A 230,686-nucleotide genomic window follows, 5' to 3' on the forward strand; every position below is an offset into this window, starting at 1 on the left:
GGCTTCTGTGGCAGTTGCTGGGAAAAGTGTGGGTACTATCAGTGATTTGGATGGGAATTTTTCTATCCGGGTAGATGGAGATAATACAAAATTAGAGATTTCTTTTATTGGGTACGAAAAACAGGCAGTAATGGTAGAGGATGGAAAGAAGCTGACTATTCGTTTGCGTGCCGTTTCAGAATTGTTAGATGAAGTGGTGATTACTGCGTATGGTTCCGGACTTCGTAAGGATTTGACAGGAGCTATTGCAAAGGCGAATGTGCAAGATATGCGTAAAGCACCGGTTTTTAACTTTGAAGAAAGTCTTGCAGGTCGTGTAGCAGGTGTACAGGTAACTTCCTCCGACGGACAGCCGGGTAGTGACTTGCAGATTGTTATCCGTGGTAATAATTCGGTAACTCAGGATAATTCCCCATTATATGTAGTGGATGGCTTTCCACTGGAAATGGCAGTGGGGAATATGCTGAACCCCGAAGAAATCGAGTCTATTGAAATATTGAAAGATGCGTCGGCTACGGCTATCTATGGTGCGAGAGGTGCGAACGGGGTAATTTTGGTAACTACAAAGAAAGGAAAAGTTAGTTCGCCTACCGTGACATATAGTGGCTGGGTAGGTGTACAACAGATTATCAAGAAGCAGGAAATGCTTGACCCTTATGAATTTGTGCGTTATCAGTTGGAAGCAGATTACAACGTTTACAGTAAGCGCTACTTGGCTGGCGAAAGGACATTGGAAGATTATCGGAATATCGAAGGTATTAACTGGCAGGACAAGGTGTATAGGGATGCTTTGGTGCATAGCCACAATATAGCTGTCAGGGGTGGTACTGAAAAGACGAGATACTCTGTTTCCGGTTCATTGGTGGATCAGCAAGGTATTATGTTGAACAGCGGTTACAAAAAATATCAAGGTCGTTTTGTATTGGATCAGACAATCACTAAGAAAATAAAAGTAGGTATTAATGCTAATTATACGTATTCGAAGAAATATGGTACCATTGTATCTGAATCGCAGACTAGTCCGACGGCAAGTTTGATGTATGCGTTGTGGGGGTACCGTCCAGTGGCAGGTGTCAATGACGGTGATTTGCTGAATGACTTGTATGATGAGACAACCGATCCGACTACTGATCTTCGTATCAACCCTCTGATGGCAGCCGAGAATGAGTATAACCCATTGTTTACTTACAATTTCATCGGTAACGCTTATTTTGAGTATAAAATTTTAAAAAACCTGACTCTCAAGATTACTGGTGGATATAATAAGATACATCAACGGAAAGAAGTCTTTTTCAACTCTAACTCTCGAGGGGGACATCGTCATACCAATAACAAGGTGAATGGTTGGATAACCAACACGGAGCGAACTAGCCTGTTGAACGAAAATACGTTGACATATGATGTTCCTTTGAAGAAGGGACATCGTCTGAAAGTGTTGGGCGGTTTCACTGTGCAGGATAATAGTACATTTATTGATGAAATCAGAGCAATCAATGTTCCTAATGAGGCGTTGGGGATCGCCGGACTGGATGAGGGTGAGCTGACGTCCGCCACTATCAGCAAGACAGCCAACGGCTTGGTTTCTTATTTAGGAAGAGCGGATTATAATTATAAGTCCAAATATCTGTTGACCGTTTCATTCCGTGCCGACGGTTCGTCGAAGTTCCCAAAAGATAACCGTTGGGCTTATTTCCCGTCTGCCTCCGCTGCTTGGGGATTTGGTGAAGAGAAATTCGTGAAAAATGTAAAATGGATTAGTAGTGGTAAGCTGAGGGCAGGTATCGGTACGACAGGTAACAATCGTGTGACGGACTATGCTGCACTGACAGCCTTACAGATAACGGCAGACTCTGGGTACAGTACAGGTAATACACCGGGTAAAGGGGTAGTGCCGAAAACGTTGGGGAATCCTAAACTAAAATGGGAGACTACCGTACAGACTAATATTGGATTGGATATGTCGTTTTGGGATAATCGGATTTCGTTGACGGCAGATTATTACTATAAGAAAACGAAAGACCTGCTGTTGAATGCTACATTGGCACCTAGTATGGGATTTTTGTCTGCTTATAGAAATGTAGGATCGGTTTCCAATTCGGGACTTGAGCTGACCATTGACACTAAAAATATACAAACGAAAGAGTTCTCATGGACTTCCAGCTTCAATATATCATTCAATCGCAACAAAGTCTTGTCATTGAACGATGATGAACCGAGTTTGGCAAGCCGTGTGAACTGGGGTAATTTCAACAATGCTTATCCTTATATTGCCATTCCGGGACATCCGATTGCTATGTTCTACGGACATATTTTTGATGGAGTTTATCAGTACACAGATTTCGATAAGGTAGGGGAATCTTATATATTGAAAGACGGTGTTCCCAATAATGGAAATGCACGTGAGAAAATTCAGCCGGGAGATATCAAATTCAAGGACATTAATCGCGATGGAGTGGTGAATGACTATGACCTGACTATTATCGGTAATCCGAATCCAAAGCATATCGGCGGATTTGGTAATAACTTTCAGTACAAGAATTTTGACTTAAACGTATTCTTTCAATGGAGCTATGGCGGTGATGTGCTGAATGCCAACCGTATTGAGTTTGAAGGTGGTGATCCGAATGCTCGTACCTCACTCAATATGTTTGCTTCGTTTGCCAACCGTTGGACTCCCGAGAACCAGACAAACGAACTCTACCGGATAGGTGGGCAAGGACCGGCTGTTTATTCGTCGCGTACTATTGAAGACGGTTCTTTCTTGCGTTTGAAAACGGTATCATTAGGATATAGATTGCCGAACGCATGGCTGAAAAAGATAAATATTAAGTCATTGAGAGTATATGCTTCTGCGCAGAACTTGATTACATGGACTAGATATTCAGGACCGGACCCGGAAGTTTCTACTCGCCCTACAGCGTTGACGCCCTCTTTCGATTGGTCTCCTTATCCAAGGCCGAGAACTTTAACACTAGGAGTTGATATTTCTTTTTAAACCTTTAAAATCAAATCGTATATATGAAGCATAATATATTGTTATGGATGACTGTATGTCTGTTAGGAACTTCCTGCTCGAACATACTTGATAAGGAACCTGATTTTGTTTCTCCTGATTATTATTATAATACGGAAAGCGAACTGTTACAGGCGTTGAACGGAGTGTATAATCGTCTGATTGACACAAACGGAAGAATGTACAGTAAGGGACTTTTTAGCTTATTTGTACTGAGTGACGAGTCTTTTTATACTAATAATTTTAATAACACTAATATCCGTGCAGGCGTAATGGACGCCGCTGATCTGGATGTCGGACGTTTCTGGGAAGTGTTGTATGAAGGAGTGAACAGAGCCAATCTTCTGTTGTATAGTGTTGAAGGTAAAGAATTGGATACCGACATGATGAAAGCAGCAAAGGGAGAGGCTCTTTTCTTGAGAGGATATTACTATTATTTGCTGACCTCTTTCTTTGGTGAAGTACCTTTGAAACTTGCTCCGACAATGTCTGCCAATGATAACTATTTGGCGAAATCGCCATTGACGGATATTTACAAACAGATTGTAAAGGATATGCAAGAGGCGGAAAAACTGGTATTGGATATTGATGCACTTGGCTATAACGAACGAATTTCCAAAACGGGGGTTCAGGCTATTTTGGCAAGAGTATTTCTTAAAATGGCGGGTGAACCTCTGAAAGACGAGACGCGCTATGCGGATGCTTTGGAATATGCCAACAAGGTGATTGCTTCTACGAAGCATGAGTTGAACCCCGATTATAAACAAATCTTTATTAATCATTCGCAAGATATTAATGAAAGCAAGGAGTGTATCTGGGAAATAGGCATGTATGGTAACAAAATTGGTACGGTAGATTTGGCCGGCTCCGTAGGAGTGGAGAATGGCATTTTGTGCCGTGATGAATCAATAGGCTACTCAGGAGGTCCGATGAAGGCTTCTAAAAGACTTTATGATTCATATGGAGAAGGTGATTTGCGTAAGGACTGGAATGTAGCTCCTTATTACTATAATGTAGTGGAAGAAACAAAGGTCAATGAGGAAACACAGGAGGTGGAAGTGGTTCAGGTAACTAAGAAAGTAATGTTCTCGGCTACTCAGATATATAATCGTAACCCAGGTAAATGGAGAAGAGAGTACGAAATAGGACAAAAAGCACGTCTCTTTAATTCCACAAATTTTCCTGTTGTCCGCTACAGTGATGTCCTGCTGATGAAAGCAGAGGCAGAGAATGAAGTTAACGGTCCTACCGACGAAGCGTACGACGCAATCAACCAGGTGAGAAGAAGAGCTTATGGGAAGCCGATTCATACTGTTGATGCGACAGTGGACCTTCCCGCAGATTTGGCTAAGACGGATTTCTTGGAAGAAGTAAAAAAAGAACGGTTTAGGGAACTTTGCTTTGAGGGGATGCGTAAACTCGATCTGCTTCGTTGGGGAGAATATGTGGCTACAATGAAGGCTTTTGGTACGGAAATTTCAACGACTGCTCCGTCGGAATTCAAATATGCAAGTAGAGTAGGGCAGAATATAACGGACCGTAATGTTCTCTTCCCGATTCCGAATACGGAGATTACCGTCAACAAGCTAATGACGCAGAATGAGGGTTGGTAATTGATTTTTTATCTTTTTAAAATAATCGAACATGAAAAATATAATAAGATATTGCGGTTTGTTACTTGTGGGGCTGGTTTCCTGCATGGAAGATGAGGCTCCAAGTGTGGAACTGAACGTGGCGCTGGATAAACAAGTCTATCAGGTGGGCGAACCTGTAACTTTCAAGTTGAACGGAAATCCGGATAATATAGTGTTCTATTCGGGAGAGGTAGGGCATAATTATGCTTATAAAGAAAGATATCATGCGGATGGTGACCTGTTGGTCAAATTCAATTCTTGGGTGCGTTATGGAGATATTTATCATAATCTGAAATTCTTAGTCTCTTCTGATTTTAGTGGAATCTATGACAAGGAGAATGTGGAAGCAGCTACATGGATTGACTTGTCTGATAAGTTCCGTTTTTCAGTAGGGGATGATCAGACTCCTTCCGGGGAGGTAAATTTGAAAGAGTATGTCGGTGCGGAAGAGGATGCAAAGTTATTTGTTGCATTCCGTTATGAAGATGAACAGAAAGCACGGCAGAACAACTGGATTATTCGTTCCATCACACTTGACTGCGTTTCTGCCGAAGGGGTACGAAGCAATTTGGCTACGATGTCTACTATGGGCTGGAAGGTGGTTGATTTTGAAAATCCAGCAGTGACATGGAATGTTGCTTCTACCAGCCAGATATTAATTGATGGTGGAGCTAATCAGCCGAAGAATGTAGACTGGGTTATTTCGCAGGCTTTTGATGTCCGAAAAACAACTCCGGATACGGGCGTTGCGTTGAAGAATATCAGTACCACGATGGATGAGTATAAGTACGTATATACTAAACCGGGAATCTATGAGGTTGTATTCGAAACCACATCCGACTGGTATAATGGCAATGATCATGCATTGACGAAGCTTACTGTGGAGGTGCAAGGTAAAGTAGAAGAAGAGATTCCTGCTTCGTTGAGTGTCTTGCCGGATAAAGTGGAATGTAAGGTAGGAGAGCCTATAACGTTTAGTTTGACAGGTAATAATGCCAGCAATGTAGTTTTCTATTCCGGAGAAAGTGGACATAACTTTGATTTCAGAGAAAGGTTTTATGCGGATAATGACATCGTGGTGAATTTTTCGACATGGGTGCGTTATGATGTGGATCAACTTTTAAAGTTTAAAATATCAACAGATTTTGATGGTGTGTACGAAAAGGGACATGTAGAAGCTGCTACGTGGGTTGATTTGTCAGATAAATTTGCTTTCTCGACAGGAGCAGATAAAACGCCTTCAGGTGAAGTTAGTCTGAAAGAAGCTGCTGGTGATGATCCTAATGCCCGGATATTTGTGGCTTTTCATCATAAAGATGAAGAGGAAGCTGTAGAGAAACGGAATGATTGGATTGTCAGAACGTTCGAAATGGACTTGATTTCTCCGGAAGGTTTTAGGAGTAATTTAGCGAAGATGTCTACGAAAGATTGGTGGACAGCCGTTGACTGTTTAAATCCGAACCGAAATTGGAATGTAACTCTTCAACAGCTAGTGTTAATAGGAGGTACTAATAAGCCAACTAATGACGATTGGGTTATCTCCAAACCTGTTTATATCAGAAAAGGTACTCCCGATAAAGGAGTCTCTTTAAATAGTGTTACTTCCAAAGATTATACCTACACTTACAATACTCCCGGTGTTTATAAGGTTGTATTTGACTGGTATGATGGAAGTAATTATTCGCAAGTGAAATTAAATATTGAAGTAAAAGAATAACTGATAAAAATGAAAGGGATGCCAAAGAATTTCATTAACTATTTTTCTGTAGTCGTAGTTTTAAGCTTATCTATCGCTTTATCAGCCCAGGAATTGTCCGTTGTGCGATTGACTAATGAGCAACTTGAACTTGGATGGAAAAAGGGCGTTGGTGGATATACATTAGAAACGTTGAAAGTGAAGGGAACGAATGGTTGGGAGATAATGGAAATAGCTAAGTATCAGCATAATGTTTTATATGCTTCCTCAAAACCGGAAACGGCACCACAGGCACTATATGATAATACGGGAAAAGAGATTCTTTTCCCGGCTCCGCAATATCGTTATATTATACCTTCATGGCAACAGAACACAAATGCTGTTGCCATGAATAAAGCAGGAGAGAATATAGTTTTTTATCCTTCGGCAGTGAAACGTGTTTCTGATACAGAAATCTGTTTCCGATACGAAAATGAGACGATGCGGATTACGGAAAAATGGTGTATGGATTCTCTTCATCAGAATGATATAAAAGTTGATTTTATATTGCATTCCAAGAAGACAGGTTATTATTCTTTGGCAACCCCTTCGCTGGTTTCAATAGATAAATATAATTTCCAATGGGCTACCGTTCCCGGAATATTTCAGGGGAATGCTATAAATACAGACTTTGTACAAGCGTATGGCTATGGTCAGGGAATCCCCGACATACCGGTAGTGGCAAGAGAACGTACTGCTTCTACATTATCCTCACTGATAACGGATAGAAAGGGTGTGACTATTGCTGTAACAGCGGAACCTGGTACTGGCAGAGATCCTTGGCCGAAGGATAAAAAGATGCATGCGGAATGGCAACTCGGATTGTCGGTTATGAACCGGGAAGGGGAATTCTCGCCTACACTTTATCATCCTGTGTTGGGAGAGAAGAATTCATTGATGAATGTAGGGGACAGTCTTTCTTTCTCTTTCCGTTATACTATTCAGAAAGCAGATTGGTATGCTGTATTGAAACATACGATTAATGATATTTATCGTTTCACTGATTTTCTAAGGTTGAAACAGACAAAATATTCATTGACACAAAGACTTTATGATATGCACGCATATCTTACTAATGACAGCACTTCCAAATGGCATAACCTTGTATATAAGGGAGTAACAATTGGAGCACAAGACTATCTGGGTGGTGTGTATGATTCAGAAAAAGATGCCATGAAAAACTCCGATTATGGAGCTATGTGGATGTTGGCAAAGTTGACGGATGATCCTCGCTTGACACAGAAAAGACTGCCGAATGCGTTGAACTTTAAATTGATGCAACAACATGCGGAGGAAGATTTCCTTTGTGGTTCCTCTGCCGGACAGTATTATTTGTATAAAAGTAAACGGTTTACCGAAGAGTGGGGACCTTATACGGAACCCATTGCAACCACTTATTATATGTTGATGGATATGGGTAATATTCTGCTTTTTGAACCGCAGCAGAAGGAATTAAAACAGCATGTCAAACTGGCTGCCGACCGTTTGTTGGAATGGATGAAGCCCAACGGACAATGGGAAGTAGCTTATGAGAATAAGACATTAAAGCCTACTTTTACTGATATTACAGATTTACGACCAACGTTTTATGGATTATTGATTGCTTACGAGATATTGAAAGATAAGAAATATCTGCAGGCAGCTATACAAGGAGCGGATTGGTATGTGGAGAACGCTGTAAAGAAAGGACATTTCCTAGGCGTTTGCGGTGATACTCGTTTTGTTCCGGATTTCGCCACAGCCCAAAGTGCACAAGCCTTATTGGAACTGTATAATGTGACGAAAAACGAAAAGTATAAGGAAGCTGCTATATCAACTGCTAAGATTTATACGGCATCGGTTTATACGCATCCTATACCGACGTCAGTAGTAAAACAAGTGAAAGGGATAGAACGAAAAGATTGGGAGATCAGTCAGGTGGGATTGAGTTTTGAGCATGGTGGAGTAGCTGGTTCTGCCAATCATCGCGGACCAATATTATTGGCTAGCCATGCCGGAATGTTCGTACGGATGTATAGGCTGACAAAAGATTCATTATTTTTGAATATGGCACGTGCGGCTGCCATAGGAAGAGATGCATTTGTGGATTTTAAAACGGGAGTCGCTTCCTATTATTGGGACTCGATGAATAATGGAGCCGGACCTTATCCACATCATGCTTGGTGGCAGGTGGGATGGATTACCGACTATTTATTGTCTGAAATATCTCTCCGTTCAAATGGCGGGATAACTTATCCGGGTGGATTCATTACTCCTAAAGTGGGCCCCCATCTAACTTATGGTTTTACGTCTGGTATGGTATTTGGTACGAAAGCCGATTTGATAATGCGCCCGGGATTATTTAAACTGGATAATCCTTATATAGAATATATGGCTGCTTTGAACGAGAAGGAGAAAACAGTTTTCCTTATCTTGCTGAATAATGATGATGAAAAGCAGACTTCTCTGATTGAAATGGATACGAAATGTTTGTTCTCTGGAAAGAAAATCCGGGTGAAGAACGTTGCTAGCTTGAATAATCAAGGTCATTCTACACTTGTAGATGGAGTGGAGAATTGGAATGTAACGATTGATGCATATGGCTTGACGGTTTTAAAGATTAAATATAAATAGGATATGAGCATAAATCACTGGATAGTAAAGAATCTTGTTTGCACCCTTTTTTTGGTGGTTGGAGGATTGAATATATATGCGCAAAAAGATAAATATTTGATTGAAGCTGAGGCTTTTCAGTTCAAAGGAAAATGGTCAACAGATAGATCGGCAGATTGCATGGGGAGTGCAATGCTCCGTTTGAACGGTGGCGGAAGTCTTGATGAACAGTTTGATGCGCTTACGGTCGTCAATATAATGGAAGAAGGAGACTATAATGTATGGGTGAGGTCAGCGGATTATGATAAACTGCCGGGGACACGCTTATTCCGTTTAAGTGTGGATGAGAAACCAATGAAAGAATCTGGAAAACATGGAAAAGTCGGATTCTATTGGGAAAATGCAGGCTGTGTGCAGTTGGCAAAAAAACAGGTATTATTGCGATTGCATGATACGAAGAGGAATTTCGGCCGATGTGACGCAATCCTATTGGTAAAAGATCACTCTATCAACCCCAATGAGATGGATAGAAAAGAAGTGGGCAAATGGAGAAAAAATCCCGTTAAAATAGAGACGAAAGGTTCGGGTTTTGATAATGTGTCTACTCCGCTTTTATTATCGCCCGATGCAGAGGTGGTGGCTAATATAGAGAATCCGAATATTCGGGTGAGTTTTGTAAAAGCTGGAGCAAACAACCAGGCGATTGCCTGCCGGACAGAAATTAAGGTGAAAGGAACCTGGCGCCGTTTCTTGTCTACTATGGAAGACCATAAGGTATTTCTTATTACTGCGGAGCAAAGTCCGGTAGATAATGATAAATTCTTTCCTTCCTGGAAGAATGCGGTGTCAAAAAGTTCATTTACTGTTGGTGGAAAAGAATACACGGTACAGTCTGACGAGGATTATTTGAATCCTTATGTTGCGGGAGTGCTCAGTGAAGCTATTCCGGTGAAAGCTGTGAACAAGGACAATAACAGTATTGAAGTACAATACATTACGAAGAATGGATCTTCTATCACTGGTTACTGGACGCTGCCTGCCAAAGGCAATCATGTTGAGGTGAGATTATCTTGTCGTCCGGCTACTGATGGAATGTATAGTATGGGGCTTTCAGCTTTTCAGCCTGTGCCCCAACCGAATATGAGTAATATACTTCTTTCGCCGATGTTTCAGTATAAACGAGTTTCTTCACATCCGGTGATGATGCTTTCTTCAATGATGCAACAGCCGTTAGCTATTGCAGAATCTGCTACTCCTTTGGGTGGAGTAATGTCATCGTTTATATGTGGGGATGATAGTACTTTCCCGCAAGAATGGGGAAGTGTAGATTTTTCTCCGATGGGATTTTCCGTCAAGAATGAGCAGAATGTGGTTCAGCCGGTAGCTTTTGCTCCTGTTATGGGGATGAAGGATTCTCATGTGAAGGCAGGACAGGTGATTGAACGTAAGTTTGTGGTAGGCATACTTCCGGCAGGTTGGAATGAGGTGATAGAATATATTTCGGATCAAGTATATAAGGTAAAAGATTACAGGAAGCAAAAAGAGGTATCACTGACTGAGGCAATGTTTAATATTCTGGATTTGATGCGTAATGAAGAGTATGGCGGATGGGATGCCCATCTTAAAGGATTCTATGATATTGAAGGGGATCCGGAAACGGCTCCGACGGTAGTACATGCTGCTCCTTTGGCAATTATCGCAGCGTCTGTCCTCTCGGAAGACGAGGAGTTTTATCTGTCACGCTCTTTGCCAACAATAGAATATACATTGTCTCGGAGTGGATACAGATGGGCTACAGACCTGGTTCCAAGCGGATACAACAAGACGCTTGAGACGCTTCGGCTCAATCCTTTTAATTCCCAGTTCAATACTTCTTATTATGAAGGTTTACATCGTCTGTTAGGAGGGTTGAATCCGTGGCTGGTTTCTATTGCTTTGCCGGGGGATACATTGAGAAAAACAAAGGGATATTCTACACAAGTTCTCTCTTGGGTGCAGGCTATCTCCGCTTATAATTTGACAGGAGACGAGAAATGGAAACGGTTTGCTACTTCTACAGCCGACCGGTATATAGATTTGCAGATATATAAGAACTCATCCCAACCGGTGGGATTGATGTCTTTTTATAATACGAATGTGTATGCTCCGTGGTGGGACTTGATTGACTTGTATGAGTTGACAAAAGAAGAGAAATATTTGAAAGCGGCTCAATATGGAGCTTCTAATACCATCGCGGGAATCAGATCTTTCCCTACCGTTACAGAGGATTTACAAACGATTCATCCGGGAAACCGTTTTGATGGGAATACAAACCTGTGGTGGAAAGGAAAAGAGAAATATCGTCTGGGATTCCCCCGCGTGGCGAACGATGCGCAAGAGAAGCAAGTGCCGGAATGGCTTGTTTCACCGGTCGGACTAGGTTTTGAACAGCCTTCCACTTATTTCCTGCGGACAAAGGGAAAGCAAGTGCGTCCGGTCTTTATGAGTAACTGGGCTCCTCATCTGCTTCGTCTCTATCAATATACTCGTAAGCCTATTTACGAGACTTATGCCCGGAATGGAGTAATTGGGCGGTTTACAAATTATCCGGGATATTATGCTACAGGATATACAGATATTACTCTGTCACCAGACTTTCCTTATAAGGGTCCGGATGTAAGCTCTATCTATTATCACCATATTCCGCCCCATTTGGCATTTACGTGGGATTACCTGGTGTCTGAAGCTATAGAACGTTCTAATGGGAATATTAACTTTCCATTCTGCAAGCAGGAAGGCTTTGTATGGTTTACGAACCGTATCTACGGGAATGAGAAGGGGAAAATATTTGGAGACAGCAAGGCAAAGCTTTGGATAAAGAAAGGGTTGATTCAGATAGATAATCCGACAGTAAACTATCTGACTGCGGTTTCCGATAAGTATTTTTGGGTGATTTTATCCGGTGAATCTAAACAAGAAGAATCACTTACTATTCGCTTGGACAAGGTTGCCGAATTGGTTGGTCAAGGTGATATTGTACAATATACGGAGAAAGGGAAGACAGCAAAAGTAAACCGGGTTGGAAATGCGATTAAGGTATCTGTTCCGGGGAAAGGTTTCAGGGCTTTGGCGTTTCCTTTAGCTGAAACTCGCAAGGAGAATCGTTACCCTGTATTGAAAAATGGAATAAAAGTGGTTGATATGGGAGAACCTTTCGGTAAGGTGTTCTTATTCCGTATCCGTTCTCCATTCGGATGGGATTCAGTATATGGGTTTGCTGAAACTGCGCCGGCTAAGGAAAAAGAAATGTCGGTATCGGTGGTGTGTAATGGACAATCTTGTACTGTTTCTTCTTATCCCTTTGAATGGAGTTTCTATAAATTGGGAATGGACGAAAAAGCCATTGTCAAAGTAACGGTGAGTTCGAAAGGACAGGTAGATAAAACGGAGGAAATCATACTTAATTCAAAATGAAAATGATACAGATACGACAATTAGGGACTATTATTGCAGGAATGGTATTAATGACGGTATTTCCCTGCGTTTATGGACAAAGTCGCGCTGATTTGGATAAGATTGCTGCTTCGCAGGCAGGGGCCTCTCCTTTGGTGTATACAACGGCAGATAAGGAAATTCCATTGATACAACTCGGAAATTATTATGATGAGAAAGAATGTACGGTAAGAAAGGGGCTTCCTAACTTTTACTCAAAAATAAAGAAAGAGCAGGAAATTACGGTTGCTTTTATTGGTGGTAGCATAACGCAAGGAGATTATTGCTATCGTTTGCAAACTACCCGATACATGGAAAATACTTTTTCTAATACCTGTTTTAAATGGATTAATGCCGGAGTGTCTGGTACGGGTACGGATTTGGGTGCTTTCCGGATTCGGGAACAAGTATTACAGTACAAACCGGATCTTATTTTTATTGAATTTGCCGTAAATGGTGGTTATCCTGACGGAATGGAGGGAATGATCCGAAAGATTATAAAAGAGAATCCTCATACGGATATTTGTTTGATTTATACGATTTATACGAATCAGGCTACTGTCTATCAGAAAGGGGATGTTCCACAAGTGATTAAAAGATTGGAAGATATTGCAACGTATTACCAACTCCCTTCTATTCATTTAGGCATGGAGGCGGCAGCACTTGAAAAGGCTGGTAAGCTACTTTGGAAAGGGACCAAAGAAGTTGCCGTTGGGAAAATTTTATTCTCTAATGACGGGGTACACCCTATCACTGATGGAGGGAACTTATATGCTTCCGCGATTGCACGAGGACTGGAGAAAATACGAAAAGAAAATAGTGCTTCGCAGGTACATATGCTTCCTGAACCGCTTTTCGGTTCGGAGTGGGAAGAAGCCGAAATGTATATCCCTTCACAGATTGCTTCTTTTGATAATTCATGGAAAGAGATTAATACATCAGTGACCCCTTCTTTAAAGAAGTTTTCTGGCTGGTTCGATACAGTGATGACTAGTAGTAAGGAAGGGTCATCATTTTCTTTTGGCTTTGAAGGAGATATGATAGGCTTATTTGATATTGGCGGTCCAGAAGTAGGGCAAGTGGAAGTTCTGATTGATGGAAAATTTGTTCGATTGAAAGAGATTAGTACTAAAGGTTTTCATCTATATGAGGCGAATGATCGTATCGGGAATTATACTTTGAATCGTTTTAATTCTTGGTGTAACAATCGTTATCGGGGGCAGTATGATGTGATAAAGTTGAAAAAAGGTATTCATCAAGTAACTATTCGAGTCTCTTCTGAGAAAGCTGACAAGAAAAAAATACTCGGTAATAAACAATGGGAGGATATAACAGCTCATCCTGAAAAGTATGATCAGTCTACAATTTATTTAGGAAGGATACTCTTACGTGGAAAACCGATTCCATGCGAACGCATAAAGGGAGTGCCTAAACTGCCACAACAACTGAAGTGGGAACAGAAAATGAAGCGTTATGAAAAGGCGGATTCCATCAATCCTCCGGCAAAAGATTTGATTCTTTTTGTGGGTAGTTCGACGATGGAGAATTGGAAAACTTTGGCAGATGATTTTCCCGGGAAGCCGGTTCTTAACCGGGGAGTTTCCGGCACGAAAACAATAGATTTGATTAATTACAAAGACCGCTTGATAAGCCCTTATCATCCTAAACAGATTTTTGTTTACGAAGGAGATAATGATATTGGTTACCAATGGACTCCGGATGAAATATTGGAGCAGATTAAGAGATTGTTCTTTATTCTCCGGAAAGAAAAACCGGAAGCGGAAATTATCTTTATTTCTATCAAACCGTCTGTGCGGAGATTGAAGGACAAAGAGAGGATCGAGCAGACAAATGCGTTGATAAAAGAGTTTGTAGAGCAACAAATGAATACTGCTTACGCAGATGTATATAATCCGATGTTTACACCAAAAGGGGAATTATTTCCGGAACATTATCGGGAGGATGGGTTACATCTGACGGCTGAAGGTTATGCAGTGTGGAAAGAGGTTATCTCCAAGTATATTAAATAACAAATAGTAGAATAGAATGATGAAGCATTTAATGATCGCTGGGATTTTGAGCTGTTTTTCTATGGGCGGCTTTGCTCAGATATATAAAGATAAAACAGCTCCTGTGGAGGACAGGACGAATGATTTGCTCCACCGCATGACATTGGAAGAAAAATTAGATTATATAGGAGGATATAAAGGCTTTTATATAAGGGGAATCGAACGTTTGGGCGTGCCCGAGATAAAGTTGACGGATGGTCCTGTCGGTACGCATAAAGATGGAAAATCGACAGCTTATCCGGCAGGGGTACTGACTGCTTCGACCTGGAACAGAGAGCTGGTGTATGAATTGGGAAAGCAATTGGGGAGAGATTCTAAAGCACGTGGTGTACATATATTATTGGGACCGGGTGTGAATATCGTTCGTTCTCCTTTGTGCGGAAGAAATTTTGAGTATTTCACGGAAGATCCATATTTGAACTCTCAGGTAGCTATAGGTTACGTAAAAGGATTGCAGGATCAGAAAGTGGTGGCTACTCTGAAACATTATGCTGCGAACAATCAGGAGTGGGACAGGAACAATGTAAGCAGTGATATTGATGAGCGTGTGTTGCATGAAATATATCTGCCTGTCTATAGAGCCGCCATTCAGGAAGCTGGTGCGGGTGCCGTTATGGATAGCTATAATCCGGTGAATGGAGTACATGCCACGCAGAATGATTATTTGAATAATCAGGTGTTGAGAAAACAATGGGGATTTGATGGAATTGTTATGAGTGACTGGTCGGCTACTTATGACGCTGTGGAGGCTGCTAATGGTGGTTTGGATTTGGAAATGCCGCGTGCCAAATGGATGAATAAGGAGAATCTGATGCCTGCGATAAAAGCTGGAAAAGTGAAGGAAGCGACTATTGACGAGAAAGTGAAGAGAATTCTGAGGATAATGTTTCGGTTCGGTTTTTTTGATAATGAACAGTTGGATAGCTCTATTCCATACAATAATCCGGAAGCGGCAAAAGTGGCATTGGAGTTGGCTAGAGAAGGTATTGTATTATTGAAGAATGAGAATGATCTACTTCCATTGAATCCTTCAAAAGTGAAGTCAGTTGCTGTGATTGGTCCTAATGCAAACTCTTATATATCGGGAGGTGGAAGTTCTTATACATTTCCGTTTCATTCTGTTTCAGTATTGGATGGGTTAAAGAATGTCGGACAGGATCTTCAGATTTCGTATGCACCCGGAGTACCTACCTTGACAGAAACAGTTGTTAATGCAATTTTTTACACAGAAGCGGGGAGTCGGATTAAAGGACTTAAAGCTGAATACTTTGATAATATTCGTTTAAAGGGAGCGCCGGCAAGAACTGTGATAGATACGATTGTTAATATAGGTAACGGCTGGCATATTGCTGCCGAAAACAAAGGTATTCCGTATGACCACTGTTCCATGCGATGGAGTGGAGTCGTACGTCCGGAGAAGACTGCTAATTACCGGTTCATAGTCAGAGGATTCGATGGGTTCCGCTTGAAGATTGGTACGGAAATGCTGATTAATGAGTGGAGAGACCAAGGAATAACGACTCGTGAGACTGTATTGGCGTTGGAGGCCGGGAAGGAATATCCTGTTGTCCTTGAATATTTTGCTAATGTGCATCCTGTTGATATTTCTTTTGGATGGAGAGAGGATAGATTGCTTTTTGATGAGGCTGTAGAGATTGCCAGGAAATCTGATGTGGCTATTGTGAACATTGGATTTAATGAAAGTAGTGAACGTGAAAGTAATGATCGTCCTTTCGAGTTGCCCGAATATCAGGATAGTTTAGTACAGTGTATTACGGCTGCCAATCCCAATACGGTTGTGTTGCTGAATGCGGGTGGAAATGTGGATATGTCAAAATGGATAGATAAAGTTCCTTCTTTGTTACATTTGTGGTATGCCGGTCAGGAGGGTGGAACGGCTGTTGCTGAAATTCTGTTTGGGAAGGTAAACCCCAGTGGGAAACTACCTATCTCTTTTGAAAAGAAATGGGAAGATAATCCGGCCTATCCATATTATTACGATGTGGATGGTGATAAGCGGGTAGAATATAAAGAGGGACTTTTTATGGGGTATAGGCATTATGATGTCAGTGAAACGAAACCTCAATTTGCATTCGGCTATGGAATGTCTTATACCACGTTTAAATACTCTGACTTACGTATAGATAGGGAAAAAGGCAGAGACTTGGTGGTTAAGATTCGGTTTACTGTAAAAAATACAGGGAAGCATGACGGAGCAGAAACAGCACAGGTATATATTCGACCTATAAACCCGAAGGTTGAAAGACCTTATAAGGAGCTTAAAGGGTTTGCCAAGCATTTTATTAGGAAAAATACCGTACAAGAAATAGAAATAACGTTGGATAAGGATGCTTTTTCTTATTATAAGACGGAATTGAAAGATTTTGATTATGATGTGGGAAGTTACGAAGTGCTTGTAGGAAGTGCGTCTGACGACATCCGGTTGCGTAAGGTGATACAGATAGAAAAGTAGGTTTAGAGCTAAAATAGAAGTAAAATTAATTAGATACGAGAAGATGGTACTTGATAAGTTTAATAGTGTGAGAATGTTTAACACGGATGTCCTTCAGGCTGATTTTGTAATAGTAGGCGGAGGTATTTCAGGGGTTTGTGCTGCTATAACCGCGGCTCGCCAAGGTCTGAAAGTGGTACTTATACAAGATCGTCCGGTATTGGGGGGGAATGGTTCCAGCGAAATAAGGTTGTGGATGCTTGGAGCAACTTCTCATATGGGAAATAATAATCGCTGGGCGCGTGAAGGCGGTGTGATAGATGAAATTATGGTGGAAAATACGTTCCGTAATTCGGAGGGGAATCCGATCATTTTTGATTCTGTCATGCTTGACAAGGTGGTAAGCGAACCAAATATAACTTTATTGCTGAATACTTGCGTGTATGAGGTAAAAAAGAGTGCCGGTCATAAAATAGAAAGTGTCAGAGGGTTTTGTAGCCAGAACAGTACTATGTACGAAATAACTGCTCCTTTATTTTGTGATGCTTCCGGTGATGGCGTTGTCGGTTTTCTTTCCGGGGCTCCTTACCGTATGGGGGCTGAAAGCAGAGAGGAGTTTGGCGAAAAGTTTGCACCGGCAGAGGATTATGGTGAACTTTTGGGACACAGTTTATATTTCTACACAAAGGATACTGGCAAGCCGGTTAAATATGTAGCTCCTTCTTATGCAATGGATGTAACGAAGACTGTTCCCCGATTTCGTAGTTTCAATGCGAAAGAACATGGTTGTAAATTATGGTGGGTTGAATATGGTGGCGACTTGGATACGGTACATGATACGGAACAAATTAAATGGGAACTGTGGAAGGTTATTTATGGAGCGTGGGATTATATCAAGAACTCGGGTAAATATCCGGAAGCGGAGACAATGACGCTGGAATGGGTAGGCTGTATTCCCGGAAAACGGGAGAGCAGAAGGTTTGAAGGCGACTATATGCTGATTCAGCAAGATGTCATAGAACAAAGACATCATGAAGATGCGGTCTCTTATGGCGGATGGAGTATTGATTTACATCCGGCAGCCGGCGTGTTCGGTGAGGAATCTGCTTGTAATCAGTGGCATGCGAAAGGGGTATATCAGATTCCTTACCGTTGTCTTTATAGCAGGGGAATTGAGAATCTTTTTCTTGCAGGAAGAATTATTAGTGTATCGCATGTTGCTTTCGGTTCAACCCGTGTAATGGCTACTTCTGCACACAGTGCTCAGGCTGTTGCGATGGCTGCGGCGATGTGTCTGAAAGAAAACATCTCTCCGAGAGAAGTATATTCTTTAGGGAAAGTATCTGAATTGCAGAAGAAATTATCAAGAATGGGGCAGTATATCCCTGATATGATAATCAGGGACGAAGAGAATTTGGTAACGAAAGCTACTTTGACTGCATCCAGTGAGTACCATTTTAAGGGGTTTCCGGCGGATGGGGAGATGCAGGTGCTGGATGAGTCTGTAGCTCAAATGATTCCTTTACAAAAAGGGGATGTATTGGGAAAAGTGCAAGTTGATCTTTGTGCTTCTGAAGAAACAGCTTTGGAAGTGGAACTTCGTATTAGCAGTAAAGCATTCAATCATACTCCGGATGTGGTTCTGGAAACTAAAATACTAGCTTTGCATCAAGGTAAACAACAGTTAGAGTTAGTTTTTGGAACTGTGATGCCGGAGGAGCAATATGTTTTTCTTGTTTTCAAGAAAAATCCTTTGGTGCAGTTGCAATATACTCAAGAAAGGATTACTGGAATTTTGTCTGTATTTAATACGGTGAATGAAGCTGTTTCCAATTTTGGAAAACAAACTCCCCCAGAAGATATTGGAATAGAGGAATTTGAATTCTGGTGTCCGAAGCGGAGACCAGAGGGATATAATATCGCTATTCGAACAGAAAAAGACTGTTATGCTTTTCCTGTTTCGAATATTAATAATGGTATTGACCGTCCAGTTCAATCACCCAATGCTTGGGTGGCAGAATTGAAAGATCCGAATCCGACTTTGACAATTAAATGGGATGCTGCTATTTCTGTCGGGAAGCTCTCTCTCTTTTTTGATACAGATTATGATCAGCCTATGGAAACAGTTCAAATGACACATCCGGAATATAAAATGCCGTTCTGTGTAGAGAAATATAGAATATATGATGGCACAAATCAATTGATTTATGAGAAGAATGATAATCATCAATCGATAAATGAGATTATATTTCCAGAGAAGTTGGTTACGGATGAGATCAGAATCGTTCTGGAACATCCTTCCGGCCTGATTCCAGCAGCTTTATTTGCAGTAAAGTGTTATGAATAACTCAATATATTTTGAATAAAATATTGTTCTTGTGAGAGTGTGGAGAAGGTACAAGATTTTGTCTGTCTAATAGTTTGCTTTATCATGGTATTTAAGTATATTTGCTAAAATTTTATTTAATCTTGGTCGTAATGCAAAACGAAAATCTTGATATAACGGAACAGAAGAAACCTGCTTCACGAATGAAGTATCTTCAGTTAGTGGATTATATTAATTCACTAATTGAAGATGGAACACTTCAGATAGGCGATCAAATACCTTCACTTAACCAACTGCAAACGCAATTGCGCATGAGTAAGGAGACTTTGCTGAAAGGGTTGAATTACTTGTTGGAGATGGGGGTAATTGAAGCAATTTATAGAAAAGGGTATTTTGTAAAGAAGGTCTCTATAAACCATTCTTATCATGTATTTCTGTTATTGGATAAGATGAATGTGATGCGTGAACAGATCTATCGTTCTATCTTCAAATCTTTGAAGGATGTGGGAGATATTGACATTTACTTTCATCATCATAACTATAAAGTTTTTGAGAAACTCATTAAAGAAAATTTGGGCAATTATACGCATTATATTATAGCTACTTTTTTGAAGGAAGATGTGACAGATGTTTTAAACCTGATTCCGGCTGAAAAAAGAATAATCATAGATTATAACCAACAAGGATTGAGTGGTAACTATAGTTGTATTTATCAAGATTATGGCTATGATATCTATTGTAGTCTTTTACAGTTGCAGGATCGGTTGAAAAAATATGAAAAACTGATTCTGATAGCGCGTCCGGAAGCAATTCATGCACAACAAGTAATTGATGGTTTTCTGCACTATTGTGTAAAAAGTGAACTGCCATATTCTATAGAATCGAATGTAGAAGAGAAAAATTTCCGTAAAGGGAATGCTTATATTACTTTTAGTAGATATGATACGGATGATGTATCCTTGATTAAACTGGCAAAGAAGAAAGGATATGAGTTAGGTAAGGAAATAGGTTTGATTTCTTATAATGACACAGCTGTAAAAGAAATATTGGAAGGAGGTATTACTGTCATTTCTACAGATTTTGAGATGATGGGGAAGGCTGCGGCTTCTGTTATCTTGAATAAAAATATAATATATAAGCGTAACCCGACGAAAGTGATTATACGTAACTCTCTTTAAAAGAAAGTTCTATTAATGATATTAAAAAAAGAAAGCCACCCATTCAGGTGGCTTCTTTTTTGCTCTTCCTCTTGGACTTGAACCAAGGACCCTCTGATTAACAGTCAGATGCTCTAACCGACTGAGCTAAGGAAGAATGTTTGCAATCAAGATTTTCAACTTTGCTCTTCCTCTTGGACTTGAACCAAGGACCCTCTGATTAACAGTCAGATGCTCTAACCGACTGAGCTAAGGAAGAATGTTTTTCTCAATTGCGATGCAAAAGTACTAGGTTTTTTTGAAATATGCAATATCTTTGCAAAAAAAATATTAGGAATGGACAAAATAATAGGATTGGGCAACGCCCTGGTAGACGTACTCGCAACCCTGAAGGATGATACTCTTTTGGATGAAATGGGTTTACCCAAAGGAAGCATGCAGCTCATCGATGACGCTAAGTTACAGCAGATTAACACGAAATTTTCACAGATGAAAACTCACTTGGCAACAGGCGGATCGGCAGGAAATGCCATCCTCGGACTGGCTTGTTTGGGTGCCGGAACAGGGTTTATCGGAAAAGTGGGAAATGATAATTATGGAGAATTTTTTCGTGAAAATCTGCAGAAAAATAAGATTGAAGACAAATTATTGACTTCAGATCGACTGCCTTCCGGTGTGGCATCCACTTTTATTTCACCGGATGGAGAGCGCACTTTCGGAACCTATCTGGGAGCAGCGGCTTCTTTGAGAGCAGAGGAACTGACCTTGGATATGTTTAAAGGTTACGCGTACCTATTCATAGAAGGCTATCTTGTTCAGGACCACGAAATGATTCTTCATGCCATTGAACTGGCTAAAGAAGCCGGTTTGCAGATTTGTCTCGATATGGCTAGTTATAACATTGTGGCTAATGATCTGGAATTCTTCACCTTGCTAATCAACAAATATGTCGACATTGTCTTTGCAAACGAAGAGGAAGCGAAAGCCTTTACTGGCAAGGAGCCGGAGGAAGCTTTGAGAGTGATTGCCAAGAAATGCAGTATTGCTATCGTAAAAGTCGGGGCAAACGGTTCTTATATCCGTAAAGGGACAGAAGAAATAAAGGTTTCGGCCATTTCGGTTCAAAAAGTGGTGGATACTACCGGTGCCGGTGACTATTTTGCTTCCGGATTCTTGTACGGATTGACTTGCGGATATTCGTTGGATAAATGTGCAAAAATAGGTTCTATTCTCTCGGGAAATGTTATTCAGGTAATCGGAACAACGATACCACAGGAACGCTGGGATGAAATTAAGTTAAATATTAACAGGATTCTGGCGGAATAACAAAGGATTGAGCTACTTTTACGACTCATTTAGATTGAAAGAGGTATGAAAAAATTGCTGAACAGGCAGATAGCTATTGTTGCAGTAGCGGTGATAGCCACAGTTGCTTTCTTTAGTTTCAAGAGTGGAGACGACCGTAATTTCCAGATTGCAAAGAATCTGGATATATTTAATGCGATTGTGAAAGAACTGGATATGTTCTATGTAGATACCATTGATCCGAATAAAACGATTCGGGAAGGAATCGATAATATGCTTTATACGCTGGATCCTTATACGGAATATTTCCCGGAAGAAGATCAGAGTGAACTGGAGCAGATGATTAAAGGATCATTTGGTGGAATGGGTTCTTACATTGCTTATAATACGAAACTAAAGCGTTCGATGATTTCTGAACCTTTCGAGGGAACGCCTGCTGCAAAAGCCGGTCTGAAAGCGGGAGATATCCTGATGGAGATTGACGGACAGGATCTTGCCGGTAAGAATAACGCGGAAGTCAGCCAGATGTTACGTGGACAGGCAGGTACCAGCTTTAAGCTAAAGATTGAGCGCCCGAATGAGAAAGGTGGACGTACACCGATGGAATTCACGATTGTACGTGAGTCTATTCAGAATCCGGCGATTCCTTATACTGCCGTATTGGATAATAAGGTGGGTTACATCAGCCTTAGCACTTTCTCCGGCAACCCTTCCAAAGAGTTTAAGAAAGCATTTCTGGATTTGAAGAAACAGGGCGCTACTTCGTTGGTGATAGACCTTCGTAGTAATGGCGGCGGATTGCTGGATGAAGCAGTAGAAATTGCGAATTATTTCTTACCGCGTGGAAAGGTGATTGTGACGACAAAAGGAAAAATCAAACAGGCTAGTAACACTTATAAGACATTGCGCGAACCGTTGGATCTGGATATTCCGATTGCAGTATTGGTAAATAGTGGAACCGCTTCTGCTTCCGAAATTTTATCAGGTTCTCTGCAGGATCTCGACCGTGCCGTTATCGTTGGTAACCGTACCTTCGGAAAAGGATTGGTACAGGTTCCCCGCTCTTTGCCTTATGGCGGAACGATGAAAGTGACTACCTCTAAATATTATATTCCAAGTGGACGTTGTGTACAGGCTATTGATTACAAGCATCGTAATGAAGATGGAAGTGTAGGAACCATTCCTGATAGTTTGACTAAGGTATTCCATACGGCTGCCGGACGTGAAGTACGCGACGGAGGTGGTGTAATGCCGGATATTGTTATCAAACAGGAGAAATTACCGAATATCCTCTTCTATCTGGTACGCGATAATCTGATTTTTGATTATGCAACTCAGTATTGTTTGAAACATCCTACCATCGTTGCTCCGGAGGAGTTTGAGGTGACAGATGCCGATTATAATGATTTTAAAGCATTGGTGAAGAAAGCCGACTTCAAGTATGACCAACAGAGTGAGAAAATTCTGAAAACGTTGAAAGAAGCTGCCGAGTTTGAAGGGTATATGGATGATGCTTCAGAGGAGTTCAAAGCACTTGAAAAGAAGTTGAACCATGATCTTGATCGCGACTTGGATTATTTCTCATCTGATATAAAGAAGATGATTGCTACTGAAATTATCAAGCGTTACTATTACCAACGTGGTAATATCATCCAGCAGCTGAAGGATGATGACGGTTTGAAGGAAGCAATGAAAATTCTGAATGATCCGGTGAAATATAAAGAAATGCTTAGTGCTCCGGCTACTAAGGAATAAATGAATATATTTCGAACATAGATATATGCGGAAAACGCGGCTTTGTTACCAACAAGCCGCGTTTTCTGTATATCTATATTTAATTGTAAAAGTCCTGTAAGATCATGCCCGGACACTGATATTTGTATCCTTAATCGATCTTTATTGGCGAATCAAAGGCAGGGTGAAATAGAATCTGCTTCCCTGTCCTTCTTGGGAGCGCAACCAGATACGTCCACCCATCTTCTCTACCAACATTCTGCAAAGAGTTAATCCCAATCCTGTTCCCTGAACAAAATCGTTGACCTTTCCAAAGCGCCGGAAAATTGTGGCAATTCTTGCTGCCGGAATGCCGATGCCGCTATCTTTAACGTAGAACTCTACAAAATCCTCTTTTTCCCGATAGCCGAAATGAATTTCTCCTTTCGGGGTAAACTTTGTAGCGTTACTAAGCAAGTTACTTATAATTTGTATGATGCGATTCCAGTCTCCCGAAGTATACATGTCCGCATCTACGTCGTCCAAAATAAGTTTGACACCGTTTTGCGTCTTATGGCAGAATTGTTGTTCCAGCTGCAGGCAGATATCTATTAATTTGATCGGGCGGATATTGAATTTTAGAGAATCAGCTTCAAGCGATGCCAGATCCAGAATATCATTGAATAGATTCAGCAGCATTTCCGAATTTCGTTCGATGATTTCCGAATATTGATTCTTCTCTTCTGCAGATGTTGCATAAGTGATTAGTTTGGAGAATCCTACAATGGCATTGAGCGGGGTACGTATTTCATGACTCATGTTTGCCAGAAAAGCAGATTTCAGTCGGTCCGACTCTTCTGCTTTGATTCTGGCGGCCTTTAGTTCTTTCTGTTGTTGGGCATTCGTCTGTTCCGCTTCCCATTGTTGGGATATGTCACGGCACATACACAACAGATACTCTTTATCCAAAGGAAAGATACGGTTTTCGTAGTGATGTAAAACACCATCCAACATAAGATCGTGTCTGGCTGTTGAACTTTCTCCTGTGAGAATCACCTTATCCATATTCTTGCGGACACTTTCATAAGCCTCTTTGGGCAGAATGTCTTTTACGTTAGTGGTAGTGATATTGTTGGGGCTGATACCTTCTACGTGATTAGTTGCCGGAGAAGAAGCAAGCTCTATGATATTGGCGTCATGGTCGAAGACGGTGAGCATGTCAGGAAGAGCATCCAGTATCCGGGTACTATATTTATCACGAAAACGTTCTTTGGAAGGAGAGGAAGAATCAGAAGAATGAGAGGAAAGAAAATCTATTTTCTCCTCTAATTGTTCGATTATTTCTAAAAGATCTTCCTTTGTTTTGTTTTCGTAATTTCTCATAGAAGATTCGTTATTATTCATTAGAATGTTGTAGAAGTTGTTTTATCTGTTGCAAATATAAAACAATATTCCGAGATGCTGACAGCCTCCCTAGTTATTATAATATAAAAAAAACGGATAGCTTTTGCCCTACTAATCAGAATGTTCTATCTTTGCATCCATTATATATAAATGATTTACAATATGTCTACAGAATTATTCTCTACTCTGCCCTATAAGGTGGCAGATATTACACTTGCTGATTTCGGACGCAAGGAAATCGATTTGGCAGAAAAAGAAATGCCCGGCCTGATGGCTCTTCGCGAAAAGTATGGAGAATCCAAACCGTTAAAAGGTGCCCGCATTATGGGGTCGTTGCACATGACCATTCAAACGGCTGTGCTGATTGAAACATTAGTGGCTTTAGGAGCTGAAGTACGTTGGTGCTCTTGTAATATATATTCAACGCAGGATCATGCTGCTGCTGCGATAGCTGCTGCCGGAGTACCGGTATTTGCATGGAAGGGCGAGACTCTTGCCGATTATTGGTGGTGCACGTTGCAGGCATTGAGCTTTGACGGCGGCAAGGGACCGAATGTGATTGTAGATGATGGCGGTGACGCGACAATGATGATCCACGTGGGTTATGATGCAGAAAATAATGCTGCCGTATTGGATAAGGAAGTACACGCAGAGGATGAAATAGAACTGAATGCCATCTTGAAGAAAGTGTTGGCAGAAGACAGTACTCGCTGGCATCGTGTAGCGGAAGAAGTGCGTGGCGTATCTGAAGAGACAACGACAGGCGTACACCGTTTGTATCAGATGCAGGAAGAAGGCAAATTGCTGTTCCCGGCATTCAATGTGAACGATTCGGTAACGAAATCTAAGTTTGATAATTTGTACGGTTGCCGCGAATCGTTGGCCGACGGAATCAAGCGTGCAACAGATGTGATGATTGCCGGAAAAGTAGTAGTGGTATGCGGTTATGGTGATGTGGGTAAAGGCTGTTCTCACTCCATGCGTTCTTACGGAGCGCGGGTGCTCGTAACGGAAGTAGACCCGATCTGTGCATTGCAGGCTGCAATGGAAGGTTTCGAAGTAGTGACGATGGAAGAGGCTTGTCTGGAAGGTAACATTTTCGTGACAACGACAGGTAATATCGATATTATCCGTATCGACCACATGGCGAAGATGAAAGATCAGGCTATCGTTTGCAACATCGGCCATTTCGATAATGAAATTCAGGTAGATGCTTTGAAACATTATCCGGGTATCAAATGTGTGAATATCAAACCGCAGGTAGACCGTTATTATTTCCCGGATGGACATAGCATCATCTTGTTGGCTGACGGTCGTCTGGTAAATCTGGGATGTGCAACAGGACACCCGTCATTCGTGATGAGTAATTCATTTACCAATCAGACGTTGGCTCAGATAGAACTGTTCAACAAGAAATATGATATCAATGTATATCGCTTGCCGAAGCATCTGGACGAGGAAGTGGCTCGCCTGCATCTTGAAAAGATCGGTGTGAAACTGACTAAGCTGACTCCCGAACAGGCCGCTTATATTGGTGTATCAGTGGATGGTCCTTATAAAGCAGATCATTATAGATACTAATTAAATTGAGAATTAAGAATTAAAAATTGAGAAATAATTGGCGGGATAAGGTATGATTCGGCGGTTGTTATTTTCGGTTTTTAGTTTTCAATTCTCAATTCTCAATTCTCAATTATATGAAGAAGTTTCTTCCCGACTTAATAGCCATTCTGGCTTTTATCATTCTTTCTTTCGCCTATTTTTTCCCGGCTGATATCGAAGGTCGTATCTTGTTTCAGCATGACACGGCTGCCGGAGTCGGTGCAGGACAAGAATCGAAAGAGTATCTCGAGCGTACCGGAGAACGTACACGCTGGACAAACTCGATTTTTGGAGGTATGCCTACTTATCAGATGTCTCCGAGTTACGACTCGACAACGTCCCTGAAAGGGGTGGAGAAGGTTTATCGCCTCTTTCTCCCGGATTATGTAGTGCTGACTTTTATCATGATGCTGGGATTCTATATCCTCTTGCGGGCGTTTGGAATATCGGCCTGGCTGGCAGGATTAGGCGGAGTGATATGGGCATTCTCTTCCTATTTCTTCATTCTGATACCGGCAGGGCATATCTGGAAGTTTGTGACATTGGCTTATATACCACCTACGATTGCAGGTGTCGTTCTGGCTTACCGGAAGAAATACCTGTTGGGCGGAATCGTTACGGCCCTGTTCATCGCCCTTCAGATTCAGTCGAATCACATTCAGATGAGCTATTATTTCATGTTTGTGATTCTGTTTTTTGTAGGAGCTTACTTTGAAGATGCTTACAAAAAGAAAGAATTGCCTCATTTCTTCAAGGCTAGCGGGGTTTTAGCACTGGCTGCCGTGGTAGGAGTCTGCATCAATATTTCCAATCTGTATCATACGTATGAATATAGTAAGGAGACGATGCGCGGCAAGAGCGAATTGAAGCAGGAGGGAGCTGCTGCCAGTCAGACTAGTAGCGGATTGGATCGTGATTATATAACCAACTGGAGTTATGGTATCGGTGAAACGTTGACGTTGCTGGTTCCGAATGTAAAGGGGGGAGGATCAGGATCTACGATGTCGCAAAGCGAAGTTGCTATGGCAAAGGCCAATCCAATGTATAGCGGTATTTACTCACAGTTACCTCAATATTTCGGTGAGCAGCCGTGGACAGCCGGTCCGGTATATGTGGGGGCATTTGTGATGTTCCTCTTTGTATTGGGGTGCTTTATAGTGAAAGGTCCTCTTAAATGGGCGCTGCTGGGAGCTACTATCTTCTCGATTCTGCTTTCATGGGGAAAGAATTTCATGGGGCTGACGGACTTCTTTATCGATTATGTCCCGATGTATAATAAGTTCCGCGCTGTATCTTCTATTCTGGTAATAGCTGAATTTACAATACCTTTGTTGGCGATTTTTGCCTTGAAAGAGATTTTGAGTAAACCGGATATGCTGAAACAGGAAAAGAACTGTAGAGGAGTGATTGCTGCGTTGGTACTAACTGCCGGTGTTGCGTTCATTTTAGCTGTCGCCCCGGGCGCTTTCTTCTCCAGCTTTATAACGGCACAGGAGATGACTGCTTTGAAACAAGCACTTCCTGCCGAACATTTGGCTTCGTTTGTGGCCAATCTGACTGAAATGCGCGAAGCCATTATTGCTTCGGATGCATGGCGCAGCTTCTTTATTATAGTGATCGGTTGCCTGTTCTTATTCTTGTATCAACTGCGGAAGTTGAAAGCCTCTTTCACACTGGCGGGTATTGCGCTTTTGTGTCTGATAGATATGTGGAGTGTCAATAAACGCTATTTGAATGACGAACAGTTCGTGCCGAAGTCGAAGCGGTCAGAAGCATTCGTGAAAACACAGGCGGATGAGATTATTCTTCAGGATACGACTCCGAATTATCGTGTACTGAATTTCATCGGTTTCCCCGGTAATACATTTAATGAAAACAATACAGCATATTGGCATAAGAGTGTCGGTGGCTATCATGCAGCGAAACTTCGCCGCTATCAGGAAATGATAGACCATCACATCGTGCCCGAAATGAAAGAAACTTATCAGGCTGTGGCTACTGCCGGTGGACAGATGGACAGTGTGGATGCTTCTAAATTCCGTGTACTGAATATGCTGAATACCAAATACTTCATTTTCCCTGCCGGAGAGCAAGGGCAGGCTGTTCCTGTCATGAATCCTTATGCATACGGTAATGCATGGTTCGTAGATAAGGTGCAGTATGTAAATAATGCAAATGAAGAAATAGATGCTTTGAACGATATTCTTCCAACGGAAACAGCCGTAGTGGATGTGAAGTTTAAAGAACAGCTGAAAGGTGTGACAGAAGGATATAAAGATTCACTATCTACCATCCAGTTAACCAGTTACGAGCCAAATCGTTTGGTTTATAAGGCCTCCACTCCTAAAGACGGAGTTGTTGTTTTCTCTGAAATATATTATCCGGGATGGCAGGTGACTATCGATGGCCAGCCGGTGGATATTGCCCGTGCAGACTATATCTTGCGTGCGATAAATATGCCGGCAGGGGAACATACCATCGAGATGTGGTTTGATCCGCAAAGCATACACGTCACGGAAAGTATTGCTTATGCAGCATTGGCTTTATTGTTAATCGGAGTTATGCTTCTTGCGTGGACGCAGCGGAGCAAGATAGCGAAGAAGTCCTAAGCGAAATAAAATAGTACGTAAACCTGTTGTGTATCATAAGGTTATTAAATAAGGGCGGCTCTCTTCCTCGCGAAGAGAGCCGCTACTTTACATTCACTAAAAAAATTATGAAAAACAAACGCTATTATTCATAGAAACATATTAAGTGTGATATTTAGAAGCTTTTTTGTTCAAAGTCCGGACCCTTGTCAGGATGATTATCTTTGTGCATTCTTCTTTGAGAAGCTTTTTTACGTGCGGAATTTTGTTCGGCCTGCCATTTCTCATACTGCTCTTTTGTCAGAATCTTTTTTATTTTCTTTTCTTTGGTTTCTGCGGCTTTCTTTTGTGAGTCGGCAGAATTGGTATCTCTGCTCATCATCGGACCACCTCCCATTCTGCCCGGGAAACCACCTTCTCCCATCATTGGCGGTTGGCCTCCACCCATTGGCGGACGTCCTCCCCGCATACCGGGACCTTCTCCCATTGGTGGGCGATAGTCATCCGAATTTTGCATAGCCTTGAAAAATGCTTTTTGCTCTTTCAGGTTCAGCTTATATATTTTCTTATATTGTTTATCTGTCAGTTGGAGCAACTTATTCATTTGCTCTGTCATCTGGGTTGCTACCTTCTCTGGATTCAGAACTTCGCGTGGAAGATGCTTTTCTTGTTGCTGCCTTTCTTGCGGCTCATTGGCTTCTTGTGCATCTATAAAACCTGCACAGCATGTTAAGCTGACTGCCAATCCTATCAATTTCATGTTTTTTCTCATTTCTCTTACTGCTTTTATTTGTTTTAATATCTCAAAGCTAAGTAGATACTGGAGCAGATAAAAATAAAATCGACTAAGGGTGGAGATTTGTCTATCAAATGCCTGACTTTTCTTCGTCCGATGGGTTTATGCTATTATGCTTTGGGGTGGAGGAAGGTTCCCTGCTTTGAAACTACAACAGTAACCTATTACCATTCTGAAAATACGATGAATAAAGGGTTTGATAATATAGGTGATAGGTTGAAAGAGGATTCTTGTTTTTATCTATGAGAGTGACTGTCCATTCATTTACCCATTGAAAAAGGAAAATATGAATATAAACAAATAGTTTGTGGATAGTCTCATTATGCTATAAGCTGCTAAATTTGTAGCCAATAATAGAGCATATATTATGAAAAAACTACTATTCATTTTTTCCTTTTTTTTCTTGTTCGTGTTAAACGGAAAAACACAGGAGGTAGAGATTCTGACATTAGAGGATTGCCTCCGCATTGGTATTGACAATAACTTGTCGCTAGAAGGAAAACGTAAAGAAATACAAAGAAGTAAGTATGGCGTATCTGAAAACCGTTCGAAGCTGTTGCCGCAAATAAATGCGATAGCCGGTTATAGTAACAATTTTGATCCTCCGGTGTCCGTCACAGACGGATCATCTTACGGTGTTCCTTATAATATAACGCAGACGCTGCAACATTCTGCTAATGCAGGACTGGAAATGCAGATGCCGCTTTTCAATCAGACTCTTTATACTTCTATGTCCATAGCTAAAGTGATGGAAGAAATCAGTCGTCTGTCTTATGGAAAAGCCAGGGAAGATGTTATTCTTCAAATCAGTAAGATGTATTATCTCGGACAGGTCACGGCCGAACAAATCATGCTGATAAAAGCAAATATCACCCGTCTGGAAGAATTGAGAGATATTACACAGGCTTTCTTCGATAATGGAATGTCTATGGAAGTCGATCTGAAAAGAGTCAATATCAATTTGGAAAATCTGAAGGTGCAATATGACAATGCACAAGCAATGATGAAACAGCAATTGAATATGCTGAAATACATTATGGATTATCCGGCTGAAAAGGAAATTGCGCTGACACCGGTAAATACCGATAGCATTACTACAGTAGCCCTGACCGGCTTGTCGGAAAATATCTATGAACTTCAACTCTCACAATCGCAAGTGCAATTGGCGGAACGACAAAAGAAGATCATTACTAATGGATATATCCCTTCTCTTAGTCTGACAGGCAGCTGGCGATATGCCGCATATACGGATAAAGGTTATCATTGGTTCCACTCCGGTCCGTCCAATCAATGGTTTCGTTCCTATGGAGTGGGGCTAACCTTGCGTATTCCGATTTTCGACGGACTGGATAAAACCTATAAAATAAAGAAGGCGATGATCGATATAGAGAACAAAAGACTGGCATGGGAAGACGCCCGGAAGAATTTGCAAACTCAATATCTGAATGCTGTGAACGACCTGATGAACAATCAGCGTAACTTTAAGAAACAGAAGGATAACTACTTGCTTGCCGAAGATGTGTACGCAGTCACTTCTGACCGTTACCGGGAAGGCATTGCTTCTATGACAGAAGTGCTGCAAGATGAAATGCAGATGAGCGAAGCTCAAAACAACTATATCAGCGCACATTATAACTATCGGGTGACTAACCTGATGCTGCTTAAACTGACCGGACAAATAGAATCATTAGTCAAATAATACGCAAATAACAATCATAAATATGGAAACAATGGAAAATAACCTTCCTTCCGCTACTCATCAGGAGAAAGCAAAAAAAATGAAGAAACTTCGTCGCTGGCAGATTGCTATCAGCCTTCTCGGAGTGGCTATTATTGTTTGGGGAGTGATTGAAGTGATCTGCCTTTTTTTGAATTATAGCCAGACGGAGACTAGTAACGATGCACAAATAGAACAATATGTGTCTCCTATCAATCTACGTGCTTCAGGTTACATTGACAAAATCTACTTTACAGAACATCAGGAGGTACATAAAGGAGATACTTTACTGGTACTGGATGATCGTGAATATAAAATTCGCGTAATGGAGGCTGAAGCTGCCTTGAAAGATGCGCAAGCCGGTGCGACCGTCATCAATGCTACACTCAATACTACGCAGACAACAGCATCTGTTTACGATGCGTCTATTGCCGAGATTGAAGTACGTTTGGCGAAACTGGAAAAAGACCGGAAACGATATGAGAACCTCGTGAAACGAAATGCGGCTACTCCTATCCAACTTGAACAGATTGTCACTGATTATGAAGCTACGCGTAAGAAGCTGGAAGCTACGAAAAGGCAGAAAAAAGCAGCTCTTTCCGGTGTAGATGAAGTGTCCTACCGTCGCATGAATACCGAAGCGGCTATTCAAAGAGCAACAGCTGCGCTCGAAATGGCCCGGTTGAATCTTTCCTATACGGTTGTAATAGCTCCTTGTGACGGAAAACTCGGCCGTCGCTCATTAGAGGAAGGACAGTTTATTTCGGCAGGGCAGACCATCACCTATATTCTTCCTGATACCCAGAAATGGATCGTTGCCAATTATAAGGAGACACAAATCGAGAACCTGCATATCGGACAGGAAGTATTTGTCACAGTAGATGCCATTAGCGATAAAGAGTTTAAAGGCAAAGTCACCTCTATATCAGGAGCTACCGGCTCCAAATATTCATTAGTGCCGACCGATAACTCCGCAGGCAACTTTGTGAAGATCCAACAGCGCATCCCCGTACGCATCGACTTTACCGATTTATCAAAAGAAGACAACGAACGATTAGCAGCAGGCATGATGGTAGTAGTGAAAGCCAAACTCTAACCACCGTGCACCTATAATTCATAAATCATAATTCATAAATCAAAAATTAATGCCCTCTTATCCCAAAAATTATCCTTTCTATAGCTGGATGCCCAAACCGTTGGGTATTATCATTCTGTTATTTTTCTTTCTGCCGATTCTTACGGTAGGCGGGGTTTATTCGGTGAATAGCACCGAAATGATGAGCGGGCTTGGCATTATATCCGAGCATATCCAGTTTGCCAACTTTGTTACTTCTATTGGTATGGCAGCCTTTGCTCCTTTCCTATATCAGTTGGTGTGTGTGCGGCGGGAGAAGATGATGTGTATTGTCGGGTTTGCGTTCATGTATATATTCAGTTATATCTGTGCAAAGACAGACAGCGTTTTTCTGTTGGCGCTTTGTAGTCTTCTGACGGGTTTCTTGCGTATGGTACTGATGATGGTCAATCTGTTCACACTCATTTGGTATGCGGGTGGAATGGAAGCTACCCGCAATATTACTCCGGGGTTGGAGCCGAAAGATACTGCCGGTTGGAATAAATTGGACATTGAAAGATGTGTGAGTCAGCCGGCTGTTTATCTGTTTTTTATGATTCTAGGACAGTCGGGCACAGCATTGACGGCTTGGCTGTCCTTTGAATATGAGTGGAAATATGTGTATTGCTTTATGATGGGGATTCTCCTGATCTCTATTTTGCTCTTGTTTATTACCATGCCGAATTATAAGTTTCCCGGAAGGTTTCCTATTAATTTCCGTAAGTTCGGCAATGTCACTGCATTTTGCATCTCGCTGACTTGTCTCACGTATGTGCTGGTTTATGGAAAAGTACTCGACTGGTATGATGACGAATCTATCCGTTGGGCGACAGCTGTAAGTATTCTTTTTGCGGGAATTTTTCTATATATGGACGTAACGCGCCGGTCGCCTTATGTTTTGCTGGATGCGTTCAAACTGCGTACTATACGTATGGGAGCATTACTTTACTTATTATTGATGGTGATAAACTCCAGTGCTATGTTTGTCAATGTGTTTGCAGGAGTGGGGATGCATCTCGATAATCTGCAAAATGCTTCATTAGGTAATTGGTGTATGGTAGGTTATGCTATTGGCGCCGTGATTGCTATGGTGTTGGGAGGTAAAGGGTTACATTTTAAGTATCTGTTTGCGATGGGATTCTTCTTCCTGTCTTTATCAGCTGTTTTTATGTATTTCGAGGTGCAGACAGCAGGAGTTTACGAGCGTCTGAAATATGCAGTTATCATCCGTGCCACAGGCATGATGATTCTGTATGCGCTGACGGCTGCTTATGCCAATCAACGTATGCCTTTTAAATATCTTTCCACCTGGATCTGTATTATGCTTACTGTGCGTATGGTTGTGGGACCGAGTATCGGCGGAGCAATTTATACAAATGTTTTGCAGGAGCGGCAACAACACTATATAACCCGTTATGCGCAAAATGTGGACCTGCTTAATCCGGATGCTTCCACTTCCTTCCTTGGTACGGTACAAGGTATGAAATATCAGGGAAAGAGTGAGACGGAAGCCCGTAACATGGCTGCTATATCTACCAAAGGGCGTATTCAGGTGCAGGCCACGCTCTCTGCACTCAAAGAGATGGCGGGATGGACAATTTATGGTGGGTTAATTTGTATGATATTTGTGCTCGTTGTTCCTTATCCTAAACGAAAATTGCTAACTTAGCGTCGTTTTTGATAATGATCTGTTAATATATTAGTATGATGGATAGCGGACAAGATCGTTTATTGCAGTTTGAACGCGATTTGTTAAGTGGGAAAAATATATGTAGCTCCGAAGGGATATTTGTAAATTTTCCACCCTCACTGAAGAAACCTTTTCAAATGAAAGGACTGGGGCTGATTATTTGCCACCAGGGTAATTTCCAGTTTTCGCTTAATCAGAAAAAGCATTTCGCAGGAGCAGGCGAAAGTTTGTTTATTCCCGAAGACGGCGAGTTTCAGGTTTTGCAAGAGTCGGAAGACATGGAGGTGCGGATTTTGATTTATCAGATAGAACCGATCCGGGATATTATGGGGAATCTGGTTGTTTCCATGTATATGTATTCCCGCCTTACTCCCGAAGAACCTTCTTGTGTATGGTCTACTGGTGAGGAAGAAGAGATCGTAAAGTATATGTCCTTATTGGACAATGTGTTACAGTCGGAAGAAAATTCATTTAAACTTTATGAGCAGAAATTACTTCTACTTGCATTGACGTACAGGATTTGTTCTATTTATAATCGCAAACTCGTCAATGACGGGCGGGAAGTGGGAGGACGCAAAAACGAAGTCTTTATTCACTTGATCCAGTTAATCGAAAAATATTATATGCAGGAACGGGGTGTTGAGTTTTATGCGGATAAATTGTGTTTGTCTCCTAAATATCTTTCTGCCGTTTCTAAGAGTATCTGCGGATATACCGTGCAGGAACTTGTATTCAAAGCTATCATTCGTAAGAGCATCTCATTGCTTAAAAATACGCAGAAAGATATTCAGGAGATTTCAAATGCCTTCGGCTTCCCCAATGCTTCTTATTTCGGTACGTTCTTTAAGAAGCAGGTTGGGGTTTCACCGCAGCAATATCGGAAGAATCTTTAAACGTTTATTCTTTTTCACCATAGGCAAGATCGCCTGCATCGCCCAGTCCCGGAACAATGTAAGAATGTTCGTTGAGTTCGGGATCGATGGCTGCGCACCAGATTGTTGTCTTGTCTTCAGGAAATACATTCTTTATATGATCGATAGCCTTTTGGCTGGCGATAATCGAAGCAACATGAATTTCGGCAGGGTGTCCTTTGGTCAGCATTGCCTGGTAACTAAGTTCCATACTCCCTCCTGTTGCCAGCATAGGGTCGGTGATAATCAGCGTTTTGTCATCAATGCGGGGAGAAGCGATATATTCTATATGTATATCGAATTTTAGCGTATCTTTATATTTGCGGTAAGCGGAAACAAACGCATTCTCCGCCCCGTCGAAATAGCTAAGGAAACCTTGATGGAAAGGCAGACCAGCACGCAGGATCGTACTGATTACTAAATTGTTGTCCGGTGTACTGACCGGAGCGATTCCCAGTGGTGTCTGGATGTTCTTTACCGAGTATTTAAACTCTTTACTCATTTCATAAGCCATGATTTCTCCGATCCGTTCGATGTTACGGCGGAAACGCAGGCGGTCGTTCTGAACTTCTACATTTCTAATTTCGGATATGTACTGGTTTAGAATCGAATTAGTTTGGCCAAAATCAATTACTTTCATATTATTTTTTAATCAGATTTTAATCTCATTTTCACAGCATTGCTAGCATACTGACTTGCAAAGTAAACGATAATCTTTCAAATTGCAATATTCAGTTTGCAGATATTGTTAGGAATTTATAAAAGAGTTTCAATTAGGGAAAAATTTCTCTAATACCTTCTTCCTTTCCAAAGAAAGTATTACTTTTGTAGCCGGATTTACAAGGGGCTATCCAAAGCTCCCCATGTTAAGGTGAAAAGAGATAGAAAACAAAATACCAATTTTAATTAATTCAAAGAAAATGGCAAATTTAGATTTAAGCAAGTACGGCATCACAGGTGTGACCGAGATTTTGCACAATCCGTCTTATGATGTTTTGTTCGCTGAAGAAACAAAACCGAGTCTGGAAGGCTTTGAAAAAGGTCAAGTAACTGAATTAGGCGCTGTGAACGTGATGACAGGTATCTATACCGGTCGTTCTCCTAAAGATAAATTCTTCGTTAAGAATGAAGCTTCTGCTGATTCTGTATGGTGGACTTCTGAAGATTACAAAAACGACAACAAACCATGTACTGAAGAAGCTTGGGCTGACTTGAAAGCTAAAGCTGTAAAACAACTTTCCGGCAAACGTTTGTTCGTTGTTGATACTTTCTGTGGTGCTAACGAAGCTACTCGTATGAAAGTACGTTTCATCATGGAAGTAGCTTGGCAGGCTCACTTCGTAACTAACATGTTCATCCGCCCGACTGCTGAAGAACTTGCTAACTACGGAGAACCTGATTTCGTATGTTTCAATGCTTCTAAAGCAAAAGTTGACAACTACAAAGAACTGGGCTTGAACTCTGAAACTGCTACAGTATTCAACCTGAAGACTAAAGAACAAGTAATCCTGAATACTTGGTACGGTGGTGAAATGAAGAAAGGTATGTTCTCTATCATGAACTACATGAACCCGCTTCGTGGTATCGCTTCTATGCACTGCTCTGCTAACACCGATATGGAAGGAACTAGCTCTGCTATCTTCTTCGGTCTGTCTGGTACAGGTAAGACTACTTTGTCTACTGACCCGAAACGTAAATTGATCGGTGACGACGAACACGGATGGGATAACGAAGGTGTATTCAACTACGAAGGTGGTTGCTACGCTAAGGTTATCAACCTGGATAAAGAAAGTGAACCGGATATCTACAATGCTATCAAACGTGACGCTTTGCTTGAAAACGTAACTGTTGATGCTAACGGTAAGATTGATTTCACAGATAAGAGCGTGACTGAAAACACTCGTGTTTCTTATCCTATCTATCACATCGAAAACATCGTTAAACCGGTGTCTAAAGGTCCTCACGCAAAACAAGTTATCTTCTTGTCTGCTGATGCATTCGGTGTATTGCCTCCAGTATCTATCTTGAACCCGGCACAGGCTCAATACTACTTCTTGTCTGGATTTACAGCTAAATTGGCTGGTACAGAACGTGGTATCACTGAACCGACTCCGACATTCTCTGCTTGCTTCGGTGCTGCTTTCTTGTCATTGCATCCGACTAAATATGCAGAAGAACTGGTTAAGAAGATGGAGATGACTGGTGCTAAAGCATACTTGGTTAACACTGGATGGAATGGTTCCGGCAAACGTATCTCTATCAAAGATACTCGTGGTATCATCGATGCTATCCTTGATGGTTCTATTGACAAAGCTCCTACTAAGGTTATTCCTTTCTTCGACTTTGTTGTTCCTACAGAACTTCCGGGTGTTGATCCGAAGATCCTTGACCCACGCGACACTTACGAATGTGCTTGCCAATGGGAAGAAAAAGCTAAAGATTTGGCTGGACGTTTCATCAAGAACTTCGCTAAATTTACTGGTAACGAAGCTGGTAAGGCTTTGGTTGCTGCTGGTCCGAAACTCTAATTGGAGAATCAGATATAATATGGAAGGCGGTTCGATTTCGAACCGCCTTTTTTGTTTATGCCTGTGCCTTTCTATGAGAATAAATGCTGTTTGTTTAAAACTTTTCCCTATATTTGCCAAAACAGGAGTACTAACCTTTAAAGGCGGTTATGGTATATCTAGCTACTGACAAACAGACCTATGCGGATCTAAGCATTACAGAGACTGCTAATAATGAGCAATTTCTTTTCTCTTTGTTTTCCAAAACAGAGACAAAAGAAGGAAAAGCGCTGATGTTGAACTGGATTATGTATCCGCTAAGTGATTTGGGGGAAATCCGTAAAAGACAGGAGGCTATTGTCTGGGATGCTTTGCCCGAACTTCTTTTGAATGAAGAAGAGCTGGATTTTATTGAGTATTACTTGGCTTATCGTGACCAGATACGGGAAGCTCATATTTTACTTTCATGTGCTACTGTTATCGACCGTCTGGTGCGATATGATTCGACCCGTTATGTGATCTGCAGAGGGGTGAAATTAGTGGTTCATCTCTTGCATTGTCTGAAGGAATGGGCGACAGAACTACCACAGGACGCCCCGCAACTCATGAAAGAATCTGCTGCTATGATTGATAATATTCTCCATGGAAGTGAATTGGAGGAAGTATTGGAGCAGACCTCTGATGAGGAAAAACGACTATCTAACTTTGTCATAGACAAATTCGATTATCTGTTCCGGTGTACTCGGTTGTTATCTTTGAAGGAACTTCTGTCTGTTATATATCTACTTGATGTTTGCCGTACAGCTCACCGGGTGGCAAAAGAGAAGAGCTTCTGTTGTATGCCGGTAATGGTACCGACAATGGACTTCTCGGTGGAGGGAGTCGTTCATCCTTTTGTGAAAGATGCGCAGCCAAACCGTTGGCAGATGTCCCGGGGAAATATATGCATTTTTACAGGCTCTAATATGGCGGGAAAGTCAACAACTTTAAAGGCATTGACCTTGGCTGTCTGGTTGGCACATTGCGGTTTGCCTGTTCCTGTGAAATCAATGATTTGTCCTCTTTACGAGGGGATTTATACCTCTATTAATCTGCCGGATTCTTTGCGGGACGGACGAAGTCATTTTATGGCGGAAGTACTCCGTATTAAAGAAGTGATGCAAAAAGCTGTGACCGGAAAACGCTGTTTGGTGGTATTAGATGAGATGTTTCGCGGGACGAATGCTAAAGATGCGTTTGAAGCCTCCGTTGCCGTCAATGAATTACTGAAAAGCTTCTCTCATTGTCATTTCTTGATATCGACACATATTTTGGAATATGCGAAAGCCTTTGAAAAGGATTCTTCCTGTTGCTTTTATTATATGGAAGCAGAAATTATTGATGATGCGTTTGTCTGTCCTCATCGGTTGTTGTCAGGGATTTCAGAGGCCAGAGTCGGGTATTGGGTCGTGAAAAAAATACTGTCGGATGGTTTGATGTAATTTTACCTCATTATAGAGGTTGTTGAGATTCTGTTTTATTTTTATTAGATATATATTTTGACTACTTTTGTACAGACTATAAATGGGTTATTAATCTTAAATAACGACGCGACGACCATGAAGAATTTTTATTTCCTTCTTATTAGTTCCCTATTCCTTACCTCCGGGCTTTATGCGGGAGAAACAGATTATACTCAAGGACTTTCCATCTGGTTTGATACTCCGAATACTTTGCAGGGATATGCTGCCTGGTATGGCGGAAGACCGGATTTGTGGAAAGATGAAAATAAACCGGTAACAGCAGGAAGCGGACATAATCTGGATGCCAGTTGGGAGTCACAGTCATTGCCTATTGGTAACGGTAGCCTCGGCGCAAATATTATGGGATCGGTAGAAGCCGAACGTATCACTTTCAATGAAAAAACGCTTTGGCGCGGTGGTCCGAACACAGCGAAAGGTGCGGACTATTATTGGAATGTCAATAAACAATCGGCCCATCTTTTAGATGAAATACGCAAAGCATTTACAGAGGGAGATCAGAAAAAGGCTGAAATGCTAACGCGACAGAACTTCAATAGTGAAGTTTCGTATGAAGCTGACGGAGAAAATCCTTTCCGTTTCGGTAGCTTTACTACAATGGGAGAGTTTTATGTAGAAACCGGACTGAATATGATAGGAATGAGCGATTATAAGCGCATTCTTTCTTTGGATTCGGCTATGGCAGTCGTACAATTCAAAAAGGATCGTGTGGCTTATCAACGCAATTTTTTTATCTCTTACCCCGCCAATGTAATGGTGGTACGTTTCAGCGCGGATCAATCGGGGAAACAAAATCTGGTTTTCAGTTATGCGCCCAATCCCCTGTCTACCGGCAGCATGGTTTCTGATGGAAATAAAGGACTGGTTTACACAGCTTCTTTGGATAATAATGGAATGAAGTATGTTGTGCGCATCCAGGCAGAAACAAAAGGAGGAACACTGTCTAATGCAGATGGAAAGTTAACGGTGAAGGATGCAGACGAAGTTGTATTTTATATCACAGCGGACACTGACTATAAGATTAACTTTGATCCGGATTTCAAAGATCCGAAAACATATATAGGCGTTAATCCCGAAGAAACGACAAAGCAGTGGATGAATAATGCAGTGGCGCAGGGATATACAGCTTTATTCAATCAACATTATAATGATTATGCTACTCTGTTCAACCGGGTTCGGCTGAATCTGAACCCAGCGGTGAAAGGAGTGAATCTGCCTACTTCCCAACGTCTGAAAAGTTATCGGAAAGGACAGCCGGATTATTATCTGGAAGAGTTGTATTATCAATTTGGACGTTATCTTCTGATTGCCAGTTCCCGTCCGGGCAATATGCCTGCTAATCTGCAGGGGATTTGGCACAATAATGTCGATGGACCGTGGCGTGTGGATTATCATAATAACATCAATATCCAGATGAATTATTGGCCTGCTTGTTCTACCAACTTGAATGAGTGCGTGCTTCCGTTGATTGACTTTATCCGTACACTGGTGAAACCGGGGGAGAAGACTGCGCAAGCTTATTTCGGAGCAAGAGGATGGACGGCATCTATCTCCGGCAATATTTTCGGCTTTACCACTCCGTTGGAAAGTCAGGATATGTCGTGGAACTTCAATCCGATGGCAGGTCCCTGGCTGGCTACTCATATATGGGAGTATTACGACTATACAAGAGACTTGAAATTTCTGAAAGAAACCGGCTATGAACTAATTAAGAGTAGTGCGGATTTTGCAGTCGATTACCTGTGGCATAAGCCGGATGGAACCTATACGGCTGCTCCGTCCACTTCGCCCGAGCATGGTCCTATCGATCAGGGAGCTACTTTTGTGCATGCCGTAGTGCGTGAAATTCTGATGGATGCGATTGAAGCAAGCAAAGTGTTGGGTGTAGATAAGAAAGAACGTAAGCAATGGGAGCATGTGCTTGCCAATCTCGTTCCCTATCAAATAGGTCGTTATGGTCAGTTGATGGAATGGTCGGTGGATATTGATGATCCGAAAGATGAACATCGTCATGTGAATCATTTGTTCGGCCTGCATCCGGGACATACTGTTTCTCCGGTCACTACTCCCGAACTGGCGAAAGCTGCTAAAGTGGTATTGGTGCATCGTGGTGATGGTGCTACCGGTTGGAGTATGGGTTGGAAGTTGAATCAGTGGGCGCGTTTGCAGGATGGTAATCATGCTTATACTTTATTCGGCAATTTATTGAAGAACGGAACCATGGATAATTTGTGGGATACGCATCCGCCTTTCCAAATTGATGGAAATTTTGGTGGGACAGCGGGAATCACCGAAATGCTGCTCCAAAGTCACATGGGCTTTATTCAATTATTACCGGCTTTGCCGGATGCATGGAAAGACGGTTCTATCAGTGGTATCTGTGCAAAAGGAAATTTTGAGGTGGATGTGATCTGGGAGAATCATCAATTGAAAGAAGCTGTTGTACGCTCTAATGCAGGAGGCGACTGTGTCATAAAGTATGCGGATCAGACTATCTCCTTTAAAACTGTGAAAGGACGCAGTTATCAGATTGGATATGATGCAGCCAAAGGGCTCATTAAAAATTAAACACAAAATATCGGAAAATTAGAAAGAAAGGATGGTACTGGAGTATTTAAAATTATTCGTGACATTTGCGAAGATTGGAATGTTTACTATTGGTGGCGGTTATGCCATGATTCCGTTGATTGAACGGGAGATTGTTAATAAGCAATGGATGAATAAAGAAGAATTTATGGAGATGTTTGCTTTGACGCAGTCGCTTCCGGGTGTGTTTGCAGTGAATATTTCTATTTTTGTAGGATATAAGTTGTATAAGGTGGGTGGTAGCCTGGTGTGTGCATTGGCTACGATTCTTCCCTCTTTCGTTATCATGATGCTGATAGCCATGTTTTTTGCACAGTTTCAGGATAATGAAGTGATGATTCGTATCTTTAATGGAATACGTCCTGCCGTGGTAGCATTGATTCTGTTTCCTTGCATTTCTGCTGTTAGAGCTTTGAAGCTGAAGTATTTGCAATTGGTTGCTCCTGCCATAGCCACCGTGTTGATCTGGCAGTTCGGCTTATCACCTATTTATATTGTGTTGGCCGGAATTATAGGGGGATTGGTATATACATTATGGTTGAAAGAAAAAATAGCGAATAAACAGGTATGATATATTGGCAATTACTTTGGGTGTATCTTAAAATAGGTATGTTTGGTTTTGGGGGTGGATATGCGATGCTTTCCCTGATTCAACATGAAATAGTGGATCTCCATCATTGGCTGACTCCTCAACAGTTTACGGATGTGGTCGCAATTTCGCAGATGACTCCGGGACCGATTGGTATAAATAGTGCTACTTACGTAGGTTATGCGGTAACACAAAGTGTTTGGGGAGCTGTGTTGGCTACTGTAGCTGTTTGTTTGCCTTCTTTTATTTTGGTGTTGCTCATTTCTTATTTCTTTGCGAAGTGTAAGGATAATAAGTATATTAAAGCGGCTATGTCCGGACTGCTTCCTATGTCGGTCGCCCTGATTGCTTCGGCTGCATTGCTTATGATGAATAGAGAGAATTTTATAGACTATAAAAGTATCGGTATTTTCGCAGCCGCCTTTTTGGTTACATGGAAATGGAATCTTCATCCTATTCTGTTGATTTGTCTGGCGGGTGTGGTAGGATTACTGTTGTATTAGTAATACTTATGGGAAAAAGAGCCCCCCGGTTAAACACTGCGTTTAACCGGGGGGCTCTTTTATAATATTATGAAAGAATGGTTAGTTCTTGTTTGCACGTTTACGTTCGATTTCGTCCAAAATCACTTTACGCATACGCATTGCTTTAGGAGTAACTTCTACATATTCATCTTCCTTAATATATTCCAGTGCTTCTTCAAGTGAGAACTGGATAGGTGGAATCAGGCGTACTTTATCATCCGAACCGGAAGCACGCATATTCGTCAATTTCTTCGATTTGGTTACGTTGATAACCAGGTCGTTGTCGTGAGAATGCTCACCTACTACTTGTCCTGCATAAACATCATCCTGCGGGAAGATAAAGAACTTACCGCGATCCTGCAATTTGTCGATGGCATAAGCGAAAGCAGTTCCACTTTCCATAGCAATCATAGAACCGTTCGTACGACGTTCGATTTCTCCTTTGTGCGGTTGATATTCTTTGAAGCGGTGTGCCATGATGGCTTCGCCGGCAGAAGCAGTCAGTACATTGGTACGCAATCCGATGATACCACGTGAAGGCATATCGAATTCGAGATTGATACGTTCGCCCGTGTTTTCCATCTTCACCATCTCGCCTTTACGACGGGTAACCATATCAATAATCTTGCTGGAGTATTCTTCCGGTACATTGATGGTCAGCTCTTCAATCGGCTCGCATTTCACACCGTCGATTTCTTTGAAGATAACCTGTGGCTGACCTACCTGTAATTCGTATCCCTCACGACGCATCGTTTCGATCAATACAGAAAGGTGGAGTACACCACGGCCGGAAACAATCCATTTACCGTCTTCTTCACTCTTCCTTACACGGAGAGCCAGGTTCTTATCGAGTTCTTTCATCAGGCGGTCATGGATGTGACGTGAAGTCACAAACTTACCATCCTTGCCGAAGAAAGGAGAATCGTTGATCGCAAACAACATACTCATGGTCGGCTCATCAATAGCGATTGGCGGCAATGCTTCCGGATTTTCGAAATCACAAACTGTATCTCCAATCTCGAATCCGTCGATACCTACCAGTGCGCAGATGTCACCGGAAGAAACTTCGTTTGTTTTCACGCGGCCTAAACCTTCGAAAACATGGAGTTCTTTGATTTTGCTCTTGAACATATCGCCATTGCGTTTCGCAAGCGTTATATTCATACCTTCTTTTAATGTACCGCGATGTACGCGACCTACGGCGATACGACCGGTATAAGAAGAATAATCCAGAGAAGTAATCAACATCTGGGGCGTACCCTCCAGTTGTTTAGGTGCCGGAATATTTTCGATGATACAATCCAGTAGCGGAGTAATACTGTCAGTCTGTTGCTTCCAGTCGGTGCTCATCCAGTTGTTTTTGGCGGAACCATAGATTACGGGGAAGTCCAGTTGGTCTTCCGTTGCGTTCAGGCTGAACATCAAATCGAAAACCATTTCGTAAACTTCTTCCGGACGGCAGTTAGGCTTATCTACCTTATTAACTACCACGATAGGTTTCAAACCGATTTCCAGCGCTTTTTGCAGTACGAACCGAGTCTGGGGCATCGGACCTTCGAAGGCGTCTACCAACAGAATACAACCGTCGGCCATATTCAATACACGTTCTACCTCACCACCGAAGTCGCTGTGTCCCGGAGTATCAATAATATTAATTTTTGTACCGTTGTAATTGATGGATACGTTTTTGGAGAGAATCGTTATACCACGTTCACGTTCCAAATCGTTGTTATCCAGGATAAGTTCACCACTATTTTGGTTGCTGCGGAATAAATTTCCGGCCAATAGCATCTTGTCAACCAGCGTTGTTTTCCCATGGTCAACATGGGCAATGATTGCAATGTTTCGAATATTTTGCATATAATACCTATTATTTGGCTGCAAAGGTACGAAAATAGGATTAGAAATATATGCAATGATAGCAATTTTTTCTTGTAAATCGTTGTGTGATATAAAGATAATGCCTATCTTTGCACGCTCAAAAGAATAATTTATCAATTAAAATTCTAAGAATTATGTATTTAGACGCTGCTAAAAAGCAAGAAATCTTCGGAAAGTACGGAAAGTCTAACACTGATACCGGCTCAGCTGAGGCCCAGGTGGCTTTGTTTTCCTACCGTATTTCTCACCTGACTGAGCACATGAAGCTCAACAGAAAAGATTATAGTACTGAAAGAGCGTTAACAATGTTGGTAGGTAAGCGTCGTCGCTTGCTCGATTACCTGAAAGCAAGAGATATCGAAAGATATCGTGCTATTGTTAAAGAGCTCGGTTTGCGTAAGTAATCTACTTGTCGCGAAAAGATTTAAAGCCGTTCCTCATTTATAGAGGAGCGGCTTTTTTTAGTTTCTTCTTTTTCTTCCTGATAGTCGTATTTTCTTCGGTTATAATTGTGTTCATCTAAAGATTTTGTTATTTTTGCAGCTTAATTATTATAATTTATCACCTTTGATAACTAAAATGCTTTCAAAATGGATACAAGTAAGATTGTTGGCGAAAAAATTAAAGCCCTCCGCGAAGATAAATCAATAAGCATAGAAGAGTTGGCACAACGTTCGGGTTTGGCTATCGAACAGGTTGAACGTATTGAGAATAACATTGATATACCTTCTCTTGCACCGCTAATTAAAATTGCGCGTGTGTTGGGAGTACGTCTGGGGACTTTCCTTGACGATCAGGATGAAGTCGGACCGGTGGTTTGTCGTAAGAAAGAAGCCAAAGATGCGATTAGTTTCTCCAATAACGCGATTCATTCTCGCAAACACATGGAATATCACTCGTTGTCCAAGTCAAAGGCGGATCGTCACATGGAGCCGTTTATTATCGATGTGATGCCAACGGAAGATACCGACTTCGTGCTTTCTTCTCATGAAGGGGAAGAATTTATCATGGTTATGGAAGGTATCATGGAAATCAGCTACGGCAAGAATACCTATTTGCTGGAAGAGGGTGATAGCATTTATTATGATTCCATTGTTCCTCATCATGTACATGCTTACGAGGGGCAGGCTGCAAAAATCCTGGCAGTAGTTTACACGCCAATTTAATGAAATAGTAGGAACCAAGACTTAAGTATAATTACATGCAATTATTTGATCGTACTTTGGGGCAGTGGCTCGAGCACTGGGCTGAAGAGACTCCCGATAAGGAATATATCGTTTATTCCGACCGCAATCTCCGTTTTACCTGGAGTCAGTTGAACCGTCGTGTGGATGATATGGCGAAAGGGCTTATCGCCATTGGTGTGGAACGTGGTACCCATGTGGGTATCTGGGCGGCTAATGTTCCCGATTGGTTGACATTGTTGTATGCTTGTGCGAAGATCGGTGCGGTATATGTTACTGTAAATACGAACTATAAACAATCGGAGTTGGAGTATCTTTGCCAGAACTCGGATATGCATACGCTTTGTATCGTGAATGGCGAGAAGGACAGTGACTTTGTGCAGATGACCTATACAATGCTTCCCGAATTGAAAACCTGTGAACGCGGACATTTGAAGAGTGAACGTTTTCCGTACATGAGAAATGTAGTGTATGTAGGGCAGGAGAAACATCGTGGTATGTATAATACAGCGGAGATTCTGTTATTGGGAAATAATGTGGAAGACGACTGTTTGAGCGAACTCAAAAGCAAGGTGGATTGTCACGATGTGGTGAATATGCAATATACATCGGGAACTACCGGTTTTCCGAAGGGAGTAATGCTGACACATTATAATATTGCCAATAATGGATTTCTGACTGGTGAACACATGAAGTTCACGGCGGATGATAAACTTTGCTGCTGTGTTCCGTTATTCCATTGTTTCGGAGTGGTGTTGGCCACCATGAACTGTCTGACTCATGGTTGTACGCAAGTAATGGTGGAACGTTTCGATCCGCTGATTGTATTGGCTTCCATTCATAAAGAACGTTGCACGGCTCTTTATGGAGTACCGACTATGTTTATTGCCGAGTTGCATCATCCGATGTTTGATCTCTTTGATATGTCTTGTCTTCGTACAGGTATTATGGCAGGTTCTCTATGTCCTGTTGAACTGATGAAGCAGGTGGAAGAGAAAATGTATATGAAGGTGACCAGTGTGTATGGACTGACAGAGACTGCACCGGGTATGACAGCTTCTCGTATTGATGATCCGTTTGATGTACGTTGTAATACGGTAGGACGTGATTTTGAATTTACGGAAGTAAAAGTGATCGACCCGGAAACTGGTGAAGAATGTCCGGTTGGCGTACAAGGTGAGATGTGCAACCGTGGATATAACACCATGAAAGGATATTATAAAAATCCGGAAGCAACAGCAGAAGTGCTTGATGAAAACAATTTCTTGCATTCCGGTGATTTGGGTATCAAGGATGAAGATGGAAATTACCGGATTACCGGACGTATCAAGGATATGATAATCCGGGGTGGCGAGAATATTTATCCGCGCGAAATAGAGGAGTTTCTTTATAAACTTGATGGAGTGAAAGATGTTCAGGTGGCAGGTATTCCTTCTAAGAAATACGGTGAGGCAGTCGGAGCATTTATTATCTTGCAGGAAGGTGTGAAAATGCAGGAAGCTGATGTTCGTGATTTTTGTAGAAATAAGATATCCCGTTATAAGATTCCGAAATATATCTTCTTTGTGAATGAATTCCCGATGACAGGTAGTGGAAAGATTCAGAAGTTCAGATTGAAGGATCTGGGATTACAGCTTTGTAAAGAGCAGGGAATAGAAATTATCTAAGGCCTGTGATTGTTTAAGGACACACAAAGTTTTTCGATATAATAAACGATGAACGGTGAACGAACTGCATGATTGTTTGCAGAGAGTTCACCGTTCATTATTTATATTATTGTCTTATCCGGCTTTTGTTGTAGCAGCTAAGTATTATACGCTGCTAAATGAAATCGTCACCCAGTTGCATTTGGGCGTCATTCACATATTTACGGATGGCATGTTCTTCATCTTTGCGGCAGATTAAAAGAACATTATCTGATTCTGCTATTAGAAATCCTTCCAATCCATCGATTACGGCCAGTTTTCCTTTGGGAAGTACTACCATATTATCTTTACTATTATAAATAAGCGAATGGCATTTCAGAGTAACATTGCCTTCCGGGTCTCTTTCCGATAAGTCATAAAGTGATCCCCAGGTTCCAAGGTCAGACCAGCCAAAATCTCCTAACGATACATACACGTTATCCGCTTTTTCCATAATACCGAAGTCAATGGATACATTAGGACATGCGGGGAAATTTTCTTCAATAAATGCTTTTTCCTTATCGGTGGCATAAATATCTTTTCCCGGTGCCAGTTTGGAAGCTAATTCAGGCAACAAGTCTTCACTTGCTTTGATGATTGTATTTACATTCCACATAAACAGGCCGGAATTCCAGTAAAATTCTCCGCTTTCTACGAATACTTTAGCTAACTCCAATTCAGGTTTTTCAGTGAATGTTTTTACTTTGTAGAAGTTTCCTCCTGCGGGTTCATCTATTTGTATATATCCATATCCTGTTTCCGGACGATTGGGTTTAATACCTAATGTTAGTAGTTTTTCAGAGCGTGAAACGAAATCAAGTCCTTTTTCGATAGCGGCAAGAAACTCATCTTCTTTTAAAATTAAATGGTCTGAAGGTGCAACTACGATATTGGCGTTCGGATTCAGTGCCCGGATGTGGTAAGAAGCCCATGCTATACATGGAGCAGTGTTTCGTCTTGCAGGTTCCAGCAGAATTTGGTTTTCGCTCACTTCAGGCAATTGTTCTTTCACTAAGTCTGCATACATTGCATTGGTAACGATGAAAATGTTTTCTGTTGGAATAACCTTTTGGAACCGGTCAAAAGTCTGCTGTAAAAGTGAACGACCCGTTCCGAAGAAATCTAAGAATTGTTTGGGCAATGTTTTGCGGCTAAACGGCCAGAAGCGGCTTCCAATGCCGCCACCCATAATCACGCAATAATTATCCTGGTTTGTCATGATAGTGACTCTATTTTAAAGTTTCTGCTAATGTACGGTTTATTCTCTGAATAGAGAAGTGTTTAAGATATGTTTTATTATTTTTTTCTCCTTTTTTTTGCCAAACTATTGTGGATTCAAAATAATGTCGTATCTTTGCACCGCAATTGAGAAATCAAGTATGCGCCCAGATGGCGGAATCGGTAGACGCGCTGGTCTCAAACACCAGTGGATTCACTTCCATCCCGGTTCGACCCCGGGTCTGGGTACTTAAAATAGCTGTTAATCATATGATTTTCAGCTATTTTTTATGGGTAGCCCCCCAAAAAAATCTCAAGCGGAAGCCAATTCAGGCGAATGAAGTCTTGGGTAGGACACTGCAGCAAATCATTGATGTCATCAATAAATTTAGAGCAAGCCAGTCGCTATTTGTCCAGCCATTTCTTGAATGTAGCAGCTTTCTCCCGACTTATCAAAATTTCCTCCTGCGGATACCCATTCATTTCTACCTTTAATTTATAGTTGAACCAGTTGCTGACTTTCTTAATATGTCTCACTTGTATCATATGCTGACGGTTTGCACGGAAGAAAGAAGCAGGGTTCATTTCCTTTTCCAGTTGGTCCAATGTGTAAGGAATGGTAGCAGAAATGCCATCCGTCAGATAAAGGCGGGTTATGTTCTGTTGAGAGTGGATGAAACAGACGTTCTGGACTTCGATAGTGATATATTCATCTTTGCGAGACACCAAAAATCTTTCCCGATAATGAGGGGTAGGGACAGCCCCACCCAGGTATTCCAATAGCTGTTCCAGCTTTGGAGCAGTGGTCGCAGGAGATGAGCGGGATATTCTTTCTGTCGCTTTTTGTATAGCCGCTTCCAATTCATCCGAGTCGATGGGTTTCAGCAAATAGTCGATACTATTGAATTTAAATGCCTGTATAGCATACTGGTCATAGGCAGTGGTGAAAATGATGGGCGAGACTATCTTTATTTGGCGGAAAATGTCGAAACTTAATCCATCCTGTAGGCGGATGTCGGAGAATATCAGATCCGGCTGCTCCCGTTGGAGGAAATCTATACTTTGGACAATACTCTTGGTAATGCCGGAAATTTCGTAATCAGGGTGCAGTGTGCGGATGTAGCGTTGCAGGCGTTCGGCACTGTGGTTTTCGTCTTCTATTATCAGAACTTTCATGGAATTTATCATTTCGTTTAAAGCGTTGAAAGGGTGACACGATAGATGTGTTCATCCTGATAGATTTCAGGGGCGGGAGCACCAGTGAGCTGATACCGCTCTTTGATATTTCGCAGCCCGATGTGGTGGGTGGAAGAGTTCGGAGTAAGAGGTTTACAGTTGTTTTCCACTACCAATTTATCCCCGTCGGAATATACACGGATGAATAGCGGTGCTTCTTCCGACACTTGATTGTGCTTGATGGCATTTTCCAGTAACATCTGCAATACAATGGGAGGGATCTGTCTCTCGCGGATAGCGTCCTGTACTTGTACTTCTACCTGTATGGCATCCTCAAAACGTATTTTGAGTAGGAAGATATAAGCCTCCAAACTGGATAATTCATCAGCAACGGATGAAAGGTTTTTATCGACATTAGCTACGATATGCCGGTAAACTTTGGAGAGACATTTGATGTAGATGGGAGCTGTGGCATCTCCCGTCTCTACCAGGTCGAGCAGGATGCTAAGATTATTGAATATAAAATGCGGGTCTATCTGCATCTTCAGTGCATCAAGACGTGATTGCTGACGTTTCAGTTGCAGATTTTTTTTCTTCTTTTGCAGAACAATGGAGATAGACATTAGAATGAGGATGACGGTAAAAGCAATGACAATAATCCAGCAATAGAAGACCCAGTACCGGTAGTATTCTGCCTCTGCGACTTCGGAGTCACGGATCGTTTTTCGAAGTTTATCCACATTCTCAATTTGAGCAAGGTCCTCGTTATAAGCGATGCTGTCTATCTGTGCTTGATAATGCGTCAGTCTTTCCAAGCAGTCTGATACACCATTGAGAGAACCGGTACGTATATTCAGATCTGTCAACTGGCGATAGGCTTTCAGGCAGATGAAGGGGTTGTTGCTCTGACTGCTTCGGTTTAGGTAAAAACGAGCGGAATCGATTTGTTGAAGATCGGAATGTATCTTGCCGAGCAGATAGTCGACTGAGTCCTGATATAAATGCGGGATTTGCAGAGCATAGATACGAGCGGAGTCAGGCATGTGCTTGTCGGCATATTTTTCGCTAAGGAGGAATAATAACCGGGCTTGCAAGGAGCCGGAGTAACCTTTCATAGAAGCAGTTTTGAGCAGAGGAATACTCTCATCGCCATCATTTGTCTGGGCGTAATAGTGGGTGAGTTCAGAGTAGGCTTCGGCAATGAGAGAGGGATTGTTTAGTTCCCTGGCCAGAGAGAGGGCGGCGAGTTTGGCCTCTTTCTCTTCTTTCATCATGTGTTTAGTGTGGTAAACCTGCCCTTTGAAGTTGTTGAGGTAGAAGTTTAGTTCGCGAAGATCGTACACATCGTTGTTGTATTGTGTGCAGAGGGTGAAATATTCTACGGCTTCAAGCAGGAAATTAGAGTGACGGGCTATCTCGCCCCGGTAGTAATATATTTCTGTCAGGTGTAGTGAGTCCGCTTTATATTTGAAGTAAGGACTGACGATGTTAAGTAGCGAATCCGGCACAAGATATTCTTGTATGCCGATGAGAGCACCGGCTTTTACTAAATCGCACATCATATAGTTCCTTTCGCTCAAGAAAGTACGGTTTATCTGTTCCACATCTGCCAGTGCTTTTCGTGGATTCACTTCAATGAGTCCGTTGGCATACTCCAGGCGGCTGCATGCGGAGCGGTTCACGCGATAGAGGTAGTAAGCGGAAAAGCTTACTACAAGCAGGGATATTGCGGCTGTGAGATAAATACGTTTTCTTATCATAACTGCGTAATCAAGTCTGAAATGCAAGTCTATTTATTAGGATGGACTCTTATCTTTGTTTGGGCAAAAGTAGTAAATAATACCAAACAGCATTACATCTTCATCACAACTTTATATGGAGGGGATAGGTATTTGGCTTCATTCATTCCGTTTCATCACTTATCTCTGCGGTTTCGTCCCCCAAAAATCCGGCTTTGACCAGAATTACATTGCGGGAGCGGGCGCTGACACCTACTTTTGCACCGCTCTTGTGAGAACTAATCAATCACTATAATACATTGAATTTTATGAAAATGGAAACAAACAAAATGTGGCAAATCTTCATGCTGACAACACTCCTTACTCTTGCCGGATGCAAGAACGGAGGAGGAGAATATTCGCAGTCTGTATCGGAATATGCGACGATGCAGGTGGCACCAGTCAATAAAACTCTTTCTACCCAATACCCGGCAGCTATCCAGGGTAAGCAGGATATTGCTATCTTTCCGCAGGTGACGGGAACCATCACCCGATTGTGTGTAAATGAGGGACAGGCGGTGAAACGTGGACAAGTGCTTTTCATCATCGACCAGGTTCCCTATCAGGCAGCTTTGGCCACAGCCCGGGCGAATATGGAAGCAGCCGATGCAACATTGGCTACGGCACAACTGACTTACGATAGCAAGAAAGAACTCTTTGCTCAAAACGTCATTTCGGCTTATGAATTGAAAACGGCCGAGAATAATCTGTTGATGGCAAAAGCCGGACGCGCACAAGCCAAAGCGCAGGAGCTGAGTGCTGCCAATGACCTTTCCTACACCGAAGTGAGAAGTCCCTCGGATGGAGTGATCGGTACACTTCCCTATCGCGTTGGTACACTTGTTAGTGCCGGAATGGCACAGCCACTAACTACCGTATCAGACAACTCGGACATGTATGTTTACTTCTCAATGACGGAAAATCAACTCTTAGGACTCATTCGCCAATATGGTTCTAAAGAGAAGGCTTTGCAGTCGATGCCTGCCATCGAACTGGTGCTGAATGACCGGACTACCTACGAAGAAAAAGGTACCATAGCAACTATCAGCGGAGTAGTGGATGCTTCGACAGGAACCGTCAGTGTACGGGCTGCATTCCCCAACAAGAACGGACTGCTGCATAGTGGAAGCTCGGGAAATGTGGTGGTTCCATCGGTCTACAAAGACGGTATCATCATTCCTCGTGCAGCAACTTACGAAGTGCAGGACAAGGTCTTTGTCTATAAGGTAGTGGATGGCAAAACGCATTCTACCCAAATAAGTGTGGAGCGTGTGGACGGTGGACAGGATTACATCGTGACGAACGGACTTGCCGTAGGGGATGAAATCGTGACAGAAGGTGTCGGACTACTACAGGATGGAATGCCGATAACAAAGAAGAAGTAACTAACTCAAAATTGAAGAAACAATGAACTTACGAATATTTATAGAACGCCCTGTGCTCTCCGCCGTCCTTTCCATTGTGATTGTAGTGGTGGGGATTATCGGGTTATTCACCCTACCCGTGGAGCAATATCCTGATATTGCCCCGCCTACTGTTCAGGTGTACACTGCATACGACGGTGCCAGTGCTGAAACGGTGCAGAAGAGCGTCATCGCTCCGTTGGAGGAAGCCATCAATGGTGTGGAAGACATGACTTATATGACTTCCAGTGCTTCCAATGCCGGTTCAGCCGAAATAACCATTTACTTTAAGCAAGGTACCAATCCGGACATGGCCGCTGTCAATGTACAGAACCGTGTGTCGAAAGCTGCCGGACAACTTCCTGCGGAAGTGACCCGTGTGGGTGTCAGTGTCAACAAGCGACAGAACGGTATGCTCCAGATATTTACCTTGCATAGTCCCGATAGCTCATTAGACGAGAACTTTCTCTCGAACTATATCAATATTAACTTGAAACCTGCCATCTTGCGTATTTCCGGAGTGGGAGATGTGCAGGTGATGGGTGGCGTCTATTCCATGCGCGTATGGCTTAAACCTGACGTCATGGCACAGTACAAGCTGATTCCTTCCGACGTGACTGCTGCACTGGCCTCACAAAACATTGAAGCTGCAACAGGCTCCATTGGTGAGAATTCCAAGGAAGCTAAAGCGTATACCATGAAATACCGCGGTCGATTGATGACTCCCGAAGAATTTGGAGAGATCGTGATCCGCAGCACTAAGAATGGTGAGGTACTTCGTTTAAAAGAGATTGCCAACATCAGTCTCGGACAAGAATCGTATTCTTATCAAGGTAGTTTCAATGGTAAACCCGGTGTGTCATGTATGGTTTATCAGACTGCCGGTTCTAATGCCACAGAGATTAATCGTGAGATTGACGCTTTTCTGGCAGACGCTTCCAAACGTCTCCCCAAAGGGGCGGAAATAACCCAGCTGATGAGTACTAACGAATTTCTCTTCGCCTCTATCCATGAGGTCTTGAAGACACTGATTGAAGCGATTCTGCTGGTAATCCTTGTGGTATATGTTTTCTTACAGGATATTCGTTCTACACTTATTCCGCTGGTGGGTATTTTTGTTTCTCTTATCGGAACTTTCGCTTTCATGGCGTTGGTAGGATTCAGTATCAATTTGATTACGCTTTTCGCATTAGTGCTGGTCATCGGTACAGTGGTGGATGATGCCATTATTGTGGTCGAGGCAGTGCAATCCAAGTTCGATTCCGGCTACCGTTCGCCCTATATGGCTAGTGTGGATGCAATGAAAGGACTGTCGGGTGCTATCGTTACCACTTCACTGGTGTTTATGGCGGTATTTATTCCGGTGTCTTTCATGAGTGGGACTTCGGGTACATTCTATACGCAGTTCGGTCTGACAATGGCTGTGGCGGTAGGTATTTCTACCATCAATGCATTGACACTAAGTCCTGCCCTCTGCGCCTTGATTCTGCGACCCTATACCAATGAGGACGGCACACAGAAGCAAAACTTCGCAGCCCGTTTCCGCCGCGCGTTCAACACTGCGTTCGAATCATTGTCAGAGCGGTATAAAAAAGGAGTTCTCTTCTTTATCCGTCGCAAATGGTTGACAGGCGCCTTTGTTGCCGGGACAGTCGTAATCCTTGCCTTGTTGATGAACAGCACCAAAACAGGCCTTGTGCCCGATGAAGATCAGGGACTGGTGTTTGTTGCCGTATCCACTGCGCCGGGTAACTCACTCTATGCTACCGATGGCATTATGAACCGTGTAGAAGAACGTATTCAGCAAATCCCACAGGTGAAACAGGTACTCAAAGTGACCGGTTGGTCAATGGGTGGTGCGGGTAATTCTTCCGGTATTTTCTTTGTTCGCCTTACTCCGTGGGATGAACGACCGGAGGAAGAAGATCACGTGCAGGCAGTAATCGGACAGGTTTATGCCCGTACCGGAGATATCAAGGATGCCACAGTTTTTGCCATGGCTCCGGGTATGATACCTGGTTATGATATGGGTAATGCGCTCGATATCCAAATGCAGGACAAGGCTGGAGGTGATCTCACAGAGTTTTTCGGTATCACCCGTCAGTTTATCGACTCGTTGAATCAACGTCCCGAACTGGCAATGGCTTTTTCATCTTTCGAAATCAACTATCCCCAGTGGCAGGTCGATGTGGATGCTGCTAAGTGTCTGCGTGCCGGAATCATGCCTGATGAGGTACTTTCTACCTTGGGGGGATATTATGGAGGTAGCTATGTCAGTAACTTTAACCGCTTTTCGCGCGTCTATCGTGTGATGGTGCAAGCTGATCCGAATTATCGTTTGGATGAGGCTTCGCTCAACCGTCATTTTGTTCGCTTGAGCAATGGAGAGATGGCACCGTTGAGTCAGTTCGTCACACTGACCAAAGTATATGGAGCCGAAAGCCTGAACCGTTTTAATATGTATAACTCCATTGCACTCAATGCCATGCCTGCCGAAGGGTACAGTTCGGGTGAAGCCATCCGTGCCGTACAGGAAACTGCTACCCGTGTGCTTCCCGCCAACTATGATTTCGATTTTGGCGGACTGGCGCGAGAGGAGAGCAATCAGAGTAATACCACCATCGTGATCTTTGCTATCTGCCTATTGATGGTTTATCTGCTATTGAGTGCGCTTTATGAGAGTTTCTTCGTTCCGTTTGCCGTCCTGCTTAGTGTTCCGGCCGGATTGATGGGTAGCTTCCTCTTTGCCAAATTGCTTGGATTGGAAAATAATATCTATCTGCAAACGGGACTTATCATGCTTATTGGTCTGTTGGCAAAAACAGCTATTCTTCTCACCGAATATGCTACCGAGCGCCGTCGTGCCGGTATGAGTCTGACGTCTGCTGCGCTTATTGCTGCTAAAGATCGTTTGCGTCCTATTCTTATGACAGCGCTGACTATGATTTTCGGTATGGTACCTCTGATGTTAGCATCTGGCGTAGGAGCCAACGGAAACAGTTCACTCGGTACGGGTGTGGTAGGCGGTATGCTGGTGGGTACATTGGCACTGTTATTCATTGTGCCGGCTATGTTTATTGTCTTCCAGGCAATACAGGAGAAAGTGCGACCGATTCAGTTTGATGCCACTGTTGCTGACTGGCAGATAAAAGAAGAGGTGGAGAAAGCCGATGAAGAAAGAAAACAATATTTGGAGAATAAGAAGAAATGAAAAGAAATATCATCACCCTTGCCATAACGACGCTCATGCTGAGTAGTTGCGGCATCTATACAAAATATCAACCGGCAACGACCGTCCCCGAAGATCTTTTTGGGGCGGCGGAAACGGTTTCTGATACAATTCATAATATTGCCAAGTTGAATTGGCGTCAATTGTTCGTCGATCCTCATCTGCAATCCCTCATTGAGCAGGGGTTGCGGAATAACACTGATCTACAGTCCGCTCACTGGCGAGTGGAAGAAGCCCGTGCTTCGCTTAGTTCGGCCCGCCTGGCTTATCTGCCCTCATTCGCTTTTTCACCGCAGGGCACTGTAAGTAGTTTCGATAAGGGGAAAGCTGGACAGAGCTATTCCCTGCCTATTACTTCCTCTTGGGAAATTGATATCTTCGGTCGGCTGACGAATGCCAACCGTCGTGCTAAAGCTCTTTATATTCAAAGTCAGGAATATGAAATCGCTGTTAAGACACAATTGATAGCCAATCTGGCGAATACCTATTACACACTTTTAATGCTGGATGCTCAATTGACCATCTCCGAGGAAACAGAAGTAAAATGGAAAGAAAGTGTACGCGTTATGCAAGCTCTGAAAAATGCCGGTCAAGGTAACGAAGCAGGTTTGGCACAAACCGAAGCCACCTACTATTCCATCTGTACCACTGTTTTGGATCTAAAGGAACAAATCAGGCAGGCGGAAAACAGTCTTTGCCTGATGCTGGGAGAAACTCCGCAATTTATCCGTCGTGGCACACTGGACGGACAGGTTTTGCCACAGGATTTATCCGTAGGTATCCCTTTACAACTTCTTGCTAATCGTCCTGATGTCAGATCATCAGAATTGGCTTTAGCGCAAGCCTTTTACACGACTAATGAGGCACGCTCTGCCTTTTATCCATCCATCACCCTCAGCGGTTCTGCCGGGTGGACAAATGGAGTAGGTGAGGTGGTTATGAATCCGGGTAAGTTGTTGCTGTCAGCTGTTGGCTCCCTTACGCAGCCCTTATTTAATAAGGGGCAGAATATAGCCCGTCTAAAAATAGCTAAAGCGCAACAGGAAGAAGCGAAGTTGTCTTTTACGCAGACCCTACTCAATGCCGGTGCTGAAGTGAACAACGCTTTGAAGCAAAATCAAACGGCCCGGGATAAATCCGATCTTTACCAGCGTCAGATCTCTTCTCTACAAACGGCTGTTACCAGCACACAGCTGCTTATGCAACATGGAAATTCCACTTATCTTGAAGTCCTCACCGCCCAGCAAACTCTACTGACAGCACAGTTGACACAGGTGAGTAACCGGTTTCAGGAGATACAAGGAATAATCAATCTGTATCAGGCACTAGGAGGAGGTAGGGAAGAGTAATGGAAATAATTGAATGACACTCATATCCGGCTGAATATTTATAATGTGGAGAAACAATAAATAATGTAAAAAAGAAGATTTTCTTTTCATCGTAGAATTAACTTTCAAACTTTAGTGAGGTCTAACATACATTACTCACTTAATATGATATTTAGAATTATGAGAAAGCAAATTTTAAGTTTGGCAGTTGCACTATTGATTGGCTCAACTGTATGTATGGCTCAAAATCATCAGAAAGGAAAAGCTGATAGAGAGAAACGCATAGAAAAAATGGTTACCGATTTGGGACTGAATGAAAAGCAGGCCAAAGATTTTAAAGCTGCAATGGAAGAGATGAAACCTGCAAAAAATAAATCGGATGAAAAACCTTCACGAGAAGAAATGCAAAAGAAAAAGAAGGAAGTCGATGCTAAAATAAAAAGCATTCTGACCGATGAACAATATAAGAAGTATCAGGATATGCGTAAGAAGGATAACGCGAAGAAAAAGAAAAAAGCAAAATAAGTACTGTGAATTTAAGCTAAACTTATCATATGGATGATTATAAAAGATTGTCTGTTATGAGGCTATGTTTATTTCCTGTTCTTTCATAAATATTTATTTAATCTACATTTTAGTTTTCGTTCTACTAAAGTTGGATGTATGTTCTCTATTTAGGGTGAAAGCATATATTCAACTTAGGTGGAGCGATTTTTTTATGAGATAATATGGCTTTGAAAATATGTTGATGATAAGCGTGTTTTTTGATGCAATAGTCATTCTTTTCGTTTGAATAAACACAATCGGATTTTTACCAGGTTTTATATAGGAATTTCCATTTAGGACAAATATAAGGGAATTTTTCTCAATTATTGTATGATTTTTCATTTGCAGTGATAGAATTGGGCAATTATCTTCTCTACTATATTATAATTTGAGAACTTATAAAAAGAGTAATATGGAAAGAGATTATTGGTTGGCAAGTTCTTTGACCGGGACTGCCGTTGGGACTATTTTTGAAGGTCGGCCTTGGGTGGAGGAATTGATGAATTGTGTAAATTCAGAAGAAGTAAGGAATCTTTTTAAGCAATACCTGGATGGGCGATTTGATTTCTGGAATGGCTCTATTTCTCAACCTGGGGAAGCAACATGGGAGGAAAAATATGGTTTGTTGTCCTTGTTCAGAGGAGGTAGTCACTTGATGTATGTTTGTGTAAATCGCAGTGACCTGGCTGATCCATCGTTGGAGCATCGTTATCCGAAATTAGAGAAGATATTGGAAAGGGGACAGGCTTATGCGAGCTTATCGTGGATTTCAGAAAATAAGATCAAAGTGAAGGAATGCATAGCGGAAGGATATAATGGAGATGAAGATGGCTATGGAGTTGAGCCAGACACGTGGATGATAGGTTACTTGAATAAGGAGGGGGTATTGCAGGGAAGCTTTGAGAGTAGCGAGTGAGCTTTTGGGAATGAATTTACTGCTATTTAATTTGAATAATGAACGCATTGCAAAAAAAAGATATTATAATCATTATTTTGGGAATAATAGTTTCGCTTTTTGCCCACTTAGGCATAAATGCCAGTTTTAGTGTTTTTTTTATATAATGTTAATTCTTAAATTTGGATGTTTATAAAAAGTTCATTTTAGTGCATATAAATCTTTTTTTTGAGGGAGCGAATAGGTCAAGCATGAGTAATAAATAGTGATAGGTATAAAGTTTAAGAGATAGTTCAAACTTCCCTCAATAGAGATAAAAGAATGACTCTCCTTTTTCAGGCTATATTATACAGATTATAATAATTTTCTCATGTATAGTAACAAGTATTTAAGTATAAATAAAGTACGTATGGAAGGTCGGGTAATGATACAGAATGATTGTAATTGGAAAGGGATGTCTTGGGATGAATTAAAACAAAGGCTTACCGATGATCCGGAGTATAAGGCAAATGTCGAACTGGCACGCCGTGTAGTAAACAACTATGAAGTAGTGGTTAACTATTATCTGGGTCCGATGTGTACAAAAATTGTGGAAAGGATTAATAAGATTATGGGAGAAAATTCATATACAGACTATTACCTATTCTTATCTTATCCAATAGTTGATACAGATAATGGCCCAAAGCCCGAATGGCATCGTGTATCTCTTTATGATGCCAAGGATTGCAAATTGCAGACTTATACTTCTACTATAGCATGCCGATATTTTTATAAATTGGCAAATAAGGAAAAAATGAGAAGAAATCAAGAAGATGAATTATTCGAATATAAAGATTATGAGTCTCTATTGTTATGTGATCAAGTAGAAGAAGAGGGTGAAAGTATAACTCAAATTCGCATGAGAAAAGCGTTTGCACAGCTGAGCGAGCGTGATAAGTTGGTTTTGACATATCTTGTTATAGCAAAGATGCCGGCTATCGAAGCATATCCGATGGTTGAGAAGATGATTCATCCTATTGCAAAAGATGGGATGACGAGCGACCAAGTCAAATTAAATTGGACAGTCAAGCAACGCCAAGATGCAATGTCTTTGATGAAAGGATATGCATTGAAGCATCTACTTATTAAGTATAATGAACAAAAAAAGCAAGAAAAATGAAACGTATTGATGATATTATTTTTAATAAATTCGTGTGCAATACTCTTTCTCAATCAGATATGGTTGAAGTAGAGAAGCAACTCATTGAAAGCAAAGAAATACCTGCATCTCTTCATGCTTCTATCCTTAATTATGAAATGAATACGGAAGAAGCTAGTGAGATGCTTGGTGTGAACGAAGAGCAGTCTGATTTTATAAATCAAGAAAAAAATATGGTGGATGAGGATAGAAAAGAGGAGAGCGATGACTCTATAGAGGTACAAGATGAAATAATAACATTTAAAAACAGTACTAATATGAATATCAATCTTACAAAAGAAGAAGCACTGAAAGTTCAGGAGCTCTCCACAGTTTACAACGAGTTTGAAAATTCGGAATTGAATATTGACGAAAATCTTGTTAACTTCTATCTAGCACAGCGTCCGGGTACCTTTGCAGAGGATGCACATGAAGTCATAGCAGGTATTCGAAAAGGTGTTGAGACTTTCAATGCCAACCTTACCGCAGCACTTAAAGATGGTGATATAGACTACATATCGCAGTTGAAAGAATTGGGGCAGGATCTTACTAATGAACAAAAGTTTGAACTTTATATCAACTTTCTTTCAGCTCTTCATGTTCTCAACATTCAGAACTTTAGTGCAGAAAAAGCTTCGCAAATAGAAGACTTTGTGACCATTAAGCAAGGTTTCGCTCCTACCGGCGAAATTACCGATGAGATGCTTGATGAAGTCATCGGGAAAATAGCTGATGCTCTCAACAATAACACTCTCTGCATGACATCAATTGATAAAATGAGAGATTTGATGGAGGTACTCCCTGATGGATCAGAAGCTGTAAAAGAGGAATTATGTGGAAGTGAAAATGATATGCATACCAAACTTGTGAATGCACTTGCTATTTATATTGCATATCAAAACGAAGACATTACTTCACTCAAAGGACAAAATGTTTCCCCTGAAGCTATTGCAATTGCAGCGGCAGCCGGTATTGAACAGGCTCATGTGATAGAGGATACTCGTACAGGTAAGATTACTGTTGAGAAAGCCATCAAAGTATTAAAGATTATTGGTGGTGTAGCTCTTTGGACTACATTAATGGCAGGGGTCATTTATGTTGCTGTAAATCTGGCGATGTTTACAATGGGCTCGTTTATTGGTCTGCTTGGAACTTCTATCTTTGCAATGATTATAGCCGGTGGAATAGCAGCAATGGTTGGCATTGGTTTTTCTAATAGTTTATTTGATACTGTAGATTCAATAGTGGATGGTGCCGGTACTATCTTTGATAAGATTGTAATTCTTTGGCGAGAGACCGTATGGCCTGTAATCAAGGATAGAGCAGAGGCATTTATTTCATGGATTCGCAGCTTGCTTTCTAACAAGACTGTTGAGCAGACAGCGGAAATCTCTCCTATTACGCTAGTAACAACCCAAGCGTAGACTAATAATCATGGGCTTCATATCGTCTGCAATTGAGGGTGTCAAGAACTTCATCAGTTCTATAATGAATAGTATTTCTGAACGTGTTAACGTTTGGAATGAGCGGAGACAACAAACGAGAGAACGTTCAAGTTATATCCGGCAGATTGAAGATTTTGAATCCACATACTGCCCCGAAGTGCCAGATCAAGAACTGGCACTTCGGGTACGGCAATATTTGAAGGAGAAATTTCCTAATGGCATAGAAGAACGTTTATTCCAGATGTCTGTTGACGAATTACCGGATTTCTTTATGGAGATAGAAAAGGATGCTGAGGAAATTATGGATGTAACCACTGAAGAAGTTGTAATAATCTATCCTAAAACAGAGGAGGAAATAATGAAATATGGTTGTGGCTTTTATAATATAGAAAATAATCTGCTGTGTATCAATGGAGCTTTTCTATACTCTGGCAATATTGATTTAATCAAAGAACAGATATTCACCATTTTCCACGAATTAAAGCATGCACGTCAATACGCTGCTGTGGAACGTAAAAAAGATTATGGATATTCTGAGGAGTTGATGCAAACATGGGAGCAGAATATGAAAAACTATATTACCTATCGGGAGAATGATGAAGCCTATCGTAAGCAACCTCTTGAGATGGATACTTTCGGATTTGAGGAACTCCTCAAAGAAGATTATTATACGAACGACTAATATTGAAGTAGACCGATTATGAAAATAATAAAATACATTAGTTTATTCAAATATTTGATTGAGGACGAAGGACTGAATCCGATGTCTGCTTACCGAAATATACAACGCATTAGAATGTTGCCGCCTGAGTTCAAACAAGCTGTCTTTGATGTTCTTTCTTCTTATGTCCCCGACATGGAGATTGAAGGTGTAAGTTTTCGAGAGCTGACAGAAAATGATGGTATGAAACCCATTCGTGCGATTCTTATGTTGGATTGGTTGCGGCGTGAACCTGCTGTTGCCATTCGTTACATGGCTGCTGAACGTTATCGTTCTGTAATGGTAGGTTTACCCAAACAGAAAGAAGTAGAGCAAATAACCAAAGAAGATATCATCATAGAAGATTAGACAATATGGACTTTCGAAAAACACAGATTGGTCGTATGTTAGAGCAGATGAAGTTGGCTATGTTGGCACATATCCCAGTCATCTACATTCCAACTGACCAGATGGAACTGATACATGAAATTTTATATAGTGATAATACCATTGACAGCCTTGTGCCAAGAGTAAAATATGACAGTGAGAAGAAAGCAGTTGTAAAGCTAGCTAACAAGGAGTATGGTGTGAAAGACGACGAAAAACGAACTTTTTCGAGTATTAAAGACAATTATCTGATTTTTGTTAACAGTATTGATTCCGATGTAGTTCGTTGTCCGTCGATTCTGCTTACCTATACGACAAAATGGGATAAAGTGGAAACTGGCATTCGTAACTTCATCAGTGACTATATGGGGGTGAAGCGCTCAAAGGATAATAATCCAAATCCATATCATGTTGCTAATATCAGCCGTTCTTTATGTATTGTCGTTACCCCGACAGAACAAGTGATTCCAGAGAATATTGCTCCTTATGTGATGACCGTGCGGGTTCCTGCTTTGCTTGATGAAGAGATTGAGGCGGTCATCTCTTCTGAATTCAATGCGGAAAGTATGGATATATCTGTATTGAGGAGGTCGGAGGTGTTATATAGCCAGATGATTGTTAGTCTTCGCGGATTCAGTGTGCTACGTATCAGGCAACTGTTGCGACAGATGATTGCTTCACAGTCAATAGATTTCAATCATGTAAATGCAGATGCAGTTCTTGCAGCCATAAGGGTGTCAAAAAAGCAAATGCTTGAAAATTGTAATGGCTTGAAATGGGAGGAAACGAACGCAACAAATGCAGCTGGTCTTGACAGTATCTCTAAATGGTTGGAGGAGCGCATTGATATTTTTAGTGATCCTGAACGTGCGGCACAGTGTCATACGGACATTCCGAATGGGTTACTTATTTCGGGTATACCGGGCTCCGGCAAATCACTCATGGCAAAGACTGCAGCTTACAAATTGGGACTTCCGCTTATTTCGTTGGATATGGGGGCTTTGCTTAATAGTCTGATGGGCGAATCAGAACATAACATGATCAATGCGCTACGCATGTCAGAGAATATGGCTCCCTGTGTCTTATGGATTGACGAGATAGAAAAGGCATTCAGTGGATCTTCGCAAAACTCATCATCGAGTGATGGGGGAGTGGGACGACGAATGTTTGGAAAGTTCCTCACATGGATGCAGGAGAAGACAGCGGCTTGTTTCGTTTTTGCCACGTCCAATGACATTACTTGTCTTCCTCCGGAATTATTCCGTTCCGAACGTTTTGATAGGAAATATTTTACCTTCATGCCTAAGGCAGAAGAATGTGCCCAAATATTCGCTTCTAATATCAAGGCACAAAACAAGTCATATCGGGAGGAGTTGGAAGCTATGCCAGTATCCAAGCGTGCAAAAATGGCACAACAGCTGTTCGCGACTAATTTGGAAAAGGATTCTTTTTGGCTTGACATTATCAATCAAGAATGTACTGCCAATATGGATGCTTGTCATCTGAAACTTAAAGAGAGAAATGATGTAAATGAAAGCGAGAAAGAAGATGATGTTTATGTGTGGTCATCGTCTTCACGCCCCAAGAACAAATTGATGACAGGTGCCGACATCTCTGCCTTGATAAAGGAAGCAAAGTTCCTCATACGTCCATTGGGGAATAGCGATACTATACAAACGGTTATCTATGGTGAATATCAGATGAAAAATGCAGTGGAACAGATGATGCGAAGTCGTACATTTAAGCCTTATGGGGAGACGAATCTCAAAGATATTGTGCGGTGTTTTTTGAAACTGCATGAGAATGAGTTTGTTCCGGCAAGTGGAACTTGTATTCTCGACTTTGAGCGATATGATGAAGACAAGTGCATTTATAGGCATAATCCGGCAAGTGACAGATGGCCCAACCCATACGATCAAGTGTTATATTACACTATTGTAGGAGCTATTAATCAATATGCAAAGAATTTGTAAAAACAAGAAATCATGAAATTGAATAATATCCTGATTGTGACGCTCTCTGATTTTGCACGTCACTTTACGTTCCCCGCATTTTGGACAAACAGGCAACAGTTTGTACGCGACTTATGTCCGGAGAAAGTGTACTACTTGAATCATGAGCAAGAGCAAGCTTATGCAGAGATATCTAAATGGATTCAAGAAGGGGAGGCAGATGCAGATAGCGATAAAACATTACTCTGCAATGCTCTTGAAGAACTATTGGGGTATGAGATTGATCGTAAGGCGGTTGAAGCATTTTTCCATCCAACAGCAATAGACTCGGATATCATTATTGTTAATGCACCTGCAACATTTGATTTACCCAAATTCAAAAAAACTTCCAATGCCTCATTTACAATTAAATTGCGTAAGTTACAGATTGAAGGGAATATGGACCAGGAAGCTGAAATACGCATAGGAGGTGAATTTGTAGCAAAGTTGAAATCTGGAGAAGTAGCTTATGTCACGGAAATAGAAGGCAAATATATAGAGGTTTTACCCAATCATATCAATAATGACAGGTATGACGCAAGTCTAGTGAGTGCCAATGGGGAATTTTACTCTACATTGGTAATACATGATAAAAAGAATGCCTCAAAATTCTCATGGGATGGGGTAATATCCTTTGCTCTCGTTGATGATGGTTATCTGTTTGTTGACAAGCAGGATAGTTTAATCGTGATGTCAGAGTCAACGCCAAGATTTCTGTTAAAGAGTGAAGGGAAGGTTGTATATGTAAAATCTTTTAATGATAAGGTGCTTGCACTTTATGAGGATGGAAACTTGAAATCAACAATTTCTATGCAAAAAATCTCGAATGTTATTTCCGCAAACTTTAATTCGGACGGATCAATTGAATCTAAATAATATAAAATCTAATAAATGTGAATATGAAACTGATAGTTGGTATTGATTTTGGTACAAGTACTACTGTGGTACGTTACAAGGAAGAAGGTACAGATGTTATAAAGCCGATAAAAGATGCAGATGGTGTAAGTGATATTATACCGTCTGCTATTTTCAGAGTTGACGGACAAAACCAAACCTTGTATGGCTGTGGTGCGCTTAATGCTAAAACAGGCGGTATGCAGGGAGAACTTATTACTAATTTCAAGATGGGATTGCTGGATGTAAATCCGGAGGAGAGAAGGATAAAGGAGGCTTATATTGAGGAATTCTTCACTTATATATATAAGCAATTTTGGAATCAGACTCGGGGAATTAGATATGATTCTATGGATGTTTATGTCAGTGTTCCGGCTAAATGGGATACAGATGCCAGAGAGGTTATGAAGAGAACCGTAAAAAAAGCGGGATTCGGAGAGAATATCATCTGCGAGAATGAGCCAACAGCAGCGGCATATACGATGCTTCACCAGCACCTGAACGATTTTCAGAAGACTAAAATGCTTACGGTGCAAAAACCGATGCATGTCTTTATGCTGGATATGGGAGCAGGTACAACTGATATTGTTATTTTTCGACTTAAAGTTGATTCCGAAGGAAGAGTCGCGACTGATAATGTACTTTCCTACCCAACTAGGGATAACAGAACTCTTTGTGGTGGAAGAGAAATAGACTCAATTTTGTATAATTATATTTTAGAATCGCTTGTTAAAGGTACAGGGAAAAGTAAAGAAGAACTTGAGCAATGGGGCATCTATTCGGTGGACAAAGCCAAATCCTGGAAAGATAAATATTTATCTTACCGACTGAAGGATAACATCACTATTGATACTCCTAATGATTTCTTACCTTTTCTAAAGATGTCGGGAGTAAGTACTCAACAAGCGTTGCAGATGATTAGATTTAATCGTCAAATTTTTGAGAATGAGACAAAAGAGCATTGGCTGGAATTATATAAACTGATAGAATCCGCAGTTGCTATATATAAGGAGAAATATGGCAAAGAAGTAAAGGGAGCAGAAGATATTGATCTGTTATTTTTGACCGGAGGTCATTCTCAATGGTATTGTATTCCAAATTTATTTAATGGCGAAGGAATCAATGGGTATATCGGGAAAGATGTAAATAATGGGCAAGGTATCGTAAAAGCTTTGAACTTCAAGAAATTGAGAGAAGAACCGTGGCGTATGTTTGGGGATGCTTTACCTCACGAATGTGTAGCAACCGGTCTTTGCCTTCAAGATTCAAATATAAAGATTACAACACCTACAGCCAATAATGTATGGGTCAGGTTAACAGTAAACGAGCAATCTTCTGATTATATTCAAATTTTGAGAGTAGGGGATTTATTGCCGGTGCAAAACAAACAAAGTCTGGAAGTAACTCTTTCCCGGAATCTAGTATTTGGAGATTGTAATTTTAATATAACCATAGAACTTTATACAGGAGAGAATATTGAAACGGCAAACCGAAAGATATTAAAGTTACGACAGGATGAAAATTCAGTCTTGGGTGCATTGATTGTTGCAATCATGGTGCTTCCCATATTCTTTCCGGTAAACTACAAATTTAAAATAAACTTATGTGTGGATGCTCTTGAGGATGGAACATTAGATGTGAGTGGGGATTGCATGATGGATAATAGGGAAAATACCAGAAAAGAATTTTCACTTAAAGATATGCAAGAAGTATGAGCAATTTTATAAAAAGACTAATTGGACGAAGCCAATTCAACGTTGACGGTAATCTGCAAAAGATAAAAGAAGGACATAAACCATTGTTTGTGTTTCCTTCTGATCTGGCTAATCCAATGATGGATTACATGCTTGAGCGCTCCTACTTGGAAGACATATCGGGTAGATCTGATTTTAACGAGATCCCAATGCAGTTGCAAACAGATATAAGTTGGCTTCGTATTGACAGGCTTCCTGTCTCTCCATTACGCATTGATGATTACGATTTGTTGTCTCGTTGGCAAGGGGTACTTTCTTCTTTACATGCATGGGGGCAGAAGCTGATATTCTTGTTGCAGCGGCATAATGGTCAGACACATCTTTATGTAGGAGTACAAGGTTATAATGGCGAAGAATGTGCAAATAAATGCAAATGTGCCCTCACTAGTTCGATGCCCGGAATCGATTTGCATTATCTTGGAGGGAAGGAAGACCTGAAAGAAATTATTGGAATTAATAATCAGATAAGCGGAAGTGTCTGTGGAGGTGCTGTGACGGGTATACCATCATTCCGTGCTAATACCCAATATGGGGTTCTTCAAACATTGGACAAATTAGCATTTGGTTTTAAGGATATGCGAGGAATGGATGCTAATTATTCAATGATTGTTATAGCAGAACCACTTGACGACAATGTAATATCTGAAGTGATTTACAGATATCAGAAACTTGGTAGTGATATTCACTCCGAAGTAACACAACATGTTACGGAAAGTACAACCATCCAGCACGGGGAAGGGACGAGTACAGGTGTACATGGAGGTATTGGCATGGGAGCCGGTCAAGGAACAATGAATGTGGTGTCGAGCTTACTTAAAACAGCAATGTATACCGCCACTCCTGTGAGTCTTCCCATTGGTATGGGTGCAAAAGCTCTCATGTCAGCTATAGGATTATCCGGTAATATTGGTTTTAGCCGTTCTATTTCATCAAATGACAGTGTATCGTATGGGGAATCTGTAGCAAAAGATTATTTAAATAAATTTGCTCAATATACAGAACAGTTGACGGATAAACATTGCCAGCGTCTACGCTCTGGCCGTGATATTGGCTTTTGGAATGCGGGAGTATATGTATTAGCCGATTCTGTAGATAACGTCAATCTTATCACCGGAATACTCCGCTCCGTATATTCTGGTGATTATACCCACATAGAGCCAATCCGTACTCATCTATTCCATTCTCCAAATGCTTTGAATACAATAAAGAACTTTAATCTGGTTCCTCTAATAAATCCTGCAGCTAATGAATTTGCTACGGAAGAATGGCATATCTTAGGTGCTCCGTATCAATATGTTAGTACTCCTGTAAATACGGAGGAACTTTCTTTGTACACATCGCTTCCCCGAAAAGACGTTCCGGGCATCCGGTTTGTGAAGAATGTAGCCCGTTTCGCAAATAATCCGGGAAAGAACTTGAATGCGGACGATCTGGTGAAAATAGGGAACATTGTCGATACCGGAGTTCAACAAAATAACCCATATACAGTTTCTGTCAACTCTTTGGTAAGACATGCCCTTATTGTTGGTTCTACAGGCTGTGGAAAGACAACAACATGTAAAACGCTGATAAATGCAGTACTGGAAAAGAAGAAACCGGTGCTTATTATCGAACCTGCTAAGGATGAATGGGTGCGTTGGGCTATCAAACAAAATGAGCATCTTCCGGAATCAGAAAGGATACATATCTTTGAACCCGGACTGTCTTCATTCGAGGGGACACTGTTGTCTCATCTTATGCTTAATCCATTTCAGCCTGCCGCAATAGCGGGAGCTCCGATCGATATGCAAACAAGATGTGAAAAAATTACTGCACTCATTAACGCAACCTTGCCTACAGGTGATATCTTGCCGGTTATTATGGATGAGGCTCTTTATACATATTTAAAAGAAAAGGTCGAGGATTTTGAAGAAGAAGAAATGGAACAGTTGTCTTCTTATCCTCTTCTCGAAGGAGCACTTGGTGTAGCAAAGAAGTTACTGACAAATAGAGGATATGAACAGAGGGTGACTGATAGTTTTGTTGCAGCACTTGAAACACGTTTTAAATATCTGACTCGTGGTAAACGGGGCAACATTTTAAATCAATTGAAATCTACCTCCTATGATACGTTATTTAATAAGAATTGCGTTATCAATTTAAGCAAGATACCCAATGTAAAGGATAAAGCTCTCATCATGTCTATGATATTATTGGCTCAATATGAGTATAGAATGTCTGCCTATTCTTATAATAAAGAGTATCGCAAACATGCACAAGCAAATGAATTAATGCATTTGACTGTCATAGAAGAAGCGCATAATGTATTGTCGAAGCCAAGTGCTGCTTCCGAAGGTACAGGTAATCCGCAACAAGTAGTGGCAGATTTGTTTTCCAACATGTTAGCTGAAATTCGTTCACTTGGCGAAGGATTTATGATTATAGATCAAGTACCGACTAAACTAATCCCGGATGTTATAAAAAACACAAACTATAAAATATGTCATCGTATGACCTCTATTGATGATTGTGCTGTAATTGCTCAAGCTCTTGCTCTTCGTGATGATCAACGAGGTATTATTCCTACTTTGGAACAGGGAAACGCTATTATTGCCGGTGATTTGGATGATGCTGCATCTTGGGTTAAGATAAGTCGCCCTGTGATTAACTTGTGAAATTTAATATATTATATAATATGGAACAAAATTCAAGAATTCTGCTTTATGCTCTATTGGGTATAGTGGTAGTTGGTGGTACAATTGTATCTATAATATATCGCTCAAAACAGAAGGAAAAGAGTGAAGGTAAGATTAAGTCTGGAACACAGCAAAATAATTTGTTGAAAAGTATATCGAATCAGCAAGCCGATGATCTTAATCGTCAAGGTAGTAATATAATCTTTTCTGACGAAGAAATAATTAGCCAAATGATGAAGATGCTGGAATACTTTAATGGTGATATGGGGGCGTTATTTAGTGTCGTTAGCGATCCTGTCCCCCAAATAGCCTCTGTTATATTTGATAATCTTGATGCTGTAATTAATAGTAGAGGTAGTGAAATGTTAAAATCATGGTTTTCTTCATTCACTGGTGCTAGAAAAGGATGGGATGCTGAACTCTATAGAAGTAAAGCTGTAAAAATCCTAAGTCTATTGAAACAATGTGGAATACAGCAATCCACAGAACTAAAATTGACATGGAATGAAAATGCGGCAAAACATTATCGCCAATTGACCAAAATAGAGGTCGGCGATGTATGTGAAGTACTTTCTCCTTGCTGGATATATAAAAATGAAGTATTTGAACAAGGTTTGGTAAGACCAATCATTAACGGATAAAAAATATGGATACGAATTTAATTAATGAACTCGGTACGTCTGAAATTGCTCAAACTCCCGAGATGAACAATGAGGTTCAAGAAGCTGATGTAAGGTTTGCTTCTTTGTCTCCGGCTGTAGGTTATGGCATATACCGTGTATCACAGATGCCGGAGGTGCGCGAAGCTGTGAATGATAAAGTAGAATCCTGCAAAGAAGCATTTGCCGAGGTATTGGAAAATGCAAAGGAAACTGTAACCGAAAAGGCTGCAGAGGCAAAGGAGGCAATTGCCGGGTTTGCGGAGAAGCTTACGGATGGCATTAAGGATTTTTTTGTGGGTGCCTACGAAGATGTAAAAGAGATATTTGTAAACCCGAAACCCAAAGAAGTTCCATTTGCTGAATTTTCTTCAATACATGCAAAAGAAGGAATTCAAGAAACTAGAGAATTTGGACTTGATGCATGTTCTGAAGCTGCAATGGAGATATTCAATCCTGGCGTAATTGATGCCTGGGGTAGTATGACTGAGAGGGAGAGAAAAGCCATTGCTTTAGAATATGCAGAGCGAGTTGCTCAAGCTTTTGAGTTAGTTAATTATGAAGGAGTATATATCGAAAAATTAGAGCCTGGAACGTTAGGTTATAATAATGGTGACGGTACGATACATCTGACAAATGACTTGTTATCGTCGGATACTACACCTTTCTTGATTATGGACACCATTACCCATGAGCTTCGTCACCAATATCAGAATGAGTGTATTCGCGGTTATCATGATGTTCCTGATGAAGTACGTAATGAGTGGGCTGTGGCAACTGCAATCTATAATTACGATCAACCATCATGTTATGATCCCTGGGGATACATTTATAATCCTCTCGAGATAGATTCTAATTATGCTGGTAATACAGTGGTACGTAATGTATCGAGCCAAATGTTTAATAATGTTTTAAATAATGCATAATATGAGTATGATAAATAAAAACGAATTGAAGCAACGTCTAATAGACGAAGGTTATATTGAGGAATATGGCCTTGATAGAACAGTTGAGAATCTCATTAATCTTGAAAACTTAGAAAATAAAGCTGCATATGAGATGTTATGCACATGGTTAAAAACTGGCAAGATTCAGAAATTTGAATCAATAGAGGGAATTGACCTGAAGTTCCTTCGTGATGAACTTCACATGAAGAATCCTGCAATCATTCTTGCGTATGGCATGCTTTTGTATGATCCGAAACATAATGCAATAGCTTTGAAACGTGAAAAGGATCGTCGTAATTGTATGAAACCTGCGAAACTATAAAAAGGACTGTCATAGTACTGAAAGTACCATAAACAAATGGTTTGGAGGATATCGGTCAAAGATTAATACGATATTCCACTATGTTGAAGGGAAAATAAAAAATGTATGTAATAAGCACGATTTTAAAGAAGATAGTCTATCATTAGGACCGTTTAAGCACGTTTTGCCATTTTTGCGGTTTTTTTTGTTGATTTATTCCGATACATTTGTGTATTATGAATATCACAAACAAAAATATGGGAGATGAAATAATAATGGTTCTATATGATAGAAATAATATGTTTACTCCATCTATATAGGTAGATATCAACTTTATATAATAACTTAATAAAACATCATTAATTATGGCAGGCTTCGAGTATTTAAAGAAATTTTTTCAAAGTGAAAATTTTCGTTATGAGGAAGAAGAGGGTATCCTCTCTTTTAAGATTCAAGGTGTAAATTACTTCGCATTTACGAATGATTCGCCATTCCTTCAAATCGTGATCGTTTGTAATATTTCCAATAAGGATAAGACTAAGATTCTGGAAATATGTAATGAACTGAACTCTGATAAGTTTGTCACAAAATTTATTCTTCGTGGTGAACGTGTATGGTGTAGCTATGAATTTAACCCTTCTGAACATACCTCTTCTGACGAATTTATGGCTATTTTTAGTATTCTCGACAAGACATCAGATGAGTTCCTTGAAAAAATGAGCAAGCTCTGAAAACTTATGAGTGTGTGTCATTTCCGGCACACACTCATTAACTAATATTTTATGTATACTTCAGCAATTGTAATTGATTTTGGCTCATCAAATTCTGGTGCGGCTCGTATAGATACTTACAAAAATGGTAGATTGGTATATTCTACACCTCAATTTTGCCATTCAGATGGTTATTATGCCAAAGATGCAACCTGGTTTTTTATTCATCCGAAATTGCTTGAGAGGGCAGAAATAAATTACGAGTCATTGCATGACGATGATTTTAGAATACTCTCGAGAGTATTTATGAATACCTTAGAACCGAATATTATTTGGGGACGAGATCTTATTTCTGCAAATTGTCAAAAAATTAAGCAGGAAAATTGGGTGGAATTTAAGTATTTTAAGATGATGATATATCTTGATGTGTCATATCCTGCAAAATTAAAATCATATCCAATCTCCTTAATTGTGAAAATCTTTCTTCGGATTCTCAAAATAGAGTGCATATCTGTTGAGAGTGCTTTCAAAGGCCGGACTATTTCTTCCAGTGAAATTCAATGGGGGGTGACAATTCCTTCAATATGGACTGAAGACAATCAAAGACTTATGAGCGATATTTGCCAGAATGTTTTTGGTGACCATGTTCGAGTACTCTCTGAACCTGAAGGACCCGTAGTCTCTGAAAGAATCCATGCATCTAACAATGCACAATTGGATCACTCTCCTGGAAAAAAATCAATAGTAGTTGATATGGGAGGAGGAACTACTGATATTTGTCTGTTAGCAGATAAGGAAGTTATTTCCGAATCAGACTCTCACTTTCAACTTCTTGCTTCATGTGATGGCATAGGGGTGGGAGGAAATATGATTGATAAAGATTTTTGGATATATTTTCTTCGGTTTATATCTAAAGGAATTACCAATGGAATTATTTATGATAAACTCTCAGATGATGAGTTAAAGAATATTCTTTTGCAGCCATATATTGATGATCTTGATCATGCTATAGAAATGGAAAATGCATGGTTGGCTTTTAAGCATAAAGTAGTCAAGAGTTTCACGATTCCTAAAGATTATCGAAAATGGCTAATAAATAACGGACACAGCTCTGTTGCAGACCGTGTAACGGATATTCTCATTGGACAAACTTCGTTTGACGCGGCGGAGTTGTATGAACAAGCTTTTGCACCCACTTTTAATAAAATTTCTCAATGTGTGGAGTCTTTTCTAAAGACTCATAATCATTTAATAAAAGATGATGTTGAAAATCTATCTTTAATATTTGCAGGAGGGCTGTCTCTTAATCAAAAGCTTCGTGATTTAATTATGTGTAAAATAAATGCGATGTTTTCCATAAATGTCTCTACTAATATTGCCAATACCCCACTTCGTGCCTCTGGCAGCATTATGGATGGAGCATCCTATTTATTACTTTGGAGACGTTTCATTCAGCGGGAAGCTCCTTTCTACATTTACGATTGTGCTGCGAGTAATTTGATGGCTTTGCAAGAAGCATATAAGGAGAAAGGTGTGTTGATGAAATATGGAGAATTGAATGCTATTTCGCAGAAAGATGTTGAAGAAAGAAAGGCGTCTAATGATAAGGTCTGTGGATTTCCTGTTGCTATAAAAGGAGCAGACCTTTTAGATTATAGATGCTCATTCTGTGCTGTAAGAGAGGAACAAAAGTCTATAGAATTGAGTTTTTATGGCTCAGATGAGATAATAGTTCATCCTCAGGATAATATATTAGCGTGGGAACTAGGGAGTACTCTTCTACCAAATTATCGAAATAAATCTTACGTTTGTATTGTTGATTTTAATGAGACTAATACCGGGAATCTTCATTATTATGTTACCTTAGAAGAGTCAAACGAACTTATAAAAGAGGGAAATATTTCCCTTACGAATAAGTCTAAAAAATGATTGTAGAAATGAATGTATATCTCATATTATTTGTGGTGATTTTTAACGCTGTGTTTCTTGTAATTATTCTTCTGTATTTGATTAATATATTCGAGAAAGTGTTAAGTGACAATCCCGTAGTTCGAATTAACAGACAGAATCATGAGCTTTTTGATCGTCTCTCGGCTCTTTTAAAAGAGGTTGCTGATATTAAAAAAGGGTATCAAGAATCCATAAGTGAGCGGAAAGAATTCAGTGAGTTAATATTTTCTAATGTTGAGCAATGCCAGAAGGGACTTGATGAATTGACACTATTATTGAAGTCTCATGATGTTTCGGCTTCTTCATCCTCTGCAGTAGATCAGATAGCCTATAATGATGCTGTTATTGCATTTAACAATATCAATAACGAGCTATACGAATTAAGACAGTTGCCAGAGATCGGCATGGTGTTGATGGAGGCCTTGGTGATGGATAAAAATCCGACGATTGATTTCAGTTCACTTGCACAAGATAAGAAGGAATTAATAAATAATCTCAAGAGTAAAATCTCGTTATTTAATATGAATTACCGGTCTCAAATAGTATCTTTTCTTAGTGCAAAAGGAAGAGATTGGAAAGACTGTGTGAGGTTTCCTTTGAATCAAAACTTTGATGGAACATGGGACGAACATCTTCTTGGAGATGATATCATGCCTGATTACCGGATAAACCGTGTAGTTCAACTAGGTTTTGAGTTTCCCGATTCAAATATAATAGGCAGGCGAAAATCTAAGATTTTATAAAAACAATCAAAATACTGACATAAATGGATTATGTACCTCAAAGAGTGAAAGACTTATTTATTGAGTTCTTTAAAAAATGCTCTTTATTCAAGGGAAAGGATTACAAGAAAGAAATCCTTAATATTACTGTAGATGAAGAGGAAAGAATGGATCTTGAGGAGCTTTTTCAAGCAACTGAAGATTTCTATGCTGAGCGTGAAGCTCTTCAAGCATCAGGGTTGCCACCACATGCTTATTTGGAAAGAGAGTATCTTAAGATTTGGGAACAAGAACATTTGGGAGCGTCAGAAGAGGATAGGCGGAAAGCAGTTGAAGAGATGAATGCAATTCTGTCCGAAAGTATTATTATTGAGATGGATGCTTTGATAAAAGATGGGCAAGATGATCTGGCGCTTGAACGCCTGAAAGCACGGATTGATGCGACTGATGAAGAAACCAGAGAACAGATAATTGATGAGCATATGACTTCCATTGGCGCTTTTGAATGTCAATCGGAAGATACTCTTGATGAAGAAGATACTCATTTGGAAAATAAATAGGTATATAATGGAAGCAAAAGATATCACTCGTGAATTAATAGCCTTAGAACAAGGTATTCAGAGGTTGAGGAAAAGCAATAACTGGCTGAAGTTAGGATTGAATGAAGGTGATTTTCAGAGTCAAGAAATAATTGACTATCTACAGCGTCCATTGGGTGAAAATGTCCAACTGGATGTTGAAACTGAAAATAAGATAAAAGCAGCAGTTTACCTTTCTGTTAAACGTAGTAAATGGAAACCAAGAAAAATAGCAAAACAGTTGGCAGAAGCTGCCGCGGAAGCTTTAAGGGATGCACGTTTAGTTACTCTGTATGAGTCAAATAAGATTGGAGCCAAGCAATATAAAGAAGAATGTGAAAACAATTTTGTTTCAAAAGTCGTTTCTACGACCAAACGTATAAAGAAACGTTATGGTAGAAAACTAGTAAAAGGAGTTTTGGCCACTGCGCTAGGACTCGTAGGAGGGCCTGCAGGTTTAATTGCAGGTGGAATCATGCTTGTTTCTGAAATCATCCCCCAAAAAACAAAAGAGAAGATACGTAAAAAAGTAAAAGAAGTGGCATTGAAAGCTGCAGAAACTATATCACAAGGTGTCATTAACTTATATCGCAAAGGAGAAAAAATTGCTTCTCGTATAGCTGAAAAGGTTGTAAAGGCTGCAGAAAATGTGGCTGATGGAATAAGTATTTATGCTGCTCCTGTGGTTGATTGCATAAAATCTGTAGCTCATACAATAGTAGAAGAGGTTAAAGAGGTGGGGGCAAAGGTTAAACAAGGAGCAAAAAAAGTCTGGAAATGGCTAACAGGGAAATAGTTATTAATCCAATAATAGAACCGCAGTTCCTTATGGAAATTACGACTGCGATATTATCGGTACCAATTGTTTTTGTGCCTCATTATCATTATAGTTATCTGGATAATGCGTTAGTCCAATTAATTTCTACTAGTCAAAAAACACATTGTGGATTGAACATTTCTTACGATGATCTTGTCGAGTTTGACATTGCACGTGGAAGTATTGATTTTAATACTAAAAAAAAGGACGAATGCTATAAATTACCATCTTTTTTGACTGATTTATTAGACAATGAGAATGGTTTAGGTAATAAGAAGATTTATCTTTTTAAAGGGGCTTTGAAATCTCTGTTTTCTGATGAAGAATGTATACTGCAATTATTACAGTTTGCCACTCTATATGAAAAGGGAGTATTGGAACGAACCAAAACTCTCATATTTATAGATGATATTCCAATCTCGTCTTTTCCGTCAGTCTTAATTCCACATACTCAAGTTGTCAATATTTTGCTTCCCTCTGCAGAAATAATTGAGGAACTACTTTTACCTATTCCTCTTTCTAAGTCGATTTTTCTAACTGATGGGAGGGAGGCTTATTTGACATCACTTATTCGCACATTTCAAGGTCTCCATCAACTTCAGATAATAAATATACTGAGGTCTGTTCTGGTACGAACAGGAGGTTATCTTTCAAAAGTGGCTCTTAATATGGCTGAAACAGAGAAGAAAAATTTGGTAAAGAAAACAGATACGCTTGAAATAATAGAGACAGATATTACTTTGAAGCAAATTGGGGGATTGGAAGTTCTCCAAAAGGATATTCTCCAAAAAGCGAAGTTTTTTAAAAATTTATCTCTCGCTACAAGTCATTCTGTTAAATTGCAGATGCCGAAAGGAATACTCATTCTTGGAATGCCTGGATGTGGTAAAAGTATGATTGCTAAAGCAATAGCGGATGAATTTGCAATGCCTCTTTTAAGACTTGACGTTAATAAACTTATGGGGAAATATGTGGGAGAGAGCGAAGAAAATCTTCGAAAGGCTTTACAAACAGCCGAGTCTACACATCCTTGTATCCTTTGGATTGATGAAGTTGAAAAAGCTTTTGCAGGAACTCAAAATTCGAGTGGAAATGATTCGTTGATTATTCGTCTTATGGGATGTTTTCTAACATGGATGCAAGAAAGGAAAACGCCTATATATGTTGTTGCCACAGCAAATGATACAATGAGACCGGAATTCATGAGAAAAGGGCGTTTTGATGAAGTTTATTTTGTGAATTTTCCAACCGAATCAGAGTGTGTGGATATTTTATTGAAGAAGCTTAGCCGCTATAATAGTCCCGATTCAATATTTGATTTTCAAACACTAACAAAAGGAGAATATCAGAAGATAGCACTAGCTATGCAAGGTGGTGTCTATGGTGGCTTTGCCGGTTCGGAGATTGAAGCGGTTGTTTCTATGGTTATGGAGAATGCATTTATCAAGTATTTGGGTATGTCGAGTCAACATCGTGTGCCAATTAAAGTGGATGATTTTCTATCTGTAATTGCATCAATGAAAGATGCTGTTATGGCTAATCAGAAAGGAAAATTAGGACAAAAAACGAATGTTGAGAGAATACTGGAGATTCAAGAGTGTTACCATTTTAAATCTGCATCAAATAAAAAAGATTAATTGAGAAAAATATGGAGGAATGTATTTCGCATAATGAATTATTATTTGTCAATAATCGATTCTGTTTCAATATAGAAGACTTTATTAATTCCATAAGAAGCATTAAAGATGATTTTGAGGCTTTGAATTATTGGCTTGTTCCATTAATTTACGATGGTGTTCTTCTTAAGTGGTTACAACAAGTAGGAGAAGAAGAAGGAATGGCACTTGTCAAACAGATTGAAATTTCAAAAGACAGGAGCGAAACCGCTCAGGCAACGATCAAACGTCTTTTATTAGAACTGGATTTACTGAATTAGCCATTCTTCGAAAGTCTCTATTATTTCAGATATAGGTTATCTTATCTACCTGAAGCATAGCTTTAAGGAACGAAAAGCGCAGTTTTAGGTAGGCTAAAGCTGTGCTTTAGAGAATTGGTAAGACAATATTTGATTTCCCTACAGAGATATAATTCTTTCTATTCCCTTCACCTTTCTCCTGAACGCTTGATGAATAGGGAGTTTACAGGTGAAGGGGGAATCTTCACCATTGCATTCATGTGTAAGCGTCTCGTAAGCGTCTCCGCGATTCTATATAGTGTATTAAAATAAAAAGGCTAATGATCCCTTTTTAGTCATTAGCCTTTTCCCATCTGTCAGGAAGCAGTTCCCTGTATTTTTCAATTGGTGTGTTCGGTTGCCATTCGGCTGTTCTGTTTATCACATCCGTGAGATACTCAAATAGATTCACTTTATGCATCCTACAAGTGAGTGCTATCGTATAGAGTATGGCGCCTCGTTCGGCCCCCTTATGGCTGCCGAAGAACAATGAGTTTTTTCTTGATAAGGATATGTACCGGTTCATCCGTTCAACCATATTGTTGTCCAGATAAGTGTCACCATAATTAAAGATGTCCACCACTGCATTCCACTCATTGCGAAGATAGGTAATGGCTTCCTGCAGTTCGCTCTTAGGTAATAAATCCCCCCGTTCTTCTATTTCATCAAGCACATCTTTTATTTCTCCGAGTATGTCCGGCGCATACTTTTTTCGATGCGTAAGATTCTGTTCTACCGTCCATCCCTCAACCTCAACTTTATGCTTATGCTCGTTTTGATAAAGTGCGTTTATCAGCTCCACGATTCTTTTTGCATCCGGGTCCTTCTCACCGCAATCTATAAATTTCCGTTTTATATGTTGCAAGCACGGGATGCGTGTGATATTGGGATAAGCATCGCTTTCGAGCTTCCGGTAAGGTGAGTAACCATCGCTTTGTATGATACCTTTGCAACTGCCTAATTCGTTAAGAATAACTCTTTCAGACCGGGAGCCGTCATCATAGAGCAAGTATATCATCCTGGTGTTTATGCCGACAACCACCCAAAGGTATCCCTTCCTGACTCCTTTTCCCTTGCTGTTCTTTTCCGGGACGAGTATTTTGTAATAGGTTTCATCGGCTGCCTTATAAGGATCACTCAAAGCTGTCTGCCGGATGCACTTATAAAGATTTTCGAAGAGGTTTGAGGCTTTCTCTATCAACTTATGAGCCGTAGGTTTCTTCAGCGTAAAGCCATGACTCTCGAAGTAGTTGATGATTCTTTCAACAGGTAGCGATTGTATATAACGTAATTCCATCAATCCGGCAATAAATGAACCGTCATAGCTGGAATTCAAGAAGGCCGAAGCCGGTGTTTTTCCCTCAAACAGGCGACCTTCTTGCGTATAGGTGTGTATCTTGTAGACATGCTTGATGAAGCGCATGGGTACACATTCATAGCGGACGCATATTCTGGGAACAGTGGTAAACAACCGGGCCTTATTGATGTCAAAATCGGGATCATCGGGATAAACGACATGTTCTTCTTCCTCCATCTCATAATGCATGTCACGTTTGGCCCCATTGTTCTTTCTTGCTTTACGCTTATCTGCTTTTTCCGCTTCTATCTTCTGCCGCTCTTCTTCGGATATGGCAGATTGGGGAGCCTGTTGCTGTTCGGATGTGTTGGATACAAGTTTGGCGAGTCCCTTAGTAAGGCGCTGTTGCTTGCTAAGAGATTCGCCTTTTTGAAGGAGTGCCTCTTTAAGGGAAGAAACCTCCTTTATCAAAGCATCTATTTGGTCCAAGAGTCTGTTGTTGTCATCTCGTAATCCCTTGATTTGTTCCTTCAATAACTCTATGATCTCATCCTTTTTCATGGCATAAAGATATAAAAAATCAACGAATTGGCCAAATAAACCGGATGATATCTTTAGCGCAAATAACTAATAATCAGAATGTTGAATTAGATCCTAAAACGCTTTCTCAACCGTACAGACTTTAATGACACTCCATTTAAGATAAAAGACAAAACCTGATAAGAAATCTCGTAATTACCTGTATTGGGGTTAAATGTCGGTAACTCAAAACTTCCACCTTCGAGGCGCTTGTAGTACAGAAGAAAGCCATCGCCATCCCAACGCAGTATTTTTACACTTTGTCGGTTTTTACCAAAGAATAAAAAGATATCTCCGGAAACGGGAGACAAGTCCTTCATTTCCGATCGTATAATTTTGAATAAACCGTCAATGCCAAGGTTCATACGAACAAAGCCCTGGTACAGATAGTATCGATTGGCTGATGTTAGAGAATACATGGATCTCCCTCCTTTCTTTCGTAATCGCGCAACATTTTAATAACACCACCGGGTGTGGCCCGTTTGACCGAAATGGTGGTTCCACTGTTAAAGGTGATTGTGATCCCGGCAAGACTAAACTCTTCTTCCGACAACATGGCGGGTGCTATTTGAGTGAATGAAGGAGAGGAAGTTGTCGGTTGGGAGGGTTCAATGCCGCCATAATAATCACGGACCACATCTGCCTTGGCTTGTTTAACGCTATAGCCCCGTCTGGACATCCAGGAACTCATACCACCAAAAGTGGTATGCTGATCGCGGCAAACATCGGCTAAAGAACAATTGTAGTCTACTTTCAATACTTCAAGGAAATGTTTCCAAGTTTTTCCAAATCGATTTTCTGCTAAATCCATAATGCTTCATTTTTATACATCGCAAAAATATAAGAATGAAAAAAGGGCGACAAGATAGAATCGCGGAGACGCTTACGGAGACGCTTACAGTGAAAGAGTTGGTGAAAGAGTTGCCTTCATCTATAAACGTCCTATTTATCAAGAGTCCAGGAGAAAGATGAAGGACAACAAACAAAGACTATCCTCTTATTTTATGGGAATTTGTTCCCACAAAATGAAGGAGTGCTTTCTCGACTAATAGTACAACTTGTCCATTAATCATTTTGCAGACTCAATCTGTTAGATTATTGCTCTGCGAAATGATTCCTGTTTTTTTTTGTTTATGGTGCTAGATTTACCTCTTGTATTTCATCTATATAGATATAACTAGAGAAAGGATGAGGATTGATACTTTATAAAGAAGTATAAATCTTTTTTGAGGTAATAAAAATAATACATGAAACAATGAAAGCATTAAAGAAAATTACATTTGGACGAGTTTTGGGTTTTGTCGCAGTACTGTGTCTAAGTTGGGTGACTATTCTCATTACTAGCGAATCTCGTTTGGGACGTGGAAGTACAGAATATCTGGGTGACATCTATAGTAGTGAGTGCCATTCTTATATAAAAGATGGAAAATATAGAATTGAAAATATGGTTACTGGCAAAACTACGATTAAAGATATTGATTGGTTGTTGAGTGCGGAGTCTTGTAAAGACACGCTAGTGGTTTTCTCGAAGAATAGGAAACGTGGTTATTTCAATCGTTTCACTGGTGAGGCTGTAATTCCGGAACAATATACACATGCTTGGGTCTTTTCCGAGGGATTGGCTGCTGTTGTGTCGAATGAAAAGGTTGGATTTATAGACCGTCAAGGAAAGACAGTCATCGACTTTCACTTTCCTTATTTGAAAGATAATGCGAAAAGTGTTGCGTTTGTTTTTCGCAATGGATATAGTAGCATGTACGATGTGTCAGGTAAATGTGGAATAATAGACAAGAAGGGGCAATGGGTGTTGGAACCTGCTTATGATTGCATACATACTCCTCAATATGGAAAGAGAATATTTGATGTTGGCAAATTTAGTGGCGTTCTTGACGATTCTTTACAGATACTTCTCTCTCCAGAATATAAATATATTCAGTTATTAGAGCATTATATAATTGCTGATAAACAGGATGGAAGTCAGGTGCAGATTGGCTATGATGGAAAAGTGCTAAATGAGAATATTTATAGTGGTGTTACCATATTGGAATATGACAGTTTTGAGAAAACGAAAGAGGGAGGGGAAACGATCAGGAAATCTACGGGATTATATAGTTATAGTGTATATAATAGCTATGGTTTGATGGGACAAAATGGTAAACCCATAACTCCGGTTTTATATGATAATATTACGGCTATTAATAAAGACCTGTTTTTGTGCACACTAAAAGATAGCTATTCAAGTGTTATCATAAACAGACAGGGAACCGTTATTCGTAATGAAGCAGCTGATTTGCATTAAGTATAGTAGTTTGAAAGTAGAAAATATAAAAATAGATGTATATTATGGAAACGAATAATCGTAGTCAACGGGAAAAGACAATGAGAAATTTTATTTCAGGCAGTGAGTTTGCTGCCATACGGATTTCTTCTGTAGTTGGGGATCAGAACGATATCTTTTTATGTACGACTGCAACGGGAAATTTGCAATTGATCCGTTTAGGTGAGATTGGGTATTTTCGTTATAATTCAAAAGGAAGGCAATGGGAAGCCATGTTGTATGATGGGCATGTCTTAAAGTTGAAAAGAAGTGTAAACTCACAAATGATTTTGAACTATCATCCTTTTTTGACACAGATTAGCCAATCTTTTATTTTAAATATCAGTTATCTGGTACTAATAAAGGAGAATAATTGTGTCTTGCTTCCTCCCTTTAATACTGTGGAAACATTACAGATAACCCCTCCTTTTTTGAGGAAGCTCAAAGAAAAGTATCCGAGTTTCTGAGTGTGAATATTGGGAGAGGGACGAACTGATAGTGATGAGAATAATTAATTGGTTTGTAGATTGAAAAAGAGATTCCAGGGTTGAAGGTATTAGATGGAAAATGATTTTAATTTAAAGCCTACTTCAATCCGAAGAATATTTCTCTTCTTAGTGAGTTTTATATCTAATAATTGAATTGAGATATTGATAGATTCTTGATCCTTATGTACTCTCTTATATAAAACGAATAAGAACCGACTAAATAACTAAGGATATGAGTGCATTAAATGTAGGACAACAGATTCATGATTTTCGAGTAGATGCATTCTTGAAATCAATGTACGGATATGAGCAAACTTATCTGGCTACTAGTGTACAGGAAGAGCATAAGAAAGTTTTGTTGAAATTGTATGATGTAATGGAATTTCCATCCAGGCAATTGTCAGAAGGCGGTACTTTAATGGAGGGGAATATCCGAAACGAAATGTATCATTGGTTTGCCCCTATACATTTGTATGATACTGTATTATTGGATGGGAAAGAATACCATTGTTTGGTTCGTGAATATATAGAAAGCAAGCGTCTCTCCGATTTATTGGCTGAAGGAAAACGTTACTCTTGGGATGAGGCAATGCCCATTATTCACCAAGTGTTGAATGGATTGTCTTGTCTGCATCGGCAAGAACGGGCAATTATCCATAATGATATGACGCCTCGTAACATTTTGCTTTATGAAAGTAGAGAACACGAGACCAAAGTATATATCATTGGTACCGGACATTTATCTTATCGAAGAAGTGGAGTAGCCTCTTTCCCTACCGATGACTTGAACCCATGGTATCGTGCACCGGAAACTTATACGGGGATGTATGATGAACAGTCTGATTTATTTTCCGTAGGTGCCTTGTTGTATGAGATGCTGACAGGAAAAGCTCCTTGGCAGACAGAACTGCCGGATTGTTCCTGCGATACCAGGCTTTATAAGAAAATAGTCAAAAAAGCCCGTGAAGCAGAACTCCTGTTCCCGGAAGAATTGATGCTAACCGATGAACAGCAAAACACGCTGAAAAAAGCACTGGCATTGGATTATGAAAAAAGATATTATAATGTGGAAGCCTTTAAAAAAGGGCTTGACGGAGAGATAGCGGTCGTTGAAAAGACGCCCCCGATACCAGTAGAGCAGGAAAACGCCTCTTCTTGGGATGAAAAGATAAAAAAGCAGACAGGAAACGGATTTGCAGATGTAGCCGGAATGGAGGAGGTGAAACAGATATTCTATAAGGATATATTGTTCTTGCTCAAGAATAAAGAGAAAGTAGAAAGATACAAACTGAAAATACCGAATGGTACATTACTGTATGGTCCTCCGGGATGCGGAAAGACATATATTGCAGAGAAATTCGCTCAAGAGTCCGGTTTGAATTTCATGATGGTAAAAGCGTCCGATCTTGGTTCTATCTATATTCATGGCATGCAAGGTAAGATAGCCGAATTATTTGATGAGGCTGAAAAGAAGGCACCAACTGTGATTTGCTTCGATGAATTTGATGCAATGGTACCAGACCGTTCGAGGATGGATAATGTAGGGCAATCCGGAGAAGTAAATGAATTTTTAAGCCAACTCAACAACTGTGCGGAAAGAGGAATATTTGTGATAGGAACTTCCAACCGTCCCGACAGGATTGACCCGGCTGTGCTTCGTACCGGTAGAATAGATAAGCTAATCTATATTCCATTGCCCGATAAGGAAGCTAGAAAATCGTTGTTTGTCTTTCAACTGAGAGATAGATGGTGTGAGGAAACTATCGATTGCGAAATATTAGCAGATAAGACTGCGGGGTATGTAGCCAGTGATATCACGTTTATAGTTAATGAAACGGCATTGGCAGCAGCTATGAAAGATATTCCAATTTCACAGGAACTCTTGATGGATGAAATAGGAAATGCCAGGCAATCTGTGAATAAGGAGCAGATCGAAGTTTACGAGTCTATGTATGCCAGACTGGAATCGGGCAGGATAGAGGAACGGAGGAGGATTGGTTTTGCCGCCTATAAATAAAATGTTCAACTTAAATAATTAGAATGATGAAAACAGTAGAAAAAGTTTTTGAAGCGCTGAAAAATGAAGGCTTAGTTCCTGTAATGGAAAACTTTGGCATCTCGTTTAAATTCCAGATGACAAACTATGTTTATATGGAGGACGAAAATGATGAAAGTTTCTTCAATCTGTTGATTCCGAATATCTATGATGTGAGTGAAGAAAATGAACTGGAAGTGTTGCGTGCTATCAACAATGTCAACAATTCGATGAAAGTTGCCAAACTCGTTATCAGTAACGATAGTGTGTGGGTATGTTTTGAGAATTTGTTGGATAAAGAACACAAGATGGAAGATCTGGTTCCGGTCGCCGTTTCAACATTGTACCAGGCCCGGCAACGCTTCTATGCTGCTTTGAAAGAAGAATAGAAATGTTATGAAACGAAATGATAGCCCGGATTTTGTAGGTTTGGAAGAATTGAAGCGCAAACAACGGGAACAACTTTATAACTTTGAATGCTGGGCTGCATCAGGTAAATGGAATGAATTCCACCGTCATCATTATGATTGGTGGATGTTTCCATATAACCAGCCAAGTTCGTATGGGGAAGCCTATACGGTCTATGATTATGAAGTCAATCTATTGAAAAAGAATTCGATTTTTGTACGTCGTTATCTGCGCGGAGTGGAATTGCTTCTGTTATCGTGGGGATGGAAATTGAAAGATCACAAGATGGTGGATAATCCGGATCTTTTTCAGGATTGGGCGGACTGGCCTATTCGTTTGTATAAATGCGCTTCTTCTTTGTTATTATTTGGTTTTGAAAAAGAATTTGAATCGGTACGTACGTATGCTTTGCGCCTGATATCCGAAGAAAAGAATTTTTGGTATGATGGAAAAGATTGTTCGGAACTTTTTCGTATGGAGATCCTGAATATGAGTGAGCTTTCTGAATTCTAGTTTTAAACTCAATTACTTGGATAGCTCACTTAGATTTTTTACTTTTGCTTTTATAATTGAACTCCTGATTTCTTCTAAAACCAAGAGACTCTTTTAAAAGATTGGTAATAACCTTTGTAAAGTATGAGTGAACATGAACGATGAAAAAGCCTACCAGTTTGGTAAGTCAAGATTGATAATCAAATTCGGAGATCTTACTTCGGCAGTGACGGATGTTATTGTTAGTTCTGATGATGCTTATCTTTCAATGGGTGGAGGAGTTTCTGCATCTATCCTTAGAGCAGGTGGAGATGTGATAGCGAGAGATGCCCGGAAAAACGTTCCTTGCCAGATGGGGGATGTGATAGTTACATCAGCAGGGAAGTTGGAAGCAAAATATGTGTTCCATGCGATAACGATAGACTGGTCTCAAAAAGACGAATTTACAGTAGAGAAATCCATTAACAGTATTATTAAAAAGAGCTTGAATGTATTGTCCGTTCTGGGATTGAAGAGCATTGCTTTTCCTGCAATAGGTACTGGAGCTGCGCGATATAGCCTGGAAGACGTTGCTCACTTTATGTCAATGGCTATTTCAGAGTTCCTGTCCAACTCCGATGAAGAATTAGAAATTTATATCTATCTGATGGATCGTTATGGCAGGAGAACAGCGATTGATTATATTGTTTTCTTCGAGCAATTTTATCGTAGAATGTTCACTTCGGGGGTTGATATAGCCGAAGTGAATCCGGCTGAAACAGAAGCCCATGCCAAACAGTGGGATATGAAATCAATGCGGTTGAATCATTTGAATAGTTATCTGATAAAACTCGAAGAGCAGCGAATGAACTTCGAGATGAAACTTATCGAGGCTATTGAGAAAAATGATAATGAACAGATCAAGACATTGCACTATCAACTCGATGAGAACAATAAAATTAGATACTCGTGCATGCGAGAGATAAAAGAGGTGGAATGTACGGATGCGCTCAATAGCAGTTTTAAATCGGTTTTCCTGAGTTCAACATTTGAAGACATGAAAGAATATCGTAAGGCAATCATTGATCGGATTATAAAGCGCAGGATGGTTCCGATTTGCATGGAAAATTGGGGCGCTAATGCCAATAAAGTCACTTCTGTGATAACAGATGAAGTGAAAAAAGCAGATATTTATCTTGGTATATTCGGAACACGATATGGATATGTCGATGAGAATACTAATATGTCGATGACCGAGATAGAGTATAGGGAAGCACTGGCCTCCAATAAACCCATATTGGTCTACATTGCCAAAAATGCGAAAGACGATATAACAACAGGAGACAACAGTCAGAAAATGTTGGAGCTGTTGACTGAAATTGAGAAAGAGCGAATAGTTTACTATTTTAATTCCATCGATCAGCTCGGAGAACAGGTTTTTGCAGACTTGGAACGATATATTAAATAGTAGTGACAAACCTCGTTTCATCGAACACATTTGCTTCAGAATACCATAAAAGCAACCCTACTGTACTTCAATGTCTTTGTCCGAACCCTGATAACCTCAAACGAATTATTCATAAATTTTATCCAAAAGAAGAGAAAAGAATAAAATAAACAAGAGACGTCGTAACAACCTATCCATAAAAAGATTATATTTATTGCAGCGAGAGAGCACTTTAAGTAATGCTTAAGAGGAAAAACGAAAAGTAGTATATATACTATATATTTTCTATTATTAATTACTTAAACACATTTTTTATGGAAGCCAAGAAATCAAAAAAGGCTGCAATTGAGAATCAACGGGGTTCTTGGTTGTTGATGGGTTTGGTTGTTGCGCTAGCCTTCATGTTCGTTTCGTTCGAATGGACACAACATGATGTCAGAGTTGCAGCACTATCACCAGATGATGAATCCATCTTTGTAACAGAGCTAGTTCCAATCACATTCCCAGACGAGAAACTGGAACCGCCTCCTCCTCCCGAAACTAAGGTAACAGAATTGTTCGAAATAGTGGAAAACAATATGGAGGTGACGGATAACGTTTCTACAGTGTCAGAGGATATGAATGCAGTTCGTGACGTTATTTGGATACCCCCAGTGGTAGAAACAGAAACGGTAGTTGAAGACATTATTCACGTAAGTGTTGAAGTCATGCCGGAGTTTATTGGAGGTACAGCTGCTTTAATGAAATATTTAAGTAGTAATATCAAATATCCAACGATTTCGCAGGAAACAGGTTCACAAGGAAAAGTCATTGTTCAGTTTGTTGTAGACAAAGACGGAACGATTTCCAATCCTGAAGTTGTGCGAGGGGTTGATCCTTATTTGGATAAAGAAGCTATCCGCGTGATAAGTTCTATGCCGAAATGGACTCCCGGAGTGCAAAATGGTAAGAAAGTTCGAGTGAAATTTACTGTACCGGTATCATTCAGACTACAGTAGTAACTTGGAATAAATGAGTATGAGGGTCGGTTCTTTATGGGAACCGACCCTTTTTCAATAAAAAAATATATCTTTGTCGGGAGAATAAAAATACGAATGATTGTTTTATGAATCTTCTACTCTGTATAAAAAGACCTTTTATCTGGCTTTCCCGCTTTCGTTATCGTTGCGGATATGGCGTACATTCCCCTTTTGCTTTTAGCCTGATTACCGATGTGATTTATGAGAAGATGCCTTACTATGCCTATTCTTCTTTGAAAAAAGAACAAAAAAAGATGATAAGAGAGCGTGGGTGGACTAAAGGTTCTCAAAAGGTAAACCGTTTCCTGTTCCGGTTGGTGAACAAAGTGCAGCCTGCTACGATTATAGAAGTTGGGCGTCCTTCGTCCACAACCCTCTACTTACAATCTGCTAAACCATCGGCTTCCTACCTCTTTGCTTCCGACTTGTCGGAACTGTTTCTGGATGCAGACACTTCAGTCGACTTTCTGTATCTGAATGACTACCGGAATCCCAATTTACTGGAAGAAGTCTTCTGGGTTTGTGCACATCGCACCACTCCTAAAAGTGTATTTGTAGTCCATGGCATCTGCTATTCCAAAGAGATGAAAGCACTTTGGAAAAAGCTGCAGGCTGATGAAAGAATAGGCATCACCTTCGACCTCTACGACGTCGGTTTACTATTTTTTGATAAAACGAAGATAAAACAGCAGTATATTGTCAACTTCTAAGAACCTTTGTACGTTTACCTTATAATAAGTAAAAAAGAAGATTATGAAAAAGAGCCTTGTATATACAAAGACCGGAGATAAAGGAACTACCAGTCTTGTCGGCGGAAGTCGCGTTCCAAAGACCCATATCCGTCTGGAAGCTTACGGAACTGTGGATGAACTAAATTCTCATTTAGGATGGTTGAATACCTATCTGCAGGATGAATCAGACCGTGATTTCATCTTGAGTATTCAGCATAAGCTATTTGCCATCGGTTCACACCTGGCCACCGACCAGGAAAAAACGCAACTGAAGGCTGCCAGCATCATAACTCCCGAAAACGTGGAGAATATTGAGCGGGAGATTGATAAGCTGGACGAGCAACTGCCCGAACTTTGCGCTTTCATCATTCCCGGCGGAAGTCGTGGAGCAGCCGTTTGTCATGTTTGCCGTACTATTTGCAGGAGAGCCGAGAGGCGTATTCTGACTTTGTCCGAAACTTGTACAATTTCTCCCGAAGTATTAGCATTTGTCAACAGATTATCAGATTATTTGTTTGTATTATCCCGAAAAATTAATTTTGATGAGCAAAATAATGAAATATTTTGGGATAATAGTTGGAAATGATAGATTTTATTATACTTTTGCCGAAAAATAGAAAACGAGACAAATTTAGTATTCATTTTAAATACTCAAGATTATGTATTGGACATTGGAACTAGCATCAAAACTTGAAGATGCTCCCTGGCCGGCAACCAAGGACGAATTGATTGATTATGCCATGCGTTCGGGTGCTCCTCTTGAAGTTATTGAGAATCTCCAAGAGATGGAAGATGAGGGCGAAATCTATGAGAGTATCGAAGATATTTGGCCGGATTATCCTAGTAAGGAGGATTTCTTCTTTAACGAGGAAGAGTATTGATTTAAAAAGACCGAACATATAAGAATGCCCGATAACCTTTGCAAGAAGGCTATCGGGCATTTTTTTGTTTGTTAGCCTAATGAAAAATATCAGTCCGTTTGTATAGGATATTATTATTAAATTCGTATTTTTGGTGCAAAACTCCTGCAATGAGTAGCAATGAGATCTCAATAGAACAAATAAACAAGCTGGATGCAGCAGCCTTCCGACTACTTTATAAAAGCTATTATAAAGGATTGGTTTGTTATGCGATGCGGCTGATAGAACTCTCCGAACCGGCGGAAGACATTGTGCAGGAATTGTTTTCCAATATCTGGGCCAAGAAAATGGTTTTTCAGTCATTGGTGTCGTTTAAGGTTTATTTATATAACTCCGTCCGGAATGCCTCACTTGATTATCTGAAACACAAAAATATAGAAGGTAGCTATTTACAGAAAATGCTTGATGCTCATCCGGTTTATCGGACAGGGGAAGAGGATGAAGAAGGCTTTTTCAGTGAAGAGGTCTACCGCCAGCTTTTTGAAACGATCGACGCTTTGCCGGAACGTTGCCGGGAAGTGTTCCTGATGTACATGGAAGGCAAGAAGAATGAGGAAGTGGCTACGGCGCTTCATGTTTCCATTGAAACAGTGAAGACCCAAAAGAAAAGAGCCATGTCTATTCTTCGGAAGAAACTGGGCGCCTATCAATTCTTATTACTTCAGCTGTTGCTTCCATAAGATTAAGATCATATACTCGACTGACTACATTTGTTAACACCCGTTTGCAATGAACAAAATGTTCACTGTATGCCTCTGATTTTGTGCAAAAAGAACCATATCTGAATTTGAAAACTATCTTTTTAAAGAAAAAAGTTCAGAAACCTGTCCCTCACTTTTTCTCTTGAGTCGTCTTTGATATAAATAAGTCTGAAAATAATATGATGAAGCGTAAAAGAAGCATTAACTCCATTATCCACGATCAGTTGCTGGGATCTACTTCGGAAGAAGACAGAGAACAGTTGCAGCGCTGGCTTGATAGTTCGCAGGAAAACAGAGAGAACTATGAACGCCTGATGCGTGAGAATTGTCTGGCAGACCGTTACCAGGAATTTGCCTGGGTAGACGAAGAGCGCGCCTGGAAAAGATTTCAGGAAAAACACTTCCCTGTCCGGACTTTCAACTGGGGAAAGTTAGTGCGTTATGCCGCTATTTTCATACTGCCTTTGATAGGACTTGCCGTTTGGCTTTGGGGAACCTATCAAATGGATTCTAAACCTATATTGTCAGAAGAGACACGTGTGGCAATGACTCGTTCGGAACAGATGGGAAAGCAGAAAGCAACGCTTGTTTTGACGAATGGCCAACAGATGGATCTGAAATCAGCACCTGTCAGTCAGGACACGGTTGCCCGGTTGCTCGCTCCGCCACCGGCAGTAGTTCCGGCCGAAAAGGATCAGCCTGTGGAGGCGCCTGTTGCGGAGAACAATAAATTGTCTACGTATGATGACAGTGAGTTTTGGATGACGTTCGAAGATGGTACAAGAGTACATCTGAATTATAATACAACTTTAAAATATCCACCACATTTCACCAGCAACAGCCGTACGGTTTACCTGGACGGTGAAGCCTATTTTGAAGTAGCCAAGGATAATAAACGCCCCTTCCGGGTAGTGACGGCCAACGGAGTTGTCCGGCAATACGGCACCTCTTTCAATGTCAATACTTATATGAACGGAGTTACGAAAGTGGTGCTGGTAGACGGTTCTGTCAGTGTATTGCCCAATTTGGGAGACGAATATAAGATGAAGCCCGGAGAGTTGGCTGTACTTCATGCTGCCACGCAAGAAGTACAGATCAGCGAGGTAAATATCGAACCCTACGTTGCGTGGAATAGCGGACGTTTCGTTTTCGATAATTGCTCGTTGGAAAGTTTAATGAGCGTGATATCCCGTTGGTACAATAAAGAGATTGTTTTCGAGTCGGAAGATATCAAGAAGATACGTTTTACGGGGGATATTGACCGTTACGGCAACATAGCACCCATATTAAAAGCGATACAACGCGTCACCCACCTGGAGATGGAGGTCAGAGGAAAAAGCATAATAATAAGAAAATAAACATATTTACTACCACTAATACTATACTAAAAAAAGGAGGACACATGCAAAAAGAGAGAGCTCGGGAACGTATCATTATGTTTCTCTGTTTCATTTCCCTGTTGTTGACACCGGTGTTGGCTACATCGCAATCAACTGCAATGAGGGTATCTTTAAATCTAAAATCTGCTACGGTAAAAGAATTTTTTGATGCTGTCAAAGTACAGACAGGTTTGAACTTTATTTATAATACAGAGCAAGTAAAGAACATACCCCACATTACTGTTCGGAGTAGTAGCCAGCCAGTCAATGAGGTTTTGGATAAAGTCTTGGCCAATACAGGCTATACCTATGAAATCGAAGGAAATATCGTGACGGTTGTTTATCAGCAGCCCAAAGAGAAAACCCGCACCGCTACGGGCGTCGTAGTGGATGAAGACGGGTTGCCACTGCCGGGAGCTTATATCAAATTGGCGAAAACAGATCATTCGACCATAGCGGATAGGGATGGAAAATTCTCAATCAGCCTGTTGCAACAGAAAGATCCGGTATTGCAGATTTCCTATCTGGGTATGATGATGGAAGAAGTAAAAGCAGGCGGCGACAGATCTTTGAGAGTGGTGATGAAATCGGACGTAAAGTCGATAGATGAAGTCGTTGTGACAGGCTATCAGGAAATCGACAGGCGTAAACTAGCCAGTTCTATTTCTTCCATAAAAGGAGCAGACCTGATTGGGGGAGAATATTTATCTATCGACAGAATGTTGCAAGGACGCCTGCCGGGCGTGGCTGTCATGAATATGTCTTCCACTCCGGGAGCAGCTCCGAAAATCAGAATCAGAGGTTCCTCTTCCATCACCGGAAACAGAGAGCCGGTGTGGGTGGTCGACGGGATTATTCTGGAAGAACCTGTCAATATATCGACAGAAGAACTGAACAGCCCCGACAAGATTAATCTGATTGGAAATGCAATCGGTTCGGTGAATCCGGAAGATATTGAACGGGTGGACATCCTGAAAGATGCCAGCGCTACCGCCATCTACGGTATTAAGGCTGCCAATGGAGTGATTGTGGTGACCACCAAACAAGGTAAAAGCCAGAAACCCAGTATCTCGTACACTGCTACACTAGGCATAACCGCTCCCCCTACTTACGATAAAATGTTCCGCATGAATTCAGCCGACAGAATTGATATGTCGATGGAGATGCACGAAAGAGGATTGGCTTTCGGAAGCTATAAACCTTCGGACATCGGCTATGAAGGAGCCTTACAGCAATTATGGAACAAAGACATCACTTATCAGGACTTTCTGCAACAGGTACAGACGCTGAAAGGACTGAATACCGATTGGTATGATTTATTATTCCGCACAGCATTTACGCATCAACATTCCGTATCCATTTCGGGTGGAAATGACCGGGCGAACTATTATATGTCCGTCGGATATGCCAACAACCAGAGCGTTACGGTTGGGGAAAAACTGGAACGATATAATGTGCTGGCTAAAATAAACACCCGGATTAACCGGAACATACGATTGGGATTGAAAGTTAGCGGCTCGCTATCCAAGGCCGACCGCCCTCACTCTTCCATTGATGTGTATGAATATGCCTATAACACTTCGCGGGCTATTCCTTTGCGGACCGCTTCCAATGAGTTGTATTTCTATGCCAATGCAGCAGGATATAATGGAAACCTGCCCTACAATGTGGTTAATGAACTGAATCATAGTGGGAACAGCAACGACAACTCTGTAATCGACGTAGCCATCAATCTGGACTGGAAACCTGCTTCGTGGATCAACTTTTCATCTATACTGGGACTTTCCAGAAGTCATGTGACACAGGAAAACTGGGCGGATGAGCAATCATATTACATTTCTTCCATGCGACTGACTCCTTATGGAACGATGCTGCCGAATCCGTTGGAAGATCCTACTTTTGCCGAAGAAAAGTGCCTGCTCCCGTTCGGAGGCGAACTGCTGACGTCAAATACCCGCCATACCTCTTATACCTGGAGAAACAGCCTTAGCCTGATGCAAAGCTTTGGCAAACATGAAGTCTCCGAGAGTATCGGACAGGAAGTGAGATCCTCCAAATATGATGGATTGCAGTCTACTCAATATGGCTATTTGCCGGACAGAGGAAAGAAATTTGTGGATATTGACCCGACCATTTGGAAAAGGTATGGAGCTCTGTTGAAAAATCATCCGGACGTAGTGACCGATACAAAGAATAACGTAGTTTCACTTTATGCCACGGCAGCGTATGTGTATGACAGCCGCTATATACTGAATTTCAATATCAGAACCGATGGCTCTAATAAGTTCGGCCAAAGCAAGAGCGTGCGTTTCCTGCCGATATGGTCTGTTTCCGGACGATGGAACGTAATCAACGAGAGCTTTATGAAGAATGCAGACTTTCTGAATGATTTAGCCATTCGTGCCTCTTACGGTATACAGGGAAATGTGCATCCGGACCAGACACCGAACCTGATAGCCAGTTTAGGCACATTGGAAGCCTTGCCGCAGGAGTATGTTTCAACTCTCCACAAATTACCGAATAATAAATTGAAATGGGAGAAAACACGTTCCTATAATATAGCCATTGATTGGGCTTTCTGGAATAACAGAATCTACGGCTCGCTGGATGTGTATTATAAGAAAGGCGTCGATCAGGTAGTTACGAAGAATGTAGCTCCTTCTACGGGAGCGATGAGCGTATCCATCAATGATGGAGACGTAGAGAATAAGGGTTGGGACTTGGCAATATCTCTGGTTCCCATTCAAACCAAAAACTGGATGTGGAATTTGTCGTTCAATACCGGAAAGAACTATAATAAAGTCTTGAATGCCGGAAACTCGGCTGTCACCTGGCAAGATTATATTTCGGGAACACTGGTAAGCAATGGTAATGCCGTCAACAGTTTCTATTCTTATAAGTTTGACAAACTGGATGCCGGCGGTTACCCCACTTTCAAAGACATCAATGAAAAGGATGAAGATGGAAATGCAGTTGTTCATTCCCTGCAAGAAATGTATGACCGCTCCTTTGTGTTTTCCGGAAAGCGTGAGCCCGACTTGACAGGAGGATTCTCCACCTATCTGAAATATAAGAATATAACGTTTAATGCTCTGTTCTCATTCAGCTTCGGCAATAAAATCCGGTTGAATGATTTGTATGAATCCTCCGGGCAGCGTCTGCCTTATCCGGATCAGAATATGTCCAGTGAATTTGTAAACCGTTGGAGAGAGCCGGGAGATGAAGACAGAACGAACATACCGGTATTATCCGATAAGAGCCTGACGATTAATGACAGGGATGTCACCTATCGCATTGCCGATAATGGGTGGGATATGTATAATAAGAGTGATATCAGAGTCGTTTCGGGCAGTTTCCTTAGATGCCGTTCGATGTCTGTTCGTTATGATCTCAAGCGCGAATGGTTGAAACCCCTTTATCTGAAAGGTGCGAGTATCAGCTTCGATGCCGGCAATGTGTTTGTCATCAAGGACAAAGCCCTGAAAGGAAGAGATCCCGAACAAATCGGGTTGGGGGCACGAAGCATTCCCCCTCAACGATCTTATTCACTTCGCTTTAATATTACTCTTTAATAATGAAAATGACGATGAAAAAGTATAGTTTATATATTTGGTTGCTTGCAGGCATACTGGCATCATGCGGCGACTTTCTGGAGGAGAGTTCGCAGGATTTGATGATTCCCAAGTCGGTAAAGGACTATAAAGAGTTCTTCTTCGGCGAAGTGATGAAAACGAAAGGCAGAGAGATTCCCCATCCTTATCTGGAATACATGACTGACGACGTCAAAGACCAGTGCTACTACGGAACCCGTCCCACGCCCTTGTCTAATGATTTCAGAGAAGCAATGTGGGCATATTATACGTGGCAGGCAAATCCGGAAGTCGGAATGTCGAATGAGTTCTCAACAGATGTGGCCTGGAGTTCGTACTATCATAAAATCCTGATGACTAATATCATTCTGGATCAGCTTCCGGAAATGAACGGCACAGATATGGAACGGCGTGATTTGGCTGGTGAAGCTTATTTCATGCGGGCTCTTTCCTATTTCATGCTTGCCAACTTGTACGGACAGCCTTACCATCCGGCAACGGCAGGACAGGATCTCTGCGTTCCGGTCAATGATGAGGTTAGCTTGTCAGACCGGATGATGAAGCGGGCTACCAATGCAGTGGTCTATGCAAAAATGGAAGGAGATGTCAAACGCTCCATCCAATGCTTTAAAGCTGTGGGAGGAGAGAAGAGTATTTTTCGTCCGAACCTGCCCGCAGCTTATCTGCTGGCATCGCGTATCGCTCTTTTTCAGGAGAAGTATGACCAAACGATTTTGTATAGCGACTCTGTTTTAAGAGCAACTCCCCATTCTCTTTATAAGCTCCGGGAAGATGATACCCATTATTTCTTTTCTCTTGTCAATAAAGAAATTCTGTTGTCTTATGGAGTCACGACATTCGAATCGTACATGGGTGAAGACTATAGATATGCCGGGCAGATTGTGGTATCCGACGATTTGCTGGCACAGTATCCAGCAGACGATTTGCGCCTTGCCAAGTATTTTAAAAATACGGTAGGACGCCAGACCAGTCCTTCAGCGAAAGAATATAGTATTCACACCCCTTTCAAATGGAAAAACAACTCTGCTACGGTTTATTCGAATGCCTTCCGTATTTCGGAGGCGTATTTGAATCGTGCGGAGGCTTATGCAGTATCCGGAGAGACAAATAAAGCGCTGACCGACCTGAACGAACTTCGTGAAAACAGAATGAAGGCAGGAGCCACTCCTCTGGTTATTGATCCGGAAGGGATAGTGGCTACGGTGCGTAAGGAACGCCGGCGGGAATTGGCCTTTGAAGGTTTCCGGTGGTTTGATTTGCGCCGATATGGTTGTCCGCCTCTGCAACATACATATAGTTCCAAAGCAACTGAAGGCGCGGGAGATATCTTCAAACTGCAAGATAAAAGAGCTTATGTATTGCCGATACCCAAGAGTGAACGAGATAGGAATACGGAGATTGAAACATTCGAGCGTCCGGAAAGCGAACCTGTTAAATAATTGACTGTTTATGAAGAAATTTATATTATTAATCTGTTTGTTGGCAGGATTGTCTTCCTGCTATAACGAAGATGCGTTGAGCATACCCACCCAACCGGATAAGTACGGTGTACTGACAGATGATCCGTCAGACCCTACCCGGCATTTTATATATGAGTTCTATCAGAAGTATGAGACTGTCATCATAACCAATCCTACAGAAGCGGATTATAAATTCAACTTTACCTCGGACAATGGTATCAAGATCACTGCTTCCGAACAAGAACAGGGAGTAGTGGATGAAGGTATCGACTTTTTGCGGGAAGTGTTACTGGATCTGTATCCGGATGATTTTCTGAAAAAGAACCTGCCGTTCTCCATTATATTGGCCGAAGAAGTGAGAATGGATTCTTATGGTGAAACGACTGTCATGAACTGTTATGCCAGCGGCAGCTTTATTGCGTTGGGCAATGTAACCGCCGGTTTGAAAACGATGACTCAGGAGGAATTCAGAAAGATTAGGGCAGATGTGAACGCCACCTTCTGGGCAAGATACATGTCGGAAGTCAGAGGATTATTCACCATCTCCGATGCCTTTTATGCAGCGAGCGAAGAGATACAGCCGAAAATATACGACTGGTTTTATTTCGGCTATGACGCCACTCCCTACAATACGGACTTTTATCATTATGGACTTATCAGCTACGATCCCGACCGTTCTTTGGTAGATGAAGATGAAGAAGATCCGGAGTGGTCTTTTTATTCACTTTACGCCCCATCCCGGCAAACGGATTTATCGCAATGGATGAACTTCGTTTTTGAGAAAACTCCGGCCGAGATTCAGCAGATTTGCAATCAATATCCTGTGATGAAGAAGAAGTATGACGTCATCCGGGAATCCATGCTTGAAAATGGATTCGACCTGTCCAAATTGGAATTATAGACTAAAAATAACATTATATGAATAAGATTATCAGTTTATTACTCGTAGGAGTCCTGGCTGCCGGAGTGACCACGGCCCATGCTGAAAGCCCGATTTTTAAAAAGAAGAAAAAGAAAGGAAAGACGGCAACGGAGCAGACTGTGACCAAAGACTCTACCGGGAATGGCACGACGGAATACCACAAACTCTTAAAAGGCGGCAAGACAATCGACGGAATGTTCAAGATACATATCGTCAAGGATAAATATTATTTTGAGATTCCCAAAGACCTGATGAAGCGGGATTTTATGATCTCGTCCAGGGTGTCGAGCACCAGTAATAATAAAGATGTGGCTGCGGGACAAATGCCGCACAATCCGGTATTGGTGACCTTCTCGGCCGATGACAAGAAAGTATATATGCACCGGAAAATGGTCCGTAATTTATGCGACACCACTTCCAATATGTACGAGGCTTTCCAGCGTAACTTCTCCAATCCCATTTGGGAGGCTTACAAAATAGAAAGTCTGTCTCCGGACTCTTCGGCATACGTTGTCAACATGAGTGCACTCTTTATTACAGATGTGCCCGAGTTCAGCCCGTTCCGTTCAGAGAACATCATGGATGTATTGAGAAAGAAGAAAGCGATGAAAGGAAGTCTCGTCGCTGCCAAATCCTCCATTCTGGGAATGAAATGTTTTCCCTTGAATATCAATATAAAGACACTGATGAGCTATACGGTAGATGGAGGCCCGTTCACGGTCACCATGACACGCAACATTATCCTGTTGCCGGAAGAGATGATGCGTCCCCGTTATGCTGATTCGCGCATCGGCTATTTTGATGAAAGTAAACGGTTCTATACAGAAAAGAAAGATGGTTTGCAAGAACTATCCTATATCAACAGATGGAACCTGCAACCGAAACCCGAAGATTGGGAACGTTATAAAAAAGGGGAACTGGTGGAACCTCAAAAACCGATAATCTATTATGTAGATACCGCTATTCCCGATAAATGGAGGGATTACGTCAAAAAGGGAATTGAAGACTGGCAGGTTGCATTTGAAGAGATCGGATTTAAAAACGCCATCATAGCGAAAGACTACCCCAAAGATGATCCGGATTTTGATCCGGATGATATCCGTTATAGTTGCTACCGGATGATTACCACCCCTGAACAAAATTCGATGGGGCCTTCCTGTGCCGACCCGCGTTCGGGGGAGATTATTCAGGGCGATGTGCTCTTCTATTCCAATATTGTGAAACTGTTGCACGACTGGCGATTTGTACAGACGGCTGCCGTAGATCCGAAAGTGCGTAAGGCAGTCTTTGATAATGAAACGATGGGAAGTTCTCTGCGCTATGTGGCTGCACATGAGATTGGACATACGTTGGGACTGATGCACAATTTCGGAGCCTCTTACTCATTCCCGGTCGATTCGCTGCGTTCGGCTTCTTTTACCCGGAAGTACGGCACAACTCCTTCTATCATGGACTATACCCGTTTTAATTATGTAGCCCAGCCGGGAGACAAAGGAGTGACTCTGACTCCGCCGCTTTTGGGCGTGTACGATAAGTTTGCCATCAAATGGGGCTATCAGCCTATTCCGGATGCGGCATCTTCCGAAGAGGAGCGAACAACGCTGAATCAGTGGATCAAAGAAAAAGAACATGATCCGATGTATAAATACGGTCCGCAGCCGTTTATATCTGAAATCGATCCGTCCTGTAAAGCGGAAGACTTGGGAGATAATGCGGTGAAAGCGGGAATGTACGGATTGAAGAATTTGAAGATTATCGTAAAGAACCTGCCGGAGTGGACCAATGAGGATGATTATCGGTACGAACGTCTGACGGATTCATATAAAGAAGTGATTATACAGATGCAACGCTATTTATTGCACGCGATGGTGTCGGTAGGAGGCATCTATCTTGATGAACCGCGGCGCGACAATAAGCAGCCCATTATACGTTTCGTTCCGAAAGCAGAACAGAAAGAAGCACTGAATTTTATATTGGAAACAGTGATGGAATTGCCGGAATGGTTGCTCGATAAGAACGTGATTCAATATACCGGCCCTATTTATTCGCCCAGTTCTTTGCAGAATATGGTTATCAACCGTCTGTTCTTCCCTTATATCACGTCGAGCCTTGTTTTATATGAAGAATTGTATCCGCAACAGGCTTACCGTTATAGTGAGTTTATGGACGACATTTATAATTTTGTATGGAAGAAAACCCTGTCTGGTGCCGGGCTGAATATGTACGACCGGAATTTGCAGATTGCCTATGTGGAAAAACTTCTGAAAGAAGCCGGATTGGCCAAACAGAAAGCCTCTCCATTCTCTTTTAAAGCACAGAACGAAGTGGAAGAAATGTTTCTGACGGAAAATGTGGACTGGCAAAAGGCGGGATTCGAATTAAATCCGCTTAGTAACACAGGCATGATAAGGGAACCTGCCATTCATCGGAAGATAATGGATAGTTATAAACTGTTGCAGAGTAAGGCTAATACAGGCGATGCCACTACCCGGGCGCATTATCAAAGTCTGGCCTTTAAAATTAAGCAGGCATTGAAAGACCAATAAACAGTTATCATCAATAGCATTGATTCTGAAAAAGAATCTTTCTCTCTCTTAAAAAGTTGGAACACCTCGTCACAGTGATTGTGGCGAGGTGTTGTATTGTTCTCTTTTAGAATACAGGCATCTGCCAGATAAATCCTACAGAAATACGGTTAGTACTGTAATTCTCCTGTCCCAGCACCTTGGCGCGGGAAGTGAAATCATACGAACGTCCCACGTAGGTAACAAAGAAGTGCAGATTGGTTTCCATCGGGTAATATTCGATACCGCCCAGATATCCCCAGGAAGTACGGTAATTTCCCTTCTCTATTCCCTCGGACGCCTTGCCTACGGAAGCCGTCTCATACATACCCTTCACAAAAACATTCCATTTCGGAAGAAAGCGGTAATTACATTTGGCAACAACCGAAAGATAGTTCGCATCAAAAGCATTATGTCCGCCCGGACGACCTACGATACTGGTAATAATTCCTTTGCGGTCAATATCCTCTTTTGAATACATGAAATCGACAAAAGCATTCCATTTTCCAAGATTCAACTCGTTACCTAAAGCATAATAATACATATTGTGACTTTTTGCCTCGTTCATGACCGAAGCCGACCAACGGGTTTTAAATACATTATTGAAATTACCGTTCCAGTTCAATGTATAAACCAGTGGCATTTTGCCCGATTTCAGATCGGGGAGATTGCCTTCGGCATCCTCTGTGATTCCGTAAGTATTATCGAAAGAACTGTTACGGCTGTTCAATATTTGCAGGTTAAGCTGCTGTTCGGGAGTAATGTTATAACCCACATTCAATCCGGTCATGAAATTACTCATGTAATCAATCATATCACTGTATTGATAGATGTCGATCGGATTCAGGTCGAACTCGATGCCACCGTATGCGGCACATTGCTTTCCTGCAAAAAGACTAAACTGGTCATTCAGCTTGATACCGATTCCGGCATAGTCGATAGAAGTCGGGAGATTATCAATCATGCCGTTTGCATCGTTCGAGCGGTTGAGGCGCTGACGATAGCGGTAAGACAGCCAGTTGTTGATATTTCCTTTGGCTTCGATACGAAGTTGGTGCATATTAAAGTCACCCTCCTGAAAACCATTCTGGAAATGAGCGTCAAAGCTCCCTTGCATATTCAGATAAAGATTGAATTTATCTGTTTTCTTTTTCACGTCTGTCAGCTCTTCAAACAGGGGAGTGTTCGGATTGAATTTCTCCTTTTTCTCTGCTTTTTGAGCATATACTCCCTGTATGCTGCCCGCGAGGAGCAGCATGAATATCCATTTTTTCATAAGTAAGTCAGGTTTTTAGTATTCGTTGAAATATTGCTGAATCTGTTTCCAGTCTGTAGTTTTTGTTAGTGCAAGCATTAACAAAACACGAGATTTCTGCGGGTTCAGTTCCTGCGAAGCCACAAACTGATATTTGGCGTCGTCCACCTCTGCATCCAGTGTGGTAGGTCCGGTCGGGACACGGGAAGAACGAACGACAAGAATACCTTTTTGGCGGGCATCCGTCAGTACCGGGAAGATGTTCTGGTGAATATTTCCGTTTCCTACTCCTGCGTGGATGATGCCTTTGTATCCGTTGCTAAGCATCGGAGTTACCATATCGGCCTCAATGTTGGAATAGCTGTACACGATACCTACTTTCGGAAGCGCGTTCAGATGAGTGACATCAAAAACGGACTGGGTAGTATGTTTCTTTAGCGTTACTTGGTTGTAGAACACTTTTCCGTTCAGTACATAACCCAGTGCACCGGAGTTGGGAGCCTGGAAAGTTTGTACATCGACCGTATTCATTTTAACCGTGCTCTGCGCTCCGAGGATAAGGCCGTTCATGGCAACCAGTACCCCTTTGTCTTTCGATTCTTTTGCGGCTGCGGTAACAACGGCATTGTAAAGGTTCAACGGGCCGTCGGCACTTAGAGCGGTAGACGGACGCATGGCGCCTACTAATACCACCGGTTTGTCACTCTTGACAGTCAGATTCAGGAAGTAAGCAGTTTCCTCCATGGTGTCTGTTCCGTGAGTAATCACGATGCCGTCAATGTCCGGGCGTTTCAGTAGTTCATTGATTTTCTTGGCAAGCGTCAACCAAACCTGGTCGTTCATGTCCTGCGAACCGATTTTTACAATCTGTTCTCCGGTTACGTTGGCGATGTCTTTAATTTCGGGTACAGCATCGAGCAGTGCACCGATGGCAACTTGTCCTGCCGTATAACTGGTTCCGGTAGCCGAGCTTCCCGTACCCGCGATGGTTCCTCCCGTAGCAAGAATATGAATATTCGGTTTTGCAGCGAATGCCATAGTTACGGAAAACAGTAGTGTGACTACTACCAGTCCAAAGCTTTTGAATTGTTTCATAACTGAATGATGTTTAGGTTAATAATATGAATCTATTAGAATATTTGTATAAAAAGCAAACCCAGTGCAATAGCCACAACGGTCGATACCAGACCGGGCATCATGAACGAATGATTCAACACATATTTGCCGATTTTTGTTGTCCCGGTACGGTCGAAATTAATCGCAGCCACCACGGTAGGATAATTCGGAATAAAGAAATATCCGTTCACGGCCGGGAATAAAGCGATCAGCATATAAGGAGAAATCCCCAACGCAATGCCCAGAGGGACGAGTGCCCGTACAGTAGCAGCCTGGCTATATAGCAGGATAGACATCACAAACAGGGCGACACCGAACAGCCACGGCATTTGTTGCACAATTCCCTGAATAGAGAGAGTCAACTGTCCCATATTTCCCTGAAGAAAGGTATCTCCCATCCAGGCAATACCGAAGATGGCAATCACCGCCTGCATACCTGCCGGAAATACAGAACCTTGCGTTGCCTTGATTCCGTCCGTCTTCGTTACTAACAGGATAATTGCGGCAGCCGACAACATCACGATTTCGATGATGGAAGACATTCCCAAGGTGACAATTTCCCCATCAATCAGGAAACTGGGGCGCATTCCTTCAAAAGAACCGAAAAGCACGATAAAAGCAGTTGCCAATATAAAGATGATAACGGAAATCATTGCCGAACGTTTGTTCTTGACATTTTTAATCTCTACCTTTTTATTGTTGAATAAACCTTCTTTCAATCTTTTCTGATATTCGGGATCTTCCACCAGTTCCTTACCGATTCTCATGGAAAACAAAGCACCTACCAACACTCCGATGATGGTGGCGGGAATCGTAATTTTGAGAATGTCGAACAGGGTAATGTCGAATCCGGCTAAAAGTCCGAGAAGTGCCACGGTAGCGGCAGAGATCGGACTTGCCGTAATGGCCTGCTGGGAAGCGATGACGGCAATACCCAACGGACGTTCCGGACGGATTTTTGTTTCGGTGGCAACCTCTGCAATCACCGGCAGCACGGAATAAGCCACGTGTCCGGTTCCGGCTACAAAAGTAAAGAGGTAAGTCACCAGCGGACTAAGCAGAGTGACGTGTGAAGGATTTTTACGAAGCAAATGTTCTGCCAGTTTCACCATATAGTCCAAACCTCCGGCTGCCTGCATGCAGGAAGCGGCAGAGATTACGGCGGCAATCATTAACATAACATCGATGGGAGGCGCAGTGGGTTGTAAACCAAAAACGAACGTGAGTATTGCCAACCCTACGCCTCCCATTACGCCAAGTCCGATACCTCCCAGGCGTGCGCCAATAATAATGGCTGTCAGAACAAATGCTAATTGTAATATCATAGATTGCTGTTTTAAGTTCAAAAACAAAGATAAGCGATTCTTGTCTTTGTATTTTCTTTTTCTTCTATTTACAACAAAAAAGTCTTTGAATAGTTTTTGCATATTTATTAAAACAATAACATCGCTGGTTGGTTATTATAAGAACTAACGAAAACGTTATTACTATAAAACAACCGATATGGAACAAAATTTATCAAAAAAAACTCGTACAGAGAGTGACCTGATAGGTAGTCGTGAAGTGCCGGAAAGTGCACTCTATGGAGTACAGACACTCCGTGGCATTGAAAACTTTCGCATCAGCAAGTTTCATTTGAATGAATATCCTTTGTTCATTCAGGCATTGGCCATTACGAAGATGGGAGCCACCGTTGCCAACCGTGAACTGGACTTATTAACTGAAGAACAAGCGGATGCTATCTTGAGAGCCTGTAAAGAAATACTTGAAGGAAAGCATTACGAGCAGTTCCCCGTAGATATGATTCAGGGAGGAGCCGGTACGACCACCAACATGAATGCCAATGAAGTGATTGCCAACCGGGCATTGGAACTGATGGGGCATCAGCGGGGAGAATATCAATTCTGTTCGCCTAACGATCATGTCAACCGTTCGCAATCTACCAACGATGCCTATCCTACAGCCATCCACATTGGACTGTATTATACTCATTTGAAATTGGTTAAGCATTTGGAGGTTCTGATCGAGTCTTTCCGGAAGAAAGCGAATGAGTTTGCACATGTCATCAAAATGGGGCGTACCCAACTGGAAGATGCCGTACCGATGACTCTTGGGCAAACCTTTAATGGCTTTGCAAGTATTTTGTCACATGAAGTAAAGAATCTCGACTTTGCCGCACAGGATTTTCTGGCAGTCAATATGGGAGCAACGGCCATCGGAACAGGAATCACTGCCGAACCGGAATATGCGGAGAAGTGCATTGCCGCTTTGCGCAAGATTACGGGATTGGATATCAAACTAGCAGACGATTTGGTGGGAGCCACTTCGGACACTTCCTGCATGGTAGGTTATTCGGGAGCGATGAGGCGTATTGCTGTTAAAATGAATAAGATATGTAACGACTTACGGTTGCTGGCTTCCGGTCCGCGTTGCGGATTGGGAGAAATCAATCTGCCGGCAATGCAGCCGGGCTCATCCATCATGCCCGGAAAAGTGAATCCGGTGATCCCTGAAGTGATGAATCAGGTGGCCTACAAGGTAATAGGAAATGACCTTTGTGTGGCCATGAGCGGTGAAGCAGCTCAAATGGAACTGAATGCAATGGAGCCGGTGATGGCACAATGCTGTTTCGAGTCTGCCGATTTACTGATGAATGGTTTTGACACTTTGCGCACCTTATGCATCGACGGCATTACGGCTAATGAAGAAAAATGCCGGAGAGATGTGCATAACAGCATTGGAGTAGTGACAGCCCTCAATCCGGTGATCGGATATAAGAACTCTACTAAAATAGCCAAAGAAGCATTGGAAACCGGGAAGGGAGTTTATGAACTTGTTTTGGAACATAACATTCTTTCCAAAGAAGACTTGGATACTATCTTAAAGCCGGAAAATATGATTAAGCCGGTGAAGTTGGACATTCACCCGAATCGTTGATTGATATATAGTAAGTGGAGATTGGTTTAAGATGAGAAATCGCCGGGCAGATCATTGATCTGTTCCGGCGATTTTGATGATGTACTGCTTTTATTCGATATGGAAGTAATTGTTAATCTTTTAGAATATCATATCTTTGTTGCTCTTAAAAAGAATGTTCCTGAAAATGGTTATATCTGAAAAACGAAGCGTATGATTAACAGATTATTAAAACTCATTGGTGGCGGTGGAACGCATACGAAAGAGGGGTTGAACAGCCTTACGGATAATCCCTATAAAGTGGGTTTTAGCTTTGTCTTGGATTCATCCGCAATGGCTCGATTTAAAGAAGAGGCTCTGAAACTTCCTTTTCGTTATTTGGATATGAAAGCTAAACTCGTATATATAACCTCGCCGGATGATGCTGATAGCGTATCTTTTGATATTGTTTTTCCTGCTTACCCAATGGATAAGTATTGTTATTTTTACCCTTCCTCCGATTTCCCCCATTATATTCCGAAAGGTTATACACCCGATATAAGATTAGCGCCTAAAAATGCGGATGAGAAAAAAGAAGTCGATCCGAAGAAACTGATGGAATGGATTTCGATCATCGAAAGTGATATTAAGAGACAGTTGAACCCTGATAAGTTTCAATATTGGCTGGCTGACAAACGTGATGAAATGTTTGCGGACAAAGAATGGTCGTCAGGATGTTCCATTTATTCGGACGAACTTGAACTGGTGGGGCACGTGCATACGTTTTGTGGAAATGCAAATTTCGCCGGGCACGAAGAATCTGATAAAGCTGATTGCGCGAGGGTAACTCTGTACGGTGACCCGGATGATGAAGTTTATTTTATTGATTTGAAGCCGTTGGAAAGTGGTGCTCCCGTCTCATGTAAAAAGGGAACAGTCTTTTTAAAGAAGGAACCTGTCGATTATTTACGACTCGAATTTTGTGAATTAGCTCGTTTTATGTGCCGTTGGGGATTGGCGGAGAATGGACAACTTTTTATTTACTTGTGCTAAGTGTCTCGTCCTGATTTTGGTTGACTGATTTGACTTCTTAATCCTATAATAAGTAGCCTAATTTTTGATTAACGGCAGTTTCAATTTGTTTCATACGCTTGAAACTCTTTGTTTCAAGGCATGAAACTATTGGTTTCTCGGTGTGAAACTTTTAGTTTCAATACTTGAAACTGCTAGTTTCACCGTATGAAACTAAAATTCGTACTATTGGACTGGAATTTTCGTATAGAGAAACCTGTTGCATGGTGAGGGTAAAAAGTTACCCTCACCATGCCCTCACCTTTACCCTCACACTTGTAATGCCGATGAATAAAGGGATTAACCAATGGGTGAGGGTGTGAGGGTAAAAACTGCTATAATTTTATTTGTGAGAAATATTTCAGTAATCAAGAATGAGAAGTAGAGCCATCTTTTGTCAGATTCATTTTAATACATAACTTCCAGTATTTATTTCCATATTTCGACTGCGTTTCAAAAAAAACATATATCTTTGCCGTACGCTTTCAGCCCATCAGCGTGATGAAATAGGCAGAAAGCGGTTTTTATTTCCTATATGGAGTAAAAGCGTATTATCTCTCATCCTTAAAAATAGCAAACTTTTAGTAGTGAGAGATGATACGGTAGATACTCCACGTTAACGGTTGTATATCAACATTTCCGTAAGAGATGTGTTATATATAAACGATTGACGTGGGTGTCTGCTGTTATCATTATCTTCTACGCAGGTATTGCTAGCCTTAAGGATGGATAATGGTGCAGCAGCATCTACGTCTTTCTTGTATTCGGCCGGTAATAAATTGCCCCAATTTTAACCTAGCCAATTCCCACCCGACGGACTGCAAAAAGCGTGGATGCTCGTTGTACTAATATACATGAATAAAATATTATTCATCCCTTATTTGTATCACACATAAAAAACAAACGCTATGGCACAATGGATTAGTATAGAAGAGGCAGCCGCAAAGTACGGATTCGAGACAGAATATATCTGGGTCTTGATAGAAATGCGAGAAATCACTGTGGACTATGAAAGGCCGGGCATCGACATCATCAATGATGACAGTGTTCAGGAGTTTATGAGTCGAAATGAGAAGGGGGCTACCTTGATGTATATCGAAAAACTGGAACGCTATTGCATAGATAAATCAAAACTTTGTTCAATATACCTATCACTCTTGGGAAAGCAGGATAAAGAAATCACCATATATAAAGGGGCCGGAATCCTGTATGATACATTGCAAATTAAATGGCTGAAACAATGCGACCGGGTGCAGAAGTTGGAAAAAGAACTCGTCTTGGGGCAGACGACTTGCCATACCTGTTGGCTGAAAAGAATATGTATGAAAATCAGGAAGTAAAATCGGATTATCTTCTTCGAAAAAACTCTAACAACACAGAAAGAATAAATTAACGTCTTCTTCGCTTGTTATTTGCTTAGTTATCGTATCTTCGCAGAAATTATACACACAGACTATGAAGCAATCATTTGGCATCTTTCTACTCGTAGTATGTTACTATACTTCGGCAATGGCATTGACTATAAATAAAGATAGCCTACTTCGCGCTGCAAAAGCTACAACAGATCAAAGTCAAAAAACACACATATACAGGGATCTGGCAGACTTTTATGCAAAAAAGCCGGAAGAGACACATTATCTCAAACTATTATATGAGTTGGGCAAGGAAACGAAAAACAAAGAATTGGTATTGGACGCCCTGACCGATCTGGCTTCTTCACACACCGCCAAAATGGATTTCGACTCTGTGTTTTATTATATAAATGCAATTAAAAAGGAAGTCGATGCGCAAACAGAAAATAAACGTCTGTCTTACCTCCGGATGAAACTCTTCGATGCCAGAATAAATAAAGGAAAGGAAGAAGCGAAAGATGCACTTGACTATGAACTTGATTTATTCAAGAGTGCAGACAAAGATAATATATACATCCAGATAGAAAGAGCCTATATATCGGGAGCCAGCTTGATTGAATTTCAAAAATACCAGGAAGCCAACGTTCATTTGGAACAGGCATACCAATTAGCCAATAATTTATCCGACCGGGACGATATGAGATACCGTATCGTTACCAAGTGGCTGTATGCCAACAATCTTAGAGATCAGGGAAGAATGGATGAATGTGCAGAAGCACTTGAAAGTGTGGTAGAATTGTACAAAAAGAATTATGAGGATAATTATCAGGGAAAACGAATTTACTATAACGTTGACTGCAATTATCTCCAGTGTTATGCATCATTGCTGATGCTTGCCGCAACATTGCCTAAAGAGAAATTGCAACATTACATCGATGAAATTAAAAAGATAGGAGCGACCGTCACCGATCCGCGTGATCGATACAGCTATCTGTTGGCTATGAATAATTACTATCTTTTTAAGGGAGATTATCCGAGTTCATTAGCCGTCATCAATGAGCAAATAGGAATCATCCGCACACTTATGCCCAAGTATTTACCTTATAAGTTCAAGTTGCAATCGGACATTTATGAAGAAATGGGCGATTACCAGAATGCATTGGAAAAGCATAGAATCTATGTACATCTCAAAGACTCATTTGCTTCACAAGAGAGGCAGGAGCAACTTAATACGCTACAAGTGGAATATGAGGTGGACAAACTGAAATATGAAAAAGCAAACCTTGAAAGCAAAAACAAGCGGATGCAGCTCATTACGCTTTCTATCATTCTGTTATTGACTATTACCGCCTGCATCTACCTCTACTATCATTGGAAAAAGGAGAAGCAGATGAAAATGAAGCTCTTCATTCTTCATCAGAAAGCGGGAGAAAGCGAGCGGATGAAAGCCGAATTTATCAACTCCATGTGCCACGAGATACGTACACCGCTGAATTCTATCGTAGGATTTTCGGAGATTATCTTGGACGAGGATTGCGATGATGAATCGAAAGCCGAATTCCGCGAACTGATTAAAATGAATGCAGGAGTGCTGACTTCGTTGGTTGATGATATGCTGGTGGTCGCTAATCTCGACTCGTCCAGAGAATTGCTTCCCTGCGAAGTGGTGAATGTCAGTGACATTTGCCGGGAAGAGTTCGGGAAGTTTGAACAAAGGAACCGGAAGCCTATCAAATATGTGCTGAATGTTCCGGAAGGAGAGGTGGTGTGTTCAACCAATGCGAAACATCTTTCTATCGTTCTGGAAAACTTGCTAAGTAACGCGTACAAATTTACAGAGGAAGGCTGCATCACTTTGGAACTTCAAAAGAGTGAGAGTCCCGACGGTATCCGGATACAAATCTGTGATACGGGGTGCGGTATTCCGCTCGACAAACAAGAAGTGGTTTTTGAACGATTCACCAAGCTCGACTCTTTTACACAAGGTAATGGAATCGGTTTGTTTCTCTGCAAACTAATCATCTCCCGACTGATGGGAAGTATTGAAATTGATTCGTCGTACACCGGAGGCACGAGGTTTGTCATTTTCTTGCCGGCAATGGAGAAACTTGAAACTAAATAGCCGGGACTGGGAATATCAACGACCGATGAAACTACTGTATGGATCGTTGCAATTATACAAAAAATTGCAGGTACTATTATTTTTTTGTAACTTCATAAAATATTTCTTCATCTCGATTGTCTATAAGAGTAGAGGGCTCTTTTAACTAATAAGAATGATGAATTAAAAAAATGAAGTATAATGGCAACAAAAAGTTTTAATAGAAGATTTCATGGAAGATGTGGCGGTAAGTTTTCTTTTTTCAGAAATCCATTTGTGTTTGTAATTCTTTGGCTAGTTGTAGCTGCGGGAATAGGAGCAATAGTCATGTTATTGTGGAATTGGCTGATGCCCGTGATTTTTGGTCTGCCTGCACTTAGTCTGTGGCAGGCATTGGGCTTGCTCGTCCTGATGCGTATTCTTTTCGGAAGTTTCGGTTTTGGCCGTAGAGGAGGGAGGCCCGGAGGAGGGATGCCTGGAATGCCCGGAAGAGGAATGAATCCGGTTCGTGAGAAATGGATGAAGATGACTCCGGAACAACGCAAGGAGTTTATTAATAAAAGGAAGAAAATGGGATTCGGTCCCTGGGGTAGAGACGACTTCTTTAACAGGGGTGACTTCGGGATGGATAAAGACTTCGAGATGGATGAAAATGTAGACTCTTCGAAAAAAGATGAATAAGCAAAAAGGGCACGAAGGCGATGTGGAGCGGCTGATCGAAGAACATCAGCCGCAACTGAAAGCCTTTATCCACCGGAGGGTTTCCAGTAAGGAAGATGCGGAAGATATTCTACAGGATGTATTTTATCAGTTGGTAAAAGCGGTCAGCAACACTTTGAATCCGATTGAGCAGGTGACGTCGTGGCTTTACAGAGTGACACGAAACACGATTATCAATAAGGGAAAAAAGAAAAGTGAAGAAGAATGGCCTGTTTCTGCCTACGCAGAGGAAGAAAGCGTCTTGAGTGAATTTTCGGAAGTGTTGTTTGCCAATGATGATCTGGCTCCTTCGCCTGAAACGGAATATATGCGTTCGCTGGTATGGCAGGAGTTGGAAGCAGCTCTTGGTGAATTGCCTGCCGAACAGCGGACGGTTTTCGAACTGATGGAGCTGGAAGGACTTTCTGTAAAAGAGGTAGCCGAAGCGACCGGTGCTTCTGCAAATACGGTGCTTTCGCGCAAACATTATGCCGTCAAGCATTTGCGCAAACGATTGGAAGGACTGTATAACGATATTCTTACTTACTGATGATTTCTATTAACTAATTACTTTCTCTTTCCTATCTGCCGTCCGGCGGATAGTTTGGAAAACTCCTGTCTATGCAAATAGTTATATCAATCTCCCTTGCGGGATATTGGTAAGGGGGATTCTATGCCCTACCGGGTACTTACTAATCACTTACATAAACGAAAAGAAAAAATGAAAACAAATTATATTTTACTGTTTGCGCTGATGTTGATGGTGTCTTTAAAATCTTCTGCACAGATATTTAGCGGTCGGGTTATTGGTGAAAATCAGCTTCCTGTGGAGTATGCCACGGTTGCACTATTGTCCGTGCCGGATTCTGCGCTTGTGGGCGGAGCTGTGACGGATAGCAAAGGTGTGTTTAAAATAACGGCACAGGATGCCGGGCCTTATTTGTTGTCTGTGTCTTTTGTGGGCTATAAGAAGTTCGTTCAGAGGGTTGCGTCTTCTGTGGAGGAAAATATCACGCTGATTCCTGATGATTTGATGTTGGATGAGGTGGTGATTACGCAGCGTCTTCCCCAGTTCCGGTTGGATAATGGAGGATTGACTACGAAAGTGGAGAATACAATATTAAGTAAGGCAGGTACTGCCATGAACGTAGTTGGGCTTTTGCCGGGAGTGTTGAAGAAGCAGGATGGCACGTTGGAAGTGTTGGGAAAAGGCGTTCCGCTTATCTATATCAATAACAGGAAAGTCCGCAACTTGGATGAACTCGACCGTTTGAACTCTGAAAATATCAAGCAGGTTGAACTGATAACCAATCCCGGAGCGGAATATGGAGCATCGGTAGGAGCTGTCCTGAAATTGAAAACAACCGGGAATAAAAACGATGGCTTTGGAGTGGGAGTGCGCTCGGTAGTGGATTATGCGCATAAGGTAGGAAACAACGATCAGATCAATATGGAATATCACCGGAAGGGACTGGATGTGTTCGGAGCTTTCCAATATCGTCTGGAGCATCTCAAGGAAACGGGAGAATCGGTACAAGATACGTATGTGGATGCTTCGTGGCAGCAGAAAGCTCAAACAACGGATTTAGGAAGAAATATCAGTTATTTCAGTCAGATAGGATTTAATTATGAAATAAATGAAAAACACTCTCTGGGCGCTACTTATGAATTGACTTCTGCCCCACGCAATAAAATGAACAATGACAACCGGACGGAGGTCTATGACGGGCAAGCATTATACGATGTGTGGAATACGTATACCTTTGCGATTGAGAAAGAATATCCCAGCCATCATTCCAATGTATATTATCATGGAGAGGTGAACAGTCTGGAAATGGATTTGAATGTAGATGTATTGGCTGGCAAGAATAAGGAAGAGGAGCATATTAGCGAATTGAGCCGCAATTATGATGATTTCTACATAACGACTCTTAGCAGAACCGATAATAAGTTGTATGCCGGAAAGTTAGTTTTATCTTATCCGCTGGCAGGTGGAAGAATTTCCGGAGGCAGTGAATATAGTTATACGCATCGCACCAGCGACTTTTCGGGGTTCGGTGATGAAATAGAGGGAACCAGTGATAAAATCAGAGAGAAGAATCTGGCTTTTTTTCTTGATTGTGTTTATCGTTTGGGTGGTGTAAATGCTTCGGCAGGACTTCGTTATGAAGATGTGTATTATGATTTCTATGAAAACAGTCTTTATCAGTCGGATGAGAGCAAACACTATCGCAACCTGTTTCCATCCTTGTCACTGGAAGGGGCGATGGGGCAGGTGCAGTGGGCATTGGGGTATCATATTCAGGTTGCCCGCCCTCATTATGAACAGTTGAAAAATGCCATTCATTACGGGAACCGGTTTACCTATCTGGGAGGAGCTCCCAATTTGCAACCTACCTATATTCATGCGGCAGAGATGCGGGCTATCTATCGGGATCTGCAACTCTCCGTCGGCTACAATCGGTATAATGATGATATCCTGTTTTCTATCGAACAGATCACTTCCGATCCGAAAATCTCTCTTATTAAGTTTCGCAATGTCGACCATCGGGATGAAATGACTGCTTCTCTGGTCTTTGCTCCAAGTATCGGATGCTGGAAACCGGAGTGGACGGCTTCCCTCAACTCTCAATGGTTCAAAATCGGTTATTTGAATGAAATGAAGAATATGAGCGGAACGACATTCGGGATCCGGTGGAATAATTCATTTCAATTGCCTGCCGGATATATATTTCGCTTGAATGGTGAATATACAGGCAAGGGAGTGTATCAGAACTGTTATACAAGGCCCGTTAGTTGCTTGAGCACAAGTATCTATAAATCGTTTTTCAACGGACGTGTGGACTGCTTGCTGGAGGGGAACGACTTGTTTCATTCGATGAGGGATGCTAATACTCAATATGACGACCGGGTTAAAATGTTCCGGGAGACAAAGCGGAATACGCAGGAAGTGAAACTGACTGTTCACTATAAGTTTAATTTGCAGAAAAGTAAATATAAAGGTACGGGAGCAGGATTGGGTGAACAACAACGACTTTGAGCGAACAAAAAACCAATAATTTGTGTTTATTTAATCTAAATATATATCTTTGTCCCGAATTATAAACACGTAAATTTATGAAAAAGATTTTTGGTGCTTTAATGATTGCTATATGTATAGCTATGGCAATGCCTGCTCAGGCGCAGATACACTTTGGTGTAAAGGGAGGTTTGAACTTGTCAAAGGCGAGTTTCTCTAATGTGAGCGAAAACTTTAAAAAGGATAATTTCACAGGTTTCTTTATCGGTCCGATGGCCGAGTTTAATATTCCAATCGTAGGGTTGGGAGTAGATGCATCTTTGCTTTTTGCTCAACGGGGTATCAAAGTTTCAGAAGGGAATGATGATATTACTGTTAAACAAAACGGTATTGATATTCCTGTAAACCTGAAATATACCATTGGCTTGGGAAGTCTGGCTGGTATTTATCTGGCTGCAGGTCCTGACTTTTATTTCGATTTTGAAAAGAAATCGGGAATTGATAAGAAGAAAGCTGAAGTAGGTATCAATGTGGGTGCCGGTTTGAAGTTGCTGAACCATTTGCAGGTGGGTGCTAATTACAATATCCCATTGGGTAATACTGCTGATATTGAAGGAACAAATGCTTCTTATAAGACTAAGACTTGGCAAGTATCTGTGGCCTATATTTTTTAAGTAGTCTATCACTTTACATAGTATATGAAAAAGAGTTTCCGATAACCGGAAACTCTTTTTTGTTTGGGATTGTCCTGTTGCGCTCTCGAATATATTTCTTCCAATTCTCGTATGAAGTAGAGTTTTCTTTTTAAGTGTTCTCTCTCCCTTCTTTTAAATCCCCGTTTTTTTATTGTATTTTTGTAGCTGCAATGAAAAAGTATGTAGATGTCATATTACCGCTTCCGCTTCCGAAGAGTTTTACTTACTCTTTGCCGGATGAATGTGCGGAAGATGTGAAGATAGGCTGCCGGGTGGTAGTTCCTTTCGGGCGGAAGAAGTTTTATACGGCTATCGTCCTTAACGTTCATTATTGTGCTCCAACGGAGTACGAAGTGAAAGATATATCTGCATTGCTGGATGCTTCTCCCATTCTGTTACCCGCTCAATTCAAATTTTGGGAGTGGATAGCTGATTATTATCTCTGTACACAAGGCGATGTCTATAAAGCGGCACTTCCCTCCGGCCTGAAACTGGAGAGTGAAACGATCGTTGAATATAATCCTGATTTTGAAGCGGATGCGCCATTGCCGGAACGTGAGCAACGTATTTTGGATTTGCTTGCCGTAGATTCGCAACAGTGCGTCACTAAATTGGAGAAGGACAGCGGCATCAAAAATATTCTTACGGTCATCAAGTCTCTGCTCGATAAAGAAGCGATTTTCGTAAAGGAGGAGTTGAGGCGTACTTATAAACCTAAAACAGAGGCACGGGTTCGGCTTGCGGGTACAGCGGATGAAAAGCGGCTTCATATCCTGTTTGATATTCTGTCTCGTGCTCCGAAGCAGTTGGCATTACTCATGAAGTATGTGGAGTGTTCCGGTGTTTTAGGAGCGGGAACTCCGAAAGAAGTCTCCAAGAAAGAACTGTTGCAACGGGCTAATGTGGCCCCTTCTGTATTGAATGGATTGGTGGATAAGAAGATTTTTGAAATTTACTACCATGAAATCGGGCGGTTGGATAAGCAGGAGAAGGAGATTGTCGAATTAAATCCTTTGAATGAGTTTCAACAGCGTGCATTTGATGAAGTCGTGCAGTCTTTTCAGGAGAAAAATGTCTGTCTGCTTCATGGGGTAACGTCCAGTGGTAAGACTGAAATTTATATCCATCTGATAGAAGAAGCGATTCGTCAGGGAAAGCAGGTGTTATATTTGTTGCCGGAAATTGCATTGACCACTCAAATTACGGAGCGTTTGCAACGGGTCTTCGGTGCTCGTCTGGGTATCTATCATTCTAAGTTCCCCGATGCCGAACGGGTTGAAATATGGCGGAAGCAACTGGGAGAGAACGGATATGATATTATTCTGGGTGTTCGTTCTTCTATTTTCCTGCCTTTCCGAAATCTGGGATTGGTGATTGTGGACGAAGAGCACGAAAATACGTATAAGCAACAAGATCCCGCTCCCCGCTATCATGCGCGTAGCGCGGCTATTGTATTGGCTGCCATGTACGGAGCTAAAACTTTGTTGGGTACGGCTACTCCCTCTATCGAGTCATGGCAGAATGCAAGAGAGGGAAAATATGGTTTCGTACAACTGAAAGAACGATATAAAGAAATCCAGTTGCCGGAGATTATTCCGGTGGATATCAAGGAACTGCATCGCAAAAAGCGGATGGTCGGACAATTCTCGCCACTCCTGATACAATATATGAAAGAGGCTTTGGAACAGAAAGAACAAGTGATTCTCTTTCAGAACCGTCGTGGGTTTGCTCCGATGGTGGAGTGTCGTACCTGTGGTTGGGTGCCTAAGTGTAAGAATTGCGACGTAAGTCTTACCTATCATAAAGGAATTAATCAATTAACCTGTCACTACTGCGGTTATACGTATCAACTGCCGAAATCCTGTCCTGCCTGCGAGGGAACAGAACTGGTGAACCGTGGTTTCGGTACGGAAAAGATTGAAGATGACATCAAAATCCTTTTCCCGGAAGCTGCCGTATCCCGGATGGACTTGGATACTACACGTACCCGCTCAGCTTATGAGAAGATTATTGCAGACTTTGAGCAGGGAAAGACGGACATATTGATTGGTACGCAAATGGTATCAAAAGGATTGGATTTCGATCATGTAAGTATAGTAGGTATATTGAATGCCGATACCATGTTGAATTATCCCGATTTCCGTTCCTATGAACGTGCTTTTCAGTTGATGGCACAAGTAGCGGGACGTGCCGGACGTAAGAACAAACGCGGACGGGTGGTATTGCAAACCAAGAGTATCGATCATCCTATCATTCATCAGGTCATTGCCAATGATTATGAAGATATGGTAGGCGGACAATTGGTGGAACGTCAGATGTTCCATTATCCTCCTTATTACCGGCTGGTATATGTTTATCTGAAAAATCATAATGAAGCGTTGCTGGATCAGATGGCGGCAGTGATGGCGGATAAGTTGCGGGCTGTATTTGGCAATCGGGTATTAGGTCCGGATAAACCTCCTGTTGCCCGTATCCAGACTTTGTTTATCAAGAAGATCGTCGTCAAGATTGAGCAGAATGCCCCGATGGGACGTGCACGGGAATTGTTGTTACGTATCCAGCGCGAGATGTTGGCGGACGAACGCTATAAATCTTTGATTGTGTATTATGATGTAGACCCTATGTGATTTAATAATTTTCCCCCATTATAATAACCTTTATTAATTTAATTAACTAACCATGAAACGACTTACTATTTTTTCTCTGACTTGTCTCTTTAGCATGGGTGCAGTTTTTGCCCAGCAGGGAGTAACTCAATGTGGTGTTCCGACAGGACAACCGAAGTTCCCTTTACTGACTTATCAGGAGTTGCCTGATCCTACTGCACCTTCTGATAAAGAGTGGGCAGCGGTGACTTCCACCCAAGTTTCCTGGGGTACAACAGATGTACGGTATGCAAAACATCAACTCCCGCAGTTGAAGAAACAACAGACTGTTTCCCTGAAAGGCTGGCGTGGCGAACGTGTGAACGCGCAAGCTGTTGTGTGGACAGGCGTAGAACTGAAAGATCTGAATTTCAGCTTTGGTGATTTTAAAGACAAAAAGGGAAATCTTCTTCCCAAAGATGCATTTACAGGTGGTTTTGTCCGTTATGTGATGACGGATGAATTGAATAAGGATGGGAGAGGTGCCTGCGGACACCGGAAGTCTATAGATTATGATTCATTATTGGTGGCCGATCCTATTGATACCAACCTGAAAACGATGGCTTTGCCCGCTCGTACTGTTCAACCGGTCTGGGTGCAGTGTTGGATTCCTCAATCGGCTACTCCCGGAACTTATCAAGGGGAGTTATTAATTAATGACGGCTCGCGTTTATTGCAACGCCTGAATCTGGAAATTACCGTTTCTTCCCGTGAACTTCCTCAACCTTCGGAATGGGCTTATCACTTGGATTTATGGCAAAGTCCTTATGCAGTGGCACGTTATTATCAGGTTCCTTTATGGAGTCAGGAGCATTTTGACGCCATGCGTCCTTTAATGAAAATGTTGGCAGATGCCGGACAGAAGATTATCACGGCTACTTTGACGCACAAGCCTTGGAATGGTCAGACAGAAGATTATTTTGATACAATGGTCACTTGGATAAAACGGGCAGATGGAACATGGGCTTTTGATTATACTATCTTTGACCGCTGGGTGGAATTTATGATGAGTGTAGGCATTGACAAACAGATTAATTGTTACTCAATGGTTCCATGGGAATTGTCATTCCAATACTACGATCAGGCAACCAACTCTCTGCAATTCGTGAAAACTGCACCGGGTGAAGCGGCTTATGAAGAAATGTGGGGAGCGATGCTTGCCTCTTTCTCCAAGCATCTGAAAGAAAAAGGATGGTTTGATATCTGTGCTATTGCGATGGACGAGCGTCCGATGGAAGTGATGCAGAAGACGTTGAAAGTGATTCGTAAAGCTGATCCAGATTTTAAAGTATCGTTGGCCGGGAACTATCATGAGGAGATTGAGCCCGATCTATATGATTACTGTATTGTCATCGGACAGAACTTCCCGGAAGAAGTGCGTCTGCGTCGTGTTGCCGAGAACAAACGTACTAATTACTATACTTGTTGTACGGAAGCCCATCCCAACACGTTTACTTTCTCTGACCCTGCAGAAGCAGCTTGGATGAGTTATTATTCATCTAAGAAACATCTGGATGGTTATCTGCGTTGGGCATATAACAGCTGGCCATTGGAGCCGCTGCTTGATTCCCGTTTCCGCAGTTGGGCAGGCGGAGATACTTACCTTGTATATCCGGGTGCTCGTAGCTGTATTCGTTTCGAGCGTTTGATTGAAGGCATACAGGCGCATGAGAAGATCAATATCCTTCGTCAGGAATTTGAGAAAAAAGGAAATAAGGCCGGATTAAAGAAAATAGAAAAAATGCTTGCTCCGTTCAATTTGGGTAGTATGCCGGAAATCCCGGCCGCAGTAACCGTGAACCGGGCTAATCAGATACTGAACTCATTTTGAGAAACAATCATGTATATATGAAGAAAATTTTATTTGTCTGTTTAGGAAATATCTGCCGTAGCTCTACGGCTGAAGGCGTAATGCTTCATTTAATAGAAGAAGCGGGACTGGAAAAAGAATTTGTGATAGATTCTGCCGGAATCCTGTCTTATCATCAGGGGGAATTGCCGGATAGCCGGATGCGTGCTCATGCAGCCCGTCGCGGTTATCAGTTGGTGCATCGTTCTCGCCCCGTCCGTACGGAAGATTTTTATAATTTTGATCTGATTATCGGTATGGACGACCGGAACATAGATGACTTGAAAGACAAAGCTCCTTCTCCCGAAGAATGGAAGAAGATTCATCGCATGACGGAGTATTGCACCCGTATTCCTGCAGATCATGTCCCCGACCCCTATTATGGAGGGGCCGAGGGGTTTGAATATGTACTTGATGTTCTTGAAGATGCTTGCGCAGGTTTGCTTACTTCTTTAACTCAGGATAACTGATCCGGGTGTGATAAGCAATCTTTAGTTTTTCTTTGAACACAGCTTTCACTGTTGCTATATCCTTGAAAGTGATAGGACATTCTTTAAAGTAACCTTCAGTGACCTGGGAATCGATAATCTTATCGACCAGGTTGCTGATTGTTTCTTCTGTATATTCCGGAAGACTGCGTGAGGCGGCTTCCACGGCATCCGCCATCATCAGGATAGCCTGTTCTTTGGTGAACGGATTCGGGCCGGGATAGGTGAACAGTTCTTCATTCGGCTCTTCGTCCGGATGCTCGTTCTTCCAGGAAATATAGAAATATTTTGTTTTCCCCCGTCCATGATGCGTGCTGATAAAGTCCTTGATGGCTTTAGGCAGATTGTGTTTATCGGCTAATTTTAATCCATCCGTCACATGACTGATGACGACCTGCGCACTTTGTTCGTAATTCAGGTTCTTATGCGGGTTTATTCCTCCTGACTGATTTTCTGTGAAGAAAGCAGGGTTTTCCATCTTACCAATATCATGATACAAAGCTCCTGTACGTACTAACTGGCTTTTAGCTCCAATACGGATGGCTGCTTCTGCAGCAAGATTGGCCACTTGCATGGAATGTTGGAATGTTCCCGGAACCGTCTCGGACATTTGCCGCAAAAGGTCATTATTGATATTCGAAAGTTCTACCAACGTTACATTGGAAGTAAATCCGAAAGTCTTTTCCAATAAAAAGAGTAAAGGATAGGTGAATAATAACAGAATTCCATTGATGATGAAGTAAGTGTACATTCGTATGTTCAACTTCGAAAAGTCGGTGGAAAGACCGTTCTCTGTCATTAATTCGAAGGCGAAGTAGATGGCAGCATAAGTCAGTATAACCAATAAAGCTGTCCGGAAAAGTTGGGACCTTTGCGATAGCTCTCTTAGACTGAATATCGCCACCAATCCTGCTGCCAACTGTGTCAGGATGAATTCATGCGGAAAGCGTAAGGATATGGAGCATATCAATATAGTGATGACATGCGTCAGGAAAGCAGTCCTCGAATCAAGAAAGACGCGGATGATAATGGGTAGCATCGCGTACGGGATGATATACACATTAAATAGATTATGTGTTACCATGAAAGCGGTTATGACACTGTAAAATACAATCAACGTGAATAGCAATGACAGACTGCCTTTCCGTTGATAGTAGTCTTTTCGGAACAAGTCGAGATAAAGCATAAAACAAAGCATCAGCATTCCTACAAACAGAATCTGTCCGCCGAGAATCAGACGGTTTTGTCCCATGGACTCATTCCGTTTGATGGATTCTTTGCGTAATGACTCCAGGATATTATAGGTATGCGGGCTGATGATTTCCCCCCGGTCAATAATCTTTTGCCCGCTGACTACTAATCCGTTTGCCCAGGAATAGTTGTTCAGGATTTCTTCTTTGGCAGCTTGGGTACGTTCCTCGTCAAAGGTCAGGTTGGGAGTGATGTATTCGTTCAGTGAGCATTGCCTTAAAATTTCCCGGTTGAAATGAGTGGAGTCTGCCGACAGCAAGTGCTCATAGGCTTTTTTTACCGTGTAAAGATTCTCGGTAGCCTGTGGATTAGCCAGTTTATCATCAATCACCATGACAGATGAAGTGCTGTCTTTGTGAAGCTGCTGTATATTCTCTGTCGAAACGATACCTGCCTGATAGATTTCTTTTAAAGTGCGCTCGATGTACCGTAAATAATCGATGGAAGGGAGAATTCCTTTCAGATTCGTATGGTAATTCTCTTTCAGCTTGGCGATTGCGTCTTTTTCTATATTTTTATCCAGTTGATAATAAGGTTGGAAGAAAGCCATCAGGCTATCTTGCTCCCTTTTTACTACTGCATCCTCTTTATAAATAGGAAAGTCGAAAGTCGCGATCAACTGTCCGTATTTCCAGGGCTTGTTGATGTCGAACTGGTAATTGAATTTTCCGTCACGTGGGAGGAAATAGACAATCAGCGCCACAGTGCCCACAAATAGCAGTGATTTATATAGTAAATCTCTCCATGAAAATCTTTTTTTCTTCTTCAAATGTTCCATATCCACTGAAATTTTTGCGAAAAGTACAAAAAAAAACAATAGTGTGGAAAAAAAGGTTTAATTTTGCCACGATTTACCTATACTAACCCAAATTATGGCAGAAAGAAAAGTAAGAGTTCGTTTTGCTCCAAGTCCTACGGGAGCATTGCACATCGGTGGTGTGCGTACAGCTTTGTATAATTATCTATTTGCACGTCAACACGGCGGAGACTTGATATTTCGTATTGAAGACACTGACTCTAACCGGTTCGTTCCGGGAGCGGAAGAGTATATACTCGAATCTTTTAAGTGGTTGGGTATCCACTTTGACGAGGGAGTGAGCTTTGGTGGTGAACAGGGTCCGTACCGTCAGTCGGAGCGCCGCGAAATCTATAAGAAATATGTGCAGATTTTGCTGGAAAATGGAAAAGCATACATCGCTTTTGATACTCCGGAGGAACTGGACGCTAAGCGTGCTGAAATTGCTAACTTCCAATATGATGCATCTACCCGTGGTATGATGCGCAATTCATTAACTATGCCGAAAGAAGAAGTGGATGCACTGATTGCTGAAGGCAAACAATATGTTGTTCGTTTCAAAATCGAACCGAATGAAGATATACATGTAAATGACCTGATTCGTGGCGAAGTAGTAATCAACTCATCTATTCTGGATGACAAAGTGCTTTATAAATCGGCTGACGAACTGCCTACTTACCATTTGGCAAATATCGTGGATGACCATTTGATGGAAGTTTCCCACGTGATTCGTGGTGAAGAATGGTTGCCTTCCGCTCCTTTGCATGTGTTGCTGTACCGTGCTTTCGGTTGGGAAGATACGATGCCGGAATTTGCTCACCTGCCTTTGTTATTGAAACCGGAAGGTAATGGAAAATTAAGCAAGCGTGACGGTGACCGTCTCGGATTCCCTGTATTTCCATTGGAATGGCACGATCCGAAATCCGGAGAAATCTCTTCTGGTTATCGCGAATCCGGTTATTTACCCGAAGCTGTGATTAATTTCCTGGCTTTATTGGGATGGAATCCGGGTAATGATCTGGAAGTGATGTCGATGGATGAATTGATTAAATTGTTTGATCTTCACCGTTGCAGCAAGTCGGGAGCTAAGTTCGACTATAAAAAAGGAATATGGTTCAATCATCAATATATACAGCAGAAACCTAACGAAGAAATTGCGGAACTGTTCTTGCCTTTCTTGAAAGAACATGGTGTTGAAGCGCCTTTCGAAAAGGTAGTGACTGTGGTTGGCATGATGAAAGACCGGGTAAGTTTCATTAAAGAACTGTGGGACGTATGTAGCTTCTTCTTTGTGGCTCCTACCGAATATGATGAAAAGACGGTGAAGAAACGCTGGAAAGAAGATTCTGCCAAATGTATGACCGAATTGGCAGAAGTGATTGCCAGTATTGAAGATTTTAGCATTGAAGGACAGGAAAAAGTCGTTATGGACTGGATTGCAGAGAAAGGTTACCATACCGGTAATATCATGAATGCTTTCCGTCTGACATTGGTGGGTGAAGGAAAAGGCCCGCACATGTTCGATATTTCCTGGGTATTGGGCAAAGAGGAGACGATAGCTCGTATGAAACGAGCGGTAGAGGTTTTGAAGTAATCGACACAGTACTATGCTTTACGACCTGGCAATAGTCATTTATGACTTTATCGTCCATTTGGCTGCTCCGTTTAGCCGCAAGCCCCGGAAGATGATGAAGGGGCATTGGGTGGTGTATGAACTCTTACGCCAACAAGTGGAAAAAGGGGAACAGTATATTTGGTTTCACGCTGCTTCACTGGGGGAGTTTGAACAAGGACGTCCTCTGATAGAAATGATTCGTGAGAAATATCCTAACTATAAGATATTGCTGACATTTTTTTCTCCTTCCGGTTATGAAGTGCGCAAGCATTACCGGGGGGCGGATATTGTCTGCTATCTGCCGTTTGATAAGCCGAGGAATGTGAAGAAGTTCCTGGATATTGCAAATCCTTGCATGGCGTTCTTTATCAAATATGAGTTTTGGAAGAATTATCTGGATGAGCTTCACAAGCGCCGTATTCCGGTATATAGTGTGTCGTCCATCTTCCGTCGCGAACAAATATTCTTTAAATGGTACGGTGGCACTTATCGCAATGTCTTGAAAGATTTCGATCATCTGTTTGTTCAGAATGAGGCATCCAAACGTTATTTGTCGAAAATCGGCATCAGTCGTGTGACAGTGGTGGGGGATACCCGTTTTGACCGTGTACTGCAAATCCGCGAAGAGGCTAAAGAGCTCCCGTTGGTGGAGAAGTTTAAAGGAAACAATTCTTTTACTTTTGTTGCCGGAAGTTCATGGGGACCTGATGAGGATTTATTCCTCGAATATTTCAATAATCATCTGGAAATGAAATTGATTATTGCTCCGCATGTGATCGATGAGAATCACCTGGTTGAGATCATCGGTAAACTGAAGCGTCCGTATGTGCGCTATACCCGTGCTGACGAAAGAAATGTATTGAAAGCGGATTGCCTTATAATAGACTGTTTCGGTCTGTTATCCTCTATTTACCGCTATGGTGAAATAGCTTATATCGGCGGTGGTTTCGGGGTAGGAATCCACAACACCTTGGAAGCGGCTGTATATGGTATTCCGGTGATTTTCGGACCGAAGTATCAGAAATTCATGGAGGCTGTTCAATTGCTGGAAGCAAAAGGTGCTTATTCTATCAAAGACTATGATGAACTGAAAACTTTGCTGGATCGTTTCCTGACAGATGAGGTCTTTTTGCGGGAAACCGGAACGAATGCCGGTTATTATGTGACTAGCAATGCCGGTGCGACGGAGAAGATTATGCACATGATTAATTTCTAAATATATTGTATCGATTAACGTAAGCCTTGATATAAGAGGGCAGTGCAAAAAACTTATAATAAATGAAGAATCACCTTTACCACAACTATCTGTGCTAAAGGTGATTCTTCATTTATAAGGTAGTTTAGGTACACTCCTCATTGTTTTTCTATATTGGTAGCCAAGCATTTTATTTGTTGACTTCTAACTTGCTCATAGTAGTTCTTTTATTGCATTTATTATTTCTTTATCAGTATTCTTTTTACTATAACCTCTGATTACTTTTCGTATGATTCGCTCTTGGTCCATGATGAAAAAGTAAGGAGCAGCACCACCTGTCTGATATTCTTTGATAACCTCATTGGTTGCATTTAGAATGGTATAATTCAGTTCCTTTCGGTTTGCATAGTTCCGGATAGCAGATGTTTTTCGACTCCAGGATTCTATGGCAATGAGATCAAACTCTTCACTATTGAATGAATCTTTTAACTGTTTTAAAAAAGGAATAGCTGCCTGACAAGCACCACAACCGATACCGGTGAAGTTGATTAGTATGATTCTGCTTTTGCAGTCGGCTAATGATACGGGTTGTGCTTCTATGTTTTCTAATATCCAAGCGGGAGCTTTTTTACCGATAAGTTCGGAGGCTGATGAATCTCCGTCTTTCTTGTGGAGGTCGCTGTATTTTACTATTTCATAATCTTCCGGGAAATAATGAGCTGTGTTGAAGTCGTTGATTGCTAAGTTATTAGTCTGAAGATCCGAACACGTTGAAACGCTAATGTCATGGGACATTTCTCTTCGTTTCTTATAAGGTAGATCGTTCGATTTATCAATCCATAGTTCGTATATGGAAGTCGTATTGCCAATGTCGAATGGAGGAAGAGGCAGGTGATAAGCTTTTCCAAAGAATTCAACCTGCTGATTTTCATCAATTACTAATTTGAAATAGTAATTATTGCCTTCGTCTTTTAGTTCTAGTGTAGTATGATCTTTGGTAGTAAGTGCATATTGGATGATGTTTTTTGCGTGGTTGAAGAATGGAGGGCTCACTGGTCTGAAAGGAAGTGGCCTGAATGTAAAATCATCAATTACTAATTTCTTGTTATCATGATAGGTCAATGCTCTTATGTTGCCGTCATAATAAAAATCCATCTTTGTTGTATCATTGGCATCCAGTGAAACATAACTTGCACCTATGGTCGAGTCCATGGGATTATTGTATTCTTTAACGAATCCATGCAGGATGGACAATGCTGTTGAATCGCCATGCTGCCAGCTTTCATTAGTGATGTTATATGTGGCGGATTCAATCTTTTCCAGTTTGGTAAGTACCTTCTTTAAATATTCTTTTCCAGAGTTTTGGGCATGGATGGTGGGCAGTGCCGTAAGAAAGAAGATGATAAGTAGTTGTTTGATTCTCATAAATGATGTAGGGTTATATGTTTCTATATTATGTGTGTTACTTTGACCGATTTACAAAGCTACGAATAGTTCAACAGAATGGATTGATTGGAATTAAATAATATAGCGGGAGAATGATGGGAGACAGCTAAAAATGGAATGAGAAATAATTATATGAATGTTATTAGGTGGATAAAAAAATGAGAGATACTTGTTTTGAAATGTATCTCTCATCTTGTATCTGTTTAGTTATCTAATGTTTATCTTCTACTTATACCATTGAGAATACATCAGATAATTGTGAGCGATCTTCTGATTAAGCTCTTTGGCTTGCTCGGGGTCTACGTTTTTGATAAACTTGGCAGGTACTCCTCCCCAGATGCTTCCGGGTTCAATAATGGTATTGCTTAATACCAACGAACCGGCAGCAACAATTGCGCCTTCTCCTACTACGGCATGGTCCAGGATGGTTGATCCCATTCCAACTAGAGCATAGTCTTTGATGGTTGCCCCATGGATCGTGACATTGTGTCCTACAGATACATGGTCGCCTATTTCAATAGTCGATTTCTGGTATAATGTATGCAGCACGCTTCCGTCTTGGATATTGACTCCATTGCCAATTCGTATGGAATTGACATCACCTCGCAAAACGGTGCTAAACCAAATGCTACAATCATTTCCTATTTTTACATCTCCTATAATAGTTGCGTTATCTGCGAGAAAACAGTTTTCTCCGATTTCGGGAGTGAATCCGCGTACTGATTTTATTAAAGCCATGAGATTTGTTTGATTTAATAATGTTTTTTAGTTGATACTATGTTATGTTGTCCGACACCCGGGTCTTGGTATGCTTGACATCCGGGTGTTGGGTATGCTGACACCCGGGTGTCAGATATCTTATCTTTAAATAGAAGTAGTGGCTTTCTGTAACCAAGTTTTTTCTTCTTCGTTAAGATCTGGAGAGAGCTTTTCGTAAACAGTCTGATGATAATTATTCAGCCATTCGATTTCCTCCTTTGTCAACATCTCCTTGATGATCCCCTTTTTGCAGATAGGACATAAAGTGATAGTCTCAAATTTAAGATATTCTCCAAACATTCCCTCTCCATCTTTGCAGACTAACGTCAGATTCTCCGTACGTATCCCGTGACTACCTGCCTTATAAACACCGGGTTCGTTGGATGTAACCATGCCGGGCTGGAGAATTACAGGGTTTTCATTCATACGAATGCTTTGTGGGCCTTCGTGTACACTCAAGAAATGCCCGACGCCGTGCCCTGTGCCATGGAGAAAGTTCATTCTGTGATTCCAGATAGGCATACGCGCCAGTACATCGAGTTGCGCGCCACGGGTTCCGGCTGGGAATTTGGCCATAGCCAATGCTATGTGTCCCTTTAATATTAAGGTATAATCCGTCTTTTCCTCTTCTGTCAGTTCGCCTAATGCGATGGTGCGAGTGATGTCAGTGGTTCCGTCCATATATTGTGCCCCTGAATCTAAGAGTAGGAATCCTTTAGGCTGAAGAGTTACATCGCTTTCCGGCGTTGCCGAATAATGCACGATTGCTCCGTGCTCTTTATATCCTGCAATGGTGTCGAAACTTTCTCCCATGTAGAGAGGCTGTGCTGCTCTGAATTCATGCAGCTTTTTATCTATACTTAATTCAGTTTCTTTTCCGGCGGATACAGATTCTTCCAGCCACTTGAGAAATCTGACAAGTGCCACTCCATCCCGTTGCATGGCAGCATGGATGCCGGCTATTTCCTGTTCATTACGAATGGCTTTCAATAATGTGACGGGAGACTCGCCACGAATAATGGAACATTTTGGATTAATGGCCGAGTAAATCGCATAATTCGTTTTCCGTGGATCAATAAGAATATTTTCTCCGGGGAAAGAATTCAGAAATGTCTCTACCTCATCATATTTTTGTATTCCTATTTGTTGTTTCTTTAGATAAGTCTCGACCTCCGGCGTCACTTTTTCCGGTGAAATAAAGTAAGTTACCTCATCCTGTGTAATTAAAAGGTAGCTCACTATGACTGGATTGCAATGTACATCGTTTCCTCGTAGATTGAGAGTCCATGCTATTTCGTCCAATGCAGATATGAATAAAGCATAGACGCCTTTTTTCTTCAACTCCGCACGGATGGCGGATATTTTTTCTTCGCAGCTTTTTCCTGCATATTTGATATCATAAATTAAGGCTGGAGAGTCAGGTATGGAGGGACGGTCTTTCCAGATGTTTTTTAATGGATCTCCAAATATATCTACCTGTAACTGATGTGCCGCTAGTTCTTCTTTCATTTGTTCTACCTGTTGCACGGAGAACATTTTCCCGTCAATGCTTACAGATTCTCCGGGTTTTAAGTGCTGGCAGAGAAACTCTGTTATGCTTGGAGTTTCCGGCAGCATCTCTTTGTAGAGTGTGATGCCACTCCCTTCCAGTTCTTTCGCTGCCTGAAGGAAGTAACGTGAGTCGGTCCATAATCCCGCTTTGTCCATCAGGATGACCGCTGTTCCTGCAGAACCCGTAAAACCGGAAATCCATTCACGTGACATCCAGTGGGGAGCCACATACTCACTAAGATGGGGGTCGGTGCTGGGGATAATGAATGCTTTGATGTAATTGGGATGGAATGTCATGCGCAAAGCATGTACTCGTTCTTTTATGTTCTGTTTCATACCTTATTATATTATTATAGACATGTAAGTGTTTCAAAGGTACTAACTTTCCGCATTTAATGACTTGTTTATGAATAGTTTTTGAGAAATATTTGCCGAAAGTTTTGTGAATAAAGAAAGTATGTGTAATTTTGCGGCGCAATTTGACTGCGGAATTTTTTTAATCATAACATATTAATAATAACAAAATGATTGTAGTACCTGTAAAAGAAGGCGAAAACATTGAAAAAGCGCTGAAGAAGTTCAAAAGAAAATTTGAGAAAACTGGCATCGTAAAAGAATTGAGAAGCAGACAGCAGTTTGATAAACCGTCTGTAACTAAAAGACTTAAGAAAGAACGCGCAGTTTACGTACAACAACTTCAGCAAGTAGAAGATTAATAATTCGTAATTTCCTTTGAATTATTGAATTCTTTTCATACATTCGTTGCACGATTTTAGATGTAGCAATATTATGTTGATAGAATCTTTTCTTGATTATCTCCAGTATGAGCGGAACTATTCTGAAAAAACCGTTCTTGCGTACGGTGAAGATATAAAGCAACTGCAGGAGTTTGCTCAGGAAGAGTATGGAAAGTTTAATCCGTTAGAGGTCGAGGCGGAACTGATTCGTGAATGGATTGTTTCATTGATGGATAAAGGGTATACCTCAACTTCTGTAAATCGTAAGCTAAGTTCGCTCCGAACGTTTTACAAGTATCTCATAAGACAGGGGAAGACGACTATAGATCCTTTGCGTAAAATAAAAGGACCTAAAAACAAAAAGCCGTTGCCTGTGTTCTTAAAAGAGAACGAAATGAATCGGTTATTGGATGATACGGATTTTGGCGAAGGATTTAAAGGTTGTCGGGACCGGTTGGTGATTGAAGTGTTTTATGCTACTGGCATGAGACTTTCGGAATTAATAGGTTTGGATGATAAGGATGTGGATTTTTCGGCTTCTCTTCTGAAAGTGACCGGGAAAAGAAATAAGCAACGACTGATACCGTTCGGTGATGAACTGCGGGAGTTGATGCTTGAATATATTAATGTAAGAAACGAAACGATTCCGGAAAGGTCGGAGGCTTTCTTTATTAGAGAGAATGGCGAACGACTTTATAAGAATCTGGTCTATAATTTAGTGAAACGGAACCTGTCAAAGGTGGCAACGCTGAAGAAAAGGAGTCCTCACGTGTTGAGGCATACTTTTGCTACCACAATGCTGAATAATGAAGCAGAGCTGGGCGCGGTAAAAGAACTTTTGGGTCACGAGAGCATTACGACTACCGAGATCTATACGCATGCCACATTTGAAGAACTTAAAAAAGTGTATAAACAAGCTCATCCAAGAGCTTAAAAAAAAGGAGGTAAGTATGGATGTTAGAATTCAATCAATTCACTTTGATGCGTCAGAGCAATTGCAGGCATTTATTCAGAAGAAAGTGTCCAAGTTGGAAAAATATTACGAAGATATAAAGAAAGTAGAGGTGTCATTAAAGGTAGTAAAACCAGAAGTTGCTGAAAATAAAGAAGCAGGCATTAAAATATTAATCCCCAATGGGGAGTTTTATGCAAGCAAAGTGTGTGATACATTTGAAGAGGCAATTGATTTAGATGTGGAAGCACTCGTAAAACAACTGGTTAAATACAAGGAAAAGCAACGTAGCAAATAAAAAAATCCCAAATATTTTGCGGGAAAGAAATAAATAACTAAATTTGCAGCCGTTTCGCTCGCGTTAGAACGTGACGGTTGCATTTTTTAGTAAGTTTGCCTCTTTAGCTCAGTTGGCCAGAGCACGTGATTTGTAATCTCGGGGTCGTTGGTTCGAATCCGACAAGAGGCTCAAAAAGAAACCGAAGAACAAAGATAGAACATCTGTCTTTATCATATTGTTTGAAAATAGTTCTTTTATTTCTTGATTTTGAAAAGGGCAAATACCAGAGTGGCCAAATGGGGCAGACTGTAAATCTGCTGGCTTACGCCTTCGGTGGTTCGAATCCATCTTTGCCCACAATCAGAGTGACAACTTTGGCAAGAATGCGGAAGTAGCTCAGTTGATAGAGCATTAGCCTTCCAAGCTGAGGGTCGCGGGTTTGAGCCCCGTCTTCCGCTCTCTTTTCTTGCTGTTATAGCTCAGTGGTAGAGCACTTCCTTGGTAAGGAAGAGGTCCCGGGTTCAAGTCCCGGTAACAGCTCATAAAGGATGTAAATGCTGATTATTAATCAAATAAATAACAAGTAAAGCTATGGCTAAAGAGAAATTTGAACGTACCAAACCGCATGTAAACATTGGTACAATCGGTCACGTAGACCACGGTAAGACAACGTTGACAGCTGCTATCACTACAGTGTTGGCAAAAAAAGGTCTTTCAGAATTGCGTTCTTTCGATTCTATCGACAACGCTCCTGAAGAAAAAGAAAGAGGTATTACTATCAATACTTCTCACGTTGAATATCAAACAGCTAACCGTCACTATGCACACGTAGACTGCCCGGGTCACGCCGACTACGTAAAGAACATGGTTACTGGTGCTGCTCAGATGGACGGTGCTATCATCGTTTGTGCTGCAACTGATGGTCCGATGCCTCAAACTCGCGAACACATTCTGTTGGCTCGTCAGGTAAACGTACCTCGTCTGGTTGTATTCTTGAACAAATGCGATATGGTAGACGACGAAGAAATGTTGGAACTCGTTGAAATGGAAATGAGAGAACTTCTTTCATTCTATGATTTCGACGGTGACAATACTCCTATCATCCGTGGTTCTGCTCTTGGCGCATTGAACGGTGTTGAAAAATGGGAAGACAAAGTTATGGAACTGATGGATGCAGTTGATACTTGGATTCCACTTCCTCCGCGCGATGTTGATAAACCTTTCTTGATGCCGGTTGAAGACGTGTTCTCTATCACAGGTCGTGGTACTGTAGCAACAGGTCGTATCGAAACAGGTATCATCCACGTTGGTGATGAAATCGAAATCCTTGGTTTAGGTGAAGATAAGAAATCAGTTGTAACTGGTGTTGAAATGTTCCGTAAACTGTTGGATCAAGGTGAAGCTGGTGACAACGTAGGTCTTTTGCTTCGTGGTGTTGACAAGAACGAAATCAAACGTGGTATGGTTCTTTGTAAACCAGGTCAGATTAAACCGCACTCTAAATTCAAAGCTGAGGTTTATATCTTGAAGAAAGAAGAAGGTGGTCGTCACACTCCGTTCCACAACAAATACCGTCCTCAGTTCTACTTGCGTACTATGGACTGTACAGGTGAAATCACTTTGCCGGAAGGAACAGAAATGGTAATGCCGGGTGATAACGTAACTATTACAGTTGAGTTGATTTACCCAGTAGCTTTGAACCCGGGTCTTCGTTTCGCTATCCGCGAAGGTGGACGTACGGTAGGTGCTGGTCAGATTACTGAAATTATCGACTAATACACAATAATTAATCAGTTCCCGGTTTTCATCGGGAACTGATTATGTACACACGGGAGTAGCTCAGTTGGTAGAGCACCGGTCTCCAAAACCGGGTGTCGGGAGTTCGAGCCTCTCCTCCCGTGCTAATATTATTGAAATGAAAAAGGTAATAGCTTATATTAAAGAATCTTACGACGAACTTGTACATAAAGTATCGTGGCCTACGTATTCTGAACTTGCTAACAGTGCAGTAGTTGTTTTATATGCTTCCCTGCTTATTGCATTGGTAGTATGGGGTATGGATGTCTGTTTCCAGAACTTCATGGAAAAAATCGTTTATCCACATTAAAAATTAGGAATTGAAAATGGCTGAGATTGAAAAGAAATGGTACGTTCTGCGTGCTATTAGTGGAAAAGAAGCTAAGGTAAAGGAATATCTTGAAGCTGATCTTAAGAACAGTGACCTTGGTGAATATGTATCTCAGGTATTGATTCCTACTGAAAAAGTTTACCAGGTTCGCAATGGTAAAAAAATTGTGAAGGAAAGAAGTTATCTTCCTGGTTACGTTTTGGTGGAGGCTGCTTTGGTTGGTGAGGTCGCTCATCACTTGCGCAACACTCCGAATGTGATAGGCTTTTTAGGTGGCTCCGAAAAACCGGTGCCTCTCAGACAATCAGAAGTGAATCGTATACTTGGTACAGTGGACGAACTGCAGGAAACGGGTGAAGAACTCAATATTCCGTACGTGGTGGGTGAAACTGTAAAAGTTACTTTTGGACCTTTTAGCGGATTCAGTGGTATCATTGAAGAAGTGAATAGCGAAAAAAAGAAACTAAAGGTCATGGTAAAGATATTCGGGCGCAAAACGCCGCTTGAATTGGGCTTTATGCAAGTGGAAAAGGAATAACACGGAATTGTTACGCTGTTGTTGTTCTTCGTTTAATGTTTATATATAAATCAATAAAAAAATGGCTAAAGAAGTTGCTGGACTAATCAAGTTACAGATTAAAGGAGGCGCTGCAAATCCATCACCTCCCGTTGGACCTGCTTTGGGTTCTAAGGGTATCAATATCATGGAATTTTGCAAGCAATTCAATGCCAGAACCCAAGACAAAGCAGGTAAAATTTTACCTGTTATCATTACTTACTACGCAGATAAGTCTTTCGATTTTGTAATCAAGACTCCTCCCGTTGCTATTCAATTACTTGAAGTAGCTAAGGTAAAGAGTGGTTCTGCTGAGCCTAACCGTAAGAAAGTTGCCGAGCTTACTTGGGAACAAGTTCGTACGATCGCTCAGGACAAAATGGTTGACTTGAACTGTTTTACTGTGGAAGCTGCCATGAGAATGGTTGCAGGTACAGCTAGAAGTATGGGTATCGCTGTAAAAGGGGAGTTCCCGGTTAATAACTAATAAACTTCAATTGTAATGGGTAAACTGACAAAAAATCAAAAGTTAGCTGCAGAAAAAATTGAAGCAGGGAAAGCATACTCACTGAAAGAAGCTGCATCTTTGGTAAAAGAAATCACTTTTTCCAAATTCGATGCTTCACTGGATATTGATGTACGTTTAGGGGTTGACCCGCGTAAAGCTAACCAGATGGTGAGAGGTGTTGTTTCACTTCCTCATGGTACTGGTAAAGAAGTGCGTGTGTTGGTACTTTGTACACCGGATGCTGAAGCTGCTGCAAAAGAAGCTGGTGCTGACTATGTTGGTCTTGACGAATATATTGAAAAGATCAAAGGTGGATGGACTGATATTGATGTAATCATCACGATGCCATCTATCATGGGTAAAATTGGTGCACTCGGTCGTGTACTCGGTCCTCGTGGATTGATGCCGAACCCTAAGAGTGGTACTGTAACTATGGATGTTGCTAAGGCTGTAAAAGAAGTAAAACAAGGTAAGATTGACTTTAAAGTTGATAAGAGCGGTATCGTTCACACTTCTATCGGTAAGGTATCATTCAGTCCTGATCAGATTCGCGACAACGCGAAAGAGTTCATCTCTACTCTGAACAAGCTGAAACCGACCGCAGCAAAGGGTACATATATTAAGAGTATTTATCTTTCTAGTACAATGAGTGCGGGTATTAAAATCGACCCGAAATCAGTGGATGAAATCTAATAAAACAGAGAAATAATGAGAAAGGAAGATAAAAGTACGATTATAGAGCAAATTGCTGCTACAGTAAAGGAATATGGTCACTTCTACTTGGTAGACGTTACAGCGATGAACGCTGCTGCTACCAGCGCATTGAGAAGAGATTGCTTTAAATCAGACATCAAATTGATGGTGGTTAAAAACACTCTGCTTCACAAAGCACTTGAAAGCCTGGAAGAAGACTTTTCACCTCTTTACGGTTCTTTGAAAGGTACTACTGCTGTTATGTTTACTAACACTGCAAACGTACCTGCTAAGTTAATCAAAGACAAAGCGAAAGACGGTATTCCCGGACTGAAAGCTGCGTATGCAGAAGAAAGCTTCTATGTTGGTGCAGACCAATTGGATGCTCTCGTTGCAATCAAGAGTAAGAATGAAGTTATCGCCGATATCGTTGCACTGTTGCAATCTCCGGCCAAGAATGTTATTTCTGCTCTTCAATCAGGTGGTAACACCCTTCACGGAGTTCTCAAGACTCTTGGTGAACGTACCGAAGCGTAAAAATGGAAAAAGGCGTCACAGCCTTGGGAATAACATCCCGAATAATTTTCAAAAATCAACAAGTATTTAAACATTAAAATCATACAAAAAATGGCAGATTTGAAAGCTTTTGCAGAACAATTAGTTAACTTGACAGTAAAAGAAGTTAATGAACTTGCAACTATCCTTAAAGAAGAATACGGTATTGAACCTGCTGCTGCAGCTGTAGCTGTTGCTGCTGGTCCTGCAGCTGGTGCTGCTGCCGCAGAAGAAAAAACTTCTTTCGACGTAGTATTGAAGAGCGCTGGTGCAGCTAAACTTCAGGTAGTTAAGGCCGTTAAGGAAGCTTGTGGTCTTGGTTTGAAAGAAGCTAAAGACTTGGTAGACGGTGCTCCTAGCACAGTAAAAGAAGGTTTGGCTAAAGACGAAGCAGAATCATTGAAGAAAACATTGGAAGAAGCTGGAGCTGAAGTTGAACTTAAATAACATTGGCCTGGTAATCAGGTAATTCGGTTAGGAATCCTTCACAAGAGGATTCTTAACCTTTTTGTGTATATATTTCAAATTAAGTTCTCCAAATTCATTGACAGATGTCTTCAAATACTGTAAATCAAAGAGTTAATTTTGCTTCGACTAAGAATCCGCTCGAATACCCGGATTTCCTGGAAGTACAATTGAAGTCATTCCAAGACTTTCTACAATTAGATACCCCACCTGAAAAGCGCAAGAATGAGGGATTGTATAAAGTATTTGCTGAAAACTTCCCTATTGCCGATACAAGAAACAATTTTGTTCTTGAGTTTCTGGACTATTATATTGATCCGCCGCGTTATACCATCGATGATTGTATAGAGCGTGGGCTTACTTATAGTGTTCCCTTAAAAGCGAAACTTAAGCTTTACTGTACGGACCCCGATCATGAGGATTTTGATACAGTGATTCAGGACGTATTCCTCGGCCCGATTCCTTATATGACTGATAAGGCTACTTTCGTCATTAACGGTGCTGAACGCGTAGTTGTGTCACAGCTTCACCGTTCTCCGGGTGTGTTCTTCGGTCAGAGTGTACATGCCAATGGTACGAAACTTTATTCGGCTCGTATTATTCCGTTTAAGGGTTCGTGGATTGAGTTTGCTACTGACATCAATAATGTGATGTACGCATACATCGACCGTAAGAAGAAATTGCCGGTAACGACTTTGTTGCGTGCAATTGGCTTCGAGAATGACAAAGATATTCTTGAGATTTTCAACCTTGCAGAAGATGTAAAGGTGAACAAGACAAATCTGAAGAAAGTGCTAGGTCGTAAATTGGCTGCACGTGTCTTGAAAACATGGATTGAAGATTTCGTTGATGAAGATACCGGTGAAGTGGTTTCTATCGAGCGTAACGAAGTTATTATCGATCGTGAAACCGTACTGGAAGAGGTGCATATTGATGAAATTTTGGAGTCGGGAGTTCAGAACATCCTTTTACATAAAGATGAACCGAACCAGTCCGATTTCTCTATCATATATAATACGTTGCAGAAGGACCCGAGTAACTCGGAAAAAGAAGCTGTGTTGTATATCTACCGTCAGTTGCGTAACGCCGATCCGGCTGATGACGCAAGTGCAAGGGAGGTTATCAACAACTTGTTCTTCTCTGAAAAACGATATGACCTTGGTGATGTAGGTCGTTACAGAATCAACAAAAAGTTGAATCTGACGACTGATATGGACGTGCGTGTCCTCACGAAGGAAGATATCATTGAAATCATCAAATATCTGATTGAGCTGATTAACTCAAAAGCAGATGTGGATGATATTGACCACTTGAGTAACCGTCGTGTACGTACAGTAGGTGAGCAGCTTTCTAATCAGTTTGCTGTTGGTCTGGCTCGTATGTCTCGTACGATTCGCGAACGTATGAACGTTCGTGACAATGAAGTGTTTACTCCGATTGATTTGATTAACGCGAAGACAATCTCTTCTGTAATCAACTCATTCTTCGGAACGAATGCATTGTCTCAGTTCATGGACCAGACAAACCCCTTGGCTGAAATCACGCACAAGCGTCGTATGTCTGCCCTTGGTCCTGGTGGTCTTTCCCGTGAACGTGCCGGATTTGAGGTTCGTGACGTTCACTACACACACTATGGTCGTCTTTGTCCGATTGAGACTCCTGAAGGTCCGAACATCGGTTTGATCTCTTCATTGTGTGTATTTGCTAAGATTAATGATCTGGGATTCATTGAAACTCCGTACCGTAAGGTGGAAAACGGAAAAGTGGATCTTTCTGATAACGGTCTGATTTATCTGACTGCTGAAGAAGAGGAAGAAAAGGTTATTGCACAGGGAAATGCTCCGTTGAATGATGACGGTACATTTGTGCGTAACAAAGTTAAATCTCGTCAGGATGCTGACTTCCCGGTTGTTGAACCGACAGAGGTTGATTTGATGGACGTTTCTCCTCAGCAGATTGCATCAATCGCGGCTTCATTGATTCCGTTCCTGGAACATGATGATGCTAACCGTGCATTGATGGGATCAAACATGATGCGCCAGGCGGTTCCTTTGTTGAGGAGTGAAGCGCCGATCGTAGGTACAGGTATCGAACGTCAGTTGGTAAGAGACTCTCGTACGCAGATTACTGCGGAAGGAGATGGTGTTGTTGACTACGTTGATGCTACTACTATCCGTATTTTGTATGACCGTACAGAAGACGAAGAGTTCGTAAGTTTTGAACCTGCTTTGAAAGAATATAGAATACCTAAGTTCCGTAAGACTAACCAGAACATGACGATTGACTTGCGTCCGATTTGCGACAGAGGCCAGCGTGTGAAGAAAGGTGACATCTTGACTGAAGGTTATTCTACTGAAAAGGGTGAATTGGCATTGGGTAAGAACCTGTTGGTTGCTTACATGCCTTGGAAAGGTTACAACTATGAGGATGCTATCGTATTGAACGAACGTGTGGTACGCGAAGACTTGTTGACTTCGGTTCACGTAGAGGAATATTCTCTGGAAGTTCGTGAAACAAAACGTGGTATGGAAGAGTTGACTTCTGATATCCCGAATGTAAGTGAAGAAGCTACTAAAGACCTGGATGAAAATGGTATCGTAAGAATCGGTGCTCGTATCGAGCCGGGTGATATCATGATTGGTAAGATTACACCGAAGGGTGAATCTGATCCTTCTCCGGAAGAAAAATTGCTTCGTGCCATCTTTGGTGATAAGGCAGGTGATGTGAAAGATGCTTCATTGAAAGCTTCTCCTTCTTTGAAAGGTGTTGTGATCGATAAGAAACTTTTCTCACGTGTGATTAAGAATCGTAGCTCAAAACTGGCCGATAAAGCATTGTTGCCTAAGATCGATGATGAATTTGAATCTAAGGTAGCTGATCTGAAACGTATCCTGGTTAAGAAACTGATGACTTTGACTGAAGGTAAGGTTTCTCAAGGTGTGAAGGATTATCTGGGTGCGGAAGTAATTGCGAAAGGTTCTAAGTTCAGTGCTTCTGATTTTGATTCACTCGACTTTACTTCTATTCAGTTAAGCAACTGGACTAGTGATGACCATATTAATGGTATGATTCGTGATCTGGTGATGAATTTCATTAAGAAATACAAAGAGCTGGATGCTGAATTGAAACGTAAGAAGTTTGCTATTACAATTGGTGATGAACTTCCAGCTGGTATTATCCAGATGGCAAAAGTATATATTGCTAAGAAGCGTAAGATTGGTGTGGGTGATAAGATGGCAGGTCGCCACGGTAACAAGGGTATTGTATCCCGCGTTGTTCGTCAGGAAGATATGCCGTTCTTGTCGGATGGTACTCCGGTTGACATCGTATTGAATCCGTTGGGTGTGCCTTCTCGTATGAACATTGGTCAGATTTTTGAAGCTGTATTAGGACGTGCCGGAAAAACATTGGGTGTGAAATTTGCAACTCCTATTTTCGACGGTGCTACAATGGAAGATCTGGATCAGTGGACAGACAAGGCAGGATTGCCTCGCTACTGTAAAACTTATCTTTGTGATGGTGGTACAGGTGAGCAATTTGACCAGGCAGCTACTGTGGGTGTGACTTACATGTTGAAGTTGGGTCACATGGTTGAAGACAAGATGCATGCTCGTTCTATCGGTCCGTACTCATTGATTACTCAGCAACCTCTTGGTGGTAAAGCACAGTTCGGTGGTCAGCGTTTCGGAGAAATGGAGGTTTGGGCACTCGAAGGTTTTGGTGCTGCTCATATCCTGCAGGAAATCCTTACTATCAAGTCTGATGACGTGGTAGGACGTTCGAAAGCTTATGAAGCAATTGTGAAAGGTGAACCGATGCCGCAACCTGGTATTCCGGAATCCTTGAACGTATTGTTGCACGAGTTGAGAGGATTAGGTTTGAGTATCAACCTAGAATAAAATAATAAAGAATACGTGGTGTCAACAAGCCGATGACGGTCTGTTGACATCCGTGTCTTTTCAATTTCCAATGATTCAATTATCAAATCTCAATTATATAGAGTATGGCTTTTAGAAAAGAAAATAAGACGAAAAGTAATTTCTCGAAGATCTCAATTGGTCTGGCTTCTCCGGAAGAAATCCTTGAGAATTCGAGTGGTGAAGTTTTGAAGCCTGAAACCATTAATTACCGTACGTACAAACCCGAACGTGATGGTTTGTTCTGCGAGCGCATTTTTGGTCCTATCAAGGATTATGAATGTCATTGCGGTAAATACAAGCGTATCCGTTATAAAGGTATCGTCTGCGACCGTTGTGGTGTGGAAGTTACTGAAAAGAAAGTACGCCGTGAACGTATGGGACATATCCAGCTGGTTGTGCCGGTGGCTCACATCTGGTATTTCCGTTCGCTCCCTAATAAAATCGGTTATTTGCTCGGACTGCCGACGAAGAAACTGGATTCGATTATATACTACGAACGTTATGTTGTTATTCAGCCGGGTGTAAAAGCTGAAGACGGTGTAGCTGAATATGATTTGCTTTCGGAAGAAGAATATCTGGATATCCTGGATACGCTTCCAAAAGATAATCAATATCTTGAAGATAATGATCCGAACAAGTTTGTTGCAAAGATGGGTGCTGAAGCTATCTATGATTTGCTGGCTCGTCTGGATCTGGATGCTTTGTCTTACGAATTGCGTCACCGTGCAGGTAACGATGCTTCACAGCAACGTAAGAATGAGGCTTTGAAACGTCTTCAGGTAGTAGAATCGTTCCGTGCATCACGTGGACGCAACAAACCGGAATGGATGATTGTACGTATCGTACCGGTTATCCCACCCGAACTTCGTCCGTTGGTTCCGTTGGATGGTGGTCGTTTTGCTACATCTGACTTGAACGACCTTTATCGTCGTGTGATTATCCGTAATAACCGTCTGAAACGACTGATTGAAATCAAGGCTCCGGAAGTGATTTTGCGTAATGAAAAACGTATGCTTCAGGAATCTGTCGATTCTTTGTTTGATAACTCACGTAAGTCAAGTGCTGTGAAGACAGATGCCAACCGCCCGTTGAAGTCATTGTCTGACAGCTTGAAAGGTAAACAAGGACGTTTCCGTCAGAACTTGCTGGGTAAACGTGTTGACTACTCTGCTCGTTCGGTAATCGTCGTAGGTCCGGAATTGAGAATGGGTGAATGCGGTATTCCTAAATTGATGGCTGCCGAATTGTACAAGCCGTTTATTATTCGTAAGCTCATCGAACGTGGTATCGTTAAGACTGTTAAGTCTGCCAAGAAGATCGTTGACCGCAAGGAACCGGTGATCTGGGATATTCTGGAACATGTAATGAAAGGACATCCGGTACTGTTGAACCGTGCTCCGACATTGCACCGTCTGGGTATTCAGGCTTTCCAGCCTAAGATGATCGAAGGTAAAGCTATTCAGTTGCACCCGTTGGCATGTACGGCATTCAATGCCGACTTTGACGGTGACCAGATGGCTGTTCACTTGCCTTTGAGTAATGAAGCAATTCTGGAAGCACAAATGTTGATGCTTCAATCACATAATATCTTGAACCCGGCAAACGGTGCGCCTATTACTGTGCCTGCACAGGATATGGTTCTTGGTTTGTACTATATTACTAAGTTGCGTGCTGGTGCGAAAGGTGAAGGTTTGACATTCTACGGACCGGAAGAGGCGTTGATCGCTTACAATGAAGGTAAGGTCGATATTCATGCTCCGGTGAAAGTTATCGTGAAAGACGTTGATGAAAATGGTAACATTGTAGACGTAATGCGCGAAACTTCGGTAGGACGTGTGATTGTTAATGAAATTGTTCCGCCTGAAGCAGGTTATATCAATACAATTATCTCTAAGAAATCTCTTCGTGATATTATTAGTGATGTAATTAAGGTATGTGGTGTGGCTAAGGCTGCCGACTTCCTGGACGGAATCAAGAACTTAGGTTATCAGATGGCGTTCAAGGGTGGTTTGTCATTCAACTTGGGTGATATTATCATTCCGAAGGAAAAAGAAACGTTGGTACAGAAAGGTTACGACGAAGTAGAACAAGTCGTAAACAACTATAACATGGGTTTCATTACCAACAACGAACGTTACAACCAGGTGATCGATATCTGGACACATGTAAACTCTGAGTTGTCTAATATCCTGATGAAGACAATTTCTTCGGATGATCAGGGATTCAACTCTGTATATATGATGCTTGACTCTGGTGCTCGTGGTTCTAAAGAACAGATTCGTCAGTTGTCAGGTATGCGTGGTTTGATGGCAAAACCGCAGAAAGCAGGTGCTGAAGGTGGTCAGATCATCGAGAACCCGATTTTGTCAAACTTTAAAGAAGGACTTTCGGTGTTGGAGTACTTTATCTCTACCCACGGTGCTCGTAAAGGTTTGGCGGATACCGCTTTGAAGACTGCCGATGCTGGTTATTTGACTCGTCGTCTGGTGGACGTATCACACGATGTGATTATTACAGAAGAAGACTGCGGTACACTCCGCGGATTGGTTTGTACGGACCTTAAGAATAACGATGAGGTTATTGCTACTCTGTACGAACGTATCTTAGGTCGTGTTTCCGTACATGATATTATTCATCCTACCACAGGTGAATTGCTTGTTGCCGGTGGTGAAGAAATCACAGAAGAAGTAGCCAAGAAGATTCAGGAGTCTCCGATCGAGAGTGTTGAAATCCGTTCGGTATTGACTTGTGAAGCTAAGAAGGGTGTTTGTGCTAAATGTTACGGACGTAACTTGGCAACGAGCCGCATGGTTCAGAAGGGTGAAGCTGTCGGTGTAATCGCTGCTCAGTCTATTGGTGAGCCGGGTACACAGTTGACATTGCGTACATTCCACGCCGGTGGTACTGCTGCAAATATTGCAGCTAACGCCAGTATCGTTGCTAAAAATAATGCACGTCTTGAATTTGAAGAGTTGCGTACAGTAGATATCGTTGACGAGATGGGTGAATCTGCAAAAGTGGTAGTAGGTCGTTTGGCCGAAGTACGTTTTGTGGATGTAAATACCGGTATTGTTCTTTCTACTCATAACGTACCTTATGGTTCAACACTGTATGTAAGTGACGGCGACTTGGTAGAAAAAGGCAAACTGATCGCTAGGTGGGACCCGTTCAATGCTGTTATTATTACAGAAGCAACCGGTAAGATCGAATTTGAGGGCGTAATTGAAAACGTTACTTATAAGGTTGAATCGGATGAAGCAACAGGTCTTCGTGAAATTATTATTATTGAATCCAAGGATAAAACCAAAGTTCCTACAGCTCATATTTTGACAGAGGACGGTGATTTGATCCGTACTTATAACTTACCGGTAGGTGGTCACGTAATCATCGAGAATGGTCAGAAGGTAAAAGCTGGTGAAGTAATCGTGAAGATTCCGCGTGCCGTAGGTAAAGCGGGTGATATCACGGGTGGTCTTCCTCGTGTTACTGAATTGTTTGAAGCTCGTAACCCGTCAAATCCGGCTGTCGTTTCTGAAATCGACGGTGAGGTAACAATGGGTAAGATCAAGCGTGGTAACCGTGAGATCATTGTAACTTCCAAGACTGGTGAGGTTAAAAAATATTTGGTTGCACTGTCTAAGCAGATTCTGGTACAGGAAAATGACTATGTACGTGCAGGTACTCCGTTGTCTGACGGTGCTACTACTCCAGCAGACATCTTGGCAATTAAAGGTCCTACAGCTGTACAAGAATATATCGTGAATGAAGTTCAGGATGTATACCGCTTGCAGGGTGTGAAGATCAATGATAAGCACTTCGAGATTATCGTTCGTCAGATGATGCGCAAGGTTCAGATTGATGAACCGGGAGATACTCGTTTCCTCGAACAGCAAGTCGTAGACAAACTGGAATTCATGGAAGAAAATGATCGTATCTGGGGTAAGAAAGTCGTAGTGGATGCTGGTGATTCTCAAAATATGCAAGCTGGTCAGATTGTAACTGCCCGCAAGTTGCGTGATGAGAACAGTATGTTGAAACGTCGTGACTTGAAACCGGTTGAGGTTCGTGATGCTGTTGCTGCTACCTCTACTCAGATCCTTCAGGGTATTACACGTGCTGCTTTGCAGACTTCAAGCTTTATGTCGGCTGCTTCCTTCCAGGAAACAACGAAAGTCTTGAATGAGGCTGCTATCAACGGTAAGATCGATAAGTTGGAAGGTATGAAGGAAAATGTGATCTGTGGTCACTTGATTCCTGCCGGTACCGGACAGCGCGAGTTCGAAAAGCTCATCGTTGGATCAAAAGAAGAGTATGACCGTATCTTGGCTAACAAGAAAACAGTACTTGACTACAATGAAGTAGAATAAATACAATTCAATTGACTATATGAGAAGGAGCGATTGCCTGATTGGGCAATTGCTCCTTTTTTTATTTCTTTTTTACTCGCGTGTATTACCATTAGTTTCAGGAAAAATGTGTTATTTTGCAGGATAACTTTTTAATCATATTAAATATGGAAGAACAAAATAACAACGGACAATTACAGATTGAATTGAGAGAAGAGGTTGCACAGGGAACTTATGCAAATCTTGCTATTATTACTCATTCGAGTTCTGAATTCATCCTTGACTTCGTGCGCGTAATGCCGGGCATACCGAAGGCTGGTGTGCAATCTCGTATTATTGTGGCTCCGGAGCACGCAAAACGTCTGCTGCGGGCATTAGAAGATAATATAGCAAAGTATGAGCGCGTATTCGGTCCGATTCGTACTTCGGATGAACCCCCTATTTCTCCTTTGACGGGTGTAAAAGGCGAAGCGTGAGGATGATATAAAAACATTAAAAAAGAAAAAAAAGTTGTAGCGCATTGAATATTCAAATATTATTCGTATTTTTGCAGCCCAAAATGTATAGTTACGAAATTAATATAACAATAATATAAATCAAAAAACAATTAAAATGCCTACAATTCAGCAATTAGTAAGAAAAGGACGCGAAGTGCTGGTGGAGAAAAGTAAATCTCCAGCCTTGGATTCATGTCCTCAAAGACGTGGCGTTTGCGTGAGAGTATACACTACTACTCCGAAGAAGCCGAACTCTGCAATGCGTAAAGTAGCTCGTGTACGTTTGACTAACCAAAAAGAGGTGAACTCATACATTCCGGGAGAAGGACACAACTTGCAGGAACACTCAATCGTTTTGGTACGTGGTGGTCGTGTGAAAGACCTTCCGGGTGTGCGTTATCACATTGTACGTGGTACACTTGATACAGCAGGTGTTGCTGGTCGTACTCAAAGACGTTCAAAGTATGGTGCTAAGCGTCCGAAACCAGGACAAGCTGCTGCTCCTGCTAAGGGTAAGAAAAAATAAGGATTAAGACCTAATTAAAATTAAAGTAATAACTTACGTTTTAGTTTGTTGGAAATGCTAAAGGTTGAGTAAATTCTCCGGAGGGAGAGTTGAAGAAGTCAAGAAGTAGACAACCAAGAACAAAAACATTATTTTTCAAACAAATGAGAAAAGCAAAACCAAAAAAACGCCTGATTCTTCCGGATCCCGTGTTTAATGACCAAAAGGTTTCCAAGTTTGTGAACCACTTGATGTATGATGGAAAGAAAAATACATCTTATGAAATCTTTTATGCCGCTTTGGAAACAGTGAAAGCAAAACTTCCTAACGAAGAAAAATCAGCTCTCGAAATCTGGAAAAAGGCTTTGGATAATGTAACTCCGCAAGTGGAAGTAAAGTCTCGCCGTGTAGGTGGTGCAACTTTCCAAGTTCCTACTGAAATCCGTCCGGATCGTAAAGAATCAATCTCTATGAAGAATCTGATTCTGTTTGCTCGCAAAAGAGGTGGTAAATCAATGGCTGACAAGTTGGCTGCTGAAATTATGGATGCCTTCAATGAACAAGGCGGTGCATACAAGCGTAAAGAAGATATGCACAGAATGGCAGAAGCTAACCGTGCATTTGCTCATTTTAGATTCTAATACTGTAAGAAACCAAATATAAACTTAAAGTAAAGGAATTAGAAGATGGCTAAACATGATTTACATTTAACTCGTAATATCGGTATCATGGCTCACATCGATGCCGGAAAAACAACTACTTCTGAACGTATCCTGTTCTACACTGGATTGACTCACAAAATAGGTGAAGTTCATGATGGTGCTGCTACTATGGACTGGATGGAACAGGAGCAAGAACGTGGTATCACTATTACATCTGCTGCTACAACAACAAGATGGAAATATGCTGGTGATACTTATAAAATTAACTTGATTGACACTCCGGGGCACGTTGATTTTACTGCAGAGGTAGAACGTTCATTGCGTATCCTTGATGGAGCTGTGGCTGCTTATTGTGCTGTTGGTGGTGTTGAGCCCCAATCAGAAACTGTATGGCGTCAAGCTGATAAATATAACGTTCCTCGTATTGCTTATGTTAATAAGATGGACCGTTCTGGTGCAGACTTCTTTGAAGTAGTTCGCCAGATGAAGGATGTGCTTGGAGCTAATCCGTGTCCGATTGTTGTTCCTATTGGTGCTGAAGAATCTTTTAAAGGTCTTGTTGATCTTATCAAAATGAAAGCTATTTATTGGCACGATGAAACAATGGGTGCTGACTACAGTGTTGAGGAAATTCCGGCAGAACTTGTCGATGAAGCTAACGAGTGGAGAGACAAGATGCTTGAAAAAGTAGCTGAATTTGATGATGCTTTGATGGAGAAATATTTCGATGATCCTTCTACTATTACTGAAGAAGAAGTGTTGAGAGCTCTTCGCAATGCAACAGTTCAGATGGCCGTAGTCCCCATGCTTTGTGGGTCTTCTTTCAAGAACAAAGGTGTTCAGACATTGCTTGACTATGTTTGTGCTTTTTTGCCTTCTCCGCTTGATACAGAGAATGTAATAGGTACAAATCCTAATACTGGAGCTGAAGAAGATCGTAAACCAAGTGATGATGAAAAAACATCAGCTTTAGCATTTAAGATCGCAACTGACCCATATGTAGGTCGTTTGACTTTCTTCCGTGTTTATTCAGGTAAAATTGAAGCAGGTTCTTATATCTACAACTCTCGCTCTGGTAAGAAAGAACGCGTTTCTCGTCTGTTCCAGATGCACTCTAACAAACAGAATCCGGTTGAAGTAATCGGTGCTGGTGATATCGGTGCAGGTGTAGGTTTTAAGGATATTCACACTGGTGATACTTTGTGTGATGAAAATGCTCCGATCGTACTTGAATCTATGGACTTCCCGGAACCAGTTATCGGTATCGCTGTAGAACCTAAGACGCAGAAGGATATGGATAAGCTGTCTAACGGTTTGGCTAAATTGGCTGAAGAAGATCCGACGTTTACTGTGAAGACAGACGAACAGACAGGTCAGACGGTTATTTCTGGTATGGGTGAGCTTCACTTGGATATCATTATTGATCGTTTGAAACGTGAGTTCAAGGTAGAATGTAACCAGGGTAAGCCGCAGGTTAACTACAAAGAAGCTATCACGAAGACAGTTAATTTGCGTGAAGTATATAAGAAGCAATCTGGTGGGCGTGGTAAGTTTGCTGATATCATCGTGAATATTGGTCCGGCTGATGCAGATTTCACTTTGGGTGGTTTGCAGTTTGTTGACGAAGTGAAAGGTGGTAACATTCCTAAGGAATTTATTCCTGCTGTTCAGAAAGGCTTTACGAATGCCATGAAGAGTGGTGTTTTGGCAGGTTATCCGCTGGATTCATTGAAAGTTACTTTGGTTGATGGTTCATTCCATCCGGTTGACTCTGATCAGTTGTCATTCGAAATCTGTGCAATGCAGGCTTATAAAAATGCATGTGCTAAGGCAGGTCCTGTTTTGATGGAACCTATCATGAAACTGGAAGTTGTAACTCCGGAAGAGAATATGGGTGATGTTATCGGTGACTTGAACAAACGTCGTGGACAGGTTGAAGGTATGGAATCTAGTCGTTCTGGTGCCCGTATCGTGAAGGCGATGGTTCCGCTGGCAGAAATGTTTGGTTATGTAACAGCTTTACGTACTATCACTTCTGGTCGTGCAACTTCATCAATGACTTACTCTCATCACGCTCAACTTTCTTCTTCTATTGCTAAGGCTGTATTGGAAGAAGTAAAAGGACGTGCTGATTTACTCTAAAATATCTAAAGCAGCAGGCTAGCGAATGACTCTTAGCCTGCCGCTTTATCTTATTATAAATGTATTAATTAAAAAAATAATGAGTCAGAAAATTAGAATTAAATTGAAATCTTACGACCACAACTTGGTTGACAAGTCAGCTGAGAAAATTGTAAGAACTGTAAAAGCTACAGGTGCTATTGTTAGCGGTCCGATACCTCTGCCTACGCACAAGCGTATCTTTACTGTGAACCGTTCGACTTTCGTAAACAAAAAGTCTCGTGAGCAATTTGAACTCTCTTCTTATAAGAGATTGATCGACATCTATAGCTCAACAGCTAAGACAGTAGATGCTCTGATGAAGTTGGAATTGCCAAGTGGTGTGGAAGTAGAAATTAAAGTTTGATAATTAAAAATTAGTGAAATGCCAGGATTATTAGGAAAAAAAATCGGAATGACATCCGTTTTCAGTGCCGATGGTAAAAATGTACCATGCACTGTTATCGAAGCAGGTCCTTGTGTTGTTACTCAAGTTAAAACTGTAGAAAAAGATGGCTATGCAGCTGTTCAGTTGGGTTTCCAGGACAAAAAGGAAAAACATACAACTAAACCGTTGATGGGACATTTTAAAAGAGCAGGAGTAACACCGAAGAGACACTTGGCTGAGTTCAAAGAATTTGGAACAGATTTGAATCTGGGTGATACTATTACCGTAGAGATGTTTAACGATGCTAACTTTGTTGACGTTGTTGGAACTTCTAAAGGTAAAGGTTTCCAGGGTGTAGTAAAAAGACATGGTTTTGGTGGTGTGGGTCAGGCTACTCACGGACAGCACAACCGCGCTCGTAAACCGGGTTCTATTGGTGCTTGTTCTTACCCTGCAAAAGTATTCAAGGGAATGCGCATGGGTGGACAACTTGGTGGTGACAGAGTCACTGTACAAAACTTGCAGGTATTAAAAGTAATCGCGGATCATAACCTTCTTTTGATTAAAGGTTCAATCCCGGGTTGCAAAGGTTCAATCGTATTAATTGAGAAATAATGGAAGTTAACGTATATAACATTAAAGGTGAAGACACTGGGAGAAAGGTTACGTTAAACGAATCTATCTTCGGAATTGAGCCCAACGACCACGCTATCTATTTGGACGTAAAACAGTTTATGACCAATCAGCGTCAGGGTACTCATAAGTCAAAAGAAAGAAGTGAAATCAGTGGTTCAACTCGTAAGATCGGTCGCCAGAAAGGTGGTGGCGGAGCTCGTCGTGGTGATATGAACTCACCGGTTCTTGTAGGTGGTGCCCGCGTTTTCGGTCCGAAACCAAGAGACTACTTCTTCAAGTTGAATAAAAAAGTTAAGACATTGGCTCGTAAGTCAGCTTTGTCTTATAAAGCTCAAAACGATGCAATCGTTGTCGTTGAGGATTTCACATTTGAAGCTCCTAAGACAAAAGATTTCGTTGCAATGACAAAAAATCTTAAAGTTTCCGATAAAAAGCTACTTGTAATTTTACCGGAAGCAAATAAAAACGTATATTTGTCAGCTCGTAACATTGAGAGTGCTAATGTGCAGACTATCTCGGGATTAAATACTTACAGAGTATTGAATGCTGGGGTTGTTGTGCTTACTGAAAACTCTCTGAAGGCTATTGACAATATCTTAATTTAAAAAGGAGGCTTAAATAATGGGAATTATTATTAAACCGTTGGTAACAGAAAAAATGACTGCAATCACAGATAAGCTGAATCGTTTCGGCTTTGTTGTACGTCCTGAAGCTAACAAACTGGAAATTAAGAAGGAAATTGAAGCTCTTTATAATGTTACAGTAGTTGATGTGAATACTGTGAAGTATGCTGGCAAAAATAAGAGCCGTTATACCAAAGCAGGTATCATCAATGGTCGTACGAATGCTTTCAAAAAAGCAATCGTGACATTGAAAGAAGGAGATTCTATTGATTTTTATAGCAATATTTAATAAAAATGGCAGTACGTAAATTTAAGCCCACAACACCGGGGCAAAGACATAAAATTATTGGTACTTTCGAAGAAATTACTGCATCAGTACCAGAAAAGTCTCTTGTATATGGTAAGAAATCATCTGGAGGTCGTAACAGCGAAGGTAAGATGACTATGCGCTACATTGGTGGCGGTCATAGAAAGGTGATTAGAATTGTTGATTTCAAGAGAAATAAGGACGGTGTTCCAGCAGTAGTTAAAACAATTGAATACGATCCGAATCGTTCGGCTCGTATCGCTCTGTTATTTTACGCTGATGGAGAAAAAAGATATATTATTGCTCCCAATGGATTGCAAGTTGGTGCGACTCTGATGTCAGGTGAAACAGCAGCGCCAGAGATTGGTAATGCTCTTCCTCTTCAAAACATTCCGGTGGGTACTGTGATTCACAATATCGAATTACGTCCGGGACAGGGTGCTGCTCTGGTTCGTTCAGCTGGTAACTTTGCTCAGTTGACTTCTCGTGAGGGTAAGTATTGTGTAATTAAGTTGCCTTCAGGTGAAGTTAGACAGATTCTTAGCACTTGTAAAGCTACTATCGGTAGTGTAGGTAACTCTGATCATGGATTGGAAAGTTCAGGTAAAGCTGGACGTTCTCGTTGGCAAGGACGTCGTCCTCGTAACCGTGGTGTTGTAATGAACCCGGTTGATCACCCGATGGGTGGTGGTGAAGGACGTGCTTCTGGAGGTCACCCAAGATCACGTAAGGGATTGTACGCTAAGGGACTTAAGACTAGAGCTCCTAAGAAACAGTCGTCTAAGTACATTATTGAGAGAAGAAAAAAGTAATCTGATTAATTGAGTAAACTATGAGTCGTTCATTAAAAAAAGGTCCATATATTAACGTTAAGCTTGAAAAGAGAATTCTTGCCATGAATGAATCAGGTAAGAAAGTCGTAGTAAAGACTTGGGCCAGAGCTTCAATGATTTCGCCTGATTTTGTAGGCCATACAGTTGCAGTTCACAATGGAAATAAATTTATTCCTGTTTATGTTACCGAGAATATGGTAGGACACAAGTTGGGCGAATTTGCTCCAACTCGTACATTCAGAGGACACGCTGGTAACAAGAAAAGATAACAGGATTTATTTGAAATAATAAAGTAATAAATAATAATGGGAGCAAGAAAAAAAATATCGGCTGAAAAGAGAAAAGAAGCCCTTAAGACCATGTATTTTGCAAAATTGCAAAATGTTCCTACTTCTCCGCGTAAGATGCGTCTGGTTGCAGACATGATCCGTGGTATGGAAGTGAACAGAGCACTTGGTGTTTTGAAATTTTCTTCAAAAGAAGCTGCTGCAAGAGTGGAAAAATTGCTTCGCTCTGCAATTGCTAACTGGGAACAGAAAAACGAACGTAAAGCGGAAAGTGGCGAGTTGTTCGTAACACAGATTTTTGTTGATGGTGGAGCTACACTCAAAAGAATGAGACCGGCACCACAGGGTAGAGGTTATAGAATTCGCAAACGTTCAAATCACGTAACATTGTTCGTTGGTGCTAAAAGTAATAACGAAGATCAAAATTAAGGTAGATGGGACAAAAAGTTAATCCAATAAGCAACCGTTTAGGAATTATCAGAGGATGGGATTCTAACTGGTATGGTGGAAATGATTACGGTGATTCTTTGCTGGAAGATAGCAAAATCCGTAAATATCTTAATGCAAGACTTGCAAAAGCAAGTGTATCAAGAATCGTAATTGAACGTACGCTGAAGCTCGTTACTATTACTGTTTGCACTGCTCGCCCGGGTATTATTATCGGTAAAGGTGGCCAAGAAGTTGATAAGTTAAAAGAGGAGTTGAAGAAGGTTACCGACAAAGATATTCAAATCAATATCTTTGAAGTGAAGAGACCGGAACTGGATGCTGTGATTGTTGCTAACAACATCGCTCGTCAGGTTGAAGGTAAAATTGCCTATCGCCGTGCCATCAAAATGGCTATCGCAAACACAATGCGTATGGGTGCTGAAGGTATCAAAATTCAGATTTCAGGACGTTTGAATGGAGCTGAAATGGCCCGTTCTGAAATGTATAAAGAAGGAAGAACTCCGTTGCACACTTTCAGAGCTGATATCGACTACTGTCATGCAGAAGCATTGACTAAAGTAGGTCTTTTAGGTATCAAAGTTTGGATTTGTAGAGGTGAAGTGTTTGGTAAGAAAGAATTGGCTCCGAACTTTACGCAAAGCAAAGAAAGTGGTCGTGGAAACAATAGTGGAAACAACGGCGGAAAGAACTTCAAAAGAAAGAAAAATAATCGCTAAACGAATTTGAATTTTAGGAAACTATGTTACAACCGAAAAAGACAAAATTCAGAAGACAACAAAAAGGCCGTCAGAAAGGTAATGCCCAGAGAGGCAACCAGCTGGCCTTTGGTTCTTTTGGCATAAAGGCTTTGGAGACTAAGTGGATTACAGGCCGTCAGATCGAAGCTGCTCGTATTGCAGTAACAAGATATATGCAACGTCAAGGACAGATCTGGATCCGTATATTCCCGGATAAACCGATCACTAGAAAACCTGCCGATGTACGTATGGGTAAAGGTAAAGGTGCTCCAGAGGGATTTGTGGCTCCTGTGACTCCAGGTAGAATCATTATTGAAGCTGAAGGAGTATCTTACGAAATCGCGAAAGAAGCATTGCGCTTAGCTGCTCAAAAGCTTCCTATTACAACGAAGTTTGTCGTAAGACGTGATTATGATATTCAAAATCAAAATGCGTAAGTGTTATGAAAATTGCAGAAATAAAAGAAATGACTACTAATGATTTAGTAGAAAGAGTAGAGGCGGAAACAGCTAATTATAACCAAATGGTTATTAATCATTCTATTTCTCCTTTGGAAAATCCTGCTCAAATCAAACAATTACGCAGGACTATTGCGCGTATGAAAACAGAATTGCGCGAAAGAGAACTTAACAATAAATGATCAGCTTGATGGAAGCAAGAAATTTAAGAAAAGAAAGAACAGGGGTTGTGTTGAGCAATAAGATGGATAAGACCATCACAGTTGCTGCCAAATTTAAGGAAAAACACCCTATATATGGTAAGTTCGTTAGTAAAACGAAGAAGTACCATGCTCACGATGAAAAGAATGAATGCAATATCGGTGATACTGTAAGCATCATGGAAACTCGTCCTTTGAGCAAGACTAAAAGATGGAGATTAGTAGAAATAATTGAAAGAGCTAAGTAATTATGATACAAGTAGAATCCAGACTTACAGTATGTGATAACAGTGGAGCGAAAGAGGCGTTGTGTATCCGCGTTTTGGGTGGCACAGGTCGTCGTTATGCTTCAGTGGGGGATGTCATTGTAGTTTCAGTGAAGAGTGTTATCCCTTCTAGTGATGTTAAAAAAGGTGCAGTATCAAAGGCTTTGATTGTACGTACAAAGAAAGAAATTCGTCGTCCTGATGGTTCTTATATACGTTTTGATGATAATGCTTGCGTGTTGTTGAATAATGCAGGTGAAATTAGAGGTAGTCGTATTTTCGGTCCTGTAGCAAGAGAACTTCGTGCTACAAACATGAAAGTTGTGTCACTTGCGCCTGAGGTACTTTAATTTGTAAAAGATTTAAGTAATGAGTAAATTACATATTAAAAAAGGCGATACAGTTTACGTAAATGCTGGCGAAGATAAGGGCAAAACTGGTCGTGTATTGAAGGTTCTTGTTAAAGAAGGACGTGCATTTGTAGAAGGTATCAATATGGTATCTAAAAGCACAAAACCGAATGCTAAGAATCCGCAAGGTGGTATCGTGAAGCAGGAAGCTTCTATCCACATTTCAAACTTGAACCCGGTTGATCCAAAAACTGGTAAAGCAACGCGTATTGGGAGAAAAAAGAGTTCGGAAGGAACTTTAGTGCGTTATTCTAAAAAATCAGGAGAGGAGATTAAGTAATGAGTAATACTGCTAGTCTTAAGAAAGAATATGCAGAGCGTATAGCACCTGCATTGAAATCACAGTTCCAGTATTCTTCTACAATGCAGGTACCCGTACTTAAGAAGATTGTTATCAATCAAGGGTTAGGTATGGCTGTTGCTGATAAGAAGATTATCGAAGTTGCAATCAATGAAATGACAGCTATCACAGGTCAGAAAGCTGTAGCTACCATTTCTCGTAAAGATATCGCAAACTTTAAGTTGCGTAAAAAAATGCCGATTGGTGTTATGGTAACTTTACGTCGTGAAAGAATGTACGAATTCCTTGAAAAATTGGTTCGTGTAGCTCTTCCTCGTATTCGTGACTTCAAAGGTATCGAAAGTAAGTTTGATGGTAAAGGTAACTATACCCTTGGTATTCAGGAACAAATCATTTTCCCTGAAATAAATATCGATAGTATTACAAGAATTCTCGGAATGAATATTACCTTTGTAACCTCTGCGGAAACAGATGAAGAAGGTTATGCTTTGCTGAAGGAATTCGGTTTACCTTTTAAAAACGCTAAAAAAGACTAATAGATATGGCAAAGGAATCAATGAAAGCACGTGAAGTAAAACGTGCTAAATTAGTAGCCAAATACGCCGAAAGAAGAGCTGCTTTGAAGCAAATCGTAAGAACAGGTGATCCTGCTGATGCTTTTGAAGCTGCACAGAAGTTGCAAGAGTTGCCAAAGAATTCTAATCCGATTCGTATGCACAACCGTTGCAAACTGACTGGACGTCCTAAAGGTTATATTCGTCAATTCGGAATTTCGAGAATTCAATTCCGTGAGATGGCATCTAACGGACTGATCCCAGGCGTAAAAAAAGCAAGCTGGTAATTATTGTTTAAATATTGTCAGGGTAGTCCTGATTAATTTAATTTATTTTTATATGACTGATCCAATAGCAGATTATTTAACGAGGTTGCGGAACGCGATTGGTGCAAAGCACAGAGTTGTTGAAGTTCCCGCTTCGAACTTGAAAAAAGAAATCACTAAGATTCTTTTTGAAAAAGGCTACATTCTTAATTATAAGTTTGTAGAAGATGGTCCTCAAGGAACTATTAAGGTTGCCTTGAAGTATGATTCTGTTAACAAAGTTAACGCAATCAAAAAGTTAGAAAGAATATCTTCTCCGGGTATGCGTAAGTATACTGGTTACAAAGATATGCCGCGTGTTATTAATGGGCTGGGTATTGCTATAATATCTACTTCCAAAGGTGTAATGACTAACAAAGAGGCTGCAGAACTGAAGATCGGTGGTGAAGTCTTGTGTTATGTATATTAATTAGGAGGAATTAGAATGTCAAGAATAGGAAAATTACCCATTAGTATCCCTGCTGGAGTGACAGTCACTCTGAAGGATAATGTGGTTACCGTAAAGGGACCCAAAGGCGAAATGAGCCAATATGTGAATCCTGCTATCAATGTTGCCATTGAAGACGGACACGTAACTTTAACAGAAAACGATAAAGAAATGCTTGATAACCCAAAGCAAAAACATGCTTTCCACGGTTTGTATCGTTCTTTGGTTCACAACATGGTTGTGGGCGTATCTGAAGGATACAAGAAGGAACTGGAACTAGTTGGTGTAGGTTATCGTGCTTCTAACCAAGGTAACATCATTGAGCTTGCTTTAGGTTATACACACAATATTTTCATTCAATTACCTGCTGAGGTAAAAGTTGAAACTAAGTCTGAAAGAAATAAGAATCCTCTTATTATATTGGAATCGTGTGACAAACAATTGCTTGGTCAAGTTTGCTCTAAAATACGTTCTTTCCGTAAGCCTGAACCATACAAGGGTAAAGGTATTAAGTTTGTTGGCGAAGTAATTCGTAGAAAGTCTGGTAAATCAGCCGGCGCTAAGTAATTCATATAAAATTAGATTATTATGACAACAAAAATAGAAAGACGAGTTAAGATCAAATATAGAGTACGCAACAAAATTTCAGGTACTACTGAATGTCCGCGTATGAGTGTATTTAGAAGTAACAAGCAAATTTATGTCCAGATTATCGATGATCTTTCTGGTAAGACACTGGCTGCCGCTTCTTCTTTAGGTTTGACTGATAAAGTTGCTAAAAAAGAACAAGCTGCTAAAGTGGGTGAAATGATTGCTAAAAAGGCTCAGGAAGCAGGTATAACTACTGTTGTTTTCGACCGTAATGGTTACTTGTATCATGGGAGAGTAAAAGAAGTAGCTGATGCTGCTCGTAACGGTGGACTTAAATTTTAATCATTATGGCAGGAGTTAATAATAGAGTTAAGATTACTAACGATATAGAACTGAAAGATAGATTAGTTGCTATTAATCGTGTTACTAAAGTTACCAAAGGTGGTAGAACTTTTAGTTTCTCTGCAATCGTTGTTGTAGGTAACGAAGAAGGTATCATTGGTTGGGGACTTGGTAAAGCAGGTGAAGTAACAGCTGCTATCGCTAAAGGTGTTGAATCAGCTAAAAAGAACCTGGTGAAAGTGCCTATTTTGAAAGGTACTGTTCCTCATGAACAATCAGCTAGATTTGGTGGTGCTGAAGTATTCATCAAACCTGCATCTCACGGAACCGGTGTTGTAGCTGGTGGTGCTATGCGTGCTGTATTGGAAAGTGTTGGTGTTACTGACGTTTTGGCTAAATCTAAAGGTTCTTCAAATCCGCACAACCTTGTTAAAGCTACAATCGAAGCTTTGAGTGAAATGCGTGATGCAAGAATGGTTGCTCAGAACAGAGGTATTAGTGTTGAAAAAGTATTTAGAGGATAAGGAGGAGATATGTCAACTATAAAGATTAAACAAGTTAAAAGTAGAATTGGTGCTCCAGCTGATCAGAAAAGAACTCTCGATGCACTGGGACTTCGTAAACTGAACCGTGTGGTTGAACACGAAAGCACTCCTTCAATTCTTGGGATGGTAGATAAAGTAAAACACTTGGTTGCCATTGTTAAGTAATTATTTGTTGAATAATAAAACGAAATTACAATATGAACTTAAGTAATTTAAAACCTGCAGAGGGATCTACTAAGACAAGAAAAAGAATTGGACGTGGAACTGGTTCTGGCTTAGGCGGTACTTCTACAAGAGGTCATAAGGGAGCTAAATCAAGATCTGGATACTCTAAGAAGATCGGTTTTGAAGGTGGTCAGATGCCTCTTCAACGTCGAGTTCCTAAATTTGGTTTCAAGAATATCAATCGTGTAGAATATAAAGCCATCAATCTGGATACTATCCAGAAACTTGCTGAAGCTAAGAGCTTGGCAAAAATTGGTGTAAACGACTTTATCGAAGCAGGATTTATATCTTCAAATCAGTTGGTAAAAGTATTGGGTAACGGAACTCTGACTAGCAAGCTGGAAGTAGAAGCTCATGCATTCTCTAAGACTGCAACTGCTGCTATTGAAGCTGCTGGTGGAACTGTAGTAAAACTCTGATTCAATGAGAAAAGCTATTGAAACATTAAAGAATATATGGAAGATTGAGGATCTGAGACAGCGGATCCTCATCACCATATTGTTTGTGGCAATTTACCGTTTCGGATCATATGTCGTATTACCGGGTATCAATCCGGCAATGCTGGCAAAATTGCACGAACAAACAAGTGAAGGCCTTTTAGCCTTGTTAAATATGTTCTCTGGAGGAGCATTTTCTAATGCCTCTATTTTTGCATTAGGAATCATGCCTTATATCTCTGCATCTATCGTAATCCAGTTGTTGGGAATCGCTGTGCCGTATTTCCAGAAGCTGCAACGCGAAGGTGAGAGCGGCAGAAGAAAAATGAATCAATATACTCGTTATTTGACGATTGCTATATTGTTAGTTCAGGCCCCTTCTTATTTGCTCAATCTTAAAATGCAGGCTGGCCCTTCCTTAAATGCTTCATTAGATTGGACTCTGTTTATGGTTACCTCTACCATTATTTTGGCAGCAGGTAGTATGTTTATTTTGTGGCTTGGTGAAAGAATTACTGATAAAGGTATTGGTAACGGTATTTCATTTATCATCTTGATTGGTATTATCGCTCGTTTCCCTGATGCTTTGTTGCAAGAAGTTGTATCAAGAGTAGCAAATAAGAGTGGTGGTTTGATCATGTTTATAATTGAAATCGTATTCTTGTTATTAGTGATTGGTGCTGCTATTCTTTTGGTACAAGGTACAAGAAAGATTCCTGTACAGTATGCAAAAAGAATTGTTGGTAACAAGCAATATGGTGGTGCTAGACAGTACATTCCTTTAAAAGTGAATGCTGCTGGTGTTATGCCTATCATTTTTGCTCAGGCAATCATGTTTATTCCAATTACGTTTATCGGTTTTTCAAATGTAAATGATGCGGGCGGTTTCTTGCATGCGTTTACAGATCATACAAGTTTCTGGTATAATTTTGTTTTTGCGGTAATGATTATATTATTTACATATTTCTATACTGCAATTACAATTAATCCGACTCAGATGGCTGAGGATATGAAGAGAAATAATGGTTTCATCCCTGGTATTAAACCGGGAAAGAAAACAGCAGAGTATATTGATGATATAATGTCTCGTATTACTTTGCCGGGTTCTTTCTTCTTGGCTTTAGTTGCTATTATGCCTGCTTTTGCCGGTATATTCGGAGTGCAAGCAGGATTTGCTCAATTCTTCGGCGGTACATCTTTGTTAATTCTTGTAGGTGTTGTTCTTGATACACTGCAACAGGTTGAAAGTCATTTGTTGATGAGACATTATGATGGTCTGTTGAAATCTGGTCGTATTAAAGGACGCGCTGGTGTAGCGGCATATTAATTCTTTAGATTAGAAATGATATTTCTTAAAACAGAAGATGAAATAGAATTGCTCCGTCAGAGTAACCTGCTTGTTGGTAAAACTCTTGCAGAGGTTGCCAAACTGGTGAAGCCTGGTGTAACTACACGTGAGTTGGATAAGGTTGCTGAAGAGTTCATTAGAGATCATGGGGCAACTCCAACTTTCAAAGGATTTCCGAATCAATATGGAGAACCATTTCCCGCATCTCTTTGTACTTCTGTTAATGAACAGGTTGTACATGGAATCCCAGGGGATATTGTACTGAAAGATGGCGATATCGTATCAGTGGATTGCGGAACTTATATGAATGGTTTTTGTGGTGATTCTGCTTATACTTTTTGTGTAGGAGAGGTGGACGAAGAAATTCGTAACTTGTTGAAGGTAACTAAAGAAGCGTTATATATTGGCATTCAGAACGCAGTGCAAGGCAAAAGAATCGGAGACATCGGGTATGCTATTCAGCAATATTGTGAGTCTCACTCTTATGGTGTAGTGCGTGAGTTTGTTGGTCATGGCATTGGTAAAGAGATGCACGAAGATCCTCAAGTGCCTAATTATGGTAAAAGAGGATATGGACCTTTGATGAAAAGAGGCCTTTGCATAGCGATAGAGCCGATGATAACATTGGGAGATCGACAAGTGATTATGGAACGTGACGGATGGACTGTGAGGACCAGAGATCGTAAATGTGCTGCACATTTTGAACATACGATAGCTGTTGGAGTTGGTGAAGCTGATATTTTGTCTTCATTCAAATTCATAGAAGAAGTTTTAGGAGATAAAGCAATATAATATGGCAAAGCAATCTGCAATAGAACAAGATGGAGTTATAGTTGAAGCATTGTCAAATGCAATGTTTCGTGTTGAATTAGAAAACGGACATGAGATTACTGCACATATTTCAGGTAAGATGCGGATGCATTACATCAAGATCTTGCCGGGAGATAAAGTGAGAGTCGAAATGTCTCCTTACGACTTATCGAAAGGAAGAATTGTGTTTAGATATAAATAAAATAAGATATGAAAGTAAGAGCATCATTAAAGAAACGCACGCCAGAATGTAAGATCGTTAGACGTAATGGCCGTTTGTATGTTATTAACAAGAAAAATCCTAAGTATAAACAACGTCAAGGATAATTTGTTATTTTTGCAAAAAAAATAATTAAGTATATGGCTATAAGAATAGTTGGTGTAGATTTACCTCAGAACAAAAGAGGTGAAATTGCGTTGACCTATGTATATGGAATAGGTCGCAGTAGTTCAGCAAAAATTTTAGATAAAGCTGGTGTAGATAAAGATCTGAAGGTTAAAGACTGGACAGATGATCAAGCTGCTAAGATTCGTGAGATTATCGGTGCAGAGTATAAAGTGGAAGGTGATCTTCGTTCTGAAATCCAATTGAACATTAAGCGATTAATGGATATTGGTTGCTATCGTGGTGTACGTCACCGTATTGGTCTGCCTGTTAGAGGTCAGAGCACTAAGAACAATGCACGTACTCGTAAAGGTAGAAAGAAAACCGTTGCTAATAAGAAAAAAGCTACTAAATAATAATTGTTGATATGGCAAAAAAAACAGTTGCAGCTAAAAAGAGAAATGTGAAAGTAGACGCTAATGGACAGTTGCATGTTCATTCATCTTTCAACAATATTATTGTTTCTCTTGCAAACAGTGAAGGGCAGATTATCTCTTGGTCATCTGCTGGTAAAATGGGATTTAGAGGTTCTAAAAAGAATACTCCTTATGCAGCTCAGATGGCTGCCCAGGATTGTGCAAAGATTGCATTTGATCTTGGCCTGAGAAAGGTAAAAGCATATGTGAAGGGTCCAGGTAACGGACGTGAGTCTGCTATTAGAACTATCCACGGTGCTGGTATCGAAGTTACTGAAATCATTGACGTGACTCCGCTTCCACATAATGGTTGTCGTCCTCCGAAAAGACGTAGAGTTTAATTTACCTTTAACTTACACAATGATCTTGATTTTGTTTTTGGATTACATTTAATTTCTCTCTGTAATCGCGGCTGCAACAAATTAAGTTCATGAATAAACAATTAAATATTTAAAAGAAATGGCTAGATATACTGGACCAAAATCGAGAATAGCCCGTAAATTCGGTGAAGGAATCTTTGGAGCTGACAAAGTTTTGTCAAAGAAGAACTATCCTCCCGGACAACATGGTAATTCAAGAAAAAGAAAAACTTCTGAATATGGTGTGCAACTTCGTGAAAAGCAGAAAGCTAAATACACCTATGGAGTTTTAGAAAAACAATTCCGCAATTTGTTTGAAAAAGCAGCTACTGCTAAAGGTATTACCGGTGAGGTACTCCTTCAATTGCTGGAAGGCCGTCTTGACAACGTAGTATTCCGTTTGGGAATTGCTCCTACACGTGCTGCTGCTCGTCAGTTGGTTAGTCACAAGCACATTACTGTAGATGGTGAAGTGGTAAACATCCCTTCATTTGCAGTAAAACCAGGACAATTGATTGGTGTTCGTGAAAGATCTAAATCTTTGGAAGTAATTGCTAATTCTCTTGCAGGTTTCAATCATAGCAAGTATGCTTGGTTGGAATGGGACGAAGCTTCTAAGGTTGGTAAAATGTTGCACATACCTGAAAGAGCAGACATTCCTGAGAACATTAAAGAACATTTGATCGTTGAATTGTATTCTAAATAATAATTAATTTCATGGCGATATTAGCATTTCAAAAACCTGATAAAGTATTAATGTTGGAGGCGGACTCCAGATTCGGTAAATTCGAATTCCGTCCGTTGGAACCGGGTTTTGGTATTACTGTAGGTAATGCATTACGCCGAATCCTTCTTTCTTCATTAGAGGGTTTTGCTATCACTACTATCAGAATCGATGGTGTGGAGCATGAATTTTCTAGTGTACCTGGAGTAAAAGAGGATGTTACCAACATTATCTTGAATCTGAAACAAGTGAGATTCAAGCAAGTAGTTGAAGAGTTCGAGAGCGAAAAAGTGAGCATCACTGTCGAGAATTCCAGTGAATTTAAAGCAGGTGACATAGGTAAGTATTTGACTGGATTTGAAGTGTTAAATCCGGAATTAGTTATTTGTCATTTAGATTCTAAGTCAACTATGCAGATTGATATTACAATTAACAAGGGCCGTGGTTATGTACCTGCTGATGAGAATCGCGAGTATTGCACGGATGTTAATGTGATTCCAATCGACTCTATTTATACACCGATACGTAATGTCAAGTATGCTGTAGAAAACTTCCGTGTAGAACAGAAGACTGACTACGAAAAGCTAGTACTTGAAATTAGTACCGACGGTTCTATACATCCGAAAGAAGCGCTGAAAGAAGCTGCAAAAATTCTGATTTATCACTTCATGTTGTTCTCTGACGAGAAGATCACGCTTGAAAGTAATGATACTGATGGCAATGAAGAGTTTGATGAAGAAGTATTGCACATGCGTCAGCTGTTGAAAACTAAACTCGTTGATATGGACTTGTCAGTTCGTGCCCTCAATTGCTTGAAGGCTGCTGACGTAGAAACTCTCGGCGACTTGGTACAATTCAACAAAACTGACCTGCTGAAATTCAGAAACTTCGGAAAGAAATCGCTTACCGAGCTTGATGATTTGCTGGAAAGTCTGAATCTGTCGTTTGGAACCGACATTTCTAAATATAAATTAGATAAAGAATAAAAAATGAGACATAATAAAAAATTCAATCATTTAGGTCGTACTGCTTCTCATAGAAGCGCTATGTTATCTAACATGGCTTGCTCTTTGATCAAGCACAAAAGAATCACTACGACTGTTGCAAAGGCGAAAGCTTTGAAAAAGTTTGTTGAGCCTTTGATTACTAAGTCTAAAGAAGATACTACGAACTCTCGTCGTGTTGTATTTAGCAACTTGCAAGATAAGATTGCAGTAACAGAATTGTTCAAAGAAATCTCTGTTAAGATTGCTGATCGTCCGGGTGGTTATACTCGTATTATCAAGACTGGTAACCGTTTGGGTGACAATGCAGAAATGTGCTTCATCGAGTTGGTTGACTACAATGAAAACATGGCTAAGGAAAAAGTTGCTAAGAAAGCTACTCGTACTCGTCGTTCGAAGAAAGCTGCTGAAGCTGCTCCTGCTGCTGTTGAAGCTCCTGCAACTGAAGCTCCTAAGGCTGAAGAACCAAAAGCTGAATCAGCTGAATAATTTTACAGTTATTCTTATAGATATAAAAAAGGCTACCTGTGAGGGTAGCCTTTTTTGTTTGTCTGCCGTTTACTAATACTAAGATACATTAAAATATATCTTAATAGAACTTTTCATAGAGAGAATCTGTTATATTTGCAGGTGAATATGGCAAAATTTGTAAAGGTAATATTGTTGCTGTTGCTGACTGTTGCTTTTCATAGCATAGCAGGCAATGTTTCTACTGCGAAAGTGGTGGATGAGCAGGAGCGTGCTATTACATATGCAATGAGACAGCATGGGGAAATCAGCGCACCGGATCTTCCTGGTAAGCCAGTGGCTGAATTGAACAACTTGCAAAGCCATCAGATATCTGTAACACGTATTCAACGTGTGCAACTTGGAGAATATTTCTTTTCTTTAAAAAATGCGCTACAATGTTGTGCTGATCGTGATAACTCACTTTCACAACACTGGGGGCGGATTTATGGTACAACAACTTCCTATTATTGCCAGCCATCAAGTGAATACTATGTATATACTTTGAGGCGTATAATTATTTAGTAGTCTATTTATTGGTATTGTTTATTTTGTGGTTACTGGTATCTTCTGTAATACCGGTGACTATATCCTTTTTATCTTTATATTTTTACTAATAATTTAAACTTTAAATATTATGGCAACTACTCAAACGATTGATGCTACTATCTTCGCATCTTCACACCCCGATATCGCAAAACGTACAAGTGTTTCAGGAGTTTTAATTTCTTCTGTAATGTTATTGGTTGGTATTTTAGCTTTTGCTTCCACTTTCGAATTGGAAGATAAGTCTTCTACGGTTAGTATGGCTTTGATGGTTCTGGGAACAGGTTTATTCCTTATGGGGATTTTCCGTCTCTTCTGGAAATCAAAAGAAGTTATTTATTTGCCAACCAAAAGTGTGGCTAAAGAGCATAGTATATTCTTTGATTTGAAACACATGGATGCTTTGAGGAATCTTGTGAATTCGGGTTCATTCTCTGCAGGTTCGAATATAAAGAGTGAGGCTAGTGGTAATATACGTATGGATGTGATACTTTCTGCTGATAAAAAGTTTGCAGCTGTACAGTTATTCCAGTTTATACCTTATACATATCAGCCAATAACATCAGTGCAGTATTTCACTGATGAACAAGCTTCAGCGGTAATAGCATTTCTGGCAAAAAGTAAAATGCAGTAAAAGTATATCTACAAAACCTGTTTAACTTTGTTTTTTCCGACACATTAAAACAGGTAGCTTGAAATTTTATATTCAGTTTGCTGCTACTAAATAAAGCAGGTTTTGGATGTTACTGCAATAGAAAACTTTGATTTTCATACAAGGAAGGGGATTAGTCGTTAATGACGGCGATCCCCATTTTCTTCATTAAAAAGCAGGCATTCATATTTTGCGCAACTCCGTTTCTCATTTGGTAAGAGAAGGTGAGTTCGTTGTTCGTAATGTCAGCTTCGAAACAGTAATTCCGGATATTTTGTGGGAAGGAGTCCACCAAAGTTCCTAGCAACAAGTCATGAGTGGCGATGATGCCATTGGTGTTCATGTGCATGAATTGTTTGATGAGGGCGAAAGAACCTTTCTGTTTATCCATAGAGTTTGTACCTTTCAATATTTCATCAAGGATGATGAAAAGTTCTTCTCCTGCTTCAAGCTTGTCTATGATTAATTTAAGTCGCTTGAGTTCGGCAAAGAAATAAGATTCGTTGTCGGCTAAGGAGTCACTGGTCCGAAGGCTAGTGACGAGGCGAGCCGGATATATTTCCATCCGCTTTGCCCAAACGGGAGCCCCTATACATGCTAGTAGATAGTTCACTCCTACAGTACGTAAATACGTGCTTTTTCCTGCCATATTGGCTCCTGTGATAATAATAAAGAAAGGACGTCTTTCAATGTCTATTCCGTTGCGTACACATTTGTTGCGATCCATTAAAGGATGCCCTAAAGCTTCAGCCTGCAGATGGAAAGATTGAGCAGCAATGGTAGGATAGATATAATCCGGATGATTATATGCGAATGTTGCCAGAGAACAATAAGCATCAATTTCTCCGATGGTTTCTATCCAGCGAGGAAGGTCGGATGCGTGGATTTCTTTCCACTTCTCGATTCGCATCACTTGGCGCAGCTCCCAGAATATTAGTCCGTTGAGTATCGTGCTTATTAGCAGATTGCTTCGTTGATCGAGCGCGTTCATCAGTTTTGAAAGCTGGCGTACTGCTTGAGAAGCGGTCTGATTCTGACTTGTAAGTTCCGTTTTTAACTTTTGCAGTATATGACTTTGCATTTCTTTCTGTTCAGTGAGAAGAATCTGGTCAGCGTATGTCGAAAGAATTTGTAGCTTTTCTCCGTAGGTCGTTTGTAGTTTAGTGATTCCTTTAGAAAAAATAGTGCTGAATAATACAAAGCCAACAAACACTCCTCCTGCAATACTGGCCGAGATAATACCTAAAATGGCTAGACCTATACATAAGAAATTAATGATCGTTACCGCTGTCGGGAGGATGCGTAGAAGTGTACGCTTCCGATAATAACTTGGACTGTTTGCCCATTCTTTGATTTCGGTGGTATCGGCAGGTTTTCCTTTATAGAGTAAGCCGAGCAAGCGGATTTGTTGGCGATATTCTAAGTCTGTGGACAATTCATGTATAGCTTCCTGGCGATGTTCAATAGCTTCTTTGTTTTCCAGATGCGCATTGAACCAGTTTGCAAGATGCAGTTTGCCAATAGGCGTTGCAGTGCGGTTGATGTATTGGAAAAGAGAATGTTCGCCAAATACGTCTAAATCAAGAGTGTAGAGATGAGATGGATTAACAAATTCTTTTCCATCATCAAAATCAGAAAAGTCATATTGCATGGCGCGTAGCTCCTGCTCATTGATTTCTATTTTCTTTTTCAGAAAGTCTTTTCGGTAGAACCAGAAATTATGGCGTTTTACCAGCCAGATGAATAAGATAAAAGGTAAGATAGCGAAAGCAGAGAGACATAGCCACCCATCAGACCAAAAGATAATGGCATTTGCTACAGCTCCTACGAATAAGATCAGGCGGAGAAGACTGATATAATAGATACGTTTCCGTGCATTCTGTAACTCCAGTTCTGTTTTCTGAATGATTTGCTGATATGTAGTAATGATCTGTTCTTGTTTTTCCATGACAAATTTAATTCTTTTCCACAAAGGTAATATAATTCATGACGGTCGGGATAAGAGCTTGTTTTTGTCGAGAGCAGATTTACTGTTTATTAACGGAAGATAGAAAGGAATAACAAGCTCATATTATGACTTGTCTGGATAATGCCTTTACTAGCTGTAAGGAATGGGGTATATAAGTTCTGTTTCCGTTTAATAAGAGTAGGGGGCATTTCCTGATAGCAGCTTTTTTTCAATATTTCTTTCCTCATTCTTGCATTTATCCGCTAAAATTTATAACTTTCCACTCGAAAAGGCGTTAGACAGGAAAGGAGGATGCTTATGAAGAAAGGATGTATCTTATGTTTGCTGATAAGCGTGATTAGCCTTCCGTTAATTGCGCAGAATATTATTTATTCCAACCTGAAAGAGTTGCTGGCTCAACATGGTGATACCACAGCCGTGTTGCGTGTAGAAAAACGTTCCAGAAATCAGATTGTATTGACAGGAGGGGCTGATTACCGGATAACGGCCGGTGATGACGAGTCGATGTGTCGACGCTTGAAGAAGCGTTGTTTTGCCGTGCGTGACGAAAAAGGATATTTATATTTGAATTGTCGTAAGTTGCGCTATAAAAAGTTACGCTTTGGAGCATGGTATGCCCCTGCCGTTCAATTGGGTAAAAATATCTATTTTTGTGCCATGCCTCTAGGTTCGGTTATCGGAGGAAACTTTGTAGAAGAGGATGACGTAAAACTGGGAGGGAATATTGGCGATGCTCTTGCCGCTTCAAGTTTGGTTACGAAACGCGTCTGTTATGAGCTAAATGGTGAAACAGGAAAAGTCGATTTTCTAGGAAAAGATAAAATGCTTCAATTATTGAAGAATTATCCGGAACTGAAACAGGCATATTTGAAAGATGATAGTCAGGAGGCGAAGCATACCTTTAAATATTTGTTGGAGTTGCGGAATAAACAAAAAAAGTAATTTTGTCGATCTCTGTTGGTATAGCAGAGAAAGAGTATGTTCATAATACAATCATGGTCATAGTGATATGATTAGGGTGCGGATTATGCAAATAACACAGAACTCATAGCTTTGATTTAATGGAAAAATCCGCTATCCATTTTAATAAAAGCCCTATTAGTCCGTTTGGATAAAAGACCTGCATTTGTATCTGTATAAAAGCATAAGAGACTCCTGACATTGCCTGTATCTTACCATTCTATTAAACAGTAAATGTAATAATGCCTTTCTGATAATAAATCTGTTATTTCTCTTGTCTTTTATCTTCTTTTTTTCTATATTGCGAAGAGTTATAAGACTGTATTGCTTACAGTTTGTAATCCTTAATTCTGTTTATTATGAGAATAACTCTTGGCAACACGCTACCTCCTTATCCGGATTTTGTAGAAGGTATCCGGAGAGCTTCCGACCGTGGTTATACACTTACCCCGGCGCAGACCATCACAGCATTAAAAAACGCTTTGCGTTATATTCCCTCCGAATGGCACGAACAACTGGCTCCTGAATTTATGGAAGAACTACGCACTCGCGGGCGGATTTACGGATACCGTTTCCGTCCTGCCGGAGACTTGAAAGCAAAGCCGATTGATGAATATCAGGGGCAATGTATTGAAGGCAAAGCCTTTCAGGTAATGATTGACAATAACCTTTGCTTCGATATAGCCTTATATCCCTACGAACTTGTTACTTATGGTGAAACCGGGCAAGTTTGCCAAAATTGGATGCAATATCGACTGATTAAGCAATATCTGGAAGAACTTACCCAGGAACAGACACTAGTTATTGAATCCGGACATCCATTGGGGCTTTTCCGCTCCCGTCCCGATGCTCCCCGCGTTATAATTACCAATTCGATGATGATCGGACAATTCGACAATCAACGTGATTGGCATATTGCCGCCCAGATGGGAGTTGCCAATTACGGACAAATGACAGCCGGAGGCTGGATGTATATCGGCCCTCAAGGCATTGTGCATGGCACTTTCAACACCCTCCTGAATGCCGGACGATTGAAACTCGGAATTCCACAAGACCAAGATTTGCGGGGGCACTTATTTATTTCTTCCGGTTTGGGAGGAATGAGTGGTGCACAACCTAAAGCAGCCGAAATAGCAGGAGCAGTCTCCATCATAGCCGAAGTAGATCGTTCACGTATTGAAACACGTTACCGCCAGGGATGGGTAGGGCATGTGACTGTAGATATCATAGAAGCATACCGGATGGCAGCTGAAGCAATGCGACGCCGTGAACCTTGTTCCATTGCCTATCATGGAAATATAGTAGACCTGCTCGAGTATGCCGAGCGTGAAAAGATTTTGATCGAACTATTATCTGATCAAACCTCCTGTCACGCCGTTTACGAAGGTGGATACTGCCCAGCCGGACTGACTTTCGAGGAACGCACACGCCTTCTTCACGAATCGCCGGAGGAATTCCGTCACTTGGTAGACATATCTTTGCACCGTCATTTCGAGGTCATCAAGAAATTGGTAGCCCGCGGAACTTATTTCTTTGATTATGGAAACTCTTTCATGAAAGCCATATACGATGCCGGAGTAAAAGAAATCTCCTATAATGGTGTTGATGAAAAAGACGGATTTATCTGGCCGAGTTATGTCGAAGATATTATGGGACCCCAACTCTTTGATTACGGCTACGGTCCGTTCAGGTGGGTCTGCTTGAGTGGTAAACACGAAGATCTGATAAAAACAGACCATGCGGCTATGGAGTGTATCGACGTCAATCGGCGCGGTCAGGATCTGGACAACTATAATTGGATACGGGATGCAGAAAAGAATCAACTCGTGGTGGGTACACAGGCACGTATTCTTTATCAGGATGCAGTTGGAAGAATGAAGATAGCCCTCCGTTTCAATGAGATGGTTCGCCGGGGTCAAGTAGGCCCTATTATGCTGGGACGAGACCACCACGATGTCAGCGGTACGGATTCTCCTTTCCGGGAGACGTCGAATATCAAAGACGGAAGTAATGTGATGGCAGATATGGCTGTGCAATGTTTTGCCGGAAATTGTGCCCGTGGAATGAGTCTGGTAGCCTTACACAATGGGGGCGGCGTCGGCATTGGCAAAGCAATCAATGGCGGTTTTGGTATGGTATGCGACGGTAGCAAACGGGTAGATGAAATACTCCGTTCGGCAATGCTTTGGGACGTAATGGGAGGAGTAGCCCGCCGTTCGTGGGCGCGTAATCCGCATGCGATGGAAACGAGTGAAGCATTTAATGAGTCCCATGCTGGAGATTATCAGATAACAATGCCGTATGTGGCGGACGAAGAATTAATAAAGAAGATAGTTCCATCTATTGTGGGAAAGTAGTCTCACAATATAAGAGAAAACATTCCCGTAATATGAGGGAATAAATTCCCACAATATATGGAATAGTTTAAACATGCAGTTATTTCGGATAAACCATGTGGCTATTTGATGTAAAACATATAGTTATTCAGTAAAGTATAACCTCTATAATAATAGATATTTGATATGAGTTGGAATAAGATTATTGAATGTGTCCCCAATTTTAGCGAGGGACGTGATTTGGAGAAAATAGATCAGATAGTAGCCCCTTTCCGTAGTAAAGCCGGAGTAAAACTGCTTGATTACAGTAATGATGAAGATCATAACCGTCTGGTTGTCACACTTGTGGGAGAGCCGGAAGCACTGTGTGAAGCAGTAGTTGAAGCCGTTGGTGTAGCTGTCCGTTTGATCAACCTGAATCGGCACACCGGGCAACATCCTCGTATGGGAGCGGTAGATGTAATTCCTTTCATCCCGATTAAGAACACCAGTATGGAAGAAGCCATCGAACTCTCTAAAAAAGTAGCAGCGAAAGTTGCGGAGCTATATAATCTTCCCGTCTTCCTGTATGAGAAGTCGGCTACTGCGCCACACCGGGAAAATCTCGCCTCCGTTCGTAAAGGCGAATTTGAAGGAATGGCCGAAAAGATCAAACTACCCGAATGGCAACCTGACTTCGGACCTGCTGAACGACATCCGACCGCAGGTACCGTAGCAATCGGAGCCCGTATGCCACTCGTAGCTTACAATATTAATCTAAGTACAGATAATCTGGAAATAGCCACTAAGATAGCGAAAAATATCCGCCATATCAATGGAGGACTTCGTTATGTAAAAGCAATGGGAGTGGAACTGAAAGAGCGAAACATTACCCAAGTATCCATTAACATGACCGACTATACCCGTACCGCACTCTACCGTGCCTTCGAATTAGTACGTATCGAAGCCCGTCGTTACGGTGTTACGATTGTAGGTAGTGAAATAATCGGCCTTGTACCGATGGAAGCTCTGATTGATACCGCTTCCTACTATCTCGGACTCGAAAACTTTACTATGCAGCAAGTTCTCGAAGCTCGTATCATGGAATAGTCAATAAGAAAATAGAATGAGTCACAATTGCTTTATGCCAAACATCATTCTAAAAGAACGTCCCATTCATATCTCCATTTATTATATGAACTAATTATGATGAACTATTTATGAGTGAAAACCTAATCATATTTAACGCCCGTATCGTAACCCCCATCGGCTTTTCCGCCCGTAAAGGAGAGGAAATGTCTCAACTGCAAATCATAGAAAACGGAACCGTGGAAGTGACCAAAGGAATCATTACCTACGTTGGTGAAAACCGTGGTGAAGACCGGGATGGTTACTACCAGCACTATTGGCATTATAACGCTCGCGGACATTGCCTTTTACCCGGTTTCGTCGACTCCCATACCCATTTTGTATTTGGCGGAGAACGTTCCGAAGAATTCTCCTGGCGTCTGAAAGGTGAAAGCTATATGTCAATCATGGAGCGGGGAGGGGGAATTGCAAGTACCGTCAAAGCCACCCGACAAATGAACTACCTTAAACTTCGTTCAGCCGCTGAAAGCTTCCTGAAGAAGATGAGCACCATGGGAGTAACCACCGTAGAAGGTAAAAGTGGCTACGGCCTGGACCGGGACACAGAATTACTACAACTAAAAGTAATGCGCAGCCTGAATAACGCCGAGCATAAACGCGTCGATATAGTCTCCACTTTCCTCGGCGCCCACGCCCTTCCCGAAGAATATGTAGGGAGAAGCGACGAATACATCGATTTCCTGATTCGTGAAATGCTTCCCCTTATCCATTCCGGTAAGTGGGCAGAATGTTGTGATGTCTTTTGTGAACAAGGCGTTTTCTCTATCGAACAATCCCGTCGCCTGCTTCAGGCAGCCAAAGAGTACGGTTTTCTGTTGAAACTCCATGCCGACGAAATCGTCTCTCTCGGCGGTGCCGAACTGGCAGCCGAACTCGGAGCACTGTCTGCCGACCATCTCCTGCATGCTTCCGATGCCGGTATCCGTGCAATGGCCGATGCCGGAGTAGTAGCCACCCTGTTACCTCTGACAGCTTTCGCCTTGAAAGAACCCTACGCGCGAGGTCGTGAAATGATTGACGCCGGTTGTGCTGTGGCACTTGCCACCGACCTGAATCCCGGCAGTTGTTTCTCCGGTTCCATCCCGCTGACCATTGCTCTGGCCTGCATCTATATGCAAATGAGCATCGAAGAAACCATCACTGCTCTCACCCTGAACGGAGCCGCCGCCCTTCAACGAGCCGACCGTATTGGAAGTATCGAAGTAGGTAAACAAGGCGATTTCGTCATTCTCAATTCCGACAACTATCATATTCTACCTTACTATATAGGCATGAATTGCGTAATCATGACTATTAAAGGCGGCATACTTTATCCCGTCGCTTAATAGTTGAAAAACTCTCATTCATTAATCACTTAAAAAACAGAATACCATGTTAGCAGATTTAACCGTAAAAGATTTCTTAGATAAAGTAGCTTGCAGTGACCCTGTGCCCGGTGGCGGTAGTATTGCCGCTTTGAATGGAGCGCTGGCTTCCTCCCTTTCTACGATGGTGGCACGGCTGACCGTAGGAAAAAAAGGATACGAAGTCAGTGAAGAAGTAATGCAGCACGCACAAACCATCACCCTCCGTTTGCTGGACGAATTTATGGCACTTATTGACAAAGATTCAGCTGCCTACAACGAAGTATTTGCCTGCTTTAAACTACCTAAAATAACCGACGAAGTGAAAGCCGCCCGAAGTGCCGCTATCCAGAAGGCAACCAAACAAGCTACCCTCGTTCCGTTGGAAGTAGCCCGTAAAGCACTGGATATGATGTCCGTTATAGCAGATGTTGCCCGTCTCGGCAACCGGAATGCCATCACAGATGCCTGTGTAGCAATGATGTCCGCCCGTACCGCCGTATTGGGAGCCTTACTGAATGTCCGTATCAACCTCGGTTCGCTCAAAGACAGAGATTTTGTCCTCCAGCTGCAAACCGAAGCCGATGCCATCGAGCAAACCGCCTGTCGGAGAGAAAAAGAATTGTTGGATGCCGTAAATCAAGACCTGCGCGTATGAGTAAGAATGTATACCATATCGGTTCCGGAGCACTGACCTTCGAAATCATCGAACGAATTATAAACGAAAACCTGAAACTGGAACTAGCTCCCGAAGCCAAGTTACGCATCCAGAAATGTCGCGACTACCTCGACCAAAAAATAGCTTCTTCCGAAGAACCATTATACGGCATAACAACAGGTTTCGGCTCTCTATGCACTAAAAATATATCTCCCGATGAATTGGGAACCCTCCAGGAGAACCTGATAAAAAGCCATGCTTGCAGCGTAGGCGAAGAAATTCGCCCTGTCATCATCAAACTGATGATGCTTCTCAAAGCCCACGCCCTCTCATTGGGACATAGCGGTGTACAAGTTATCACCGTGCAACGCATCCTCGATTTTTTCAATAATGACGTCATGCCAATTGTCTACGACCGCGGTTCCCTTGGAGCCTCCGGCGACCTGGCACCGCTCGCCAATCTTTTCCTTCCTCTGATAGGTGTCGGTGATGTCTACTATAAAGGAAAAAAGTGCGAAGCCATCAGCGTACTCGACGAGTTTGGCTGGGAACCGGTCAAACTAATGAGCAAAGAAGGGCTAGCCCTGCTGAACGGCACCCAATTTATGAGTGCCAACGGTGTGTTTGCTATGCTCAAAGCCTTCCGCCTCTCGAAAAAGGCCGACCTGATAGCTGCCCTTTCCCTCGAAGCCTTTGACGGCCGTATCGACCCGTTTATGGACTGCATCCAGCAAATCCGTCCCCATCAGGGACAGATTGAGACAGGCGAAGCCTTCCGCAAACTACTGGCAGGCAGCGAACTAATCGAACGCCACAAGGAACATGTGCAAGATCCCTATTCCTTCCGCTGCATCCCGCAAGTACATGGCGCCACCAAAGATGCCATCCGCTACGTTGCCTCCGTACTGCTGACCGAAATCAATTCCGTCACGGACAACCCCACCATCTTCCCTGATGAAGACCGGATCATCTCCGGCGGAAACTTTCACGGGCAACCGCTTGCCATCTCTTATGACTTCCTCGCCATAGCCCTGGCCGAATTGGGAAATATCTCCGAACGCCGTGTCTCCCAATTGATTATGGGACTCCGTGGACTACCTGAATTTCTCGTAGCCAACCCCGGTCTGAACTCCGGATTCATGATTCCCCAGTATGCCGCAGCCTCCATGGTCAGCCAGAATAAAATGTACTGCTATGCAGCTTCGAGCGACTCCATCGTCTCCTCCAACGGACAGGAAGACCATGTAAGCATGGGTGCCAATGCCGCCACCAAACTCTATAAAGTGATGGACAACCTGGAACATATCCTTGCCATCGAACTGATGAACGCCGCACAAGGCATCGACTTCCGCCGCCCGCAGAAAACCTCTCCCGTTCTTGAGCGTTTCCTCCATGCCTATCGGAAAGAAGTGCCTTTTGTAAAAGATGACATTGTGATGTACAAGGAAATACATAAAACAGTCGCCTTCCTGAAGAGGACACAGATTGAATACTGACAATAAATTGACCCTTTTTCGCTTTTCGTTAATAATGGTGACTGTTATTGCCGGGTAAGTGTCGATTCTTATCGATATTTATCCGGCATTTATTGGCTCCTATCTCTTCTATTAGCGATAAAACTTTACTTCCTATATTCCCTCCTTTTACCTTTCCTCTGTGTTTGTTCCAAATTTCCTATTAACACTTGTTTTCATTTCACTCTATTGAATGATAATAAATCCCAAATGGACTATAAATAGCTGGAAACTTAATTTGTTAATTGAGTTTTCTGTATATCTTTGTTCCGTTTTTCCTTTGGAAATGAAGAGAAAACGAAAACTGCATTTTAATAAAATAGAAAAACGGATGATGACAGAGCATGGAAAGGACGCTTCCCAACGGGTAGAGTTAAGAGAACGGATCATAACGGCGGCAACAGAAGCTTTTACTTCGAAAGGCATCAAGAGTATTACAATGGATGACATTGCAGCAGCATTAGGAATTTCCAAACGTACGCTCTACGAAGTCTTTTCGGATAAAGAATCGTTGTTGAAAGAATGCATACTGAAGGCACAGGCAGACAGAGACAAGTATTTGCAGAAAGTCTTTGAACAGTCGCACAATGTGTTGGAAGTGATACTTGCAGTCTTTCAGAAAAGCATTGAGATGTTTCATCAGACGAACAAACGCTTTTTTGAAGACATTAAGAAATATCCCAAAGTATATGAGATGATGAAGAATCGGCAGGACAGCGATTCGATGAAAACCATGTCCTTCTTCAAAACAGGAGTAGAGCAGGGCATCTTTCGTTCGGATGTAAACTTCGCTATAGTCAATTTGCTGGTACGTGAGCAATTTGATGTGCTTTTGAATACGGACATCTGTAATGAATACCCTTTCATTGAAGTGTACGAATCCATCATGTTTACTTATATACGCGGTATCTCCACCGAAAAAGGAGCAAGGGTACTGGAAGACTTTATACAAGAATATCGCAAGAACCGCATCGAAGACTAGAGCAAAAGTGAGGTTCTATTGACAAGCAATTAAGATTAAATTAGAAATTCAGTTTATGAACAAGATGAAAAGATTGACAGGTCGGAAGATCCTTCTGGTAGCTGTGGCATTCTGTGCATTTGGTTTTGCAAAGGCGCAGGACACGCAGACGGAGAAGAATACCCTAACCTTAACCTTAGACAAAGCCTTGGAAATTGCATTGGATGAGAATCCGACAATGAAAGTGGCAGCGGAAGAAATCGCCTTAAAGAAAGTTGCCAGCAAGGAAGCCTGGCAAAGTCTGTTGCCGGAGGCCAGCATTGCCGGTTCCTTAGACCATACAATTAAAGCGGCTGAAATGAAATTGAACGATATGTCGTTCAAGATGGGGCAAGACGGTTCGAACACCGCCAATGCCGGGTTGAGTATTAACCTGCCACTCTTTGTGCCGGGTGTTTACCGTGCTATGTCGATGACAAAGACGGACATTGAACTGGCAGTAGAGAAGTCACGTGCTTCCAAACTGGATCTGGTGAATCAGGTAAGCAAGGCTTATTATCAGTTAATGCTTGCACAGGATAGCTATGAAGTGCTTCAAGGCAGCTATAAACTGGCAGAAGATAATTACAATGTAGTGAATGCCAAATATCAGCAGGGAACTGTGAGCGAATATGACAAGATCAGTGCGGAAGTACAGATGCGCAGCATTAAGCCGAACCTGATTGCGGCAGCCAATGCGGTGACTTTGGCTAAATTACAGTTAAAAGTTCTGATGGGCATCACTGCCGATGTGGAGATAAAGATTAATGATAATCTGACCAACTATGAGACGACCATGTTTGCCAATCAGTTGAAAGAAGAGAATGTGAATCTGAACAACAATACCACCATGAAGCAGTTGGACTTGAACATGAAGTTGCTCGAAAAGAATGTAAAGTCTTTAAAGACGAACTTTATGCCGATTCTTTCCATGAGCTTTTCTTATCAATATCAGTCATTGTATAATCCGAATATCAATTTCTTCGATTATAACTGGAGCAACAGTTCCAGCCTGATGTTCAATATCAGCATACCTTTATATAAGGCAAGCAATTTTACGAAAGTGAAATCTGCCCGTATCCAGATGCGCCAGCTCGATTGGAATCGTATCGATACGGAAAGACAGTTGAATATGCAGATTGTCAGTTGTCGCAATAATATGAGTGCCAGCACAGAGCAGGTAGTCAGCAACAAGGAAAATGTGATGCAGGCAAAGAAAGCGGTGGTGATTGCCGAAAAACGTTATGATGTAGGTAAGGGCACAGTGCTCGAACTGAACAGTTCCCAAGTGTCACTGACACAGGCGCAACTCACCTACAATCAGTCCATATACGATTACCTGGTTGCTAAGGCAGACCTCGATCAGGTTCTGGGAAAAGAATAAAGATAGACAACTAAAAAATTACAAGTAAGGAATATGAAAAGAAGTATCCAATTGGTAGCCCTGCTGTTAACTGTGTTTATGGGCTCATGTACAGGTGGAAAAGACAAAGCTGCTGCGGAACATGTGGACGCAAAGCCTATTGTGAAGCTGGCAGACGTAAAAGCCCGCCCCGTAGATCAAATACAGGATTACACAGCAACGGTGGAAGCCGAAGTAAAGAATAATATTGCGCCTTCGTCTCCCGTACGTATCGATCAGATTTTCGTAGAAGTGGGCGACCGCGTATCCAAAGGACAGAAACTTGTGCAGATGGATGCAGCCAATCTGAAACAGACGAAGTTGCAACTCGACAATCAGGAAATAGAGTTCAACCGTATCGACGAACTATATAAAGTGGGCGGTGCGTCCAAATCAGAATGGGATGCTTCGAAGATGCAACTCGATGTGAAGAAAACCGCTTATAAGAATTTGCTGGAGAATACCTCTTTGCAAAGCCCTATCAATGGTGTAGTGACTGCACGCAACTATGATAACGGCGATATGTACAGTGGTGGAGAACCGGTTCTGGTAGTAGAGCAGATCACTCCCGTGAAACTTCTGATTAATGTGTCCGAAACCTACTTTACGAAAGTGAAGAAAGGTACGCCTGTCGACGTGAAACTCGATGTATATGGTGATGAAGTCTTTACAGGAACCATCAACCTGATTTACCCGACTATAGATGCTACTACCCGTACATTCCAGGTAGAGATCAGACTGGACAATAAAGACCAGCGCGTACGTCCGGGCATGTTTGCCCGTGCCACATTAAACTTCGGAACGGCAGAAAACGTCGTTGTTCCCGATTTGGCAATCGTTAAGCAGGCAGGTTCAGGCGACCGTTATGTATTCGTTTATAAAGACGGCAAAGTATCTTATAATAAAGTCGAATTAGGTAGACGCATGGGTACGGAGTACGAGTTGAAATCCGGTGTACCTGATAATTCACAGGTTGTAGTTGCCGGACAGTCGCGTTTGGTGAACGGTATGGAAGTAGAGGTAGAAGCTTCTTCTAAATAGAAGGTGCAAACTACCTTTCGCCTAATGCTTTAATTAATTAACCAGATTTATAAAACAACATGAGTTTATACGAAGGTGCGGTTAAGAAACCGATTATGACCTCTCTCTGCTTCCTGGCAGTAGTGATTTTTGGTCTTTTCTCTTTGTCCAAGTTACCTATCGACTTGTATCCGGACATTGACACGAATACAATCATGGTGATGACCGCTTATCCCGGTGCAAGTGCCTCGGATATAGAAAATAATGTGACTCGTCCGCTCGAAAATACGTTGAATGCGGTGAGTAACCTGAAACATATTACCTCCCGTTCTTCCGAGAATATGTCATTGATTACATTGGAGTTCGAGTTTGGTAACGATATTGACGTGCTGACCAATGATGTGCGCGATAAACTCGACATGGTAAGCTCACAGCTTCCCGATGATGTCGAGAATCCGATCATCTTCAAATTTAGTACGGACATGATTCCGATCGTGTTACTTTCCGTACAGGCCAATGAAAGCCAGTCGGCACTTTATAAGATATTGGACGACCGTGTGGTAAACCCGCTGGCACGTATTCCGGGAGTCGGAACCGTGTCTATCAGTGGTGCGCCGCAACGTGAGATTCAGGTATATTGCGACCCTAACAAACTGGAAGCCTATCATCTGACTATCGAAACAATAAGTTCCATTATCGGAGCCGAGAACAAGAACATTCCCGGTGGTAACTTCGATATTGGTAGCGAAACCTATGCACTGCGTGTAGAAGGTGAGTTTGATGATTCCCGTCAGTTGGCAGATGTAGTGGTGGGAACACACAATGGGGCGAATGTCTTTTTGCGTGATGTAGCCCGTATTGTCGATACCGTGGAAGAACGTGCACAGGAAACCTATAATAATGGGGTGCAAGGTGCTATGATTGTAGTTCAGAAACAGTCGGGAGCCAATTCGGTAGAAATCTCCAAGAAAGTGGCCGACGCGCTACCGAGGCTTCAGAAGAACCTGCCGAGCGACGTGAAGATTGGTGTCATTGTCGATACTTCGGACAACATTTTGAACACCATCGACAGTTTGACGGAAACCGTTGTTTATGCCTTGCTTTTCGTTGTCATCGTCGTGTTCCTCTTCCTGGGACGTTGGCGTGCGACGCTGATTATCTGTATCACCATTCCGCTTTCATTGATTGCCTCGTTCATTTACCTGGCGGTTAGTGGAAATACAATTAATATCATCTCGCTTTCGTCACTTTCTATCGCTATCGGTATGGTAGTGGATGACGCGATTGTGGTACTTGAAAATGTAACGACCCATATCGAGCGTGGTTCCGACCCGAAACAGGCAGCCGTGCACGGAACCAATGAGGTGGCAATCTCTGTAATTGCTTCTACATTGACCATGATTGCCGTGTTCTTCCCGTTGACGATGGTAAGCGGTATGTCCGGTGTACTTTTCAAACAGTTGGGTTGGATGATGTGTGCCATCATGTTTATTTCTACGGTCGCCGCACTATCCTTGACTCCAATGCTCTGTTCCCAATTGCTTCGTTTGCAGAAGAAGCCGTCGAAGATGTTCAAGCTCTTCTTTACTCCGATTGAGAAAGCGCTCGACGGACTCGATACTTGGTACGCGAAGATGTTGAACTGGGCTGTACGTCATCGTCCGATTGTGATTGTGGGATGTATCGTTTTCTTCGTTATCAGTTTGCTGTGTGCAAAGGGTATCGGTACAGAGTTCTTCCCGGCACAGGATAATGCCCGTATTGCCGTACAGTTGGAACTTCCAATCGGTACACGAAAAGAGATAGCGCAGGAATTATCTCAGAAGTTAACCAACCAATGGCTGACGAAGTATAAAGACATAATGAAAGTCTGTAACTATACAGTCGGTCAGGCTGACTCCGATAACACCTGGGCATCTATGCAGGACAACGGCTCACATATTATCTCGTTCAACATCAGTTTGGTAGACCCGGGCGATCGTAACGTTTCTTTGGAAACAGTCTGTGATGAGATGCGTGAAGATTTGAAAGCCTATCCCGAATTCAGTAAGGCGCAAGTAATTCTCGGAGGTAGTAATACAGGTATGTCCGCACAAGCAAGTGCCGACTTTGAGGTTTATGGATACGATATGACAGTAACCGATAGCGTGGCAGCCCGCCTGAAACGTGAATTGTTGAAAGTGAAAGGCGTGACCGAGGTAAATATCAGCCGTAGTGACTACCAGCCTGAATATCAGGTAGACTTCGACCGTGAGAAACTGGCCATGCATGGCTTGAATCTTTCAACTGCCGGTAACTACCTGCGCAACCGTGTCAATGGTGCGGTAGCATCTAAATATCGTGAAGACGGAGATGAATATGATATCAAAGTGCGTTACGCACCTGAATTCCGTACAAGTCTGGAAAGTCTGGAAAATATCCTCATTTATAATGCACAAGGACAATCCGTTCGTGTGAAAGATGTCGGAAAGGTAGTCGAACGTTTTGCACCTCCTACCATCGAACGTAAAGACCGTGAACGTATCGTGACCGTTTCCGCTGTAATCTCCGGAGCTCCGCTGGGCGACGTAGTGGCTGCCGGAAATAAGGTGATAGATAAAATGGATCTTCCGGGAGAAGTCACTATCCAGATTTCCGGTTCGTACGAAGACCAGCAGGATTCATTCCGCGATTTGGGAACACTTGCCATCCTGATTGTCATTCTCGTATTTATCGTGATGGCAGCACAGTTCGAGTCACTGACTTATCCGTTCATTATCATGTTCTCCCTGCCGTTTGCATTTAGCGGTGTCTTGATGGCATTGTTCTTCACAGGCAGTACATTGAGTGTCATGAGTTTGTTGGGAGGTATCATGTTGATTGGTATTGTGGTAAAGAATGGTATTGTGCTTATCGACTACATTACCCTCTGTCGAGAGCGTGGACTGGCGGTTATCAATTCAGTAGTGACATCTGGTAAGAGCCGTCTCCGTCCGGTATTGATGACTACGGCTACCACTGTTCTCGGTATGATTCCGATGGCTATCGGTGGCGGTCAGGGTTCTGAAATGTGGAGCCCGATGGCGATTGCCGTAATCGGTGGTCTGACGGTATCTACTATCTTGACATTGATTTTGATCCCTACTTTGTACTGTGTATTTGCAGGAACAGGAATCAAGAATCGTCGTCGTAAACTTCGCCATCAACGCGAATTGGATGTTTACTTCCAGGAGAATAAAGACAGTATTATAAAGAAATAATAGAAAAGAAATATGAAATCAGTATTGATAACATTCGACCAGGCTTATTACGAACGAATCATGGCATTGCTCGACCGTTTGGGTTGTCGTGGTTTTACCTACCTCGAAAAAGTACAGGGACGTGGCTCGAAGACAGGCGATCCGCATTTCGGAAGCCATGCCTGGCCAAGTATGTGCTCGGCTATCCTGACAGTAGTAGACGACAGCAAAGTCGATCCGTTGTTGGACACCTTGCATAAAATGGACCTGGAAACACAACAATTAGGCTTGCGCGCATTTGTGTGGAACATTGAACGGACCATTTAAAAACGATCCGGTAGATAAATAAAAAGGAAAGGAGAATCTAATAAATAATGTAGATTCTCCTTTCTTTTTGTGGCTTTTGTCTATCTTTGCGGTCGTTTTGGATTTTAGGAACATTATGGAGATAATAAAGAATTATTTGAAATATTCGTTGTGGTTCGTACTGATTGTATTTGCAGCCTTACTCGGGCTTCATTGGCTTCCAGTATTGACTATTGACGGACACACGATGAGGCGTGTAGACCTTTTGAGCGATCTTCGTTACCCCGAATCGGAGACTGCTGCAGCTGATTCGGACAGCATCCCTTTGCCTCCTGTTGTAAAACCGGCTTTTGTAGATACCTGCCGCGCAGGCATGACCTGCATTGAAGATTACAGCGATTCCACCCTCCGAGGAATGACTCCTTTCTACGAAGCACTCAACCGCGTCTCTTCCACTGACTCTGATGACAAACAGGTACGCATTGCCGTATTCGGAGACTCCTTTATCGAAGCGGATATATTTACAGCCGACTTGCGCGAAATGCTTCAGAAACAATTCGGCGGTTGCGGTGTAGGTTTTGTTACCATCACTTCCATGACAAGCGGTTACCGTCCTACGGTACGGCATACATTTGGCGGATGGTCCAGCCATGCAGTAACAGACAGTATCTATTTCGATAAGAAGAAACAAGGCATTTCCGGACACTATTTTGTCCCCCGGAACGGAGCTTATGTAGAACTACGCGGACAAAATAAATACGCCTCCCTGCTCGATACTTGCCAACGTGCTTCTATCTTCTTCTATAATAAAGATTCCGTTCTTCTTTCTGCCCGTGTGAACAAAGGAGAAAACAAGAATTACTCTTTAGGCCCTTCTGATGGATTACAACAAGTTCAGGTGGACGGACGCATCGGTTCTATCCGTTGGACAGTAGATCGTGCAGACTCTACCCTGTTCTATGGCTTGGCAATGGATGGAAAGAAAGGAATCATTCTCGATAACTTCTCGTTGCGTGGCAGTTCCGGTCTTTCCCTGCGCGGTATTCCGGTACAAACGTTGAAGCAGTTTAACCGCCAGCGTCCTTACGACCTGATTATCCTCGAATATGGCTTGAATGTAGCTACCGAACGGGGACGCAATTATGATAATTACCAGAAGGGATTGATTACAGCTATCGAGCATCTGAAAGAATGTTTCCCACAAGCGGGAATCCTGTTATTGAGCGTTGGCGACCGTGATTATAAGAACGAAAACGGCGAACTCCGTACCATGCCCGGTGTCAAGAATCTGATTCGTTATCAGCAGAACATTGCTGCTGAAAGCGGCATTGCATTCTGGAATATGTTTGAAGCAATGGGCGGAGAGGGCAGTATGGCAAAACTCGTCCATGCCAAACCCTCTATGGCAAACTACGATTATACGCATATAAACTTCCGTGGCGGTAAGCATTTGGCAGGATTGCTTTATGAAACCATGATCTATGGTAAGGAACAATACGACAGGAGGCGTGCTTATGAGAAAGAGTAACCTGCTGTCCATCTTTATTCTCATTCTCGCCGGTATGTTGAGTGTCCCTTGTTTTCTTACAGAAACAATCGCGCAAGACCGTATGCCTGTATGCTCTCCATTGGGAAAGACTGCAAAGCGGATAAAGCCTTTACGGGAAATGAACTGGGCGAATGATACGATCAACGTACAAGTAGCCTTCCCTGCTGCTTTTCGCGAAACCGGACGGAATGAGATTATTGACAGCATTGCTCTGCTGGCTCCCGTCTTTGAACATCTCCGCCAGGTACGTGCCGGACTCTCCGAAGATACAGTCCGCATCGTTCATATTGGCGATAGCCACGTGCGTGGACATATCTATCCCCAAACCACCGGTGCCCGTTTGGCAGAAACCTTTGGTGCCATTTCTTATATTGATAAAGGCGTCAACGGAGCTACTTGCCTAACATTTACCCATCCGGATCGTATTGCCGAAATCGCTGCCTTGAAACCCGAATTGCTGATTCTCTCTTTCGGAACCAATGAAAGCCATAACCGGCGTTATAATATAAATGTGCACTACAATCAGATGGATGAACTTGTGAAACTGTTGCGCGACAGTCTTCCTAACATCCCCATTCTTCTGACTACCCCTCCCGGTTCCTATGAAAGTTTCCGGCAACGGAGGCGTAGACGCACGTATGCCATCAATCCCCGTACGGCAACAGCAGCGGAAACCATCCACCGTTATGCAAAAGACCATCGCCTGCTCGTGTGGGATATGTATGATGTAGTCGGAGGGAAGCGTCGTGCCTGCACCAACTGGACGGAGGCAAACCTGATGCGTCCCGATCATGTACATTATTTACCTGAAGGATACATCCTGCAAGGAAATTTATTATACCAAGCACTTATACAAGCATATAATGACTATGTTTCCCATTGATATAGATTTCAGTAGACTGAAAGAGGTACTTACCTACGATCCGCAAGCCCCGATGATATTTAGCAGCGGTATCTTCCTTTGGCTGTTCGCTGCTTTCATGGTAGTGTATGTGTTGTTACAACGTAAATACACTGCCCGTATCTTGTTTGTCACCCTCTTTTCCTATTATTTCTACTACAAGAGTAGCGGCACATACTTCTTTCTGCTTGCTATAGTCACCGTTGCCGACTTCTTTCTTGCACAGCTAATGGATCGTGCAGAGGGGTATTGGAAACGTAAAGGATTAGTAGTTTTGAGTCTGAGTATCAATCTGGGACTTCTTGTCTATTTCAAATATACCAATTTCCTGGGTGGGGTGATAGCATCATTGATGGGAGGAGAGTTTACCGCTCTTGATATATTCCTGCCGGTCGGTATCTCCTTCTTTACTTTCCAGTCGCTAAGCTACACCATCGACGTTTACCGGAGGGACATAAAGCCATTGACGAATCTTTTGGACTACGCTTTCTACGTATCTTTCTTCCCCCAGTTGGTGGCGGGACCTATCGTGCGTGCCCGCGACTTTATCCCGCAAATCCGGAAACCTCTCTTTGTTTCGCAGGAGATGTTCGGCCGCGGAATCTTTCTGATCGTATCCGGTCTTTTCAAGAAAGCCATTATCTCCGACTATATCAGCATCAACTTTGTAGAACGTATTTTTGATAATCCTACTCTCTATTCGGGTGTTGAGAATCTGATGGGAGTGTATGGTTATGCTTTACAGATTTACTGCGACTTTTCTGGATATAGTGACATGGCTATCGGTATCGCTTTATTGTTGGGCTTTCATTTCAATCTCAACTTTAATTCTCCTTATAAGTCTGCCTCCATTACCGAATTCTGGCGTCGTTGGCACATCTCTTTGTCCAGTTGGCTGCGGGATTATCTGTATATTTCTTTAGGAGGAAACCGAAAAGGTAAGTTCCGGCAATATCTGAATCTTATCATTACCATGTTTCTGGGTGGATTGTGGCATGGAGCATCTTGGAACTTTGTTCTTTGGGGAACCTTCCATGGTGTTGCTTTAGCATTGCATAAAATGTGGATGACCATCACCGGACGTAAGAAAGGAGAACAAAGTCATGGTTGGCGGCGTGTGTTCGGAGTGATTATTACTTTCCATTTTGTCTGCTTCTGCTGGATTTTCTTCCGTAATGCCGATTTTCAGAACTCAATGGATATGCTGGGACAGATATTCACTACTTTCCGTCCGCAACTGTTCCCACAGTTACTTGAAGGATATTGGAAAGTATTCGCATTAATGTTGCTCGGCTTCCTACTTCATTTTGCTCCCGATAGTTGGGAAAATGCAGCTTGCCGGGGAGTGACCCGTTTACCGTTCGTAGGAAAAGCAGTATTGATGGTAGCTTTGATTTACCTTGTTATTCAGATGAAGAGTTCGGAGATTCAGCCGTTTATCTATTTCCAGTTCTGATCCACCTTCTTTTTAATATCCGGTTGAAGCCGTAATTGGAATATTTTTCCTTTCTTTGTGAAAGGAAAATATAAACATTCTGTTTTATGGAAAACTCTTTCAGTTATCAGCCGGCAGCTGATCGTTACGAACAGATGCCTTATACATATTGTGGCAAGAGTGGCTTGCAGTTACCTCTAATCTCTTTGGGGTTGTGGCATAATTTCGGTAGTGTGGACAATTTCAATGTAGCAACCGACATGATTAAGTATGCTTTCGATCACGGTGTTACTCATTTCGACTTGGCAAATAATTACGGTCCTGCTCCCGGAAGTGCGGAAGTAAATTTCGGACGAATTTTGAAAGAGAACTTTCAAGGCTACCGGGATGAAATGATTATCTCCTCCAAAGCCGGTCATGACATGTGGGCAGGCCCTTATGGCGGAAATAGCTCTCGTAAAAATCTGATGGCGAGCATTGACCAAAGTCTCCGCCGGACAGGTTTGGAGTATTTTGATATCTTTTATAGTCATCGTTATGACGGAGTCACTCCAGTTGAAGAAACCATCCAGACATTGATTGATATTGTGAAGCAAGGGAAAGCATTGTATATCGGAATTTCTAAATATCCTCCCGAACAAGCCCGTGTTGCCTATGAGATGATGGCAAAAGCCGGTGTTCCCTGTCTTATCAGCCAATATCGGTATAGTATGTTCGATCGTGTGGTTGAGGCTGAATCACTTCCTTTAGCAGCAGAGTACGGTTCCGGTTTCATAGCTTTCTCTCCTTTGGCACAAGGATTATTGACCGATAAATACCTGAACGGCATCCCGGAAGGTTCCCGTGCTGCCCGTTCTTCGGGTTTTCTTCAACAATCTCAAGTGACGCATGAAAAGGTAGAAGCTGCCCGTCAATTAAATGAAATAGCCCGCCGCCGTGAGCAAACGCTGGCTGAAATGGCTTTGGCATGGGTGCTGAAAGACGAAAGAATGACATCGGTGATTGTAGGTGCAAGTTCTGTTAATCAGTTGGCCGACAATTTGAAAGCGCTGGAACATTTAGAGTTCACGACAGACGAGTTGAAAGAGATAGAACAGATACTGTGTATGCACGGAAAGTAGTAGAATTTTTCTTAGGTAGAAATCATTGTAATAATAGATCTTTATTATAATGATCTTGTTACAGCTAGTTTTCGGAAAGGAATGCTTGAATGGCACTTCTTTCCGAAAATTAGTTTTTCTCTTTTTCAGAAAAGAGAGAAAGATGAATTATATTATGTATTATTCATTTTTTGAACATTTAGGATAGACGTATTGTTTGGATACCTCTAACATTAAACTGCTAAACGGATAGCGATGCGATTATGAAATCAATTAAAATAAATTTGAGAGAATCGGATATTAAATTTCATGAAGGTTCTCGCTATATTCAAATCATTCTTGACACTGAAGAACTCATTGGAGGATATAAGGTGGCTCAACTAGAATATAGCTTTTTCTCTCTATTGAAAGAACGGATTATTTATTTAAAAAAGGAGAGTAAAAAAAGTACGGCTTCCAACTATCAATGTGCTTTTAGATCTTTCAAACAATTTCGTCAGAATGAAGATGTATGTTTGAGTGAGATAACTAGTGCTATGATGAAAGAATATGAGAACTATCTGAAAAAGAAAAATATCTGTTTGAATACGATTTCTTTTTATATGAGGACACTCCGTGCCGCATATAATTATGGTGTGGATGAGATGGAATTACTTTCCGAGAATAGGAAACCTTTCAGGAAAGTATTTACAGGTGAAGAAAAGACGATAAAGCGGGCTGTGAAAGAGAATGTGATTCAAGAGTTACTATCCTTGAACTTGACTCATGAACCAATTTTAGAACTTGCACGAGATATGTTCATGTTCAGTATTTATATGCGCGGAATGCCTTTTGTTGATATTGCTCATCTGCGGAAAGACAATATGATTAATAATAATATGTCTTATCAGAGGCAGAAAACAGACCAGCGGTTATTGGTTCGTATTATGTCCTGTGCACAGGATATTATAGATAAGTATAGTATGGTTATGCGTAGCTCAGAATACTTGTTTCCTCTTCTTTATAATCCCCGGCGCGAAAAAAATACCACCTATGAAACTGCACTTAGGATACACAACAGGAGATTGAGAACTTTGTCGGAACGTTTGGGGCTCAAAACTCCCCTTAGCTCGTATGTAGCACGGCATACTTGGGCAACTTTAGCTAAATGGAGTGGAATTCCTGATGCGATTATCAGTGAGGCGATGGGGCACACCTCATGTGAAACAACTAAGATTTATTTGGATTCATTTAATGAAGATGTGGTGGATAAAGCCAATAAAACAGTTGTTTCGGTCCTTTCCGGAAGAAATAAATTGATTGTAGACGAGTAAAAACAACTTTTATTTTGAAATGAATTTATTTTTTCACTATATTTGTTCCGCCTCTTGTAAAGAGGCGGACTTTTTATATTTGTTTTTCTTATTAAACTTTCGGGGGCAAAGTTAAAGCATATTAATGGTAATCATCTTACAAAAAAATTGCAAAGTTCTTCGATTAAATTACAAAATTCAATATTCATAAGCGAATGCCATTTTTTTATGATCCTTCCTTGAAGCTCGTACAGTTTTTAAGCTCTTGTTGTCGTAGTTCGGATGGAGATTTGCCATACTGCTGTTTGCAAAATGTGGCAAGATAGGCTGTAGACGAAAAGTCGTGTTCTACGGCTATACACTCTAAAGTCTTGTTAGTTACCCGTATGTCCCTTAGCACTCTTTCTGCTTTTCTTGTAGCAATCCATTTGTGGGTGGATACTTCGAATGCTTCTTTAAAACGCCGATTGAAAGTGGCAACTGTCATGTTAGCCAATTCGGCAAATTCTTTAATGCTATTAACCTGGGGATAATTGGTGAATACAAAATCTTTGAAGTCCAGATCTTTGCCTGCTATTGGAAAGAAAAATGAAGTAAGTTCTTTCTTGCTGTAATAACCTCTGAAAAGAATAAAGAGTTCCTGTTTCTTCAAGTTATGAAAATGGGTACAACCTAAACCATCATACAAGTAGTTTTTTAATAATATGAGAAATTCATGAAGTCTTTCTCTAATTGGTAAGATAGTGAAGTCGTATGTGAAACCTTCGGGAATATCATTGGTTAAGTTTTCTAAGGAGTATTTATTACAAAATTGAATATCCTGAATAAATGCACAACTTATTATTACGCTCTTTTTAAGAGCACGTCCATAGAAACAACAGTTTTTGGGCAGTAGTACCATTTCACCTGCTTTGATGAGTCGGTTTTGAAAAGAATTACAATTCATATATAATTCTCCCTCCAGAATAAACAGAATAATAGATTTGTTAATCTCCTCACTGACTGTATTATTAGTCTCGTTTACTTCAAAAACCTTGAACACGGATAGTTCGACTGTACTATAGTGATAGCATGTTTTGTGTTCGTCTTCATAAAATATTCCCATAGTTGTTTTGATTGTTTGAGTGATAAAATTTCCCGTTATAAAAAGTCCGCCTCTTTACAAGAGGCAGACTTTCATGATAAAAATCTGAATGGATGCAAAAAGATGTTTCATGAATTTCAGATTCTAAATGATTATAGAACAGTATTATGCAAACAATACAAGTTTAATAAATAACAAATGAAACAAAGTCTTTTATTTATATTATTGGTATCGGGGCTGTTTCCCGTTTTATTTGCTCAGAATGTAGCAGTGAAAACGAACGGCCTTTATTGGTTGACGATGACACCGAATGCTGGAATAGAGTTTGCTCTAAATAAGAAAGTAACACTCGATTTGTCTGCAGCTTATAACCCTTGGACTTTTAAGGCCGACAAGAAGATGCGTTTTTGGTTTGTGCAACCGGAAGCAAAGTATTGGTTCTGCGAAAAGTTTGAAGGGCATTTTGTAGGACTGCATCTTCACGGAGCACAATACTTCGGTGGTTTTAAAGAGAAACGCTATGACGGTTATCTGCTTGGTGGTGGACTTACGTATGGCTACGACTGGATTTTGTCTCCTCATTGGAATCTTGAAGCATCTATCGGTATCGGTTATGCCCACCTCTGGTATAAAGAAAGTGATCGTATTCCTTGTCTTAAATGTTACGAAAACAAGCATAAAAATTACGTTGGTCCTACCAAAGCAACCCTTTCTCTGATTTACATCTTCTAATAGAATGAATGTTATGAAACAAAGTTTGCAATATATAAGCCTAGTTACCATCATGATGAGTGTACTGGTAGGCTGTTCTACTTCGAATAAACAAGTAGGGAAAGTAGTGACAACTACTCCGGCGCCTAACGTATTGACTCCTGATACAGCCAATCAAGTGAATTTAGATTTATTGTTCCATATACCTGCCCGTTATTTATCGGAAAGGAGTCGTCTGGTCATCACACCACAACTCGTCAGAAATGATACAGTGCAGGACGAATATACTCCGTTGGTAGTAGATGCTCCTATATATAATAAGAAAATCAATCGTAAAAAAGTATTAGACGACTATCTGGATCCGTATGAAAAGGAGGCGATGAAAGCAGATAAAGTTTCTCACTCCTTTGAACTCCCTTATAAGGAAACCGTGCAACTGCCGGTAGGAACGGAAGAGGGACGCTTTGTTGCTGTGATTTCTGCTGATGGTTGTGGACAATGTACAGGTATTGACACCATTGATATTGCTGTTATCAGCAATCCGATTACTCTGTTGCCAGATGTAAAAGAATCGCTGGAATTGTCATGGATAGAACCGGAATTTGTTGTTCGTCCGAAAATATTGCAAGGGAAAGGCATAGCTAATCTGCAATTTGTTATCGACAAATTCGACATCAATCTTTCCATGGGCAATAATCGTGTAGAGTTGGAAAAGATGGTTCGCACTCTTGCTCCAATCATGAAAGACACTCTGGCCACTGTGACTTCGCTTACTATTACAGGTATGGCTTCTGCCGACGGTCCACTTGCTTACAACACAACATTGGCACGTAACCGTGCCACAGCTGCCAAACAATGGCTGGCAGGGGAACTGGAGAATGGTGCTGGTATACAGCGTCTGATAACTGTCAGTTCGCGTCCTGAGGGATGGGAACCCGTACTTGCTGCGATGATTGCCGATGGTAATCCCGATTCTGTGGCTGTAAAAGAGATACTCAATAAGTATAATACAGGCAATGATGATGTGCAGGAGCGCTATATTCGTCGTCTTCCATGTTGGAATAGAATCAAAAGCAGCTATTTGCAGAAAGAACGTAAAGTAGAATATGTATATACTTATGTTATGAAAAGTTTTACTGGCGATGATGAACTTCTGGATATGTATCGGAAGCGGCCTGATGCTTTTAATGAAGAGGAATTTTTGCGGGTGGCTACTCTTATGAAATCACACAATGAGAAAGTAGAAGTATATCAGACGATTTTGAAATACTTCCCGCAATCTCAAATCGCTGCCAATAATTTAGCGGTATTGTATTTGCGAGAAGGAAGGACGGAAAAAGCACAGGAAATATTATCAGGGTTATCCCAGTATTCACCGGAGGTGTTTAACTCTCTTGCTGCCAGCTATGTATATGCAAACAATTATGAGAAAGCTATAGAACTACTACAGGATGTGGATCTTCCCGAAGCACGTTATAATCTGGGATTGATTAAAGCGAAGAAACGTTATCTGAATGAGGCCTATGAATTGCTCCGCCCATTTGCAGATTTGAATAGTGCTATTGTAGCTTTGAGTATCAACAAAAATGTGGAAGCAAAATCCATTCTTTCAATTTTGAAAGATACTCGTCCGGTGGCTGAGTATGCTCGTTCGCTTACAGCTGTTCGTTTGTATGAAGATGCTGTTTTCTATGAACATATTGCCAATGCTTGCAATGACATGAAATTGCGTGAACGTGCTGTGAGCGAACCGGACTTCCACCGTTTTCATGCGGATGAATCGTTCCGGACATTGATAAAGTAAACCAAAGATGAAATAAAGAAAATGAAAAAGATAACATACATCCTATTATTGGCTACGTCTTTCAGCTTAGGTTCGTGCATACGGGATAAGGTGGAACCTTGTCCTCCCTTGCAGGTAAATATCGTTGTAAAGGACAAGAACTATTTCAATGTAGATAAAGTGCAATGGGAGGAACGAAAGAATGAGAACCTCGCTTTTGGGGAGTATGTACCAACGCTTTATTATACTCTGCGAGATGCTATTACGGGTAAGGTAGTGGAGGAACAGGGAGTATTTGATGTCGTAGGAAACGGAACAACCTTTCCTGTTACTTTTTGTGACTGCATTCCTCATGGAAAGTATGTGCTGACCGTATGGGGAGGGTTGAAAGATAATACTCCATTAGGAGATAATTCTCTAACGGCTGTGTTGCATGCCGAAAACAAGGAGGGCACCGATGTATATATGACGAATGACACGCTGATATATGATGCCTGGAATTACAATTATACGGTGGATATAGAGCGTGCCAAAGGTAAGTTGATTATTGAAGTAGAGGATTTGCCGGATTACGTAAACTACTCCGATAAGACAATAGGAGGTTTATACAAGAATCTGAATTCCGATTTTAAATACTCGGAGGCAACATCTGTCTATTCTCAGAATGAATGGGAGCCGAGCTCTGATATTGTGATAAAGACTTTATTGGCTCCGTCTCAAGTGGAAAAAGGTTCGGTAGTACATCTGAATTTCTACGATTGGGCAGACCGGACAATGCCTGCGTTGACACCTAGAGATGTGGAGGTGACAATAAAACGGAATGAATTGACAGTATTGAAATATGTATATGTGGATGGGAAAAAAGATTTCTTTATTTACATACTGGTAAACGATGAATGGGAGATGCTTCATAATATGAACATTGACTAGATTAATAATTATTCAACTTTAAAAAATTACAGAAATGAAAAAGAGTTATTTGATGGTAGCGGTAACAGCAAGCATGCTTGCATTTACTGCGTGTAGCAATGATGAAGAAGCTACAAAAATGAATGAAGACAGTACGACGCAAACTTTGATTGTACAGGTCGCAAGTGCTGGCGATGGATTGACTACACGTGCCGGACGTCCGTTGTACAGCTCGGCAGCTGCACAGGATATTGACAATGTGAAAGTGGTTGTTTATGCCGCAGGCGGTAAGATTGCTTATGAAAAGAATCTGGACGATTGGAAAACGATTAGTAAAGCGTACACTACTAATGGGCATGGTCTGCAATATACTTTGACATTGAAGGGTGCTGACAAACTGGTTGCAGGTACTTACACAGTTTTGGCTGTAGGATATGCAAATAGTAGTGATTATACTTATAGTCCACTTCTGACTAGTTTGGCGAAAGACGCGTCGTATACTGCTCCTATTACAGCAACAATTGGTACTGGCAAAGAGGTGGAAGAAGTATTTGCCGGTGAAGCTGCTTTGACAGTTCCAGCAGATAATGACCAAGCTTTCAATGCTCCGGTAACTCTTCACCGTCAGGTAGCGGGTGGTTTCGGTTATTTTAAGAATATCCCCGCAGCAGTAGACGGAAATACAGCAAAAACTTTACGCTTGGTGGCAAGTGCTAAAAATACAGCAGTAGAATTTAAAAATTTCAATGGTACCTTTACCGAAGCACCTAATGGCGTTCAGTATATTGTGAATGGTACAACTCCTGCTGCTGAAGAAGCTGGTGTTTCATTTTCAGATGCAACAACTAAGGGCTATGTTGTATATTCTATTGATTTGAGTACCTGGTTCCCTAATGGTGATACTGATAATAATGGCATCTTGAACAATAGTGATAATGACTGGGTGAATCCTACTGCAGGTCTTAATGTAGTGAAAGGTTCGGTATTTGCTGGAAAATTCATTATTCCGTTTGGATATGTAGATGGAAAGAATACAATGGAACTTCAATTATTGGCAGGTGATGGTAGTATTATCAAGCATTGGACAGTGAAAGTTCCGGCTGTGGCTCCTGATGTGACTGCTCCCCAAGTTAAAGATCAGTCTGTAAATGTTTATAATGTTGTTCGTAACCACATGTATAATATCGGTGTGAAAGTTGCAAATCCTACAGACCCTACAGAACCGGAAGAAAAACCTGATGTTGAAGTACCGGAAGATCTTTCAAAAGGTCAGGATCTTATTCTGAAAGTAAATGATAACTGGGAACTTATTCACCAGATGGAATTGGAATAATCATCTCCAAGAGACGTACCCCTTGCGTCTCTTTTCCCCACTCCGAAGTTTCCCAAAGCGTTTCGTTTTGGGAAACTCTCCGGAGTTTTGAAAATCCCTTAAAGATTTTTACTATTTAATTTTGATATAAAAGATATATAGAGATGAGAACGATACATTACTTGCTAACCTTTATTATTCTTCTGTCTGTTTTTTCTTGCCAGGATGAAGATATCCTGCCGGTGCAGAATAATGAAATACCGCCTTTCACAAATTCTACGACTCGTGCTATTGGCATAACCTCAGGACTCACACAAGATGCAAACGGCTATTGGGTGGCAAGTCGTCGCATTCCTTTGGTAGGCAAAGGGCGTATCGTTGATAATATTTCAGATGCTTTGGTCAGTGTACTCGGTTGGAAAGAGAATGTTGCCAATATGGTGGATATTGACATTGCTAACTCCACTTCGTTTGCAGGAGTAGCTAATGTGGATGCTGTTGCCAATCAGATTGCTTCTGTTCGTGATATGACCCGCACTTATGCAGGCGGACAGCCGGCCGGATTTGTTTATAAGGTAGATAATACCGGACTACTGACATTAAATGTATTGAAGGGTTTCTGGATTGAGACCCGCTTGAAAGGAGTGCTTCAAGAAACAAAAGGAGGTAATACTTCAGCTACCACACTTGAATTGAATTTGCTGAGCGCAGCAAATGACAATGGGAAACAGGCATTGTCCATTTCGACTTCATTTAGTAAGCCGTTTGACGAAATCAGAATAGGTATGAGGGGAATTTCAGCGGAAGTTCTTAAAGCATTGAGCCTGTATTATGCTTTTGTGGGCGATAATCCCATGCAGCCCTGTACCACTGATAATACGACCTATTTCCCCAATGGTGTGGAAATACATAAAAACGGATTGTTTGACTTGGGCTGGACTAGCCTGTTAAACCCCGATAAAATTATTAATGCCGACCTGACAGACGGAGCAGGTTTCGGCACAGTGGCCGGATTACTATCTGATCCTCACGTAACCGTTAATTTTAAGAAAGAAATACCGGCGGGTACCGAAGTGGGCTATTGCTTCACGGATGCAACCATATTGGACTTGAGTCTACTCACCGGCACGGTGCTCGAAACCTATGATGCTGATAACAATAAAGTGGATGCAGTTGAGATAACCTCTCTTCTGGGGTTATCCGCCATAGGAGGAGGACAAAAGTAGGTGAGTCTGATAACGTCGGCTCCCTGTACACAAGTCAGAATTAAATTCACAGGAGCAAATATCAATCTGGGAGCAACAGTGGTCAATTACGCTTTTGTGCGTGAGCCGGTAGAGGTGGATGCTTCCAGCTTTCTGTCTTTGAGTAACACTACTATCACAGGCAATACTTATCAGTTCCCGTCCTCCAAACTAGGCACCATGAGTTGTACTTTGCTGGATTTCCCGGCTGGAGCTACCCCGACCATAATAGAAAATAACAGAATCACCGGAATGACGGTGGATGGAGATTATACGGTACTGGTGACCTATACGGCAGAAGATGGTAACACCTATACCCAGACAGTGGTCATTACCCGTAAGACTCAGGGAATGACAGGTGAGGGCTGTAATACCTTAATTACCGCAACCGGAGATAAAGTGAAAGTTTCCAATCCTTCGGGAGGAGGAAGTCTGATAAGCATAAGTGACATAGACGGAGTCGAAAATATAGTAGATGAAAATCCGGATAATTATGCTACTTATACGAAAGGAATCACAGTCGCCGGTAATATCGGAATTTTGGGAATAGAGACTACAGATGGGAGTTTGCTTAATACGTCGGGACGGAAGATACGTATCGGATTCACTATACAACCGATGTCTTCACTTCTGGGAGTCGATGCACTGACTTACTTCCGTATCCGTTTGAAACGGAACGGAGAGTACATCGACAGCGGTGTCACAGATGAAAACAATGCTGTTTCTGCCGGACTGATCGGCAACGATGGGAGCAGAATGCGCTTGAGCATAACGACTGATAAAGAGTTTGATGCAATCGAATTGTGGAAATCGGGATTGCTCAATCTGACTCTGAGTACGTTTAGAATTTACAATGCTTTCTGGGAACCCGCTTCATCTACCTGCTACAGTGGTAGCGTGGGCGATGCCTGCCTTGAATTGCTGACTGCTGCCAATCATGGTGCAGAGATTAATTATGATGCCACAGGCAGCGGAAGTCTGATTTCTGTAGGTTCCTCTTTCAACAATCTGGGAAATTTGCTGGATGATGACAGGGAATCTGCGGCCGAGATAACGAATACCACTGTTGCGGGTGGAGTCACTGTAGCTGTGAAATTTAATCCCATCAAGACAAAGGCACAAGTGGGCTTTATGCTGAAAGGAGTGACCGGGTTGGCCGATGTCGATCTGCTCAAAGCCATAGAACTTTTCGTATATAGTGCGGGTGTAAAAGATGATAATGCGAAGACATCTTTCGGAACTTTAGGAGCGGAAGTGATAGGTTCGGGCGATTATACGTATGTAGCCACTATTCCTGAAGTCAGTGAATTTGATGAAGTGCGCATCAAGTTTCTCGGCGTAGCGCAGGCTTTGGAGAATGTTTTGCTATCTGGTGTCTTTATACGTCCCGATACTGATGGTGACGGTATTCCGGATTGTGCCGAGGAGAACACGGATGATAATAAGAATCCGATAGCTTCTGCCTATGCCCTTGCCGAACATGTGTGTGCAGGCGATGCAGTTGAGATTTATGTGAATGGGGAAAATCTACCTCAAGGGAACTATCAACTGACATTTACCGATGTAACTTCCACCAATAACATCGGAGAGAAAACAATAGCACTGACGAATGGAACGCTGATGGTTGATAACCTGCCGGCAGGTGACTATTATATTAATATCAAGAGCCTGACCAATACAAATGCTTACTACAATGGTATTCATGTCACAGTGCATCCTCTGGCCACTACTTGGAAACCCGGCACTTCGTCTACCTCCTGGAATGTGTGGAGTAACTGGACAAACGGAATTCCGTGGGATTGTACCAATGTCATCATTCCATCCGATAGCAGAAACTATCCGGTGTTGAAAAGCAAAGAACAGAATTATTGTCATTACATTCATTTTGAGCCGGGAGCTGAGGTGATTAATACTCATTATCTGCATTATGAAAAGGCATGGGTGGAGTTATCTCTTACTCCGGGACGTTACTATATGCTTTCCGCAGTGTTGAACAATACAATGACCGGAGATATGTTTATCCCGGCTTCTATGGATGGAACGCAGAACAATGCAGTGTTCAGTGACCTTGATGCAACCTCCTCCCCGGCAAACCGTTTCAATCCCCGTATTTTCCAGCGTCTGTGGAGTAACAATGCAACTGGTAAGAAACTAACCGGAGACGTTACTGTGACTCCCGATGAAACCAACTGGACTCCACCTTTCAATGCGGTGAACCAGCGATATGCTTTAGGCAACGGTTTCTCGTTGATGGTGGATAAAGGAACGGTCACAAAAGATAAGTGTACATTCCGTTTTCCCAAGGAGCATACTACCTATTATTATTACAATGCAGCAGGTGCTTCTACAGGGATCAGTGAAAGCATCAGTCGACCGGGATTTTCAGGACGTTTCATTTATGAAACACTTTCGGGAACAGTTCCGTCATTTCCGCTTACTGTATCTATCACGAATCAGAAAGAGGGAACCACTTTCCTGGTGGGAAATCCTTTCATGGCACATATCGGCATCGAAGAGTTTTTTGCCGCCAATCCGCAGATAACCTCCATTAAGGTATTCGACGGCAATACGAATAATTCGCTCATCAAAGCCGATGGTGAACTTCTGACGAACGGTACTGATTATTCGCATATTGCTCCTATGCAGTCGTTCTTTGCTACGGTAACCACTCCCGCTACATCGTTGAACGTGATTTTCAACGAAGCGATGCAGAACCAGCCCGGTAGCGGTGGGCTGTTGCGCAGCACTCGCTCCGGCAGTAGCCGCAGCACACGGTCTGCTTCTGCTGTTCGTTCCGAATTGCGTGTCACGGCTACGGTTGGGCAGGTGTCGGCAAGCACCCTGTTGATTATGAATCCCCGGGCATCCGTTTCATATAGAGCAGGTGAAGATGCCGAGCTGCTGCTGGACAATGAAGTACCGTCCGCAGTTACCGTATTCAGTGAAGCGGATGATAAGGCGCTTGATATACAACAGTTGAATGCGAGTGCCTCACACATACCTTTAGGATTCAGCTTGGGCAAGGCTGCCCGTGTAACTCTTACTGTATCCCATCAGGTGGGGGATGCCTGGAGCCGATGGACACTGGTAGACACGCAGAATGGGCGTCGCTATCCATTGACGGAGTACGTTGTCGAAGTAGATGCGGGTATTATAGGTACGCATGTGGGACGTTTCTATCTGGAGAAAAAATAATGAATCTGTCTAATAGATATCAAGAGAATGAATAAGTTGATAAACAGAATTGTCCGATACTGTTCCTGCGCACTGGCATTGCTGGTGGCGGGGTGTAGCCAGAGTGAAGATACGGATACAACCGGCATGGAAGACTACGGTGGAGTGACACTCTCTTTCTATGCCAGTAGCGGACTGGCTATTTCCACGCGCACCGAACTTGGCGGTTCGGAAGATGTGCAGCATGTGCAGGATGTACAGCTTTATATCTTCGATAAGTCTGGAGTGTGTGTAGCATCCGAAGATGTGAAATGGAAAGAATATTTCGAAAGTCTTGGCGGATTGCCTGCCAATACGGCCGATATGACGTATAAAGTGAAGTACAAGGGGTTTGCCGTAGGCGATGCCTATACTTTTCTGGCAGTGGGACGTGACGTGGAATCAAGCCCTACCTACGGATTCCCGGATGCCATAACAGTGGGAAATGATCTGGCTAACGTGAAAGCAACTTTGAAAGCAGCGGACTGGAAAGAGATGCACCAATCTGAATTATTTTCAGGAAAGACCATACTGACTTATAATGAACCCGGTATGAAAGGCCAAATAGATTTGTACCGCCGGGTGGCAGGGGTGATGGGTTGGTTTATCAATTTGCCTCCTACGGTCAACGGCATTACACTGACATCTATCCGCATCACTCTTTATAAAAAGCAGAATAAGAGTGTCCCTCTTCTTCCGCTTGCTGTGAAGCCGGTATTTAAGGATTACATAGATGACGAAGTGGCATTGGACGGCGGAGAAGTACTGGTGGAAATACCGGTAACAGCGGCGGATATAACCTCGGATATGGTATTTTCCAAAGGTTCGTATGTACTTCCCGTGCCGGCGCCTCCTGCGATAAGTGATGACGACTATACATTGAGAGTGGAACTGGTGGGAGGCGGTAATGTGCTTCGCTACAAACGAGTGAAGTTGGGAGACGGAGATGTACTCGACCCCTCTACTGGCAGTGGAACAGGGATCATTGATACCCAGGGGCCATATCGCTTTCCGATTATAGCCAATCAGTTTTATGGAGTCGGAACAGTTGCCAACCCCATCGACATGGGAGGAAAGGAGCCGGATATTGTGACTACTCTGGACCCTAAATGGGAAAACGTAGAGGATACTCTTCCTTTGGAATAAGATTAAAAGTATGATAGTGTGAGAAAGAATTTATTATATCTGTTGCTATTGTTGGTACCGTTTGTTTTCTCCTATAGGTGAGTACGAAGGTGGGTATCTGCCATAATCCGATAAAATAAATGTGCATGAAACAAATTATATTCCTATTCCCGTTTTAAATGGCAATAACCTGTCTTATTCTCTAGCCTGGGATATAGAATCAAGAACAAATTAGAATAATAAGAGTTGCGACTCCTTTCCTATGAAATGAATGCCCCGTGCTTCACAGCACAGGGCATTAGCATACAAACAAACAAAAATAAAACATGGAGTGGCATTAGGGGTGACAGTCCTGACAACTAAAGTGGGAACCCCGGAACTCTTTCCGGAGAGTTAGTTATTGGTATACCGTCCCACACCATGTAGTTTGTGTGTATCCTTGATTTATATACAAGAATTCGTTTTGTGGCACATAGCAGCTCAAGCCGCTATGTGTGTGTATGGTAAAGCCGTATGCCAGTCCGGGCAGAAAACTGGGAGTGGCAGCCGAGTAAGTAACAATGTTCTTCCATAACTCATTAACGTACGTTTTTAATGCCGGATTGGCTGTTAGCAATGTTTCTTTAAGATCGAAAAAGAGATGCCATTCGTTACGGTTGAAACATTGTAAAGAACTGATTGTCGCAGTGTCCGGTTTCCAACGGAGAAAAGCCGCGCGGGCAAGCAGAGCAAGTTCTTCTAAATATTCAGTCCGCACTACGCTGATAGTAGCCGAACGATAATCTCCTGTTTTACTGTTCCATGCATCAAAGTAAGATTGCGCAAATCTCTCCAATTCGGGAGTTGGCTGGTAAAGATAGGACAAAGCAGACGGATATACCTCTGTCATTCCCGGACTGACAATCTCCGTAGGAGAAGCAATAATCGCTTCTGTCTTGTCTTTCAATTCATAAGCAACTTCTACACTTCCCATGTAGCAACCTTCAAAAAGAATGAAATCCCATTTCCTATGATTAGGTAAGGGAAGGGCAGAAGCAAAATCTGCCAGTTCCATTTCATCCTCCCCGTCGATGCAAACACTGCGTGTGCTGCGACTGGGATTTTCCAAACCAGCTGCCGGCAACCATCCACTCCCGTGCGAAAACAGGATAAGACCGTAGCTTGAGGCGGAATAGTTGTTCAATATATCATTCAGCACCTGCTTCATTACATTTGATGAGGCAGAATTTTGTGCCGTATAAGTTTTCAGTAATTGGCGTGGATTTGCAGTGTGGGCACTGATTTCCATCAATTGTGGTGATGCATTTTTGCGATCACAGTAGATAAAAAGTCGGTTTTGCGAACAGTCAGTTGCCAGGAAACCGATTGTGATTGCTGCTATTTTCTGTTCTATTTCTGGAGACAGGCTGTTGTCTCCGGCAAGATAAGCGATGAGAATACGCTGCGTTTCCTTTTCTTGCTGAGGAATAATAGGGTGAAGATAACCCTCGTTGTCACATGAAGCAAACAACAGATGGCAGCAGCAAAAGAGAAACAACCGGTAACGGATAAATAATAATATGTGCAACAGATAATTCACCTAATATAAAGGAATAAAGAATTTGTTTGTAGCTTCCATTTAGAATTGGAGAATGTAGCCGGGCAAGGCTATGATAAGACAATGCCCGGCTAAGGTTGTTGAGATAAAAAAGGGAGTGTTTATTTTACTGAAATATTGCTCCAGTTACTACCTTCCAGACCAGAATAGAAATCTTTAATATCCTGTGTGTCATATACTAACTTACAGTCGGCACCTGATGTAGCAAACAGAGGACCAAATGCGCTGTCAGCCTTTTCAACAGTCAGAGTCTTTCCGGCATTCATGATTAACATGTAATCAGCCACTCCGTTAGTGTCAGCATCTACATAAGGTAATGAACCGCCTTTGATAGTAGTGTCTACACTCGATTTGAAGTTGTGGTTGAATACACCACCGTTAATCACCGCTTCTGCATCATTTTCCGAACCGATCACAGCAACCTCATTGTTGTATGTTCCGCCATTGAATGTAGCAGTTTCTTCCACGTTGATAGATACAGAATTGTATGTAGTTCCTGTAAATGTCACATTTTTAGCAGTGATAGAAGTTGGCCAGCTGTTTGAAACAACTTTCTCGATAGTAACGTCTGCAGTGCTGGTTACTATAAACTTCTGGATGCTTGGCAAATCTAAAGTAATGTTGTTAGTCAGACCTTCCAAAACAATATCCTGTCCGTCTTGAGTCAATGTCAACTTGATGTCGTTGGTAACGTTACCTTCAAGATCAGAGAAATCAGCCGGATTAGGAATGTCAGTACCGCTCATATTGATAACAGGTTTAGTGTTGTCAGCAGTAGAAGACAGGTTCTTCATGGCAACAAGATCATCAATTACTAAATCGAAGTTATCCTTGTTGATACCTGTGATGTCGATAGAGATTGCTTTACCGTCATTTCCGCGTACTACTACGATGTGTGCACCGTTTTCGTCACCTTCAGGAATGAAGTGATCGTCTGTACTCTGTTTCTTGTCATCGTCGTCGATAACTACATTTTCGGTACCACCGGTGAATTCGTCAACGATAGTAACTGTGCAGCTATATGCTTTGTACAGATTCATCTTGATAATCGTATGAGCATTCGTTCTTACAGGAACGTTGCTTGCATTACGGATTGCTACCAGTTTGAATCCATCGGCTTCAGCATTGATTTCAGTCAGTGCGGCAGCGTCAGCAGTGAAGCTGGGAGTACCATCTACGTTGTAACCCTTGAAACTCAAAGAGTAAGTAGCGTCTTTACCTGCTTTTTCAGGAATAACGTAGTTCAGGTCGAAGATCGGATAGAACTTGTCACCGTCCTGATACCATTTTACACCGTTTACGTGATCGGAAGTGCTGGTAGCAGAAGCTACATCAAACGGACGGTGGAAATAACTTTGAGTAGTCGGAGTTGCCGAAACCGGAGATTGTGTCAGCGCATTGTAACCGGTGGACAGGTTAGTCACTTCCATACCTAAGTATTCGAGAAGATTGTCGCTGCCGAGGTTGTTCAATGCATCTGCCCATTCCGTCTTGTTGTCGTAGTCGGTCAGGATCAAGCTGATCTTGGCAAACTTACGAGTAGCTGTGATAGGAATAGCAGTGCTGATACTTTGGTCTTCTGCTCCGTCTGTAATGTTATAAGTACCGTCTGCGTTTACGGTGAACTTGATAAGTCCCGTGTAAGCATCGCGTGCTTCAGGAGTTTCAACGATAGGCATCAAACCGTCAGTGAACTGTAATTCAGAAACGCTAGCCAGATTTTCAGTCTTCCAGTAATAGTCGTTACGGCTTTCCGTGCTTGAAGAAGTAACTGATTTCGGAACGAAGTCTACCCATACAACAGCTGTATAGCTATTGCCTGCCGGCAGGCGGAACTGCGGAAGTTCGATGTCGTTGCCGCTAGGTGCTTCAGTCAATACAGTTCTTACCTGAGTATATGGAGAAGTACCTCCATTAGCGAACACCTGCAAAGTGGCACGTGCATTCACTTCCTCAATCATTTCAGTGTCGGAATCTTTCCAGTTCGACCATCCGCCTTTTGAGAAATCCGTACCTGCATAAGTACTGATCGCATTCCCCATGTTAATTTTGAACGCTACCGGAGTTTCCTCACCTGTAACAACCTGCTGATTGTCTACAAATGCATCGTCACCGCAAGCAGTCATCATAGCTGTTGCAGCTATTAACGACCAGAATAAACTTTTTTTCATGCTTAAAAAAAATTGGTTAATAATAAAAATGTATCACTTTTAGTTATAATAGAGAGAATATTTACGGGATATACTCTTTGAATGTCAACGGGTATATAGTCTCGTCATCTTCTATCGCTGCTGTTGCTCCTTTGATGCGCAACATATAATTCGGATTAGGCAACTCGATTGAAATAGAAGAATAGTCGGTTGCCGTGCTTCCGTAACGTTTGAATGTCACCGGAGTACCTACTGTTGTCTCTGCTTCGATGTGGAATGATAAAGGAATCGCGTCCGGCATGGGTACAGGCACTAGTAAATAGTCGTGCAAAGCAAAGGTTTTGTTGAAAGACGAAACCTCTTTGGAATATAGAGCAGAAGAAACAGTTCTCGCTCCCGATGCTTCTCCGGTCCACGCGTTGAATTGGGTGTATAATACATTTCCGGTTTCATATACGATCCGGATATTTCTCAATGCATCCGTCCATACACTGCCGTCTTCGGTTGTCAGTTTCACCCAGGGGAGAGACAGCTTTACAAACGGACGTCTTAATTTGATCGAAGTCAGTTTTTCTTCATCCCCTTCTTTGACAGCACCGCTTGCTTCGATGGTGAAAGTTTCGGATTGTCCTGCATAAGCATCTTCTATATCCGCTTCGTTGGCGGCGGTTTCCGCATGAACGGTGCCGATTGTTTCGATGAGGCGGATATCGCTTAACCCTTTTGAGGTATTGTAGATCAGGTCGGTTTCTGTTCCTGCTGCGATATAGTCTGCCCAACAGATCGCCTTGTAGGTATCATTGGGAGGCAGATGTACGTCCGGGAAAGTAATGGCTCCCGTCAGTCCGCTGTTATCGTCTATAAATAGCTGGGCTTGTGCCACGCGCAGGTCTGTTGTTTTCGAATAAACTTCCAGTTTGCAGCGCAGCCGATAGCCCGCAGGTACTTGCTTGTCACCGCCGGCACGGGTGATTGTTCCGTTGTCTGCGGCTGTTTCCGGTTCGTTGGCGGCCTTCGTGTCGACTGTTGCCTGTATGGAAATGCTGGTTTTCGGCCATTCGGCCGGTTCCGTGCTCAGAGGCGATTCGTTGGTGCACGCCGCTGTGAGGAACGACAGCCCGAAACATAATGTCCGGAAATACTTCTGATGATTCATAAGCCTATGTTTTTTCATCTTATTCTATCCTTAATAAATTATTCATTAATCAGGTATCACTATTTCTATTATCTCTTCGAATTCATCGTTGATACCCGGTGAGCTGGGTTTGCGGACAGTCAGGAATGCACCGTATACTAATGTATGTTTGTTGCGCTGCATACGTATTTCCGCATTGCCGCTTTTATGTATGCTGGTGCCGTCTGCTGCATGAGTTTCTACGATAATATTATAATAGTTGTCCGTTCCGTCGCCCGGACCTATAAAGATGAGGTCTTCTGCCAGTTTGTATTCTTTGCCCTCTGTGTGTACGCTTACCGTGTGATTGAATGTTGCACCGGATTGCGAACCGCTTGCCACTTGGCGGAAGGTGTCGAACATCGGCGGTATCCACATCTGGTAGTTCACTTTGGCGGTATGCGGTTCCGGGGCATCGGCTCCGGCCTTCTCGAAGTAGTCTTCCATATCGTTGGAAATCACGGTATATGTGCCGAAGGGACGTAACAGTTCCAGTTCTTCCGTGAAGTCGAGGTCATTGGAGTGTGAGTGAGGTCCGCCGTATCCGCTGTAATCCCAGGTAGTGCTTGCACTGAAAGCATCTTTGGTGGCTCCCGCTCCGAATGGCTCTTTCATCTTAACACTGGTGAGCGAGCTCACATCGAAATAAGGATTACTCGTCTGACCGCTGGCGAGAGGTTCGGCCCATGCCAGAACAGCTATTCTGTCTGCGGGAAGGTCAACGCTTACTTGATAGCGGTTGTTTCCTTCGGCAAGTGAACCACCGTTCACAATTTTGCGTTCCAGCTGTGTCTCCAGTTTGCCGTCATCGCTCATGGTCCAGAATTCCAGTACATATCTTACGGTCAGGCTGCCTGCACTGCGTGTATAGTTCGAGTAAATCGGCTCGTTATCCCATGCTGTATTGAATTTGAGCGTCAGTTGAGTGTGGCAGATGTGCGGATGCGCATCCAGATAACAAAGGTCTTTTTTCTCACATGAGCTCATCAGTAGCAGGATAAGTATGAGTAGTGCTGCCGCAGATGCGGAAATAATCGTCACCAACCTTTTACGTCGTATCGCCTCTTTCCGGGTTAACCATTCAGATGCGTTATATTTATTATATAAATCCATAGTTTCAGTATCTTTTTCTGTTCTCATAATCAGGTCCTCCTATGATTTAAAATCTCCAGACGAGTGATGCCTTGATTTTGCTTGGTCCCCAATAGTTCTTACCTTTATGTTCTTTGAATGCATTGCATGGGTCGTACCAGAAATACTTGTCGTATCGGAGCCGGTTGTATCCGGCAGAGATGCCCAAGTCAAAATAGAGACAGTCGAAACGGTTGAACTTAAAGATATATCCGTACGAGATACCCAGTCCGCGAATGTTGCCTTGGCGTCCGGTGCTTCCGAATTTCACATCGTATTCGCCGTAAAGTCCATACAATCCCCAGTAGGAACCTTGAAAAGAACGGTCGTCACGCACGTACATACGTATTTCAGGCGACACGGAGGCCACGTTGTAACTGTTGCCTTTGGCTTTGCTGTCTTTCAGCCAGCGATAAGCTCCTTCCACAGCGATGGAGTATCGGCTGCCCAGATAGGCTTCCAATTCAATGTTGGGGGTGATAAGAGCAGCCCAGGAGGCGAGATTGGTTTTGATGGCCATCAACGGAGGATCACACCGGCAGGGCTCCGGCTCTTGTACGACCGGTTTCTGTGGAGTTCGTTTTACGGTGTCCACTTCTACCACCTTTATTTCTTCCTTCACCACAGGAGGAGCAACGACAGGTACAATTCTTAGTAACTGCACACTGCTTGCGCTTCTTAATTTAGGATAGAAGTTAGTAAGCATATAGCGGTATGTACCTCCGGGTAGTTTTTTCAGGGCAATTTCCGGGTCTACTCCTTCGGGAGTATGATCGAGAATATCCAGTACGCGGTCTTTTTCTTTAATATTGCTTTTTTCGACCATGACACGAAGTTCGTTCCAGTTTTCTCCTCCTGCCACTACTTCGAATAGGTTGGAAGAGAGTCCTGTCTTGGCTACAAGATAGTCTTTCAATACGTCTGCTCTTGCGGCACTAAGTCGTAAGTTGAGTGCTAACGGACCTTCGGGAGATGCATATCCAATGATGCGGATGTGATCGATGACGTACTCATTTTTGTCTATAATCTCTTGTACTCTGTCGATACATCGTTGTAGAGTACCTCTGTTGCCGTTATAATCCAGATCGAGATTGCTTTTTCCTGTCTTGAAATGGATGTACCAGGCTTCCGGATCTTTGGTTATTGAGTCGGTGGGGAGTGTTTGCCCCCATGCGGCACAAGTCAAAAGAATACTTCCGGCTAATAGGCATAGCTTTCGTCTTAAATATTCCATACTGGTTTTTAATTTTTGTTTCTCTATGGTGTATGCCGTTACTTTGTAGGTAACGGCACATACCTTCTCAAACAGCAGGAAGCGTCCTCTGAACGGGATTGGTAGGGATGAAAATAAGAAAGGGAGGTCGTGCAGACTGTGAATACAGTTGCCAACTCTAAAAGATCGTTTCCAAATGGTGGATACGAATGGAATATTTATACGATAAACTTGCTTGACTTAGCTTGAAATGTTTTTCATTTTAGCAAATAGTTTGCTTTTTTATAAAAACCTGCAAAAAAAGTGTTAGTTTTGTTTTCTTATTTCAAAATCAATTTCTATATTTGCCGAATCTTATGAAGACTGTTACCTACAAAGTAACGGGAGTATAATATGCTAAATTACAGTGTGTTAAATAGTGTATTGCGATTTTTGTTAGCCTTTTCAGCTTCTTGTTTTACATAAGATATAATCATTCTATTTGTCCGATCTATTTCCTTTTGCTCAAATGCCTTTAAATAGGTTTCGGTCACTTTGATGGAAGAGTGTCCTAAGGCATTGCAGATGACTCCTGTTGCACATTTCTTTTGGTAGGCTGTTGTAGCCCATGTGTGACGTGCTGTATATGACGAGAGTTTTTCGCCTAGATTCATCCTTCTGGATAGTTCGTTCAACCTTCTATTGAAACCTCGCAATATGGCTTGATACAGTCGGTATTCCTCTTTACTTCCGAAACAGTTTCCATTCTGTAGCTTTGAGTTGCTGGGTAAGATAGATAATAAATAAGGTGATTGAGGATTTCGGTTAGCCAGTTGTTTGATGAGTCGCATGGCTTCCGGGGTTACATTTACGGTGATTATTCGTCCGGTCTTTTGTCTCTTATAGATAAGTGTATCTCCATACAGGTCACATTTCCTTAGCCGGGCAAGATCGATAAACGGCATTCCTCTAAGCAGAAACAGGAGAGTGAACCATGACTGTGCTTCCTTTAGTGAGGGGAGTGATTGTTGGGCCACAAGTATATTTCCCATGTGCTTGGCAGTCAGTGATCGTTTGGTGTCTGCCCGTACGCCGGTGTATACGGTGTCAAACAATCCCTGCCTCCATTTTATCCGTTTTTCTTTCGTTGCCCTGTGGTAGATCGCCCGTAGCATACGCATATAGGTTGATACGGTGTTCATACTTAGCATGTTTTCCAATAGGTATCGCTCAAAATCCTGTAAGAGGACCGGAGTGAATACTTTATCCAATTTTATAGTACCTTTTTGCCTGATTTGCCAATACCGCAAAATCGCATTTAGTGTACTTTGGTAGACGTGGGCCGTCCCATACCGCCCTTCATTTTCCAGTCTTAATATGACTGTCTCCATAAACTTTTTTAAATCATTCATAATTAGTTCCCTTGTATTTTTTCAATTAAAAACTGAAGGAACAATGTGGACGTCGGCTACTTGTTTGCTTGTTTGAGTAATCTTTGCATTTCATAGTTTCATTTTAACTGATATTGTTGTTTCTTGTGTGGGTAGATATTTTTGTTTGTTCTTTGATAATGCGCCCTTTTCCTTCACTCCTCAAAGATAGGAAAATAGAAAAACAAAAGTTTTTCATTTTTTTGTTTTTCTATTTCTATATGTACTATACTCGTTTTTATTGTTTTTGTTTCACGGCATATAGTTACCAATCAATACATTGTGATTCGTATTGTCCAATATTCTGATGCGATTTGTTGCGGATTCTGAAAATATAGGAAAAGTGCCGTTCATTACGACGCATACTGCAAATGATTTTTCATTTTCATTTCTCATGTTCTCATAATACACGTGATAATCATTTGTAAATCAGTTATATAACACTATGAGAAATAAAAGAATAAAGGGTGTTTCTCATAGTATTACCAGCATTTTGTCCACAAAACAAAGTATTTCTCATAGCTTTTTAAGGCATTTCTCATAATCTTTCGTAGGGCAAAGAGGCTAATTAATTGTAATAGATTCAATGCTACATATTCAGTTATGCATTGATTAATAATATATTATAAAGCGTTTATGAAAGTGTATGGAGTAGATATTCGCATGTTTTCCTACCGGTATCTGAATCTTTCCACTAGAGTGGAAAGATCTGTTCACTAGAGTGGATAGAACCGTTCACTCCAGTGCAACGATCTGTTCACTAGAGTGCAACGATACGAATAGTGGTAGGAAGAAATAACAATGATTAGGGAAAAACATAAAGGTATAAGGTGAATAACATACAGGAAAGCATTAAATAGCAAGAAGTTGCTTAATAAAACCGAAGAAGGAAAGGAGTAATCGTAAATCCGGCAAAAGTCCGGAAAAACTACAATTATACTGTATGAGAAATGAGTAAAATGTATAGATGGAATATGAGAATACTATGAGAAATGGTTTAAACCCTATGAGAAATGCGTGATTTTACGGACTAAATCACGGAACAGCTATGAGAAATACCCTTTTGTGTTTTATTTCTCATAGTATTATCTGTTTGATTTACAGCTGATTATTATGTATGTTATGAGAACATGAGAAATGAAAAAGAAAAATCCTTTTCAGTAAAGTGAAGATTCTACGTATCATTCTCATACAAGTATCATGTTAATGAATCAAACTAAGGAATGGAATTTACTATAAAACCACTATCCTTATATCTATCTTTCTTTCCTCTTATTTTTATGAACTGATTCTTTAATTGCTCCCTAATGCAAACTGATTCCCGGCACACCTACGCGCCCGCGTGTGATATAATAATGTGTATCCCTCTCGTCATTTCCGCACACAATTTCCCCATACATAAAAAAATATGTTCTACAACATCGTTATGCATCAGCACTTTAGCAAATGTATTCAAAAATAATTAGAAAAAATAGTTTGATATATTTGGAGTGTATACGAAAAGGGCGTACTTTTGCACCCGCTTTCCAAGAGAAGAAAGCCTTGAAAAATTGACTTAGTGAAAAAGTGGAATTATACTTAAAGAAAAGAACAAAAAACTTCCGAAAAAGTTTGGATTATAATAAATAAAGTTCTTATCTTTGCAGTCCGATTCGCAAAGAAAATAGGCAAGAGTTATTCTTTCATACATTCTTTCCCTTTCGCATAGAGAGCCAGAGAAATTGAGTAAAAAGAAAAACTAAAAAAAACTTCCGAAAAAGTTTGGTAGTTAAAAATAAAGCCCTTACCTTTGCACCCGCTTTTAAAACGAAAGCAACAAGTTCTTTGAAATATTGATAAACAATACAAGTAGTACAAGTAAAAAAATAGAACCGTCAATACTTGTCTTATTCAGTAGCGATACAGTTAAGACTAATAGGTATTTGAATAAGGTCAATAAATTTACGGCGTCCTGAACAGAGCAAAAAGTCATCTTAACGGATGATAAAAAATACTTTTACAATGAAGAGTTTGATCCTGGCTCAGGATGAACGCTAGCTACAGGCTTAACACATGCAAGTCGAGGGGCAGCATTTTTCTAGCAATAGAAGAGATGGCGACCGGCGCACGGGTGAGTAACACGTATCCAACCTACCGATAACTCCGGAATAGCCTTTCGAAAGAAAGATTAATACCGGATAGTATACGAATATCGCATGATATTTTTATTAAAGAATTTCGGTTATCGATGGGGATGCGTTCCATTAGTTTGTTGGCGGGGTAACGGCCCACCAAGACTACGATGGATAGGGGTTCTGAGAGGAAGGTCCCCCACATTGGAACTGAGACACGGTCCAAACTCCTACGGGAGGCAGCAGTGAGGAATATTGGTCAATGGGCGCAGGCCTGAACCAGCCAAGTAGCGTGAAGGATGAAGGCTCTATGGGTCGTAAACTTCTTTTATATGGGAATAAAGTTTTCCACGTGTGGAATTTTGTATGTACCATATGAATAAGGATCGGCTAACTCCGTGCCAGCAGCCGCGGTAATACGGAGGATCCGAGCGTTATCCGGATTTATTGGGTTTAAAGGGAGCGTAGGTGGATTGTTAAGTCAGTTGTGAAAGTTTGCGGCTCAACCGTAAAATTGCAGTTGAAACTGGCAGTCTTGAGTACAGTAGAGGTGGGCGGAATTCGTGGTGTAGCGGTGAAATGCTTAGATATCACGAAGAACTCCGATTGCGAAGGCAGCTCACTAGACTGTTACTGACACTGATGCTCGAAAGTGTGGGTATCAAACAGGATTAGATACCCTGGTAGTCCACACAGTAAACGATGAATACTCGCTGTTTGCGATATACAGTAAGCGGCCAAGCGAAAGCATTAAGTATTCCACCTGGGGAGTACGCCGGCAACGGTGAAACTCAAAGGAATTGACGGGGGCCCGCACAAGCGGAGGAACATGTGGTTTAATTCGATGATACGCGAGGAACCTTACCCGGGCTTAAATTGCAAATGAATATGTAGGAAACTATATAGCCGCAAGGCATTTGTGAAGGTGCTGCATGGTTGTCGTCAGCTCGTGCCGTGAGGTGTCGGCTTAAGTGCCATAACGAGCGCAACCCTTATCTTTAGTTACTAACAGGTTATGCTGAGGACTCTAGAGAGACTGCCGTCGTAAGATGTGAGGAAGGTGGGGATGACGTCAAATCAGCACGGCCCTTACGTCCGGGGCTACACACGTGTTACAATGGGGGGTACAGAAGGCAGCTACACGGCGACGTGATGCTAATCCCAAAAACCTCTCTCAGTTCGGATCGAAGTCTGCAACCCGACTTCGTGAAGCTGGATTCGCTAGTAATCGCGCATCAGCCATGGCGCGGTGAATACGTTCCCGGGCCTTGTACACACCGCCCGTCAAGCCATGAAAGCCGGGGGTACCTGAAGTACGTAACCGCAAGGAGCGTCCTAGGGTAAAACTGGTAATTGGGGCTAAGTCGTAACAAGGTAGCCGTACCGGAAGGTGCGGCTGGAACACCTCCTTTCTGGAGCGATGTCGTAACTGTCACCTAAACGTGACAGCCACTTAAAGACTTTAAAGGTTCTGTTTTTTGTACTACTGGTACTTGTTTATTTATAACATATAGATCAACCATCTATAGAAGTATAGATAGAGATAAACAAGAGAAAAAAGAAGCCGAGTCTAACATACAGGTAGACAAGGTTGAACTAGTCCTATAGCTCAGTTGGTTAGAGCGCTACACTGATAATGTAGAGGTCGGCAGTTCAACTCTGCCTGGGACTACCAAGCTCAAGAACGAAGGAATGACGCGTCAGCGGAATGCAGCAATTCTTGATAACCTCTTGGGGGATTAGCTCAGCTGGCTAGAGCATCTGCCTTGCACGCAGAGGGTCAACGGTTCGAATCCGTTATTCTCCACCATCTCTGAAAAAGAGAAACGATCTTTGACATGATGTACAAAAAGTAAAATTTTAGTAAGAGCTAAAAGTATATATCAAACCGTACGTGTTCGAGTACGCAATATTGATAGAAGGAAGCAATTCCCATACCAATACCAGTACACGAATAAAACGTTTGAAAGAAAGTAAGCAAGGGCGCATGGCGGATGCCTTGGCTCTCGGAGGCGATGAAGGACGTGATAAGCTGCGATAAGCTTCGGGAAGGTGCAAATAACCTTTGATCCGAAGATTTCCGAATGGGACAACCCGTCATTCTGAAGGAATGACATCTTGCATAGCAAGAGGCTAACACAGGGAACTGAAACATCTTAGTACCTGTAGGAAAAGAAAATAATAATGATTCCCCTAGTAGTGGCGAGCGAACGGGGATTAGCCCAAACCAATGTTGTTACGGCAATATTGGGGTTGTAGGACCACGATATCGCAAGAACTTTAGTGAGAAGAACCCTTTGGAAAATGGGACCATAGACGGTGATAGTCCGGTATTCGAAGCTAAACGAAGCGTAGTGGTATCCTGAGTAGCGCGGGACACGAGGAATCTTGCGTGAATCTGCCGGGACCATCCGGTAAGGCTAAATACTCCCGAGAGACCGATAGCGAACCAGTACTGTGAAGGAAAGGTGAAAAGCACTTCGAATAGAAGAGTGAAATAGTCCCTGAAACCGTGCGCCTACAAGCGGTCGGAGCAACTTCGGTTGTGACGGCGTGCCTTTTGCATAATGAACCTACGAGTTACTTTTTCCGGCAAGGTTAAGTGTCTTAAGACATGAAGCCGAAGCGAAAGCGAGTCTGAACAGGGCGATTAGTCGGAAGGAGTAGACGCGAAACCAAGTGATCTACCCTTGGTCAGGTTGAAGGTTAGGTAACACTAACTGGAGGACCGAACCGATAAGCGTTGAAAAGCTTCCGGATGAACTGAGGGTGGGGGTGAAAGGCTAATCAAACTTGGAGATAGCTCGTACTCCCCGAAATGCATTTAGGTGCAGCCTTGGGAATTACTACTGTGAGGTAGAGCGACTGATAAGATGCGAGGGCTTCACCGCCTATCAAGTCTTGATAAACTCCGAATGCGCAGTAGTTCGATCCCAGGAGTGAGGGCATGGGTGCTAAGGTCCATGTCCTAAAGGAGAAGAATCCAGACCATCAGCTAAGGTCCCCAAATAATTGCTAAGTTGAACTAACGAAGTCAGATTGCTAAGACAGCTAGGATGTTGGCTTGGAAGCAGCCATTCATTTAAAGAGTGCGTAACAGCTCACTAGTCGAGGAGTTTGGCGTGGATAATAATCGGGCATCAAGCAATTTACCGAAGCTATGGGATCCGTAAGGATCGGTAGGGGAGCATTCCACTCTGCGTCGAAGGTGAAGCGTGAGCTTTGCTGGAGCGTGTGGAAAAGCAAATGTAGGTATAAGTAACGATAAAGGGGGTGAGAAACCCCCTCGCCGAAAGACTAAGGTTTCCTGATCAACGCTAATCGGATCAGGGTTAGTCGGGTCCTAAGGCTCAGCCGAACGGTGAGGCCGATGGCAGAACAGGTTAATATTCCTGTACTACCTTAAAGAGTGACGTGGAGACGGAGGAGTGACAGCGCCGCGGACTGACGGAATAGTCCGTTGAAGGGTGTAGATGTTGATTATCCCAGGCAAATCCAGGATAAGAGTCGAACCTGATAGTATACCAAATTCCTCGGAATAAGGTAATAGTGCGTGTAAACATACTCCCAAGAAAATCCGCTAAACTTAATCTTTAAGGTACCCGTACCGTAAACGGACACACGTAGTCGGGTTGAATATACTAAGGCGCTTGAGTGATTCACGGTTAAGGAACTAGGCAAATTGACCCTGTAACTTCGGGATAAAGGGTCCCAACGAGAGTTGGGCGCAGAGAATAGGTCCAGGCAACTGTTTAACAAAAACACAGGGCTGTGCCAAATTGAAAGATTACGTATACAGCCTGACACCTGCCCGGTGCTGGAAGGTTAAGAGGAGATGTCATCGCAAGAGAAGCATTGAATTGAAGCCCCAGTAAACGGCGGCCGTAACTATAACGGTCCTAAGGTAGCGAAATTCCTTGTCGGGTAAGTTCCGACCTGCACGAATGGTGTAATGATCTGGACACTGTCTCAACCGTGAGCTCAGTGAAATTGTAGTATCGGTGAAGATGCCGATTACCCGCGATGGGACGAAAAGACCCCGTGAACCTTTACTATAGCTTAACATTGAATTTGGGTAATTGATGTGTAGGATAGGCCGGAGACTTTGAAGCAGGTACGCCAGTATTTGTGGAGTCGCTGTTGAAATACGGCCCTTTGATTATTTGAGTTCTAACTCGTAGAAACGAGGACACTGTTTGGTGGGTAGTTTGACTGGGGTGGTCGCCTCCAAAAGTGTAACGGAGGCTTCTAAAGGTGCCCTCAGGACGATTGGTAACCGTCCGTAGAGTGTAATGGCATAAGGGCGCTTGACTGGGAGACAGACAAGTCGATCAGGTAGGAAACTAGAGCATAGTGATCCGGTGTTTCCGTATGGAAGGGACATCGCTCAAAGGATAAAAGGTACTCCGGGGATAACAGGCTGATCCCTCCCAAGAGCTCATATCGACGGAGGGGTTTGGCACCTCGATGTCGGCTCGTCACATCCTGGGGCTGGAGAAGGTCCCAAGGGTTGGGCTGTTCGCCCATTAAAGTGGCACGCGAGCTGGGTTCAGAACGTCGTGAGACAGTTCGGTCTCTATCTATCGTGGGCGTATGAAATTTGCGTGGCTCTGACACTAGTACGAGAGGACCGTGTTGGACTGACCGCTGGTTTACCAGTTGTGCCGCCAGGTGCATTGCTGGGTATCTAAGTCGGGATTGGATAAGTGCTGAAAGCATCTAAGTACGAAGCCAGCCACAAGATTAGATTTCTTAGGGTCGTCAAAGACGATGACGTTGATAGGATGCAGGTGTAAAGGTGGTAACATCAAAGCCGAGCATTACTAATTGCCCGTTCACTTTCTTTCGAACATGTACCGGTTGGGTATATACGTTTAGCTTGCTAGATACTGAATTTTTACTTTTCATCATGTCATAACCTTATTCAGGTGGTTATAGCACGAGGGTTCCACCTCTTCCCATTCCGAACAGAGAAGTTAAGCCTCGTCACGCCGATGGTACTGCGTAACAGTGGGAGAGTAGGTAGCCGCCGTTTTTAAGAAAAGTCCCCTTCAGTAGAAATATTGGAGGGGATTTTTAATTTCTTAAAACTCTGGATATTCAGAGGAAATGTTTTTTTAACATATTAAGTCGCAAACTCATCGAACAAAACATATTGTAGCTTGTTTTTATAAAAGAGTTAAACTTTAATGTTTAAATGATGTGAACGACGATAAACATATACGATTAATTGCTACATTTGTGGCCGAATCTATTGTAATTGATTAAACAACTAAAAATACAATGAAACTTTCTCCGAAATTCATATTAGCTTTTCTTCTGCTGATGCTATCTTTTAGCGTAAGCGGAAATGCTATGAATTTTTCTACTTGTATTTTTAGTGACTCACCTTGTCAATTATCAGAATTATCTTCTGACAGCAATCAACGCTCTTCTGTGGATGGGCAGTCTGTTAGCTATGATAGCGTCCGTTCTTTGTCTGTTTCTGACGTAGAATTAGGACTTAAACTCGTAACAGAATCAAACTCTAATAATTATCGTCTGCGGAGAATCATTGAAATCAATGACTCCTTGAAAGACGTTATGCAAAAGTTTCTCGTGTTAAGAGAAAACTCTCTAGTATTAGATCAAAGTAAATCATTTTATTCCGATAAGGATCCACATTACTCCATTACGTGTAGCGACTACTACGTGTTCGCTTTAAGACGCATCCTTATTTAGTCTTTTCCCCATTTTTATTCGTTTTTTTTCGTACTCTGTATGAAACTGTGTGACTTTACCTTTTAAAAGTTGCAGGGTCTATAGCGCAGTGTGTCTAATTGAAATATTTACTTCCTAAATAACTAAAATTAATTTCTTAACAAAAAAACTTATTATGGAAACTACTAAAAAAACTCAAGTTGTAGGTATAAAGAATGCCGGTATCGTAATCATCTGCTGTTTAGTAATAGCTGTATGTATCTTTCAATTCCTATTAGGTAACCCGTCCAACTTTATGAACAATGACCCTAACAATCACCCGTTGAACATGTTGGGTACTATTTACAAAGGTGGTATCATCGTACCTATTATCCAGACATTGTTGTTAACCGTACTTGCTTTGAGCATCGAGCGTTATTTTGCTCTTCGTTCTGCTTTCGGTAAAGGTTCATTGTCTAAGTTTGTAGCTAACATCAAAGACGCTTTAGCTGCAGGTGACATGAAGAAAGCACAGGAAATCTGTGACAAACAACGTGGTTCTGTTGCTAACGTAGTAACTTCTACTTTGCGTAAGTATGAAGAAATGGAAAAGAACACAGCTCTTCCTAAAGAACAGAAGCTGTTGGCTATCCAGAAAGAACTTGAAGAAGCTACTGCTTTGGAAATGCCTATGATGCAACAAAATCTTCCGATCATCGCTACTATCACTACTTTGGGTACATTGATGGGATTGCTCGGTACTGTAATCGGTATGATCCGTTCATTTGCTGCTTTGTCTGCTGGTGGTGGTGCTGACTCTATGGCTTTGTCACAAGGTATCTCTGAAGCTTTGATTAACACTGCTTTCGGTATCTTGACTGGTGCATTGGCTGTTATCTCTTACAACTATTACACTAACAAAATCGATAAATTGACTTACGGACTCGACGAAGTCGGATTCTCTATCGTGCAAACTTTTGCTGCTACTCACTAATTCAGCGAACCCTTATAAAATCTATTATTAATCATGGGTAGAGCGCAAATTAAAAAGAAAAGTACGTTCATAGATATGACAGCTATGAGTGACGTTACTGTATTGCTTCTGACTTTCTTTATGTTGACTTCAACATTTGTGAAGAAAGAACCAGTACAAGTTACCACTCCGGCTTCCGTATCGGAAATCAAGATCCCGGAGACGAATGTACTCCAGATTCTGGTTGATCCGGAAGGGAAAATATTTATGAGCCTCGACAAGCAGCAGGATATGCAGGCTGTATTGGAGAGCATGGGTGAAGAGTATGGCATTAAGTTTACTCCGGAACAGGAGAAGAGATTTATCTTGTCTTCTACTTTTGGAGTACCTATCAGAAGTATGCAGAAATATCTTGATCTCCCGGAAGATCAACGGGATAAGATCCTAAAGAATGAAGGTATTCCATGCGATAGTGTTGACAATCAGTTTAAATCGTGGGTACGTAATGCACGTACTGCTAACGCTGATCTACGTATTGCTATCAAGGCAGACGCTACGACTCCATACTCAGTGATAAAGAACGTTATGAACTCACTTCAGGATTTGCGGGAAAATCGGTACAATCTGATTACTTCTCTCAAAGCAGAATCTGAAAATTAAAAAGGAGGAAATACAATGAGTGCTGAAGTACAAGAGAGCGGCGGAAAAAGAGGAAAGAGCAAGCAAAAGAAAATGACTGTCCGGGTGGACTTTACACCGATGGTGGACATGAACATGTTGCTGATTACTTTCTTTATGCTTTGTACCACACTGAGCAAACCTCAGACGATGGAGATAAGCATGCCGAGTAATGACAAAGATATAACTGAAAACCAAAAGAGTATGGTGAAGGCTTCACAAGCAATTACATTATTGCTGGGAGCTGATAACAAACTCTATTATTACGAGGGAGAACCTAACTATAAGGATTATACCTCGTTGAAAGAAACTAGCTACGGCGCAGATGGACTGCGTGCCGTACTTCTTCAGAAGAATGCTGTTGCTGTCAATAAAGTAAGAGAATTGAAGCAGCAAAAACTTGATCTTAAGATCACGGATGACGAATTTAAGAAGCAGGTTTCTGAGATAAAGAGCGGAAAGGATACACCGACCGTAATTATCAAAGCTACTGATGATGCTTCTTATATGAATCTGATTGACGCGCTGGACGAAATGCAGATATGTAATATTGGTAAATATGTGATAACAGATATCGCTGAAGCTGATGAATTCTTGATTAAGAATTATGATGCGAAAGGTGAATTGTCACAAAACTTGGCCGATAATTGATGTAACACCTAAAAAAGAAAAGTAAAATGGCAAAATTAGATTTAGCTTCTTCGGAATGGTGTCAACTGATTTTTGAAGGCAAAAACCAAGCATACGGCGCATATAGAATGCGTGCCAATTCAACAAAACGACATAATGTCGCTATGTTGATTGTAGTGGTCATAGCAGCGGTTGGATTTAGTATCCCTACACTGCTTAAGTTGGCAACTCCGGAGCAGAAAGAAGTGATGACAGAAGTAACTACTCTGTCAAAATTGGAAGAACCTGAAATCAAACAGGAAGAGATGAAACGCGTAGAACCGGTTGCACCTCCTCCCCCTGCATTGAAGAGTTCTATCAAGTTTACAGCTCCTGTCATCAAGAAAGATGAAGAGGTGCATGAAGACAATGAAATCAAGAGCCAGGAAGATTTGAATGCTACCAAAGTATCCATCTCTATTGCCGACGTAAAAGGTAATGACGAGGCTAACGGTAAAGATATCGCAGACCTTAAGCAGGTGGTAACACAGGCTGCACCGGAACCGGAAAAGGTTTTTGATATGGTAGAACAGATGCCGACTTTCCCCGGTGGTCAACAGGAATTGATGGCTTACTTGGGTAAGAATATCAAATATCCGACTATTGCACAGGAGAATGGAACACAAGGTCGCGTTATTATACAGTTCGTTGTAGAACGTGATGGTTCTATTTCTGACGTGCATGTGGCTCGTGGTGTAGACCCTTATCTGGATAAGGAAGCTGTTCGTGTGGTAAAAAGCATGCCGAAATGGCTCCCTGGTAAGCAGAATGGAAAAGCGGTACGTGTGAAGTTCACCGTTCCGGTAATGTTTAGATTACAATAAAAGATGATGAAGAGACAATTTAGGCTGATAGGACTCGTAGCGTTGGTGGTCTTGAGTGCTTGTAACTCAAAATCAAAAGGACCGACGGATACTTATTCTTCCGGTGTGGTATCTATCGCAGCGGATGAGAGTTTCGAACCTATCATACAAGAAGAGATAGAGGTGTTTGAAAGCCTGTACCCTTTGGCCGGGATTGTCCCTCGCTACACAACTGAAGTGGAAGCGATAAATTTACTTCTGAAAGACAGTGTCCGGTTGGCTATTGCAACCCGGACACTGACTAAGGAAGAAATGAATTCATTCCACAGCCGTAAGTTTTTCCCTCGCGAGATAAAATTGGCTACGGACGGTCTGGCATTGATTGTGAATCGTGCTAATCCGGATTCTTTGTTGAGTGTACGTGATTTCCGCCGCATCCTTACCGGTGAGGTGAAAAACTGGAAAGAGGTTAATCCGAATTCCCGTTTGAAAGGGATTCAGGTGGTGTTCGATAATAAGAACTCCAGTACCGTACGTTTTGCAATGGACTCAATCTGTGGTGGAAAAGAGTTGGCTGAAGGTAACGTCAGTGCCTTGAAAACCAACCAGCAGGTGATAGATTATGTAGCGAATAATCCCGACGCTATGGGAGTTGTTGGAGTAAACTGGTTGGGGAACCGCAGTGATACAACCAATCTTTCTTTTCGCGAAGAGATTAGAGTGATGTCAGTGAGTGCAGAGGATGTGGCAACTCCTGCTAACAGTTATAAACCTTATCAGGCTTACCTGTTTTATGGTAACTATCCGTTGGCACGATCTATTTATGCATTGCTGAATGATCCTCGCAGTGGGCTGCCTTGGGGATTTGCTTCTTTTATGACATCCGATAAAGGGCAGAGGATTATATTAAAATCCGGACTTGTTCCGGCTACTCAGCCGGTGCGTATTGTCCACGTGAAAGACGAATAATAACTAAAATTAGAGACTATAATGAAAAGAGTACAAATGTTTTTAGCTGGAGCGTTTATAGCAGTAGGGTCGCTCTATGCGCAATCATCTGACGCCGAATGGCAGGCTGGGGTTGCGAAATTGAAAGAAACTATTCAGACGAATCCGGCACAGGCTGCTGAAGAAGCTGAGCATCTGATTAAAGGAAAAAATAAGAAAAATGTGGAATTGTTGGTGGCTATTGGAGACGCATATCTGAATGCTGACAAGATTCCCGAAGCGCAGGAGTATGCAGCTCTTGCCAGAAAAGCGAATGGTAAATCGGCTCTTGCTTCTGTATTGGAAGGAAATATTGCCGTAAAACAGAAAAATGCGGGTCTTGCTTCTCAAAAGTATGAGGAGGCAATTTATTTCGATCCGAAATGTACGGAAGCTTATCTGAAATATGCAGATATTTATAAATCAGCCAATGCAAGTCTTGCCATTGAGAAGCTGAACCAATTGAAGGACCTGGAACCGTCCAACACAGCTGTAGATAAAAAATTAGCCGAAATTTACTATTTAAAAAATGATTTTAATAAGGCAGTAGAAGCTTATGCGAATTTTGCAATGGGGCCTACTGCTACGGAAGAAGATTTGGTGAAGTATGCTTTTGCTTTATTTTTGAACCATGATTTTGAGAAATCACTCGAAGTAGCTAATATGGGATTGCAAAAGAATGCTCGTCATGCTGCGTTCAATCGTTTGGCAATGTATAATTATACTGACCTGAAACGTTTTGATGAAGCGTTGAAGGCTGCCGATGTCTTCTTCAAGGAATGTGATAAAGCCGATTATTCGTATTTGGATTATATGTATTATGGACATCTGTTGGAGAGTCTGAAAAAATATGATGATGCAGTAGTACAATATGAGAAAGCGGTAAAGATGGATCCGACGAAGACGGATTTATTTAAAAATATCTCTTCTGCTTACGAACAGAAGAACGATTATAAAAAAGCAATCAGTGCTTACCAGAAATATTATGCATCTCTTGATAAGGAAAAACAGACTCCGGACTTACAGTTCCAGTTTGGTAGACTTTATTACGGTGCTGGTACGCAACCTGATTCATTAGCAATCACTGTTGAAGAACGCAAGCAGGCGTTAATGTCCGCCGATTCTACTTTCCATGCAATTGCGGAAGCAGCGCCGGACAGCTATTTGGGTAACTTCTGGAGAGCACGTGCCAATTCTGCACTTGACCCTGAAACAACTCAAGGACTTGCGAAACCTTTCTATGAGGAAGTGGCCGCTTTATTGGAAAGCAAAAACGATCCTCATTACAATTCAGCTTTGGTTGAATGCTACAGTTATCTTGGATATTACTATTTGTTAGCTATCGAAAATCCGGCATTGAAAGCCGAAGCAAAGGCTAACAAAGATAAATCCATAGAATACTGGAGTAAAATTCTGGCTATAGACCCCGCTAATGCTACTGCTAAAAGGGCATTGGACGGCATCAAATAGTGAATAATTTTAGTTGTTTGTCGTGACAGGAGGAGTGGAGAGTGATCTTAGCTCCTCCTTTTTTTGCACTTTTTTCTCCTTTTCTATTGGAATATTCAAAAGATTATCTACTTTTGTTGTGTACTATTACACTAATGCACCTAAAGATCATTATTCATTAAACAGAAATACTATGATTACAGTAGAAAATCTTTCATTTACTTATCGTAAATCGAAGCGTGCGGTACTACGTGATTTTTCGCTTTCGTTCGAATCCGGCAGGGTATATGGACTGTTGGGAAAGAATGGTGCGGGAAAATCTACTCTTCTCTATCTGATGTCCGGCTTGTTGACTCCTAAAAACGGCAAAGTGATGTTTCACGATACAGATGTACGCCGTCGGTTGCCGGTTACTTTGCAGGATATGTTTTTAGTTCCCGAAGAATTTGAGTTGCCTTCGGTTTCTTTGGTCAGCTATATTGAGTTAAACAGTCCTTTTTATCCTCGTTTCAGTAAGGAAGAGATGATTAAATATCTCCATTATTTTGAGATGGATATAGATATTGATCTCGGATCGCTTTCTATGGGGCAGAAAAAGAAAGTGTTCATGAGTTTTGCGCTTGCTACGAATACCTCTCTTTTGTTGATGGATGAACCGACCAACGGGCTGGATATTCCAGGCAAAAGTCAGTTCCGCAAGTTTATAGCATCGGGTATGTCGGATGATAAGACGATTGTGATTTCCACACATCAGGTTCGTGACATCGACAAAGTGCTCGATCATGTGTTGATAATGGATGACAGTCGTGTGTTGCTCGATGAATCGACAAGTAATATTTGCGACAAACTTTTCTTTGTGGAGAGTGATGATCGGGAATTGGCCAAAAGTGCGCTTTTTGCAATTCCTACTATTCAGGGTAACTACCTGATCCTTCCTAATGAAAAGCAGGACGAGTCGGAACTAAACCTGGAACTTCTTTTTAATGCTACACTGGCTACTCCTGAAGAGATAGCCCGATTGTTTCACACTCAAAAATAAAAGACGATGATAAAAGATACTTTTTTCAGTTTGCCTCGTTTTATAAATCTCTGCCGTAAGGAGATGGTGGAGAATTGGAAATCGAATGTGCTTCGTATGGTGTTGATGTATGGAGTGATGGCAGTGGTAATGGTTTGGAATGGATATTTTGAGTATAGAGGTACTTATAAGTATCAGGAAGATCCGGCGTGGATATTTCTTCTTGTCACTTTTATCTGGGCTCTGTGGGGATTCGGCTGTTTGAGTGCTTCGTTTACAATGGAAAAGATGAAAACGAAAACGAGCCGTACTTCCATGTTAATGATTCCGGCAACTCCTTTTGAGAAGTTTTTCTCCAGATGGTTTGTATTTACGGTTGTGTATCTGGTTGTTTTCCTGATATGTTATAAGTTGGCGGATTATACGCGTTTTACTATTTATTCTTTGGCTTATCCGGAGAAGGATTTTATTGCTCCTGTCGACTTGTCGCATTTGGTTGGTGATGAAAAATATTATACTTTATGCAGGCGAGGCTTGGAATTTGGAGCGCTGATATCAGGTTATTTCTTTGTTCAATCCTTATTCGTACTGGGCAGTTCGATTTGGCCTAAAAATTCTTTCCTGAAAACATTTGCGTCGGGAACCATTATTGGTATGGTATATTTTGCTGTCGGTGCTTTGGTAAGCAAAGTGCTGTTGGAAAGCGGCAGGTATTATTCAGGAGGTGTGCTGGAGTCGAAAGAAACCACTCTGTGGATTGTAATTGTTGCCGGCATCTTTTTTGCGTTGGTGAATTGGGTACTGGCTTATTTCCGCTTTAAGGAGTCTGAAATTATTAATAGAATGTAATACCTTAGCCTATGAATTTTAAAGAAAGTAAAGCTATTTATTTACAGATTGCAGATAGAATCTGTGATGAGATATTGCTGGGGCAATATCCGGAAGAGGAGCGGATCCCTTCTGTCAGAGAGTATGCTGCCATTGTGGAGGTGAATGCTAATACGGTGATGCGTTCCTTTGACTATCTTCAGGTACAAAATATTATTTATAATAAACGTGGCATAGGGTATTTTGTAGCTTCAGGAGCAAAAGAGCTGATTCATTCTCTCCGTAAGGATACCTTTCTGAAAGAAGAATTGGACTATTTCTTTCGTCAGCTGTATACGCTTGATATACCGATAAAAGAAATAGAGACAATGTATCATGAGTTTATAAAAAAGCAGAAATAGAATAAAGACGAAATATTATGAAACGTACTACTTATATATTTATAGGCCTTCTCGTTTCCGGATTGATTGTAATTGTGGCAACTATTATTTTCATATTTATGTCGGGGAAGCCTTATCAGGAAGATGGAGTCTTTTTGGGTAATGAACAGGTGAAAATGGATTTGAATGGCGTACATGTTATAAAGGTGTTTACCAGCCAGGATGGAGTATCTGAAGCGAGACGTGTGTTCATTGGCGGCGAAATGAAAATAGGATCTACTGCTGCTTTGTCAGGGAAAGAACTGGTTTCATATCCGAAAGGTGACTATTTGAATGTTACCCAAAAGAATGATACTTTGTTTATGAAGTTAGATCTTAATGTGAACAATATTCCGGAAAAGTATCGGGACAGAGATTATATCTTTGTGAGTGGTTTTGATGTGAGTTTGGCTGTGGATTCACTGACCGGTATAGTTACCGGTGAAGAAGGTTTGAAATTGAATCTGATAGGTATTGAAACAGATTCATTGTTTGTCCGTGGTAATCGTTATAACATATCATTGGATTCTTGCCGGCTTGGCTCGTGTGATATTCAGGGAAATGGGCTGGACTTTCATGCAAAGGATAGTAAAATTGAAAACTTCTATCTGAATTTGGATGGTGTATGGAGATGGACATTTGAGAATACAGAAGTGGAGACGGAATATCTGAGTGGCAGCAATCAGCACTCTAATGATCTGCAGAAAGGAGAATGTAAGCGGGTGGTCTGGACACCTCTGACAGAAGATGCACGTTTGCAGGTGAATGTAAGGGAGAAAGCGGAAATTACGATAACACCGGAATAAACAGGAATAGGTATGAAGAGATAAAATAGGATACGAATTACTAGACAGTATCTAAACTAAAAAGGAGCAATAATGGATTTTAAAATGCCTGCGGCATATTTATTCCGTTATTGCTCCTTTTAATATATGAGGTTATATAGTCGAATTACAGCGCTTTCTTCAGAGTGAAGCAGTCGATGTCCGGTGCCCAGTTATAACTATTACCCATGCGAATAGTGTTGTATCCGGCTTTTAATTCAACGGGAACTGTGATTTGGTTATGACCATTATCCTCTCCCAGAGAGTCGATTTTGGTAATGATACCGTTTACGTCCAGTTCTATTTGTCGTCCTTTGCCATATAAATAATGGATGGTCATATCATAGCGTCCGCCATTTTCGCTATATACTTCCCGCCATTCGGCATAGTTTTCAGGTTGTCCGCCAAGGAAACCTACTTTCATTTTGCCGGAGGCTTCCTTATCATGGGCATAAATAATACCTTTAGGATTTTTGCCAAGGTCATTGAAAAGAGGTAGGTAAGCCCATTCCGCTTCGTAGAGGGTCGGTTCCAGACGTGTTTCGCCTTCTATGCGGAGGAACATGGCACTGTGTGCAGGAAGCGTTTGTTCGAAGGTACCGGAGAAGTTTCCTAAATCGCTATGTTTTACCAGATCACGTACTTTTACGTTTCCTCCAAATTCCAGTGAAGAGAACGGCACGGAAAAACTACAGATGGTATCAGAAGGATTGTAAAGAGCTACTGCACGTACATTCCCACGTTTCTGTTCAATATCTTTCACGAGTACATAACCTTCATTTTCATGTTGCGCTACATAAGCCTGTAAGCCCAGCGGATCTTGGTTGAGGGCGATCAGTTCTTTATTTGTCAGCAGTTCGAGCGAAGAATCCGGCATGTTTTCCAGATTGCATCCGATAAGCAAAGGAGAGCTCATGATGCACCACAAACCGAAATGAGCTTCTTCTTCTGTCGGGGTAAGACCTTGTCCACCTACTTTACTGTCGTTGCGGAATCCGATGACCATCATATCCATGTCATTATAATGTCCGTTTCCGGCATAAGCCGACAGGTAGAGATTCTTTCCGACTACATATCTTAATGATCCCCAATGTGCATTAATATCTCCACTGATACGCCAGGAAGTTGCCGCATCTTTAGCCCAAGTACCCGGGAAGGCCCATCGGCAAATATTGATGGAAACATCTTTGTTTACTTTGTCTATACTGTTCCGGATGGAAGTGTAGCGTTCCTTTTCATTAAGTCCCAGCGCATCTCCTCCACAGTAATCAATTTTGATAAAGTCGAAACCCCAGTCGCCAAAGTATAATTGGGCGTCTTGCGGTTCGTGTCCATAGATACCAGCTCCTACGCCTGCTGCATCATTGTCCCACATGGAGCCACATGTACTGTTGCCCGCATCGGTATAGAGACCGGCTTTCATTCCCAGGCCGTGAACGTAATCCGCAATTGGTTTCATCCCATTCGGGAAACGTTGTTCGTGGGTATGCATAATTCCGTTGTCATCGCGCTTTCCGAAATAGCCGTCATCAACATTGACATAATGATATCCGGCATCTTTCAGACCTTTTTTCACCATCAGGTCGGCTTGATGCTTGATGATGTCTTCGCTGATGTCTACGCGAAATGCATTCCATGAACTCCATCCCATGATGGGAGGATTGACTGTCTTTTCATTCTCGGAAAGGGTAGTTTGAGTTTTTGTGCAGCTGATGCACATAAAAGAAGCTACTGCTACTGTAAAGAGATAAATCCTGTTTTTCATGATATAATAGGTTGTGTTTTATTACATATCCGTCCTGAATTTGTTCAAGTGACTGAATAGAAATAAAGGGCAACTTACTGTACTCCAGAAAGCTACCCTTTATTTTTGTCGGAATGAGGCGACTCGAACGCCCGACCCCTACGTCCCGAACGTAGTGCGCTACCAACTGCGCTACATTCCGATTGCTTAAGAAGTGGTGCCACCAGGAATCGAACCGGGGACACAAGGATTTTCAGTCCTTTGCTCTACCAACTGAGCTATGGCACCTTTCTCGTTTGCGGGTGCAAAGATAAGTATATTTTTTAATACCGCAATAACTTAAAGGGAAATTTTTACCAATTTCTGACTCGTGGAAATATAAATGCATTTTTGTTAGAATAAATATGTAGATAAACAGCTATTTATGCGACATATTTTATAAATTTACGCACTGAAACGATCAAAACAATATAAACACTCTATTACTATGTCATCACTGGCGATTATTGTTATAATAGTTTTGTTAGCTGCCTTCATCTATATGTGGGCAAAGTGCCAGTCACTCCAGAAAGAGGTGCATTCGAAGGAAAACAAAGAGAATGAACTTAAAAAGTTGGCTCTGGTTTTGCAGAACATCAATGCTTACTTCTTATTGATTGACAAGGATTTTGTGGTTTGTGACACCAATTATTATTCTTTAAACCGTCTTCCGATTCAGGTAGGTGGAGTTACCAAAAGAGTCGGGGATTTGCTGCATTGTAGAAATGCGATTGCAGCCGGTGAATGTGGTCAGCATGAACAATGCAAACTATGTTGTATCCGTGCGTCTATCGGAAAAGCTTTTTACAAGAAAGCAAGTTTTAAAAATCTGGAAGCTTCCATGAAGTTATTAAGTGAGGATGAAACGAAAGTGACTCCTTGCGATGTATCGGTATCGGGTACTTATTTGAATATTCATGGTGAAGATTATATGGTGTTGACTGTTTATGATGTGACGGAGCTGAAAAATGCGCAAAGGCTGCTGTCTATTGAAAGAGAACATTCCATTTCTGCTGATAAATTGAAATCTGCCTTTATTGCTAATATGAGTCACGAGGTACGTACACCGCTAAATGCGATTGTCGGATTTTCCGGTTTGATGGTATCGGCTTCCAGTGAAGAGGAACGAAAAATGTATGCTGATGTTATTGCAGAGAATAATGAACGCTTGTTGCGCCTGGTGAATGATATTTTCGATCTTTCTCAAATAGAATCGGGAACAGTAGATTTTGTTTATACGGAGTTTGATGCCAATGATTTACTAAGAGAGTTGGAGGGAATTTTTAAGACGAAATTGAATAACTCGTCGGTGGAATTGGTTTGTGAGGCACACATACAACCTATAATGATGTATTCGGAACGGGAACGTATCATTCAGGTATTGTCCAACCTGTTACATAATGCAATGAAATTCACCGAATCGGGTGAAATTCGTTTGGGTTGCAGCCTGAAAGGAACGGAAGAGGTTTGCTTTGTTGTGTCCGATACAGGTATTGGCATACCGAAAGAGGAACAGAAAAAAATATTCTCACGTTTCATAAAACTTGATCGTGAAATGCAGGGGACGGGACTTGGACTGACTCTTTCGCAAACGATCATCCAAAATCTGGGTGGAAATCTTGAACTTGATTCGGAAATTAACCGGGGATCTACTTTCAGCTTTGTGTTGCCACGGGTGATAAAGCCGGAACTGATAAAGCCACAGGCAATAAAGTAATCTCCAATCGCTAGGTATTGTATCTATTAAATGATGATTGGCATACTTCTAAATAAGAGGGCCTGCAAAAATCCCTAAAATAAATTACCCTCACTACAGTGAAGTGCTCCCCTAAAGTCGGTTATAAAACCCTTGGGATGCACTTCACGGTTGTAGTGAGGGTAATTTTATAAGTTCAAAGCTGTTTGAATAGCCTCTTACTTTTTTGTGAACAGGATGAACACTTAGTCTTTACGACTTAGGTGCATCCTTATCTTTGTCTCCGGTTCCCGGAGATGCTTTGCCGGAAGCAGAATTTCCGCCAGATGTAGCAGAACTGCTGCTTGATGGAGTAGCACCGGAAGCGGTGGCACCAGAGGATGCCGCATCAGGAGCTGCTGCATTAGAAACGGTTGCACCAGGCTTAGCTGTACTTGCCCCGGTTGCTCCTCCTGTATGTGCAGAAGTTGCGGTAGGACGGGCAGCATTAGCGTTACTTGCACTGACATTGACAGTGGCAGGTTGAGCCTGAACTTCCCAGTGGAACGGTTCGAAATTGGAGTTTGGATCTACCCAAGACGGTTTCTTGGAAGCATAGATAATAAACGGAGCAATAACAACGATAATGGCACCGATAATCAGTACGGAGAACCAAACGGTGTTGCTACCTGTAGAGATCTGGCTGGGCGGGATGAAGCTGAGGATAAAGGCAAGCAATGATCCGCAGAAACCAAGACCACCAACAAACCACATCAAACCGTTACCTGACTTACCGATACGGAACGGACGGTTGAGTTTCTTCATCTTATAACGCAATGCGATAGCTCCGGAGAACATCAACAAGTACATAATCAGATAAAGAATAACTGTCAGCTGTGACAGAATCTGATAGAAGCTCTGTACGGACGGCATAACGACGAACAACAGACTTAATACAGTTACAGCGATACCTTGTACGAACAGGATATTCTTCTGTACACCCAGTTTGTTTGTTTTCTGGAAGAACGGAGGCATGTACCCCGCTTTACCTACGGCAAATATACCTTTTGACGGACCGGCAACCCATGTTAATACACCTGCCAGTACACCAAATGCAAGAGCGACAGCAATGATTGGTGACAACCAGGAAGCATGAATATATCTGAAATAGTTGTCGAAGCCGACGAGTAGACTTTGAGTCAGGTTGATATCTTTTGCAGGGATAATCACACCTAATGCAAAAGTACCCAGAACGAAGATCAGCACTGTGATAAGTGCACCGATGAATACGGCTTTCGGATAGTTTTTGGAAGGGTTCTCTACGTCTTTTACGTGGATACCACCCATTTCCATACCGGCATAAAATAAGAAGATACTGGCAGCAAGAACGACATTGTCAAAGTTGGTAAAGTCGGGGAAGAAGCTGCTGTTGAAATCCATATTGGAATGTCCGCCGCTTGCCAGATAAATGATTCCCAAGATAATCAATAGGGCAGCCGGGATAATTGTACCGACCATACCACCGATTTTGGCAACCTTACCTACCCAGCTCATACCTTTCAGGGAAATGAAAGTAGCCAGCCAGTAGATGATAAGTACTACGACGAGCGTATAATACTTATTGTTTGCCAGTGACATGTCATGTACGTCATTCATTCCGATGAAAGCGATAGATACGGCACCAAACGTTAACACTGTCGGATACCAGATCGTACTTTCGATCCATTGTACCCAAATGGCGAGGAATCCCAGTTTTTTGCCGTAGGCTTCGCCTACCCACCGGAACACACCACCCTGCTTATCCTGAAACATCGCCGCCAACTCTGCTGCAACGAGCGATGTAGGGATTAGAAAGACAATAGCTGCAAAAAGATAATAGAAGGCCGAACTCATTCCATATACGGCCTCGGCTGGTAGTCCGCGCAAGGATACTACTGCCGTAACATTCATGATAGCCAGGGTAAACACACCCAGCTTCACTGCATTTTTAATATTCGCCATAAGTTAAGGTTTTAAGTGAAAAATATTTTAAAGTCAGTGTTATAACAACATTTTGCGTGAGATGTTTCCGCAATCTCTTTCAAAGTTCGTTAATTAACATCCCCGAAATGGGAGATTGTAACCCCGGATTTACTTCTTCCGAAACAATCGCTTTCTCCAATTGTTTTTAAGCAATCTAAATTATAAATGAATCATTTTATTATAAACTAAGTAGTTATGAAATCAGCGCTTTCAGATTTTATTTCCGGGAAAAAGGGAATCTATGGTATTCTTCACATTATTATATTAGTAATGTCCCTATTCCTGGTTATTAGTATCTCGGTAGATACTTTTAAGGGAATTCCTTTCTATACACAGTCTTCGTATATGAAAGTACAGCTATGTATCTGTCTTTGGTTTCTTTTTGATTTTGTATTGGAGTTCTTTCTGGCGAAACATAAGGGACGTTATTTGCGGACGCATTTTATCTTTTTATTGGTGGCGATTCCTTATCAGAATATTATCGCCTATTATGGGTGGACATTTTCGGATGAGATCACCTATCTTCTCCGTTTCATACCTTTATTGAGAGGAGGATATGCACTTGCCATTGTGGTCGGCTGGTTGACCTACAATCGTGCTTCGAGTTTGTTTGTCTCTTATCTGACGATGTTGTTGGCAACAGTTTATTTTTCCAGTCTGGCATTTTTTGTGCTCGAGCATCGGGTGAATCCTTTGGTGAATGGTTATGGAGATGCTTTGTGGTGGGCTTTTATGGACGTTACTACCGTCGGTTCGAATATCATAGCGCAGACGGTGACCGGACGTGTGCTTTCCGTTTTGTTGGCTGCCCTGGGTATGATGATGTTCCCTATCTTTACGGTTTATATCACAAATCTGATTCAGCAATCCAACAAACGTAGAAAACAATATTACGAAGAGGAGGAACTAGAGAAAAAGGCTTCCGAGAAAAAAGAATTGGCAGAAAAAGCAGCCGTACAGAAAGGAAGTGTGTCATAATGAATAATAAAACGCAGATTAACGCAAATTATCGCAGAAATAATTTTATAAGTCGTTGATTAATATATCAATATAATTGGAATAATCTGCGATAATTTGCGATAATCTGCGTTTTGACACACTCTGGGATAAGATGAAAAAACAGATGAAGTGATTATGAAGGTAAAGTGTTGAAAACCAAAGATGAATTACTTTTCTTAATACTATAATTACTTTTCTTTATAAGCGAGGAAGGAAAAGGGGTGGAAAAGAGGTATTACTTTCTATCTTTGTTGAGAAGAGACAGGACACGACGCTGTTATAACCGTTGTTGAATGAATCAAACCTTACCTTATCCGGGTTAATAACAGCTATCTCATTTTAATAACTAGAGTTGTTCAGGGGTAAGTTCAATTTGTAG

The 230,686-nt window shown here is 41.6% G+C and carries 188 protein-coding genes, 12 tRNA genes and 3 rRNA genes (1 of these 203 running past the window's edge); 172 read left to right on the forward strand and 31 right to left on the reverse strand.

Annotated elements, in window-relative coordinates:
• From NQ505_RS07395 to NQ505_RS07435, 9 genes are all read left to right on the forward strand, one after another.
• Positions 1–2,995 carry the 3' portion of a SusC/RagA family TonB-linked outer membrane protein gene (locus NQ505_RS07395; RefSeq protein WP_074637918.1) on the forward strand. 89 nt of this gene lie to the left of the window's left edge, so the window shows 2,995 of its 3,084 coding nt (coding positions 90–3,084); the start codon falls outside the window, past its left edge; it ends in the stop codon at positions 2,993–2,995.
• A 23-nt stretch (positions 2,996–3,018) separates the two neighbouring features.
• On the forward strand, positions 3,019–4,626 hold the full coding sequence (locus tag NQ505_RS07400) for a RagB/SusD family nutrient uptake outer membrane protein (RefSeq protein ID WP_009000965.1): 1,608 nt from the start codon (positions 3,019–3,021) through the stop codon (positions 4,624–4,626).
• 31 nt (positions 4,627–4,657) lie between these two features.
• On the forward strand, positions 4,658–6,364 hold the full coding sequence (locus tag NQ505_RS07405; protein ID WP_081352709.1) for a DUF5017 domain-containing protein: 1,707 nt from the start codon (positions 4,658–4,660) through the stop codon (positions 6,362–6,364).
• Between the two features lie 18 nt (positions 6,365–6,382).
• Positions 6,383–8,995 (forward strand): hypothetical protein, encoded by a 2,613-nt coding sequence (locus NQ505_RS07410; protein ID WP_009000963.1) that lies wholly within the window; start codon positions 6,383–6,385, stop codon positions 8,993–8,995.
• Between the two features lie 3 nt (positions 8,996–8,998).
• Entirely contained in the window at positions 8,999–12,427 is a 3,429-nt protein-coding gene (locus NQ505_RS07415; protein ID WP_009000962.1) for a hypothetical protein, read from the forward strand.
• Positions 12,428–12,429: 2 nt separating this feature from the next.
• Positions 12,430–14,475 carry an SGNH/GDSL hydrolase family protein gene (locus tag NQ505_RS07420; RefSeq protein ID WP_009000961.1) on the forward strand — a complete coding sequence of 682 codons (2,046 nt, stop codon included), beginning with the start codon at positions 12,430–12,432 and terminating at the stop codon, positions 14,473–14,475.
• A 16-nt stretch (positions 14,476–14,491) separates the two neighbouring features.
• A complete protein-coding gene (locus NQ505_RS07425; protein WP_099145726.1) occupies positions 14,492–16,987 on the forward strand; it encodes a beta-glucosidase in 2,496 nt (831 codons plus the stop codon).
• Positions 16,988–17,060: 73 nt separating this feature from the next.
• A complete protein-coding gene (locus NQ505_RS07430; protein ID WP_032854097.1) occupies positions 17,061–19,313 on the forward strand; it encodes an FAD-dependent oxidoreductase in 2,253 nt (750 codons plus the stop codon).
• 131 nt (positions 19,314–19,444) lie between these two features.
• Positions 19,445–20,470, forward strand: coding sequence for a GntR family transcriptional regulator (locus NQ505_RS07435; RefSeq protein WP_009000958.1), 1,026 nt, complete (start codon positions 19,445–19,447; stop codon positions 20,468–20,470).
• A gap of 62 nt (positions 20,471–20,532) precedes the next feature.
• Here the strand turns inward: NQ505_RS07435 and NQ505_RS07440 are convergent.
• Together NQ505_RS07440 and NQ505_RS07445 are read right to left on the reverse strand one after the other, a co-directional pair.
• Positions 20,533–20,606: transfer RNA gene (locus NQ505_RS07440), tRNA-Asn, on the reverse strand.
• Positions 20,607–20,634: 28 nt separating this feature from the next.
• Positions 20,635–20,708 (reverse strand) — tRNA-Asn (locus NQ505_RS07445).
• Between the two features lie 77 nt (positions 20,709–20,785).
• On the opposite strand from NQ505_RS07445, the gene NQ505_RS07450 reads away from it, so the two are divergent.
• Together NQ505_RS07450 and NQ505_RS07455 are read left to right on the forward strand one after the other, a co-directional pair.
• The gene (locus tag NQ505_RS07450) at positions 20,786–21,775 is read left to right on the forward strand and encodes an adenosine kinase (protein ID WP_009000957.1); all 990 of its coding nucleotides are present in this window, start codon (positions 20,786–20,788) and stop codon (positions 21,773–21,775) included.
• Positions 21,776–21,820: 45 nt separating this feature from the next.
• A complete protein-coding gene (locus tag NQ505_RS07455) occupies positions 21,821–23,509 on the forward strand; it encodes a S41 family peptidase (RefSeq protein WP_009000956.1) in 1,689 nt (562 codons plus the stop codon).
• Positions 23,510–23,650: 141 nt separating this feature from the next.
• On the opposite strand, the gene NQ505_RS07460 is transcribed toward NQ505_RS07455, so the two are convergent.
• Positions 23,651–24,850: a PAS domain-containing protein gene (locus NQ505_RS07460; protein WP_009000955.1), complete on the reverse strand. Its 1,200-nt coding sequence runs from the start codon at positions 24,848–24,850 to the stop codon at positions 23,651–23,653.
• 183 nt (positions 24,851–25,033) lie between these two features.
• Here NQ505_RS07460 and ahcY point away from each other — a divergent pair, with 183 nt between their 5' ends.
• Positions 25,034–26,452 (forward strand): adenosylhomocysteinase, encoded by a 1,419-nt coding sequence (gene ahcY, locus NQ505_RS07465; RefSeq protein WP_009000954.1) that lies wholly within the window; start codon positions 25,034–25,036, stop codon positions 26,450–26,452.
• Positions 26,453–26,568: 116 nt separating this feature from the next.
• A complete protein-coding gene (locus NQ505_RS07470) occupies positions 26,569–29,082 on the forward strand; it encodes a YfhO family protein (protein ID WP_009000953.1) in 2,514 nt (837 codons plus the stop codon).
• Between the two features lie 154 nt (positions 29,083–29,236).
• On the opposite strand, the gene NQ505_RS07475 is transcribed toward NQ505_RS07470, so the two are convergent.
• Positions 29,237–29,833, reverse strand: coding sequence for a hypothetical protein (locus NQ505_RS07475; protein ID WP_009000952.1), 597 nt, complete (start codon positions 29,831–29,833; stop codon positions 29,237–29,239).
• Positions 29,834–30,224: 391 nt separating this feature from the next.
• Between NQ505_RS07475 and NQ505_RS07480 the strand changes: the two genes are divergently transcribed.
• The 4 genes from NQ505_RS07480 to NQ505_RS07495 are packed head-to-tail and all read left to right on the forward strand — an operon-like array spanning position 30,225 to position 35,271.
• Complete coding sequence (locus NQ505_RS07480) at positions 30,225–31,556, forward strand: TolC family protein (RefSeq protein WP_008776970.1); 1,332 nt, start codon at positions 30,225–30,227, stop codon at positions 31,554–31,556.
• 22 nt (positions 31,557–31,578) lie between these two features.
• Positions 31,579–32,670, forward strand: a complete 1,092-nt coding sequence (locus NQ505_RS07485; RefSeq protein ID WP_008642648.1) for an HlyD family secretion protein — start codon at positions 31,579–31,581, stop codon at positions 32,668–32,670.
• 49 nt (positions 32,671–32,719) lie between these two features.
• Positions 32,720–34,357, forward strand: coding sequence for a hypothetical protein (locus tag NQ505_RS07490; protein WP_004323802.1), 1,638 nt, complete (start codon positions 32,720–32,722; stop codon positions 34,355–34,357).
• Between the two features lie 38 nt (positions 34,358–34,395).
• On the forward strand, positions 34,396–35,271 hold the full coding sequence (locus tag NQ505_RS07495) for a helix-turn-helix domain-containing protein (RefSeq protein ID WP_004323125.1): 876 nt from the start codon (positions 34,396–34,398) through the stop codon (positions 35,269–35,271).
• Positions 35,272–35,275: 4 nt separating this feature from the next.
• On the opposite strand, the gene upp is transcribed toward NQ505_RS07495, so the two are convergent.
• Positions 35,276–35,929, reverse strand: coding sequence for a uracil phosphoribosyltransferase (gene upp / locus NQ505_RS07500; RefSeq protein WP_004296418.1), 654 nt, complete (start codon positions 35,927–35,929; stop codon positions 35,276–35,278).
• A gap of 280 nt (positions 35,930–36,209) precedes the next feature.
• On the opposite strand from upp, the gene pckA reads away from it, so the two are divergent.
• From pckA to NQ505_RS07525, 5 genes are all read left to right on the forward strand, one after another.
• Positions 36,210–37,817, forward strand: a complete 1,608-nt coding sequence (gene pckA / locus NQ505_RS07505; RefSeq protein WP_004296417.1) for a phosphoenolpyruvate carboxykinase (ATP) — start codon at positions 36,210–36,212, stop codon at positions 37,815–37,817.
• Positions 37,818–37,966: 149 nt separating this feature from the next.
• On the forward strand, positions 37,967–39,277 hold the full coding sequence (locus tag NQ505_RS07510) for a MutS-related protein (RefSeq protein WP_009000951.1): 1,311 nt from the start codon (positions 37,967–37,969) through the stop codon (positions 39,275–39,277).
• Between the two features lie 117 nt (positions 39,278–39,394).
• Positions 39,395–41,884: a glycosyl hydrolase family 95 catalytic domain-containing protein gene (locus tag NQ505_RS07515; protein WP_009000950.1), complete on the forward strand. Its 2,490-nt coding sequence runs from the start codon at positions 39,395–39,397 to the stop codon at positions 41,882–41,884.
• Positions 41,885–41,915: 31 nt separating this feature from the next.
• Positions 41,916–42,473, forward strand: a complete 558-nt coding sequence (locus tag NQ505_RS07520; protein WP_009000949.1) for a chromate transporter — start codon at positions 41,916–41,918, stop codon at positions 42,471–42,473.
• On the forward strand, positions 42,470–42,994 hold the full coding sequence (locus NQ505_RS07525; protein ID WP_004296410.1) for a chromate transporter: 525 nt from the start codon (positions 42,470–42,472) through the stop codon (positions 42,992–42,994). The genes NQ505_RS07520 and NQ505_RS07525 overlap by 4 nt, the downstream gene beginning before the upstream one ends.
• An 81-nt stretch (positions 42,995–43,075) precedes the next feature.
• On the opposite strand, the gene typA is transcribed toward NQ505_RS07525, so the two are convergent.
• Complete coding sequence (typA, locus tag NQ505_RS07530; protein WP_009000948.1) at positions 43,076–44,875, reverse strand: translational GTPase TypA; 1,800 nt, start codon at positions 44,873–44,875, stop codon at positions 43,076–43,078.
• 155 nt (positions 44,876–45,030) lie between these two features.
• Between typA and rpsO the strand changes: the two genes are divergently transcribed.
• From rpsO to NQ505_RS07545, 3 genes are all read left to right on the forward strand, one after another.
• Positions 45,031–45,300, forward strand: a complete 270-nt coding sequence (rpsO, locus tag NQ505_RS07535) for a 30S ribosomal protein S15 (protein WP_004296393.1) — start codon at positions 45,031–45,033, stop codon at positions 45,298–45,300.
• 186 nt (positions 45,301–45,486) lie between these two features.
• Entirely contained in the window at positions 45,487–46,062 is a 576-nt protein-coding gene (locus tag NQ505_RS07540; protein WP_004296396.1) for a helix-turn-helix domain-containing protein, read from the forward strand.
• A 35-nt stretch (positions 46,063–46,097) separates the two neighbouring features.
• On the forward strand, positions 46,098–47,747 hold the full coding sequence (locus tag NQ505_RS07545; protein WP_004296397.1) for an AMP-binding protein: 1,650 nt from the start codon (positions 46,098–46,100) through the stop codon (positions 47,745–47,747).
• A 154-nt stretch (positions 47,748–47,901) separates the two neighbouring features.
• Here the strand turns inward: NQ505_RS07545 and NQ505_RS07550 are convergent, their stop codons facing one another.
• Positions 47,902–48,984: a mannose-1-phosphate guanylyltransferase gene (locus tag NQ505_RS07550; protein ID WP_004296398.1), complete on the reverse strand. Its 1,083-nt coding sequence runs from the start codon at positions 48,982–48,984 to the stop codon at positions 47,902–47,904.
• Between the two features lie 164 nt (positions 48,985–49,148).
• Here NQ505_RS07550 and NQ505_RS07555 point away from each other — a divergent pair.
• Positions 49,149–49,232 (forward strand) — tRNA-Leu (locus tag NQ505_RS07555).
• Positions 49,233–49,388: 156 nt separating this feature from the next.
• On the opposite strand, the gene NQ505_RS07560 is transcribed toward NQ505_RS07555, so the two are convergent.
• Together NQ505_RS07560 and NQ505_RS07565 are read right to left on the reverse strand one after the other, a co-directional pair.
• The gene (locus NQ505_RS07560) at positions 49,389–50,159 is read right to left on the reverse strand and encodes a LytR/AlgR family response regulator transcription factor (protein ID WP_032853993.1); all 771 of its coding nucleotides are present in this window, start codon (positions 50,157–50,159) and stop codon (positions 49,389–49,391) included.
• Between the two features lie 17 nt (positions 50,160–50,176).
• Positions 50,177–51,919 (reverse strand): histidine kinase, encoded by a 1,743-nt coding sequence (locus NQ505_RS07565; RefSeq protein WP_009000946.1) that lies wholly within the window; start codon positions 51,917–51,919, stop codon positions 50,177–50,179.
• A 293-nt stretch (positions 51,920–52,212) separates the two neighbouring features.
• Between NQ505_RS07565 and NQ505_RS07570 the strand changes: the two genes are divergently transcribed.
• The 23 genes from NQ505_RS07570 (at position 52,213) to NQ505_RS07680 (ending at position 78,981) form a co-directional block, all read left to right on the forward strand.
• Positions 52,213–53,322 (forward strand): efflux RND transporter periplasmic adaptor subunit, encoded by a 1,110-nt coding sequence (locus tag NQ505_RS07570; protein ID WP_369749088.1) that lies wholly within the window; start codon positions 52,213–52,215, stop codon positions 53,320–53,322.
• Positions 53,323–53,344: 22 nt separating this feature from the next.
• Complete coding sequence (locus tag NQ505_RS07575) at positions 53,345–56,551, forward strand: efflux RND transporter permease subunit (protein ID WP_009000944.1); 3,207 nt, start codon at positions 53,345–53,347, stop codon at positions 56,549–56,551.
• On the forward strand, positions 56,548–57,918 hold the full coding sequence (locus NQ505_RS07580; RefSeq protein WP_009000943.1) for a TolC family protein: 1,371 nt from the start codon (positions 56,548–56,550) through the stop codon (positions 57,916–57,918). The genes NQ505_RS07575 and NQ505_RS07580 overlap by 4 nt, the downstream gene beginning before the upstream one ends.
• Positions 57,919–58,077: 159 nt before the next feature.
• The gene (locus tag NQ505_RS07585; protein WP_009000942.1) at positions 58,078–58,422 is read left to right on the forward strand and encodes a hypothetical protein; all 345 of its coding nucleotides are present in this window, start codon (positions 58,078–58,080) and stop codon (positions 58,420–58,422) included.
• A 433-nt stretch (positions 58,423–58,855) separates the two neighbouring features.
• A complete protein-coding gene (locus NQ505_RS07590) occupies positions 58,856–59,359 on the forward strand; it encodes a hypothetical protein (RefSeq protein WP_009000941.1) in 504 nt (167 codons plus the stop codon).
• Positions 59,360–59,747: 388 nt separating this feature from the next.
• Positions 59,748–60,497 (forward strand): hypothetical protein, encoded by a 750-nt coding sequence (locus NQ505_RS07595; protein ID WP_157179102.1) that lies wholly within the window; start codon positions 59,748–59,750, stop codon positions 60,495–60,497.
• On the forward strand, positions 60,494–61,939 hold the full coding sequence (locus tag NQ505_RS07600; RefSeq protein WP_009000939.1) for a hypothetical protein: 1,446 nt from the start codon (positions 60,494–60,496) through the stop codon (positions 61,937–61,939). The genes NQ505_RS07595 and NQ505_RS07600 overlap by 4 nt, the downstream gene beginning before the upstream one ends.
• Positions 61,940–62,003: 64 nt before the next feature.
• Positions 62,004–62,642: a hypothetical protein gene (locus NQ505_RS07605; protein WP_157179101.1), complete on the forward strand. Its 639-nt coding sequence runs from the start codon at positions 62,004–62,006 to the stop codon at positions 62,640–62,642.
• A gap of 18 nt (positions 62,643–62,660) precedes the next feature.
• Positions 62,661–63,029: a hypothetical protein gene (locus tag NQ505_RS07610; RefSeq protein ID WP_009000937.1), complete on the forward strand. Its 369-nt coding sequence runs from the start codon at positions 62,661–62,663 to the stop codon at positions 63,027–63,029.
• A gap of 5 nt (positions 63,030–63,034) precedes the next feature.
• Entirely contained in the window at positions 63,035–65,020 is a 1,986-nt protein-coding gene (locus NQ505_RS07615) for an AAA family ATPase (RefSeq protein WP_009000936.1), read from the forward strand.
• 12 nt (positions 65,021–65,032) lie between these two features.
• Positions 65,033–65,914: a hypothetical protein gene (locus NQ505_RS07620; RefSeq protein ID WP_009000935.1), complete on the forward strand. Its 882-nt coding sequence runs from the start codon at positions 65,033–65,035 to the stop codon at positions 65,912–65,914.
• A 23-nt stretch (positions 65,915–65,937) separates the two neighbouring features.
• Positions 65,938–67,647, forward strand: a complete 1,710-nt coding sequence (locus NQ505_RS07625; protein ID WP_009000934.1) for an Hsp70 family protein — start codon at positions 65,938–65,940, stop codon at positions 67,645–67,647.
• Positions 67,644–70,340: an ATP-binding protein gene (locus NQ505_RS07630; protein ID WP_009000933.1), complete on the forward strand. Its 2,697-nt coding sequence runs from the start codon at positions 67,644–67,646 to the stop codon at positions 70,338–70,340. The genes NQ505_RS07625 and NQ505_RS07630 overlap by 4 nt, the downstream gene beginning before the upstream one ends.
• Positions 70,341–70,360: 20 nt before the next feature.
• A complete protein-coding gene (locus tag NQ505_RS07635) occupies positions 70,361–71,002 on the forward strand; it encodes a hypothetical protein (RefSeq protein ID WP_009000932.1) in 642 nt (213 codons plus the stop codon).
• 5 nt (positions 71,003–71,007) lie between these two features.
• Positions 71,008–71,946, forward strand: coding sequence for a hypothetical protein (locus tag NQ505_RS07640; RefSeq protein ID WP_009000931.1), 939 nt, complete (start codon positions 71,008–71,010; stop codon positions 71,944–71,946).
• Position 71,947: 1 nt separating this feature from the next.
• Positions 71,948–72,289, forward strand: a complete 342-nt coding sequence (locus NQ505_RS07645; RefSeq protein WP_009000930.1) for a hypothetical protein — start codon at positions 71,948–71,950, stop codon at positions 72,287–72,289.
• Positions 72,290–72,633: 344 nt separating this feature from the next.
• Positions 72,634–72,999, forward strand: a complete 366-nt coding sequence (locus NQ505_RS07650; protein ID WP_009000929.1) for a hypothetical protein — start codon at positions 72,634–72,636, stop codon at positions 72,997–72,999.
• A 51-nt stretch (positions 73,000–73,050) separates the two neighbouring features.
• Complete coding sequence (locus NQ505_RS07655) at positions 73,051–74,907, forward strand: Hsp70 family protein (RefSeq protein WP_009000928.1); 1,857 nt, start codon at positions 73,051–73,053, stop codon at positions 74,905–74,907.
• Positions 74,904–75,671 carry a hypothetical protein gene (locus NQ505_RS07660; RefSeq protein WP_032853984.1) on the forward strand — a complete coding sequence of 256 codons (768 nt, stop codon included), beginning with the start codon at positions 74,904–74,906 and terminating at the stop codon, positions 75,669–75,671. Before NQ505_RS07655 ends, NQ505_RS07660 begins: the two co-directional genes overlap by 4 nt.
• Positions 75,672–75,694: 23 nt before the next feature.
• On the forward strand, positions 75,695–76,210 hold the full coding sequence (locus tag NQ505_RS07665; protein WP_009000926.1) for a hypothetical protein: 516 nt from the start codon (positions 75,695–75,697) through the stop codon (positions 76,208–76,210).
• A gap of 7 nt (positions 76,211–76,217) precedes the next feature.
• On the forward strand, positions 76,218–77,024 hold the full coding sequence (locus tag NQ505_RS07670) for a hypothetical protein (protein ID WP_009000925.1): 807 nt from the start codon (positions 76,218–76,220) through the stop codon (positions 77,022–77,024).
• Positions 77,006–78,682 carry an AAA family ATPase gene (locus NQ505_RS07675; RefSeq protein ID WP_050547498.1) on the forward strand — a complete coding sequence of 559 codons (1,677 nt, stop codon included), beginning with the start codon at positions 77,006–77,008 and terminating at the stop codon, positions 78,680–78,682. Before NQ505_RS07670 ends, NQ505_RS07675 begins: the two co-directional genes overlap by 19 nt.
• An 11-nt stretch (positions 78,683–78,693) precedes the next feature.
• Complete coding sequence (locus tag NQ505_RS07680; RefSeq protein WP_009000923.1) at positions 78,694–78,981, forward strand: hypothetical protein; 288 nt, start codon at positions 78,694–78,696, stop codon at positions 78,979–78,981.
• 310 nt (positions 78,982–79,291) lie between these two features.
• Here the strand turns inward: NQ505_RS07680 and tnpC are convergent, their stop codons facing one another.
• The 3 genes from tnpC to NQ505_RS07695 all read right to left on the reverse strand — a co-directional run bounded on the left by tnpC (position 79,292) and on the right by NQ505_RS07695 (position 81,686).
• Positions 79,292–80,857: an IS66 family transposase gene (gene tnpC / locus NQ505_RS07685; RefSeq protein WP_259827539.1), complete on the reverse strand. Its 1,566-nt coding sequence runs from the start codon at positions 80,855–80,857 to the stop codon at positions 79,292–79,294.
• An 86-nt stretch (positions 80,858–80,943) separates the two neighbouring features.
• On the reverse strand, positions 80,944–81,294 hold the full coding sequence (gene tnpB / locus NQ505_RS07690; protein WP_004296723.1) for an IS66 family insertion sequence element accessory protein TnpB: 351 nt from the start codon (positions 81,292–81,294) through the stop codon (positions 80,944–80,946).
• A complete protein-coding gene (locus NQ505_RS07695; RefSeq protein ID WP_009001061.1) occupies positions 81,282–81,686 on the reverse strand; it encodes a hypothetical protein in 405 nt (134 codons plus the stop codon). The genes tnpB and NQ505_RS07695 overlap by 13 nt, the downstream gene beginning before the upstream one ends.
• Positions 81,687–82,130: 444 nt before the next feature.
• On the opposite strand from NQ505_RS07695, the gene NQ505_RS07700 reads away from it, so the two are divergent.
• The 16 genes from NQ505_RS07700 to NQ505_RS07775 all read left to right on the forward strand — a co-directional run bounded on the left by NQ505_RS07700 (position 82,131) and on the right by NQ505_RS07775 (position 101,330).
• On the forward strand, positions 82,131–83,174 hold the full coding sequence (locus NQ505_RS07700) for a WG repeat-containing protein (protein ID WP_008997796.1): 1,044 nt from the start codon (positions 82,131–82,133) through the stop codon (positions 83,172–83,174).
• A gap of 44 nt (positions 83,175–83,218) precedes the next feature.
• Complete coding sequence (locus tag NQ505_RS07705) at positions 83,219–83,659, forward strand: hypothetical protein (RefSeq protein WP_008997797.1); 441 nt, start codon at positions 83,219–83,221, stop codon at positions 83,657–83,659.
• A 253-nt stretch (positions 83,660–83,912) separates the two neighbouring features.
• Positions 83,913–85,697 carry an AAA family ATPase gene (locus NQ505_RS07710; protein ID WP_008997798.1) on the forward strand — a complete coding sequence of 595 codons (1,785 nt, stop codon included), beginning with the start codon at positions 83,913–83,915 and terminating at the stop codon, positions 85,695–85,697.
• Between the two features lie 23 nt (positions 85,698–85,720).
• Positions 85,721–86,104 carry a hypothetical protein gene (locus NQ505_RS07715; RefSeq protein ID WP_229065752.1) on the forward strand — a complete coding sequence of 128 codons (384 nt, stop codon included), beginning with the start codon at positions 85,721–85,723 and terminating at the stop codon, positions 86,102–86,104.
• Positions 86,105–86,111: 7 nt separating this feature from the next.
• Positions 86,112–86,636 (forward strand): opioid growth factor receptor-related protein, encoded by a 525-nt coding sequence (locus NQ505_RS07720; RefSeq protein WP_008997799.1) that lies wholly within the window; start codon positions 86,112–86,114, stop codon positions 86,634–86,636.
• Positions 86,637–86,769: 133 nt separating this feature from the next.
• On the forward strand, positions 86,770–88,062 hold the full coding sequence (locus NQ505_RS07725; RefSeq protein ID WP_008997800.1) for a macro domain-containing protein: 1,293 nt from the start codon (positions 86,770–86,772) through the stop codon (positions 88,060–88,062).
• A 293-nt stretch (positions 88,063–88,355) separates the two neighbouring features.
• Positions 88,356–89,039 carry an energy transducer TonB gene (locus NQ505_RS07730; protein WP_008997801.1) on the forward strand — a complete coding sequence of 228 codons (684 nt, stop codon included), beginning with the start codon at positions 88,356–88,358 and terminating at the stop codon, positions 89,037–89,039.
• A 107-nt stretch (positions 89,040–89,146) separates the two neighbouring features.
• On the forward strand, positions 89,147–89,770 hold the full coding sequence (locus NQ505_RS07735) for a hypothetical protein (RefSeq protein ID WP_008997802.1): 624 nt from the start codon (positions 89,147–89,149) through the stop codon (positions 89,768–89,770).
• Positions 89,771–89,813: 43 nt separating this feature from the next.
• Positions 89,814–90,377 (forward strand): cob(I)yrinic acid a,c-diamide adenosyltransferase, encoded by a 564-nt coding sequence (locus tag NQ505_RS07740; protein ID WP_008997803.1) that lies wholly within the window; start codon positions 89,814–89,816, stop codon positions 90,375–90,377.
• Between the two features lie 73 nt (positions 90,378–90,450).
• Entirely contained in the window at positions 90,451–90,672 is a 222-nt protein-coding gene (locus NQ505_RS07745) for a DUF2795 domain-containing protein (protein WP_002558131.1), read from the forward strand.
• A gap of 149 nt (positions 90,673–90,821) precedes the next feature.
• Positions 90,822–91,391, forward strand: a complete 570-nt coding sequence (locus NQ505_RS07750; protein WP_008997804.1) for an RNA polymerase sigma-70 factor — start codon at positions 90,822–90,824, stop codon at positions 91,389–91,391.
• A 200-nt stretch (positions 91,392–91,591) separates the two neighbouring features.
• Positions 91,592–92,770, forward strand: coding sequence for a FecR family protein (locus NQ505_RS07755; protein ID WP_008997805.1), 1,179 nt, complete (start codon positions 91,592–91,594; stop codon positions 92,768–92,770).
• A gap of 44 nt (positions 92,771–92,814) precedes the next feature.
• On the forward strand, positions 92,815–96,363 hold the full coding sequence (locus tag NQ505_RS07760) for a TonB-dependent receptor (protein WP_008997806.1): 3,549 nt from the start codon (positions 92,815–92,817) through the stop codon (positions 96,361–96,363).
• A 14-nt stretch (positions 96,364–96,377) separates the two neighbouring features.
• Positions 96,378–97,841 carry a RagB/SusD family nutrient uptake outer membrane protein gene (locus NQ505_RS07765; RefSeq protein ID WP_008997807.1) on the forward strand — a complete coding sequence of 488 codons (1,464 nt, stop codon included), beginning with the start codon at positions 96,378–96,380 and terminating at the stop codon, positions 97,839–97,841.
• 10 nt (positions 97,842–97,851) lie between these two features.
• Complete coding sequence (locus NQ505_RS07770; RefSeq protein WP_008997808.1) at positions 97,852–98,763, forward strand: hypothetical protein; 912 nt, start codon at positions 97,852–97,854, stop codon at positions 98,761–98,763.
• Between the two features lie 17 nt (positions 98,764–98,780).
• On the forward strand, positions 98,781–101,330 hold the full coding sequence (locus tag NQ505_RS07775; protein ID WP_008997809.1) for a zinc-dependent metalloprotease: 2,550 nt from the start codon (positions 98,781–98,783) through the stop codon (positions 101,328–101,330).
• Positions 101,331–101,436: 106 nt separating this feature from the next.
• Here NQ505_RS07775 and NQ505_RS07780 read toward each other — a convergent pair whose 3' ends face one another.
• Genes NQ505_RS07780 through NQ505_RS07790 form a run of 3 tightly spaced genes read right to left on the reverse strand, consistent with a single transcriptional unit; the run spans position 101,437 to position 105,044 of the window.
• On the reverse strand, positions 101,437–102,624 hold the full coding sequence (locus NQ505_RS07780; protein WP_008997810.1) for a porin: 1,188 nt from the start codon (positions 102,622–102,624) through the stop codon (positions 101,437–101,439).
• Positions 102,625–102,639: 15 nt separating this feature from the next.
• Positions 102,640–103,698 carry an L-asparaginase 2 gene (ansB, locus tag NQ505_RS07785; RefSeq protein WP_004296386.1) on the reverse strand — a complete coding sequence of 353 codons (1,059 nt, stop codon included), beginning with the start codon at positions 103,696–103,698 and terminating at the stop codon, positions 102,640–102,642.
• Between the two features lie 35 nt (positions 103,699–103,733).
• Positions 103,734–105,044, reverse strand: a complete 1,311-nt coding sequence (locus tag NQ505_RS07790; RefSeq protein ID WP_004323663.1) for an anaerobic C4-dicarboxylate transporter family protein — start codon at positions 105,042–105,044, stop codon at positions 103,734–103,736.
• A gap of 178 nt (positions 105,045–105,222) precedes the next feature.
• Here NQ505_RS07790 and NQ505_RS07795 point away from each other — a divergent pair, with 178 nt between their 5' ends.
• From NQ505_RS07795 to NQ505_RS07845, 11 genes are all read left to right on the forward strand, one after another.
• Positions 105,223–106,656, forward strand: a complete 1,434-nt coding sequence (locus NQ505_RS07795; RefSeq protein WP_008997811.1) for an aspartate ammonia-lyase — start codon at positions 105,223–105,225, stop codon at positions 106,654–106,656.
• Between the two features lie 192 nt (positions 106,657–106,848).
• Positions 106,849–107,667, forward strand: coding sequence for a hypothetical protein (locus NQ505_RS07800; protein ID WP_008997812.1), 819 nt, complete (start codon positions 106,849–106,851; stop codon positions 107,665–107,667).
• 926 nt (positions 107,668–108,593) lie between these two features.
• Positions 108,594–109,025, forward strand: a complete 432-nt coding sequence (locus tag NQ505_RS07805) for a hypothetical protein (protein ID WP_008997813.1) — start codon at positions 108,594–108,596, stop codon at positions 109,023–109,025.
• Positions 109,026–109,140: 115 nt separating this feature from the next.
• On the forward strand, positions 109,141–111,159 hold the full coding sequence (locus tag NQ505_RS07810; RefSeq protein WP_008997814.1) for a sensor histidine kinase: 2,019 nt from the start codon (positions 109,141–109,143) through the stop codon (positions 111,157–111,159).
• 180 nt (positions 111,160–111,339) lie between these two features.
• Positions 111,340–111,819, forward strand: coding sequence for a hypothetical protein (locus NQ505_RS07815; protein ID WP_004296382.1), 480 nt, complete (start codon positions 111,340–111,342; stop codon positions 111,817–111,819).
• Entirely contained in the window at positions 111,812–112,387 is a 576-nt protein-coding gene (locus NQ505_RS07820; RefSeq protein WP_004296381.1) for an RNA polymerase sigma factor, read from the forward strand. Before NQ505_RS07815 ends, NQ505_RS07820 begins: the two co-directional genes overlap by 8 nt.
• 171 nt (positions 112,388–112,558) lie before the next feature.
• The gene (locus tag NQ505_RS07825; protein ID WP_008997815.1) at positions 112,559–114,877 is read left to right on the forward strand and encodes an outer membrane beta-barrel protein; all 2,319 of its coding nucleotides are present in this window, start codon (positions 112,559–112,561) and stop codon (positions 114,875–114,877) included.
• Between the two features lie 77 nt (positions 114,878–114,954).
• Complete coding sequence (locus NQ505_RS07830) at positions 114,955–115,530, forward strand: porin family protein (RefSeq protein ID WP_004296378.1); 576 nt, start codon at positions 114,955–114,957, stop codon at positions 115,528–115,530.
• A 191-nt stretch (positions 115,531–115,721) separates the two neighbouring features.
• Positions 115,722–118,178 carry a primosomal protein N' gene (gene priA / locus NQ505_RS07835; protein ID WP_008997816.1) on the forward strand — a complete coding sequence of 819 codons (2,457 nt, stop codon included), beginning with the start codon at positions 115,722–115,724 and terminating at the stop codon, positions 118,176–118,178.
• Positions 118,179–118,230: 52 nt separating this feature from the next.
• Entirely contained in the window at positions 118,231–120,027 is a 1,797-nt protein-coding gene (locus NQ505_RS07840) for a DUF4091 domain-containing protein (RefSeq protein ID WP_008997817.1), read from the forward strand.
• A gap of 17 nt (positions 120,028–120,044) precedes the next feature.
• Positions 120,045–120,515: a low molecular weight protein-tyrosine-phosphatase gene (locus tag NQ505_RS07845; protein ID WP_004296375.1), complete on the forward strand. Its 471-nt coding sequence runs from the start codon at positions 120,045–120,047 to the stop codon at positions 120,513–120,515.
• Here NQ505_RS07845 and NQ505_RS07850 read toward each other — a convergent pair.
• Positions 120,490–122,562, reverse strand: coding sequence for an HD family phosphohydrolase (locus tag NQ505_RS07850; protein WP_008997818.1), 2,073 nt, complete (start codon positions 122,560–122,562; stop codon positions 120,490–120,492). The two genes, NQ505_RS07845 and NQ505_RS07850, sit on opposite strands and share 26 nt — an antisense overlap.
• A gap of 94 nt (positions 122,563–122,656) precedes the next feature.
• Here NQ505_RS07850 and gltX point away from each other — a divergent pair, with 94 nt between their 5' ends.
• Positions 122,657–124,174: a glutamate--tRNA ligase gene (gltX, locus tag NQ505_RS07855; RefSeq protein WP_008997819.1), complete on the forward strand. Its 1,518-nt coding sequence runs from the start codon at positions 122,657–122,659 to the stop codon at positions 124,172–124,174.
• Positions 124,175–124,187: 13 nt separating this feature from the next.
• Positions 124,188–125,411: a 3-deoxy-D-manno-octulosonic acid transferase gene (locus tag NQ505_RS07860; RefSeq protein WP_008997820.1), complete on the forward strand. Its 1,224-nt coding sequence runs from the start codon at positions 124,188–124,190 to the stop codon at positions 125,409–125,411.
• A gap of 192 nt (positions 125,412–125,603) precedes the next feature.
• Here the strand turns inward: NQ505_RS07860 and NQ505_RS07865 are convergent, their stop codons facing one another.
• From NQ505_RS07865 to NQ505_RS07875, 3 genes are all read right to left on the reverse strand, one after another.
• Complete coding sequence (locus NQ505_RS07865) at positions 125,604–126,815, reverse strand: peroxiredoxin family protein (RefSeq protein ID WP_008997821.1); 1,212 nt, start codon at positions 126,813–126,815, stop codon at positions 125,604–125,606.
• A gap of 246 nt (positions 126,816–127,061) precedes the next feature.
• Positions 127,062–127,574, reverse strand: a complete 513-nt coding sequence (locus NQ505_RS07870; protein WP_008997822.1) for a gamma carbonic anhydrase family protein — start codon at positions 127,572–127,574, stop codon at positions 127,062–127,064.
• 126 nt (positions 127,575–127,700) lie between these two features.
• Positions 127,701–129,482: an aminopeptidase P family protein gene (locus tag NQ505_RS07875; RefSeq protein ID WP_008997823.1), complete on the reverse strand. Its 1,782-nt coding sequence runs from the start codon at positions 129,480–129,482 to the stop codon at positions 127,701–127,703.
• A 188-nt stretch (positions 129,483–129,670) separates the two neighbouring features.
• Here NQ505_RS07875 and rpsU point away from each other — a divergent pair, with 188 nt between their 5' ends.
• The 53 genes from rpsU to NQ505_RS08140 all read left to right on the forward strand — a co-directional run bounded on the left by rpsU (position 129,671) and on the right by NQ505_RS08140 (position 164,186).
• Positions 129,671–129,862, forward strand: coding sequence for a 30S ribosomal protein S21 (gene rpsU / locus NQ505_RS07880; protein ID WP_002558090.1), 192 nt, complete (start codon positions 129,671–129,673; stop codon positions 129,860–129,862).
• A 73-nt stretch (positions 129,863–129,935) separates the two neighbouring features.
• Entirely contained in the window at positions 129,936–130,817 is an 882-nt protein-coding gene (gene xerC / locus NQ505_RS07885; protein WP_004307555.1) for a tyrosine recombinase XerC, read from the forward strand.
• 16 nt (positions 130,818–130,833) lie between these two features.
• On the forward strand, positions 130,834–131,133 hold the full coding sequence (gene hpf / locus NQ505_RS07890) for a ribosome hibernation-promoting factor, HPF/YfiA family (RefSeq protein WP_004296365.1): 300 nt from the start codon (positions 130,834–130,836) through the stop codon (positions 131,131–131,133).
• A 97-nt stretch (positions 131,134–131,230) separates the two neighbouring features.
• Positions 131,231–131,304 (forward strand) — tRNA-Thr (locus NQ505_RS07895).
• A gap of 85 nt (positions 131,305–131,389) precedes the next feature.
• Positions 131,390–131,472 (forward strand) — tRNA-Tyr (locus NQ505_RS07900).
• 28 nt (positions 131,473–131,500) lie between these two features.
• Positions 131,501–131,573: transfer RNA gene (locus NQ505_RS07905), tRNA-Gly, on the forward strand.
• Positions 131,574–131,583: 10 nt separating this feature from the next.
• Positions 131,584–131,655 (forward strand) — tRNA-Thr (locus NQ505_RS07910).
• 51 nt (positions 131,656–131,706) lie between these two features.
• Positions 131,707–132,891 (forward strand): elongation factor Tu, encoded by a 1,185-nt coding sequence (gene tuf / locus NQ505_RS07915; protein ID WP_008997824.1) that lies wholly within the window; start codon positions 131,707–131,709, stop codon positions 132,889–132,891.
• 52 nt (positions 132,892–132,943) lie between these two features.
• Positions 132,944–133,016 (forward strand) — tRNA-Trp (locus NQ505_RS07920).
• A 14-nt stretch (positions 133,017–133,030) separates the two neighbouring features.
• Entirely contained in the window at positions 133,031–133,222 is a 192-nt protein-coding gene (gene secE, locus NQ505_RS07925) for a preprotein translocase subunit SecE (protein ID WP_004296363.1), read from the forward strand.
• Positions 133,223–133,238: 16 nt separating this feature from the next.
• On the forward strand, positions 133,239–133,781 hold the full coding sequence (gene nusG, locus NQ505_RS07930) for a transcription termination/antitermination protein NusG (RefSeq protein WP_004296362.1): 543 nt from the start codon (positions 133,239–133,241) through the stop codon (positions 133,779–133,781).
• 61 nt (positions 133,782–133,842) lie between these two features.
• On the forward strand, positions 133,843–134,286 hold the full coding sequence (gene rplK, locus NQ505_RS07935; RefSeq protein WP_004296361.1) for a 50S ribosomal protein L11: 444 nt from the start codon (positions 133,843–133,845) through the stop codon (positions 134,284–134,286).
• A gap of 15 nt (positions 134,287–134,301) precedes the next feature.
• The gene (gene rplA / locus NQ505_RS07940; RefSeq protein WP_004296360.1) at positions 134,302–135,000 is read left to right on the forward strand and encodes a 50S ribosomal protein L1; all 699 of its coding nucleotides are present in this window, start codon (positions 134,302–134,304) and stop codon (positions 134,998–135,000) included.
• A 15-nt stretch (positions 135,001–135,015) separates the two neighbouring features.
• The gene (gene rplJ, locus NQ505_RS07945; RefSeq protein WP_004296359.1) at positions 135,016–135,537 is read left to right on the forward strand and encodes a 50S ribosomal protein L10; all 522 of its coding nucleotides are present in this window, start codon (positions 135,016–135,018) and stop codon (positions 135,535–135,537) included.
• A gap of 90 nt (positions 135,538–135,627) precedes the next feature.
• Positions 135,628–136,002, forward strand: a complete 375-nt coding sequence (rplL, locus tag NQ505_RS07950) for a 50S ribosomal protein L7/L12 (RefSeq protein ID WP_004296358.1) — start codon at positions 135,628–135,630, stop codon at positions 136,000–136,002.
• 104 nt (positions 136,003–136,106) lie between these two features.
• Positions 136,107–139,919, forward strand: coding sequence for a DNA-directed RNA polymerase subunit beta (rpoB, locus tag NQ505_RS07955; protein ID WP_004307544.1), 3,813 nt, complete (start codon positions 136,107–136,109; stop codon positions 139,917–139,919).
• Positions 139,920–140,023: 104 nt separating this feature from the next.
• Entirely contained in the window at positions 140,024–144,307 is a 4,284-nt protein-coding gene (gene rpoC / locus NQ505_RS07960; protein WP_008997825.1) for a DNA-directed RNA polymerase subunit beta', read from the forward strand.
• A 146-nt stretch (positions 144,308–144,453) separates the two neighbouring features.
• Entirely contained in the window at positions 144,454–144,762 is a 309-nt protein-coding gene (locus NQ505_RS07965; RefSeq protein ID WP_004296354.1) for a DUF3467 domain-containing protein, read from the forward strand.
• 136 nt (positions 144,763–144,898) lie between these two features.
• Complete coding sequence (gene rpsL, locus NQ505_RS07970; protein WP_002558078.1) at positions 144,899–145,309, forward strand: 30S ribosomal protein S12; 411 nt, start codon at positions 144,899–144,901, stop codon at positions 145,307–145,309.
• Between the two features lie 143 nt (positions 145,310–145,452).
• Entirely contained in the window at positions 145,453–145,929 is a 477-nt protein-coding gene (gene rpsG / locus NQ505_RS07975; protein WP_004296352.1) for a 30S ribosomal protein S7, read from the forward strand.
• Positions 145,930–145,974: 45 nt separating this feature from the next.
• The gene (fusA, locus tag NQ505_RS07980) at positions 145,975–148,092 is read left to right on the forward strand and encodes an elongation factor G (RefSeq protein ID WP_004307538.1); all 2,118 of its coding nucleotides are present in this window, start codon (positions 145,975–145,977) and stop codon (positions 148,090–148,092) included.
• A 79-nt stretch (positions 148,093–148,171) separates the two neighbouring features.
• Positions 148,172–148,477, forward strand: coding sequence for a 30S ribosomal protein S10 (rpsJ, locus tag NQ505_RS07985; RefSeq protein WP_002558075.1), 306 nt, complete (start codon positions 148,172–148,174; stop codon positions 148,475–148,477).
• 18 nt (positions 148,478–148,495) lie between these two features.
• A complete protein-coding gene (rplC, locus tag NQ505_RS07990) occupies positions 148,496–149,113 on the forward strand; it encodes a 50S ribosomal protein L3 (RefSeq protein WP_004296349.1) in 618 nt (205 codons plus the stop codon).
• Entirely contained in the window at positions 149,113–149,739 is a 627-nt protein-coding gene (rplD, locus tag NQ505_RS07995) for a 50S ribosomal protein L4 (protein ID WP_008997826.1), read from the forward strand. The genes rplC and rplD overlap by 1 nt, the downstream gene beginning before the upstream one ends.
• 16 nt (positions 149,740–149,755) lie before the next feature.
• Complete coding sequence (gene rplW, locus NQ505_RS08000) at positions 149,756–150,046, forward strand: 50S ribosomal protein L23 (protein ID WP_008997827.1); 291 nt, start codon at positions 149,756–149,758, stop codon at positions 150,044–150,046.
• Between the two features lie 5 nt (positions 150,047–150,051).
• A complete protein-coding gene (rplB, locus tag NQ505_RS08005; RefSeq protein WP_004296346.1) occupies positions 150,052–150,876 on the forward strand; it encodes a 50S ribosomal protein L2 in 825 nt (274 codons plus the stop codon).
• Positions 150,877–150,896: 20 nt separating this feature from the next.
• Entirely contained in the window at positions 150,897–151,166 is a 270-nt protein-coding gene (gene rpsS / locus NQ505_RS08010) for a 30S ribosomal protein S19 (protein ID WP_004296345.1), read from the forward strand.
• A 36-nt stretch (positions 151,167–151,202) separates the two neighbouring features.
• Positions 151,203–151,613: a 50S ribosomal protein L22 gene (rplV, locus tag NQ505_RS08015; protein WP_004296344.1), complete on the forward strand. Its 411-nt coding sequence runs from the start codon at positions 151,203–151,205 to the stop codon at positions 151,611–151,613.
• A gap of 5 nt (positions 151,614–151,618) precedes the next feature.
• Positions 151,619–152,350, forward strand: coding sequence for a 30S ribosomal protein S3 (gene rpsC / locus NQ505_RS08020; RefSeq protein ID WP_004296343.1), 732 nt, complete (start codon positions 151,619–151,621; stop codon positions 152,348–152,350).
• A 23-nt stretch (positions 152,351–152,373) separates the two neighbouring features.
• The gene (gene rplP / locus NQ505_RS08025) at positions 152,374–152,808 is read left to right on the forward strand and encodes a 50S ribosomal protein L16 (RefSeq protein WP_004291234.1); all 435 of its coding nucleotides are present in this window, start codon (positions 152,374–152,376) and stop codon (positions 152,806–152,808) included.
• 5 nt (positions 152,809–152,813) lie between these two features.
• Positions 152,814–153,011 (forward strand): 50S ribosomal protein L29, encoded by a 198-nt coding sequence (gene rpmC / locus NQ505_RS08030; protein ID WP_004296342.1) that lies wholly within the window; start codon positions 152,814–152,816, stop codon positions 153,009–153,011.
• Positions 153,008–153,277, forward strand: a complete 270-nt coding sequence (gene rpsQ / locus NQ505_RS08035) for a 30S ribosomal protein S17 (protein ID WP_004296341.1) — start codon at positions 153,008–153,010, stop codon at positions 153,275–153,277. Before rpmC ends, rpsQ begins: the two co-directional genes overlap by 4 nt.
• Before the next feature lie 2 nt (positions 153,278–153,279).
• On the forward strand, positions 153,280–153,645 hold the full coding sequence (gene rplN, locus NQ505_RS08040) for a 50S ribosomal protein L14 (RefSeq protein WP_004296340.1): 366 nt from the start codon (positions 153,280–153,282) through the stop codon (positions 153,643–153,645).
• Between the two features lie 19 nt (positions 153,646–153,664).
• Positions 153,665–153,985 (forward strand): 50S ribosomal protein L24, encoded by a 321-nt coding sequence (gene rplX, locus NQ505_RS08045; RefSeq protein ID WP_004296339.1) that lies wholly within the window; start codon positions 153,665–153,667, stop codon positions 153,983–153,985.
• The gene (gene rplE, locus NQ505_RS08050; RefSeq protein WP_004296338.1) at positions 153,985–154,542 is read left to right on the forward strand and encodes a 50S ribosomal protein L5; all 558 of its coding nucleotides are present in this window, start codon (positions 153,985–153,987) and stop codon (positions 154,540–154,542) included. The genes rplX and rplE overlap by 1 nt, the downstream gene beginning before the upstream one ends.
• Positions 154,543–154,547: 5 nt before the next feature.
• Entirely contained in the window at positions 154,548–154,847 is a 300-nt protein-coding gene (rpsN, locus tag NQ505_RS08055; protein WP_004296337.1) for a 30S ribosomal protein S14, read from the forward strand.
• 52 nt (positions 154,848–154,899) lie between these two features.
• Positions 154,900–155,295: a 30S ribosomal protein S8 gene (gene rpsH, locus NQ505_RS08060; protein ID WP_004296336.1), complete on the forward strand. Its 396-nt coding sequence runs from the start codon at positions 154,900–154,902 to the stop codon at positions 155,293–155,295.
• A 15-nt stretch (positions 155,296–155,310) separates the two neighbouring features.
• On the forward strand, positions 155,311–155,880 hold the full coding sequence (gene rplF, locus NQ505_RS08065) for a 50S ribosomal protein L6 (protein WP_004296335.1): 570 nt from the start codon (positions 155,311–155,313) through the stop codon (positions 155,878–155,880).
• A gap of 21 nt (positions 155,881–155,901) precedes the next feature.
• The gene (gene rplR, locus NQ505_RS08070; protein WP_004296334.1) at positions 155,902–156,246 is read left to right on the forward strand and encodes a 50S ribosomal protein L18; all 345 of its coding nucleotides are present in this window, start codon (positions 155,902–155,904) and stop codon (positions 156,244–156,246) included.
• Between the two features lie 5 nt (positions 156,247–156,251).
• Positions 156,252–156,770 carry a 30S ribosomal protein S5 gene (gene rpsE, locus NQ505_RS08075; RefSeq protein ID WP_004296333.1) on the forward strand — a complete coding sequence of 173 codons (519 nt, stop codon included), beginning with the start codon at positions 156,252–156,254 and terminating at the stop codon, positions 156,768–156,770.
• Between the two features lie 9 nt (positions 156,771–156,779).
• On the forward strand, positions 156,780–156,956 hold the full coding sequence (rpmD, locus tag NQ505_RS08080) for a 50S ribosomal protein L30 (protein ID WP_004296332.1): 177 nt from the start codon (positions 156,780–156,782) through the stop codon (positions 156,954–156,956).
• 32 nt (positions 156,957–156,988) lie between these two features.
• The gene (gene rplO, locus NQ505_RS08085; protein WP_008997828.1) at positions 156,989–157,435 is read left to right on the forward strand and encodes a 50S ribosomal protein L15; all 447 of its coding nucleotides are present in this window, start codon (positions 156,989–156,991) and stop codon (positions 157,433–157,435) included.
• A gap of 4 nt (positions 157,436–157,439) precedes the next feature.
• Positions 157,440–158,780, forward strand: coding sequence for a preprotein translocase subunit SecY (secY, locus tag NQ505_RS08090; RefSeq protein WP_004296330.1), 1,341 nt, complete (start codon positions 157,440–157,442; stop codon positions 158,778–158,780).
• Between the two features lie 15 nt (positions 158,781–158,795).
• Positions 158,796–159,593: a type I methionyl aminopeptidase gene (gene map / locus NQ505_RS08095; protein ID WP_008997829.1), complete on the forward strand. Its 798-nt coding sequence runs from the start codon at positions 158,796–158,798 to the stop codon at positions 159,591–159,593.
• A gap of 1 nt (position 159,594) precedes the next feature.
• Entirely contained in the window at positions 159,595–159,813 is a 219-nt protein-coding gene (gene infA / locus NQ505_RS08100; protein ID WP_002558052.1) for a translation initiation factor IF-1, read from the forward strand.
• A gap of 8 nt (positions 159,814–159,821) precedes the next feature.
• Positions 159,822–159,938: a type B 50S ribosomal protein L36 gene (gene ykgO, locus NQ505_RS08105; protein ID WP_002558051.1), complete on the forward strand. Its 117-nt coding sequence runs from the start codon at positions 159,822–159,824 to the stop codon at positions 159,936–159,938.
• 33 nt (positions 159,939–159,971) lie between these two features.
• Entirely contained in the window at positions 159,972–160,352 is a 381-nt protein-coding gene (gene rpsM, locus NQ505_RS08110; RefSeq protein WP_004296328.1) for a 30S ribosomal protein S13, read from the forward strand.
• Between the two features lie 11 nt (positions 160,353–160,363).
• Positions 160,364–160,753: a 30S ribosomal protein S11 gene (rpsK, locus tag NQ505_RS08115; protein ID WP_004296327.1), complete on the forward strand. Its 390-nt coding sequence runs from the start codon at positions 160,364–160,366 to the stop codon at positions 160,751–160,753.
• A gap of 118 nt (positions 160,754–160,871) precedes the next feature.
• The gene (rpsD, locus tag NQ505_RS08120; protein ID WP_004296326.1) at positions 160,872–161,477 is read left to right on the forward strand and encodes a 30S ribosomal protein S4; all 606 of its coding nucleotides are present in this window, start codon (positions 160,872–160,874) and stop codon (positions 161,475–161,477) included.
• Positions 161,478–161,488: 11 nt separating this feature from the next.
• A complete protein-coding gene (locus tag NQ505_RS08125; RefSeq protein ID WP_004296325.1) occupies positions 161,489–162,481 on the forward strand; it encodes a DNA-directed RNA polymerase subunit alpha in 993 nt (330 codons plus the stop codon).
• Between the two features lie 3 nt (positions 162,482–162,484).
• Positions 162,485–162,988: a 50S ribosomal protein L17 gene (gene rplQ / locus NQ505_RS08130; RefSeq protein WP_004313458.1), complete on the forward strand. Its 504-nt coding sequence runs from the start codon at positions 162,485–162,487 to the stop codon at positions 162,986–162,988.
• A gap of 147 nt (positions 162,989–163,135) precedes the next feature.
• Complete coding sequence (locus NQ505_RS08135) at positions 163,136–163,531, forward strand: hypothetical protein (protein WP_008997830.1); 396 nt, start codon at positions 163,136–163,138, stop codon at positions 163,529–163,531.
• A 112-nt stretch (positions 163,532–163,643) separates the two neighbouring features.
• A complete protein-coding gene (locus tag NQ505_RS08140; protein ID WP_004310879.1) occupies positions 163,644–164,186 on the forward strand; it encodes a hypothetical protein in 543 nt (180 codons plus the stop codon).
• A gap of 151 nt (positions 164,187–164,337) precedes the next feature.
• On the opposite strand, the gene NQ505_RS08145 is transcribed toward NQ505_RS08140, so the two are convergent.
• Positions 164,338–166,152, reverse strand: a complete 1,815-nt coding sequence (locus NQ505_RS08145) for a MutS family DNA mismatch repair protein (RefSeq protein WP_008997831.1) — start codon at positions 166,150–166,152, stop codon at positions 164,338–164,340.
• A gap of 318 nt (positions 166,153–166,470) precedes the next feature.
• Between NQ505_RS08145 and NQ505_RS08150 the strand changes: the two genes are divergently transcribed.
• The 16 genes from NQ505_RS08150 (at position 166,471) to NQ505_RS08225 (ending at position 187,356) form a co-directional block, all read left to right on the forward strand.
• Complete coding sequence (locus NQ505_RS08150) at positions 166,471–167,115, forward strand: DUF6563 family protein (protein ID WP_008997832.1); 645 nt, start codon at positions 166,471–166,473, stop codon at positions 167,113–167,115.
• Positions 167,116–167,492: 377 nt separating this feature from the next.
• Entirely contained in the window at positions 167,493–169,490 is a 1,998-nt protein-coding gene (locus tag NQ505_RS08155; protein ID WP_008997833.1) for a urocanate hydratase, read from the forward strand.
• Positions 169,491–169,655: 165 nt separating this feature from the next.
• Positions 169,656–170,558: a glutamate formimidoyltransferase gene (gene ftcD / locus NQ505_RS08160; RefSeq protein ID WP_008997834.1), complete on the forward strand. Its 903-nt coding sequence runs from the start codon at positions 169,656–169,658 to the stop codon at positions 170,556–170,558.
• Positions 170,559–170,668: 110 nt separating this feature from the next.
• Complete coding sequence (gene hutI / locus NQ505_RS08165; protein WP_008997835.1) at positions 170,669–171,922, forward strand: imidazolonepropionase; 1,254 nt, start codon at positions 170,669–170,671, stop codon at positions 171,920–171,922.
• A gap of 46 nt (positions 171,923–171,968) precedes the next feature.
• Entirely contained in the window at positions 171,969–172,598 is a 630-nt protein-coding gene (locus tag NQ505_RS08170; protein WP_008997836.1) for a cyclodeaminase/cyclohydrolase family protein, read from the forward strand.
• Positions 172,595–174,094 (forward strand): histidine ammonia-lyase, encoded by a 1,500-nt coding sequence (hutH, locus tag NQ505_RS08175; RefSeq protein WP_004296315.1) that lies wholly within the window; start codon positions 172,595–172,597, stop codon positions 174,092–174,094. The genes NQ505_RS08170 and hutH overlap by 4 nt, the downstream gene beginning before the upstream one ends.
• 349 nt (positions 174,095–174,443) lie before the next feature.
• Positions 174,444–175,094 (forward strand): TetR/AcrR family transcriptional regulator, encoded by a 651-nt coding sequence (locus tag NQ505_RS08180; protein WP_004323670.1) that lies wholly within the window; start codon positions 174,444–174,446, stop codon positions 175,092–175,094.
• A gap of 55 nt (positions 175,095–175,149) precedes the next feature.
• Positions 175,150–176,496 carry a TolC family protein gene (locus NQ505_RS08185; RefSeq protein ID WP_008997837.1) on the forward strand — a complete coding sequence of 449 codons (1,347 nt, stop codon included), beginning with the start codon at positions 175,150–175,152 and terminating at the stop codon, positions 176,494–176,496.
• Between the two features lie 33 nt (positions 176,497–176,529).
• A complete protein-coding gene (locus tag NQ505_RS08190; RefSeq protein ID WP_008997838.1) occupies positions 176,530–177,555 on the forward strand; it encodes an efflux RND transporter periplasmic adaptor subunit in 1,026 nt (341 codons plus the stop codon).
• Positions 177,556–177,614: 59 nt separating this feature from the next.
• A complete protein-coding gene (locus NQ505_RS08195) occupies positions 177,615–180,773 on the forward strand; it encodes an efflux RND transporter permease subunit (RefSeq protein ID WP_004296310.1) in 3,159 nt (1,052 codons plus the stop codon).
• Between the two features lie 12 nt (positions 180,774–180,785).
• Positions 180,786–181,079 carry a PG0541 family transporter-associated protein gene (locus NQ505_RS08200; protein ID WP_004296309.1) on the forward strand — a complete coding sequence of 98 codons (294 nt, stop codon included), beginning with the start codon at positions 180,786–180,788 and terminating at the stop codon, positions 181,077–181,079.
• A gap of 115 nt (positions 181,080–181,194) precedes the next feature.
• On the forward strand, positions 181,195–182,586 hold the full coding sequence (locus NQ505_RS08205; RefSeq protein ID WP_032853192.1) for an SGNH/GDSL hydrolase family protein: 1,392 nt from the start codon (positions 181,195–181,197) through the stop codon (positions 182,584–182,586).
• Positions 182,573–183,490 carry an SGNH/GDSL hydrolase family protein gene (locus tag NQ505_RS08210; RefSeq protein ID WP_008997840.1) on the forward strand — a complete coding sequence of 306 codons (918 nt, stop codon included), beginning with the start codon at positions 182,573–182,575 and terminating at the stop codon, positions 183,488–183,490. Before NQ505_RS08205 ends, NQ505_RS08210 begins: the two co-directional genes overlap by 14 nt.
• Positions 183,477–184,964, forward strand: a complete 1,488-nt coding sequence (locus NQ505_RS08215) for an MBOAT family O-acyltransferase (RefSeq protein ID WP_008997841.1) — start codon at positions 183,477–183,479, stop codon at positions 184,962–184,964. Before NQ505_RS08210 ends, NQ505_RS08215 begins: the two co-directional genes overlap by 14 nt.
• Before the next feature lie 86 nt (positions 184,965–185,050).
• Positions 185,051–186,064, forward strand: a complete 1,014-nt coding sequence (locus tag NQ505_RS08220) for an aldo/keto reductase (protein WP_008997842.1) — start codon at positions 185,051–185,053, stop codon at positions 186,062–186,064.
• A 242-nt stretch (positions 186,065–186,306) separates the two neighbouring features.
• Complete coding sequence (locus NQ505_RS08225) at positions 186,307–187,356, forward strand: tyrosine-type recombinase/integrase (protein ID WP_008997843.1); 1,050 nt, start codon at positions 186,307–186,309, stop codon at positions 187,354–187,356.
• A gap of 205 nt (positions 187,357–187,561) precedes the next feature.
• Here the strand turns inward: NQ505_RS08225 and NQ505_RS08230 are convergent, their stop codons facing one another.
• Positions 187,562–188,440, reverse strand: coding sequence for a helix-turn-helix domain-containing protein (locus NQ505_RS08230; protein ID WP_008997844.1), 879 nt, complete (start codon positions 188,438–188,440; stop codon positions 187,562–187,564).
• Positions 188,441–188,617: 177 nt separating this feature from the next.
• On the opposite strand from NQ505_RS08230, the gene NQ505_RS08235 reads away from it, so the two are divergent.
• From NQ505_RS08235 to NQ505_RS08265, 7 genes are all read left to right on the forward strand, one after another.
• On the forward strand, positions 188,618–189,151 hold the full coding sequence (locus tag NQ505_RS08235) for a DUF3575 domain-containing protein (RefSeq protein ID WP_008997845.1): 534 nt from the start codon (positions 188,618–188,620) through the stop codon (positions 189,149–189,151).
• Between the two features lie 13 nt (positions 189,152–189,164).
• Entirely contained in the window at positions 189,165–190,934 is a 1,770-nt protein-coding gene (locus NQ505_RS08240; RefSeq protein WP_232292971.1) for a hypothetical protein, read from the forward strand.
• Positions 190,935–190,955: 21 nt separating this feature from the next.
• Positions 190,956–191,843: a hypothetical protein gene (locus tag NQ505_RS08245; protein ID WP_008997847.1), complete on the forward strand. Its 888-nt coding sequence runs from the start codon at positions 190,956–190,958 to the stop codon at positions 191,841–191,843.
• A gap of 34 nt (positions 191,844–191,877) precedes the next feature.
• The gene (locus NQ505_RS08250; protein WP_008997848.1) at positions 191,878–193,155 is read left to right on the forward strand and encodes a hypothetical protein; all 1,278 of its coding nucleotides are present in this window, start codon (positions 191,878–191,880) and stop codon (positions 193,153–193,155) included.
• A 143-nt stretch (positions 193,156–193,298) separates the two neighbouring features.
• Positions 193,299–194,360: a hypothetical protein gene (locus tag NQ505_RS08255; RefSeq protein WP_032853199.1), complete on the forward strand. Its 1,062-nt coding sequence runs from the start codon at positions 193,299–193,301 to the stop codon at positions 194,358–194,360.
• A complete protein-coding gene (locus NQ505_RS08260; RefSeq protein ID WP_032853200.1) occupies positions 194,361–197,573 on the forward strand; it encodes a hypothetical protein in 3,213 nt (1,070 codons plus the stop codon).
• A gap of 27 nt (positions 197,574–197,600) precedes the next feature.
• Positions 197,601–198,737: a FimB/Mfa2 family fimbrial subunit gene (locus NQ505_RS08265; protein WP_008997849.1), complete on the forward strand. Its 1,137-nt coding sequence runs from the start codon at positions 197,601–197,603 to the stop codon at positions 198,735–198,737.
• A gap of 376 nt (positions 198,738–199,113) precedes the next feature.
• On the opposite strand, the gene NQ505_RS08270 is transcribed toward NQ505_RS08265, so the two are convergent.
• From NQ505_RS08270 to NQ505_RS08295, 6 genes are all read right to left on the reverse strand, one after another.
• The gene (locus NQ505_RS08270; protein ID WP_232292972.1) at positions 199,114–200,283 is read right to left on the reverse strand and encodes a clostripain-related cysteine peptidase; all 1,170 of its coding nucleotides are present in this window, start codon (positions 200,281–200,283) and stop codon (positions 199,114–199,116) included.
• 131 nt (positions 200,284–200,414) lie between these two features.
• Positions 200,415–202,484 (reverse strand): hypothetical protein, encoded by a 2,070-nt coding sequence (locus NQ505_RS08275; protein WP_032853201.1) that lies wholly within the window; start codon positions 202,482–202,484, stop codon positions 200,415–200,417.
• Between the two features lie 61 nt (positions 202,485–202,545).
• Positions 202,546–203,619 carry a DUF6562 domain-containing protein gene (locus NQ505_RS08280; RefSeq protein ID WP_008997852.1) on the reverse strand — a complete coding sequence of 358 codons (1,074 nt, stop codon included), beginning with the start codon at positions 203,617–203,619 and terminating at the stop codon, positions 202,546–202,548.
• Positions 203,620–203,664: 45 nt separating this feature from the next.
• Entirely contained in the window at positions 203,665–204,777 is a 1,113-nt protein-coding gene (locus NQ505_RS08285; RefSeq protein WP_229070613.1) for a DUF6562 domain-containing protein, read from the reverse strand.
• A gap of 19 nt (positions 204,778–204,796) precedes the next feature.
• On the reverse strand, positions 204,797–206,002 hold the full coding sequence (locus NQ505_RS08290; protein WP_008997853.1) for a DUF3575 domain-containing protein: 1,206 nt from the start codon (positions 206,000–206,002) through the stop codon (positions 204,797–204,799).
• 380 nt (positions 206,003–206,382) lie between these two features.
• Positions 206,383–207,372: a tyrosine-type recombinase/integrase gene (locus NQ505_RS08295; RefSeq protein ID WP_050547438.1), complete on the reverse strand. Its 990-nt coding sequence runs from the start codon at positions 207,370–207,372 to the stop codon at positions 206,383–206,385.
• A 2,016-nt stretch (positions 207,373–209,388) separates the two neighbouring features.
• Here NQ505_RS08295 and NQ505_RS08300 point away from each other — a divergent pair.
• The 16 genes from NQ505_RS08300 to NQ505_RS08375 all read left to right on the forward strand — a co-directional run bounded on the left by NQ505_RS08300 (position 209,389) and on the right by NQ505_RS08375 (position 223,810).
• Positions 209,389–210,913 (forward strand): 16S ribosomal RNA (locus NQ505_RS08300).
• A 186-nt stretch (positions 210,914–211,099) separates the two neighbouring features.
• A tRNA-Ile gene (locus tag NQ505_RS08305) sits at positions 211,100–211,176 on the forward strand.
• Positions 211,177–211,234: 58 nt separating this feature from the next.
• Positions 211,235–211,311 (forward strand) — tRNA-Ala (locus NQ505_RS08310).
• Between the two features lie 157 nt (positions 211,312–211,468).
• Positions 211,469–214,348 (forward strand): 23S ribosomal RNA (locus NQ505_RS08315).
• Between the two features lie 77 nt (positions 214,349–214,425).
• Positions 214,426–214,536 (forward strand): 5S ribosomal RNA (gene rrf / locus NQ505_RS08320).
• Together the 16S, 23S and 5S rRNA genes with 2 tRNA genes alongside form the textbook arrangement of a ribosomal RNA operon.
• 248 nt (positions 214,537–214,784) lie before the next feature.
• Positions 214,785–215,222, forward strand: coding sequence for a hypothetical protein (locus tag NQ505_RS08325; RefSeq protein WP_004327118.1), 438 nt, complete (start codon positions 214,785–214,787; stop codon positions 215,220–215,222).
• A gap of 154 nt (positions 215,223–215,376) precedes the next feature.
• Positions 215,377–216,174 (forward strand): MotA/TolQ/ExbB proton channel family protein, encoded by a 798-nt coding sequence (locus tag NQ505_RS08330; protein WP_004311923.1) that lies wholly within the window; start codon positions 215,377–215,379, stop codon positions 216,172–216,174.
• Positions 216,175–216,207: 33 nt separating this feature from the next.
• On the forward strand, positions 216,208–216,813 hold the full coding sequence (locus tag NQ505_RS08335; protein WP_004296287.1) for an ExbD/TolR family protein: 606 nt from the start codon (positions 216,208–216,210) through the stop codon (positions 216,811–216,813).
• Between the two features lie 15 nt (positions 216,814–216,828).
• Positions 216,829–217,482 carry an ExbD/TolR family protein gene (locus NQ505_RS08340; protein ID WP_004296286.1) on the forward strand — a complete coding sequence of 218 codons (654 nt, stop codon included), beginning with the start codon at positions 216,829–216,831 and terminating at the stop codon, positions 217,480–217,482.
• Positions 217,483–217,508: 26 nt separating this feature from the next.
• Positions 217,509–218,324 carry an energy transducer TonB gene (locus NQ505_RS08345; RefSeq protein ID WP_009000235.1) on the forward strand — a complete coding sequence of 272 codons (816 nt, stop codon included), beginning with the start codon at positions 217,509–217,511 and terminating at the stop codon, positions 218,322–218,324.
• A 3-nt stretch (positions 218,325–218,327) separates the two neighbouring features.
• Positions 218,328–219,272, forward strand: a complete 945-nt coding sequence (locus NQ505_RS08350) for a PstS family phosphate ABC transporter substrate-binding protein (RefSeq protein WP_004296284.1) — start codon at positions 218,328–218,330, stop codon at positions 219,270–219,272.
• 21 nt (positions 219,273–219,293) lie between these two features.
• Positions 219,294–220,760 carry a tetratricopeptide repeat protein gene (locus NQ505_RS08355; protein ID WP_009000234.1) on the forward strand — a complete coding sequence of 489 codons (1,467 nt, stop codon included), beginning with the start codon at positions 219,294–219,296 and terminating at the stop codon, positions 220,758–220,760.
• A 172-nt stretch (positions 220,761–220,932) separates the two neighbouring features.
• A complete protein-coding gene (locus NQ505_RS08360) occupies positions 220,933–221,778 on the forward strand; it encodes an ATP-binding cassette domain-containing protein (protein WP_004306914.1) in 846 nt (281 codons plus the stop codon).
• 6 nt (positions 221,779–221,784) lie between these two features.
• Positions 221,785–222,606 (forward strand): hypothetical protein, encoded by an 822-nt coding sequence (locus NQ505_RS08365; RefSeq protein ID WP_009000233.1) that lies wholly within the window; start codon positions 221,785–221,787, stop codon positions 222,604–222,606.
• Between the two features lie 11 nt (positions 222,607–222,617).
• Positions 222,618–222,986, forward strand: a complete 369-nt coding sequence (locus tag NQ505_RS08370; protein WP_004296279.1) for a GntR family transcriptional regulator — start codon at positions 222,618–222,620, stop codon at positions 222,984–222,986.
• 17 nt (positions 222,987–223,003) lie between these two features.
• Positions 223,004–223,810, forward strand: coding sequence for a hypothetical protein (locus NQ505_RS08375; protein WP_009000232.1), 807 nt, complete (start codon positions 223,004–223,006; stop codon positions 223,808–223,810).
• 145 nt (positions 223,811–223,955) lie between these two features.
• Here NQ505_RS08375 and NQ505_RS08380 read toward each other — a convergent pair whose 3' ends face one another.
• From NQ505_RS08380 to NQ505_RS08390, 3 genes are all read right to left on the reverse strand, one after another.
• Positions 223,956–225,593, reverse strand: coding sequence for an alpha-galactosidase D (locus NQ505_RS08380; RefSeq protein ID WP_009000231.1), 1,638 nt, complete (start codon positions 225,591–225,593; stop codon positions 223,956–223,958).
• A gap of 108 nt (positions 225,594–225,701) precedes the next feature.
• A tRNA-Pro gene (locus NQ505_RS08385) sits at positions 225,702–225,774 on the reverse strand.
• A 13-nt stretch (positions 225,775–225,787) separates the two neighbouring features.
• Positions 225,788–225,860, reverse strand: a tRNA-Phe gene (locus NQ505_RS08390).
• Between the two features lie 199 nt (positions 225,861–226,059).
• Between NQ505_RS08390 and NQ505_RS08395 the strand changes: the two genes are divergently transcribed.
• Positions 226,060–227,328 carry a sensor histidine kinase gene (locus tag NQ505_RS08395; RefSeq protein ID WP_004296276.1) on the forward strand — a complete coding sequence of 423 codons (1,269 nt, stop codon included), beginning with the start codon at positions 226,060–226,062 and terminating at the stop codon, positions 227,326–227,328.
• Between the two features lie 231 nt (positions 227,329–227,559).
• Here NQ505_RS08395 and gadC read toward each other — a convergent pair whose 3' ends face one another.
• The gene (gadC, locus tag NQ505_RS08400) at positions 227,560–229,287 is read right to left on the reverse strand and encodes a putative glutamine/gamma-aminobutyrate antiporter GadC (RefSeq protein WP_009000230.1); all 1,728 of its coding nucleotides are present in this window, start codon (positions 229,285–229,287) and stop codon (positions 227,560–227,562) included.
• A 216-nt stretch (positions 229,288–229,503) separates the two neighbouring features.
• Between gadC and NQ505_RS08405 the strand changes: the two genes are divergently transcribed.
• Positions 229,504–230,286, forward strand: coding sequence for a potassium channel family protein (locus NQ505_RS08405; protein ID WP_004306929.1), 783 nt, complete (start codon positions 229,504–229,506; stop codon positions 230,284–230,286).
• Positions 230,287–230,686: the final 400 nt, after the last annotated feature.

The organism is Bacteroides sp. D2, from assembly GCF_025147085.1.
Lineage (GTDB): Bacteria > Bacteroidota > Bacteroidia > Bacteroidales > Bacteroidaceae > Bacteroides.

What these genes read in the sequence shown, in the direction of transcription:
- hpf (WP_004296365.1), top strand. Translation starts at nt 130,834, where the DNA reads ATGGATGTTAGAATTCAATCAATTCACTTTGATGCGTCAGAGCAATTG.
- NQ505_RS07520 (WP_009000949.1), top strand. Translation starts at nt 41,916, where the DNA reads ATGGTACTGGAGTATTTAAAATTATTCGTGACATTTGCGAAGATTGGA.
- rplP (WP_004291234.1), top strand. Translation starts at nt 152,374, where the DNA reads ATGTTACAACCGAAAAAGACAAAATTCAGAAGACAACAAAAAGGCCGT.
- NQ505_RS08380 (WP_009000231.1), bottom strand. Translation starts at nt 225,593, where the DNA reads ATGAAAAACAGGATTTATCTCTTTACAGTAGCAGTAGCTTCTTTTATG.
- NQ505_RS07470 (WP_009000953.1), top strand. Translation starts at nt 26,569, where the DNA reads ATGAAGAAGTTTCTTCCCGACTTAATAGCCATTCTGGCTTTTATCATT.
- rpsK (WP_004296327.1), top strand. Translation starts at nt 160,364, where the DNA reads ATGGCAAAAAAAACAGTTGCAGCTAAAAAGAGAAATGTGAAAGTAGAC.
- rpmD (WP_004296332.1), top strand. Translation starts at nt 156,780, where the DNA reads ATGTCAACTATAAAGATTAAACAAGTTAAAAGTAGAATTGGTGCTCCA.
- rplK (WP_004296361.1), top strand. Translation starts at nt 133,843, where the DNA reads ATGGCTAAAGAAGTTGCTGGACTAATCAAGTTACAGATTAAAGGAGGC.
- rpsJ (WP_002558075.1), top strand. Translation starts at nt 148,172, where the DNA reads ATGAGTCAGAAAATTAGAATTAAATTGAAATCTTACGACCACAACTTG.
- NQ505_RS07575 (WP_009000944.1), top strand. Translation starts at nt 53,345, where the DNA reads ATGAACTTACGAATATTTATAGAACGCCCTGTGCTCTCCGCCGTCCTT.
- NQ505_RS08295 (WP_050547438.1), bottom strand. Translation starts at nt 207,372, where the DNA reads ATGAATGATTTAAAAAAGTTTATGGAGACAGTCATATTAAGACTGGAA.
- NQ505_RS07455 (WP_009000956.1), top strand. Translation starts at nt 21,821, where the DNA reads ATGAAAAAATTGCTGAACAGGCAGATAGCTATTGTTGCAGTAGCGGTG.
- xerC (WP_004307555.1), top strand. Translation starts at nt 129,936, where the DNA reads ATGTTGATAGAATCTTTTCTTGATTATCTCCAGTATGAGCGGAACTAT.
- NQ505_RS07825 (WP_008997815.1), top strand. Translation starts at nt 112,559, where the DNA reads ATGAAAACAAATTATATTTTACTGTTTGCGCTGATGTTGATGGTGTCT.
- NQ505_RS07780 (WP_008997810.1), bottom strand. Translation starts at nt 102,624, where the DNA reads ATGAAAAAATGGATATTCATGCTGCTCCTCGCGGGCAGCATACAGGGA.
- tnpB (WP_004296723.1), bottom strand. Translation starts at nt 81,294, where the DNA reads ATGTATTCTCTAACATCAGCCAATCGATACTATCTGTACCAGGGCTTT.
- rplJ (WP_004296359.1), top strand. Translation starts at nt 135,016, where the DNA reads ATGAGAAAGGAAGATAAAAGTACGATTATAGAGCAAATTGCTGCTACA.
- NQ505_RS08330 (WP_004311923.1), top strand. Translation starts at nt 215,377, where the DNA reads ATGGAAACTACTAAAAAAACTCAAGTTGTAGGTATAAAGAATGCCGGT.
- NQ505_RS07400 (WP_009000965.1), top strand. Translation starts at nt 3,019, where the DNA reads ATGAAGCATAATATATTGTTATGGATGACTGTATGTCTGTTAGGAACT.
- NQ505_RS07460 (WP_009000955.1), bottom strand. Translation starts at nt 24,850, where the DNA reads ATGAGAAATTACGAAAACAAAACAAAGGAAGATCTTTTAGAAATAATC.
- ftcD (WP_008997834.1), top strand. Translation starts at nt 169,656, where the DNA reads ATGAGTTGGAATAAGATTATTGAATGTGTCCCCAATTTTAGCGAGGGA.
- NQ505_RS07610 (WP_009000937.1), top strand. Translation starts at nt 62,661, where the DNA reads ATGAAAATAATAAAATACATTAGTTTATTCAAATATTTGATTGAGGAC.
- NQ505_RS07450 (WP_009000957.1), top strand. Translation starts at nt 20,786, where the DNA reads ATGGACAAAATAATAGGATTGGGCAACGCCCTGGTAGACGTACTCGCA.
- NQ505_RS07680 (WP_009000923.1), top strand. Translation starts at nt 78,694, where the DNA reads ATGGAGGAATGTATTTCGCATAATGAATTATTATTTGTCAATAATCGA.
- NQ505_RS07775 (WP_008997809.1), top strand. Translation starts at nt 98,781, where the DNA reads ATGAATAAGATTATCAGTTTATTACTCGTAGGAGTCCTGGCTGCCGGA.
- hutH (WP_004296315.1), top strand. Translation starts at nt 172,595, where the DNA reads ATGAGTAAGAATGTATACCATATCGGTTCCGGAGCACTGACCTTCGAA.
- NQ505_RS07420 (WP_009000961.1), top strand. Translation starts at nt 12,430, where the DNA reads ATGATACAGATACGACAATTAGGGACTATTATTGCAGGAATGGTATTA.
- NQ505_RS08230 (WP_008997844.1), bottom strand. Translation starts at nt 188,440, where the DNA reads ATGGGAATATTTTATGAAGACGAACACAAAACATGCTATCACTATAGT.
- fusA (WP_004307538.1), top strand. Translation starts at nt 145,975, where the DNA reads ATGGCTAAACATGATTTACATTTAACTCGTAATATCGGTATCATGGCT.
- rplA (WP_004296360.1), top strand. Translation starts at nt 134,302, where the DNA reads ATGGGTAAACTGACAAAAAATCAAAAGTTAGCTGCAGAAAAAATTGAA.
- NQ505_RS07665 (WP_009000926.1), top strand. Translation starts at nt 75,695, where the DNA reads ATGGATTATGTACCTCAAAGAGTGAAAGACTTATTTATTGAGTTCTTT.
- upp (WP_004296418.1), bottom strand. Translation starts at nt 35,929, where the DNA reads ATGAAAGTAATTGATTTTGGCCAAACTAATTCGATTCTAAACCAGTAC.
- NQ505_RS07620 (WP_009000935.1), top strand. Translation starts at nt 65,033, where the DNA reads ATGAAATTGAATAATATCCTGATTGTGACGCTCTCTGATTTTGCACGT.
- NQ505_RS07745 (WP_002558131.1), top strand. Translation starts at nt 90,451, where the DNA reads ATGTATTGGACATTGGAACTAGCATCAAAACTTGAAGATGCTCCCTGG.
- NQ505_RS08215 (WP_008997841.1), top strand. Translation starts at nt 183,477, where the DNA reads ATGTTTCCCATTGATATAGATTTCAGTAGACTGAAAGAGGTACTTACC.
- NQ505_RS07765 (WP_008997807.1), top strand. Translation starts at nt 96,378, where the DNA reads ATGAAAAAGTATAGTTTATATATTTGGTTGCTTGCAGGCATACTGGCA.
- NQ505_RS08195 (WP_004296310.1), top strand. Translation starts at nt 177,615, where the DNA reads ATGAGTTTATACGAAGGTGCGGTTAAGAAACCGATTATGACCTCTCTC.
- ahcY (WP_009000954.1), top strand. Translation starts at nt 25,034, where the DNA reads ATGTCTACAGAATTATTCTCTACTCTGCCCTATAAGGTGGCAGATATT.
- NQ505_RS07870 (WP_008997822.1), bottom strand. Translation starts at nt 127,574, where the DNA reads ATGGCTTTAATAAAATCAGTACGCGGATTCACTCCCGAAATCGGAGAA.
- rplL (WP_004296358.1), top strand. Translation starts at nt 135,628, where the DNA reads ATGGCAGATTTGAAAGCTTTTGCAGAACAATTAGTTAACTTGACAGTA.
- NQ505_RS07755 (WP_008997805.1), top strand. Translation starts at nt 91,592, where the DNA reads ATGATGAAGCGTAAAAGAAGCATTAACTCCATTATCCACGATCAGTTG.
- gltX (WP_008997819.1), top strand. Translation starts at nt 122,657, where the DNA reads ATGGCAGAAAGAAAAGTAAGAGTTCGTTTTGCTCCAAGTCCTACGGGA.
- NQ505_RS08290 (WP_008997853.1), bottom strand. Translation starts at nt 206,002, where the DNA reads ATGGAATATTTAAGACGAAAGCTATGCCTATTAGCCGGAAGTATTCTT.
- NQ505_RS08250 (WP_008997848.1), top strand. Translation starts at nt 191,878, where the DNA reads ATGAAAAAGAGTTATTTGATGGTAGCGGTAACAGCAAGCATGCTTGCA.
- NQ505_RS07820 (WP_004296381.1), top strand. Translation starts at nt 111,812, where the DNA reads ATGAATAAGCAAAAAGGGCACGAAGGCGATGTGGAGCGGCTGATCGAA.
- NQ505_RS07800 (WP_008997812.1), top strand. Translation starts at nt 106,849, where the DNA reads ATGATTAACAGATTATTAAAACTCATTGGTGGCGGTGGAACGCATACG.
- NQ505_RS07725 (WP_008997800.1), top strand. Translation starts at nt 86,770, where the DNA reads ATGAACGATGAAAAAGCCTACCAGTTTGGTAAGTCAAGATTGATAATC.
- NQ505_RS07410 (WP_009000963.1), top strand. Translation starts at nt 6,383, where the DNA reads ATGCCAAAGAATTTCATTAACTATTTTTCTGTAGTCGTAGTTTTAAGC.
- NQ505_RS08375 (WP_009000232.1), top strand. Translation starts at nt 223,004, where the DNA reads ATGAAACGTACTACTTATATATTTATAGGCCTTCTCGTTTCCGGATTG.
- gadC (WP_009000230.1), bottom strand. Translation starts at nt 229,287, where the DNA reads ATGGCGAATATTAAAAATGCAGTGAAGCTGGGTGTGTTTACCCTGGCT.
- rplQ (WP_004313458.1), top strand. Translation starts at nt 162,485, where the DNA reads ATGAGACATAATAAAAAATTCAATCATTTAGGTCGTACTGCTTCTCAT.
- NQ505_RS07480 (WP_008776970.1), top strand. Translation starts at nt 30,225, where the DNA reads ATGAAAAAACTACTATTCATTTTTTCCTTTTTTTTCTTGTTCGTGTTA.
- NQ505_RS08190 (WP_008997838.1), top strand. Translation starts at nt 176,530, where the DNA reads ATGAAAAGAAGTATCCAATTGGTAGCCCTGCTGTTAACTGTGTTTATG.
- NQ505_RS07600 (WP_009000939.1), top strand. Translation starts at nt 60,494, where the DNA reads ATGAAACGTATTGATGATATTATTTTTAATAAATTCGTGTGCAATACT.
- NQ505_RS08335 (WP_004296287.1), top strand. Translation starts at nt 216,208, where the DNA reads ATGGGTAGAGCGCAAATTAAAAAGAAAAGTACGTTCATAGATATGACA.
- NQ505_RS07510 (WP_009000951.1), top strand. Translation starts at nt 37,967, where the DNA reads ATGGTATATCTAGCTACTGACAAACAGACCTATGCGGATCTAAGCATT.
- NQ505_RS08240 (WP_232292971.1), top strand. Translation starts at nt 189,165, where the DNA reads ATGAAACAAAGTTTGCAATATATAAGCCTAGTTACCATCATGATGAGT.
- NQ505_RS08345 (WP_009000235.1), top strand. Translation starts at nt 217,509, where the DNA reads ATGGCAAAATTAGATTTAGCTTCTTCGGAATGGTGTCAACTGATTTTT.
- NQ505_RS08365 (WP_009000233.1), top strand. Translation starts at nt 221,785, where the DNA reads ATGATAAAAGATACTTTTTTCAGTTTGCCTCGTTTTATAAATCTCTGC.
- rpsE (WP_004296333.1), top strand. Translation starts at nt 156,252, where the DNA reads ATGGCAGGAGTTAATAATAGAGTTAAGATTACTAACGATATAGAACTG.
- NQ505_RS07540 (WP_004296396.1), top strand. Translation starts at nt 45,487, where the DNA reads ATGGATACAAGTAAGATTGTTGGCGAAAAAATTAAAGCCCTCCGCGAA.
- NQ505_RS07590 (WP_009000941.1), top strand. Translation starts at nt 58,856, where the DNA reads ATGGAAAGAGATTATTGGTTGGCAAGTTCTTTGACCGGGACTGCCGTT.
- NQ505_RS07790 (WP_004323663.1), bottom strand. Translation starts at nt 105,044, where the DNA reads ATGATATTACAATTAGCATTTGTTCTGACAGCCATTATTATTGGCGCA.
- NQ505_RS07485 (WP_008642648.1), top strand. Translation starts at nt 31,579, where the DNA reads ATGGAAACAATGGAAAATAACCTTCCTTCCGCTACTCATCAGGAGAAA.
- typA (WP_009000948.1), bottom strand. Translation starts at nt 44,875, where the DNA reads ATGCAAAATATTCGAAACATTGCAATCATTGCCCATGTTGACCATGGG.
- NQ505_RS07550 (WP_004296398.1), bottom strand. Translation starts at nt 48,984, where the DNA reads ATGACAAACCAGGATAATTATTGCGTGATTATGGGTGGCGGCATTGGA.
- ansB (WP_004296386.1), bottom strand. Translation starts at nt 103,698, where the DNA reads ATGAAACAATTCAAAAGCTTTGGACTGGTAGTAGTCACACTACTGTTT.
- priA (WP_008997816.1), top strand. Translation starts at nt 115,722, where the DNA reads ATGAAAAAGTATGTAGATGTCATATTACCGCTTCCGCTTCCGAAGAGT.
- rplV (WP_004296344.1), top strand. Translation starts at nt 151,203, where the DNA reads ATGGGAGCAAGAAAAAAAATATCGGCTGAAAAGAGAAAAGAAGCCCTT.
- pckA (WP_004296417.1), top strand. Translation starts at nt 36,210, where the DNA reads ATGGCAAATTTAGATTTAAGCAAGTACGGCATCACAGGTGTGACCGAG.
- rplW (WP_008997827.1), top strand. Translation starts at nt 149,756, where the DNA reads ATGGGAATTATTATTAAACCGTTGGTAACAGAAAAAATGACTGCAATC.
- NQ505_RS08170 (WP_008997836.1), top strand. Translation starts at nt 171,969, where the DNA reads ATGTTAGCAGATTTAACCGTAAAAGATTTCTTAGATAAAGTAGCTTGC.
- rpsO (WP_004296393.1), top strand. Translation starts at nt 45,031, where the DNA reads ATGTATTTAGACGCTGCTAAAAAGCAAGAAATCTTCGGAAAGTACGGA.
- rpsS (WP_004296345.1), top strand. Translation starts at nt 150,897, where the DNA reads ATGAGTCGTTCATTAAAAAAAGGTCCATATATTAACGTTAAGCTTGAA.
- rpsD (WP_004296326.1), top strand. Translation starts at nt 160,872, where the DNA reads ATGGCTAGATATACTGGACCAAAATCGAGAATAGCCCGTAAATTCGGT.
- infA (WP_002558052.1), top strand. Translation starts at nt 159,595, where the DNA reads ATGGCAAAGCAATCTGCAATAGAACAAGATGGAGTTATAGTTGAAGCA.
- secY (WP_004296330.1), top strand. Translation starts at nt 157,440, where the DNA reads ATGAGAAAAGCTATTGAAACATTAAAGAATATATGGAAGATTGAGGAT.
- NQ505_RS08140 (WP_004310879.1), top strand. Translation starts at nt 163,644, where the DNA reads ATGGCAACTACTCAAACGATTGATGCTACTATCTTCGCATCTTCACAC.
- NQ505_RS08135 (WP_008997830.1), top strand. Translation starts at nt 163,136, where the DNA reads ATGGCAAAATTTGTAAAGGTAATATTGTTGCTGTTGCTGACTGTTGCT.
- NQ505_RS07845 (WP_004296375.1), top strand. Translation starts at nt 120,045, where the DNA reads ATGAAGAAAATTTTATTTGTCTGTTTAGGAAATATCTGCCGTAGCTCT.
- ykgO (WP_002558051.1), top strand. Translation starts at nt 159,822, where the DNA reads ATGAAAGTAAGAGCATCATTAAAGAAACGCACGCCAGAATGTAAGATC.
- NQ505_RS08125 (WP_004296325.1), top strand. Translation starts at nt 161,489, where the DNA reads ATGGCGATATTAGCATTTCAAAAACCTGATAAAGTATTAATGTTGGAG.
- rpsG (WP_004296352.1), top strand. Translation starts at nt 145,453, where the DNA reads ATGAGAAAAGCAAAACCAAAAAAACGCCTGATTCTTCCGGATCCCGTG.
- NQ505_RS08210 (WP_008997840.1), top strand. Translation starts at nt 182,573, where the DNA reads ATGAGAAAGAGTAACCTGCTGTCCATCTTTATTCTCATTCTCGCCGGT.
- NQ505_RS07750 (WP_008997804.1), top strand. Translation starts at nt 90,822, where the DNA reads ATGAGTAGCAATGAGATCTCAATAGAACAAATAAACAAGCTGGATGCA.
- NQ505_RS07865 (WP_008997821.1), bottom strand. Translation starts at nt 126,815, where the DNA reads ATGAGAATCAAACAACTACTTATCATCTTCTTTCTTACGGCACTGCCC.
- NQ505_RS07625 (WP_009000934.1), top strand. Translation starts at nt 65,938, where the DNA reads ATGAAACTGATAGTTGGTATTGATTTTGGTACAAGTACTACTGTGGTA.
- rplX (WP_004296339.1), top strand. Translation starts at nt 153,665, where the DNA reads ATGAGTAAATTACATATTAAAAAAGGCGATACAGTTTACGTAAATGCT.
- NQ505_RS07840 (WP_008997817.1), top strand. Translation starts at nt 118,231, where the DNA reads ATGAAACGACTTACTATTTTTTCTCTGACTTGTCTCTTTAGCATGGGT.
- hutI (WP_008997835.1), top strand. Translation starts at nt 170,669, where the DNA reads ATGAGTGAAAACCTAATCATATTTAACGCCCGTATCGTAACCCCCATC.
- NQ505_RS08205 (WP_032853192.1), top strand. Translation starts at nt 181,195, where the DNA reads ATGGAGATAATAAAGAATTATTTGAAATATTCGTTGTGGTTCGTACTG.
- NQ505_RS07850 (WP_008997818.1), bottom strand. Translation starts at nt 122,562, where the DNA reads ATGGAACATTTGAAGAAGAAAAAAAGATTTTCATGGAGAGATTTACTA.
- NQ505_RS08155 (WP_008997833.1), top strand. Translation starts at nt 167,493, where the DNA reads ATGAGAATAACTCTTGGCAACACGCTACCTCCTTATCCGGATTTTGTA.
- NQ505_RS07425 (WP_099145726.1), top strand. Translation starts at nt 14,492, where the DNA reads ATGATGAAGCATTTAATGATCGCTGGGATTTTGAGCTGTTTTTCTATG.
- NQ505_RS08340 (WP_004296286.1), top strand. Translation starts at nt 216,829, where the DNA reads ATGAGTGCTGAAGTACAAGAGAGCGGCGGAAAAAGAGGAAAGAGCAAG.
- NQ505_RS07645 (WP_009000930.1), top strand. Translation starts at nt 71,948, where the DNA reads ATGAGTATGATAAATAAAAACGAATTGAAGCAACGTCTAATAGACGAA.
- rplD (WP_008997826.1), top strand. Translation starts at nt 149,113, where the DNA reads ATGGAAGTTAACGTATATAACATTAAAGGTGAAGACACTGGGAGAAAG.
- rpoC (WP_008997825.1), top strand. Translation starts at nt 140,024, where the DNA reads ATGGCTTTTAGAAAAGAAAATAAGACGAAAAGTAATTTCTCGAAGATC.
- NQ505_RS07805 (WP_008997813.1), top strand. Translation starts at nt 108,594, where the DNA reads ATGGCACAATGGATTAGTATAGAAGAGGCAGCCGCAAAGTACGGATTC.
- NQ505_RS07525 (WP_004296410.1), top strand. Translation starts at nt 42,470, where the DNA reads ATGATATATTGGCAATTACTTTGGGTGTATCTTAAAATAGGTATGTTT.
- rpsM (WP_004296328.1), top strand. Translation starts at nt 159,972, where the DNA reads ATGGCTATAAGAATAGTTGGTGTAGATTTACCTCAGAACAAAAGAGGT.
- NQ505_RS08200 (WP_004296309.1), top strand. Translation starts at nt 180,786, where the DNA reads ATGAAATCAGTATTGATAACATTCGACCAGGCTTATTACGAACGAATC.
- NQ505_RS07490 (WP_004323802.1), top strand. Translation starts at nt 32,720, where the DNA reads ATGCCCTCTTATCCCAAAAATTATCCTTTCTATAGCTGGATGCCCAAA.
- NQ505_RS07715 (WP_229065752.1), top strand. Translation starts at nt 85,721, where the DNA reads ATGATGAAAACAGTAGAAAAAGTTTTTGAAGCGCTGAAAAATGAAGGC.
- NQ505_RS07640 (WP_009000931.1), top strand. Translation starts at nt 71,008, where the DNA reads ATGGATACGAATTTAATTAATGAACTCGGTACGTCTGAAATTGCTCAA.
- NQ505_RS08255 (WP_032853199.1), top strand. Translation starts at nt 193,299, where the DNA reads ATGAGAACGATACATTACTTGCTAACCTTTATTATTCTTCTGTCTGTT.
- rpmC (WP_004296342.1), top strand. Translation starts at nt 152,814, where the DNA reads ATGAAAATTGCAGAAATAAAAGAAATGACTACTAATGATTTAGTAGAA.
- NQ505_RS07635 (WP_009000932.1), top strand. Translation starts at nt 70,361, where the DNA reads ATGGAACAAAATTCAAGAATTCTGCTTTATGCTCTATTGGGTATAGTG.
- NQ505_RS08325 (WP_004327118.1), top strand. Translation starts at nt 214,785, where the DNA reads ATGAAACTTTCTCCGAAATTCATATTAGCTTTTCTTCTGCTGATGCTA.
- NQ505_RS07740 (WP_008997803.1), top strand. Translation starts at nt 89,814, where the DNA reads ATGAAAAAGAGCCTTGTATATACAAAGACCGGAGATAAAGGAACTACC.
- NQ505_RS07695 (WP_009001061.1), bottom strand. Translation starts at nt 81,686, where the DNA reads ATGGATTTAGCAGAAAATCGATTTGGAAAAACTTGGAAACATTTCCTT.
- rplC (WP_004296349.1), top strand. Translation starts at nt 148,496, where the DNA reads ATGCCAGGATTATTAGGAAAAAAAATCGGAATGACATCCGTTTTCAGT.
- NQ505_RS07430 (WP_032854097.1), top strand. Translation starts at nt 17,061, where the DNA reads ATGTTTAACACGGATGTCCTTCAGGCTGATTTTGTAATAGTAGGCGGA.
- NQ505_RS08355 (WP_009000234.1), top strand. Translation starts at nt 219,294, where the DNA reads ATGAAAAGAGTACAAATGTTTTTAGCTGGAGCGTTTATAGCAGTAGGG.
- NQ505_RS07515 (WP_009000950.1), top strand. Translation starts at nt 39,395, where the DNA reads ATGAAGAATTTTTATTTCCTTCTTATTAGTTCCCTATTCCTTACCTCC.
- NQ505_RS08285 (WP_229070613.1), bottom strand. Translation starts at nt 204,777, where the DNA reads ATGAGAACAGAAAAAGATACTGAAACTATGGATTTATATAATAAATAT.
- NQ505_RS07615 (WP_009000936.1), top strand. Translation starts at nt 63,035, where the DNA reads ATGGACTTTCGAAAAACACAGATTGGTCGTATGTTAGAGCAGATGAAG.
- NQ505_RS07570 (WP_369749088.1), top strand. Translation starts at nt 52,213, where the DNA reads ATGGAAACAAACAAAATGTGGCAAATCTTCATGCTGACAACACTCCTT.
- NQ505_RS08185 (WP_008997837.1), top strand. Translation starts at nt 175,150, where the DNA reads ATGAACAAGATGAAAAGATTGACAGGTCGGAAGATCCTTCTGGTAGCT.
- rpsQ (WP_004296341.1), top strand. Translation starts at nt 153,008, where the DNA reads ATGATCAGCTTGATGGAAGCAAGAAATTTAAGAAAAGAAAGAACAGGG.
- NQ505_RS07705 (WP_008997797.1), top strand. Translation starts at nt 83,219, where the DNA reads ATGGAAACGAATAATCGTAGTCAACGGGAAAAGACAATGAGAAATTTT.
- NQ505_RS07660 (WP_032853984.1), top strand. Translation starts at nt 74,904, where the DNA reads ATGATTGTAGAAATGAATGTATATCTCATATTATTTGTGGTGATTTTT.
- NQ505_RS07475 (WP_009000952.1), bottom strand. Translation starts at nt 29,833, where the DNA reads ATGAGAAAAAACATGAAATTGATAGGATTGGCAGTCAGCTTAACATGC.
- NQ505_RS08370 (WP_004296279.1), top strand. Translation starts at nt 222,618, where the DNA reads ATGAATTTTAAAGAAAGTAAAGCTATTTATTTACAGATTGCAGATAGA.
- NQ505_RS07860 (WP_008997820.1), top strand. Translation starts at nt 124,188, where the DNA reads ATGCTTTACGACCTGGCAATAGTCATTTATGACTTTATCGTCCATTTG.
- rpsU (WP_002558090.1), top strand. Translation starts at nt 129,671, where the DNA reads ATGATTGTAGTACCTGTAAAAGAAGGCGAAAACATTGAAAAAGCGCTG.
- rpsC (WP_004296343.1), top strand. Translation starts at nt 151,619, where the DNA reads ATGGGACAAAAAGTTAATCCAATAAGCAACCGTTTAGGAATTATCAGA.
- NQ505_RS08145 (WP_008997831.1), bottom strand. Translation starts at nt 166,152, where the DNA reads ATGGAAAAACAAGAACAGATCATTACTACATATCAGCAAATCATTCAG.
- NQ505_RS07580 (WP_009000943.1), top strand. Translation starts at nt 56,548, where the DNA reads ATGAAAAGAAATATCATCACCCTTGCCATAACGACGCTCATGCTGAGT.
- NQ505_RS07630 (WP_009000933.1), top strand. Translation starts at nt 67,644, where the DNA reads ATGAGCAATTTTATAAAAAGACTAATTGGACGAAGCCAATTCAACGTT.
- rpoB (WP_004307544.1), top strand. Translation starts at nt 136,107, where the DNA reads ATGTCTTCAAATACTGTAAATCAAAGAGTTAATTTTGCTTCGACTAAG.
- rplR (WP_004296334.1), top strand. Translation starts at nt 155,902, where the DNA reads ATGACAACAAAAATAGAAAGACGAGTTAAGATCAAATATAGAGTACGC.
- NQ505_RS07795 (WP_008997811.1), top strand. Translation starts at nt 105,223, where the DNA reads ATGGAACAAAATTTATCAAAAAAAACTCGTACAGAGAGTGACCTGATA.
- NQ505_RS07405 (WP_081352709.1), top strand. Translation starts at nt 4,658, where the DNA reads ATGAAAAATATAATAAGATATTGCGGTTTGTTACTTGTGGGGCTGGTT.
- NQ505_RS08280 (WP_008997852.1), bottom strand. Translation starts at nt 203,619, where the DNA reads ATGAATCATCAGAAGTATTTCCGGACATTATGTTTCGGGCTGTCGTTC.
- NQ505_RS07770 (WP_008997808.1), top strand. Translation starts at nt 97,852, where the DNA reads ATGAAGAAATTTATATTATTAATCTGTTTGTTGGCAGGATTGTCTTCC.
- NQ505_RS08235 (WP_008997845.1), top strand. Translation starts at nt 188,618, where the DNA reads ATGAAACAAAGTCTTTTATTTATATTATTGGTATCGGGGCTGTTTCCC.
- NQ505_RS08150 (WP_008997832.1), top strand. Translation starts at nt 166,471, where the DNA reads ATGAAGAAAGGATGTATCTTATGTTTGCTGATAAGCGTGATTAGCCTT.
- rplN (WP_004296340.1), top strand. Translation starts at nt 153,280, where the DNA reads ATGATACAAGTAGAATCCAGACTTACAGTATGTGATAACAGTGGAGCG.
- NQ505_RS07700 (WP_008997796.1), top strand. Translation starts at nt 82,131, where the DNA reads ATGAAAGCATTAAAGAAAATTACATTTGGACGAGTTTTGGGTTTTGTC.
- NQ505_RS07670 (WP_009000925.1), top strand. Translation starts at nt 76,218, where the DNA reads ATGGAAGCAAAAGATATCACTCGTGAATTAATAGCCTTAGAACAAGGT.
- NQ505_RS07675 (WP_050547498.1), top strand. Translation starts at nt 77,006, where the DNA reads ATGGCTAACAGGGAAATAGTTATTAATCCAATAATAGAACCGCAGTTC.
- NQ505_RS07965 (WP_004296354.1), top strand. Translation starts at nt 144,454, where the DNA reads ATGGAAGAACAAAATAACAACGGACAATTACAGATTGAATTGAGAGAA.
- NQ505_RS07655 (WP_009000928.1), top strand. Translation starts at nt 73,051, where the DNA reads ATGTATACTTCAGCAATTGTAATTGATTTTGGCTCATCAAATTCTGGT.
- rplO (WP_008997828.1), top strand. Translation starts at nt 156,989, where the DNA reads ATGAACTTAAGTAATTTAAAACCTGCAGAGGGATCTACTAAGACAAGA.
- NQ505_RS07830 (WP_004296378.1), top strand. Translation starts at nt 114,955, where the DNA reads ATGAAAAAGATTTTTGGTGCTTTAATGATTGCTATATGTATAGCTATG.
- NQ505_RS07720 (WP_008997799.1), top strand. Translation starts at nt 86,112, where the DNA reads ATGAAACGAAATGATAGCCCGGATTTTGTAGGTTTGGAAGAATTGAAG.
- rpsH (WP_004296336.1), top strand. Translation starts at nt 154,900, where the DNA reads ATGACTGATCCAATAGCAGATTATTTAACGAGGTTGCGGAACGCGATT.
- NQ505_RS08350 (WP_004296284.1), top strand. Translation starts at nt 218,328, where the DNA reads ATGATGAAGAGACAATTTAGGCTGATAGGACTCGTAGCGTTGGTGGTC.
- NQ505_RS08220 (WP_008997842.1), top strand. Translation starts at nt 185,051, where the DNA reads ATGGAAAACTCTTTCAGTTATCAGCCGGCAGCTGATCGTTACGAACAG.
- NQ505_RS07565 (WP_009000946.1), bottom strand. Translation starts at nt 51,919, where the DNA reads ATGATAAGAAAACGTATTTATCTCACAGCCGCAATATCCCTGCTTGTA.
- NQ505_RS07605 (WP_157179101.1), top strand. Translation starts at nt 62,004, where the DNA reads ATGAATAGTATTTCTGAACGTGTTAACGTTTGGAATGAGCGGAGACAA.
- NQ505_RS07735 (WP_008997802.1), top strand. Translation starts at nt 89,147, where the DNA reads ATGAATCTTCTACTCTGTATAAAAAGACCTTTTATCTGGCTTTCCCGC.
- NQ505_RS08360 (WP_004306914.1), top strand. Translation starts at nt 220,933, where the DNA reads ATGATTACAGTAGAAAATCTTTCATTTACTTATCGTAAATCGAAGCGT.
- rplE (WP_004296338.1), top strand. Translation starts at nt 153,985, where the DNA reads ATGAGTAATACTGCTAGTCTTAAGAAAGAATATGCAGAGCGTATAGCA.
- NQ505_RS07435 (WP_009000958.1), top strand. Translation starts at nt 19,445, where the DNA reads ATGCAAAACGAAAATCTTGATATAACGGAACAGAAGAAACCTGCTTCA.
- NQ505_RS08180 (WP_004323670.1), top strand. Translation starts at nt 174,444, where the DNA reads ATGATGACAGAGCATGGAAAGGACGCTTCCCAACGGGTAGAGTTAAGA.
- NQ505_RS07730 (WP_008997801.1), top strand. Translation starts at nt 88,356, where the DNA reads ATGGAAGCCAAGAAATCAAAAAAGGCTGCAATTGAGAATCAACGGGGT.
- NQ505_RS08275 (WP_032853201.1), bottom strand. Translation starts at nt 202,484, where the DNA reads ATGAAAAAAAGTTTATTCTGGTCGTTAATAGCTGCAACAGCTATGATG.
- rplF (WP_004296335.1), top strand. Translation starts at nt 155,311, where the DNA reads ATGTCAAGAATAGGAAAATTACCCATTAGTATCCCTGCTGGAGTGACA.
- NQ505_RS08265 (WP_008997849.1), top strand. Translation starts at nt 197,601, where the DNA reads ATGAATAAGTTGATAAACAGAATTGTCCGATACTGTTCCTGCGCACTG.
- NQ505_RS07560 (WP_032853993.1), bottom strand. Translation starts at nt 50,159, where the DNA reads ATGAAAGTTCTGATAATAGAAGACGAAAACCACAGTGCCGAACGCCTG.
- NQ505_RS07760 (WP_008997806.1), top strand. Translation starts at nt 92,815, where the DNA reads ATGCAAAAAGAGAGAGCTCGGGAACGTATCATTATGTTTCTCTGTTTC.
- NQ505_RS07595 (WP_157179102.1), top strand. Translation starts at nt 59,748, where the DNA reads ATGGAAGGTCGGGTAATGATACAGAATGATTGTAATTGGAAAGGGATG.
- NQ505_RS08405 (WP_004306929.1), top strand. Translation starts at nt 229,504, where the DNA reads ATGAAATCAGCGCTTTCAGATTTTATTTCCGGGAAAAAGGGAATCTAT.
- NQ505_RS07495 (WP_004323125.1), top strand. Translation starts at nt 34,396, where the DNA reads ATGGATAGCGGACAAGATCGTTTATTGCAGTTTGAACGCGATTTGTTA.
- NQ505_RS08245 (WP_008997847.1), top strand. Translation starts at nt 190,956, where the DNA reads ATGAAAAAGATAACATACATCCTATTATTGGCTACGTCTTTCAGCTTA.
- secE (WP_004296363.1), top strand. Translation starts at nt 133,031, where the DNA reads ATGAAAAAGGTAATAGCTTATATTAAAGAATCTTACGACGAACTTGTA.
- NQ505_RS07810 (WP_008997814.1), top strand. Translation starts at nt 109,141, where the DNA reads ATGAAGCAATCATTTGGCATCTTTCTACTCGTAGTATGTTACTATACT.
- nusG (WP_004296362.1), top strand. Translation starts at nt 133,239, where the DNA reads ATGGCTGAGATTGAAAAGAAATGGTACGTTCTGCGTGCTATTAGTGGA.
- NQ505_RS07875 (WP_008997823.1), bottom strand. Translation starts at nt 129,482, where the DNA reads ATGAAACAGAACATAAAAGAACGAGTACATGCTTTGCGCATGACATTC.
- NQ505_RS07585 (WP_009000942.1), top strand. Translation starts at nt 58,078, where the DNA reads ATGAGAAAGCAAATTTTAAGTTTGGCAGTTGCACTATTGATTGGCTCA.
- rpsN (WP_004296337.1), top strand. Translation starts at nt 154,548, where the DNA reads ATGGCAAAGGAATCAATGAAAGCACGTGAAGTAAAACGTGCTAAATTA.
- tuf (WP_008997824.1), top strand. Translation starts at nt 131,707, where the DNA reads ATGGCTAAAGAGAAATTTGAACGTACCAAACCGCATGTAAACATTGGT.
- NQ505_RS08225 (WP_008997843.1), top strand. Translation starts at nt 186,307, where the DNA reads ATGAAATCAATTAAAATAAATTTGAGAGAATCGGATATTAAATTTCAT.
- tnpC (WP_259827539.1), bottom strand. Translation starts at nt 80,857, where the DNA reads ATGAAAAAGGATGAGATCATAGAGTTATTGAAGGAACAAATCAAGGGA.
- NQ505_RS07710 (WP_008997798.1), top strand. Translation starts at nt 83,913, where the DNA reads ATGAGTGCATTAAATGTAGGACAACAGATTCATGATTTTCGAGTAGAT.
- NQ505_RS08395 (WP_004296276.1), top strand. Translation starts at nt 226,060, where the DNA reads ATGTCATCACTGGCGATTATTGTTATAATAGTTTTGTTAGCTGCCTTC.
- NQ505_RS07815 (WP_004296382.1), top strand. Translation starts at nt 111,340, where the DNA reads ATGGCAACAAAAAGTTTTAATAGAAGATTTCATGGAAGATGTGGCGGT.
- NQ505_RS07545 (WP_004296397.1), top strand. Translation starts at nt 46,098, where the DNA reads ATGCAATTATTTGATCGTACTTTGGGGCAGTGGCTCGAGCACTGGGCT.
- rplB (WP_004296346.1), top strand. Translation starts at nt 150,052, where the DNA reads ATGGCAGTACGTAAATTTAAGCCCACAACACCGGGGCAAAGACATAAA.
- map (WP_008997829.1), top strand. Translation starts at nt 158,796, where the DNA reads ATGATATTTCTTAAAACAGAAGATGAAATAGAATTGCTCCGTCAGAGT.
- NQ505_RS07650 (WP_009000929.1), top strand. Translation starts at nt 72,634, where the DNA reads ATGGCAGGCTTCGAGTATTTAAAGAAATTTTTTCAAAGTGAAAATTTT.
- rpsL (WP_002558078.1), top strand. Translation starts at nt 144,899, where the DNA reads ATGCCTACAATTCAGCAATTAGTAAGAAAAGGACGCGAAGTGCTGGTG.
- NQ505_RS07415 (WP_009000962.1), top strand. Translation starts at nt 8,999, where the DNA reads ATGAGCATAAATCACTGGATAGTAAAGAATCTTGTTTGCACCCTTTTT.